We start from the raw sequence: 230,686 nt of genomic DNA, 5'->3' as shown, positions 1-230,686 counted from the left end.
GCCGTGAACAGGTCACCGCCCTCGCGGAGTTCGTCGCCGCGCACCGGGGCGGCACCGAGTTCCCGCCGGTCGTCACCGGTGACTTCAACGCCTGGCCGGACTCCGACGAGATCCGCCTGTTCGGTGGGTACAAGACGTCCCCCGTGGTTCCCGGGCAGGTCTTCCTCGACGCCTGGGAGTACGCCGACCCGACGGCGCCATCGGCCACCTGGGACCCGGCGAACGCCCACGTCGGCCCGCACAGCCCCGCCGCGCGCATCGACTACGTCCACGTGGGGCCGCCGGGCCCCGGCGGCCTCGGGCACGTCCGGTCCGTACGGAGGGCCGGGGACGCCCCGGTCGGCGGAGTGTGGCCCTCGGACCACGCGGCCGTGGTGGCCGACCTGTCCCTGCCTCCGATCAGCCCCGGTCCTCGCCCTTGAGCGCGCGAAGGAGGGCGCCGAAGGCGGCGGGGGTGGTCGAGAGTATGGAGTGGGCGGGGTCGGCGCTCTCGGTCAGGTGGACCGTTTCTGCGGCACCGGACGCGGCAACATGTACGCAGGCTTCGCCCTGTGCGCAGTAGGACGACTTCTGCCAGGTCGTGGTGGGCATTTCGGGTCCTCTCACAGGTGCTGGGCGATGTGGTGGACGAGGTCCTGTGAGTCCTCGCGGCCGAGCGACACGGACTCCATGCGGTCGATGAGAAGGCGGTACTGGTCCAGCTGGGCCTCGGAGTCGACGAATACCGGTCCGTGGGCCTGGTCCAGCTGGGCTGTGTCGAGTGCCGGCACGGGGCCGCACATGAAGTAGACCGACTGTCCCGAGCCGGGGTAGGAGCCTGCGTCGAACGGGATGACCCGGATCGACACGTGATCGAGGTCGCTCACCTTGAGCAGGTGCTCGAGCTGGGCACGCGCCACGCTCCGGCCGCCGAATTTCATGCGCAGGGCCGCTTCGTGGATCACCGCCCGGTAGGGGGCCGGGTGGTCACCGTAGAGCGCGGCCTGCCGCTTCAGCCGGAATGACGTCCGGTGCTCGATCTCCGGAGGGGTCATGTCGGGGACGGCCTGCCGGTAGATCTCGCGTGCGTGGTCGACGGTCTGGAGCAGGCCGGGGATGTGCATGCTGTGCGCGGCGTGGAGTCTTGTGCCGTGGTGTTCGATCTCGGCGAGGTCGAGCAGCTTGGACGGCAGGATGTCGCGGTACTCCTCCCACCAGCCGCGCGTCTTGTCCGTCGCCATCTCGACCAGGGCTTCGACGAAAGCCTGATCGGGGCACGAGTACAAGCGGGCCAGGGATCTGATGCGGTCGGGACTCACGCCGAACCGTGCCACTTCGACGTTGGAGAGCTGCCCTTGGCTCGTTCCGAGGGCGCGTGCGGCCTCGGTTGACGTCATGCCCGCGCGCTCGCGCATCTTGCGCAGCTCTGTGGCCAGCCGAATTCGTCGTGCTGTCGGGGCAGGCCGTGCGGTCATGCGAACTCCTCAGGCGCGCAAGTCCAGTTGAGTTGTCACTCACACGAGGGAAGTCGGGCGGGATCATCTCGAACTCGCGCAAATTAAATTTGCGGGGCCCTATCTTGGTCATCAGGCGCCCCCGCCCAGAAGAACCCCGCTCGACGGAGCGGCCAGGTCACTGGGCACCGGAGACGAAGAGCCAACCTCCTCTCGTGATCGGAGACTTCCGATGGCCACCGTATCGCCGCCGTGGGCCTACACCCTCCAACTCCCGCACGATCCCCGCGCCCCCGGTATCGCCCGGGCCACCCTCCGTACCGTCCTCGCCGCCCACGACCTCACCGAACTCGCGCCCACCGCCGAGCTCCTGGCCTCCGAACTGCTCACCAACGCCCATCTGCACACCCGGGGCCCGTACGCCCTTCGGGTCCTCTCGGCGGAGCCGGACCGGCTGATGGTCGCCGTCTGGGACACCGACCCGAGCGTCCCGCCCGGCTACGGGCAACCACACGCCTCCGAGCCCCCGGCGGACGCAGAACACGGGCGTGGCCTGCACCTCGTACGCGCCTGCGCCGACGCCTGGGGCGTGTCCGTGCTGCGCGAGATGGGCGCGTCGAGAGGCGGAAAGCTGCTGTGGGCGGAGTGCCGGAGCGAAGCGGCCGCCCGGTGACCGCGCCGGTCCGCCTACGACCCCAGGAAGATCGGGTTCGTGAACGCCGCCAGTGCGCCGGGCACCGGTCCCGCCGCCGTCTCGTGGCGCAGCTCCGCTCGGACGTACGCCGCGTAGGCGGCCGTCGTGTGCCATTCCACCGTGCCGGAGCCCGCGACCGGCAGGGGGTCGCTGGTGAACAGCAGGCCCTCGTCGGTGATGAGGCGGACCGTGCAGCGCGGGGCGCCCGTGGCCTCCAGACGGATCGTCACCGGGGTGTCCGGGGCGACCCGCAACCGCTCCCCGATGCCCGCGTGTTCGCCCTTGGCGCCGGACGCCGAGAAGGACACGGAGACCAGCTTGGACTCGGCGACGTAGGAGCGGCCCGCGCGGATGCCGTCCTGGATCGCCTCGCGGGTCAGGTCGTCGGCCAGGACGACCGTCTGCGGGGAGCCGACCTGGTCGGGATCGCGGTGCGCGTCGCTGTTGCCCATCGCCGGGATCCAGCCGCGGCCCTCGCGCACGGAGGCGACCAGCAGGTTGTCCCAGTCGGCGAGGGTCACCTCGTCGTCGGGGGTGTACGGGCCGTTCCACACCTCGACCGCGTCCGCCTCGCCGAAGCCGAACTTCCAGCCGCAGCCGACACAGGTGGCGTGCGGGTGCGCGGGCACCACCAGTCCGCCGGCCCCGCGGATGCGGCGCGCGAACCGGCCGAACCGGTTGTCGCGGGCCCGGTAGCGCCAGTCCACGAACGTGCCGGGCTCCGTGCCGAGCGCCAGCACGTGCCCGTTGCGCGTGGTGACCTCCTCGCCCAGCATGATCAGCAGATCGTCGCCCGCCTGGTCCGCCCAGTGCGGATGCGAGGCGTGCGTGTTGTGGTCCGAGGAGTTGATGAAGTCCAGGCCCGCGGCCCGCGCCAGCGTCGCGATCTCCGCGGGGGTGCGGCGGCCGTCGGAGTACCAGGAGTGCAGATGGCAGTCGCCGCGGTACCAGGCACGGCCGCGGCCCTTGGCGCGCGAGGGCGGGTACACCGGTTCCGGTGCAGGCGCCGGCTTCCCGTACGTCAGAGTGATCGTGACCTCGTACGCCAGTCCCTGCGGCGCCACCGTGTACGGGCCGAGCGCGATGTGCCAGGTGCCGGGGCGGACCGGTCCGGGGATGTAGCCGGGGGTCGCGTCGTCCGAGCGGATGAAGAACTCCGTGCGCGCGCCGCCCGACCAGCCCCTGAAGCCCCGGCCGCCCAGCTCCGTGCCGTGCTCGTCGAAGACGCCGATGTCCAGGGCGTTGCCCGCCGTGCCGGCCGGTACCGACGGCCGCTCGTAGGTGTAGGAGACCCGGATCTCCGCGACCCCGGCCGGTACGTCGACCGGGAGGTACACGAAGTCGGGTGAGCCGGTGGGCAGCGTGCCGCGCACCGTCCTGGTCTCCTGGTCGTCCGCCGCTTCCGCGTGCGCGCCGCCGCCAAAGGTCACGCCTCCCAACGTAAGGGCGGCGGCCGCTCCCGTCACGAACAGCGCGCGTCTGCCGATGCCGTGGTCGTCCTCGCACATACTGCTGCTCCCCTGGGGTCGGGCGTGACAGTGACATGGGTGACGTGAAGTGCCACGGACCACTGTGGGAGCGGGCTGTGAACGCGAGCGCACGGCAGGGGAATCGAGGGCTTTCGGGGAGACCGACAGATGCCGTGCGGCCGGACGGGCCCGCGGCCCGGGACGGGCCCCGCTTCCCGGCGGCGGGCCTCATGTGCGGCCCGCGGCGCGGGAAGGGCCTCGCGTCCCGCCGTGCCCGGCGACCTCGACCGTATGCTCGAAGGATGACGACCTCCGCTACGGGCGCGACTCCCGGATCCGGGCCGACGGCGAACTCCATGCGGCGAGCGCTGCGGCGCGCGCGGGACGGCGTGGCGCTCGACCCGACCGAGGCGGCGGTGCTGCTCCAGGCCCGCGGCACGGACCTGGACGACCTGGCCGCCTCCGCCGCGCGGGTGCGGGACGCGGGCCTGGAGGCGGCCGGCCGCCCCGGCGTCATCACGTACTCCAAGAGCGTCTTCGTGCCGCTGACCCGGCTGTGCCGGGACAAGTGCCACTACTGCACCTTCGTCACCGTCCCCGGCAAGCTGCGCCGGGCCGGCCACGGGATGTTCATGTCCCCGGACGAGGTCCTCGACATCGCCCGCAAGGGCGCCGAACTCGGCTGCAAGGAAGCCCTGATCACCCTCGGCGACAAGCCGGAGGACCGCTGGCCCGAGGCCCGCGAATGGCTGGACGCGCACGGCTACGACGACACGATCGCCTACGTACGGGCCATCTCCATCCGCATCCTGGAGGAGACGGGCCTGCTGCCGCACCTCAACCCGGGTGTGATGTCGTGGACCGACTTCCAGCGGCTCAAGCCCGTCGCCCCGTCCATGGGCATGATGCTGGAGACCACCGCGACCCGCCTGTGGTCCGAGCCCGGCGGCCCCCACTTCGGCTCCCCGGACAAGGAACCCGCCGTCCGGCTGCGGGTCCTGGAGGACGCCGGCCGCTCCTCCGTGCCCTTCACCAGCGGGCTGCTCATCGGCATCGGCGAGACCTACGAGGAGCGCGCCGACTCGCTGTTCGCGCTGCGCCGGATCTCCCGCGCCCACCACGGCGTCCAGGAACTGATCATCCAGAACTTCCGCGCCAAGCCGGACACCGCGATGCGCGGGATGCCGGACGCGGAGCTGGACGAGCTGATCGCCACCGTCGCCGTCGCCCGGCACCTCATGGGCCCGGCCGCCTGCCTCCAGGCGCCGCCGAACCTGGTCGCGGGCGAGTACGGACGGCTCATCGGCGCCGGGATCGACGACTGGGGCGGGGTCTCCCCGCTGACCATCGACCACGTCAACCCCGAACGCCCCTGGCCGCAGATCGAGCTGCTGCGCGAACGGTCGGCCGAGGCGGGCTTCGAGCTGCGTGAACGCCTCTGTGTCTACCCGGAGTTCGTGCGGCGCGGCGAGCCCTGGCTCGACCCGCGGCTGCTGCCGCACGTACGGGCGCTCGCGGACCCGGAGACCGGTCTCGCGCTGCCGGACGCGGTGGTCGAGGGCCGGCCGTGGCAGGAGCCCGAGGAGGCGTTCGCGTCCTCGGGGCGCACCGACCTGCACCGCACCGTCGACACCGAGGGCCGCACCGGCGACCGCCGCGAGGACTTCGACACCGTGTACGGCGACTGGGCGGAGCTGAAGGAGGCCGCGGCCCCGGGGATGGTGCCGTCCAGGATCGACACGGACGTACGGGCGGCGCTGGCGACCGCGGCGAACGACCCGACGAGACTGACCGACGACGAGGCCCTCGCGCTGCTGCACGCCGACGGCCCGGCGCTCGACGCCCTGTGCGGGATCGCCGACGACGTGCGCAGGGCGGCCGTCGGCGACGACGTCACGTACATCGTCACCCGCAACATCAACTTCACCAACGTCTGCTACACCGGCTGCCGTTTCTGCGCCTTCGCCCAGCGCCGCACGGACGCCGACGCCTACACGCTGTCCCTGGAGCAGGTCGCCGACCGGGCCGCCCAGGCCTGGGACGTCGGCGCGGTCGAGGTGTGCATGCAGGGCGGCATCCACCCGGACCTGCCCGGCACGGCCTACTTCGACATCGCGAGGGCGGTCAAGGAACGGGTCCCCGGCATGCACGTCCACGCCTTCTCCCCGATGGAGGTGGTGAACGGCGCGACCCGCACCGGCCTGTCGATCCGCGAGTGGCTGACCGCCGCCAAGGAGGCGGGACTCGACACCATCCCCGGCACGGCCGCCGAGATCCTCGACGACGAGGTGCGCTGGGTCCTGACGAAGGGCAAGCTGCCCGCGGCGACCTGGATCGAGGTCGTCACCACGGCCCACGAACTGGGCATCCGCTCCTCCTCCACGATGATGTACGGCCATGTCGACCAGCCCCGGCACTGGCTCGGCCACTTCCGCACGCTCTCCCGCATCCAGCAGCAGACCGGCGGCTTCACGGAGTTCGTGACCCTCCCCTTCATCCACACCAACGCCCCCGTCTACCTGGCCGGCATCGCCCGCCCCGGCCCGACCACCCGGGACAACCGCGCGGTGATGGCGATGGCCCGCCTGCTGCTCCACCCGCACATCCCCAACATCCAGACCAGCTGGGTCAAACTGGGCGCCGAGGGTGCCGCCGAGATGCTCCGCTCGGGCGCCAACGACCTGGGCGGCACGCTCATGGAGGAGACCATCTCCCGCATGGCGGGCTCCCGTTACGGCTCGTACATGTCGGTCAAGGACCTGATCGCCGTGGCCGAGTCGGCGGGCCGCCCGGCCCGCCCCCGCACCACCCTCTACGGCGAGGTCCCCCAGGAACGGCAACGCACGGCAGCCGCCTCGGACGGCCACCTCCCGGAACTGCTGCCGGTGCTCGACTGAGGGGACCGGCGGTTCCTGTTCGACTATTGTGCCGACCTGTCGGACGTACGTACGGACAGTGCCGCGGGAGGTCTCGGTGGGTGCGACAGCCGGTGCCGTCTGGGGGCGTGGGGAGCAGCAGGACTTCCGCAGCCGGGTCCGCGGGACGCTTCTGGGCGCGGCCGTCGGCGACGCGCTGGGAGCGCCGGTCGACGGGCTCTCCCTTGAGTCGATCCGGGAGGCGTACGGCGCCGAGGGCCTCGCGGGACTCGCCCCGGCGTACGGGCGGCGCGGTGCCCTCACCCACCTGACCCAGCTCTCCCTGTTCGGCGTCGACGGGCTCATCCGCGCCCAGGTGCGCCGTGATACGGGCGCCTGGCATCCGCCGTCCGACGTGCACCGCGCCTACCGCCGCTGGTCGGCCACCCAGAGCGACTGGGGTCCCGACGAGCGGCGCAAGGACGACGGCTGGCTGGCCCGCGAGGAGTGGCTCTACGCCCGCCGCGACCCGTCCAAGGCCTGTCTGCTCGGCCTCGCCGACGAGATCATGGGAACCCTGGACGCGCCCAAGAACCCCGGTGAGCCGGGGGCCGAGGCCGCCGCCCGCTCCGCGCCCTTCGGGCTGCTCGTCGGCTGGGAGCCGCAGCTCGTGATGCAGCTCGCGGTGGAGTGCGCCGCGCAGACGCACGGTCACCCCTCGGCGTACCTGACGGCGGGCGCGTACGCCGTGATCGTGCACGCGCTCGCCCGCGGCGAGAACCCCGACGCGGCGGTGCAGCGGGCTCTCGCGCTGCTGGCCGCCCGTCCCGGGCACCAGCCGGTGGCCGCCGCGCTCCAGCGCGCGCTGGGCGCCGTGCGTCAGGGCATGCCCTCGCCCGAGCGGGTCCAGGAGCTCGCCGTGAGCGGCATCGCCGAGGGGCCGCTCGCCGCCGCGGTCTACTGCGTGCTGGTCGGCGAGGACGTCCGGCACGGCCTGTGCCTCTCGGTGAACCACGGTGGGCCCTCCGCCGTCACCGGCGCCCTCACGGGCGGCCTGCTCGGCGCCCTGCACGGCGAGACGGCCCTCCCGCCGGCCTGGCTGGCCGAGCTGGAGGGCCGTCCCACGGTGCTGGTCCTCGCGGACGACTTCGCGATGGAGATGACCCAGGGGCCCGCGCTGCACGGACCCGCCGGATCGTCCCCGGGCTGGCTCGCCCGCTACCCCCGCGCCTGAGGGCCCGGAACTAGTCCTTCACCGGTGTGCCCAGCGCCCCGTCCGCCGCCTCCGCCGGTGCCTGGGCCGGGATCGCCGCGGCGGCCGAGCCGTCGTCGTCCGTGTTGATCAATTCGATGATCGCGTCCCGCTCGGGGGTGTCCTCGGGCCGCAGGAAGCCGATGAGGACGTACAGGACGAGGGAGATGACCATGGGGACGGAGACCTGGTACTCCAGCTTCACGTCCGTGCGCTGCGAGAAGTCCAGGTGGTAGTTGACGAGGAAGAAGGCCAGCAGCCCGCAGGCCCAGCTGGTCAGCGCCGCCGTCGGCCCTGACCTGCGGAACGGCCGCAGCAGGCCCAGGATGAACGGGATCGCGATCGGTCCCATGAGGCCCGCCACCCACTTGATGACGACGGTGATGATGTCCTTGAACGTGGGGGAGTTGACCTGGGTCGCCACCGCCATGGAGAAGCCGAGGAAGGCGACCGTGGTGACGCGGCCCGCGATGAGCCCCGCCCGGGTGTCCCAGGCGCGCGCGGCCCGGGAGAGCACCGGCATCACGTCACGGGTGAACACCGCCGAGATGGCGTTCGCGTCCGAGGAGCACATGGCCATCGTGTGCGAGAAGAAGCCGACGACGACCAGGCCCAACAGCCCGTGCGGCAGCAGCTGTTCGGTCATCAGGCCGTACGCGTCCGAGCCGTCCGGCTTCTGTGCCGTGACGAGGAGCGGCGAGAGCCACATCGGGATGAACAGGACGACCGGCCACACGAACCACAGCCCGGCGGACAGCAGCGCCGACCGTGTGGCCTCCTTCGCGCTTCCGGTGGCCATGTAGCGCTGCGCCTGGTTCCACATGCCGCCGTTGTACTCGAACAGCTTGATGAACAGGTACGCGATGAAGAACACCGTCAGGTACGGGCCCGCGAACCCGTCCGCGTGACCGTGCAGCTTCGGCGAGTCCAGCGCCTTGGACAGACCGCCCTGGTCGGAGATCTTGTTCAGCACGATGACCAGCATCGACACGCCGGCCAGCAACTGGATGACGAACTGGCCGAGTTCGGTGAGCGCGTCGGCCCACAGGCCGCCGATCGTGCAGTACACGGCCGTGATGCCGCCGGTGATGAGGATGCCCTGGGTGAGCGTGACGCCGGTGAAGACGCTGAGCAGGGTCGCGATGGCGGCCCACTTGGCGCCGACGTCCACGATCTTCAGCAGGATGCCGGACCACGCCAGCGCCTGCTGGGTCGGCACGTTGTAGCGGTCCTTGAGGTATTCCAGCGGTGAGGCGACGTGCAGCCGGGAGCGCAGCCGGTTGAGCCGGGGCGCGAAGGCCTTGGCGCCGATGGCGACGCCGATGGCGATGGGCAGGGCCCAGGTGACGTACGAGGTGATGCCGTAGGTGTACGCGATGCCGGCGTAGCCGGTGAACATCACCGCGCTGTAGCCGGACATGTGGTGCGAGATGCCGGACAGCCACCACGGCATCTTGCCGCCCGCGGTGAAGAAGTCGCCGACATCGTCCACACGCTTGTGGGACCAGACGCCGATCGCGGTCATCACGCCGAAGTACGCGACCAGGACGGCCCAGTCGAGACCGTTCATGTGCCCCCTCCAGGGGTCCGCCTTGTGAACCTGCTGATACCGGACGGCACTTCGCCAGTAGGCAGTCGGGCGGCCCCGTGCGGGAGCGGGGACTTGGGGATTGAACCGCCGGTCCGACCGGCCGGTCAAGACCTTGCGCGGTCACGGATATGAACACAGATCAGAAAGCAGAACGATTTTGCTTCTACTTTACCCATCGGCCGGTTGTCGTGCTCGTGACGCGGGCCACACCATGAGCGGGCACTTCGCCAGACCGCAGCAGTGAAGGGAATTCGACAGCCGTACGGGATGCGGGTCCCGTGCGCCTGGGAGAGGGGTCGCCGGCCGTACTGCCTACCGCATGATCTCGCCCGCGTTCACGAGCAGCGACTGCCCCGTGATCGCCCGCGCCCGGTCGGACGCCAGGAACGCGGCGGCGTCCGCGACGTCCCCGTCCGTGGCCAGTTCGGGCAGCGCCATCCGCTCGGTGAGCCGCTTCAGGACGTCCGCCTCGGGCACCTGCTCCGTGTACGCCGTGAACTGCACGTACGCCTCGACGGGCGGGCCCCACATCCAGCCGGGCAGCACGGTGTTGACCCGGATCCGGTGCGGGCCCAGCTCGCGGGCCAGGGAGTACATCGCGCTCGTCAGCGCGCCCTTGGAGGCCGCGTACGCCGCCTGGCGCACCTGGCTCGGCGCGGCGACCGACGACTGGGTGCCGATGACGACGACCGAACCGCCGCGCTCCTTCAGCGCGGGCAGGCAGGCGCGGGTCATCCGCAGCGTGCCGAGCAGGTTCACGTCGATGACCGACTGCCAGGTCGCGAAGTCGGCGTCCTCCAGACCGCCGAAGTAGCTGTCCCAGGCGGCGACATGGACCACCGCGTCGATCCGCCCGAAACGTTCGGCGGCGAGGGCCGCGAGTGCCTCGCACTGCCCCTCGTCGGTGATGTCCGTCGCCCGGAACGCGGTGCGCGCGCCGTCCGGGTCCAGTTCGGCCGCCGACTTGGCGAGGTTCGCCTCCGTGCGCGCCCCGAGCACCGCGTTGCCGCCGTCGCGCACCACGGCCGCCGCGACCTGATGGCCGAGCCCGGCCCCGACACCCGACACCACGACGGTCTTGCCGGTGAGCAGTGACATCCGGGGCCTCCCCAGCTCTGGCGCATTGCCTGACGGGGCGTCAGAGTATGGGCGTCCGGCGGAGGAAGGAAGTCCCGCGCGCGTCCCACCGAGGAAGGGGTTCGTCATGACGGAGGAGACCCGCAGCGAGACCTACGCGGAACTGGCAGCCCTCGGCCCGTACGGCGTCCACCCGGGCCACGCCCTGATCACCCTGGTCGAACCGCACCCGGGCCACGAGTACGCCTACAACCGCTGGTACGAGGACGACCACTACTACGCCGGCGCGATGGCCATGCCCTGGATGTACGCGGGGCGCCGCTGGGTGGCCACCCGTGACCTCCAGCTGCTGCGCTACCCCGAGAAGTCGGCCGTCGCCCAGCCGGTCACCGCGGGCTGCTACATCTCGACCTACTGGGTCACCGACGGCCGCTACGACGACCACATGAAGTGGACCGTCGGCATCAACAGGCGGCTGAACCGCGACGGCCGCGTCTACCAGGACCGTACGCACGTCTTCACGGCCTTCCAGGACCACGAGGCCACGGTCTACCGCGACGGCGCCGCCGGCCCCCGTGACTTCCACGCCCTCGACCACCCCTACGCGGGCCTCGTGGTCGAGGTCGTCGACGCCGAATCGGCCGAGCGGCGGGCGGAGTTGCTGGAGTGGCTGCGCTCCCGCCATCTGCCGGGGCGGCTGAAGGGCTCACCCGCGGCCCTCGTCACCGTCTTCCGGCCGACTCCGCTCCCCGGCGACCGGATGACCTATGTGAAGCAGGTGGAGGGCGTGGACACCCGGCTGACCCTCCTGTGGTTCCTCCAGGAGGACCCGCGCGACTGCTGGGAGGCGCATTTCACGGGCCTGGACGAGGCCGTGGCCGAATCGGGCCTGGGAAGGGTGGAGTTGGTCGCACCGTTCATCCCCACGATCCCGGGAACGGACACCTACGTGGACCGCCTGCGCTGAGGAGGGGAAGAGCGGTGCCCTCTCGGCCAGGACGGCGGGCCGGACGAGAGGGCTCTCGGTGGAGCGTGTGAGGTTGTTCCGGCCATACGGGTCAGACGAGGCGGGACGCTTCCCGGCTCACGTCGGAGACGAAGGCGTTCCAGGCGTCCGCGGGAAAGGCCAGGGTCGGGCCGGCGGGGACCTTGGAGTCCCGGACGGCCATCGCCGAGAGGACCGGGGACTTGACCTCGACGCAGGCGCCGTTGCCGGTGGAGTAGGAAGACTTCGTCCAGGTGTCGGTGGCGCCCTGCTGAATTGCCATGATCGCTCCAGAAAGCTGTCGTTCGTCGATGAGTTGCCGCCACGAAGCAGCCGGCGCGCTGTCACCGGACCGCGGATCCGTCAGGAGACCCGCAGTCCGGATTGCGCCAACGTCGTTGCTCGATGGCGTGATCGACGCTACTCGCCAACATCGGCTGACGAAGCGACTATTCACTCGACTGGATGGCATATTCCATGGGGGTCTTCCCCGTTGGGGCGGCGACAGTGTAGGGTCCGCCACTCATCGGCCGGGGGCGTCCCCGTGAGGCCGCCCCCGCGCCCGTCAGCGCGCGTAGTCCTTCGCGATGTCCGCGATGAACTGCCGTGACTGCTCCACGTTCAGGGCCTGGGCCCGCAGGTGCTCGTACATCACGCTGTACTTCTGGACGTCGTTCGCCTTCTCCAGATACAGGTCGCTGGTCACGCCCTCGATGTAGACCACGCTGGAGTCGGCCGCGTCGGGGAACTCCAGGATCGCGTACTGGCCGTTGAGGCCCGGGTGGGCGCCCATGTCGAAGGGGATCACCTGCACGGTGACGTGCGGCAGTTGGGACTGCTCGACGAGGTGCTCCAGCTGCTCGCGCATCAGCGAGCGGTTGCCGACCGCGCGGCGCAGGGCGGACTCGTCGAGGACGGTCCACAGACGCAGCGGGTTGTCGGGGGCGGAGATTCGTTCCTGCCGCTTCATCCGCACCTGGACGCGCTTGTCGATGTCGGCCGGCGCGGTCTCCGGCAGCGCGCCCGCGATCAGCGCCTCGGCGTACTGCCGGGTCTGGAGCAGGCCGGGGACGACCTGGGGGTCGTACACCCGCAGGCTCGCGGCATCCGTCTCCAGGCCGATGTAGACGCTGTACGGGATGTCGCCGAAGGAGTGCCACCAGCCCTGCTGGCGCGAGTCCTTGGCCATCTGCATCAGCGAGTCGACGATGCGGTGGTCCTCGACCTCGTAGACCCCGCACAGATCGCGGACGTCGCGCTGGCTGATACTGCGCCTGCCGTTCTCCAGCCGGCTGATCTTCGACTGCGAGACGAGAAGGCGCTCGGCGACCTCTTCGGCCGTCATGCCCTTGAGTTCGCGGAGCCGCCGAAGCTCCTGGCCCAGCCGGCGCCGCCGGACGGTGGGATTGACACTTGACGCCACGGGACGTGCACCTCCGGCTAAGGGCCTGTACTTTGCGTATCTGCTGTTGAGCAGATTGCCACCAAGGTGCTTTCTACCGCTGGGAAACGGCGTATATGCGCCGGGTGGGCGCAAGTTCGCGGAATCGGCGTGTATACGCGGTCATGGGACACCGTTCCCGGCCTCGCGAACTCCCGTGAAGGACCCGGGAGATCACCGCATGGGCCCAGGTGGGGCGCGGACGGGGACGATCTCCCCTCGGGGCCCGGCCGGCCCGCGGACGCGTGCCCCGCCTCGGATGCGGTCGCGCGGGGCGCCGGGACCGTGTCGTCGTCCGGACGTACGGTCCCAGCCACCCCGCGCGAACCTGCGGCTCCCGAACCGGATCATGGGGACTGCGGTGCGGCGCTGGTTTCTCATGGCGGTGCTGGTGTCTCACGGCGGTGCTGGTGGTGCGTGTCCGGCGGCGCGGGCGGTGCGCATGCCCTCCGCCGCGGATGCCGCCGGTGGTGCCTGACGCGGGCCGTCACGGGCCCGCGGCTCAGTGCGCCACGGCGCGCGCCATCGAACCATGGCGCGGTTGCGCCGGAACACCGCGAGCGGGCTCCGGTGCGGACCTGACTCCGGCGGTGGCCGGACGGCCCACCGGTGCAGGGTTGCGGCGCGGCTGTGCGGCCACACCGCTCTGGACGTCCATCACGGCGTGCGCCACGAGGCCGCCCATGGGGTCGTGCCTGATCAGGTCCCGCAGCCGGGAGCGGGACGATCGTCCCTCGTTCCCCGGATACAGGTGCTTGCCGAGACCGACCGCATGGGCCAGCGCGGCGAGCGCCGCGGTCCGCGGGTCCGGCGGTACGCCGGTGCGGATCGCGTTGTCCAGCCGGGTTCGGATCTCCCGGCTGATATCCGTGTCCGTCGCCTGGTAGCGAGTCGTCGGAAGCACCCCGCACATCTGGCCGGCCACGGCATGGACCATGCCGCACCTCTCCAGATGCGAGAGGTAGGTCTGACGGAGCCCCAGGCGGGGTCCGCCGATCCAGTTGACCGCGCGTACAGGTGCTCCGCGGCGGCGAAGGAGTTCCAACGCACAGTCCAGTGTTGGATCTCCGGTCGGCCGTGGCACCACCACGGCGATACGATCCCCGTCTGGGGCTATCCGTCCGGCCAGCGCCAGCTCCACTAGCTGCGCTCCGGCCAGACCGAGGTCGAGCGACTGCGGCTGCGCGGTGGTACCCGTGGCCGGGTCCAACGCCAGCAGCAGAAGCTCCTCCGGAATTGTTCTGCGGCTCTTGCCCATCCATGCCTCCCCGCGTGGATGAATGACAGGGTGACCCCTCTCACATTGGTCTGTCGAGAGCGCGTGACCGGAATATGAGGGAACCGGCAGGTATGTCGTTCTCGTCTACCGCATCGGTCGAGCCCTCGCACAGGACACTGGTACATGGTTCGGGCAGCGGTGTCCGGGCGGCGGTTCAAGGGTTTGACGGTTCGTTTTCGGCGCGCGGAGGGCGTGCGCCGCATGGAGGAGGCATCGGTGGCGGGCGAGTCCCCCGACAGGTCGAAGCAGCACGAGTCGTCGGCGTCGTCGGCAGAAGCGACGCCGGAGGCCCCGGCGTCGGTTCCCGGTCCGGCGCGGTCGGGCGCGCCGGCGTCGACGTCGACCCGGAGCTCGGCTCCGGCCGATCCCCGGATGGCGATGGCCCGTGAGCGGGCCGCCACGGTACGGGTGGATCAGGCGACGGCGGTGTTCTCGACGAAGGCGCTGAAGGGCGAGGCGGCCCGTACGGCGGACGCCCCCCTCGCGGCGGAGCCGGAGCGTGCCTCCGAGCCCGCCGAGGGCGACGGCGCGTCCGGGGGCAAGAACGCCGAGGGCGACACCCGGCTGCGCGCGGCCGTGGCGGCCTGGGTCGCCGGAACGGACGAACCCGCTCCGTCGGATTCGGATTCGGATTCGGATTCGGGCTCGGGCTCGGCCTCGGGCGAGAGCGAGACCGACGGTGACGCCGAAGGCGAGGCCGGCTCCGACACGGGGTCCGGCTCCGACGCGGGCTCCGAGGCCGGCGACGGCGCCGCCGACGAGACCGAGACCGACGCCGGTGACGGTGACGGTGACGGTGGCGGTGACGGTGACGCGGACCGGTCCGACGCCGTCACGGACGGTGCGGAGCCCGACGACGCCGTCACCGAGCCCGCCGACGCGACAGGCGCCTCCGGGGCCTCCGCGACGGCCGAGGACGCCCCTGAGGCGTCCGACACGGCCCGCGTGGCGTCCGGCACGGACGGGACGGCCGCCGAATCCGCCGCCGGTCCCGGCTCCGACCGCGACATCGATATCGACACCGACGCGACCGCCGGCACCGACGAGGACGACGAGAACCCCGAAGAGGACTCCGAAGGCGACTCCGAGCCGGGCCGGAAGCCGGAAGCCGCCTCCGCCGCGACACCCGCGGACGACGAGGAGGACGAGGAGGACCGGCCCGCGTCCGCGTCCACGTCAGCGTCCGGTGACGAGCCGGAGGACGCCGCACCCGAGGACAGGCCCGAAGCCGCCCCCAAGGGCCGGACGGAGGGCACAGGGGACTCTTCCGCGGACTCCGCCGACGAGCCCTCGGACACCCCGGCGGACGAGCCCTCGGACGCGAAGCCCGCGGAGCCCTCCGACGCGGTGACCGACGAGACCCTGGACACGGACGCCGACGAGACCCCGGACACGGACGCCGACGAGACCCCGGACACGGAGGCCGACGAGGACTCCGCCCCCGGGCGTCCCGTCGACCAGCCCACCGCCGTCTTCAAGACCCCGCGGCGCCCGGCCGTTGACCAGCCCACCACCATGCTCAAGCTGGGCGGCGCCACCCGGAAGCCGGCCGACGCGAAGCCCGCGACCGGCCCGACGGACGCGCCCGCGGACAAGGCCACCGACAAGTCGGCCGCCGACTCCTCCGGCGATGGCAAGGGCACGGAGGAGCCCGGCGCCAAGCCGGCCGGCACCCCCGTGCGCACCAGCAAGTTCGTCCCCCTCAACCGCCTCGACGACTTCCCCCCGGCGCGCTCGAAGCCCACGACCGAGCCCGCCGCGAAGCCCGAGCCCGCCCCCGCCGAGCCGAAGGGCACCGCGGCCGCGGCGCCCGAGCGCACCGCGGCCCCCAAGCCCGCCCCCAAGCCCGTCGACAGGCCCGCGGCGGCCACCGCGGCCTTCCCGCGGGTCGGCCCGGAGCGCACCACCCAGCTGCCGCTTCCGCCGAAGCCCCCGCTGGACCTGCTCGCCGAGCTGACGAACACTCCGCCGCCGCCGCAGACCCCGGTCCGCACCCTGGTGCGCCGGGTCAAGATCTGGACGCCGCTGCTCCTGCTGCTCGTGGTGATCTTTGCAGTCGCGCAGGCCTTCCGCCCGCTGCCGGCCCCGGCTCTCGCGCTGAGCGCCGACAGCACGTACACCTTCGGCGGCGGCACCCTCGACCTGCCCTGGCCCGGTCAGGGCCAGTCCGCCATAGAGGTGGACGGGGTGGGCAGCCTCGGGACCGACGGCAAGCAGACCCCTTCTCCCACGGCGAGCGTCGCCAAGATCATGACGGCGTACGTGATCCTTCAGGAGCACCCGCTCAAGGGGAACGAGGACGGCGAGAAGATCACCGTCGACCAGCAGGCCGAGGACGAGTCCAAGCTGCCGGACGAGTCGACGGCGGCGATGTCGAAGGGCCAGCAGTTCACCGAGCGCCAGATGCTCCAGATGCTGATGATCCCCTCGGGCAACAACGTGGCGCGGCTGCTGGCCCGCTGGGACTCCGACAGCAAGACGTTCGTCACCAAGATGAACGCCGCGGCCAAGGACCTCGGCATGACGAACACCACGTACACCGACCCGAGCGGTCTCCAGAAGACGACGGTCAGCACGGCCACGGACCAGATCAAGCTGGCCAAGGAGGTCATGAAGAACGACGTCTTCCGCAGCATCGTCGGGATGGCCAGCGCGAAGATCCCCGGTCTGGCCAACCCGATCTACAACAACAACGACCTGCTGGTCCAGCAGGTCGGTGTGATCGGTCTGAAGACCGGTTCGTCGACGCCCGCGGGCGGCAACCTGGTGTGGGCCGCGACCAAGGTCGTGGACGGCAAGACGCAGACGATCTACGGCGCGGTGATGAACCAGAACGCCGGTACCGGCAAGGTCTGGGACAGCCTCCACCTGGCCCTGGTCAACAGCCAGAAGCTGATCGACAAGGTGCAGAAGAGCCTGGTCACCGCCACGGTCGTGAAGAAGGGCCAGGTCGTCGGCTATGTGGACGACCAGCTCGGCGGCCGGACCCCGGTCGTCGCCACCAAGAACATGACGGCGATCGGCTGGCCGGGCCTGAAGACCCGGCTGAGCATCGGCGAGGGCAAGTCGGCCGTGCCGCACACCGGCAAGGCGGGGACGGTCGTCGGCGAGCTGCGGGTCGGCGACGGGTCCAGCGAGGCCGTGCGGATCCCCGTCGCGCTCCGGTCGGACCTCGCCGAGCCCGGCTTCGGCGCGAAGCTGACCCGCGTCGGCTAGGCCGCCCCGCGCACCGGTGACGTAGGCGCGCACGCACCGCCGACGTACGTCCGGCGGAGTCACCCGCACCACACTCCGCCGGACGGCGCCCCACACGGGGGCCGTCCGGCGGAGTGCGTGCTAGCGTCGCGACAATCGGGGCTGCTCGCGAGCCGCGGGTCCCGGCCCAGAACGGACCAACGGGACAGCGGGAGAACCTTGCAGTGGCGACAGCGGAGCCGACACACGCCGACGACGCGGATGCGGGCCAGGGAACGGGCCCGCGAATACCGCTGCACGCGGGCACCCGTGAGGCGGTCCGTGACCTAGGAACGGACGGCGACCCCGCCGGACAGCGCGCCGCGACCGGGCCCGCCGGGCAGCGGGGCGTCACCGGGCCGGACGAGCCCACCGGGCAGACCCTGTCGGACCAGCCGACCGCGCCGGCCGAACCCACCGGGCCGACCTCCTCGGCCGAACCCACCGAGCCGACCTCCTCGGCCGAGCCGGACGAACCGGCCGGGCCGACCTCCTCGGACGGACCGGCCCGTTCGGCCGGCTCCAGGCCCTTCGACCTCTTCCGCCGGTACCCCGTCCTCGCCTTCACCGCCTTCGCCGGTGTGCTCCACATCGTGTGGTTCTTCACGTTCGCGAACAGCGGGGGCGACCTGGCGGCGCAGGACGCCTGGGCGGAGTTCGTCGGCCGGCACCCGGACTCGGCGTACAACCTCGCCTGGTACGGCGGTATGCACCCGGTCTCCTACAGCGTGGTGTCGCCGTATCTGATGTCGGTGCTGGGCGTCCGGACGACCATGATGATCGCCGGGACGATCTCGGCCGGTCTGCTGACGCTCATCCTCGTCCGCAGCCGAGCCGTCAGGAACCCGGTCGCCACCTCGCTCGCGGGTGTCTTCGCGCTGCTCTGCAACGCCATCTCGGGCCGGGTGACGTACGGACTCGGCACGGCGTTCGCGCTCGGCGCGGTCGCCGTGGTCTTCTGCTGGCCCCACCGCTGGCGCTACAAACGCTGGGCGAAGGCCCTGTGCGCGGCGCCGCTGGCCGCGCTCGCGACGGCCGCCTCACCGGTCGCCGGACTGTTCGTGGGTCTGCTGGCCGCGGCCATGTTCCTCCAGAAGCGCCGCCCGGGTGCCTACGCCCTCGGCATCGCCCCCACGGTCGTGGTCGCGCTCTCGGCCCTGCTGTTCCCCTTCTCGGGCACCCAGCCGATGACGTTCTTCTCGGTCCTCCTGCCCTTCGGGTCCGCCGCCGCGGTGTACTTCCTGGTCCCCAAGGAGTGGACGACCGTCAGGATCACGGCGGCGGTGTACGGCCTCTCCGTGCTCCTCGTCTGGCTGATCAGCTCCCAGATCGGCTCGAACATCACCCGCCTGGCGATGCTGTTCGCGGGCGTCGCCCTGATCGCCGCGCTGCCCTTCGCCGTGCCGAAGTCGCGCAAGTGGTACGGCATCGTCCTGTCCTTCGCCGTGTTCACCGGATGGATCGGCGTCAAGACGGTCGACGACATCGTGCACACGACCCCGGCGGCCTCCTGGGCGCGCGAACTCGCCCCGCTCGTCCACCAGCTCCAGCTGGCGGACGCCGAGAAGGGCCGCGTCGAGGTGGTCCCCGCCCGCTCGCACCGCGAGGCGTCCGCCCTAGCCCCCTACGTGAACCTCGCCCGGGGCTGGAACCGCCAGGCCGACATGGAGCGCAACCCGCTCTTCTACGACGACACGCTCAACTCCGCCAACTACCACGAGTGGCTCCAGCGCTGGGCCATCCGCTATGTCGTACTGCCCAAGGGCGAGCCGGACGGCGACGGCGGCCAGCGCGAACGCGAGCTCGTCCAGCGGGGCATGCCCTATCTCCGGCAGATCTGGGGCGACGCGAACTGGCAGCTGTTCACCGTCACCGACCCCACTCCGCTCGCCGAGCCGCACGCCGTCGTCGACCTGGCCGAGCAGGGCGAGATGACGATCGAGGTGAAGGAGGCGGGCCGCATCCTCATCCGCATCCCGTACTCGCCGTGGCTGAGCGTCGTCGACGAGAAGGGCAAGAGCCTCAAGGCGCCCCAGGAGACGAAGGCGTCCAAGCGGCGCGCGGACGGCTCCCCGAAGACGTACGACAACCTCAACGGCTGTCTGATGCCCACGGAGGAGACCGCGGCGGGCGACACCTGGACGGAGCTGCTCGCCCCGAAGCCGGGCACCTACCGGCTCGCGGCCCCCTACCAGCTCCCCCGGGGAACCCCCTGCCCGGAGGAGCTCCGCTGAGCACCCGGTCCCCGGCGTCCTAGAACCGCTCGAACGGCGTGCAGTACGGCAGGCCGGAGTCCTCCGGCCTGCCGTCGCGGAAGAAGCGGACCAGCAGATCGCAGAAGTCCCGGGGCCGCTGGAGATGCGCCAGATGGCCGCACTCCGCGATCGTGGTGAACCAGGCGCCCGGCAGGTCCGCCGCCACCGAGCGGACCATGTCGGGCGTGGTGAGCGTGTCGTGCTCGCCGGTGAACGCGAGGTACGGGACGGCGGGAACGGGCGCCCGCCGGTACCACTCGTGGGCCAGCAGCCGCCGGTTCCGCTCGATGGTCACCATGACGTCGTGCGGGGTCTGGGCCGCGAACTGCTGGTACATCAGCCGGGTCAGGGCCGCGTGCTTGCGTACGGTGCGGTCGCCGGGCGGCGGCACGAAGCACCGTACGAACTCCTCGGCGGTCTCCCGCACGCGTCCCTGCTCCAGGAGCCCGATCCATCCCACGAGCGCCTCGGAGAACCAGCGCGGGATGTGGTCCGACATGCCCTGGACGGCGATCCTGCGCAGCAGGTGCGGATACCGCTGGGCGAGCCGGAGCCCGACCGCGCCGCCGTAGCACCCCGCGTACAGGTTCACCGGGCCGAGCCCCAGCTCGCGCAGCAGGTGGCCCGCGCACTCGGCCAGGAAGCCGATCCCGTGCTCGGCGGGCAGGAAGTCCGCGTCCCCGAACCCGGGCAGGTCCACCGTGACGATCGTCCCGAGTTCACCGAGCCACCGCTCGTGCCGCGTCCAGGAGTACCGCGTCTGGTCGGACCCGCCGAGCACCAGCAGCGGCTCCGTGACGGGGGAGCCGTACCGGGCGACCCGGGCGGTGTACCCGTAGCCCTCCCACGAGAGCCGGTACTCCGCCACTTCCGTGGATGCCCCGCCTCCCGTCACGGGGGCGAGAGCATGGACCGAGGAAGCGACAGAAGGCACAGCGAACTCCCGAGAGGGACGAGACCACCGAAACTCCCAACTCGTACACGGCTCCCGGGTGCGGTGCCCGCAATGTCACACGAAGGTGGGCGCTGCACCACACGAAGGTGGGCGCGGCGCGGCAGCCGGGCCACGCCACGCCCTCGCCTCACGCCACCGGGGCCACGCCACGCCCCCCGCCTCGTCCCACCCGGCACATGGCGCAGGGCGGCCGGGGCGCGCCCGTCACCTCACCGGGAACGCCACGTCGCACACCGGGTCCCCGGGGCCCGCCGCGTCCCAGTCGGCGAAGTAGATCTCCCGGCAGGGCCCGTCGACGGACAGCCCCCGCTCGCCGGCCCAGGCCTCGACCGCCTCGAACGCGGCGAGGATCTGCGGGTGGGCGACCTGCGCCTTGGTGATGCGGACGAACGCGATGCTCCGGGCCGGCTCGACGCGCACCGCGGCTCCGGTGGCCCGGCCCTGCCGCTCCGCCCAGGCCCGTGCAGCGGCCTCGTCGGCCACCGGCACGCACGACTCCGCCGGGCCGTCGCTCTCCGTGCTGACCTCGGCGTGGTACACGACGAACGGCGGCCCGGTGACGCCCCCGGCCTCGCCCGCGCCCTGCTCCAGCCGTCCCAGTGAGCCGGGGATCCACACCGGCAGCTCGGGTGCCAGGACGTGGCGCTTCTCGGTCAGCACGACCTGCTCGGGCACCTCGGCCCTCTCGACGACGAACTTCTCGTACATCTCGGAACTCCTCCCGGAAAGACGTCCACGGAGGTAACCGGCGAGTGCCCGCTGCGAGGCGAACCTGGCCTCGGCACCGTCCCAGTACGCGGCGAGCAGCGAGGCCGCTCGCGGACCGGGCGCCTCCACCACGTCCGCGATCCGCGCCAGCGGCATGTCCAGCTGGCGCAGCAGCGCGACGAGCCGGGCCCGTTCGGTCTGCTCGGCGCGGTAGTAGCGGTAGCCGCTGACCTCGTCGACGTGCGCCGGGGTCAGCAGACCCAGCCGGTCGTAGAGCCGCAGCGCCTTCGCCGAGAGCCGCGCCCGCGAGGCGAACGCGCCGATGGTGAGCAGGTCCTTGTCCACCCTGTCATCCTCCGTCACCGGGCGCCTTCCGCCCGGTGACAGGGACGCTCCCCCTTGTCCCTGGGGCAAGGTCAACGCCAGGAGGCGAGGTGTCAGCCGATGGCCTTCTCGACCGCGGAGACGAGCTCCGCCGCCTCGGGCTCGGTCTGCGGCGAGAAGCGGCCGACGACCGTGCCGTCGCGCCCGATCAGGAACTTCTCGAAGTTCCAGCGGATGTCGCCGGAGTGGCCCTCGGCGTCGGCGGTGCCCGTCAGACGCTCGTACAGGCCGTGCCGCGCCTCACCGTTCACCTCGACCTTCTCGGTCATCGGGAAGGTCACGCCGTAGGTCGCGGAGCAGAACTCGGCGATCTCCTCGGAGCTGCCGGGCTCCTGGCCGAGGAACTGGTTGCAGGGCACGCCGAGGACGGTGAAGCCCTGGTCGGCGTACCGCGCGTGCAGTCGCTCCAGACCCGCGTACTGCGGGGTCAGCCCGCACTTGGAGGCCACGTTCACGATGAGGACGGCCTGGCCCGCGTACTGGGACAGGTCGGCGGACCCCCCCTGGAGGGCGCCGATCTCGATGTCGAGGACAGAGGAACCGGTGTTGTCAGTAGTCATAAACGGATGCTAACTCCGGTAGGTGGCGCCCCCGCCGGTGCCGTGGGTCCGCCGGTCGCGCTGCGCTGTGACAAGCACCTCACCCGCGGCCGTCCGCGCGTACAGCACCGAGCGTCCGGCCCGCCGCCGCTCCACGAGCCGCGCGTCGAGCAGCACCCGCAGATGGCGGCCGACCGATCCGAGACCCTGCCCGGTCACGGCGACCAGCTGGCTGGTGGACAGGGGCGAGTCGAGGCGGACCAGGACGCCGGCGCGGGCCGTCCCGAGCAGCGCCCCGAGACTCTCCGGCACGACCGCGCCCCCCGCGTCGGCCAGCGCCCCGGAGCACGGGTAGACCACCGCGTACCGGCTGGGCTCCTCCCAGGACACCCATCCGGCCTGCGGCGTGACGGGCACGAAGACGAGCTGGGCGCCGGAGATCTCGCGGGGCGGGTACTCGTGCAGGTTGACCTGGAGCCGGTTGCCGCCGAGCCAGCGCGTCCCGGGCCGCAGCCCCTCCAGCGCCGCCGCCCAGCCGCCCTGGCCCAGCCGCGCGGTCCTGGCCGTCACGTCGGCCTCCAGGATCCGCCGCCGGCGTTCCCAGTCGGGCCGTACGGACTCCTCCCAGACGGCCGTGAACAGCGCGGCGGCGCGCTCGGGCAGATCGTCGCGGTCCGCGAGCGCGGCGGGCAGCGGGCCGCCGACCGCGCGCACGAGATGGCCGCGGGCCTCCCCGGGCGGGACCCGCCGCACCCGGGCGACCTCGGTCTCGAAGGTCCCGTCGCCGTGCGGGGCCGGGGTGAGGAAGTCGGCGATCCACTCGCGTCCGAGTCCGCAGCGCACGAGCAGCGCGGTGACCGGGTCGGCGGCGAGCCGTGCGCGGTACGCCGGGAGGCGGGCGTCCAGCCAGGCGCGTTCACCGGGGTGTGCGGGGGTGCCGACGTGCAGCAGCCTCAGCGCGGCGAACGTCTCGGCGAGCGGTGACAGGACGAAACGGCTTCCGGCCAGGGTGTCGGCGTTCACCTGCCACCAGCCCATGCCCGCCCCCTGACTCTGTCCTGCGCCGGGTTCGCCGTCCCCGGCTCCCGCCCTTGGTTCCCTGCCCCCGGGCTGCCGCTTCCGGCCCGTTCTCCCCGGACGTTTCGCCTCTGTGCGAAACACTATCGGCAGCTACGACCCCACAGACTCCGCGGATGCGCAGCTACTCGGAGCTCTTCCGCACGCGGGAGTTCACCCCGCTCTTCCTGTCGTCCTGCTTCCGGACCACCGCCTCGACGGTGAGCGGTCTGGCCCTCGGCACCCTCGTGTACCGGGCGACCGGATCGCCCCTGCTCACCGCGCTGAGCATGTTCGGCCCCTCGCTCGTCCAGGTGATCGGCGCGGCCACCCTGCTCTCCGCCGCCGACCGGCTGCCCCCGCGCGCCACGGTGGCGGGCATCGCGTTCCTCTTCGGGCTCGGTACGGCGGCCATGGCGATCCCCGGGCTCCCGGTCGCGGCGGTCTTCGCGCTTCTCCTGCTCCTCGGGCTCGTCCAGTCCTTCGGCGGCGGGGTCCTGTGGGGCCTGCTGACCGAGATCCTGGCCAAGGAGGGCTATCTGCTGGGGCGTTCGGTGTTCAACATGATGAGCGGGATCGCCCAGATCGCCGGGTACGCGACCGGGGGCGTCCTCGTGGCCCTGCTGTCCCCGCGCGCCACCCTCCTGCTGGCGGCCGGGCTGTATCTGGCGGCCGCCCTGACCGCCGGGCTCGGCCTCACCCCCCGTGCGCCCCGGGCCGTGGGCCGCCCGTCCGTGGCCCGGACCTGGCGAGCCAACGCCCGCCTCTTCTCCTCGCCGGAGCGCCGCACGCTCTATCTCCTGCTCTGGGTGCCGAACGGGCTGGTCGTGGGCTGCGAATCGCTGTACGTGGCGTACGCGCCGAGCCGGGCCGGCGTCCTGTTCGCCTTCGCGGCCCTCGGCATGTTCGCCGGGGACGTGACGACCGGACGCCTGCTGCCGCCCCGGATCCGTGCCCGCCTGGGCATCCCGTTCCTGCTGCTGCTCGCCACGCCGTACCTCTTCTTCTTCCTGCGCCCGGGCGTGGCCGTGGCGGCCGCCCTCGCCGCGCTCGCCTCGGCCGGCTTCGGGGCGAGCCTGATCCAGCAGGAGCGTCTGGTGGCCCTGATCCCCGACGAACTCAGCGGCCACGCGCTCGGACTCCACACGGCGGGCATGGTCACCATGCAGGGGGTGAGCGCGGCGCTGGCGGGCGGGATCGCCCAACTCGTGGCGCCCGCGACGGCGATGACGGTGATGGCCGCCGCCTCGATCGCCGTGACGCTGGCCCTGGCCCCCGCCCTGTTCCGCCGGCGCGCCGCGTCCCCGGTCGGCCAACGCACGGAGCCGTCCGCACCACGGGGGCGGCAATCCGAGGTGAACTCTCCCTGAACCGGCGAAAGTTGTACGACAGGGGTCACAACTCCCCGTCCTCCGAGGGGGTCGAACGGGATGACCGGGCGCACCAGCCCGGCGCGCACGTCCGACCCGTACGTCCGGCGCGCACGGTTCGGGAACGGCGGAAACGCCGGACCCGCCGGGGCCGCCGAGCCGCACGAACCCACCGAGGGGGAACCATGTCCAGTCGTCGAACCACCGCCCTTCCCAGAGTGCTGGCGCTCGTCGCCGCCACGGCCGCCGTGTCCGCGGCGGTCGTGGCCCCGACGGCGGCCGCCGCGACCGCGGGCAGCGCCACCGCGCACTCCACGGGCCAGAAGCTCTACTACACGGCCGCCGCGGGCCAGACGAACCACCTGAAGATCTCCTGGGCCCTGGGCGCGACCGACCCCGACTCCCAACTCGCCGACTACATCTACACGTTCGACGACACGGTGCGGATCTCCCTCGGCGCGGGCTGTGTCCGCCCCGCCTCGGGCGACACCACGCAGGCGGTCTGCACGGTCACCGAGCCGAACACCTCCGCCTCCGACCTCGACACCCTCATCGTCAACCTCGGCGACGGCAACGACACCGCGACGGTCGACCCCGACAACGCCGGCTACTCCCGCATCTACGGCGGGAGGGGCAACGACACCCTCACCGGCCACGGCCGTGACGTCCTCTACGGCCAGGACGGCAACGACCACCTGTCCGGCGGCGGAGGCGTCTACGGCGAGGGCGCGTTCGGCGGCGCCGGCGACGACACCCTCACCTCCTGCGGCTACACCTGCCACGGCGGTTCCGGCAACGACGTCCTGAGCGGCGGCGTGAGCGAGGCCGACGGCAGCTATGTCGACCAGGACAACAGCCTCTACGGCGACGACGGGAACGACACGATCCACGGCAACGCGGGCGCCGACCTGATCCAGGGCGGCCGGGGTGACGACCGCCTCTACGGCGACGCGGGCAACGACAGGATCTACGGCAACAGCGGCAACGACCTCCTCCACGGAGGCTCCGGTTCCGACACCCTCTCGGGCGGCCCGGGAACGGACCGCGTGTACCAGTCCTGAGCGCGCCCCGCACCCGGTCGCGGGGCCCCGCGGGGCCCCCTTCCGGGACCGCGCGCGCCGGCAGAGCGTACGGGGCCTGTCGCGGGCGCCGGTGTGCCTCCGCACGCTCTGTCCGGTGCGGCCCGGCCGGTGGAACGATCCCGATGCCCGGTACCGGCGGGGGCACGCCTTCGGCCGCCGTGGAGATGTGAGCGGCGGCGCGGGCGTGTCTGCTGGTGCGGGAGCGGCGTCACCACTACGAGCAACAGGGAGCCGGACATGGCAATCGTGATGTCGATGCACTGGGCGGAAGCAACGCCGGAGCAGTACGACACGGTGCGGGACGCGGTCCAGTGGGAGGAGATCCCGGCGGCCGGCGGACAGATGCACGTGGCCTGGTTCGACGCGCAGGGCCTGCACGTCACCGACGTCTGGGAGTCCCAGCAGGCGTTCGAGGCCTTCTTCGGCGAGCGCCTCGCCCCCGCGATCCAGAAGGCCGGCCTCCCCGGCGAACCGGACGTGTCCTTCAACCCGCTCCACCGCCGCTACGTCGCCCCGGACGTCAGCGGCGCCGCCTAGGTCGTGTCTGCGCGGTCCCGGCCGCCCGGCGACGCGCGAACACGGTGACGCCGGGCGGGCATCTGGTTCACCATGGGGTGTGCGATTCGATTCTGTTCCCATGCCGGCCGCCGTCGAGGTCAGACCCCGTGACGGTCGCGGGTATCCCGTGCCCGCCATCACCCCGTGGGAGGGCGACGACCCCCAGTTCGCGCTCACGGACTACGGGCGCAGCGCCGAGTGCGCGCGACGGCGGCTGTGCTCGGTGTGCAACACCCTGATGCCCAGGGGTCCGGTGTGGCGGGTGGTCGGCGCCGCGGAGAGCGCGGCGATCGGTGACGCGCTCGCCGCCGGGCGGCCGTACCGCAACATGGCGGCGACCCTGGAGGCCCCGGGGCACCGCGCGTGCATGCTCTACGCCTCGATGGTCTGCCCGTACCTGGCGCGGCCCAACGCGCGCAGGGGGCTGACGGCGGAGACCCCGGACGACATGACCGCGCATGTCGTCCGGGGTGCCGTCCGTGGGGAGATGGGTGCCGTGGTCGGCTACGGCGACTACGAGTTCGCGGTCACCAAGACGCAGGTCCTGTTCCGCTTCCTCGACGTGGTCGAGTACCTGCCGCACGACACGGCCGACCAGCACCTGCCGGAGCTCAGGGCCGAACTGGCCCGCTCCGGCGGCGGACCGGCCGGCGGTCAGCCGCGGTAGGCGGGCAGACCCGTGTGCGAGGAGGCCTTGACGGGTGCTCCGAAACCGTGGGCGGTCTTCGTGATGGTGTAGACGCCGTTCGGGGCGCGGAAGGCGATCGTCCTGCCGTTCGGCGACCAGGCGGGCTCGGTGTAGTCGGTGGTGGCGTGGGGGGTGACGTCCTTGACGACCGGGGCGGCGCCGCCGAAGTCCTCGACGAAGAGGTGGTCGTGCCCGTGCACGGAGCGGACGAAGACGACTTCCTCGTCGTCGGCGGAGAGCGCGGGCTCGGACCCCTTGGCCAGTGCGTGGCCCTGCTGCCGCAGGTAGTCGTCGCGGATGTAGACCTCGCCGTCGTGGGTGTTCGCGTAGACGGCGGTGCCGTAGCCGCCGGCGTTCGGCCAGGTGTTGTCCGACTGGGGGAGGCCGCTCTCGCCCGGCTCGTTGTTGAGGCTGATCCTGGCCGGCCTTCCGTGGTTGCTGGTGGCCTTGACGCTCTCCAGCACGGTCCTGCCGTTGATCTTCGCCGAGAAGATGAGGTTGTTCTTCGCGGGGATCTGGTTCTGGTGGTCGGCGGCGCTCACCTGCCAGGTCGGGTGGGACCAGGTCTGGCCGCCCGCGTTGGCGGCGACGGTGACGCGGTGGCTGCCGTCGGGGTCGGAGACGACGAGGTTGCCGTGCCCGTCGACGAACGCGGCCTTGCTGCCGGCCGGGTTCCAGGCCAGGTCACGGACGACGGTGCCGAAGTCGATCGACCTGCCGTTCACCACGACGTGGCGCGTGCCGTCGCTGATGGTCAGTCCCCTGGGCACGGTGAGGGTGTGGGTGGACGCGGCCGCGGCGACCATCGCGGCACCGGCCTTGGCACCGCCCCCGGAGGACGGAGCGGCCATCGCGTTGGCGGCGGCGCCGCAGAGGGCGAGCAGCGCGGCGGCTCCCGCGGTGACGGCGGCTGCGGTGCTCCGACGGTTACGAGCGGACATCGAGGTTCCCCCAGAGATGTGTACGGCGCTGCGGAGAGAGTCACGCGGGAACCGTCCGCCGGGACCGGAGCCGGTCCGCTCGGCATGCCGCTCCTCGCGATGGGGAAAGTCTTCCCGCGAAGAGCGACGGATCGGTGCGTTCGCCGTCACAGCTGCGTAATAGCGGGCCGGACGACGCTCCCGGCCCGCCGTTCCCACCCCTGGCCCGCTGCCCGGGGACGGCACCGGGGTCCTTTGCCCGGGATGGCACCGGGCCCTTTGCTTGGGGACGGCACAGGGGCCCGTCGTCCCACGGACGGCCCGGGGTTCCGTGGGACGACGTCGTACACGTACACGCCGCGGGGTCTCAGCCCTTGACGCTCTCGCTCTCCAGCGCCTCGCTCGCGTCCCGCTGGCTCGGGATCGCCGCGAGCACCGGCGCCGTGGCCGCCCGGCGTTCGTCGGCCACCGCGCACAGGGCGCGGGAGGCGTCGTTGAAGCGGACGACGGACGGCGGGTCGGAGGGACCCAGCAGATGCAGCTTGAGCTCGGCGCGGGCGGCGGCGTACGGGTCCTTCTCGGGCTGCCGCACGGCCTCCAGCAGAGCGGGCACTCCGGAGGCGTCCGGCGTCAGGACGGCGCCCGCCCGGACGGTGGGGAAGGTGTCGCGGAACTCCTGCTCGGGAAGGCCGCTGGTGTTCGCGACGGCGTACGGCTTCTCGCTCGCCAGGTAGTCGGAGATGACGCTGGAGACATCGCTGACCAGCACGTCGGCGGCGTTGAAGCAGGCGTAGACGGTCGGCCGCGCGCCGATGACGATCTGGTGCTCCCACGCGGGGAACGAGGCCCAGTGCGCGGTCTGCCAGGCGGCCGTCGCGGCGGCCACGGCCGCGGCCCGGCCGGGTTCCGGCACGGTCTGGAGCAGCATCCGCTCCGCGTCGTCCGCGCCCGCCCGGAACGAGGACGTGGTCAGCCGCTCCAGTTCGGCGGTACGGGCGGCCAGGTCCGCGGCGGCGGAGGGCGCAGGACGCTCGCCGGAGTGCTCCGTGGACCGCAGGACGTTCGCGGCGCGGATCATCTCCTGGATGCGGACGTTGGCCGCTCCCGCCTCGGGAATGACCGAGCCGGTCAGCGGGTGCGGCTTGTACAGGAGCCGGACCTTCGGGTCGGCCAGGAGGGCGCGGACGATGTTCTCGCCGGCCTCGATGATCGAGGTGTTGCCCGGGTTGCCGTCCCAGCCTTCCCAGGTGGGGGCGTAGAGGACCGTGGTGTACGGGCCGGCGGGCGCGCCGGTGTGCGGCTCGATCGCGTCGAGCTGCGGGCGGCCGATCTCCACGACGTCCTTGTCGTCGATGCCCACGTTCGCCAGGGCGTACCGCTCGCGCGCGGCGGGACCCGCGACCCACACCTCGTCGTACGCCTTCGCGTACGGGTTGCAGCTGGACAGCTTGTCGCTCTCGCCGTGGTTGACGAAGGCGTGCTTGATGGTGGGGATGCGCAGCACCTGCGAGGTCTTGCCCGAGTTCGACGGGTGGATCAGCATCTTGAGCGTGGACTGCTCGAGCCGCATCAGGTCGGCGACCTTGGGCAGGCACACGATCGGTATGTCGGTGGACGCGATCTGCTTCACCATGAAGCGCTCGCGCAGCACGATCAGCGGACGGCCCTCGAGGCGGGAGAGCGGCTCGAGCCACATGTTCGCCTGGTACGCCGAGCTCGTGCCGCCGGAGAAGTACATGCCCACCGTCGGCCCGTACTCCGCGAGCCATGCCTCGATCCACTCCAGCGCCTGCTCGCCCGTCGCGGGCCTGCGGCTCGGCAGCAGCCGCAGCAGCAGGATGACGACGGCCGCCGACGCGAGGGCGGCGGACACGGCGATGCCCCCGGCGGCCCACCAGGCCGAGTCGCCCGCGACGGTGATCAGCAGACCGGCCATCGAGGGCAGGGAGAACATGAGGAGCCGCTGTCCGGAGCGCTGCATCAGCAGGGCCGGGGGAGCGGAGCTCAGACCCAGCGCCGAGGCGTCGATGTTGCGGGTCACCACGGGCAGGGTGCGGGTGCGGCGTACGAGGATCGCGAGCGCCTGGCACGAGAAGTGCAGGGTGTAGAAGAGCAGCAGACCGCCGACGAGGGCCAGGTACTTCGTCTCGTAGTCCTGGTCCTCGATGCGGATGAGGCCGGTCACCAGCAGCAGGTCACGGATGACCTGGCGCACGAACACGGTCGCGTGCAGCCTGCCGAGGGCGGCGGCCGTACTGCGCTGCCACCGGTGCATGGCGAAGTCCGCGGCCAGTCCCACGGCGGTCGAGGCCACGAGCAGGGGAATGCCGGGGAGAAGGGCTCCTACCGCCTGCCCGGCGAACGACACGGCGAGCACCGTGGGCAGGAGGAGGCGGGCCGCTGCGACGCGCAGCCGAGCGGACACAGATGTTGCTGACACTTCGCGGGCTCCAGGCGACTCAACATCCTTGGGCGTGGACCTGCCGGGAGCGGGATCGGATGACCACGGGCCGGAAGCCGAACGGTAAGGGATGTTCTTACTTCGAGAAGGTGGTCGGACTTTACCTGCTGGATGGCCCGGATTCACCTGTGAGCCTGGCTGTTTTCACCTGAGCCCGCACCGCCGCCGACGATGTACGGATTGGGTGCGAAAAGGTCGCCCGGATCGCGAATGCGGGGGTTGGGTGAGCTTTGCGGATGTCGTGGCGTCCTTCCTCTACCGGCTGGGCCAGGCGGCCTTCCGGAGGCGCCGCTGGGTCCTGCTGCTGTGGTGGCACTCGTGGCCGTCGTCGGCTTCAAGGGCGTCACCGGCGCGGGGCTGCCGGAACAGCTCAGCTCGCTCACCGCCCGCGAACGGGAGGTGATGGTCATGGCCGCCCACGGCATGTCCAACACGGAGATCGCCGACGAGCTCCACCTCAGCCCCCTGACCGTCCGCACCCACATCCAACGCGCCATGACCAAGCTCCTGGCCCGCGACCGGGCCCAACTCGTCGTCGCCGCCTACCAGTCGGGGCTCGTCCAGTCCGGCCCGCCCGCCGCCCCCTGACCCCGGCGCCGTCACAGCGTCGCCCGTCCGTACAACCGTCCGGTGCCATGGGATGTCTGACGCAACGCACCGGCTGTTCCACCGACGTGAACAGCCAGGGGAGGCGCTGTCACGCATTCCCCAACAGAAGGTGAATTTTTTACAAGGATCGGGTGTGCAACTCTTACCCGCCTTTCCGAGTCGAACTGGCATACAGGTCGCCCATCGGGGCGAACGTCTCGGATGAGGAAGTACCGCCCATGGTGATCCGTCGGTTGTGTGGAGTCCTGCGCGTGAGCGGGGTGATCGACCTGCTCCTCGTGCTCCTGCTCGCTGCCGGCTTCGTCGCGCTGCCCGTCGTCGCCCTGCTGCCGTCCCTGTGGGGCTTCGTGGCGGCGTCGGCCGTGACGTACGCGGTGGACGAGGTACTGCACACGCGCGCCCCGAGCTTCGTCCGCCGGCTGGCGGCGCTGCACCTCGACCGGACCATGCGGTTCGCGGTCCGCACGGTCATGCTGCTCGCGCTGGCCAGCCGGATGGAGGCGCCGGGCGGGTGGCTGGTCACCGCTCTCGCGGTCGTCAGCGCCCACTTCGCGATGATGATGCTGTACACGGCGGTGCACCACGCCATCCGCCGGCGCCGGGTACTGCCGCTGATGGTGCGCAACCTCGACCTGAGCGCGCTGCCGATACCCCGGCAGCCCCCCGCCGTCCTGTTCAGACGCCACCTGCGCAAACTCCTGCACCTTGACCTGCCCGCCCACGCCGGGCTCCTCGCCGCGCTCGCCACCGGCACCTGGGAGCCGGCCTGCGCGGGCTTCGCGCTCACCGCCGGTGTGACCGCGGCGGCCGTCCTCGCGCTGCTGGGCCAGTACCGCAGGGCGCGCCGGATGCCCGTACGGGACGAGGTGTTCGCCGAGGTCAACCGTCAACTGGCCGCGTACCGGCCGCAGGTGGCCCTCTACTTCAGCTTCGCGGCCGTCTCCCGTGACTTCATGTACCAGGTCAACATGTGGATCGAGACGCTGGAACAGCTCGACCTGCGTCCGGTGATCATCCTTCGGGAGACCGCCTCGTTCCGCCATCTGAGCCGCACCTGGATCCCGGTCGTCTGCGTACCGAAGGCCGACGACCTGGCCGAGCTCGAACTGTCCGGCGTCCGGGTCGTGCTCTACCCCGGCAACGCGGGCAAGAACGTCCACATGCTCCGCGTCGCCGAGGCCAAGCACGTGTTCATCGGCCACGGCGACAGCGACAAGCTCGCCAGCAGCAACCGCGTCAGCAAGGTGTACGACGAGATCTGGGTGGCCGGCCGCGCGGGCCGCGACCGCTACCAGCGCGTCCGCCACGCGATCAGCGACAGCGCGATCGTCGAGGTGGGACGCCCGCAGCTGTCCCCGATCCGGCTGCACACCGACCACGTCCCCGGTCCCCTGCCCGTCGTCCTGTACGCGCCCACCTGGGAAGGCTGGAGCGACGACGACTGCCACACCTCGCTGATCCCGATGGGCGTGCCCCTGATCGAGCGGCTCCTGACGGAGAACGTACGGATCATCTACAAGCCGCACCCGCTCACCGGCAAGCGCTCGGCCCAGGCGGCGGAGGCCGACCGGACGATCCGCGAGCTGCTGCGCGCCGACAACGAGCGGCGCGACCCCGCGCGGGCCGAGGCCGCGGCCCTCGCCGTACGGCCCCGGCTCCAGGAGATCCGGGCCCGCCTCGACGAACTGGCCGGCCGTCTCCGCGGTGACGCCGCCGAGCAGATGCGGCAGGCCCGGGTCCCCGACCGGGCCGGAGCGGCCGAGTGGCAGAACCTGCGCGCCGAGTGGCACCGGGTCTTCTGGGAGAGCCGGGGCGCCGACCGCCACAACGTGATCCTCGGTCAACTGCCGAACCTCTACGAGTGCTTCAACCAGGCCGACATCCTCATCAGCGACGTCTCCTCGGTGGTCGCCGACTTCGTGGCCGGCCTCAAGCCGTACGTCCTCACCAACGCCCGCGACCTGCCCGACGAGGAGTTCCGGGCCGCGTACACCACCGCGGGCGGCGCCTACCTCCTCGACCGCGACTGCACCCGGCTCCCGGAGATCCTCGACTCGGTGCGCGCTCCGCACACCGACCCGATGGTCCTCGAACGCCGGGTCCTCAAGGAGTACGTCCTGGGCGCCGACCGTCCCAGCTCCATGGAGCGCTTCAACTCCGCCGTCAACGCCCTGGCCGCGAAGGGGGAGGCGGAACAGTCCGAAGCCGCGACGACGGCCGACCGGGACATCCCCGCGACGGCCCCGTAGCGAACCGGCCCCGCCGGCCGACGGGTGTGCTCCGCCGGCCGGCGGGTGTGCTCCCTCGGCCGGTGGCCCCGGTCGGCCTTCCGGCACCTGCGCCGGAGCCGTACCTCCAGGTCGCGGCGAAAGGGGACCGCTGCCGTGGCTTCTCACACGATCATCTAGTCTTCGCTCGCTCACCCGCCATGCCCTGCACACGGTTCGCACACGCCGGACGCACGGGCGGCACCCACTCTCACCCACCTTCATTCCGGGGGTTTCGACACCGTGCGTCTGCGCACTCTTCCGGCCGCCGCCGCTCTCGCGGCCCTGTTCGGCTCCGTGGTACTCGCCGGCCCGGCGTCCGCCGACTCCAGCCGGTCCCTCGCGCTCTTCGACGCGAACGACACCGTGGTCGACGGCGCGCACCAGCATGTCTTCATCAGCGACGCCTACAACAACCAGATCGTCGTCACCGACCTCACCGGCAAGGTCGTCACCACGCTCACCGGTCTCTCCCAGGTCCGCGACCTGGAACTGAGCCCGGACTCCGGCACGTTGTACGCCGCCGTCTACGGCGCCGACAAGATCGTCGCCATCGACACCGGGTTGCTCGCGCAGACCGCCGAGTACCCGACGGGCGACGGGACGACGCCTTCCCGGCTCGCCTACGCCGACGGCAAGCTGTGGTTCGGCTACGGCGACCAGTGGGAGTCCGGGCTCGGCGAGATCGACCTGGGTGCCGAGACGCCCACGGTGACCCTCGACCTGGCCGCCGGCCACGACTTCGCGAGCCCGCCGGTGCTCCACGCCGACCCCGACAACCCGGGCACGCTGCTCGCCCTCGACGCGGGGATCAGCTCCGGACCGATCATCGTCTACGACATCTCCTCGGGTACTCCGACGATCCGCGTCTCCGCGGAGAAGGGCGGCTTCTACAACGACGCGGCCCTCACCCCCGACGGCCAGAACGTCGTCGTCGCCGGCCCCGGAACCCGGGCGCTCACCGAGTACCGCCTCTCCGACCTCTCCGAGGTGCGCACCTTCCCGACCGTCTCGGAACCGGAGACCGTCAGCATCGCCCCGGACGGCACGGTCGCGGCCACCGTCCTCGACACCGACAACGTGGGCGACACCCTCGTCTTCAGCACCGACCCCGCCCGGCCGGCGAGCGTCCGCAACCTGTCGCGCGACTGGATGCCCTGGGGCGGGCACTCCACCACCTGGTCGGCCGACGGCTCGAAGCTGTACGTGCTGACCGGGAACAGCGGCTCCATGCAGTTCCAGACCGTCGACGCACCCCGCCTGTACGCCTCCACCCTGACGGTCGACGCCCCGACGAAGGCCACGCGCGCCGCTTCCCTGACCGTCAAGGGCAAGCTGACCGCGAACCTGGCGCTGCCCGCGGGCACCCCGATCCAGGTCACCCGCACCGACCTGGACTCGCCGAACGGCAAGTCCCTGGGAACCAAGTCCCTGGGCGCGGGCGGCACTTACTCCTTCACGGACACCCCGCCGGCCGGCGGCAAGGTGAAGTACACGGTGACGTACGCCGGTGACAGCACGCACACCGCGGCGACCGCCACGGACACCGTCGACGTCTCGCGCGCGACGCCCACCCTGACGCTGAACAACAACGGCAAGGCGTACGACTACGCGCAGTCCGTCACGTTCACGGCGCACCTCGGCACCACGTACAAGAACCGCACGGTCGAGATCTGGGCCAACCCGTACGGCGCCGACAAGCCCGACAAGCTGGTGAAGACCGGCACGGTCAACTCCAGCGGCAACGTCTCCGTCACGCTCAGCCTGACGCGCAAGACCGCGCTCACGGCGAAGTTCGCGGGCGACGCGCGCTACGCGCCGAAGACGACGGCCAGCACGGTCGGCGCCAGGGTGAAGGTGTCGACGGCGCTCGGCGGCTCCTACAAGACCCACTTCACGTGGAGCCACACGTATTACTACTTCCACCAGTCCAAGGACCCGGTCGTCACGACCACGATGACGGCCTACCCGAACCGCAAGCAGCTGCTCCAGATCCAGGGCTACGCCGGCGGCGTCTGGCAGACGACGGGCAAGCAGTACTTCAAGCTCGACTCCGCGGGCAGGTCCGTCGTCACGCTCACGGGCACCCCGCCCACCGGCGTCCGCTTCCGCGTCCGCGACTCGTACGTCAGCGGCTCGGGCGACAGCGTGAACACGACGACCTACGGCGCCTGGAAGTACTTCACGTTCACGCGCTGAGAAGAGGCACGGCCGTGACGCGGCGGACGAATCCGCCGTGAGAACGACAAAGGGCCGGCCCGGGAGAAAACCCCTCCCGAGCCGGCCCTTCTGTCTGTGCCCCCGGCGGGCTTCGAACCTGCGACACCCGCTCCAGGGATTCGCCCGGCCCGACCGGTCCACGCTCGCGAGATGTCCCCGACCGATCCGCCGGTGGTCCGGGCCGCCTTCTCTGCGCACGGGCCTGCTGTACTGGCGTCATGTTCTCGCCGCAGCGGTTCCGAGATGCCCAGCACACGAAGTACGACTTCATTGATCATGTGCTCGTGAGCTGTCCGAAGTGCGCTGGGATTGCGCACGTTGCCCCGACGGTACCGGCGGCCGAAGGTGAAGTTCCTTCCGTATTCGCGCGCCGCCGCCTCGTCTGTAGGGCGTGCGGTCTGTCGCGAGATGCTGCTGGGGGAGCCTTCCGCCTCTTCCGGGGGCGAGGCGAAGCCACGGATCCCTACTTCGGTCTGCCGTTGTGGTTGCAGACAGAGACGCGACACGGCCGGCTGTGGGCCTACAACCCGGAACACCTGGAGCTGATCCGGAAGTTCGTACAGGCGCCGTTGCGTGAGCGAGCACCGTGGGACGCGCAGGTGAAAAGGATGACCCTCGTCGCGCGGCTACCAACCTGGACCAAGAGCGCGAAGAACAGAGATGAGGTTCTGCGCGCCATCGACCGGATCCGGTCGTCCCTCGCCTGACGGGCTCGGAGCTGCCGCGGGTCATGGTCGGTTGCTGTCGTTGCGGTACTTCACCGCGGTACCGCGGATCGACTTCCGCTGCTACGAGTTCCCCTTGCAGTCGGCTTTGATGGTGAGTTCGTGAAGCACCTTGCCATCGGTACCCAGGAGAGGTGCGTTCGTGCGTGTGACGAAAACCGCCCAGGTGCCGCGGGCGAGCAGACTCTCGTCCGTACCCCCGGAGTGAATCTGCTTCCAGCCGTCTGCCCGAAGGGCCGCTGTCACATCCTCTCGGGAGTGCGCCGCATTCTTCGCCGGTACGAAGCCGTCGAGAAAGATCGAGCAGTAATCACCGGACGGCTCTTCTTTGCCGTCTCCTCTGAACCCACCGGGCACGTCCACCCGCGCCGCCGCTTGAAGCAGCTCCCCACGGACGTTCTCGAATTCCTTGCGGTGCTGTGCCGCTGAAGGGTCGACGCTCACCTTCGCTCGGCTCGGGGAGGGCTGGGGGGTCTGGGCGCCTCCGCACCCTGCGATCAAACCGATCAATGGCAGGAGACGGGCGAGACGGGGGAGGGCATGGCGCATTCCGAGATCGTAAACCGCTGGTCAACGGGCTGAGATCGTCAAGTACGAGACAAGCGTCACGGAACATTCCGTCCAGCCGCTGCGGATCACCCGGGGACACCACGTGAGGTCGGCGGACGGCTTTGGGGCCGGAGCCGCCATGGACCGAGTGATCACGGCCCCGTAGGCTCCCGGCGAGTCTGGGCTGGTCTTTCGAGGGGATGACGTGATCAAGCGGGTGCACAAGGTTGCCGGGATGGTCTTGACGGCAGCCGTCGCCATATGCGGATGCGGCGGTACAAAGTCCGAGGAAGCGAAGCCCCCTTCGAGACCTACGTCGACGGCGACGGCAAGCCCTGACAGCCTGGCCGGCACGCCCGGCACCCAGGCCGCCAACGATGAAGCCGATCCGCCGCTCACCGGCAATTGGGTCTATCTCAGTGCCGGGAGCTTCGCCAGACTCCTCGTCGATGGCCAGCATGTAGAACTGCTCGGCAAACACCACTGTCGAGGCAGAGCCTCCAAAGAAGACGGGCTGTACGTCATCAGGCTCAAGTGCGATGACGGCAACACCGACCGGACTGTAGGGCGGGTGTACGGGCTGTCACGGGATTCCATGACCGTTGATTGGCAAAGGTTCGGAGCAGAAATCTTCCGGCAGACCCAGCCCGCTTCCGGCAAGAGCGGCACGGGCGAGTAGAGCCGTCGTCGCCGAGTCCGCTGGCCTTCGCGTGATCCGGCTGCATGACGCGCGGCACGGCACGGCCACTCTTCTCACGGCGGCCGGAGTCGCGCCCCGCGTCGTGAGGGAGATCCTGGGGCACGCGCAGATCAGCACAACTACGGGCGTGTCCAACGACGTTCCCCTCTGTCCAAGACGCGGAGCCCCAGGACGTGACAGTCCTGGGGCTCCGCGGTCCTCAGAGAGCGGACTCGGGTCCGCCGCTTTCGATGAGCGCGCGGGCGGCGACCACGACTTCTTCCTTGAGCTGCTCCAGCGGAGTGCTCCAATCGGTGTTCCAGTCGTCCAGCTCACTGGCACAGTGGACGATCGGTTGCAGGCGATCGGGATAGCCGAGTTCTGACGCCGCTTCGACCCATATGAGGTTGGCACCGGTCGCCGGGTCCAGGGAGCCGTCGACGATCTGAGCGGCCAGCCAATGGGCCAAGGCCCACCTTGCGGCGACCGGGTCCGCCGGCACCTCGAATCCCAGCCCCAGCTCGTCCACGACGTGATCGAACAGCTCCCGTGCCTCGTGCTCCTCACGACGGCCCAGGCCGGCGAGAAGGGCAAGCGACGGGGCATCGACGTCGGCAAGAAGAGCGTCGAGGCCGGCCTGGATGAGGCGGTCCGAGCCGACGTGGTGTCCGAATGCCCGAGCTCGCACCAGTTGCCTCAACCGGTCGAGGGCCTCATCTCTTGTCACGCCGGATGCGCTCCGTCCCGTCCCCGTTGATGTCGGAACCAGTTGGCAAAGGCCCCGGACCATGATCGGTCCGGGGCCTTTGCCCTGGTGCCCCCGGCAGGATTCGAACCTGCGACACCCGCTTTAGGAGAGCGGTGCTCTATCCCCTGAGCTACGAAGGCGTGGATCGTGTGCGATCCGGTAGCTAGCCTAGCGGATCCCGGGTGGGGGCTGGGAAGGTTCCCGTTTGGGCAGGTGGGGCGCGGGGGCGTCAGCCGGCGGGGAGGTTCGAGAGGGACGGGCGGGTCAGGTGGAGCATGCGGGTCAGCCACAGGTCGCCGGACTGCTGGGGGGAGGGCCGGCGGGGGGTTGCCGGGGTGGTGCGGGGCAGGGCGGTCGTGCCCGTGATCATCGACAGCATCAGCGCGGCCGCCGTGCCGACATCGACACCGGGGAGCAGCGAGCCGTCGTCGCGGGCCCGGGCCAGGATCGCGTTCAGGGCGCCGAGCCAGTTGCGGTGGCAGTGGAGTGACGGATCGTCCGGGGTCCTGATCTCCTGGGCCAGACGCGCCCCCGCGCGGACGGTCGTGTCGGTCTCCAGAAGACTGACGAGCGTGTGGGCCATGGCGGTGGCTATCTCGAAGGCCGGAGCCTCCAGCCGCGTCAGCTTCACGAGCGCGTCGCCCGACACGGCGCAGGCCTCCGCCTGGACGGCGCGGGCGAGGTCGGACTTGGCCGCGAAGTGGAAGAACAGGGCCCCCTTGGTGACCTGGGCGCGTGCGCTGATCGCGGACAGGGTGGCCCGTTCGTAGCCGGACCGGTCGAACACCGCCGAGGCGGCCCGGATCAGGTTGCGCCTGGTTCGCTCGGACCTCTCCTGCCTCACCACGACGAGACCACCCGGACGCTCCTTGTCGTTCGGCTGCCGTTTGTCCTGCCGCAAGCGACGCTAGGAACCTGGTTTTGGATCTGTCAACGGGGCCCCGGTCGCGCAGATCATCTTCACGCCACTGTGGTAACTCCCCTGATTTCATTGTCTGTTGAAGAGTCTCGGGCGCCGGATCAGGTCGGCCGTACCCGGAGGAAGCGGCCTGCGGTCCGCAGATCCGCCTCGATACGGGCCGCCGTCGCGCGGAGTTCGGGCAGGACGTCGTCGACGCAGGCCTCCGCCGTGCGGCGGCTGTTGTGCATGGCGACGTTCACCGCGGCCACGGTCCGTCCGTCCCGGTCGCGCAGGGGGACCGCGATGGACCGCAGCCCCTGTTCCAACTCTCCCTCGACCAGCGCGTATCCGGTCTCCCGCACCCGGTCCAGTTCGGCCCTGAACCGCTCCGGGGTCATGGCGGCCGCCCGGGAATCCGTGTCCGCGGCGCCACCCGTCAGCGCCTCCAGTGCGCGGGCCTCCGGAAGATCGGCCAGGATCGCCCGGCCCAGCGAAGTGGCGTACGCGGGCACCCGGGTGCCGACGGTGACGTGGACGCTCAGGACGCCGCGGGTCGAGACGTGCCCGGTGTACTGGATCGCGTCGCCCACCGGCACGGCGAGCGACACCGAGTCGTGCAGCCGCTGCGAGAGCTCGGCCAGATACGGGGCCGCGATCTCGGGGAGCGAGACCCGCGAGAGTGGCGGGAAGCCGAGCCCCAGGACACGGGGGGTGAGGCGGAAGACCTCGTCGTGCGTGGTGACGTATCCGAGGTGTTCCAGGGTGGTCAGGGCGCGGTGAGCGGTCGCGCGGTCGAGTCCGGTCGCCCGGGCGACGGCCGTGAGGCTCAGTTCACCGCGGCCCTCGCCGAAGGCCGTGATCACGGTCAGGCCCCGCGCCAGCGACTCGACGAACTCCCGCCCCAGCTCCTGCTCGGAGGCGCCGGACCAGTCGGCGAGCCCGGAGGGGGTGGTCGCGGTCCTCACGGACCCCGGGTTCGCCGGGATTCCCGACCGCCCGGACGCCACCCCCAGACCCCGCGCGTCCGGTGCGTCCAGCGCGACCGCTCCGTCCGGGGCACCCCGCGCCTCCAGCGCGTCCCTCTCCAGTGCCCGTTCCATCTCCGCCACCGCCGCCCGCAGGCGCGGCAGCAGTACGTTCCGCAGTCCGGCCGCGTCGTGCCGGCTCGTATGGCTGACCACGTTCACCACACAGGCGATCCGCCCCGCCTCCCGTACGGGCATCGAGACGGCGACGAGGCCCGGTTCGATCAGCTGGTCGTCCAACGCCCAGCCCGCACGGCCCGCTTCGGCCGCGCGCTGCTCGAAGTCGTTGCCGACGGTGGGGCGTTGGGCGGCCGGGAAGGCCGAGTCGTCGGACCTCGCCCCGTACGGCCGGCTCCGTGCCGGTACGGCCGGGAAGCCGCGGTCCTCCGGATCGGCCGCGCGCCGCTCGCGCCAGCGCGTCCACTCCTCCTCCGTCCACTCGGACGCGAACAGGGCTCCTGGCGCGGTGCGTTCGGCGGGAAGCAGGTCGCCGATGCGGAAGCTCAGGGACATGGCGCGGCGCCGGGTCGCCTGATGGATGAAGCGGATGCCGTCCCGGTCGCGGACGGCGAGGGACACCGACTCGTCGAGTTCGTCGGCGAGGGCGTCGGCGTGCGGGTCCAGGACGCGGGGGAGCCGGAGTGCGGCGAGGTAGGCGTTGCCGAGCTCCATCAGACGCGGGGCCAGGACGGCGTCCCGGCCGTCGAGGCGTACGTATCCCATGCGCGCCAGGGTCGCGGTGATCCGGTCGACGGCGGACCGCGTCAGCCCGGTGGCCCGTTCGAGTCCGCTGAGGCCGGCCGCCCCGTCCGCCTCGGTCAGCCTCCGCAGCACCGCGATCCCGCGGATCAGCGGTGTGACCGCCTCGTCGGGCACCTCGGACCCGGCGGTGGCGGAATGAGCCGCGGCGGACCGTGCCGCGCCGGACCCGGCAGCCGTGGGCCGGACGGCCGTGGGGCCCGTGCCGGTGCCGGACACCCCGGACAGCGCGGGGCCCGACGGCCTGGGGCTCGACGGCCCGGAACTCGATGGCAGGGGGCTGGAAGACATGGGCTCTCCGATGGGGCTCTCGGAAGAGCCACGGTAGTGCCGGCCGCCCTCCCGAGCAGGTCGGGCGCCTTTGGGCATCGGTCCGGCCCGGCACGCTCCTCCGCGGCTCGCCCTGTGGTCAGCGGCGGGTCACGTACACCCGGTAGTTCCCGGCGGAGTCCGCCGACGCGACCTGGACGGTGATGCCCGCCCTGCCGGCCTTGAAGGTCTCACCGGGCGAGAAGGGGGCGTCGGAGAGTTCCGCCTGGACGTTGGGCGACCGGGTGCATCCGCCGCTGTCGGGGTGGGAGTCGTACACCGTGATGGGCCCGTTCCCGGTGTCCACGTCCGCGTCGACCTTGTAGACCAGGATGCCGGGACGGCAGACGGCGGAGTCGTTGCCCGCGCGGGTACGGAGTTCGAGCACGTACCCGCTGCGGGGGCCGACGGGTATGACGACCAGCTTGGCGCCGCCCCGCCGGGCCATCGGCGTCAGGGTGTACTCGCCGGTGCCGCGCGCCGTCGCGCAGCCGACCTGGGAGGCGTCGAGCCAGCCGAGCTTCCACTTGTGCCAGCCGAGCAGGTCGTTGTCGGCGCCCCAGTCCTCGCTCATGATGTCCCAGTGCCCGACCGCGCCGCCGCCGTCCTGGGTGTAGAGGTCGGGCAGGCCGAAGGTGTGACCGTTCTCGTGGGGCAGGACGCGGTAGCCGGTGTCGGCGTAGGAGCCCGAGCCGTCGTCCTGGCGGCTGTAGACGAAGGACGCGTTGGCGACGGGGACGCCGTCGGCCACCGGCGCCTCGGTGTTGCCGGCGAAGGTCACGGACAGCACGGTGTCCAGCGCGGAGGGCCCGGCGTTCGGTGTGACCAGCACGTTCAGGATGTCGTACGACCGGAAGTCGACCTCGGGATCGGCGGTGGCCACGATGTCCTGGACGAGTTCCCGGTACCCGGGGTCGAAGGGCGCGCCGCGCTCTATCCCGTACGCCTTGAAGGGCTTGGGCATCCGCAGCCAGTGCCGGACGGGGGCCTCGGGGCGGTAGTCGAGACGGCCGTAGGACGCGGTGCGGAACCAGTTCTGTGTCTTGGGGAAGAACTCGTCGTAGCGGTCGAGGGCGCTGCCCTTGCCGGGCGCGTCGGAGAAGTCGACCATCAGCGTCAGGGCCCGGAGCGTGCCGGTGGAGCGGGCGTATCCGGGGGCGGTCGGGATCCCCTCGCCCATCTGGACGCCCGACGGGCCGCTGATCATGCAGGGGCCGAGCCCCGTGGAGCGGGCCAGCGCCGTGGAGCCCGCCGTGGCGGAGCCGGCCGTCAGATGTCCGGTGCCGGCGGAGGTGCTGACCGCCAGCGTCAGAACGGTCACCGTGGCCAGCGCGGCCACACGGCGCGGGCGTATGCGGCGGCTGGACGGCTGCATGCAGGGGCCCTTCGCTCCACGGCAGCCACCGGTGTCCGACTGCACCCTTTCGATCACCCTGTGTCGCCGACGCGCCGGGCGCGCGCTGGATGAGCCCGATCGGGTTCATCCCCCGGAGGGGGCGCGGAAGGAGGGGAGGAGCGGCGAGCAAGGGGGGAGGGAGGGGGGGCAGGCGAGGGGATGTGAGAACGGTGAAAGGCGAGGCGGAAGGGGCAGGGGAGACGGGCGGCTGAAGCGGAAGAAATGCGTGTGACGCAGGTCACACTCATTAGTTCCGGATCAGGGAAATAACCGGGGATCGTTTCCCCGTTTAGCCATACGTCCGAGCGAAACGGGGACCGAATCCCCGGATCGCACCAAGGCTTCGAGACACTACGAGGAGTACGCCGTGGAGACCGCCACCCCCGTGCAGCGCCGAGTGGCCCGGCCGCGCGCCGACGCCCTGCGCAACAGGGAGCGGATCGTCGCCGCCGCCCGCGAGATGTTCGTCGAGTTCGGCGCCGACGTGCCGTTCGACGAGATCGCCCGCCGGGCCGGTGTCGGCAACGCCACGGTGTACCGCAACTTCCCCGACCGTGACGCCCTCGCCCGTGAGGTCGTGTGCTCGGTCATGGACCGCACCTCGGAGTGGGTCGAGGAGGCGCTCGCCGTGGACGGCGACGCGTTCGAGGCGCTGAGCGGCTTCGTGCACTTCGCCGCCGACGAGCGGATCGGCGCCCTGTGCCCGATGCTCTCCGAGAACTTCGACCAGAACCACCCCGACCTGGTCGCCGCGCGCGACCGGATCACCGTACTGATACAGCAGTTGATGGCCCGCGCCCGCGAGGCCGGACAGCTGCGCCCCGATGTCGAGCTGGGCGACCTCATGATCGCCGTCAGTCAGCTCACCAGGCCGCTGCCGGGCACCGCGTGCCAGGGCATCGACCGTTTCGTCCACCGTCATCTCCAGCTGTTCCTGGACGGCATGCGGGCCCCGGCCCGATCCGAACTGCCGGGAGTGGCAGCCGACTTGGAGGCACTGCGACGAGTGTGACCGCCGTACAGCTCACCTAGCCCGCACAGCCGTCACGACTCGAACCCATCGCGTGTGAGGCGCGCCCGTCATCAGGGACGGGGCCTGCCGAGCCGCTCCCCGGCCGTCACCGTCGACGAGCCGTCCCCTTTCCTTTCAATTTTTCGCCACGAAGTCCCGGAGTGGGTATCCCCATGTCTGAAACAGGCACGTCCACAGCAGTTCAGGACCCGGTGTCCGACGCGCACAGCAACCGCTGGAAGGCGCTCGCCTTCATCGCGCTGGCCCAGCTGATGGTGGTGCTCGACGCCACCATCGTGAACATCGCGCTGCCCTCCGCCCAGCACGACCTCGGCATCTCGGACGGCAACCGGCAGTGGGTCGTCACGGCCTACGCCCTCGCCTTCGGCGGCCTGCTCCTGTTCGGCGGCCGTATCGCCGACCTCTGGGGTCGCAAGCGCGCCTTCGTCGTGGGCCTCGTCGGCTTCGCGCTGGCCTCCGCCCTCGGTGGAGCGGCGCAGAGCGGCGCGATGATGTTCGGCGCCCGTGCCCTTCAGGGTGTGTTCGGCGCGCTGCTGGCGCCCGCCGCGCTCTCGCTGCTCGCGGTGATGTTCACCGACGCCAAGGAGCGCGCCAAGGCCTTCGGCATCTACGGCGCGATCGCCGGTGGCGGCGGCGCGATCGGCTTCATCCTCGGCGGTGTCCTCACCGAGTACCTGAACTGGCGCTGGACCTTCTTCGTCAACATCCCGTTCGCGATCATCGCCGCCGCGGGCGCGTACTTCGTCATCCGTGAGCCCGAGGGCGGCCGTAACCGTTCGCCGCTCGACATCCCGGGCGTGGTCCTGTCCACCCTCGGTCTGGTCTCCCTCGTCTACGGCTTCACCCACGCCGCGACCAACGGCTGGAGCGACTCCCTGACGGTCGGCCTGTTCGTCGCGTCGGCGGTGCTGCTGGCCGCGTTCGTCCTCACCGAGTCCAAGGTCAAGGCCCCGCTGCTGCCCCTGCGCGTCGTCACGGAACGCAACCGTGGTGGCGTCTACCTCTCCCTCGGTCTCGCGATCATCGCGATGTTCGGCACGTTCCTCTTCCTCACGTACTACCTCCAGATCGTGAAGGGCTACTCGCCGATCTCGACCGGCTTCGCCTTCCTGCCGATGGTCGCGGGCATGATCACAGGTTCCACGCAGATCGGTGCCCGGCTGATGACCCGGGTCGCGCCGCGGCTGCTGATGGGACCCGGCTTCCTGGTCGCCGCGGTCGGCATGCTGCTTCTGGCGCAGCTGGAGATCGGCTCGTCGTACGCCACCCTGGTGCTGCCGGCGATGGTGCTGCTCGGTCTCGGCATGGGTACGGCGTTCATGCCCGCCATGTCGCTGGCCACGTACGGCATCGAGCCGCGTGACGCCGGTGTCGCCTCGGCGATGGTCAACACCTCGCAGCAGGTCGGTGGTGCGATCGGTACGGCGCTGCTGAACACGATCGCGGCCTCCGCGACCACCGCGTACATCAAGGACCACATCGCGGGCGCCGGTACCAAGGCGCAGCAGCAGCTGGTCCAGGCGGAGGGCATGGTGCACGGCTACAGCAACGCGATCTGGTTCGCGGTCGGCATGCTCGTGGCCGCCGCGGCAATCGCCTTCACCCTCATCAACGCCGGCCGTCCGGACACCTCCGCGGTCGTCGGTTCGGACGCGGGCGCGGAGGACGAGCTGAAGGTGCCGGTCGTCGCCCACTGACGAACCCGGCGCGGACCCCTTCGGGTACTCCACGTACGGACGCGGGATGGGGACGCCTCGTCCGTACGACTCCGGGGGACTGCCCCGGCTCCCACCACAGGGAGCCGGGGCAGTCCCGCGTCCACCGCCCGCCACGGACGACCGTCCTGGCGGAGCCAGGGCATCCGCCCGATCCGGACGAGAGCCTCGAACGCGGCCAGTGCCTCCGCCCGATGCGGACGAGAGCCTCGAACGCGGCCAGGGCCCCCGCCCGATGCGGACGAGAGCCCCGAACGCGGCCAGTGCCTCCGCCCGATGCGGACGAGAGCCCCGAACGCGGCCAGGGCCTCCGCCCGATGCGGACGACCGCAGGGCCCTCCCCGATGCGGACGACCGTCCTAGCGGAGCCAGGGCAGATCCGCCCCCGCGTCCTTCGGCTGGAGCCCCTCGGCGATGATCCGCATGGCCTCGCCGAAGGCCTTCCGCTGGTCGGGGCCGAGCCGGTCGAACAGGGCCTGGCGTACGGCGGCGACATGGCCCGGCGCGGTGCGCCGCAGCACTTCGAAGCCCTCGTCGGTCAGCACCGCGAACTGGCCCCGCTTGTCGGAGGGGCAGTCCTCCCGGCGTACCCAGCCGTTCTTCTCCAGTCGCGCGACGGCGTGCGAGAGCCGCGAGCGGGTGATCTTCGCGTTCATGGCCAGCTCCGTCATCCGCAGCCGGCGGCCCGGCGCCTCTCCGAGCTGGACGAGCAGGCCGTAGTAGATGTGCGGCATGCCCGCGTCCCGCTGGAGCTGACGGTCGAGGTGGTCTTCCAGGAGAGTCGTGGCGTGCATGTACGCGCGCCAGATGCGCTGTTCCTCGGCGGTGAGCCAGCGCGGCTCTTCAGCGGGAGCGGGTGCCTTGTTCATGTACTCCACTGTACGAGCCCCTTCTTGAAACTTAAACAAACCCGCCGTAGTCTCGTTCTGAGAACTTGAGACTTTAAGCAACTGCTTCAAAGATCAAGCACTGCCGCCGTACGATGGAACTCTCTGGAGGGAGCAGCCATGACCGCCGCCACCGAGGAGCGCCCCGCGCCGGAGCGCATGCCCGCCCTCTATCTCAGCCACGGTGCCCCGCCGCTCGCCGACGACCCGGTCTGGCCCGGTCAGCTCGCCGCCTGGTCCGCCGACCTGCCCCGCCCCAAGGCGATCCTCATGGTCTCCGCGCACTGGGAGGAGGCCCCCCTCGCCCTCGGCGCGATCGAGACGGTCCCCCTCGTCTACGACTTCTGGGGCTTCCCCGAGCACTACTACCAAGTGACGTACGCGGCCCCCGGCGCCCCCGAACTCGCCGCGTCCGTACGCAAGCTGCTGCGCGCGCCCGGTACGCCGGTGCAGGACATCCCGGACCGCGGACTCGACCACGGCGCGTACGTCCCCCTCAAGGAGATGTTCCCCGAGGCCGACATCCCGGTGCTCCAGATCTCCATGCCGACGCTCGACCCGGTCCGGCTGTTCGAGATCGGGCGGAAGCTGGCGCCGCTGCGCGACGAGGGCGTGCTGATCGTCGGCTCCGGCTTCTTCACCCACAACCTCGCGGCCCTGCGCCACACCGGCGGGGGAGTCCCCGCCTGGTCGAGCGAGTTCGACGACTGGGGACACCGTGCGCTGGAGGCCGGTGACGTGGACGCGCTGCTCGGCTTCGAGCGCAAGTCCCCGGCGGGCCGCCTCGCCCACCCGCGGACCGAGCACTTCGCCCCGCTCTTCGTGACCATGGGCGCGGCGGACGCCGTCGGAGGGCTCGACGGCCAGCGGTCCGTGATCGACGGATTCTGGCTGGGGATGGCGAAGCGGTCGGTGCAGTTCGGCTGAGTGGCCTGCGTCCGGCGGGCGGCGGGCGGCGGTCCTGGTTCGGGACCGCGGATGAAGGGAACCCGGAGAGCCCGAGGCGGGATTGCCTCTGCCCCGGGCTGTCGCATGTGCGGAGGCCGTGCGCGTGTGCCTTCGGGGAGAAAGTGCTGGATGCGGCGTACCTCGGAATCGCCTGTGAATCCGTGTCCGTGGCAACCATCGGGCGGCGCGGTCCGTCTTCAAGGGTGGGAAAGCAGCCGCGGACGACGGAGTTCCGGCGTGAAGACGACGGTGTCTCATGTGATGGGCGTCTCACGTGCGCAGGAGTCGTACGCGTCGGTGAGCGCGCCGGGTGCGGTTGCCGCTCCCGGCCTGACCTGCACATCTGTACGTTCTGACCGCTTTGGCCCTGCCGTGTGGTGCGACAGGGTACTGCATGATCAGAAAAATCCAGTGGCCGGTTGGGAATTCTGTCCTGATTCCAGTCGTTGTTTCCATCAGATGCCGGGCACCCGGGAGGGTGAGACCGGATGTCCAGGACCACCCGCAAGCCCACCACGCAAGGGAGCACGCATGGCAACCCGTGCCGTCGCCCGTCGTCAGTCCGCCACCGGCGGGACCGCCGACGCGGCACGCAGTGTTCGCGCCGGAGGCGGCGAAATCGCCGATCGCGACCTGGTCGGCATGTACCTCGACGAGATCGCGCGAACACCGTTGCTCGACGCCGCCAAGGAAGTCGAGTTGTCCCAGGTCATCGAGGCGGGTGTGTTCGCGCGGCAGATCCTCGACGGCGAGGCGGAGGCCGAGGCGGACGCGTCCCGCGAGGAACTGGAGGCGCTGGTCGCCGACAGCGAGCGCGCCAAGGACGTCTTCATACGGTCCAACCTGCGTCTGGTCGTGGCCGTGGCGCGCAGGTACCCGCGCAGCGGGCTCCCCCTGCTCGACCTGATCCAGGAGGGCAACGCCGGCCTGGTGCGCGCGGTCGAGAAGTTCGACTACCGCAAGGGCTTCAAGTTCTCGACGTACGCCACCTGGTGGATCCGTCAGGCCATCACCCGTTCCATCGCCGACCAGTCGCGCACGATCCGCCTCCCCGTCCATCTGGTCGAGGAACTGGGCCGGATCCGCCGTGTGCAGCGGGAGTTCAACCGTGAGAACGGGCGCGAGCCCGAGCACGCGGAGATAGCCGCCGAGCTCGGCACGACCCCCGAGCGGGTGGGCGACGTACTGGACTGGGCGCGTGACCCGGTCTCGCTGAACATGGCCGTGGACGACGAGGGCGAGACCCAGTTCGGCGACCTGCTGGAGGACACCTCGGCGGTCTCGCCCGAGCAGTCGGTTCTCACGCTGCTGCGCAGCGAGGAACTGGACGACCTGATCGGCCACCTCGACCAGCGCACCGCGTCCATCATCAAGATGCGGTACGGCATCGAGGACGGCCGGGAGCGGACGCTGACCGAGGTCGGCAAGGAGCACGGGCTCACACGTGAGCGCATCCGTCAGATCGAGAAGCACGCGCTGCTCGAACTGAAGAAGCTGGCGCGCGACACCGGATTCGACGCGGCGGCGTAGCGGGGACGGGGGCTTGGACCGGGGGCACCGGATCGCCCCCGGAGCGGCCGATCGGGCGGGGTGACTGGGCCGTACGGGTTCATTCACCGCACGGGCACGGAACCCGCCCGGCCCTGTCCGCACACGGGAACCCGTGGCACGTTGGCCACAAGTCGACCAGACATGGCCATGTAAGGCCGCTTCAACCTGCCGACCCCTGGGAACAAGACTTCAGGGTCCGCGCTTCGGGCCCTGTCCGAGCGGCGGAAGCGAACAGACGTACCGAGCGGAAGCACCGGTCGACGAACCCGACGGAAGCACACCGCTCCCCAGAACCGAGTCCCGACGCACACCCCCCCCCCGCGCCGGGACTCTCCCAGAGTCGAGCTTCGGCGCCTCCCCCCCCCGGCGCCGGAGCTCGGCTCCATTTTCGTTCCGGGGCACCGCGCGCGGGGCGCGGCAGCGTCGCCGGAACGCACGAGAACGGGCCACCCCGAACCTGAACCCCGGGGTGACCCGGGGGCAGATTCTGCCACAGCGACATAACCTGCCGTCGCCGACGGTCCACCGGGTGTCACCACCCCTGAGGTGCTCAGGGGGGTACCGCCGGCCGTCAAGCGCCGTCAGTCTGCGGCACTTCCCCCGCCCGGCTCAGCCTCGCGCCCAACACCTTTACGTAATCCACAAGTTCTCGTGGCTCCCGCACCGTGAAGTCGCAGCCGACCATCGCGATCCGCACCGCCAGCCAGTCCACGGAGTCGCTGGAGGTGGCCCGAAGCCGGCAGCTGTGCTCGTCGATCGCCTCGGGCGCGCCGACCCAGGCGGGCACACGGGCCGCGACGAACTCGGCCGGGGCGGCGAAGACGACGTCGAAGGCGTAGGTCTCCTGGCGCCCGTACATCGACCGCCGCAGGAACTCGGCGGCGTCCCCGTCCGGCAGTTCGCGCGGCACGAACCGGGCGCCGGTCGCGAAGGGCTCGGTCACCCGGTCGACGCGGAACGTCCGCCAGTCGCCGCGGTCCAGGTCGTAGGCGACCAGATACCAGCGGCGTCCGGTGGAGACCAGCCGGTACGGCTCGGTCAGCCGCCGCGACCCGGTCCCGTCCCCGGAGCGGTAGGCGAACCGCAGCCGCTCGGGCCCCGCGACGGCCGAGGCGATCACCGTCAGCGTCTCGGGCGCGATGCTCGCCCCGTCTCCGCTGGTCAGCGGGGTGGTCGCGGCCTGGAGCACGGACACGCGGCGGCGCAGCCGGGACGGCAGCACCTGCTCCAGCTTGGCGAGCGCCCGTACGGAGGCCTCGTCCACCCCCGCGACCGCGTGCCCGGCGCCGGCCCGCAGGCCCACCGCGATGGCCACGGCCTCCTCGTCGTCGAGGACGAGCGGGGGCATCGCCGTGCCCGCCACCAGCCGGTAGCCGCCGTCCGCGCCCTTGGACGCCTGCACCGGATAGCCCAGCTCGCGCAGCCGGTCGATGTCACGGCGGACCGTGCGGCGCGACACCCCGAGACGCTCGGACAGCTCGCCGCCCGGCCACTCGCGGGGTGTCTGGAGGAGGGAGAGGAGCTGGAGGAGCCTCGCCGGCGTATCCGTCGTCATGTCTCCCAGGGTGCCGGAGAACTAGGACATGATCTGACCTAATCGGACTCTAGGTTGGTCCCATGACCTCCACCGACCTCCCCGACACAGCTCTCGGCAGCCCGGCACCGGGCGCCGCGGCCGACCGACGGCGCTGGTTCGCCCTCGCCATCGTGATGACCGCGGCCTTCATGGACCTCGTCGACGTCACGATCGTCAACATCGCCATCCCGTCGATCCAGCGCGACGCGGGCGCCACCTTCAGCCAGATCCAGTGGATCACCGCGGGCTACGCGCTGGCCTTCGCCGCGGGCCTGGTCACCGGCGGCCGACTGGGCGACATCCACGGCCGCAAGCGGCTCTTCCTCCTCGGCGTGGCCGGCTTCACCGTCGCGTCGGCGCTGTGCGGTTTCGCGGTGAACCCGGAGATGCTCGTCGCCTCGCGCATCCTCCAGGGCGCCATGGCCGCGATGATGGTGCCGCAGGTCCTGTCGATCGTGCACGCCACCTTCCCCGCGCACGAGCGCGGCAAGGTCTTCGGCCTCTTCGGCGCGATCGTCGGACTCGGCGCGGTCTCGGGCCCGCTCCTCGGCGCGCTGCTCACCGAGTGGAACCTCTTCGGCCTGGAATGGCGGCCGATCTTCCTCATCAACCTGCCGGTCGGTGTGGTCGCGCTGATCCTGGGCCGCCGCTTCATCAGCGAGTCCAAGGCCCCGAGGGCGCTCAAGCTCGACCTCGTCGGCGTCGCCCTCGTCACGCTCGGCCTGCTGATGCTGCTCTACCCGCTGACCCGCGGCCGTGAACTGGGCTGGCCGCTGTGGGGATACGTGTCGATGGCCGGTTCCCTCGTGGTCTTCGCGGCGCTGGTGGCGTACGAGCGGCGCAAGACGGCGCGGGACGGTTCCCCGCTGGTCGAGCTGTCGCTGTTCAAGGTGAAGAGCTTCGCGGCGGGCATCGCCGTGCAGACCGTCTTCGGTGTCGCGCTCGGCATCTTCTTCCTGGTCTGGACGCTGTACATGCAGATCGGACTGGGCTGGCGTCCGCTGCGGGCGGGCCTGACCGGAGTGCCGTTCTCGATCGCGGTCTCGGCGGCGGCGGGCATGTCCGTGCAGCTCCTCGTGCCGCGCTTCGGGCGCAAGGTGCTCCAGGCGGGCGCGCTGATCATGGCGCTCGGCGTGCTGCTCTACATCTGGGAGTCCGACCGCTACGGCATGGGCATCGCCTCCTGGCAGATGGCCCTCCCGCTGGTGGTCATGGGTGCCGGCATGGGCTTCATCGTGGCGCCGCTGACGGACGCCGTGCTCTCGGACGTCCCGCGCGAGCACTCGGGTTCGGCCTCGGGCCTGATCAACACCGTGCAGCAGATGGGCAACGCGCTCGGCCTCGGCCTGGTCTCGGTCCTCTTCTTCGGCGAGATCGGCGACCGGCTGACCGCCGCCCAGGTGGGCCCGGCCTTCGTGAACGCCTTCCAGCACGCGCTGGGCTGGGTCGCCGCCGTACTGGCCGTCATCTTCCTGCTGATGTTCGCCCTGCCGAAGCGGCCGGCCCAGCACGTGGAGGGCGCGCAGGACGCGACGGGTCCCGAGGACGAGACGGACCGTCAGGACGAGACCGGCCCCCGGGGCCACGATCTGGACAAGGGCGGGGAAGCCGGCGAGGTCCGGGACCGGAAGCCGGAGTTCGTGAGCGGGGGCTGATCCCCGTGGGCCGGGGCTGATCCCGGTGGGCCGGGGCTGACACCCGCCCCGGTACGCCGTCACCCGTGTGACGCGGAGGTCCGAACGGGAGGGGCCCGGCACCTCAGGTGCCGGGCCCCTCCCGTCTCAGCCCAGACGCGCCGCCCGGCGCTCCATGGCGTCCCGGGCCGCGTCCTCGGACGCGTACACCTCGCACATGTGCCGCCGGTCCGGTGTCGCCGTGTGCTCGACCTCCCACAGGGAGATCTCCTGCCCGTCGCGCAGCAGGAACGCGTGCTCGTAGAGCGAGAAGCACAGGCCCGCCTGCCCCGCGCGGCAAGGACGCCCGAAGGCCTGGGTGATCTGGTGCGCGAACGCCTCCCGAAGCAGCAGAGACGTGAGATCGGTGTCCGGCCGGTCCGGATTCTCCGCGCGCCGCAGAAGCCGGCGCGCGTGATCGGCGGAGTCGTCGGGCACATAGGTGTGACGCGGCTCGGGGATCGACGACAGCTGCACGAAGACGGGCAGTTCGAAGTCCGGCGCGTCCGGCGGCAGCGGGAGCCGGGCCGTGGCGGTACGCAGCTCGTCCTCGTCCACATAGACCTCGTGCTGGGCGTCGCGACCGGTCGCCGTGTTGTGCACCAGCTCCCACAGCGTGACGGTGGAACCGTCGGCGAGCAGCCAGGTGTGCCGGTACGTCTCCCGGTGCAGCCCCGCGCTGTGGTGCGCGGAGTGCAGCGAACTGTCGTGCGCCAGCGCGCAGTCGAGCCGCCGTATCGCCTCGTCGGGCAGCTCGAACGAGTTCAGGGCGCGGCCCAGAAGTCGTGCGAGATGCTCCTCCGGAGACTCGGGCGACTCGGGTGGTTCGTACGCTGCTGTCTCGTACGGAACGCTCAAGGTTTCTCCCGGCGTTGCTGCATGTCACCTTGTGGGTGCATACCGTAGCCCCTCGGTCGGACATCATGTCCGCGAACCGAGAAAACGTACGGACGGAAAACGGGCGGGCCGCGCGACGAGTTCCCCCGCGGCTCGGGCGAACGTCAAAAGCCCCTCGTCACACGGCACTTCCGGCGGTCCGCGCGTCCCGCGAAAGGTTCCGGCCGTCGCTTCCATTGTCCGGCAAGGCGCCCTTGCCGCACCAGTTCCCTGCCGCTACGACCCGCCCGCTACGACCTCCCCGCTCCCGCCTCCCCGTACAGCTCCTCGTACGACGGCCACGCCCCGCCCGCCCCCTCCACCGGCTCCGCCGCGCGTACCGCGCGCACGATCGCCCGGGTCACCAGGTCCGCGCCCGCCGCGAGGATCTCGTTGAGCGCGAGCGGGTTGCCGGCGGCGAGCGGCCGGTCACCCGTGGCCAGCGCGAACACCGTGTCCCCGTCGTTGAGCAGATGCACCGGCCGCACGGCCCGCGCGATCCCGTCGTGCGCCGTGCCCGCGAGCTTCTGCGCCTGCGCACGCGTCAGGGCGGCGTCGGTGGCGACGACGGCGAGCGTGGTGTTCAACGGCGGCGGCGCGTTCCTCGCGGCGGCCTCCGAGAGCCGCAGCCGGGCGGCCTCGCGCACCGCGGCCGACGGAATCGCCGTACGGCCTCGCGTCAACTCCCCGTACAGCGCCCCCGTTTCCGGCTCCATCACCGAGCCCACCGCGTTGGCCACCACCAGCGCGCCCACCGTCACCCCTGACTCCAGCACGGCACTGGCCGTCCCGATCCCGCCCTTGAGCTGCCCGACCACCGCCCCCGTGCCCGCGCCGACGGAGCCCTGGAGCACCGGCGCCCGCAACCCGCTCGCGTCGGCAGCCCGGACCGCGTCGGCCCCGGTGGAAGCATTCGGCCGCGCCCGGAAGTCGCCGCCGCGCCCGAGATCGAAGACGCAGGCGGCGGGCACGACGGGTACGACATGGGTCGGGTCCGGGCCCACCCGCACCCCGCGCCCGCGCTCCTCCAGCCACGTCATCACGCCCGACGCCGAGTCCAGACCGTAGGCACTGCCTCCCGTCAGCACCACCGCCTCGATCTTCTGCACGAGGTTGCGCGGATCGAGCGCGTCCGTCTCCTTGGTGCCGGGCCCGCCTCCGCGCACGTCCACGGCGGCGATCACCCCGCCCTCGGGAGCGAGCACCACCGTCGTCCCCGTGAGCCAACCGTTCCCGCTGCGCGTGGCGTGCCCGACCCGCAGACCCGCGACATCCGTCAGAGCGTCAACTGTCATGCGCCCAGTCTTCCCCCGCCGAGCTCTCGCTCTCCCCTCTCTCTACGCGCCTCCCGCCGCTCCGGTCACCGCCTCCCCTGCCGCCGTCCGCGCCGTCATCAGCACCCCGGCCGCCACCGACAGCGCGGAGACGATGCCCGCGGTCAGGACCGCCCAGTCGCCCAGGAAGGTGCACAGGATGACGAGCAGCGCGGTGGCCGGCAGGACGACCTGCTGGGCGATGCCGACCTTGAAATGGCGGGAGTGCAGGACCCAGACGGCGAGGAAGAACAGGGCGGTCGGCAGGGTCACGGCGGCGGACGCCGAGAGCGCCGAGATGTGCGCGGTGCCGACCGTCTGCTCCACCGCGACTTCGAGTCCCGCCCCGATCGCGGCGGCCGACGAGAAGATCAGATAGTGGCCGTATCCCCACAGGAAGGCCTGTCCGCTGGAGCGCAGATGGCCGTGGATCGGCACCACGAAGTAGATCCACCATGCGGAGAACACGATCAGCAGGCCGCCCGCGGCGATGGGCAGCAGCTCGCCCAGGGCGTCGTGCTCGTCCACGGCCGACTTCACCGCGACGGTGGCCGCGGCGATCGTCTCGCCCAGCACGATGATCGTGAACAGTCCGTACCGCTCGGCGATGTGGTGCGGATGCCAGGACGTGGTGAAGTCCTTCTCCGCGTACAGCGGGACGCACAGCTCGGCCAGGGCCACCACCAGGAAGACCCACGGGCGGCCCGCCCCGGGCGCGATCAGCAGGCCGAGCCAGCCGATCTGGCACAGCAGGACGCCACCCGCGTACCGCAGTGCCGCCGTTCTCTCGGTCCCCTCCGTGGACCGGGCCACCCGCAGCCACTGCGCGATCATCGCGAGCCGCATGATGACGTAGCCGAGCCAGACGACCAGGAAGTCGTGGTTCTCGAACGCCTTGGACACCCCGGCCGCGAGGACCAGGACGCCGGCGATCTGCACCAGCGTGACCACGCGGTAGAGCACGTCGTCGTTGTCGTAGGCCGAGGCGAACCAGCTGAAGTTCATCCACGCCCACCAGATGGCGAAGAAGATCATCGCGTAGTCGAGGATGCCCTGGCCCGCGTGCCCCTCCGCCACGGCGTGCACCAGCTCGGCGCCCGCCTGGGCGATGGCCACCACGAAACACAGGTCGAACAGGAGCTCCAGCGGCGACGCGACCCGGTGCTCCTCGTCACGGCCGCGGGCGGTCATGCGGCGCAGCGGCCAGTGGCCCGCGGAGCGTGGTGACGCGGCGGATTCCGGAGCAGAACGCGAGGTCATGGGGCCAAGCACAGCAGAAAAGTCCCGGAAAATCTTGTGCCCGGCCCGGCTCGGGTGGGCCGCTGCCCCCGCGGCGTACCCTTGGGGCATGAGTCCCGCCCCCGCCCCCGAACCGCGCGATCCGAAGCCGGCCCTGGTCTTCGACGATCCGCTGAACCAGCAGTCCTCGGACGACACGGACCGCGGGTGGGGCGAGCGGGCCGACGGCACCGGTGACAGCGCCGCCGACCTCAAGCGCTTCCTCGACGAGAAGCCGCCCCACCACATCTGAGCCCGGCCCGGGGTGTTCCCGCCCCCGGGATCCCGGCCTCCGGCCCCGGCGCGACGGCGCCCACCGTGCTGGCGGGCCCGCGCACCCGGCTCCGCCGTCAGTACGGGCGGTGTCCCTGACCGCGCTGGGCGACCAGTTCGTTGCGGATCTCCTTCAGCACCTCCAGCTCGGTCACCTCGATGACCTCCCGCGTGCCGTCCTTCGCCTTCTGGCGCTCCGCCTGCCGGGCCAGGAACTTGGACATCGGGAGCACCATCAGGAAGTACACGACGGTGGCGGTGACCAGGAACTGGAGCGAGGCGCCCAGCACGGAGCCCCACATGATGCGGATGCCCTTGGCGTCCGCCCCGGTGCCCGTGCAGGGGCTCTCCAGGCAGGAGTAGTAGCTGTCGAGGTTCTTCGTGCCGACAGCGCCGATGAGCGGGTTGATGATCCCCTTCACCACGGAGTTGACGATGTTGGTGAAGGCCGCGCCGATGACCACGGCGACAGCGAGGTCGATGACGTTGCCCCGCATGATGAAGGCCTTGAAGCCCTCCCAGACACCGGGCTGATGATTGTCGCTCACTAGGAGGCCCCTCCGCGCAGGTTGTGGAACAAACAGCTCCGCAACCTACGGCAGGTCCTCCCCGGACCGGTGAACTGGGTGGCTCGTGCGAGGGACTTGAGACGGTTTCGTCGTTCATCGCAAGGTCACCGCCAGCCGTGACGTCGTGCCCGCGCCCGCCAGCCGCACGGCCGTCGCGCGGGGAACGGAGAGGACGACCAGGGCTCCGGTGCCGGTGGCGCCGACGTCCGGGACCCCGGTGACGCGCGCCCCGGCCGCGACCACCCGCACCTCGCCGCCGGCGTCCGCCGCCACCACGTCGACCCGGTCGCCGGGACGCAGCAGGCTCACCGTGGCGCCGTCGGCGATCCGGACCGGCGCCCGCACCGTCTCGACCGCGCCCGGACCACGTACGCGTGAGGAAGCGGTGGTTGGGGCGGACCGGGAGGCCGACGGCGGCGTGGACACGGGATGCCCGCGCCCCCGCCCGTCGTCCCCCGGGCCGGCCGCCACGAGCGCGGCGGCCGTCATGGCCAGACAGGCGGCGGCCGTCCGCCTCCGGTGCCGGGTCAGGAGCCGCAGCCGATGGAGCCCGCCCCGGACCCGGACGGGCGCGAACTGCGGCACCTCGCACGTCGGAGGAGTGTCCGCGCCCGGCGGGCGGATGTACTGGGAGAGCTGTGCCATGGTGACCACCACCTGCGACGAGGGACCGGCTTGCGATCCCACGATGCGCTCTCGCGGCGCGGCCCGCGGGCGCCGGTGGACGACCCGCGTTCTGTGGACAACTCCCTCACCCGAACGGGGAGTTCCGCCCACGCCCGCCCACGCGCACGCCCGCCCACGCCCACGCGCACGGCCGCCCACGCCCGCCCGCATCAGCTCGCGTCGACCGGTGCCCGCCCGTGCCCGCCCGTGCCCGCCCGTGCCCGCTCATGGGCAGCCGGTGCCCTCTTGCCCGAGCCCGGGTCAGGGCAGCGTGAAGCCCGGATCCATCCCGCCCAGCGCCTTCGTGCACAGGCAGTCCCGCGATCCGTTCGCGGGCAGCGCCGCGACCGCGTCGAAGAGCACGCCCCGCAGCCGGTCCACGTTCGCGGCGAACACCTTCAGCACCTCGTCGTGCGAGACGCCCTCACCGGTCTCGGCGCCCGCGTCGAGGTCGGTGACCAGTGTCAACGACGTGTAGCAGAGCTCCAGTTCGCGGGCGAGCGCGGCCTCGGGGTGTCCGGTCATGCCGACCACCGACCAGCCCTGCGCCTGGTGCCAGAGCGATTCGGCCCGGGTGGAGAACCGCGGACCCTCTATGACCACGAGCGTGCCGCCGTCCACCGGCTCCCAGCCGCGTCCCCGCGCGGCCTCCAGGGCGACCTTGCGGCCCACGGGGCAGTACGGGTCGGCCAGCGACACGTGCACCACGTTCGGCACCGTGCCGTCGGGCAGCGGCAGCCCGTCGAAGTAGGACTGCGAGCGGGCCTTCGTACGGTCCACGAACTGGTCGGGAACGAGCAGGGTCCCGGGCCCGTACTCGGGGCGCAGTCCGCCCACGGCGCAGGGGCCGAGGATCTGGCGGGCGCCGACGGAGCGCAGCGCCCACAGGTTGGCCCGGTAGTTGATCCGGTGCGGCGGCAGATGGTGGCCGCGGCCGTGGCGCGGCAGGAAGGCGACCCGCCGGCCGGCGATCTCGCCGAGGAAGAGGGAGTCGCTGGGCGGGCCGTAAGGGGTGTCCACCCGCAGCTCGGTCACGTCGTCGAGGAAGGAGTAGAAGCCCGAGCCGCCGATGACGCCGATCTCGGCCGAGGCAGCCGGCTGCTCGCCGGCGGCCGGGGTCTGTGGGTTCTCCGTGTTCGCCATGAACGGCACCCTACGGGCTGCCCCGATCGGGGGAGGCCCGAGGCGGCCGCGCCCGGTGGGCCCGAGGCAGCCGCGCCCAGGGGGCCCGAGGCAGCCGCGCCCGGTGGGCCCGAAGCCGCCGTGACCGGAGTCGATGGGCGAAGGGACGGTGACCGACCCGGCCGAGGCCCCCGTGACGGACGGACGCCGAAGACCCCGTCGTCGCGTACGACGGCGGGGTCCCGTGGAACGAGCCCTGTGAGGCGTTGCCGCCGTATGGCGAGGCCTTACAGCGAAGCCCTGCGGCGAGGCCTGGTGGCCACGGCGGGCCGGGGACCCCGGCGGACCGGGGAGTCCTTACGCGGCGGAGCTGCCGGCGGAGCCGGTGCCCGACGACTTCGCGCCCGAGGACGACGAGCCGGACGTCGACGACGAGGACTTGGTGTCCGAGGTCGAGGACGCGGACGTGGATGTCGACGGCTTCGACGCCGGCGAGCTGCTCGACGAGGAGCCGCGGCTGTCGTTGCGGTAGAAGCCGGAGCCCTTGAAGACAATGCCGACGGCCGAGAACACCTTCTTCAGGCGGCCGTTGCAATTCGGGCATTCCGTCAGGGCGTCATCGGTGAACTTCTGCACCGCCTCGAGGCCCTCGCCGCACTCGGTGCACTGGTACTGGTAGGTCGGCACTTGTCTTCCTCCTGGCACTCTCACTCAGTGAGTGCTAACGACGGTCCATACTGACGTATTCCGCGAGATCAGTCCACTGTCACCGGCACGCGGTGACCGACGCCACGCGCGACGGCACGGCTCGGGGCCCCTGGGGCGAGACGCGACCGCAGGGTCACGAGGGTCGCCAGAGCCAGTGCGGTACCGGCCATCGGGACCAGGAAGCCCGCGCCGCCCCACAGCCTGTCCTCCAGCTGTCCCGCCACCGTGACGGCCGCCGCCTGGCCGAGCGCGACGGCGCCGGTGAGCCAGGTGAAGGCCTCGGTGCGGGCGCCCCGCGGAACGAGGCTCTCGACCAGTGTGTAGCCGGTGATCAGGCTCGGAGCGATGCACATGCCGACCACCAGACCGAGGCCGGCGAGCACGACCACCGAGTTCGCGGCCCACAGCCCGGAGGCGGCCACCGCGAGGGCGGCGTACCCGAGGACCAGGCGTCGCTGCGGGGCCACCTTCCAGGCGACGGCGCCGCAGACGATGCCCGAGAGCATGTTGCCCGCCGCGAAGACGCCGTACAGGACACCGTTCAGGCCGGGCTCGCCGATCGACTGGCTGTACGCGGCCAGCGAGACCTGCATGCCGCCGAAGACGGAGCCGATGCCCAGGAAGGTCATGATCAGAACGCGTACCCCGGGGATCCGCAGAGCGGAACCGTGCTCCACGCGCGCGTGCCCGGCGGCGGCGACCGCGGGCTGCGTGCTCTTCTGCGCGGCGAACAGCAGACCGCCGACCAGGGTCAGCGACGCCTCGGTCAGCAGGCCCGCGGCGGGGGCGACGGCCGTGCACAGCGCCGTGGCGAGCAGGGGGCCGAAGACGAACGTCAGCTCGTCCGTGACCGACTCGAACGCGGCCGCGGTCGGCATCAGGGGCGAGTCCTGGAGCTTGACGCCCCAGCGTGCCCGCACCATGGGGCTGATCTGCGGCACGGAGGCGCCCGTCGGCACGGCGGCGACGAAGAGCACCCACAAGGGGGCACCCGCCAGCGCGAGCGCCGTCAGGGAGAAGCCGGCCGCGGCGTGCACGAGGACACCGGGCAGCAGGACGGCGCGCTGTCCGTGCCGGTCGGCCAGACGCCCGGTGAAGGGCGCGAACAGCGCCATGGAGACACCGGTGACGGCCGCGACCGCGCCGGCGGCACCGTAGGAGCCGGTGGTGTGCTGCACGAGCAGCACGATGGAGATCGTCAGCATGGCGAACGGCTGACGGGCGGCGAAGCCGGGGAGCAGGAACGTCCAGGCGCCGCGGGTGCGCAGCAGCTGTCCGTATCCCGGGCGGGAGGTGACCGTGGATGCCACGGCCCGTGCCTTTCTGCCGCCTGGTAGCGCGCCCGTGCGGGGGCGCCGAGAGCTGTCCTCTTGCGCGGATCTGCGGTAGATACCGGCGCCCCTGCGGAAGGACGTCACGGCCGCCATACGGTCGCGCCAGCTCTGCGTCAGGCAGAGTTGGTTCGATCAAGGTGTGCGTTCATCGTACAGCGGGTGGGCCCGGAGCCGGGCCTGTGAAAAAGAGCACGCCGCGGTCGCACGCCTGTGAATGCGCCCCATTCTCCCGCGTTCGTGTTCGAAGTCGTGTAAGAACGTCCCGGCCCGGTCACAGCCCTGTTCGGTGCTGTGTCCGGTGTTCCGCCCCGCCGTCACCGACGCCCAGCCAGTCGGCGAGCTTGCCGCCCTGGCCCACCGCGCGAAGCCGCCGCTCGGTCGCGTCGCGGACCGGGTCCGTCGCCACGACCAGCAGTTCGTCGCCGAGCCGCAGCACCGTCGTCGGCGCGGGCACGAAGGACTTCGCCTCGCGGACGACGAGCGTGACGGCCGCGCCCGGAGGCAGCCGCAGCTCGCCCACCTCGACGCCGTGCATCCGGGACCCCTTGGGGATCGCGACGGACAGCAGATGGCCGCGCAGCCGCTCCAGGGGCGCCGACTCGATGCCGAGGTCGGCGGCGCCGGTGGACTCCCCGAGACGGAGCTTGCGGGCCAGCCACGGCAGGGTCGGCCCCTGGATGAGGGTGTAGACGACGACCAGGACGAAGACGATGTTGAAGATCCGCCTGCTCTCCTCGATGCCGCTCACCATCGGGATCGTCGCCAGGATGATGGGCACGGCGCCGCGCAGCCCCGCCCAGGACAGCAGCACCTGCTCCTGCCACGGGATGCGGAACGGCAGCAGGCTCGCGACCACGCTCAGCGGCCGCGCCACCATCGTCAGCACCAGGCCGATGAGCAGGGCCGGGACGATGTCGTCGCCCATCTCGTGCGGGGTGACCAGCAGGCCGAGCAGCACGAACATGCCGATCTGGGCGATCCAGCCGAGCCCCTCGGCGAAGCCGCGGGTGGCGGGCCAGTGGGGCAGCTTCGCGTTTCCGAGCACCATGGAGGCGAGGTAGACGGCGAGGAAGCCGCTGCCGTGGGCGAGCGCGCCGGCGGCGTAGGCCGAGACGGCGATCGCCATGACGGCGATGGGGTACAGGCCGGAGGCGGGCAGTGCCACGTGCCGCAGTCCGTACGCGCCCAGCCAGCCGACCGCGAGACCTATGGCGGCGCCGATGGTCAGCTCCAGCGCTATCTCGCCGATCAGCGTGTACCAGTGCTCCACCGGGCCGGCCGTGGAGAACGCGACGACCAGGATGACCACCGGGGCGTCGTTGAAGCCCGACTCGGCCTCCAGGATGCCCGTCACGCGCGAGGGCAGGGGGATCTTGCGCAGCACCGAGAAGACCGCCGCCGCGTCCGTCGACGAGACGACCGCCCCGACGATGAGCGCCTGGCGCCATTCGAGACCGATCAGGAGGTGCGCGGCCGCGGCCGTGACACCCACGCTCACCGCCACACCCACCGTCGCCAGCGCGGAGGCCGCCGGCAGGGCGGGTCTGATCTCCCTCCACTTCGTGCCGAGGCCGCCCTCGGCCAGGATCACGACCAGGGCCGCGTACCCGATGACCTGGGTGAGCTCGGCATTGCTGAAGTGGACGTCGCCGATCCCGTCCTGGCCGATCGCGACGCCGATGCCCAGGTAGACGAGCAGCGTGGGAAGCCCGCTGCGCGAGGAGATCCGGACCGCCGCGACCGCGAAGAGCAGGACGAGCGAGCACACGAGCAGGAGCTGGTTGAGGTGGTGGACAGTCAGGGGCTGTTCCTTTCTCGCCGATCCGGTCCGCCGGGGGCGGCGTACGGATCCCAGCACCGGAAGCCGGCCACTTCAGTGCAAGTACTTCGTTACCTTACCTAACTCTTGACGCTTTCTTGACGTTCCCGGGGGCAAGATCGAACGGCCGTGCTTCCCGGTTTCCCACTCCGCGTCAAGGCGCGGTTGGCCCTGCGCCTATGGTTGCCCCAGCACTCCGTGACCGCCTGCCGCTCGCGTTAGGACAGCAAGGACAGCGATGCCCCCCAACACCACCGCCTCTTCCGGCCAGCAGCCCGGCAAGTCCGGCAGGAAGAAGGGGCGCAAAGCCCGACTGTTCTTGATTGTCCTGGTTCTCGCCATCATCGGAGGCATCGCCTTCGGCGCGTACTGGAGCGTCAGCACGGTGCGCGCCTCCTTCCCGCAGACGAAGGGCTCCATCCGGCTCGACGGCCTGTCGGGGCCCGTGACCGTGCAGCGCGACGGCAACGGGATCCCCCAGATCTACGCCTCGTCCGACGCGGACCTGTTCATGGCCCAGGGCTTCGTCCAGGCGCAGGACCGGTTCTACGAGATGGACGTGCGCCGTCACATGACCTCGGGCCGGCTGTCCGAGATGTTCGGCTCGGGCCAGGTCAAGAACGACGAGTTCCTGCGCACGCTGGCCTGGGGCCGGATCGCGAAGAAGGAGTACGACACCAAGCTGTCGGCCTCCACGAAGAAGTACCTCCAGGCCTACTCCGAGGGTGTCAACGCCTACCTCAAGGGCAAGAGCGGCAAGGACGTCTCCCTGGAGTACGCCGCGCTCGGCTTCACCAACGACTACAAGCCGACCCAGTGGACCCCGGTCGACTCGGTGTCGTGGCTCAAGGCGATGGCCTGGGACCTGCGCGGCAACATGCAGGAGGAGATCGACCGCTCCCTGATGACGAGCCGGCTCGGCCCGAAGCAGATCGCGGACCTGTACCCGGAGTACCCGTACAGCCGGAACAAGACGATCGTCCGCGAGGGCGCGTACGACAGCGTCACCGGGACCTACTCCTCGACCGGCTCCGCCTCGACGACCACGGCCGGCACCGGGCTCGCGGGCAACACCGCGGCGCCCACCGGGTTCCAGAGCCAGCTCTCGGGGCTCTACAAGGTCCTCGACGGCCTGCCCACCGCCGTCGGCGTGAACGGCAACGGCATCGGCTCCAACTCCTGGGTCGTCGCCGGAAGCCACACCATCACCGGCAAGCCGCTGCTGGCCAACGACCCGCACCTGTCGGCGTCGCTTCCCTCCGTCTGGTACCAGATGGGCCTGCACTGCACCGCGATCTCCGCCAAGTGCCAGTACGACGTCACCGGATACACCTTCGCGGGCATGCCCGGCGTGGTCATCGGCCACAACGCCGACATGGCCTGGGGCATGACCAACTCCGGGGTCGACGTCACCGACCTCTACCTGGAGAAGATCACCGGCGAGGGCTACGAGTACGACGGCAAGGTGCTGCCCTTCACCACCCGTAAGGAGACGATCAAGGTCGCGGGCGGGTCCGCCAAGACGATCGTCGTCCGGCAGACCCAGGACGGAATGCCGCTGCTCTCCGACCGCGACGACGAGCTCGTCCAGGTCGGCAAGAAGGCCACGGTCGACGCCGGGGCGCCCGACCGCGGTGACGGCTACGCGATAGCCCTGCGCTGGACCGCGCTGGACCCGGGCAACACCATGGACGCCGTCTTCGCGATGGACAAGGCGTCGAACTGGTCCGAGTTCCGCAAGGCCGCCGCCTCCTTCCAGGTGCCCTCCCAGAACCTGATCTACGCCGACGGCGCCGGCGCGAGCGGCAACATCGGCTACACGCTGCCCGGCAGGATCCCCACCCGCGCGAAGGGCGACGACGGCTCGCTGCCCTCGCCCGGCTGGGACTCCAAGTACCGCTGGACCGGCTACATCAAGCAGTCCGCGCTGCCGTACGAGTACAACCCCAAGCGCGGCTACATCGTGACCGCGAACCAGGCGGTGGTCGACCCCGGCAAGTACCCGTACACGCTCACGACGGACTGGGGCTACGGCACCCGCAGCCAGCGCATCACCGATCTGATCGAGGCGAAGACCAAGGGCGGCGCCAAGATCTCGACCGACGACATGCGCCAGATGCAGCTGGACAACAGCAGTGAGATCGCCAAGCTGCTCGTGCCCAGGCTGCTCAAGATCGACGTGGCCGACAAGGACGTCCGCGACGCGCAGAAGCTCCTGGAGGGCTGGGACTACACCCAGGACGCCGACTCCGCGGCCGCCGCCTACTTCAACGCCACCTGGCGCAACATCCTCAAGCTCGCCTTCGGCAACAAGCTGCCCAAGGAGCTGCGGGTCAAGGGCCAGTGCCTGTGGGTCGAGCGCGTCGACACCACCGGTCCCGCGGACGAGGGCCAGACGGTGCGCGAGTGCGGCGAGCGCGAGCCCGACCAGGCGCAGCCGGACGGCGGCGACCGCTGGTTCGAGGTGATCCGCCAGATCATCGACGACGAGCACAACGACTGGTGGAAGCTGCCCAGGACGCGCACCGAGGACGCGTCCACCAGCCGGGACAAGCTGTTCGCCCGGGCCATGACGGACGCGCGCTGGGAGCTGACCGCCAAGCTCGGCAAGGACATCGACACCTGGAACTGGGGCCGGCTGCACCGCCTGTTCCTGAAGAACCAGACGCTCGGCACCGAGGGCCCCGGCTTCCTCCAGTACATGCTCAACCGCGGCCCCTGGAACCTCAGCGGCGGCGAGGCGACGGTCAACGCGACCGGCTGGAACGCGGCGGGCGGCTACGGGGTGGTCTGGGTCCCCTCGATGCGGATGGTCGTCAACCTCGGGGACCTCGACAAGTCCAAGTGGATCAACCTCTCGGGCGCCTCGGGGCACGCCTACAGCGCGCACTACACGGACCAGACGGAGCTGTGGGCCAAGGGGGAGCTCCTGCCCTGGGCCTTCAGCAAGAAGGCCGTCGACAAGAAGACGAGCGACACTCTGGTCCTGAAGCCCTGAAGCCCCGGCGGTCGCGCCGGAACAGGTGTCTGACGCAAGAAGTGGCCCTCCACGCACGCGTGGAGGGCCACGTCGCGTCCGTGGGGAGCGCCACCTCGCGTCCGCCGCGCGTCAGCGGAAGCGGCGCACTCCGGAGGGGGTCACCGCCGCGTGGACGGGCCGGTCGTGGGCCTCGGCCGGGACCCGGTCCACCACCTCGCTGCCGTACAGGAGCACCACGAGCGCCGGATCGGCGCCCGAGCGCTCCAGACGGGCCAGTACGCGGTCGTACGAGCCGCCTCCGCGCCCGAGCCGCATCCCGCGGGCGTCGACGGCCAGGCCGGGCAGCAGAACGGCGTCGGCCTCCTGGACGGCCTCCGGCCCCAGCCGCTCGCCCGCGGGCTCCAGGAGGGCCATTCTTCCGCCGTGCCGGACCTCCACGAGGGAGTCGGGACCGGTGTACGCGCCCCAGTCCAGGTCGTTGTCGGGAAGCAGGACCGGAAGCAGGACGCGTACCCCGCGCGCGTGGAGCGCGTCGAGGAGCGCGAGCGTTCCCGGTTCGCTCCCCACGGACACGTACGCCGCCACCGTGCGGGCCCGCGCCAGTTCGGGCAGCTCCAGGGCGCGGGCGGCCAGCGCGGCGGCGGTCTCCCGCACGTCACCGGCCGTCAACCCGTTTCTCACCGACAGGAATCCCCGTCGCAACATTCGCTTGTCAGGCTCCGGTTCAGGTCCGGTGTTCGGCACAGGTGGCTCCTGTAGTTCTCTTAATCCGCTCATATGACTGTGAATTGTCCGGAGCCACAGATTCTGCACATAGCCACCGGTTATGGTTGCGGACATGACTGAGTCGCACCCCAGGATCACCAAGGCTGTCATTCCCGCGGCAGGCCTCGGCACCCGGTTCCTGCCGGCCACCAAGGCCACTCCCAAGGAGATGCTGCCGGTCGTCGACAAGCCGGCGATCCAGTACGTGGTCGAAGAGGCCGTGTCAGCGGGTCTCGACGACGTCCTGATGATCACAGGCCGCAACAAGCGCCCCCTCGAAGACCACTTCGACCGCAACTACGAGCTCGAGTCCGCCCTCCAGAAGAAGGGCGACGCGAGCCGGCTCGCCAAGGTCCAGGAGTCCAGCGACCTCGCCACCATGCACTACGTCCGCCAGGGCGACCCCAAGGGCCTCGGTCACGCCGTCCTGTGCGCTGCCCCGCACGTCGGCCGCGAACCCTTCGCGGTCCTGCTCGGCGACGACCTGATCGACCCCCGCGACCCCCTGCTGGCCCGCATGGTCGAGGTCCAGGAGCAGCACGGCGGCAGCGTCATCGCGCTCATGGAGGTCGCGCCCGAGCAGATCCACCTCTACGGATGCGCCGCCGTCGAACCCACCGGCGAGGGCGACCTGGTCAAGGTGACCGGTCTGGTCGAGAAGCCGGACACGGCGGACGCGCCGAGCAGTTACGCCGTCATCGGGCGTTACGTCCTCGACCCGCACATCTTCGACATACTGCGCAAGACCGAGCCGGGCCGCGGAGGAGAGATCCAGCTCACCGACGCACTCCAGCAGCTCGCCACGGACGAGAAGGTCGGCGGCCCCGTGCACGGCGTCGTCTTCAAGGGCCGCCGCTATGACACCGGCGACCGCGGCGACTACCTGCGTGCCATTGTCAGACTCGCATGCGAACGTGAAGACCTGGGCCCGGACTTCCGGACCTGGCTTCGCAGTTACGTAGCCGAGGAGATGTAGGGACTTTGAGCAGCGCCGCGACCCGCACCACCGGCCAGGATCACCTCTGGTCGGTGGACGACCACCTGGAGGACATCCTCACCACCGTCCGCCCCCTCGAACCCATCGAGCTCCAACTCCTCGACGCCCAGGGCTGCGTCCTGCTCGAGGACGTCACGGTGCCGGTCTCCCTGCCGCCGTTCGACAACAGCTCGATGGACGGGTACGCGGTCCGGGTCGCGGATGTGGCGGGCGCGAGCGAGGAGTTCCCGGCGGTCCTGACCGTCGTCGGCGACGTCGCGGCCGGCCAGGCCGAACAGCCCTACGTGGGGCCCGGCCAGGCCGCCCGCATCATGACCGGTGCCCCGCTGCCGCCCGGCGCCGAGGCCGTCGTCCCCGTCGAGTGGACGGACGGAGGACTCGGCGAGGGCCCGGTCTCCGGGATGCGCGCGCACAGCGCGTCGCCCGAGGGCTCCTACGGACAGGTCCACGTGCACCGCTCCGCCGAGGCACGCGCGCACGTACGCGCCAGGGGCAGCGACGTGAAGGCGGGCGACCGCGCCCTCGAAGCCGGGACCGTCCTCGGCCCGCCGCAGATCGGCCTGCTCGCCGCGATCGGCCGGGGCACCGTGCGGGTGCGCCCGCGCCCGCGCGTGGTCGTCCTGTCCACCGGCAGCGAACTCGTCCAGCCCGACGAGGAGTTGGGCACCGGCCAGATCTACGACTCCAACAGCTTCGCCCTGTGCGCGGCCGCCCGGGACGCGGGAGCCATCGCCTACCGCGTCGGCGCCGTCGCCGACGACGCCGAGACCCTCCGCTCGACCATCGAGGACCAGCTCGTCCGCGCGGACCTCGTGGTGACGACCGGCGGTGTGAGCGTCGGCGCCTACGACGTCGTCAAGGAAGCACTGTCGTCGGTCGCCGACGAGGACGAGGAGGGCGGCGGCATCGACTTCCGCACCCTCGCCATGCAGCCCGGCAAGCCCCAGGGCTTCGGCTCCATCGGCCCCGACCACACACCGCTGCTCGCGCTCCCCGGCAACCCCGTCTCCTCGTACGTCTCCTTCGAGCTCTTCGTGCGCCCCGCCATCCGCACCCTGATGGGACTGACGGACGTCCACCGGCCCACCGTCAGGGCGAAGCTCTCCGCCGACAAGGCGCTGACCTCGCCCAAGGGCCGACGCCAGTTCCTGCGCGGGACGTACGCGGACGGCGCCGTGAGGCCCGTCGGCGGCGCCGGATCCCACCTGGTCGCCGCCCTCGCGCACGCCGACGCGCTGATCGTCGTCCCCGAGCAGGACACCTCGGTCGAGCCCGGCGCCGAGGTCGAGGTGGTGCTCCTCGGCTGAGCGGGCGGGCCGGCCCGGCGCCCGCCGCGGGGCGTCCAGGTCACGCCGGGAGCGCACAGCCCCTGAGGGCGGCGTAGTGGCGGACGGGCGGGCGGTAACGTGTCGCGCACACCAGGCCCACGCGCCGCACCGCGACGGGCCCTGACCGGGAGCGCCCACGCACATGACTGTTCCGCCCCGGGGGGAGACCTCCGGACCGCCCGTGCAGAACCGGCTGACGCACATCGACGAGGCCGGCGCCGCCCGCATGGTCGACGTGTCGGGCAAGGACGTGACCGCCCGCACCGCGCGCGCGAGCGGCCGGGTCCTGGTCTCGCCGCGTGTCGTGGAGCTGCTGCGCGGCGAAGGGGTCCCCAAGGGCGACGCCCTCGCCACCGCCCGCATCGCCGGGATCATGGGGGCCAAGCGCACCCCGGACCTGATCCCGCTGTGCCACCCGTTGTCGGTGTCCGGTGTCAGGATTGACCTGTCGGTCGCGGACGACGCCGTCGAGATCCTCGCCACCGTGAAGACGACCGACCGCACGGGCGTCGAGATGGAAGCCCTCACCGCGGTCAGCGTGGCGGCCCTCACCGTGATCGACATGGTCAAGGCCGTCGACAAGGGAGCGGTCATCACGGACGTACGGGTGGAAGAGAAGACGGGCGGGAAATCGGGCGACTGGAGCCGGACATGAGCGGCGGCACCGACCTCGGCGCGGCTCTCCCGGCGGACTACAGCGCGCTCGTCGTCACGGCCTCGAACCGGGCGGCCTCCGGTGTCTACGAGGACAGGGGCGGCCCTCTGGTCGCCGCGGGCCTCGCGGAATCCGGCTTCGCGGTCGACGGACCGTGGGTCGTGCCGGACGGGGACCCCGTGGAGGAGGCACTGCGCGCCGGGATCGAGGCGGGCTACGACCTCATCGTCACCACCGGCGGCACGGGGATCTCACCCACCGACCGCACCCCCGAGGCGACCCTGCGCGTGCTCGACCGCGAGATCCCCGGAATCCCCGAGGCCATCAGGGCGTTCGGCAGGGACAAGGTCCCCACCGCGGCGCTCTCGCGAGGACTCGCCGGAGTCGCCGCGGGGACGCTGATCGTCAACCTGCCGGGTTCCACCGGCGGGGTCAGGGACGGCCTCGCCGTTCTCGAACCCCTCCTGACCCACGCCGTCGACCAGATCCGCGGCGGCGACCACCAGAGACCCGACGGCACCGGGGGTGCGAGCTGAACAGCCCGTCCTGGCCGGTCGAGCTGGTGGACGGCGATGTCGTCCTCCGGCCGATAAGGCTGCGCGACCAGCGGGCCTGGCGCGAGGTGAACCGGCGCAACCGTGACTGGCTGCGGCCCTGGGAGGCGACCATCCCGCCCCCCACGCCCAGCGGTCCGATCGCGCACCGGCCGACGTACCGGCAGATGGTCCGCCATCTGCGGGCCGAGGCCAACGCGGGCAGGATGCTGCCCTTCGTGATCGAGTACCAGGGCCGGCTCGTCGGTCAGCTCACCGTGGCCGGGATCACCTGGGGTTCGATGTGCTCCGGGCACATCGGCTACTGGGTGGACCAGTCGGTGGCGGGCCGCGGCGTGATGCCGACGGCCGTGGCGCTCGTGAGCGACCACTGCTTCCGCACGGTCGGACTGCACCGCATCGAAGTCTGTATTCGCCCCGAGAACGGGCCGAGCCGCAGGGTCGTGGAGAAACTCGGATTCCGGGAAGAGGGCCTGCGCCCGCGCTATCTCCACATCGACGGTGCCTGGCGGGACCATCTCGTGTTCGCGCTCACCGCGGAGGAAGTCCCCGAGGGGCTGCTCGCGCGCTGGCAGCGCAGGCGCTCGGCGCAGGGCCGCCCGGATCAGGCGGGATCGGATCAGGTGGGTCCCGAAGGGGCCGGCCGGCAGAACCGGGGCAAGCCCGGTAGCGCCGGAAAATGAAATAGGTGTTCGAAAATGATCGGCGGGCGATCGCGTCACGGCATTAAATTCGCGCTCGCGGTGGCCTGCTGATCGCATCGGTCACAAAAAAAGGTCGAAATATCAGCCGGATCGTGCGACACACCGGCTCAATTGGCAGATGGCCTCACACAAACCCCTCTACCGTGTGAGGCGTGAGCAGCAGCGGCCTCATCTACGCAGTCATTGTCGGGGCCTGGGCCGCCTACTTGGTGCCGATGTGGCTCCGTAGGCAGGACGAGCTGAACGAAGCCCGTCCGACGGAACGCTTCAGCACCGCCATCCGGCTGCTGTCCGGACGGGCGGGCATGGAGCGTCGATACGCCAAGGACCTGCGCGCACGCTCCGCCGAGGAGGAGGAGCCCAGCGCCGACCCGGACGGCGTCACCGATTCGGTGGACGTCCGGGCCTTCGCCGTATCCCCGAACCGGCCCCAGGCGACGGACCGGCACCGTTCCCACGCACAGGAACGGGTGCAGGTGCCGGAACCGGCCCAGGGGGAACCGGAGCCGGGCGCACGCCCGGCCGGCAAGGAGAGCGGCGGGTACGAGACCTCGGGCGGCGCCCGGTCCTCCGTACCGCACCAGGCGGGCACTTCCGCCCCGAGACCTCCGGCCAAGTCCGCGCCCCAGCAGGCCGCGCCGTCCACGCCCGGCGCGCGCCGGGCGGTTTCGGCGGAGGCCGCGGCGCGGGCCCGGCGCACCAAGGTCCTCGCGCGCCGTCGGCGCACCACGGTCCTGCTGTTCCTCGCCTTCACCCTCGGCGCGATCGTGGCGGCGGTGGGCGGGCTCACGCTCCTGTGGGCGCCCGCGGTGCCGGCCTTGATGCTGAGCTCGTACATCGTGCATCTGCGGGTCCAGGAGCGGCGGCGCTTCACCTACACCATGGACCGCCGCCGGGCCGAGGCCGCCGCGCAGCGGCTCCGGGAGCGCCAGCCCCGCCGACGGCCGTCCGTCGACCCCGTCGCGGACGAACCGGAGGAGGGCGCGGTCCCCGACACCGACCCCGGCCTGCTCGCGCTGGCCGCCGACCGGCGCGCCCTCGTCGAGCAGACCGACCACGCCGAGTGGGTCGACCAGCAGCGCGAGCGCCAGTGCGGGCCCGCGCAGGGGGACAGCTGGGACCCGGTGCCGGTTCCCCTGCCGACCTATGTGACCGCGCCGGTCGCGCCCCGGGCGACGTCCAGCGTGGATCTGGGCGCCCCGGACGCGTGGAGCTCCGCGCGTTCCAGCGCGGCCGAGCCGAGCGCGCACGAGGCGGAGCCGGCCGGCCAGGACCTCGCCGAGGACCCCGACGGCGCCGGGGCTGCGGACGATCCGCGCAGCGACGCCAGGCGCGCGGCCTCGGCACGGCGAGCCCGCGAGCGGGGCCGGACGCCGCTGTTCGACCAGTACGAGGACGGCGAACGGCCGCGCGCGGCCAACGAGTGACGGGTGGGGCGTCAGGGGTTCGGGGCTGTCCGGCTGACCAGGCAGGAAGGGATTACCGAGCACCTCGATCGGGATGCTAGAGTTTCACTCGTTGCAAGGGCCTGTGGCGCAGTCTGGTAGCGCACCTCGTTCGCATCGAGGGGGTCTGGGGTTCAAATCCCCACAGGTCCACCGCAGCAAAGAGGCCCGTTCCCATCAGTGGGAGCGGGCCTCTTGCCATGTCCGGGGGCCGGAAGCGGCAACTCCCGCCGGTGGCCCCGGGACTGGCGGTCCCTCGGTCAGCGCGCGACGGCGATGGACCAGCGGACGCCGGACGTGGCCGTCACGGTCACCGTCGCGTGGGCGTGGGCGGCGCCGTGCGGCCGGTCCAGGGTGTTGAGGACGCCGGTGACCTTTCCGGCGGTGCAGGTGACCGGGAAGCTCATGGCGGGCTGGTCCAAGGAGACCTTCAGCGTTCCCCGGCCCACGCAGTTCACGGCGATCGACAGTGATCCGGGCCCGACTCCCCCCGGTACGTCCAGCTCCTCGCCGCCGTGGACGTTCACGGCCCGCGCGACGACCTTGTGGCCGGGCAGGTCCGGAGCCCTGGTGACCGAGTCGCCGGGCAGGGTCCGGGTGCGGTCGGAGGCGGGCGACTCCTTCGCGGGGGGCGCCGCGGCCGACGGCGATCTGTGGACCGACGGCGCGGACGCGGTGGCCGGCGCGGAGCCGCTTGCGCCGGCCGTGCAGCCGGTCAGGGCCAGCGCGGCGGCGGCCAGCCCGGCCACCGCCGTCGTTCCGGTCCATGCGGAGGAAAGGGTTCGGGTCGTGGACATCGGTTCGGCCTCCGGGTGCTCGGTCTGCCGGGGCCGTGCCGGATGGACACCGCCCCGGTGACTAGAGGGCCTTGGCGTAGCAGAGGCTCAGTTCGTGGAAGCGGTAGTAGCCGAATTTCGGGCACGGTTCGTAGCCGCTGGACGCGTAGAGGGCCACCGCCTCGGGCTGCTTGGAGCCCGTCTCCAGGACCATGCGGGTACGGCCGGCCGCGCGGGCGTCGTCCTCCAGCGCGGCCAGCATGCGCCGCGCGAGGCCGAGACCGCGGGCCTCGGGGACCACGTACATGCGCTTGAGCTCGGCGTCTCCGTCCGAGTAGCCCTCGTCGTTCTCTTCCTGCGTGCGCCAACCACCCGTGGCCACCGGGCGGTCCCGCTCGTCGTACGCGATCAGATAGAGACCGAGCGGCGGCGCGAACATCCGCGCGTCCAGGTGCGTGGCGTCGCCGCCGTCGCCGTAACGCTCGGCGTATTCGGCCTGAACCTGATCATTGAGTTTCACGGCGTCGGGATGGTCGAAGGCGACCGGGCGGAAATTCATGCGTAATACCGTACATCTATGCGACAGCGGAATGGGCGGGCGGACGAGGTCCGCGGCCGGCCGCGCCGATGGAGATCGACTTCTGGACGGCCGGACGGATTAAGTATCGTGCCCGGGTGCTGACTGTGACCTCTGTGAATGTGAACGGGCTCCGCGCCGCCGCGAAGAAGGGTTTCGTGGAGTGGCTCGCGGAGACCTCCGCGGACGTCCTGTGCCTCCAGGAGGTGCGGGCGGAGCCCGGGCAGCTCCCGGAGGAGGTGCGAGCACCCGAGGGGTGGCACGTCGTGCACGCCCCCGCCGCCGCCAAGGGCCGCGCGGGTGTGTCCCTTTACACACGCCGGGAGCCCGACAGCGTCCGGATCGGCTTCGGGTCCGAGGAGTTCGACTCCTCCGGGCGGTACGTCGAGGCGGACCTGCCCGGTGTCACCGTCGCGAGCCTGTACCTGCCCTCGGGCGAGGTCGGCACGGAGCGGCAGGACGAGAAGGTCCGGTTCATGGACGAGTTCCTCACCCATCTCAAGGGGCTGAGGGAGCGGGCCGCCGCCGACGGACGCGAGGTCGTCGTCTGCGGCGACTGGAACATCGCCCACCAGGAGGCCGACCTCAAGAACTGGCGCGCCAACCGGAAGAACTCCGGCTTCCTGCCCGAGGAACGGGACTGGCTCGGCCGCGTCCTCGACACCGGGGACGGCGGCTACGTCGACGTCGTACGAGCCCTGCACCCGGACACGGAGGGCCCGTACACGTGGTGGTCGTACCGGGGGCGGGCCTTCGACAACGATTCAGGTTGGAGAATCGACCTTCAGGTCGGCACGCCCGGACTCGCCGGCAAGGCGGTGAAGGGCTTCGTCGAGCGCGCGGCGACCCATGAGGAGCGCTGGTCCGACCACGCGCCGGTCACGGTGGTCTACGAGCTCTGAGCGGCCTCGTCGCGTCCCTCGGGCCGGATGTCCCGGCCCCCGCGCGGGTCGCGGTGCTTGCGCAGGCGGCGGTCCATCGCCATCGACAGTTCCGCTTCGACCACGCTCTTCGCCAGGGGGCGCAGACGTTGGAGGTCGTCGGGGGTGCGGTCCTCGGTGAGGACCAGGGTGGTGAAGAGTTCGGCCAGGGCCTCGGTGTGCTCGCGTACGCGGCGGGCCGCCGTCAGGACGTCGGCCAGGGGGATGCCCTCGCGGACCAGGGCGGCCGAGACGTCGAGCAGACGGCGGCTGACGTGCACGATCTCGCCGCCGTCCGTGCCGAGATAGCCGAGGTCGAGCGCGGCCGCGAGGTTCTCGCCGGTCGCCTGGCCCGCGAAGACGTCGGCCAGTTCCTCGGGGGAGAGGCGGACCGGGGTCTCCTCGGTGGGCTCGCCGAGGCCGAGCAGTTCGCCGACGTCGCGGCCGTGGTCGAAGGCCTCGGCGAGTTCCGCGATGCCGTTCAGGGTGTGGCCGCGCTCCAGCAGCGCCGAGATGGTGCGCAGCCGGGCCAGATGGGTGTCGTCGTACCAGGCGATACGGCCCTCGCGCCGGGGCGGGGGTATGAGTTTGCGTTCCCGGTAGAAGCGCAGGGTGCGCACGGTGATCCCGGCCTCCTCGGCCAGTTCCTCCATGCGGTACTCGCGACGGCCGCCGGAGTTCGACGTCTCCGCGTTCCCTTCGCGCGTCTCCGCGCCGCGCTTTCCTGATCCCTCGGCCACGTCCGCACCCTACGTCGTACCCCCGGTAACTTTCCCGGTCGCGACCCCTACCCATGAGTACGAAGCTGCTCTACCCTCCCGATTGTGCCAGTGTTCACTGGCAGGGTCGTGCGGATCAGGGAGGCGTCGGGATGACCGAGCACGAGCATGTACGGGTGGCGGTGATCGGATCCGGTTTCGGCGGGCTGGGCGCAGCCGTGCGGCTGCGACGCGAGGGGATCACCGACTTCGTGGTCCTGGAACGGGCCGGCGGCGTCGGCGGCACCTGGCGCGACAACAGCTATCCCGGGTGCGCCTGCGACGTCCCCTCGCACCTGTACTCGTTCTCCTTCGCGCCCAACCCCGAATGGCCGCGCACCTTCTCCGGGCAGGAGCACATCCGCGCCTACTTGGAGCACGTGGCCGACGTCTTCCGGCTGCGCCCCCATCTGCGGTTCGACTCCGAGGTCAAGATGATGACCTGGGACACGGACAAGCTGCACTGGCGGATCGAGACGAGCGCCGGGTTCCTGACCGCGGACGTCGTGGTGTCCGCGACCGGGCCGCTCTCCGACCCCAAGATCCCGTCGGTCCCGGGCATCGAGACCTTCACCGGCGAGGTGTTCCACTCGGCCCGCTGGGACCACGACTACGACCTGCGCGGCAAGCGCGTGGCCATGATCGGCACCGGGGCCTCCGCCATCCAGATCGTGCCCGCCATCCAGCCGGACGTCTCCCGGCTGACCCTGTTCCAGCGCACCCCGCCGTGGGTGATGCCCCGGGTCGACCGGGCCATCAGCGGCGCCGAGCGGTGGCTGCACCGGCAGTTGCCCTTCACCGCGCAGGCCAGGCGCGGACTGCTCTGGGGCATCCGGGAGCTCCAGGTGCAGGCGTTCACCAAGCGGCCCGACGAACTCGGCCTGGTCGAACGGCTGGCCAAGCGGAACATCGCGCGGGCCGTCAAGGACCCGGAGCTGCGCGCGAAGCTGACCCCCGACTACCGGATCGGCTGCAAGCGCATCCTGCTCTCGAACACCTACTACCCGGCGCTGACCCGGCCGAATGTGGACGTGGTGGCCTCCGGACTAGCCGAGATCGACGGCTCCACGCTGATCGCCGCGGACGGCACCCGGGCCGAGGCCGACGCGATCGTCTTCGGGACCGGCTTCCACGTCACCGACATGCCGATCGCCGAGCGGGTCGTCGGCGCGGACGGCAGGACGCTCGCCCAGGCGTGGGAGACCGGCATGAAGTCGCTGCGCGGCGCCACCGCGGCCGGTTTCCCCAACTGGATGACGATCATCGGTCCGAACACCGGGCTCGGGAACTCCTCGATGATCCTGATGATCGAGTCCCAGCTGAACTACATGGCGGACTTCGTACGGCAGCTGGACGTCCTCGGCGGCCGGGTGGCCCTCGACGCCCGCCCCGCGGCCGTCGACGCCTGGAACCACCGGGTCCAGGAACGCATGAAGCGCACGGTGTGGAACACCGGCGGCTGCTCCAGCTGGTATCTGGACGCCAACGGCGTCAACACGACCGTGTGGCCCGGCACGACGACCGAGTTCCGGGGCGCGACGCGACGCGTCGACCTGGGGGAGTACGACGTGCTGCGCGCGGCGCGACCCGCATCCGGGGAGACGCCGGAGGACGCGCCCGAGCCGCGCACGAAGAGCACCCGCACCAGGAAGGTGGAGGCAGAAGCGTGAGCCGACCGACGTACGAGGCGCACGAGGCGTACGCGCATCCCGTGCCCGCCCGGGAACTGATCGCGCACTCCGCCGACGGCGCCCGGCTGCATGTCGAGGTGCACGGCCCCGAGGACGCGCCCCCCGTCGTGCTCGCGCACGGCTGGACCTGTTCGACCGCCTTCTGGGCGGCCCAGATCCGGGACCTCGCCGCCGACCACCGGGTCATCGCCTACGACCAGCGCGGGCACGGACGCAGTCCCGCGAGTGACGCGTGCAGCACCGAGGCGCTCGCCGACGACCTGGAGGCGGTGCTCGCGGCGACCCTCGCACCGGGCGAGAAGGCCGTGTTCGCGGGCCACTCCATGGGCGGGATGACGCTGATGGCGGCCTCGGCGCGACCGCGGTTCCGCGAACACGCGGCGGCGGCGCTGCTGTGCAGCACGGGGAGCACACGGCTGGTCGAGGAGTCGCGGGTGCTGCCCTGGCGCGCCGGACGGCTGCGGACGCGGCTGACCGGCGCCGTGCTCGGCTCGCGCGCGCCGCTCGGGCCCGTCACGCCCGTCGCCCGGTGGATCCTCAAGTACGCGACCATGGGCCCCGGTTCGTCCCCCGCCATGGTGGCGGCGTGCGCGCGGATCGTGCACGCCTGTCCGCGGGGTGTGCGCCACGCCTGGTCGGCCGTGCTCTCCACCCTCGATCTCGACGCGGGAGTACGGGAGTTGAGGGTGCCGACCGCGGTGATCGCGGGCAGTGTGGACCGCATGACGCCGGTCGTGCACGCGCGCGCCCTCGTGGCGGCGCTGCCGAACTGTGTCGGCAGCACCGAGCTGCCGGGCCTCGGGCACATGACCCCGGTGGAGGCGCCGGAACTGGTGACCGCCCGGATCAGGGAACTCGTCGCCACGTACGCCGTGAAGACCGCGGAAGCCGAGCGGATCGCAGAGATCAAGGAGGGCGCATGAGCAAGGTCAGCCTGGAGGGGCAGGTCGCCGTCGTCACGGGGGCCGCACGGGGTGTCGGTGAGCTCCTCGCGCGCAAGCTCTCCGCGCGGGGGGCGAAGGTCGCGCTGGTCGGACTGGAGGCCGAGGAGCTGAAGCGGGTCTCGGAGCGGCTGCGCGGCGAGAGCGACCACTGGTACGCCGACGTCACCGACCACGAGGCGATGGCGCGGGTCGCGCAGGAGGTCGAGCGGCGCTTCGGGAAGGTGGACATCGTCGTCGCGAACGCCGGTGTCGCGAGCGGCGGGCCCTTCGTGGACTCCGACCCGGTCGCCTGGCGGCGGGTGATCGAGGTGAACCTGATCGGATCGGCCGTCACCGCACGGGCGTTCCTGCCGGCGCTGACGGCGAGCCGGGGCTATCTGCTCCAGATCGCGTCGCTCGCCGCCATCACTCCCGCCCCCATGATGTCGGCCTACTGCGCCTCCAAGTCCGGTGTGGAGGCGTTCGCGCACTGTCTGCGCGCCGAGGTCGGTCACAAGGGGGTGCGCGTCGGCGTCGGGTATCTGTCCTGGACCGACACGGACATGGTCCGGGGGGCCGATCAGGACGACGTGATGCGGGAGTTGAGGCAGCGGCTGCCGTGGCCGTCCAACAAGACGTATCCGCTGGGACCGGCCGTCGACCGGATCGTGGCCGGGATCGAGCGCCGCTCCGTTCACGTGTACGCGCAGGGGTGGCTGCGCGGGATGCAGGGGATCCGGGGGTATCTGCCGGGGATCATCGGGTCGGTCGGGCAGCGCGAGATGCGGCGGTTCGAACCGCGCCTCGGCGGTGTGGGCACCGGGCTGGTCGGGGCGGGCGGGGCGGCCGACGAGCAGGAGCGGAAGTCGCCGGCTCCGTGAGGAAGCCGGGGGCCGACCGGGGGTGACGGGGGTGCCGTGGGGGGTGTTCCGGGGAGGTTCCCGGTGCCTCCCACCGGCGTGTCTCACGGTGAGTGACTGACCGAAATGCGTGCTGTGTCCGTGCGTGTCAATCTGGTCGAGGCCCGCACAACCGCCCTTGTACGCAAGGGAGGTCGAGGGCCGAACCTCTCACCCGCAACAGGAGTGAACATGAGCATGCAGGACCAGTTCAAGGACAAGGCCGAGCGGATGAAGCAGCAGCCCGGCAAGAAGAAGACGCGTCCGGAAGGCCGCCAGGACGAGGCGAACCGACGCGCCCCGGCCGGCCGTGACCACGCGATGCCGGAGGCCGAGCGCGCTCAGCACGAGGCCCAGGACCGCTTCGACCAGGACTACGACGCCTGACCGACGCACCTGCTCGGCCTGAACGGGGCGCCCTCTTCACGGAGGGCGCCCCGTCCTCGTGCCCGCGGGCCGCTCGTCCCGTTCCTCGCACAAGCGGGCCCTTCGCCCCCCCGCCGGGCGCCCGGCCGAACCGCCCGCCCGCCGGGCCTGAGCCGCCCGCCCGCCGAGCCCGAACCGCCCGCCCGCCGGGCTCAGTTCGCTCTCGGGGGCAGCTTCGGTCTTCTCCTGTCGGGCACGTCCGAGTGGTCCGGCGGGGAGGCCGCGGGGTGGGTGCGGAGCAGGTCGAGGGAGAGCTGGATGGCGTCGTCCAGCTGGGCGTGGCGGCCCTCCGCCCAGTCGAGCGGGGTGCGCAGGATCTCCAGGTCCGGTGTGACGCCGTGGTTCTCGACGGACCAGCCGTACGCGTCGAACCAGGCGGCGTTCATGGGCACCGTGATGACCGTGCCGTCGCCGAGCCGGTGCCGGCCGGTCATGCCGACGACACCGCCCCATGTGCGCTGCCCCACGACCGGCCCGAGCTCCAGCAGTTTGAAGGCGGCGGTGATCATGTCGCCGTCGGAGGAGGTGGCCTCGTCGGCCAGGGCCACCACAGGACCGCGCGGGGCGTTCGAGGCGTACGACACCGGCTGGGCGTCGCGTGTGAGGTCCCAGCCGAGGATCGTGCGGGTCAGCTTCTCGACGACCAGTTCGCTGATGTGGCCGCCCGCGTTGCCCCGTACGTCGACGATGAGGGCCGGGCGCGAGACCTCCATCCGCAGGTCGCGGTTGAACTGGGCCCAGCCCGAGCCGCCCATGTCCGGGATGTGCAGATAGCCGCAGTGCCCACCGCTCAACTCCCGCACCACCTGGCGGCGTTTGGCCACCCAGTCCTGGTAGCGCAGAGGGCGTTCGTCGATCAGCGGGACCACGGCCACCCGGCGGGAGCGGCCCTCGCCCTCCGCCGGGGTGAAGGTCAGCTCGACCGTCGTACCGCCCGCGCCCGCGAGCAGCGGATACGGTCCGGTGACGGGGTCCACCGGCCGTCCGTCGACGTGGGTGAGGACCGCGCCCTCGCGGATGCCGGTGCCGGCCAGCGGCGAACGCGCCTTGGAGTCGGACGAGTCACCGGGCAGGATCCGCTTCAGCATCCAACTGCCGTCACGACAGACGAAGTTGGCACCGAGCAGGCCCTGCCAGCGCTGATAGTGGGACGGCCCCTCGTTGCGGCGCGCCGGGCTCACGTACGCGTGCGAGGTGCCCAGTTCGCCGAGCACCTCGCGCAGCAGGTCCGCGAACTCGTCCGGGGAGGAGACCCGTTCGACCAGGGGGCGGTACTGCGCCAGGATCGCGTCCCAGTCGATGCCGCACATGTTCGGGTCCCAGTAGTAGGCGCGGATGATGCGGCCGGCCTCCGCGTAGGCCTGGCGCCACTCGGCGCACGGGTCCACCTCGTGCAGGATGCGGCGCAGATCGATCCAGACGGTGGAGTCGCTGTCGCCGGACTCGGTGGACGGCACGGCGCGCAGGTCGCCCTCGTCGACGACGACCAGCCGGGACCCGTCGCCGCTCACCGCGAACCAGTCGAGGTGGTCGACGAGTTCGGACTTCTTACCCTTGGTGATGTTGAAGAACTCCAGGGTCGGACGGCCTGTCGTGTCGTCCGGGTTGGCGAACGTCTCGCCCAGGGCGCCGGAGATCGGCCAGCGCAGCCAGACCAGACCGCCGCCCGAGACCGGGTGCAGCGCCGAGTACTTGGAGGCCGTGACCGGGAAGGGGGTCACCCGGCTCTCCAGGCCCTCGAGTTCGACGGTCGTCGCGCTGCCGTCGCCTGCCCCGTCCTCGACCGGGTCGAGGCCTCCCGCGGCGGGCCGCCCGTCGGGGTTCAGCGCGAACGGGGACGGGGTGGCGGAGGACAGGGGCACGAGGTAGGGGCGGCAGCCCAGCGGGAAGGACAGGTCCCCGGTGTGCACGTCGTACACGGGGTCGAAGCCGCGCCAGGACAGGAACGCGAGATAGCGGCCGTCCCGGGTGAACACCGGGTTCTCGTCCTCGAAGCGGCCGTTGGTGACGTCGACGATCAGCCGGTCCTTTATGCGCGCCATCTTGATCTGGCGCAGGGAGCGGCCGATCCCGGGATGCGACCAGGTCAGCCAGGCCCCGTCCGGGGAGAAGGCGAGGTCCGTCACGGGTCCGTTGATGGACTGGATGAGCTCGACGACCTCCCCCGCACCCGACGTCGCGCCATCCCCGGCCGGGCCCCGGCCGTCCTCGTCCCCGCCGTCCTCTCCCTCCCCGGACGCGGACCCGGCCCGCGAGGCACCACCGGACGCCCCGAGGTCACCGGATTCCCCGGCCTCACCCTCCCCGGAATCCCCGGCCTCCCCCGTCTCCTCCGCCTCGTCCATCTCCCCTTCCTCGTCGAGCACGCCGAGCCCCTCCGCCTCACCGGGCTCCTCCGTGGCGTCGAGCAGCAGCAGCCGCCCGTCGTTCGAGGCGATGGCGAGGCGTTCGCCCTGGGGGTCCGACACCAGTTCCTGTACGCGGCCGAGGCGGCCGGAGGCGAGGCGGCGCGGCTCACGGGCGCCGCTCGCGCGCGGCAGGTAGGCGATCTCGACGGCGTCCTCGCCGTCCGCATCGGTGACATAGGCGACCTGGCCGCCCGAGCCGAGCATCTCGGGGAGCCGGACCCGTACGCCCGGGGTGTCCGAGATGGTGCGCGCCGGGCCGTCGCGGTGGGTGAGCCAGTACAGGCTGCCGCGTACGACGACGGCGCCGGCCCGGCCCGTCTCGTCCACGGAGATGCTGTCCACGTGCTGGGCGGCCGGCACCGGGTAGGAGCGCCGCCCCGCGCGCGGACCGCCCAGGACGACGTCGATCCGGCGCGGGACCGACTCGGGGGACAGGTTGTCGACGATCCACAGGTCGCCCGCGCACTGGTAGACGACCCGGGTGCCGTCCGAGGACGCGTGCCGGGCGTAGAAGGCGTCGTGGTCGGTGTGACGGCGCAGGTCGGCGCCGTCGTACGAGCACGAGTAGAGGTTTCCGACGCCCTCGTGGTCGGAGAGGAACGCGATGCGCCCGCCGACGAACATCGGGCAGGCGAGATGGCCGCCGAGCTCCGCGACCAGTTGCCGGCCGTGCAGCCAGATGCGGCCCATGGCCCCGCCCCGGTAGCGCTTCCAGGCGGCCGGTTCGTGCGGCGGGGTGCCGGTGAGCAGCAGGGTCCTGCGCTCGCCGTCGATGTCGGCGACACCGATGTCCGAGACCGGGCCCCAGGGCTGCTTGCGGCCGGGGTCGCCGTCGGTGGGGACGGAGTAGGCCCAGGTGAAGTACGAGAAGGGCTGGCCGTGCGAGGCGACGGCGAGGATGTCGCCCTCGGGGGACCAGCCGCACACCTGGGTGTCGGCGCTGCCCCAGTAGGTGAGCCTGCGGCCGGGTCCGCCGTCCACCGGCGCCAGGTGGATCTCCGGGACGAGGCTGCGCCAGCTCGTGTACGCGATCCGCCGGCCGTCGGGGGAGAAGCGGGGGTGGCCGACCTTGGTGCGGTCGACGGTGAGCCGCCAGGCGCGTCCGCGGTCGCCGAGCGGGGCCAGCCACAGGTCGTCCTCGGTGACGAAGCACAGCCGGTCGCCGCTCAGATGCGGGAAGCGCAGATAGCCGGGGGAGTTCTCGTCCGTCGTCGCGTTCTCGTACTCGTGGCTCACCTCCCCATGCTTTTCCGCTGGAGTGACCCCGGCAACTCGTGGCACGGGGGGCGCGTTGTGGGACGTGGGAGCGGACGAGGATACGGATGGTGCGCACGGGGCGCCCCCGGAAACGTACGCGCCCCCTATGCGACCCCACACGCGACCGGCACGGTGACCCCATGCGCGACCCGGCACGGTGACCCCGCGCGTGACCCGGCACGTGCCATGACCCGGCACGTGACCCAGCACACGTACGAAACGGTTTCGTTTCGCTGGCCCCCGGGGGTATCTTCAGGGCATACGAATCCGTGTCGTTCGAAGCGGGAGAGGTGAGTGCGATGGCTGAAGCCGCAACGGCGCGACGCAGTCGGATCACGCCCGAGCGTGAGGCCGAGCTCTACACGGCCGTGCTCGACCTGCTTCGGGAGGTCGGCTACGACGCCCTCACGATGGACGCCGTCGCGGCCCGTACCCGTTCCAGCAAGGCCACCCTCTACCGCCAGTGGGGCGGCAAGGCCGAGCTCGTCGTGAAAGCGCTGCGGCACCAGAAGCCGCTGAAGTTCTCCGACATGGACACCGGGAGCCTGCGGGGCGACTTCCACGCCCTGGCCCTGCGCCAGGACGACTGCCAGATGGAACAGGACTCCGCGCTGATGCGGGGCCTGGCCATGGCGGCACACGGGAACCCGGATCTGCTGAAGGCGTTCCGGGAATGGCTGATCGAGCCGGAGTTGGAAGAGCTGCGCCGGGTGCTCCAGCGCGGTGTCGACCGAGGTGAGATCCGTGCGGACAACCCGGCGATGGAGTACGTGATGCACATGCTCATCGGCGCCTTCGCCGCCCGCACCATGATCGACGAACTCCCGCCGACGCAGGCCTTCCTGCATTCGTATGTCGACGCCGTGGTCCTCCCCGCTCTCGGCGCCTGACGCCCCACCCCCGACCTGCCCCACCCGGCCGGATCCCTGTCGTCGCACCCGGCGAGCAGACCTCCGCCCTCGCACCTGACGCGCCGCTCACGTCGTCGGGCTGATCCCCCCTGCCCCCACTCGGGTGATCACACCAGCCCCTGCCCTTCCACGACCTGACCGGGAGTACGCCCTCGTGGCCACGTTCCTCTACAAACTCGGCCGACTCGCCTTCCGGCGTCGGCATTTCGCCGCCCTGATATGGGTGGCGCTGCTGACCCTCGCGGGTGTCGGCGCAGCCTCCGCGCCCGTCGCGGGATCGTCCTCCTTCTCGATCCCCGGCACCGAGGCGCAGAAGGCCTTCGACCTGCTGGAGAGCCGCTTCCCCGGAATGAGCGCCGACGGGGCGACCGCACGCGTCGTCTTCAAGGCGCCCGCCGGCGAGAAGATGGCGGACAAGGACAACAAGGCGGCGGTCGAGCAGGCCGTCAAGGTGCTCGGCACCGGTTCCGAGGTCACCTCCGTCACCGACCCGTTCAAGATCCACGCCGTGAGCAAGGACGGCTCGATCGCCTACGCCTCGGTGAGGTACCAGGTCTCCGGCATGGAGCTGAAGGACGCCTCGAAGGACGCCCTGAAGGCGGCCGCCGAGGACGCCCGGCACTCGGGCCTGACCGTCGAGGTCGGCGGTGACGCGCTCCAGGCGACGCCCGAGACCGGTTCCAGCGAGGTCATCGGCATCGCGATCGCCGCGGTCGTCCTCGTCATCACCTTCGGCTCCCTGATCGCGGCCGGACTGCCGCTGCTGACCGCGCTGATCGGCGTCGGCATCGGCGTCTCGACGATCACCGCGCTCGCCAGCGCGCTCGACCTCGGCTCCACCACGTCCACCCTCGCGATGATGATCGGCCTCGCGGTCGGCATCGACTACGCCCTGTTCATCGTCTCCCGCTACCGGGCCGAACTGGCCGAGGGCCGCGAACGCGAGGACGCGGCCGGACGGGCCGTCGGCACCGCGGGCTCGGCCGTGGTCTTCGCGGGCCTGACCGTCGTGATCGCGCTGGTCGGACTGTCGGTCGTCAACATCCCGATGCTCACCAAGATGGGCGTGGCCGCGGCGGGCACGGTCGCCGTCGCCGTCCTCATCGCCCTGACGATGATCCCCGCGCTGCTCGGCTACGCGGGCCGCAGGGTCCAGCCGGCCGGGCAGAAGAGCAGGCTGCTCGGCGGCGGCCGTGCCGCCAAGAAGCAGGGCAGGCCCAACATGGGCACGCGCTGGGCGAGCTTCGTCGTCCGCCGTCCGCTCGCGGTGCTGCTGCTCGGCGTGGTCGGCCTCGGCGCGGCCGCGGTCCCGGCCGCCTCGCTCCAGCTCGGCCTGCCCGACGACGGCTCGCAGCCGGTGTCCACCACCCAGCGCCGCGCCTACGACCTGCTCTCGGAAGGCTTCGGGCCAGGCTTCAACGGCCCGCTGATGGTCGTCGTCGACGCCAAGGCGAGCGACGCGCCCAAGACGGCGTTCAGCACGGTCCACGACGAGATCAAGGACATGAAGGGTGTCGTGAGCGTGAGTCCGGCGGCCCCCAACAAGGCCGGCGACACCGCGATGATCACGGTGATCCCCGACTCGAAGCCGTCCTCCGTCACGACCGAGGACCTCGTCCACACGATCCGCGGCGCGGGTTCCGGCATCAAGGCCGAGACGGACGCGACGGTGCTCGTCACCGGCTCCACGGCCATGAACATCGACTTCTCGCAGAAGCTCAACGACGCGCTGATCCCGTATCTCGCGCTCGTGGTCGGTCTCGCGTTCCTGCTGCTGATCGTGGTGTTCCGCTCGATCCTCGTTCCGCTGAAGGCGGCCCTCGGCTTCCTGCTCAGCGTGACGGCGGCCCTCGGCGCGGTCGTCGCGGTCTTCCAGTGGGGCTGGCTGTCCGGGCTGATGGGGGTCGAGGAGACCGGCCCGATCATGTCGATGATGCCGATCTTCATGGTGGGCGTGGTCTTCGGTCTGGCCATGGACTACGAGGTGTTCCTCGTGACCCGTATGCGGGAGGCCTTCGTCCACGGCGAGAAGCCCGCCCAGGCGATCGTGACCGGCTTCAAGCACGGCGCCCGGGTCGTCACCGCCGCCGCGGTCATCATGATCGCCGTGTTCTCCGGATTCATCGGCTCCAGCGAGTCGATGATCAAGATGATCGGCTTCGGACTCGCGATCGCCGTCTTCTTCGACGCGTTCGTCGTACGGATGGCGCTGGTCCCGGCGGTGCTCGCACTGCTCGGCCGACGGGCCTGGTGGCTGCCGAAGTGGCTGGACCGGGTGCTGCCGAACGTCGACGTCGAGGGTGAGGGACTGCGCGCGCTCGACGAGAAGCCGCGCGACGACGACCGCGACCGGAAGCTGGTCGGCGTCTGATCCGCGACCGGAAGCCGGTCCGCGTCTGATCCGCGACCGGCTCTCCGGACCGATCCGGGTTCAGTGAGCCACCGGGGTGGCGGCCGTGTACGTACGGCGGAGGAAACGCATGAGCGCCTTCGTGTCGAGCTGCACGACCGCCACCCCTTGCGCGGAGTGGAACTCCAGGACGGCCTGGACGCGGCCGCACGGCCAGATGCGTATGTCGCCGCTGTCGACGGGCACCCGCAGGCCCCGTTCCAGCAGCTCGCGCTCGAAGATCCATTCATGCGGGCCCGGCAGCGTGATGCGGACCTGCCGCGGGTCCGTCTCCGGGTCGTACCGGAGGGCCACCGGGACGGCCCGGTGTTCGTCGTCGGCGGAGTCGGCCGTGTCCGTGACGATATGAGCGCGTGCGTACTGTTCGACGGCGTGCATGAACCGACTCCTTACGCTGCGTCACCTATGTGGAGGCTGTGAATCCCGTCACCATTCAAATGTCGCACATCTCGCGGAAACCGCTCTCCGGCCGTCCGTGACCCTCCCTCAGAGGACGCCTGCCCGATCGGGCGCCCGCCATGTGTGCGGCGGCGGGCACATCCGCCGCGGCCGTTCGCCGGTCCCGCCTCCCCGCGCCCGTGAAGTGCCCCCGTACGCCTGCGCTTCGCAAGCTGTTCGTCTGATCCTGCTCTTGCAAGTCGTTCGCAACAAGGCACTATCATCGGACGGTGCACGTTCCTGACGGATTCATCAATGCCCCGGTCTCCGCGGCCGCCGGCGTCGTCGCGGCCGGCGCCCTCGCCGTGAGCCTGCGAGGCGCCCGCCGCGAACTCGACGAGCGGACCGCGCCGCTGGCCGGCCTGGTCGCCGCCTTCATCTTCGCCGTGCAGATGCTGAACTTCCCGGTCGCCGCCGGGACCAGCGGACATCTGCTCGGCGGCGCACTGGCCGCGATCCTCGTCGGCCCCTTCACCGGCGTCCTGTGCGTCTCGGTCGTCCTGCTCATGCAGGGCATCCTCTTCGCGGACGGCGGTCTGACCGCGCTCGGCGTCAACATCACCGACATGGCCATCACCACCACGGTCGTCTCGTACCTGGTCTTCCGCGGCCTGGTGAAGGTGCTGCCCCGCAAGCGGCGCTCGATCACCGTCGCGTCCTTCGTCGCCGCCCTGCTCTCCGTGCCCGCCGCCGCCGTCGTCTTCACCCTCGTCTACGCGGTCGGCGGCACCACCGACGTCGCGCTCTCCAAGGTCGCCACGGCCATGGTCGGCGTCCACGTCCTCATCGGCATCGGCGAAGCGGTGATCACCGCGCTCACCGTCGGCGCCGTCGTCGCCGTACGGCCCGATCTCGTGTACGGCGCCCGCGGCCTCCAGCAGCGGCTCAAGCTGCGGGTGAACGGGGAACTCGTCGACACCCCCGCGGCCGTCGCCCCCGCCCCGGCCCGCTCCTCGCACCGCAAGGTGTGGATCACCGGTCTGGTCACCTCCCTCGTCCTCGCCGGGTTCGTCAGCTTCTACGCCTCCGCGAGCCCCGACGGCCTGGAGAAGGTCGCCAAGGACAAGGGCATCGACACCAGGACGAAGCCGCACGCCTCCGAGGACTCGCCGCTCGCCGGATACGGCGTCAAGGACGTCTCCGACGCCCGCCTGTCCGGCGGTCTCGCCGGGGTCATCGGCGTGGGCGCCACCGTCGCCGCGGGCAGCGGCGTCTTCTGGGTGGTCCGCAGGCGGCGCCCGGCCGACACCTCGCCCGCCTCCGTGCCGGACGGCGTCTGACGTGGGAGCGGGCCACGCGCACAAGCTGTACCGGCACGCGGACTCGCCCGTGCACGCCCTGCCGCCGCACACCAAGCTCGCCGCGGCCCTGGCCTTCGTGGTCGTGGTCGTCTCCACCCCGCGCGAGGCGATGTGGGCGTTCGCGCTGTACGCCGTGCTGCTCGCGGTGGTCGCCCACCGGGCCCGCGTACCGGCGGGCGTCCTGCTGCGGCGGCTGCTGATCGAGATCCCGTTCGTCGCGTTCGCGGTGCTCATGCCGTTCGTGGCGGAGGGCGAACGGGTGGACGTGCTGGGGCTGTCGTTGAGCGTGAACGGGCTGTGGGGCGCCTGGAACGTCCTCGCCAAGGGCACCCTCGGCGTCGCCGCCTCCGTCCTGCTGGCCTCCACGACCGGACTGCGCGAACTGCTCCTCGGCCTCCAGCGGCTGAAGCTCCCGCCGCTCCTCGTGCAGATCGCCTCCTTCATGATCCGCTACGGCGACGTCATCACCGACGAGATGCGGCGCATGCGGATCGCACGGGAGTCGCGCGGCTTCGAGGCCCGTGGGGTACGGCACTGGGGGGTGCTCGCGAAATCGGCGGGCGCCCTGTTCATCCGCTCCTACGAACGCGGGGAACGCGTGCACCTGGCCATGGTGAGCCGGGGGTACGCCGGTTCCATGCCCGTCATCGACGAGGTGACCGCGTCCCGGGCGCAGTGGTCGTACGCCCTCGCCCTGCCCTTCGCCGCCCTCGCCGTATGTCTGTTGGGATGGACCCTGTGACGTCTGCCGCACCTTCTCTGGAGGTCTCCGGCCTCGCCTTCGCCTACCCGGACGGGCACCAGGCCCTGTTCGGCGTCGACTTCCGGATCGGCCGCGGCGAGCGCGTCGCCCTGCTCGGCCCGAACGGCGCGGGCAAGACCACCCTCGTCCTGCACCTCAACGGCATCCTGACCGGCGGCGCCGGAACGGTGACGGTCGCCGGACTCCCGGTCGGCAAGCGGCACATGGCGGAGATCCGGCGCAGGGTCGGCATCGTCTTCCAGGATCCGGACGACCAGCTGTTCATGCCGACCGTGCGCGAGGACGTGGCCTTCGGGCCGGCCGCGGCGGGCATGAAGGGCGACGAGCTGGAGGAGCGGGTCCGCACCGCGCTGGAGCGGGTCGGCATGGAAGCCTTCGCCGACCGTCCGCCGCACCACCTGTCCTTCGGGCAGCGGCGCCGGGTCGCCGTCGCGACGGTGCTGGCGATGGAGCCGGAGATCCTCGTCCTCGACGAGCCCTCCTCCAACCTCGACCCCGCCTCACGGCGCGAACTCGCCGACATCCTGCGCTCGTTGGACGTCACCGTCCTCATGGTCACCCACGACCTGCCGTACGCCCTCGAACTGTGCCCCCGTTCCCTGATCCTCAGCGACGGCGTGATCGTCGCCGACGGCGCCACAGGCGGCCTCCTCTCGGACGACGAGCTGATGCGCTCCCACCGTCTGGAGCTGCCCTTCGGGTTCGACCCGCGCTCCGTGACAATGGGGGCGTGACCAAACAAGAGGACGTCGCGCCGCCTGCCGGGTCGCTGCTGCTCGACGACCAGCTGTGCTTCGCGCTGTACGCCGCCCAGCGGGCCGTGACCGCCGCGTACCGCCCGCTGCTGGAGGAGCTCGGCCTCACCTACCCGCAGTACCTCGTCCTGCTGGTCCTGTGGGAGCGTGGCGAGACCACGGTCAAGGACCTGGGTGCCGCCCTGCACCTCGACTACGGCACGATGTCGCCGCTGCTCAAGCGGCTGGAGTCGGCCGGGCTCGTACGCCGTGAACGCTCGGCCGATGACGAGCGCTCGGTCCGTGTCGCCCTCACGGGGCGCGGCGAACTGCTCAGGGAGCGCGCCGAGGACGTGCCGCAGGCGCTGCTGGCGGCGACCGGTCTGAGCGAGGCCGAGGTCACGCGGCTGCGCGAGGAGCTGTGGCGGCTGACGGAGCGCGCGCAGGCGGCGGCGCGCGGGCGCTGACGCGGCGGCGCGCGGGCGGGGACGCGGCGGCGCGCGGGCGTCGGCAGCTCGTTGCCACCCGAGGCTTCCCGGGGTCCATACCGGCCGGTACCTTGTGCACGATGCATTTGTGCGCGATGCGCCGGTGCGCGCTTCTGTTGCCCGCCTTGGGGGAGGTCCTGCCGTGATCGACGGCGCCGTAGTCGACACCCGTCCGACGAAGATCATGTATGTCGCCGAGGCGACCGCCCACGGCGGCCGCGACGGCTTCGTGACCAGTCAGGACGGGCAGCTCGAACTGAAGGTGGCGATGCCCCCGGCGCTGGGCGGCGACGGCAACGGCACCAACCCGGAGCAGCTGTTCGCGGCCGGGTTCAGCGCCTGCTTCCACAACGCGCTGGTGCTGGTCGGCCGCCGCGCCGGCCTCGACCTCTCCGGCTCCACGGTCGCGGCCAAGGTCGGGATCGGCCCCAACAAGCGGCACGGCTACGGACTCGCGGTCGCCCTGAGCGTCTCGCTCCCCGTCCTCGACGAGGAGGTGGCGGCAGGACTCGTGGACGCCGCCCACGAGGTCTGCCCGTACTCGAACGCCACCCGCGGCAACATCGAGGTCACGATCCTGCTGGGCTAGCCGCCCTAGGAATCCAAGGCCGCGGACGCGTGTTCCACTCACCATCGGCAGTTTCGGCGGTGGTGAGGCGACAGGGAGCGCGGGCGTGGACGTGAACGGCACAGTGGCGGAGGGTTTCGAACCGGTCAGGGAGGCGTTCGCGGCCAACTTCGCGGCACCCGGGGACCGGGGCGCCGCCGTCACCGTGTACCGCGACGGGCACAGGGTCGTCGACCTGTGGGGCGGTACCCGTGACGTCGACGGCACCGAGCCCTGGCAGCCCGGCACCGCGCAGATCGTCCGCTCCGCGACGAAGGGGGTCGCGGCCGCCGTCCTCCTGCTGCTCGCCCAGCGGGGGCAGCTCGACCTCGACGCGCCGGTCGGCGCCCACTGGCCCGAGTACAAGGCACGCGGCAAGGAGCACACGCGCGTACGGCATCTGCTCGCGCACCGCGCCGGGGTCCCCGTCCTCGACCGCCCGCTCACCCCCGCCGAGGCAGCCGACCCCGACCGCGCGGCCGCCGCGGTGGCCGCCCAGACGCCCGTGTGGGAGCCCGGCACCGAGCACGGGTACCACGCGCAGACCTACAGCTGGCTGACCGGCGAGCTGGTCCGGCGGGTCACCGGGCGCACGATCGGCCGGTGGATCGCGGAGGAGATGGCCGGGCCGCTCGGTCTCGACCTGTGGGTCGGGCTTCCGGAGGCGGAGGCCGGCCGGGTGGGCCGGGTCGCGCAGACCGAGGCGCCGTCCACGCCGGGCGGCCTCAGGACCCGCCCCAAGCGGGCCGTCTCGGACGCGTACGCCGACCCGGACAGTCTCACCCGCCGCGCCTTCGCCGCGATCACCCCGATGCCCGACGAGAACGACCCCGCCTACCGCGCCGCCGTCCTGCCCGCCTCGAACGGCATCGCCACCGCCGACGGCCTCGCCCGCTTCTACGCCGCGCTGATCGGGGAGGTGGACGGCGTCCGGCTGTTCACCCCGGAGACACTGGCGGCCGCGCGCTCGGAGCAGTCCGCGGGACCGGACCGGGTCCTGGTCGTCAACACCCGCTTCGGCCTCGGCTACATGCTCCACGGCGGAGCCTCGCCACTGCTCTCCCCGGGCTCCTTCGGCCACCCCGGCCGCGGCGGCGCCCTCGGCTTCGCCGACCCCGAGTCGGGCATCGCGTTCGGCTACGTCACCAACGGCTTCCGCAAGAGCGTGACGGCGGACGCGCGGGCCCAGGCGCTGATACGGGCGCTGCGCACGTCCGTCGCGGGGTAGCCGCCCGGCCGGGTCGCCGTCCGGGAGGCGGGGTGGGCTGAGGCGCGTCTACCCGGCCCCCGTGTGCAGCATCAGACCTATCCCCGCGACCAGGAGACCCGCCGCCGCGATCCGGGGTGCGCCGAACCGTTCCTTGAAGAAGACGGCCCCGATGGCCGCGCCGACGATGATCGAGGACTCCCGCAGCGCCGCGACCGGTGCCAGTTCGGCGCGGGTCTGGGCCCACAGCACCAGGCCGTAGGCCGCGACGGAGAGGACCGCGCCGAACAGGCCGACGGCGGCGTGCGGCCGGAGCAGCGAGAGCGTCTCGCCGCGCCTGCGGTGGAGCATGTACGCGGGGATGGCCACACCCTGGACCGTCATCAGCCAGGCGATGTACCCGAGGGAGGTGCCGGAGGCGCGGACGCCCAGGCCGTCGACGACGGTGTACCCGGCGATCGCCACACCGGTCGCGAGAGCGGCGCCGATCGCGGCCCAGTTCGGGCGCCGGCCGCGCAGACCCCACAGCGCGACCCCGGTCAGTCCGGCGCAGGACAGCGCGACACCGGAGGCCGCCCAGCGGTCGGGCACCTCGTGGGCGAAGACGGCCGCGAGCACGGTGACGAGCAGCGGGGCGGTGCCGCGCGCGATCGGATACGCCTGCCCGAAGTCGCCGAGCCGGAAGGAGCGCATCAGCAGCAGCATGTAGGTGACGTGGACGCAGGCCGAGGCCAGCAGGTACGGCCAGGCCGCGGCCGCGGGGAGAGCGACGAACGGCGCCATGGCCAGTCCGACGAGCATCCCGCCCCCGGCGATCAGCGTGAAGCCGACGAGTTTGTCCTCGATGCGGTGGGCGAGCGCGTTCCAGCCGGCGTGGGTGACCGCGGCGAGCAGGACGGCCGCGGCGACGAGCGGGGTCACGCCATCGACTCGCGCACGTCCACCAGCGTTCCGTCCGCCTGCGCGACCAGACTCCTCGGGTCCATCGGGAAGACGGTGAACGGCACCCCCGCCGAGGTCCAGACCGTGTCGTGGCCGAGCAGCGAACGGTCCACCAGGACGCGGGTCTTCGTCAGGTGCCCGAAGGGCGGCACGGCGCCCGGCCCGTACCCGGTCGACTCGCGCACGAGGCGGCCCCCGGCCCGGGTGAGTTTCTCGGCGCCCAGCTCCCGGCGTACGCGTTCCATGTCGACGTGCGACGCGCCGTCCAGCAGGACCAGCACAGGAACCCCGTCCGCGGCGAAGAAGAGCGAGGTGCAGATCTGGCTCGGCTCGCAGCCCAGCGCCGCGGCGGCCTCGGCGGTGGTGCGGATCGCCTCGGGGAAGCGCCGGACCCTTCCGATCACCTCGCCGAGCCCTCGTTCCCGCAGGGCCTGCGCGAATCGGGGGTCGGGGTCGCTCACCACGGACGGCCGGCCCTCGCCGGCGTTCTGCTCGCTGACGTTCATGCAGGGCACGCTAGCGGCCGGTGTATCGGCCACGCGACCGGCCCCCGGCGGTCCGCCGCGACGGCGGGTCGTGGTCGGCCCCGGCCGGCCTGGGTCAGCCGCCCGAGCCCGCCTTCAGGAGGGCTGCCACGATCGGGCCCGCCGTGGTGCCGCCGTGGCCGCCCTGCTGGACCACGCCCGCGCCCGCCAGGTCACCCTTCCAGGCCGTGAACCAGCCGTTGGGCTGCTTCTGGTTGTCGACCTCCGCGGAGCCGGTCTTGGCGCCGAAGTCGGGGCCGAGTCCGGCCATGGCCTCGGCGGCGGTGCCGGCGGCGGCCGTGTACTGCATGACCTCGCGCAGCTGGGCCAGGGTGGTCGCCGACATCGTGCGGGACGCCTTGGCGAGCGTGCGGTGGTCGACCGACGCGGCGACCAGGTAGGGCTGGTGGAAGGCGCCGGACTGGACCGTGGAGGCGACGGACGCCATGTTCAGCGGGTTCATGCGGACCCCGCCCTGGCCCATCAGCGAGGCGGCCATCTGCGCGGCGCTCTGCACCGGCACCGAACCGTCCACCGAGGGCACGCCGATGGCCCAGTTGTTCATGCCGAGGCCGAAGACCTGCTGGGCCTGCTTGGTCAGGTCGTCGTCCTTCAGCTTCTTGGCCTGGGTGATGAAGGCCGTGTTGCAGGACCGCGCGAAGCTCGCCTTGAACGTGCCGTTCTTGATCTCGAAGTCGTCGTCGTTGTGGAACTTCCAGCCGCCGTACGTCGCCGTCTTGGGGCAGGGGTGCGGCTTGTCGGGGGAGGCCAGGCCCTTCTCGAAGAGCATGGACGCCGTGATGACCTTCATCGTGGAGCCGGGCGCGAGCGAGCCCTGGAAGGCGGTGTTGAAGCCGTGGTCGGTGTTCGCGACGGCGAGGATCTCGCCCGTCGAGGGGCGCATCAGGACCACCGACGCCTTCGGCTTGGCGGCCACCAGACGCTCGGCCTGCGCCTGGAGGGTCGGGCTGAGCGTCGTCTGCACCTTGCCCGGGGTGCCCGCGCTGAGGGTCAGCAGGGTCTTGTCCGGGGTCTTCTGGGTGCCCTTCGCCGCGGCCTTGCGGACCACGCGCAGCTCGATGCCCGCCTTGCCGCCGGCCGTCTTGCCGAACTTCTCGCGCAGCCCGTCGAGGACGGTGCCGAGGGAGGGGTACTTGGCGGCGGTCAGCTCGCCGCCGTGCCGGTCCAGGGCGGTGATCGGCGGTGTCCCGGCGTCGCCGGTCACCAGCCGGTCGCCGTCGCCGAGGTCCGGGTGGACGACGGACGGCTTCCAGCCGACGATCGCGACCCCGTCCGCGTGCCGCCGGACGACCGTCAGCTTCGAGGCGTACGACAGCGGCTTGGTCAGGCCCTTGTAGGTGACGGTGGCCTTGACGGTGAAGGGGACGTCGGCGCCCGCGTGCTTGCCGCCGGTCACGGTCACGCCGCTGATGCGGGCGTCCTTGGTGAAGCCGGTCAGGGTGGTCGTGGCGGCGGCCGAGTCGTCGGTGGCCGCGGCCGCCCGGGCGACGTCCCCGTTCTCCCAGGCGGTGAGGAAGGCGGTGGAGGCCATGGTGACCTCGGAGGCGGACAGGGGGCCGGTCTTGACGGCCTTGCGGGTGGTGGCCGTGATCCCCTCGCCGGCCGCCGCACCGCTGCCGTAGAGACCGTAGACGCCCAGTGCCCCGCCGACGACGGCCACGGCGATCACCCCGCCGAGTACGGCGGGCTGCTTCGTCTTCCGTCGCTCGGCGACGCGCCTTCTCTTGCCCACAGCCCTGTGTCCTCCGCCGTCCCCTGGTGCCCCGCGATGCCTTGTGATGCCCCCGTGCTCACGTGCCCCTCGTTTCTCACGAGAAGCACCACCCTAGGGTCACCTCCTGTGCGCAGCGACGTCAGCCGCCCGTTCGTAGCACAGCTGCGACGATCGGGCCCGCGGCCTGGCCGCCGTGGCCGCCCTCCTGGGTCATGGCGGCGGCCGCCATGTCGTTGCGGTAGCCGGTGAACCAGCTGTTGGACTTGGCCTGGCCGTCGACCTCGGCGGAGCCGGTCTTGGCCCCGACGCTGCCACCGAGCCCGGCCATGACCTGGGCCGCGGTGCCGCTGACGGCCGTGCGGTTCATCATCGCGCGCAGCTGGGCGACCGTACCGCCGGACAGGCCCTTGGCGGTGGCCAGTTCACGGCCGTCCAGGGAGCGCGGCACGATGACCGGCTGCCGGAAGACGCCCGTCATCGCGGTGGCCGTGACCGACGCCATGTTCAGCGGGCTCATCTGCACCTGGCCCTGGCCGATCATGTTGGCCGCGGTGTCCGGGCCGCCGGAGGCGGGGACCGAACCGTCGAAGGACTCGATGCCGGTCTTCCAGTTGTTCTGGCCGAGTCCGAAGCGCTGCTGGGCCTCATTGGTCAGCGAGTCGACCTTCACATCGTCCGCGTACTTCACGAAGGCGGTGTTGCACGAGCGCGCGAAGCTGTCGGAGAGCGTGGCGTCCAGCTGCGGCTTCATGCCCACGAGGTTGTGGAAGGTCTGGCTCTGCCAGGTCGCGGTGGGCGGACAGGTCGCGGGCCCGTTGGCTGTCGTGATGCCGTTGTCGATGAGGGTCGCCGCGCTGATGATCTTCATCGTGGAGCCGGGCGCGAGCTTGCCGAGGAAGGCGGCGTTGAAGCCGTCCTCGCGGTGGTTGGCGACGGCGAGGACCTCTCCGGTGCTGGGCTTCACCGCCACCACGGAGGACTCGGCGTACTGGGTGACGGCCTTCTCCGCCGCGGCCTGGGCGCTCGCGCTGAGGGTCGTACGGACCTTGCCCGCCCGCCCCTTGGCGAGGGTGAGCAGGGTCGTGTCGCCCGTGTCCTCGCCGCCGTGCCGGATCGACAGCTCGACGCCGGGCGTACCGCCCGCCTTGTCGCCGTACTTCTCGCGCAGCGCGTCCAGGATCGGCCCCAGGGACGGGTACTTCTCCTTCGTCAGGACAACGTTGTTCCGGTCCACGGCCTCGATCGCCGGGCTCGCGGACTCGCCCGTGACCAGGGTGTCCCCGTCCTTCAGCTCCGGGTGGACGACCGAGGGCTTCCAGTCGACCAGCGCCTTGCCCGTGGTCTCGCCGCGCACGACGGTCAGTTCGGAGTCGTACGCGAACGGCTTGCTCTTCCCGTCGTAGGACACCGTCGCCCGGACGGAGAACGGCACCGTGGCCCCGGACGCGGCGCCCGGGGTGATCCGCACGTCGGTCAGATGCGCGTCGGCGCGGTAGCCGGCGAGCAGCCCCTCGGCGTTCGACGCGTAGTTCGTGTACGCGGCCGCCTTGGCCGCGTCGCCCTTCTCCCAGGCCGCGAAGAACGCGCGGCTGGCTTCCTCGACCTCGGCGCCGCTCGGTGGCCCGGTCCGCACCGGGGCGGGCCCGCCGGCTCCCGTGCCGCCGTCCCCGCCGATCGCCGTCACCACGTTGTAGGCGCCGTATCCGGCGCCGCCCACCATCACCGCGAACACACTGCCTATGACGGCAGCCCTGGCCCCCTTGCGCATGGTGCGAATCCCTCCCCGTGAACCCTCCTCCGAACTTCTGAACGCGTTCAGAAAAGCCGGTCCACTCCGCACTGTAGGGGCGGACGGGATGCGTGGTGCAGACCTTCGCCGAATTGTTGCCCAAACCAGAGAACGCACCCATGAACGTCGTTCACGGATGCGCCCCTGGGCTTCTACCAGTCGGTCAGGTCGACGAGCAGATCGCAGTGCGGGTCGTCCGGTGCCTGCCGCCGGTACCGCCCCTCCTCGACGAGGGACGGCAGCGAGGCGATGAGCGCGGTCGCCGGTGTCTCGGTCAGGCGGATGTCCACGCCGGCGATGCCGGGCCGGCCGGCGCGCTGCACGTACAGACGCAACAGCCCGTCGCCGTGCATCAGGAAGCCGATCAGGAAGGGGTTCTCGTCCCCACCGGGGTCCGAGAGGGCACGCACGACGGTGAGCGCCCGGCCCTGTTCGGGCTCGGGGTCCGGAGCGATCCGCTCCGGCCGGAGCCGGATGAGGGTCATCCCCATGGCCTCGCCGACGTCGCCGTTGCCGTGGAGCTGGGGCCCGGACAGGAGGGCACGCAGCAGGCCGGGGACGTAGTACGGGGTCACCGTGTCGTTCGGGATCTCGTAGAGGAAGTCCCGGCCGTCCTCGTCGTCCCCGGCGCGGACGGCGACACGTACGGCGCCGGGCGCGGGCAGGACGCCGCGCAGGCGCCAGCCGTCGGCGAGCGGTGCGTTCAGGAAGTACAGCAGGCGGCGGGTGACATCCGCCTGCTGCTCCCGGTCCTCAGGGTCCGTCACGGACGCGCCCCTGCGCTTCTCTTCGCCGGGTCGGGTCGGCCTAGACCCAGGTGTCCAGCCACATACGTGACCGCCACTGGTCGATCGGGATGGCTGTGCCCGTGTACAACGGCCAGAAATAGATGAAGTTCCACAGGATCAGCAGGACCAGGACGCCCGCTCCCGCCGCGCCGACGACGCGGCGGCGTTCCCCAGCGCCGGGCGGGCCGAGGATCGCCCCGATCATCATGGTGACCCCAAGACACAGGAACGGCACGAAGACGACGGCGTAGAAGAAGAAGATCGTGCGCTTCTGGTACATGAACCAGGGCAGATAGCCGGCCGCGACGCCGCAGGCGATGGCCCCGGCCCGCCAGTCGCGGCGGAAGGCCCAGCGCCACAGCACGTAGACGATCGCGAAGCAGGCGGCCCACCACAGCAGGGGCGTGCCGAGCGCGAGCACCTCACGGGCGCACTTGTCGGCCGCGCCGGCCGGGCAGCCGTCCTTGCCGGGCATCGGGGACTCGTAGAAGTACGAGACCGGGCGGCCGAGGACGAGCCAGCTCCACGGGTTGGACTGGTAGGTGTGCGGCGACACCAGACCGACGTGGAACTTGTAGACCTCGTGCTCGTAGTGCCACAGGCTGCGCAGCCAGTCCGGGAGGAAGGTCCAGTTGCCGCCCCGGCCGTCCGTCACGGCCCAGTTGCGGAAGTAGCCGCCCTTGCCGTTGTCCGGAGACAGGATCCAGCCGGTCCAGGAGACCAGGTACACGGCCACGGCGACCGGGACCGTCGCCAGGAAGGTGATGCCGGTGTCGTGCCGCAGGGCCGCCGCGTAGGGGTGCCGGGCGCCCGCGACCCGGCGCGAGGCCACGTCCCACAGGACCGCCATCACACAGAACGCGGCGAGGATGTACAGCCCGTTCCACTTGGTGCCGATGGCCAGGCCCAGCATCAGGCCCGCCGTCCAGCGCCAGGGCCGCCAGCCCAGACGGGTCGTCTCGGCGACGAGCGCGTCGGGGCGGACGAACCCGTTCTCGTCGGCCGGCAGCGCCGCCGCCAGTCTCGCCCGCGCCTTGTCGCGGTCGACGACCAGACAGCCGAAGGCCGCCAGCACGAAGAACATCAGCACCCCGTCGAGCAGCGAGGTGCGGCTCATCACGAAGTGCAGGCCGTCCACCGCCATCAGCGTGCCCGCGAGGCAGCCGAGGAACGTCGAGCGGAACATCCGCCGCCCGATCCGGCACAGCAGCAGCACCGACAGCGTGCCGAGCAGCGCCGTCATGAAGCGCCAGCCGAACGGGTTGAAGCCGAACATCCACTCGCCGAGCCCGATGACGTACTTGCCGACCGGCGGGTGCACGACGTAGGCGGCGTCGCTCGGGATCCCCACGTGCCCGTTCTTCTGGAGGATCAGATCGTTGGCGTCCTTGGCCCAGTTGACCTCGTAGCCGCGGTGGAACAGCGCCCAGGCGTCCTTCGCGTAGTACGTCTCGTCGAATATCACCGCCTTCGGGCTGCCCAGGTTCCAGAACCGCAGCAACCCGGCGAACAGGGTCACAAGGAGCGGGCCCACCCAGCCCGACCAGCGGTTGAAACGGTCGGCGACCTCCTGACGCAGCCCGAGCGCGGCCCACATGCCGGGGCCTGGCTGGGCGTACGGCGGCACGAGCCGGTCGCGCACATCACTTCGGGGCGGCGCCGTGTAGCCGAATCGGCGCAGCCGCTGCTGCCACGACGGCCGCTGAGCGTCGGCGGCCTGGCCCTGCCCCTGCCGGGTGTCCGTGGAGGACGCGGTACTGGTCACCGCGCCATCGTAGGGAACAGGTCTGTGGGAGTCCCGTGCATGGGCCCTTCCGGCCGGATGAGCTTGCCGGGCCGCGCCCCTGCGAGGATGGACGCGTGACAGGAATCCTTGTGTTGGCGGGCACCCCCATCGGCGACATCTCCGACGCGCCGCCACGGCTCGCGGCGGAACTGACCGGGGCCGATGTCGTCGCCGCCGAGGACACCCGCAGGCTGCGCCGGCTCACCCAGTCCCTCGGGGCCCAGCCGACCGGGCGGATCGTGTCGTACTTCGAGGGCAACGAGGCCGCCAGGACCCCCGAACTCGTCGAGGCGCTCGTCGGCGGGGCGCGGGTCCTGCTCGTGACCGACGCAGGGATGCCGTCCGTGTCGGACCCCGGCTACCGCCTGGTCGCGGCCGCGGTCGAGAAGGACATCAAGGTCACCGCCGTGCCCGGCCCCTCCGCCGTGCTCACCGCGCTCGCGCTGTCCGGCCTGCCCGTCGACCGCTTCTGCTTCGAGGGCTTCCTGCCGAGGAAGGCCGGCGAGCGGCTGTCCCGGCTGCGGGAGGTCGCCGAGGAACGCCGCACGCTCGTCTACTTCGAGGCGCCCCACCGGCTCGACGACACCCTCGCCGCCATGGCCGAGGTCTTCGGCACCGAGCGGCGCGCCGCCGTCTGCCGCGAACTGACCAAGACGTACGAGGAGGTCAAGCGCGGTCCGCTCGGCGAGCTGGCCGCCTGGGCCGCCGAGGGGGTGCGCGGCGAGATCACCGTCGTCGTCGAGGGCGCCCCCGAGAAGGGCGCCGGGGAACTGGACGCCGACGAGCTGGTGCGCAGGGTGCGGGTGCGCGAGGAGGCGGGGGAGCGGCGCAAGGAGGCCATCGCCGCCGTCGCCGCCGAAGCGGGAATTCCCAAGCGGGACGTCTTCGATGCCGTCGTGGCGGCAAAGAACGCCGAACGAAGCGGCCCATAAAAGGGCAAAGGACTATCGTGGAAAGCAAAGATCAGGCCGCGTGACAGGAGCGTTCCGACAAGGAAAGGCCAAAACGACTCCAACACTCGACAGGCCGGATGCGTTCGCGCCGCTAGAAGCGTCCACTGGACGAAGGGACGTACCCGTCCCTCGCCTTCGGTGAATCGGTGGAATTCCGGGGGAATTCCACCGGCGGAGGCGCTTGTCCAGCGGACAAGAGGAGCTGGCATGAGTGAGACCACAGGACGGACCGGCGGTATCGCCGCCGGTCAGGTCACCGAACAGACCAGGCACCGCGGCACGGCGACGGCGGTCGTCCACGAATCGTATTCCTTCGCCTGCATGCGCTGCGGGCACGGCTGGGAACAGTCCTACGAGATCGAGCACCACCGGGACTCCGAAGGTGCCGAGTTCGTGGTGTACGTGGCGAACGGCGAGGTCGTGCCGTCGCCCCTCAGCCGGCCGACCTGCCTGAACTGCGACAGTCACGTGGTGCGCATCATGCGCGCCGGTCAGGTGTCCTCCGTCCGTGAATCCATGCACTCCATGAGCCACCGCGGCCGCCGGCCGGTGCCGCGCCGGCCCGAGGACGTCCAGGAGGGGGAGACGCAGACCGCGTCCCCGGACGTGCCGAAGGAGCCGCACCACTGGCATCTCTCGGACCTGCTGCACCCGTTCCAGCACCGCCGGGCGGGCTGACCCCGGCGGACGGGACCCACAGGACGGCCTGCCGGCTCCCCGCGAGGTGAGGCCGGGCATGCCCCCTTCGTAGGATCGGGGCATGCCTTCCTCCGCCTCCGCCGCCGACAAGAACGCAGCCCCGCCGCTCCCCGAGCCCCTGCGCGTACCCGTGGCCGACTCGCACACCCATCTCGACATGCAGTCCGGCACGGTCGAGGAGGCCCTGGCCAAGGCCGCCTCCGTCGGCGTGACCACGGTCGTCCAGGTCGGCTGCGACGTGAAGGGCTCGCGCTGGGCGGCAGAGACGGCCGCCACGCACGACGCCGTCCACGCCACCGTCGCCCTGCACCCGAACGAGGCGCCCCGTATCGTGCTCGGCGATCCCGACGGCTGGTCCAGGCAGGGCGCGCGGGTCCCGGGCGGCGACGCGGCCCTGGACGACGCGCTCGCGGAGATCGACCGGCTCGCCGCCCTCCCGCACGTCAAGGGCGTCGGCGAGACCGGACTCGACTTCTTCCGCACCGGGCCCGAGGGCAAGGAGGCGCAGGAGCGCTCCTTCCGCGCCCACATCGAGATCGCCAAGCGGCACGGCAAGGCCCTGGTCATCCACGACCGCGACGCCCACGCCGACGTCCTGCGCGTCCTGGCGGAGGAGGGCGCCCCGGAGCGGACCGTCTTCCACTGCTACTCGGGCGACGCCGAGATGGCCGAGGTCTGCGCCCGCGCCGGCTACTTCATGTCCTTCGCCGGCAACACGACCTTCAAGAACGCCCAGCCGCTGCGCGACGCGCTGGCCGGGGCCCCGCTCGAACTGGTCCTCGTCGAGACCGACGCGCCCTTCCTGACCCCCGCGCCGTACCGCGGACGGCCCAACGCGCCGTATCTCATTCCGGTCACGGTGCGCGCCATGGCCGCGGTGCGCGGCATCGACGAGGACACCCTGGCGACCTCGATCTCCGCCAACACCGCGCGGGCGTTCGATTACTGACCCGTAACGGTTCCTGGGGTTCCACCCCGTCGGACCGAGGTCTCCGACGGGGGAGTGTCGCGACACAGCGTAGCCGCGTTGCTTGGGAGAGTGACGGCCGCTCCGCTAGGTTCTGGTCGCCCGATCCGGACCCCTGGAGCGTGTCGTCGTGAGCAGCCCGCGGTACGAGCCGTACGAGCCGTACTGGATGTACGGACCGACCGGTGGCCCCGAGGCCACCACCGTCGTCACCGGCGCCCCCACCCTGGCCGGTGCGCCCGCCCAGGCGGACCCGCTCGGCACGGGAGCCCCGCCGGGAGCGGCCGGGGCGCCCGGGACGGCCGGGGCAGCCTGGGCCGGCCACGGGGCGTACGCGGGGCACGGGGCGTACGCGGGGCACGAGGCGTACGCGGGGCACGAGGCGTACCCGGAGCACGAGGCATACCCGGAGCACGGGGTGCACCAGGGCCACGAGACGGACGGCTTCGGTCACACGGAGTACCGGAACCCCTGGACGTACGGCGTCCACGAGCCCCCCGCCGACACCGGCCACGAGGCCCACGCCGGGCATCAGCCGTATACGGCTCAGCAGGGCTTCTCCGGTCCCTCGGCGTACGGGCCCGGGCCCGGGGGCCGTTCCGGTGATGCCCGGTACCGGACCCACGAGCCGTACGGCGGGGCCGCCCCGGACCCCTGGGGCCCGGTCCAGGAGACGCCGGCCGCCGTGCCGGCCGTGCCGCCGGTTCCTCCGTACGGGGTGCCGGGCGCCCGCCGGACGCGTGCCGTGCCGGTGGCGCCCGACGCGCCGACCGAGCCCCGGCTGCCCCGCCCGCAGCCCGGCACCCCGGCCGACGGCACGGGCACCCGCACCGGGCGGGCCGAGGCGCGTCGCGCGGGCCGGCGCAGGCGGGTGCCCGAGCGTCCCGAGACCCTGCGGCGGCTGCTCCCGCAGGCCCTGGTCGTGGCCTTCCTCGCCGGAGGCACCTCGGCGTTCGTCGCCAACGACAAGGCGATCGAGCTGAGCGTCGACGGCAGACCCCGCACCCTGCACACGTTCGCCGGTGACGTGACGGAACTGCTCGCCGACGAGGGCGTGAAGGTGGGCCCGCACGACATGGTCGCGCCGGCCCCCGGCACGGCCCTGGCCAGCGGGGACGAGGTCGCCGTGCGCTACGGGCGCCCGGTGCACCTCACCATCGACGGGGAGCGGCGCCGGGTGTGGACGACGGCCCACACCGTGGAGGGCGCGCTCAGCCAGCTTGGGGTGCGCGCCGAGGGCGCCCATCTCTCGGCCTCCCGCTCCCGGCGCATCGGGCGCGAGGGGCTGGAGCTCGACGTGCGCACCGAACGCGCGGTCACGGTCATGGCCGACGGCCGGGCGCGGACGATCCGCACGAACGCGGCGAGCGTGGCGGAGGCCGTCCAGGAGGCCGGGATCACCCTGCGCGGACAGGACACGACCTCCGTGCCGGCCGGGAGCTTCCCGCGGGACGGGCAGACGGTCACCGTCCTGCGGGTCACCGGGAGCAGGGAGGTCCGCGAGGAACGGATCCCCTTCGCGGTGCGGCGGGCCGAGGACGCCTCGCTGTTCAAGGGCGTCGAGGTGGTCGAACACCCGGGGCGGTACGGGGCACTGCGTCTGACGTACACCCTGCGCACCGTCAACGGCGTCCGGCAGAGACCGCGGCTCGTCGGCTCCGAGGTGGTGCGGCAGCCGCAGACCCGGATGGTCAGGGTCGGCACGAAGCCGCACCCCCCGTCCCCCGGCGGGGCCGACCACCTGAACTGGGAGGGTCTCGCCGCGTGCGAGTCCGGCGGCAGGCCCGGCGCCGTGGACCCCTCGGGCACCTACGGCGGCCTCTACCAGTTCGACACCCACACCTGGCACAAGCTGGGCGGCACGGGGCGCCCCCAGGACGCCCCGGCCGCGGAACAGACCCGCAGGGCCAAGAAGCTGTACGTACGCCGTGGCACGAGCCCCTGGCCGCACTGCGGGCCGCGCCTGCACGGCTGACCCCGGCACGGGCCCCGCCGGCGCGGGCCGTCCCGGCGCGACCGGGGTCGGCGGGGGCCGCCCCGGCGCGGTCCGCACCGCCAGGGCGGGCCGTGGCTGCACGGCCGGGGTCCGGCCCCCCGTACCCTTGGCTCGTGACCAGCCCCACCTCCGACGCCCTCCTGGGCCCCGCCGAGATCCGCGAACTCGCGGCCGTCCTCGGCGTACGGCCCACCAAGCAGCGCGGCCAGAACTTCGTCATCGACGCGAACACGGTGCGCCGCATCGTGCGGACCGCGGAGGTGCGGCCCGACGACGTGGTCGTGGAGGTGGGCCCCGGCCTCGGCTCCCTGACGCTCGGCCTGCTGGAGACGGCGGACCGGGTCGTCGCCGTCGAGATCGACGACGTCCTCGCGAGCGCGCTCCCCGCGACCGTCGAGGCCCGCATGCCCCGGCGGGCCGACCGGTTCTCGCTGGTGCACTCGGACGCCATGCTGGTCCGGGAACTGCCGGGCCCGCCGCCGACCGCGCTGGTCGCGAACCTCCCGTACAACGTCGCCGTGCCCGTCCTGCTGCACATGCTCGACACCTTCCCGAGCATCGAGCGCACCCTCGTGATGGTCCAGGCCGAGGTCGCCGACCGGCTCGCCGCCCCGCCCGGCTCGAAGGTGTACGGCGTGCCGTCCGTGAAGGCGAACTGGTACGCCGACGTGAAGCGGGCCGGCTCCATCGGCCGCAACGTCTTCTGGCCCGCGCCCAACGTCGACAGCGGTCTCGTGGCGCTCACGCGGCGCGCCGAGCCGATCCGTACGACGGCCACGAAGCGCGAGGTGTTCGCCGCGGTGGACGCCGCCTTCGCGCAGCGCCGCAAGACACTCCGGGCCGCCCTCGCCGGGTGGGCGGGCTCCGCCCCCGCCGCCGAGGCCGCGCTCGTCGCCGCCGGGATCTCGCCGCAGGCCCGCGGTGAGTCGCTGACGGTCGAGGAGTTCGTCCGGATCGCGGAGAACCGCGCGGCGGCGGACGGCGCCGACGCCGGGAACCCCGGCAGCCAGAACGCCACCGAGAACGAGGAGTCGACCCAGCCGTGACGGAGACGGTGACGGTACGCGTCCCTGCCAAGGTCAACGTCCAGCTCGCGGTCGGCGGCGCACGCCCCGACGGCTTCCACGACCTGGCCAACGTGTTCCTCGCGGTCGGCCTGTACGACGAGGTGACGGTCACCCCGGCCGACGAACTGCGCGTCACCTGCGCGGGCCCCGACGCCGCCCAGGTGCCCCTCGACCGCACGAACCTCGCGGCCCGCGCCGCCCTGGAACTCGCCCGCCGGTACGGCATCGACCCCGCCGTCCACCTCCACATCGCCAAGGACATCCCCGTCGCGGGCGGCATGGCCGGGGGCAGCGCGGACGGAGCCGGCGCGCTGCTCGCCTGCGACACCCTGTGGGGCACGAACGCCTCGCGCGAGGAACTCCTGGACATCTGCGCCGGGCTGGGCAGCGACGTGCCGTTCTCCCTGGTGGGCGGGGCGGCGCTCGGCACCGGACGGGGTGAGCGGCTGCGTCCGCTGGAGGTCGGCGGGACCTTCCACTGGGTGTTCGCGATGGCCGAGCGAGGTCTGTCGACCCCGGCGGTCTTCCGCGAGTTCGACCGGATGAACGAGGGCGTGCGCGTCCCGGAGCCGGTCGCCTCGCAGGACCTGCTCGACGCGCTGGCCAAGGGGGACGCGGGAGCTCTCGCGCGGACCGTCACCAACGACCTCCAGCCCGCGGCCCTCTCCCTCTTCCCCGCCCTCGCCGACACCCTCGCCGCGGGCGAGGCGGCCGGCGCGCTCGCCGCGCTCGTCTCCGGATCGGGCCCGACCACGGCCCACCTCGCGCCCGACGCGGAGACCGCGGACGCCATCGGCCGGGTGCTCCTGGACTCCGGCACCTGCCGGGCGGTCCGGGTCACGCGGTCCCCGGCGCCCGGGGCCACCGTGCTCGGCTGAGGGGGGCCGACAGCGCGCGGCGGGGGACGTCCGCCGCGCGGACTACCCTTGAGGGTCGATCGTCCCCCTTGTTCAGGAGAGAAATGGCCGTCAACCTGGTCAATGTCGAGTCCGTCAGCAAGGTGTACGGCACCCGTGCACTGCTCGACGGAGTCTCCCTGGGCGTCAGCGAGGGCGACCGCATCGGCGTCGTCGGCCGCAACGGCGACGGCAAGACCACCCTGATCCGCATGCTCGCCAAGCTGGAGGAGGCGGACACCGGCCGGGTCACCCACTCCGGCGGCCTGCACCTGGGCGTGCTCACCCAGCACGACTCCCTCGACCCCAAGGCCACCGTGCGCCACGAGGTCATCCGCGACATGGCCGACCACGAGTGGGCGGGCAACGCCAAGATCAGGGACGTACTGACGGGCCTGTTCGGCGGTCTCGACCTGCCCGGGTTCCCGCAGGGCCTCGACACCGTGATCGGCCCGCTCTCCGGTGGCGAGCGCCGCCGTATCGCGCTGGCGAAGCTGCTCATCGAGGAGCAGGACCTGATCATCCTCGACGAGCCCACCAACCACCTGGACGTCGAGGGCATCGCCTGGCTCGCCCAGCACCTGCGCGAACGCCGTTCCGCGCTCGTCTGCGTGACGCACGACCGCTGGTTCCTCGACCAGGTCTGCACCCGCATGTGGGACGTCCAGAAGGGCGCGGTCTACGAGTACGAGGGCGGCTACACCGACTACGTGTTCGCCCGGGCCGAGCGGGAGCGCATCGCCGCGACCGAGGAGGTCAAGCGGCAGAACCTGGTCCGCAAGGAGCTGGCCTGGCTGCGCCGCGGCGCGCCCGCCCGCACCTCCAAGCCGCGCTTCCGCGTCGAGGCCGCCAACGAACTGATCGCCGACGTCCCGCCGCCGCGCGACAAGAGCGAGCTGATGCGGTTCGCCAACTCCCGGCTCGGCAAGACCGTCTTCGAGCTGGAGGACGTGACCGTCCAGGCCGGACCCAAGGTCCTGCTCAAGCACCTGACCTGGCAGCTGGGCCCCGGTGACCGCGTCGGCCTGGTGGGCGTGAACGGTGCGGGCAAGACCTCCCTGCTGCGGGCCCTCGCCGAGGCCGCCCGCACCGAGGGCGAGCAGCAGCCCGTCGCCGGCCGGATCGTCACCGGCAAGACCGTCAAGCTCGCCTACCTCTCCCAGGAGGTCGGCGAACTCGACCCGAACTGGCGTGTGCTCCAGGCTGTCCAGGCCGTGCGTGACCGGGTCGACCTCGGCAAGGGCCGCGAGATGACCGCGGGGCAGCTCTGCGAGACGTTCGGCTTCAACAAGGAGAAGCAGTGGACGCCGGTCGGGGACCTCAGCGGCGGTGAGCGGCGCCGGCTCCAGATCCTGCGCCTGCTGATGGACGAGCCCAACGTCCTCTTCCTCGACGAGCCGACGAACGACCTCGACATCGAGACCCTCACCCAGCTGGAGGACCTCCTCGACGGCTGGCCCGGCTCCATGATCGTGATCTCCCACGACCGCTTCTTCATCGAGCGCACCACGGACAACGTGTTCGCGCTCCTGGGCGACGGCGCCCTGCGGATGCTCCCGCGCGGTATCGACGAGTACCTGGAGCGGCGCCGGAAGATCGAGGAGGTGGCCGCGGCCACCGTGCTCGCCGCCGCCCCCGCCCCGGTCAAGGCCGCGTCGGCCGCCGACGCCCGTGCCGCGAAGAAGGAACTCCAGAAGATCGAGCGCCAGCTGGACAAGGTCTCCGAGAAGGAGACCAAGCTGCACGCCCAGATCGCCGACAACGCCACCGACTTCGGGAAGGTCGCCCAACTCGACGCGGAACTGCGGGCGTTGGCGGGGGAGCGCGAGGACCTGGAGATGCGCTGGCTGGAGCTGGCCGAAGACGCGTGACGGACGGGTGACATCGAGGGGTGGCAGCCCCTTCGCCGGACGTGCGGTGCCTCCCGGAAGGGAGGGGCGTCGCACGTCCGGCGCGTTCGTACGGCGTGCGCGACCCGTGCCGTCGGCGCGCAAGTTCCGCCGGGCGCCCCCGAGTTGCCGGAAGCGCCCCGTGCGACGGCCACCGGCGGCGGTGAACTCGCCCCGCGCGCCCGGCGTGAAGGGCCCGTGAAGACGCGTAACGACGGCATCACAGCCCGGTCCTCCCTTGGGAACAGGGCGCGCACCGGCCCCCTGCCCGCGCCCCCCGGAGTGATAGAAAGAGCGGTCTGAGAACAGTCTGAGATCCACCGGGCGAGGCGCGAATCCGGCGCCGACGGTGGGGAGTCACATCAGTGAACAGGGGGACGCGCTGATGAGTCAGCCGCCGAGTCAGCCGCCGCAGGGCGGATTCGGAGCACCGCAGGACCAGCCGCCGACGGGCGGTGCCGACGCCACGCAGGACCCGCGGTCCCAGGGCGGCTTCGGCGCGCCGCAGGCGGTGCCGCAGGGCACACCGCCGGGCACCGGCCCGCAGGGCACGCCCCCTCCTCCCGCGCAGCCGCCCCAGGCGCCCGCGCCGCAGAACACCCCGCCCACGGGCCCCCCGCAGCCCGGCTACGGATACCCGCAACAGCCCGGCCCCTACGCCCAGCCGGGCCCGTACGGACAGCCGCAGCAGCCGGGTCCCTACATACAGCCGCAGCAGCCGGGTCCCTACGGGCAGCCGCAGCAGCCCGGTCCCTACGGTTACCCGCAGCAGCAGCCGGGCTACGGCTATCCGGCCCAGGCGCCCTACCCGGGCGCGCCCGGTGCGCCCGGCGTCCCGCAGCCCGGCGGCCCCGGCGGCGGCTCGAAGAACCCCTTCAAGGGAAAGCCCGCGCTCGTGATCGCCGCGGCGGTGGCCGGCCTGCTCGTCGTCGGCGGAACCGTCTGGGCCGTCACCGGCGCGGGCGGCGACAAGAAGCCCGTCGCGCGGCACAGCCCGAGCGGCGGCCCTTCCGCGTCCGCGCCCGCCTCGCCCGCCCCGGCCAACCCCGGTGACGGCAGCGGCGACGGAGGCCAGGAGAACGACGACCTGAACGCCGGCCGCAAGGCGGGAGAGGCGAAGGTCCTCTGGTACAAGTCCGCGCCGGACGCGCCCGGTTCGGGAGCCGACGCCCCGGGCATGTGGATCACGGGCAAGACGGCCGTGAAGGCCGCGTACAAGCAGCTCTTCGCCTTCAACGTCGGTGACGGCAAGCCGACGTGGCCCGCGCTGACCTTCCCGCAGAAGATCTGTGCGGCGACCCCGCAGAAGACGGCCGACGACAAGATCTTCATCGCCTACATGAGCGGCCCCGACAGCGGCGCCAAGTGCAACCAGCTCCAGCAGGTCGACCTGAACACCGGCGCCAAGGGCTGGAGCGGGAAGGTCGCGGACGGCACCCTGTTCGACAGCACGATCTCGATCGACCTGTCCCTCACCGGCAAGACGCTGACGGTCGGACGCTCGATGTCGGGGACGGGGTACGACGTCGCCTCCGGCAAGAAGCTGTGGGACAAGCGGAAGTACGGCGCCGGCTGCTACCCGGCGGGCTTCGCGGGCGGCGCCAAGCTGCTGGCCGTCTCGTCCTGCGGGGCCGGCAGCTCCACCGAGCACGACGAGGTGCAGGAGCTGGACCCGGCCACCGGCAAGGCCCGGTGGACGACGAAGATCCCCAAGGGCTGGCGGGTCGGCCGCGCCTACTCCGTGGACCCGGTCGTGCTCTACCTGACCAACGACGCGAAGAAGACGGTGAACATCACCGCCCTGAAGGACGACGGCCGTCTGCGCTCGCAGCTCAAGAGCGACGACGGCTTCGCGCCCGAGTGCGGCTTCGCGATCCTCGACCGCGACCTGACGGGCTGCTTCGGCGCCGTCGCCGACGCCGGCACGCTCTATCTGCCGACCGAGGCCAAGACCGGCCCCAACGAGATCGTCGCGTTCGACCTCGCGACCGGCAAGGAGAAGTGGCGCGTCAAGTCTCCGGCGGACGCGACGATGATGCCGATGAAGACGGACGGCACCCACCTCGTCGCGTACGTCGAGGCGTCGTACGACGGCGGTGGCCGCGTCGTGTCGATCCCGACCGGCGGCGGCTCCCACACCCCCGTGAAGCTGCTCCAGAACCCGGCGGGCACCGCGAGCATCGAGTCCGGTTTCTACTCGAAGGCCGTCGACTACGTGGACGGGCGCTTCTACATCTCCACCACCCGCCTGACGGGCAATGACCAGGCGAAGGAGAAGCTGATGCTGGCCTACGGCAAGTGACCGACGCCTCAGCCCCGTTCCGTCGCGCCCCGCACGCGCACAGGCCCGCCGTCCCTTCGTATTCCGAGGTATTCACGTCATGAGTCAGCCGCCCCCGCCGCCGAACGAGCCCCCGAAGGGCTTCGGCGCCCCGCAGGACCCCGCCGCGAACCCCCAGCCGAACCCGGACGGGGAGGCCCCCGCTCCGGACGCCCCGCAGCCCCCGGCTCCGCAGCCCCCGGCTCCGCAGGGATTCGGCGCCCCGCAGCCCCCGGCCCCGCAGGGCTTCGGTGCTCCGCAGGACCCGCCGCCGGCCTTCGGTGCCCCGCCGCAGGACTCGGCCCCGGGCGGGTTCGGTCCGCCGACGCCTCCGCCCGCCGCCGCGGGCCCCGGCTACGGCTATCCGCAGGCGCCGCCGCCCGCGGCAGGACCGGGCTACGGCTACCCCCAGACGGCCCCGCCCGCGGGCCCGCAGCAGCCCTACGGTTATCCGCAGACGCCGCCCCCGGGCCAGCCGGGCTACGGCTACCCGGGCCAGCCGGCCGCGTACGGCTATCCGCAGCCGCCGACCATGCCGATGCAGCCGCAGCCCCCGCAGGGAGGCGGCGGCCGCAAGCTCAACAGCCAGCTGCTCATCATCGTGGCGGCCGTGGTGGCCGTCGCGCTGATCGTCGGCGGCGGTGTCCTGTACGCGCACCGGTCCACGAGCGACACGCCCGCCGCCAAGGGGACCAGCGGCGGCAAGGGCGACGACAAGGGCGGTGAGAAGAAGGGCAGCAACGGCAAGGAGAAGGTGCCGGCGAGCACCGCCTCCTCGCTGCTGTTCCAGATCCCCGCGCCGCCCGTGCCGAAGGGCGTCACGAGCGTGGTCACGGCCGGCTCCTGGCTCACCGACAAGGTGTACGCCAAGACCGGCAACGCCGAGATCAACGGCTACGACCCGGCCACCGGCGCCAAGACCTGGACGATCAAGCTCCCCGGCCCGGTGTGCCAGGCCAGCCGTCACGCCACGGACTCCGACCGCTCGGCGATCATCTACGAGCCGGCCATGCCCACCAAGGCGCAGCCCTCGCACGGATGCACCCAACTCGCCGCCCTCGACCTCGACGCGGGCGTCAAGCTGTGGACCCGGACGGTCAAGTCCGGTGACCAGCAGATCAACCTCGACAACGTGACGATCAGCGGGAACACGGTCGCCGCGGGCAGCACGGGCGGTGGCGGCGCGTTCGACATCTCCACCGGCAAGGCGCTGTGGGCCCCGAAGACGGGCGACAGCTGCTACGACTCCGGCTACGGCGGCGGCGCGAAGCTGGTCGCGGTCCGCAAGTGCGGCGAGTACGGCAGCACGCGCCAGCTGCACATCCAGACCATCGACCCGAAGTCGGGGAAGGTGATCTCCGACTACAAGATGTCGCCCGGCATCGAGTACGCGAGCGTCGTCTCCACCGACCCGCTGGTCGTGGCGGCCGACGTCGGCGACTCCGCCGGTGACGGCAGCGGCATCTCGGACTTCTTCTCCGTCGACAACAAGACCGGCACGCTGCGGTCGAAGATCTCGGCCCCCGGCAAGACGTACGCGGCCCGCTGCGACGGCATCACCAGGATCGAGTACTGCTCGGGGCTTGCCGTCGGCAACGACAGGCTGTACATCCCGACGGAGGAGCACGACGGCAGCGGCGACTACAGCCGCACCAACGAGATCGTCGCCTTCGACCTGGCCACGGGCAAGCAGACGGGCCAGCGCGCGGACGCGGGCGACGGCTACACCATCACCCCGCTGCGCATGGACGGCACCAACGTCCTCGCCTACAAGCGGCCGCCTTACGACAAGGGCGGACAGATCGTCACCATCGACGGAACCTCCTTCAAGGAGACGAAGCTGATGGAGAACCCGGCGACCCAGTCCACCCGGGACGCGGAGTCGAGCATGCTCCCGGACTACGCCGAGATCCTCTACGGCGGCGGCCGGCTGTTCATGTCCCAGGTCTACGCGAACAAGCCGACCTCCGCGACGGACAAGGCGTACCTCGCGATCGCCTTCGGAACGAAGTAGAACGGCACCTTTCGAGTGAAACAGAAATGATCATCTCCGAAAGAACTCGGTGATCGTTTCTCCGGATTGATGTGCCGGGTCCGAAACACCGCGTGCGGCCCCGTCCCTGCTCAGGGACGGGGCCGCACGCGTACCCCGCATCACTTCCTATTGGGTGGGATTTCGATATTCCGGGGCACTTCTCTCCAGTAGGGGAAGCGCAACGTCGAACAAGCGTGTAGCTTCCGGGGGATGGAGAGCCGGGGGGCTCCACATCCACGGGGAACCAGTGGGGATGCTTGGGGGGACTGGGGGGTTGCCTGATGGGAGTCCGGCTCATGGTGGTCGACGACCACCGACTGCTCGCCGAGGCGCTGGCCTCGGCACTGAAGCTGCGCGGGCACCGGGTGCTCGCCGCGGCGGCACCCGCCGCGGGGGCGGCGGAACTGGTGATCACACGGGCACCCGAGGTGTGCCTGATCGGCACGGCGACGCCCGCCGAACCGGGGATGTTCGACCCGGTGGTGCGGATCAAGAGGGAGCGCCCGCAGGTGGCGGTCCTGGTGCTCGGCCCGGTACCGAACCCGCGCGGGATCGCCGCCGCGTTCGCCGCCGGTGCCTCCGGATACGTACGCCATGACGAGCGCATCGAGGGTGTCGAGCGCGCGATCATGAAGGCGAGGGCGGGTGAGGCGGCCGTGGCCCCGCAACTGCTCCAGGGCGCCTTCAGCGAGCTGCTCAACCCCGCCGCCCAGCCCGACGACGAGGGCCAGCGGCTGCTCCAGATGCTCACGCCCCGCGAGGTGGAGGTCCTGGTGCGGGTCGCCGAGGGCGAGGACACCCGGCTCATCGCGGCCGGCATGGGCATCGCCCCGTCCACGGCCCGCACCCATGTCCAGCGCGTCCTGATGAAACTGGGCGTGGGCTCCCGTCTGGAGGCGGCGGCACTCGCGGCCCGCACGGGCCTGCTGGACCGCGCGGGCCTGATCCCGGCACAGGCGCCGCACGGCAGCACGGACGGCGCCCGCTGAGACGGAGGGGCACCGGCCCACGGGCCCGCGGGTCCCTGGGCTGAAGGGCTACGAGGAGGGGGGCTTCCCCTCCTCGAAGCTCGCGAAGTACGCGGCCGCCATGTCCTCGTCCCCGTGGCCGAGGGCGCCCGCGCGGCCGAAGCGTTCGGCGGCGGCCTCGGCGACGTCGAGACGCACGCCGTGCCGCCGCCCCGCCTCCACGATCAGCCGGGCGTCCTTCTCGGCGGTGGTGACGGCGAAGCTCGCCGGGGACAGCCGGTCCTCCAGGACGAGGGCGGCCTTGGCGTGCAGATAGCCCATGTCGAGCGGGCCGCCCTCGATGAGGCCGAAGAAGTCCTTCGGGTCCACGCCGAGGCCCGCGGCCAGGGCGAGCGCCTCCCCGGTCGCGGCGGTGGCGGCGAGGACCCAGCTGTTGGCGACGAGCTTGAGCCCGGTGGCGCTGCCTCCCGCGCCGTCCTCGCCTGTCCACACGGTACGGGCCCCGACGGCGTCGAAGACGGGCGTCACCGTGTCGCGGGACGCGCTCGGGCCCGCGGCGAGCACGGTCAGCTGTCCGGCCTCGGCGGGGGCGCGGGTCCCGAGGACGGGCGCGTCGAAGAAGACGAGCCCGTGCGCTCCGGCGAATGCGGCGAGCTCGCCGAGCGTCTCGGTCCCGGCGGTCGTGGACTGCACCCAGACGGCCCCGGCGCGCAGCCCGGGTGCCGCCCGGCGCATGACGTCGAGGACGGCCGGGCCGTCGTGGAGCATGGTCAGGACGACGTCGGCGCCCCGCACGGCCTCCTCCGGGGTGTCCGCGACGTGCGCGCCGTCGCCGGCCAGCGGCTCGGCCTTGTCACGGGTCCGGTTCCAGGCGCGGACGCGGTGCCCGGCCCGGGCGATGTTGCGGGCCATCGCGGCCCCCATGATCCCGGTGCCGAGGACACTGACGGTGAGTTTGTCGGTCATGGGGTCAGCCTTCCCCGTCGGTGCTGTTCTTTATGTGGTTCAGGAGATGGACAAGGGCACCCGGGGCGGTCGAGAGACGGATTCCCGGGGTGTCGCTCTCGCGGAGGTGAGCGGTGCCGGGGGTGGAGGCGAGTTCCAGGCAGTTGTTGCCGTCGCCGCTTCCCGAGAAGGACGACTTCTGCCAGTTGTCGGGGGTGGTCACGGCGGACCTCACAGTTCCTTCGCCAGCCGGTGGATGAAGTCACGCGAACGGGTGGGTTCGAGCGACACAGCCTCCACCATATGGAAGAGCGTTCGAAAAGTGCCCAGTTGTGCCTCGGAGTCGATGAGCACCACGCCGTGCGGTGCGTCGCGTACCGCTGTGTCGAGCTTGGGCACGGCACCGCCCACGTACATCATCGCGTTCGTGGCTCCGGCGAAGCCGTCGAGCTCGAAGGGGATGACGCGCACGGTGATGTGGTCCGCTTCGGAGAGCTCCAGAATGCCCGCCAGTTGACGGTGAGCAGTTGTCCGGTCGCCGACCCTGATGCGCAGCGCCGCTTCGTGGATCACCGCCGTGTAGGGGACGGGGGCGTGGTCGGCGATGACAGTTTTGCGTTCCATTCGATGGCGGACGCGCAACTCGATCTCGTTGTCGGGCAGTCGGGGAACCCGGTACGCGAAGACGGCCCGCGCGTAGTCCTCCGTCTGGAAGAGGCCGGGGACGTGCAGGAACTCCACGTCGAGCCGGTGCGTGGCGTGGTGCTCCAACTCGGCCAGGTCCAGGAACGGCGTGGGCAGCAGGCCCCGGTACGCCTCCCACCAACCCTGTGTCCGGTCGGTCGCCATCCGCACCAGTGCTTCGATCAACTCCCCGTCCGCGCAGGAGTAGTGAGCCGCGAGACTTCGTACCCGGTCCTCGCTCACCCCCGCGATCCCGGACTCCATCTGGCTCATCTGGGCGGAGTCCGACCCGACGAGCGCGGCAGCCTCGCGTGCCTTGAGTCCTGCGGCCTCGCGCAGTTTCCGCAGCTCGATGCCCAGGCGCTCCTGGCGTGCGGTTGGCTGCCGTCTGCGCGGCATGGCTTCCTCCCTCGCCCCAACTGCCCTGAGGCAGTGACACCTTCGAGGGGAAGATTACGGCAGCGGCTTGCGCGGGCCCAAATTTTACCCATACCGTCGGTGACGCGACGCACACGCTGCGGAACCTCGGGGTACCCGGAAGCGCACCACTGCGTCCTGCCACGGCGGCTGTGACACTGCCACCGCCCGCGCGCCCAGCGAACTCCCGACTCCCCACACCCGAAACGGAGTTCAGTCATGCCCAAGAACGAGCCCTGGACCTACTCCCTGCACATCCCCCACGACACCCGCGCCGTCACCGTCTGCCGTCGCACCGTTCGCCTGGTCCTGACCCTGCACGGACTGATCCGCCTCGCGGACGTCGCCGAGCTGCTGGCGGCGGAGCTGGTCTCCAACGCCGTACGGCATACGAAGGGGCCCGCGGCCCTGCGGCTGGCCTGGCGGGGCGGGGTGCTGCGGATCGGCGCCTGGGACGCGAGCCCGGTGCCACCGCCGTACGACCTGCCGGGCACCTCCGACGCCGAAGCGGGCCGGGGTCTCGTCCTGGTCCGCGCCTGCGCCGACGACTGGGGCTGGCATCCACTGCGGCAGGGTGGCGACACGGGCAAGTACGTGTGGTGCGAGCTGGCCGCCGCCTAGCTCACTGGTAGCCGTCCTGGAGGATCTGCCGGGCCACCTTGGTGCGCGCGGCGGCCAGTTCCCCGGCGATCCGGCGCTCCCGCTCGTCGTCGGTCACGACCGCCGGGGGTACGTCCTCCCCGATCAGCAGGCAGGCATGGCGGAGATGGGTCGGCGGATGGGTCGAGTCGACGCTGTGGCCGCGCAGCGCGCCCACCCGCCGCAGACGCTCCCGCTCCCGCTCCGGAACGGACGCCAGTTCCGCGGCCAGACGCTGCCACAGCTCGTCCGCCCGGCCGGCGGCCTCTCGCCTGTCCCGCCCTCCGCGCGGGCCTTTCAGGGCGGAGAGGTTGGTCTCGCGCTGCAACACCACCGCGGCCGAGTCGGAGATGAGCAGCCGCTCCATGAGTTCCAGCGCGGCCCGGGTGGACCCCACCCGGGCGGCCGTCCGGTCGGCGAGATATTCGGCCCGCTGGGTGGAACGCAGGGTGAGGCCGTCGAGGACGGTCAGCATGCCGCGTACGAGCAGACGGGGTACGACGTAGAGCAGGTTGAGGATCACGGTGAACACGTCGGTGTCGTCGAGCGCGTCGGCGCCGACCGGCGCGAAGTAGTGGTACCAGGTCGCCAGCGAACGCTGGGCGGTCCCGACGACGAAGCCGTGCCGGGTGTCGCCGTTGACGAAGTGGCCCATCTCGTGGCCCAGCAGGGCGATCCGCTGCTGCGGTGTGAGGATTTCCCAGAAGGGCAGCCCCAGGGTGAGGAGCCGCCGCCCGCGCAGACCGTAGCTCTGGACGCTCGCGTTGATCTCGCTGTCGACCACGACGGCGTCGACACCGCGGGTGCCGGCGACGCGGGCGACCTCGTCGACGAGCGCGAAGAGTTCGGGAGCGTCGGCGCGGCGCAGGACGGGGGTGTTCTCCGGCAGCCTGTCGAACCGGGGCCGCAGCGACCACCCCAGGGCGAGGAGGAAGGCGCCCGGCAGCATCCCCCAGCCGCCCCGGCTCCCGACCAGGAACCAGACACCGCCCGCGGTCAGGGCCAGGGTCAGGGCGTGGACGGCGAGCGCGACCGCGAAGGCGAGACGGGCCGAGGAGTCCCCCCGGGCCTTCAGGGTTCCGCCCGCGGCCAGTTCGGCCAGCAGACGCTCACCGTGCCGTCGGGCCTGGGCCCGCCGCGCCTCGGCGAGCCGGCCCCGCTTCTCTTCCGGGCGTTCCGGGTCGACGTTCCAGTCGCAGACGGCGCACCACGAAGGAAAGCGGCTTTCCCCGCGGATCTCGGCCCCGCACTCGGGGCATGGCTGAACCGTCTCCGCCGCGGCGGTGTCCATCGCTGACTCTCCCCTGCCCCACGGCCCCTCCCCAGAGGCCGTCCGTACCTGTCCCGGCGAAGGAGATCACAGAGGTGTGGCGACGTAAAGTGCCAGGTCCAGGAGCTTTTCGTGCACCGGGGCCGGAGTTCTGAGCGAACTCCGGCCCCGGGTAAGGGAGTCAGGCCGTCGGGGGAGTCTGCTCCTCGGCCGGGGTCTCCGGTGTCGTCGGGGGCAGCGGCCGCAGCCACAGCCAGGCCAGGAAGAACAGGCCGAGGGCGAGCATGCCGAGGCCGGTCCAGAGGTTGATGTTGATGCCGCCGGCCTTGGTGAGGTCGGCGTCGGAGGCGGTGATGCCGGCGATGGTCACGATGACGCCGTAGACCACGAACAGGCCGCCGATGATGCGGCGGATGTCGAACAGACGGGCGGCGGTCGCGGACTTCTTCTCTAGGTCCGCGACCTGGCGCTGCGCGTCACTTTCCGAATAGTCGGACATGGTTTCTTGATGCTCCCTCGTCGGAGTGGGTCAGGACTCGTCGGAACGAGGTCAGAACGAGAACGGGATGTAGCAGGCGGCCGCCAGGATCATCGCGCCCCAGCCCAGCAGGGCGGGCTTGCGGTACCAGGCGTCGTCACCGGCGGCGGGAGGCTCGGCCATGCCGGGCGACACCGTGCCGTAGACCAGGCCTTCCAACTCCCGCGCGGGCTTGGGGGCGGTGAAGAGCGAGACCCCGACCATCACGACGCCGCCGGCCACGAAGGCGACGATCGCGGAGACGAAGTTGGCGCCCTGGTCGGAGGGGAAGCCGATGACGCCCTGCTTGTAGAGGACGAAGTAGTTCACCATCGCGGCCGTCGTCCCGGCCAGCAGGCCCCAGAAGCCGGACTTCACCGACGCCCGCTTCCAGAACATGCCGATGATGAAGACCGCGAACATCGGGACGTTGAAGAAGGAGAAGAGCGTCTGGAGGTAGCTCATGATGTTGGAGAAGGACGAGGCCAGGAAGGCCGTGCCGATCGACGCCAGGACGCCGATCACCGTGATGAGCCGGCCGAAGCGGACGTAGTAGCCGTCCTCCCGGTCCGTGACCACGTACTTCGCCCAGATGTCGGTCGTGAACACCGTGTTGAAGGACGAGACGTTCGCCGCCATGCCCGCCATGAACGCGGCCAGCAGGCCGGTCACCGCGATGCCGAGGACCCCGTTCGGCAGCAGCTCCTGCATCAGGTACGGGATCGCGTCGTTGTACTGGAGACCCGAGGCGCTCGTACCGATCTTCGGGACCAGGACGGCCGCCACCAGGCCCGGGATCATCACCAGGAAGACGATGAAGATCTTCGGGTAGGCCGCGATGAGCGGGGTGCGCTGGGCGGCGGAGAGGTTCTTGGCCGACAGCGCGCGCTGGACCTCGGCGAAGTTCGTCGTCCAGTAGCCGAAGGAGAGCACGAAGCCGAGGCCGAGCACGATGGTCAGCCAGTTGGCGCCGAGCGGGTTGTCGCTGCCGATGCCCGTACCGCCCCAGGCCGTCGTGAAGTCGGTGCCGTGGGTCTTGTCCAGGGAGGTGGTCAGGCCGTTCCAGCCGCCGACGCGGTGCAGGCCGAGCACGGCGATCGGGATGAGCGCCGCCAGGATCACGAAGAACTGGAGGACCTCGTTGTAGATCGCGGAGGAGAGTCCGCCGAGGGTGATGTAGGCGAGGACGAAGAACCCGGCGACCACGATCGCGACCCACTGCGGCCAGCCGAGCAGCGCCTCGACCACGATCGCGAGCGAGTAGAGGTTGACGCCCGCGATGAGGACGGCGGCGAAGGCGAACAGCACGGAACTGAGCAGGTGCGCCCATTTGTCGAAGCGCAGGAGCAGGAACTCGGGAACGGAGCGGACCTTGGAGCCGTAGTAGAACGGCATCATCACCAGGCCGAGGAAGACCATCGCGGGGATGGCGCCGATCCAGTACCAGTGCACGGTGTAGACGCCGTACTGGGCGCTGTTGGCGGCCATGCCGAGGATCTCGGTGGCGCCCAGGTTGGCGGAGATGAAGGCCAGGCCGGTGATCCAGGCGGGCAGGGAGCGCCCGGACAGGAAGAAGTCGAGGCTCGTCCGCACCGAGCGCCGGGCCGCGAAGCCGATGCCCAGGACGACCACGAAGTAGATGCCGAGGATTGTGTAGTCGAGTGCGTTCGTGGGGAGTCGCAGCTCGACGGCGAGCAGGGTGCCCGGTTGGGGCGGATGTGTGGGGGACTGCATCAGAACTCGCTTCGTCGCATGAACCTATCGGACCGGAATCTATGCCTCCGCATTCGCTGAACACACCCTTCCGGTGGTGACCTTTGTTTGATTGTGACGTTGACTGCGGTGGTGGCTTGTGGTTTGTTGTGTTCGGTTATGTTTGAAGGTTTGATCGGGTGCTGATGGGGAGTCCGACTGTGAAGAAGACCTCGACCCGGCTCGCCGACGGTCGTGAGCTCATCTACTACGACGCGGGCGACGACCAGGTGCGCGACGCGGTGGACCGGCGCCCGCTCGACCCGACCGTCACCACCTCCGAGGTGCGCCGCGACCCGCTGCTCGGCGACTCGGTCGCGATCGCCTCGCACCGCCAGGGGCGCATCTACCACCCCCCGGCGGACGAGTGCCCGCTGTGCCCGTCCTCGGGCGGCCGGCTGAGCGAGATCCCCGAATCCTCTTACGACGTCGTGGTGTTCGAGAACCGCTTCCCCTCGCTGGCCGGCGACTCCGGCCGCTGCGAGGTCGTCTGCTTCACCTCCGACCACGACGCCTCCTTCGCGGACCTGACGGAGGCGCAGGCGGCCCTCGTCCTGGAGGCGTGGACGGACCGCACCGCCGAACTCTCCCATCTGCCCTCCGTCCGGCAGGTCTTCTGCTTCGAGAACCGCGGCGCCGAGATCGGCGTGACGCTCGGTCACCCGCACGGGCAGATCTACGGCTACCCCTTCGTCACGCCCCGTACCGCGCTGATGCTGCGCTCGCTCGCCGCCCACAAGGAGGCGACCGGAGGGGAGAATCTGTTCGACGACGTCCTCGCGCGGGAGCTCGCGGACGGTTCACGCGTCGTCCTGGAGAGCGAGCACTGGGCCGCCTTCGTCCCGTACGCCGCCCACTGGCCCTACGAGGTCCACCTCTACCCGCGCCGCCGCGTGCCCGATCTGCTCGGCCTCGACGACGCGGCGCGCACAGAGTTCCCCCAGGTCTATCTGGAACTCTTGAGGCGCTTCGACCGGATCTTCGACGGACAGGGCGGTGGGAAAGACGGGACGGGCGAGCCGCCGACGCCGTACATCGCGGCGTGGCACCAGGCTCCCTTCGGCCCGCTGGAGGGGTTCGAAGGCGTCAACCGGGACGACTTCGCGCTCCACCTCGAGCTTTTCACCATTCGCCGCACTTCCGGCAAGCTGAAGTTCCTCGCGGGTTCCGAGTCCGGCATGAACGTGTTCATCAACGACGTGCCGCCGGAGACCGCGGCTCAGCGACTGCGAGAGGTAGCGAGTACATGAGTGGGAAGTACCTGGTCACGGGTGGAGCCGGCTATGTGGGCAGCGTGGTCGCGCGCCACCTGATCGAGGCCGGCCACGAGGTGACCGTCCTCGACAACCTCTCGACGGGCTTCCGCGAGGGCGTGCCCGCCGGTGCCGCGTTCATCGAGGGCGACATCCGCGACGCCGCCAAGTGGCTGGACCCCTCGTACGACGCCGTCCTGCACTTCGCCGCGTTCTCGCAGGTCGGCGAGTCCGTGGTGAAGCCCGAGAAGTACTGGGACAACAACGTCGGCGGCACCATGGCGCTGCTGGCGGCCATGCGCGAGGCGGGCGTGCGCAAGCTCGTCTTCTCCTCCACCGCCGCGACCTACGGCGAGCCCGAGACCACCCCGATCGTGGAGTCGGCGCCGACCCGGCCGACCAATCCCTACGGCGCCTCCAAGCTCGCCGTCGACCACATGATCACCGGCGAGGCCGCGGCGCACGGCCTCGGCGCCGTCTCGCTGCGCTACTTCAACGTGGCCGGCGCCTACGGCGAGAGCGGTGAGCGGCACGACCCCGAGTCGCACCTCATCCCGCTGGTCCTCCAGGTCGCGCAGGGCCGCCGCGACGCCATCTCCGTCTACGGCGACGACTACCCGACGCCGGACGGCACCTGCATCCGCGACTACATCCATGTCGCGGACCTCGCCGAGGCGCACCTGCTGGCGGTCGAGGCCGCCTCCCCGGGCGAGCACCTGATCTGCAACCTCGGCAACGGCAACGGCTTCTCCGTCCGCGAGGTCATCGAGACGGTGCGCCGGGTGACCGGACACCCGATCCCCGAGGTCGCCGCGCCGCGCCGCGCCGGGGACCCGGCGATCCTGGTCGCCTCGGCCGCGACCGCCCGTGAGCGACTCGGCTGGAACCCGTCCCGCGCGGATCTCGCGGGCATCGTCGCGGACGCGTGGGAGTTCGCACAGAAGAGCACGGCGAAGGGGTAACAGGTGGAGCAGGTGGGGGTACGTGAGGGCTTCGAGGAGCTGTACGGCGCCGCGCCCGAGGGCGTCTGGGCGGCGCCCGGCAGGGTCAACCTGATCGGCGAGTACACGGACTTCAACGAGGGGTTCGTGATGCCGCTCGCGCTGCCGCACACGGCGGTCGCCGCGGTGTCCCGCCGGTCCGACGGCGTACTGCGGCTGCACTCGGCGGACATCGAGGGACCCGTCGTCGAACTGCGCGTCGACGAGCTGACGCCCCGGTCGGACACCGGCTGGGCCGCCTATCCCGCGGGTGTGGTGTGGGCGCTGCGCGAGGCGGGCCACGCCGTCGGCGGCGCGGACATCCATCTGGCCTCCACGGTCCCCACCGGCGCCGGGCTGTCCTCCTCGGCGGCCCTGGAGGTCGTCACCGCCCTCGCCCTCGACGAGCTGTACGGGCTCGGGCTCACCCGGCCCGAACTGGCACGGCTCGCCCAGCGCGCCGAGAACGACTTCGTCGGTGTGCCCTGCGGGGTCATGGACCAGACGGCGTCCGCGTGCTGCACGGAGGGGCACGCCCTGCACCTGGACTGCCGTGACCTGTCCATCCGCCAGGTGCCCTTCGACCTCGCCTCCCAGGGGCTCGAACTCCTCGTCGTCGACACCCGGGTGAAGCACGCGCTCGGCGACGGGGCGTACGCCGAGCGGCGTGCGGGGTGCGAGGAGGGGGCGCGGCAGCTGGGCGTGTCCCATCTGCGGGACGTCGCCTACGAGGAGCTCGACGCGGCCCTCGGCCGGCTCTCCGACGAACGCGTCCGCCGCTACGTCCGTCACGTGGTCTCCGACGACCACCGGGTGGACCGGGTCATCTCCCTGCTGGACGCGGGGGACGTCCGGGCGATCGGGCCCGTCCTGACGGACGGTCACGCCTCGCTGCGGGACGATCTGCGGATCTCCTGCGCCGAGTTGGATCTCGCGGTCTCCGCGGCCAACGGTGCGGGTGCGCTGGGGGCCCGGATGACGGGCGGCGGTTTCGGCGGTTCCGCCGTCGTGCTGGTGGAGTCCGCCGATGTGGACGGCGTCACCAAGGCGGTCCTGGAGGCCTTCGCCGAGGCGGGGTTCACGGCTCCGCGGGTGTTTCCCGCCGTTCCTTCGGCCGGGGCCCGGCGGGTGGGCTGACCTCGGGGTTCTTCGCCCCCTCCGCCCCTACCCGTCCCGTACCCGGGGCTCCGCCCCGGACCCCGCTCCTCAAACGCCGGAGGGGCTGAAATTTCCCCGGCCGGGGCTGGAACTCCAGCGTTTTGTCAGGGTGTACTCCGTGATTCCCGGGGGGTAGTCGGGGATCACGGAGACCACCTCGTAGCCCTGTTTGCGGTAGAAGTCGGGGGCCTGGAAGTCCCAGGTCTCCACGCGGGCGGCGGCGCAGCCGCGTCCCGCGGCGGTCCGCTCCGCCTCGGTGAGCAGGCGGCTGCCCAGGCCCGCGCCCCGGTGGCGGTCGTCGACCCACAGGTAGGTGACGTGCAGCCAGGTCGTCCAGGTGTGCCCCGCCAGTCCGCCGGCCAGCCCGCCGTCCTCGTCCAACGCCCATACGTGGAGCGGGATTTCACGCTCACCTGGGGTTCCGCGCAGTGCGCGCAGCACCGGGGACGCCGCCGTGTTCGTGTCCAGGAGCCGCCTGCGGAGCAGATCCCGACGCTCCTTGTCGTCTTCTGTCTCGATACGAAACATACGACTCACCATAAACGCGCTGGCCAACCAGTTCTGCAAATTGCCTTCCGCTCCCCGTCCCCGGCCGTACTCTGATGAACAGTGCCGGTGGGGGCCGGTGCTGATCAGGGGGCGAGACAGTCGGGTACGACGCCCGAAGTGGGGGTAGCACTTCCAGCACGGCGGCGGCCGTGCGGTGGAGGCACCCCGTTTTCCGGGTCGCAAGCGGGCCCGGGATCACCTCGGGCGCCGTACCCGTACGGATCGTCCCCCGACAGTGGGGGTTTCTGTGGTTCGCATCCGAGTACTGGTCGTCGACGACCATCGCATCTTCGCCGAATCGCTCGCCGCCGCGCTCGCGGCCGAGCCCGACGTCGACGTGTCCGCCGCCGGCAGCGGTCCGGCCGCGCTGCGCTGCCTCGAACGCGCGGCGGCCGAGGGCCGCCGCTTCGACGTGCTGCTCGTCGACGCCGACCTGGGCGGCAATCTGCCCGGCATGCGTCCGGCGGTGCCCGTCCAGGAGAGCAACGAGGACGGTCTGGTCGACGGCATCTCGCTCGTCGCCGGGGTGCGCTCGGGGCAGCCGGGCGTACGGACCGTCGTGCTGGCCGAGAAGGACGACCCGCGCCGGGCCGGGCTCGCCCTCCAGGCGGGAGCCTCGGGATGGGTGGCCAAGGACTGCTCGCTCTCGCGCCTGCTCACGGTCATACGGGGTGTCCTGCGCGACGAGACGCATCTGCCGCCCGCCCTGCTCACCGGGGTGCTCCGTGAGCTCACCGCCGCGCGCAAGCACCGCACCGAGAGCGAGCGGCTGGTCGAGTCGCTGACGCCCCGTGAGCGCGAGGTGCTGCGGTGCATGGTGGCCGGGCTCGGGCGCAAGGCGGTGGCGGAGCGGCTGTTCCTGTCGCCGCACACCGTCCGCACCCATATGCAGAACGTCCTCGGGAAGCTCGGTGTGCACTCCACCCTCGCCGCCGTGGCCCTGGCCAGGCGTGCCGGGGTCGGACCCGTCGACCTAGCCGGGGATGTTGTCGAACGGGGCGGTCAACTGGCGTAGCAGTCCGGCCAGTTCACCGCGCTGTGCCCGGCTCAGCTCGGCGAGGATCGCCCGTTCCTGGTCGAGCAGACCGGCCAGCGCCTGGTCGGCGCGGTCGCATCCCTCGTCCGTGAGGCGGACGAGCACGCCCCTGCGGTCGCTCGGGTCGGGGAGGCGCTCCACCAGACCCTTCTTGGTCAGCCGGTCGATGCGGTTCGTCATCGTGCCCGAGGTGACGAGTGTCTGGGTCAGCAGTTGTCCGGGCGAGAGCTGATACGGGGATCCGGCGCGCCGCAGCGCGGTCAGGACGTCGAACTCCCAGGGCTCCAGGCTGTGCTCCGCGAAAGCGAGCCGGCGCGCACGGTCCAGGTGCCGGGCCAGCCTGCTCACCCGGCTGAGCACCTCGAGCGGTTCCACGTCGAGGTCCGGGCGCTCCCGGCGCCACGCAGCGACCAGCCGATCGACCTCGTCCTCCATGACGATCAGTGTAGTGGTTGTGTCGACATGAAGTCTCTTGAAGTGGAGTTTCTTGAGGACGAGTCTCTTGACGTCGAGATAGTTTTGCTGTGAGGCTTGGACAACGAACGGTCCGGTCGGCACCGCCCTTCGCACGGACCGCGACCCCGCTGCGACTTTCGAGGAGGCCCTCCATGGCTGCCGCCCCCACCTGGGACCCCGGCCAGTACCTGCGTCACTCCCGGCACCGGGCCCGCCCGTTCGCCGACCTCCTGGCCCAGGTCGGCGGACTTCCGGGCGACCCGGCCCGTATCGCCGACCTCGGCTGCGGCCCCGGCAACGTCACCGTCCAGCTCGCCGTCCGCTGGCCCACCGCGCACATCACCGGCTACGACAACTCCGCCGACATGCTGGCCCGCACCGAGGAGCACGCCGGTCCCACGGCCGGCGGGGGACGCCTCGACTTCGCCCACGCCGACCTCACCGACTGGGCACCCGCCGAGACGTACGACCTGATCACCTCGAACGCCGCCCTCCAGTGGGTGCCGGGACACCTGGAGTCCCTGCCCGGCTGGCTCGACGCCCTCGCGCCCGGCGGCACCCTCGCCTTCCAGATGCCGCACAACACCGACGCCCCGCTGCATGTCATCCTCCGGGAACTCGCCACCTCCCCGCGCTGGAAGGGCCTCCTCGGCGGCACCCTCCGCCCCGCCGACTCGGTCCACGACCCGCTCGTCTACCTGGACCGGCTGGAGGACGCCGGCTGCCGCACGGACGTCTGGGAGACCACGTACATGCAGCTGCTGACCGGTCCCGACCCCGTGCTCGACTGGGCGAAGGGGACCGCGCTGCGGCCCGTGCTGACCGCACTCGCGGACGACCCCGAGGCTGCCGACGCCTTCATCGGCGCCTACCGGGACCTGCTGCGCGAGGCCTATCCGGCCAGGCCCCACGGCACGGTGCTGCCGTTCCGGAGGCTGTTCGCCGTGGCCCGCAAGGAGGCCTGATGCTCACCGCGCTCGACCACGTCCAGCTCGCCGCCCCGCCGGGCTCCGAGGACCGCCTGCGCGCGTACTACGGAGACGTCCTCGGGATGACCGAGACGCCCAAGCCGCCCGTCCTCGCCGGACGCGGGGGCTGCTGGTTCGAGGCGGGGACCGTCCGGCTGCACCTGGGGATCGAGGCGTCCTTCCGTCCCGCGAGGAAGGCCCACCCCGGGCTGCGCGTCACCGGCATCGACACCCTCGCCGCCCGGATCGCCGCCACCGGCGCCCCCGTGACCTGGGATTCGGACCTGCCCGGCCACCGGCGCTTCTTCTCCGAGGACCCCGTCGGCAACCGCCTCGAATTCCTGGAGCCGCTCCCGGCCCGGAACTGAGCCGGGAGCGCACACGGCCATCAGGCCTTGCGATGCCCTATCAGCCGCGGCTTCGGCTCAAGACCGTCGAGACCGTGCCACGCCAGATTCACCAGGTGCGCGGCCACCTCCGCCTTGCGCGGCTTGCGGACGTCCAGCCACCACTGGCCCGTCAGCGCGACCATGCCCACCAGGGCCTGGGCGTACAGCGGCGCCAGCTTCGAGTCGAAGCCGCGGCTCTTGAACTCGCGGCCCAGGATGTCCTCCACCTGGGTGGCGATGTCCGAGATCAGGGACGCGAACGACCCCGTCGACTGCGGGATGGGGGAGTCGCGGACCAGGATGCGGAAACCGTCCGTGTACTCCTCGATGTAGTCCAGGAGGGCGAACGCCGCCTGCTCGCACAGCTCGCGCGGATGGCCCGCCGTCAGCGAACCGGTCACCATGTCGAGCAGCCGCCGCATCTCGCGGTCCACCACCACCGCGTACAGCCCCTCCTTGCCGCCGAAGTGCTCGTACACCACGGGTTTGGAGACACCGGCCTTCGCGGCGATCTCCTCCACCGACGTGCCCTCGAAGCCCTTGGCGGCGAACAAGGTGCGGCCGATCTCCAGCAGCTGCTGACGGCGCTCGGCGCCGGTCATGCGGGTGCGACGCGCGCGCCGCGGCTTCTCGGTGCTGCTCGGGGTGCTGCTGGAGTCGGTCGCCACGCCGTCAATCATGCCGCTTCAGCGGTTTCCGTCTTGCGTCGGGAGCCGTTCCCGTCGTCGTTGCGGCGCGAATCGATACGCGAGCGTGACGGCCAGCGCACGTCGTACGCCCAGCCGAGCTGCTCGCACCAGCGGATGATCCGCGCCGAGGAGTCGAGCTGGCCGCGGTCCACACCGTGCCGGGCCGACGTCGGGTCGGAGTGGTGCAGGTTGTGCCAGGACTCGCCGCAGGAGAGGACCGCCAGCCACCACACGTTGCCCGAACGGTCACGCGACTTGAAGGGACGCTTGCCGACCGCGTGGCAGATCGAGTTGATCGACCAGGTCACATGGTGCAGCAGAGCCACCCGTACGAGGGACCCCCAGAAGAACCCGGTGAACGCGCCCCACCACGACATCGTCACCAGACCGCCGATCAGCGCCGGCAGCGCAAGCGACAGCAGCGTCCAGAGGATGAACTGACGCGAGATCGCCCGGATCACCGGGTCCCTGACCAGGTCGGGCGCGTACTTCTCCTGCGAGGTCCGCTCCTCGTCGAACATCCATCCGATGTGCGCCCACCACAGGCCCTTCATCAGGGCCGGAACCGTCTCGCCGTACCGCCACGGCGAGTGCGGGTCGCCCTCGGCGTCGGAGAACTTGTGGTGCTTGCGGTGGTCGGCGACCCAGCGCACCAGAGGACCCTCGACCGCCATCGACCCCGCGATCGCGATGGCGATCCGCAGCGGACGCTTCGCCTTGAAGGAGCCGTGCGTGAAATAGCGGTGGTAGCCGATCGTCACGCCGTGACAGCCCAGGTAGTAGAAGAAGACCAGCAGGCCGACGTCCAGCAGGCTCAGCCCCCATCCCCAGGCCAGCGGCACCGCCGCGAGCAGAGCGAGGAACGGAACGGAGATGAAGAGGAGAAGAGTGATCTGTTCGAGTGACCCCTTCCTCTCGCCGCCCAGGGTCGCGGCGGGGAGCGAGGTGTCGTCGCCGGCCGCCCGCGGGGCGTCGTCGATCACATCGGAACTCGTGGTCATGGTGGCGTCCCCTGTGGGGTTCGAGGGTGAGGAACGACGGGGAGGTGTCCGGGTGCGCGACCCAGGGTCCCCCCGTCGTCCGACGGGAATACCTACGGGTCCGTAACCTACGGCGTCGTAAGTATGTCAGCGCGTAGCCCGGCGGCAAGAGCCCGTGAGCCTGCGCGTCCGAGGGGACACCTATCCTTGGAGTCGGTCGGACAGCGCGGTCCGCTCTGATTTCTTCCCGGATGCCACCTCCCTAAGCGGCACCCGCCGCGCGCGGTCGCCACCCGGGTTCCCTCCCAGACGAGCTTCAGACGAGATTCCCCACTCTTCAGACGAGCTTCACCACTGCAAGGAGCCGCACCTGTGAGCAGTGCCGACGACCAGACCACGACGACCAGCAGCGAACTGCGCGCCGACATCCGCCGCCTGGGCGACCTGCTCGGCGAGACCCTCGTACGGCAGGAGGGCACCGAGCTCCTGGAACTGGTCGAGAAGGTCCGCCGCCTGACCCGCGAGGACGGCGAGGCCGCCGCCGAGCTGCTGCGCGGCACCGAGCTGGAGACCGCCGCCAAGCTGGTCCGCGCCTTCTCGACCTACTTCCACCTCGCCAACGTCACCGAGCAGGTGCACCGCGGCCGCGAACTGCGCGCCAAGCGGGCCGCCGAGGGCGGTCTCCTCGCCCGGACGGCCGACCGGCTCAAGGACGCCGACCCCGAGCACCTGCGCCAGACGGTCAAGAACCTCAACGTGCGCCCCGTGTTCACCGCCCACCCCACGGAGGCGGCACGGCGTTCGGTCCTCAACAAGCTGCGGCGCATCGCCGCGCTCCTGGAGACCCCGGTCATCGAGGCCGACCGCCGCCGCCACGACACGCGCCTCGCCGAGAACATCGACCTCGTCTGGCAGACCGACGAACTCCGGGTCGTACGCCCCGAGCCCGCCGACGAGGCCCGCAACGCCATCTACTACCTGGACGAGCTGCACGCCGGCGCCGTCGGCGACGTCCTGGAGGACCTCACCGCCGAGCTCGAACGCGTCGGCGTCGCCCTTCCGGACGACACCCGCCCGCTCACCTTCGGCACCTGGATCGGCGGCGACCGCGACGGCAACCCGAACGTCACCCCCGCCGTCACCTGGGACGTCCTGATCCTCCAGCACGAGCACGGGATCAACGACGCCCTCGAACTCATCGACGAGCTCCGCGGCTTCCTGTCGAACTCCATCCGCTACACCGGCGCGAACGAGGACCTCCTGGAGTCCCTCCAGAGCGACCTGGAGCGCCTGCCGGAGATCAGCCCCCGCTACAAGCGCCTCAACGCCGAGGAGCCCTACCGCCTCAAGGCCACCTGCATCCGGCAGAAGCTGGAGAACACCAAGCTCCGCCTGGCCAAGGGCACGCCCCACGAGGACGGCCGCGACTATCTCGGCACCGCCGAGCTGCTGCGCGACCTCATCCTCATCCAGACCTCCCTGCGCGAGCACCGCGGCGGCCTGATCGCCGACGGCCGGATGAACCGCACCATCCGCACGCTCGCCGCGTTCGGCCTCCAGCTCGCCACCATGGACGTACGCGAGCACGCGGACGCCCACCACCACGCCCTCGGCCAGCTCTTCGACCGGCTCGGCGAGGAGTCCTGGCGTTACGTGGACATGCCGCGCGAGTACCGCGCCAAGCTCCTCGCCAAGGAACTGCGCTCCCGGCGCCCGCTCGCGCCGACCCCCGCGCCGCTCGACGCCGCGGGACAGAAGACCCTCGGCGTCTTCGAGACCGTCAAGCGCGCCCTGAAGATCTTCGGTCCCGAGGTCATCGAGTCCTACATCATCTCGATGTGCCAGGGCGCCGACGACGTCTTCGCCGCCGCCGTCCTCGCCCGCGAGGCCGGACTGCTCGACCTGCACGCCGGCTGGGCCAAGATCGGCATCGTGCCGCTCCTGGAGACCACCGACGAGCTCAAGGCAGCGGACACGATCCTGGAGGACATGCTCTCCGACCCCTCGTACCGCCGTCTGGTGGCGCTGCGCGGGGACGTCCAGGAGGTCATGCTCGGCTACTCCGACTCCTCCAAGTTCGGCGGCATCACCACCTCGCAGTGGGAGATCCACCGCGCCCAGCGCCGGCTGCGCGACGTCGCCCACCGCTACGGCGTACGCCTGCGCCTCTTCCACGGCCGCGGTGGCACCGTCGGCCGCGGCGGCGGCCCCTCGCACGACGCGATCCTCGCCCAGCCCTGGGGCACCCTGGAGGGCGAGATCAAGGTGACCGAGCAGGGCGAGGTCATCTCCGACAAGTACCTGGTCCCCTCGCTCGCCCGCGAGAACCTCGAACTGACCGTCGCCGCCACCCTCCAGGCGTCCGCCCTGCACACCGCGCCCCGCCAGTCCGACGAGGCGCTCGCCCGCTGGGACGCGGCCATGGACGTCGTCTCCGACGCCGCCCATTCCGCCTACCGCAGGCTGGTCGAGGACCCCGACCTGCCGACGTACTTCCTCGCCTCCACGCCGGTCGACCAGCTCGCCGACCTGCACCTGGGCTCGCGGCCCTCCCGCCGTCCCGGCTCGGGCGTCTCGCTCGACGGCCTGCGCGCCATCCCGTGGGTCTTCGGCTGGACCCAGTCCCGGCAGATCGTGCCCGGCTGGTTCGGCGTGGGCTCCGGCCTCAAGGCACTGCGCGAAGCCGGCCTGGACACCGTGCTCGACGAGATGCACGAGCAGTGGCACTTCTTCCGGAACTTCCTCTCGAACGTCGAGATGACCCTCGCGAAGACCGACCTGCGGATCGCCCGCCACTACGTCGACACCCTCGTCCCGGACAACCTCAAGCACGTCTTCGACGTCATCGAGGCCGAGCACGAGCTGACCGTGCGCGAGGTGCTGCGGATCACCGGCGGGGACGAGCTGCTCGACACCAACCCGGTGCTCCAGCAGACCTTCGCCATCCGTGACGCCTACCTGGACCCGATCTCCTACCTCCAGGTCGCCCTCCTCAAGCGCCAGCGCGACGAGGCGGCGGCCGGGCAGACGGCGGACCCGCTGCTCTCGCGGGCCCTGCTCCTGACCGTCAACGGTGTGGCGGCCGGTCTGCGCAACACCGGCTGAGCCGTTGTCCGCCGGCCCGGCCTGCGGACAGCGGAAGGCGCCCTTCGCGCTCGTACGGGTACGAGCGCGAAGGGCGCCTTCGTGTGTCCGGGGGGGGGGGGTCCGTCAGAGGGGGCCCTGGATGACCAGGCCCCGGGGTCGTCGAGGGGCCCTGGATGACCAGGCCCTGGACGAACCGGGTCCTAGATGGCCAGGAAAGTGGCTGTCAGCAGGGCCAGGCCCGCGCCCGCCATCAGCCAGGCGACCCGGGTCAGCCGCAGACCGCCCGCGACCACCACCGAGGCGAGCAGCAGCGCGCCCGCGAGGGGGATCCAGGCGTAGAGCAGTCCCGCGGGGCCGCTGCGGACGACCTCGTCGCTGCCGGGCTTCACCGTGACGGAGTACGTCCGGCCCTTCTCCACCGCCACCGACTGGTCGATGACGACGTGGGAGCGCGCCCGGGAACCGGGCGAGACCGGTGTGTACGGCCCGGTGCAGACGTCACCCGAGCACGACCGCACGGCGATCGTGCCCTGCTCCCTGCCCTTGCTCAGCATCACGTGCTGCGCGGTGCCCCAGGAGGCCCAGACGCCCGCGATCAGGATGAGCCCGGTGACCATGCCCATCGCCGCGAGCTGTCCGAGACGCAGCGCCGTGGTCGCGCTCTGACGAGAGGTGACGGCACGCATGGCGGGGATCATTGGCCATGGCCAAGCGCTCGGTCAACCCCGGCGGGGGACAAGTCGGCAGTTGTACGGGTACTTCGACCGGCCGGTGGCCTCCCGTGGCCCGTCGGGCCGGCCCTCAGGAGTTGTACGTGCTCTGGGCCCGCTCCAGGCCCTCGATCACCAGACACTCCACCGCGTCCGCCGCCCGGTCCACGAAGTAGTCCAGCTCCTTGCGCTCGGCGGACCCGAAGTCCTTCAGCACGAAGTCCGCGACCTGCATACGGCCCGGAGGACGCCCGATGCCGAACCGCACCCGGTGATAGTCCGCGCCCATCGCCTTGGTCATGGACTTGAGCCCGTTGTGGCCGTTGTCGCCGCCGCCCAGCTTGAGGCGCAGCACGCCGTAGTCGATGTCGAGCTCGTCGTGGACCGCCACGATGTTGGCCGTCGGCACCTTGTAGAAGTCCCGCAGCGCCGTCACCGGGCCGCCCGACAGGTTCATGTACGACATCGGCTTGGCCAGGATCACCCGGCGGTTCGCCGGACCTGGCGGCCCGATCCGCCCCTCGATCACCTGGGCCTGCGCCTTGCCCGCACGCTTGAACTTCCCGCCGACCCGCTCCGCCAGCAGATCGGCCACCATGAAGCCCACGTTGTGCCGGTTCATGGCGTACTCGGGGCCCGGGTTGCCGAGGCCCACGATCAGCCAGGGCGCGTTGGCGTCGGTCGTCACGTCCGTGTCTCCCTCGTGTCCGTGATACGCGGCAGCCGCCGCTCCCGGGAAGGAGCGGCGGCTGACACAGCTGAAGATTCCGGGAGGATCAGGCCTCGGCGGCCGCGTCGCCCTCGGCGTCGCCCTCGGCGGCCGGCTCCTCGGCCTGCGCCGACAGGACCTGGATGACGACCGCGTCCTCGTCGATCGCCAGCGTGGTGCCCTTGGGGAGCTTGATGTCCTTGGCGTGGATGGAGGCGCCGGCCTCCAGGCCCTCGATGGAGACGGTGACCGACTCCGGGATGTGGGTGGCCTCGGCCTCGACCGTCAGGGTGTTGAGCACGTTCTCGACGAGGAAGCTGCCCGGGGCCAGCTCGCCCTCGGTCTGCACGAAGACCTCGACGGTGACCTTCTCGCCGCGCTTCACGAGGAGCAGGTCGACGTGCTCGAGGAAGCCCTTGATGGCGTCGCGCTGGACGGCCTTCGGGATCGCGAGCTCGGTCTTGCCGTCCAGGTCCAGGGAGAGCAGGACGTTCGGCGTACGCAGCGCGAGCAGCAGGTCGTGGCCCGGCAGCGTGATGTGGACCGGCTCGGTGCCGTGACCGTAGACGACGCCGGGGACCCTGCCCTCGCGGCGGACGCGGCGGGCGGCACCCTTGCCGAACTCGGTGCGGGACTCGGCGGCGAGCTTGACCTCGGACATGTTCACTCCTCGTAGAACTGGGGAAGAAGGTCACCCGGCCAAACCATCGGCCTGCTACGAAGAGCGCGTCGATAACGGACCGCCGCACACAAAAGTGCGGCCTCCCTCGCCGAGCAACTGTGACAGCTTACGGGGCGGGGAGGCCGTACAAGAAATCGATCTAGGCGACCGGCTGGGCCGTGGCCTACTGCTCCTCGAACAGGCTCGTCACCGAACCGTCCAGGAAGACCTCGCGCACCGCGTCCGCGATGGTCGGCGCGATCGAGAGCACCGTGATCTTGTCGAGCTCCAGCTCGCCGGGCGTCGGCAGGGTGTCCGTGAAGATGAACTCGCTGACCTTGGAGTTCTTCAGACGGTCGGCCGCCGGGCCGGAGAGCACGCCGTGCGTGGCCGTCACGATGACGTCCTCGGCGCCGTGCGCGAACAGCGCGTCGGCGGCGGCGCAGATGGTGCCGCCGGTGTCGATCATGTCGTCGACGAGCACGCAGACGCGGCCCTTCACGTCACCGACCACCTCATGGACGGTGACCTGGTTGGCGACGTCCTTGTCGCGGCGCTTGTGCACGATGGCCAGCGGCGCGTCCAGGCGGTCGCACCAGCGGTCGGCGACCCGCACCCGGCCGGCGTCGGGGGAGACGACGGTGAGCTTGGAACGGTCGACCTTGGCGCCCACGTAGTCGGCGAGGATCGGCAGCGCGAACAGATGGTCCACCGGGCCGTCGAAGAAGCCCTGGATCTGGTCCGTGTGCAGATCGACCGTGAGGATGCGGTCCGCACCGGCCGTCTTCATCAGGTCCGCGACCAGACGCGCCGAGATCGGTTCACGTCCGCGGTGCTTCTTGTCCTGACGGGCGTAACCGTAGAACGGCACGATCACGGTGATGCTCCGGGCGGAGGCCCGCTTCAGAGCGTCGATCATGATCAGCTGTTCCATGATCCACTTGTTGATGGGAGCCGTGTGGCTCTGCATCAGGAAGCAGTCGGCGCCGCGGGCGGACTCCTGGTAGCGAATGTAGATCTCGCCGTTCGCGAAGTCGAAGGCCTTCGTCGGGACGACCCCGACACCCAGCTTGTGGGCGACCTCCTCGGCAAGCTCGGGGTGGGCGCGGCCGGAGAAGAACATCATCTTCTTCTCGCCGGTCGTCGTCTTGGTCCCGGTCACAGCACTGTCTCCTCAGAGGTCATCTCAGTGGGCGTGAGAGGCCTTCTCAGCTGGGTTGCGAGAGGGCTTCTCAGCAGGGGTGCGGGTCTGCACTTATCACGGTACGCCGTCCCGGACGTGCCGTTTTCCGGTCAGCCTTCGCCTTCCGGATCCCGGGAGGCGGTCTCCGCGGCCTTCGCGGCGGCGCTTCCGGGACGCTTGCGGGCCACCCAGCCCTCGATATTCCGCTGCTGACCGCGGGCCACGGCCAGCGAACCGGGCGGTACGTCCTTGGTGATCACGGAGCCCGCCGCGGTGTACGCGCCGTCCCCGACCGTGACAGGAGCCACAAACATGTTGTCCGAACCCGTACGGCAGTGCGAGCCGATCGTCGTGTGGTGCTTGTCCTGCCCGTCGTAGTTCACGAACACACTCGCGGCACCGATGTTCGAGTACTCGCCGATCGTGGCGTCCCCCACGTACGACAGGTGCGGGATCTTCGTCCCCTCGCCGATCGTCGCGTTCTTCGTCTCGACGTACGTGCCGACCTTCGCCTTCGGGCCGATCCGCGTGCCCGGACGCAGATAGGCGAACGGGCCCACCTTCGCCTCGGGGCCCACCTCGGCGGTGTCGGCCACCGTGTTGTCGACGCGGGCGCCGGCACCCACCCGGGTGTCCTTCAGCCGGCAGTTGGGGCCGACCTCGGCGCCCTCGGCGACGTGCGTGGCGCCCTGGAGCTGGGTGCCGGGGAGCACGATCGCGTCCTGCTCGAAGGTGACCGTCACGTCCACCCAGGTCGTCGCGGGGTCGACGACGCTGACGCCGGCCAGCATGGCCCGGGTGAGCAGCCGGTCGTTCAGGATGCGGCGGGCCTCGGCGAGCTGGACGCGGTTGTTGATGCCGGCGATCTCGCGGTGGTCGGCGGTCACGGCCGCGCCCACGCGGTGCCCGGCCTCGCGCAGGATCCCGAGGACGTCCGTCAGGTACTCCTCGCCCTGGCTGTTGTCCGTGCGCACCTTGCCGAGCGCGTCGGCGAGGAGCCGGCCGTCGAAGGCGAAGACGCCCGAGTTGATCTCGCGGATCGCGCGCTGCGAGTCGCTCGCGTCCTTGTGCTCGACGATCGCGGTGACCGCGCCGCTCGCGCCGTCCCGCACGATGCGGCCGTAGCCGGTGGCGTCGGGGACCTCGGCGGTCAGGACGGTGACGGCGTTGCCGTCCGCGCCGTGGGCCGTGGCCAGCGCGAGCAGGGTCGCTCCGCTGAGAAGGGGGGTGTCGCCGCAGACCACGACGACCGTGCCGTCCACATCGCCGCCGAGCTCTTCGAGGGCCATCCGTACCGCGTGCCCGGTGCCGTTCTGCTCGGCCTGCACCGCCGTCCGTACGCCCGGGTCGATCTCCGCGAGATGCCCGACGACCTTCTCGCGGGCGTGGCCCACGACGACGACCAGGTTCTCGGGGTCCAACTCGCGCGCGGCGGCGAGTACATGGCCGACGAGCGAGCGTCCGCAGATGTCGTGCAGAACCTTGGGTGTGGCCGATTTCATACGGGTGCCCTCACCCGCTGCGAGTACGACGACGGCGGCCGGGCGGATGGCGCTCACGGGGTTGCCCTTCGGCTGTGGATGACTGGGGTGTGGACATCCGCAGGATACCGGGGCGAAACAGGAGCGCTGTGGGAGAGGGGCCAGGGGGCGCCGCGGGAGACGGGAACGGTCGGGGCTCCCTCGCGTCGAGGCTCCCCCGCCAGGACTCGAACCCGGACAAATGGCACCAAAAGCCACGGTGCTGCCAATTACACCACGGGGGAATGAACCCGATCGAACCGGATATTCGGTCGGCTCGTCGAGTCGGCACCCAACACTATGCCGTACCGGATGCCCTCCGTGCGACGGTACAACTCGGCGCCTCCCGCGCGGCAGATGACCGCGTGGTCCCGGCGGCCGTCCCGGGGGCCCGCGCAGTTCCCGGGGCCGGTGATGCGCGGCGCGGTGAGGCCGGTGATTCCGGCGGGGCGTGGTGGAGGCCGGTCGGAGAAACTCACCGGAAATGGTCCGGGGCGCAACCGTACGCTGGAGCCATGACCACGACGGGGGAAGAGCACACCGCGGCCGGGACCGGGCCGTGGTGGTGGGTCGGATGGCGTAGCGCGGTGCTGGACGGCGGGCTCGCTCTGGCGTCCGCGTTCGAGTGCGGCAGCGAGGGGGTCCGCTTCGCGCACGACGCGGGACTGCCCGCACCGGTGGGGGTCGCGTTCGGGGGGATCTCCGGGTCCGTACTGCTGGTACGGCGGAAGTGGCCGATCGCGGTCGTCCTGGTGTCCATCGCGATCACGCCCGCCCAGATGGGGTTCCTGATGGGACTCGTCGGCCTCTACACGCTCGCCGCGTCCGAGCTGCCGCGGCGCATCACCGCCGCCCTGGCCGGGATGTCCTTCGCCGGCATGCTGATCGTCACGTTCGTCCGGGCGCACCAGAGCGTGGTGCGCGGGGACGTGCCGATGGGGGACTGGCTGGTCCCGTTCGCCTCCATCACGACGGCGATCGGGATGACCGCGCCGCCCGTGCTGCTCGGGCTGTACATGGGGGCAAGGCGGCGGCTCATGGAGAGCCTGCGGGAGCGGGCGGACTCGCTGGAGCGGGAGCTGATGCTGCTCGCGGAGCGGGCGGAGGAGCGGGCGGAGTGGGCGCGCAACGAGGAGCGCACCCGGATCGCGCGGGAGATGCACGACGTGGTTGCGCACCGGGTCTCCCTGATGGTCGTGCACGCGGCGGCGCTTCAGGCGGTGGCCCGGAAGGATCCCGAGAAGGCCGTGAAGAACGCCGCCCTGGTGGGGGACATGGGGCGGCAGGCGCTCACCGAGCTGCGGGAGATGCTGGGGGTACTGCGGACGGGGGACGGTCTCGACCGGCGGGTGCCCGCGGTGCCGCTGGCGGCGGTGGGGGCCGCGGCGGCGGCCGCGGCCTCGCGGGCTGCGGGCGACTCCGGGGGCGGGGAGGGGCCGAGTCTGGCCGAGATCGACGAGCTGATCGGGCAGTCCGCGGCGGCCGGGATGGTCGTGGCGCTGTCGGTCGAGGGGGACCTGCGCGCGTACGCCCGTGAGATCGAGCAGACCGCGTACCGGGTGGTGCAGGAGGCCCTGACGAACGTGCACAAGCACGCGGCGGGGGCCAAGACGTATGTCCGGCTGGCGCATCGGGTGTCCGAGATCGCGATGCAGGTGGAGAACGAGTGTCCGCCGGAGGCGGGGGCGGGGTCGTCCGTGGGGTTGCCCAGTGGGGGGAACGGGCTGCTGGGGATGAAGGAGCGGGTGGCCGCGCTCGGGGGTGTGTTCGTTTCGGGGCCTACGGATGCGGGTGGGTTTCGGGTGTCGGCGGTGATCCCCGCGTAGCCCTCCGGGGGTCGGCGTCGCGGGTTCGGCTCCGGTTTGGTGGGTGGGTCGGGGCCGTGCCGGTGCATCAGCCCGTCGCCGTTGGGTGAGGTGTGACCGTCGGTGGCGACGGGCATCGATGTACCGGCACGGCCCCTCGCGTCCGATTCCGGGTGCGGGTGCTTCGTAGTGCCCGGTCCACCTCCCAGCCCCGGCCGCGGAAGGGTTCAGCCCCCGGGCCGGCGAATCGTCAGCCCCGGCCGCGGAAGGCTTCAGCCCTCGGCCGCAGAAGGTTTCAGCCCCCGGCCCGCGCATCGTCAGCCCCGGCCGCGGAAAGATTCAGCCCCCGGCCGGCGAAACGTCAGCCCAGGCCGCCGCAACGTCAGCCCAGGCCGCCGCAACGTCGGCCCAGGCCGCAGCCATCCGATTTCAGCCCCGGTCGGCGAAGGTTTCAGCCCCTCCGGCGTTTGAGGAGCGGGGGCTGGGGCGGAGCCCCGGGGGTGGTCTCTCCGCCGGGTCGCCCCTTTGGGTTCCGGGGAGCGTTCAGCCCCTCCGGGGATTGAGGAGTGGGGGGTCCGGGGCGGAGCCCCGGGTTCGGGTTGGGTAGGGGCGGAGGGGGCGAGAGGCGGTTTTCAGGTGGTGGTCAGGCGGGGTGGGGGGGTGCCGGTGAGGAGGGTGGTGAGGGCCGCGTCGATGTGCGGGCCCAGGTACCAGTCGCCGGTGTGGTCGAGGGAGTAGACCCGGCCCTCGGCGTCGACGGCGAGCAGCGCGCGGGAGTCGGGCTCCTCGCCGAGCGGGCAGACCTCGGTGTCGAGCGCGCGCCCCAGATCGCCCAGGGTGCGGGCCATGTGGAGCCCGTGCAGGGGGTCGAGATGGAGCACGGCGGGGGCGAGCTGCCGCCCGGACCCGGCGGAGCCGACACGCAGCCCCCCGAACTCCGCCCACGCCTCGACCGCGGCCGGGAACACCGCGTGCCGGTGCCCGGCCGGTGACTCGTGTCCGCGCAGTTCGTCGGCCCAGTACTCGGCCTGCTTTATGTCCCAGCGTCCCGGCTGCCATCCCGCCGACCGCAGTACGGCGTCCACGGGTTCGGGGAAACGCGAGGCGGGTCCCCCCTGCCCGGGTCTGGAGAAGAGGCTGGAGGAGGAGCGTTCGGAGTGCATCTGCCCTTCGTTCGTCGAGGGATGGGACTCGGCGTCGGGGACGCCGTCATACGTACGGGTACGGGGGAGGGGCGGTTCAGGCGTCGGGTGCCGCCGGGTCGACGATGCGGACGCCGAAGTGGCCGCTGAGGGCCGTGCAGGAGCGGCAGGGGGCGGCGAAGCTGCCGTGCAGCGGGTCGCCGTCCTCGCGGATGCGGCGCGCGGTGAGCTTGGCCCCCTTGAGGGCCTTGCGGGCCTCGCCGTTGGTCATGGGCTTGCGGCCGGCGCGCTTGCTGCGTTCGGCGTCGGCGGCGGCGATCTGCCGGGAGATCAGGATGGCCTCGGCGCAGCGGCCGGTGAAGCGGTCGCGCTGCGCGTTCGTGAGGGTGTCGAGGAAGTCCTGGACCAGCGGGTGAAGAGCGGGTGGCTGGTCGCCGCGCGCGGCCGTGCCGGTCAGGGTGGCGCCGCGGACGGAGAGGGCCGCGGCGACGGTGGGGAGTATGCCGTCGCGGCGGTACAGCAGGGCGGGCGCGTGCAGCGCCTCGGCGCTGCTCCATCCGACCCGGGGATCCCCGGACGTGCTCGTATGCGTCGCGTTCATGATCGTCTTTCCCTCCCGTGCATCCCCCGGTGCGGAGACAGACTGCCAAATGCCGTGGCGGGAGCGGTAGCTGGGGCGCCGCGACACGCCAGGCCTTCGGCATACGGTCACTGCGGGGTGACGGCTGGTCACGGAACCGGAGGCCCGGTGACCGGTGTCGTACAACCGAATAGGCTGTCGACATCCGCGCTCCATCCAGCTCTTGAAGACGCCGTAACAGGGGGCAACCGCCATGACGACAGGTCGGCTCGGGCTGGGGGCACCTCCCAGCTCCCAGGCTGGGGGACAGGCCGCGCCGCCGAACGCGGCCTACGCCGGGCAAGTCGTGCACTTCCCGGATCCGGTCCGGGCAGCGCGCCACCCCAGAGGTGTGCGGATCGACGAGGGCGGTTATCCGGACTTCTCGCTCTACGCGCGTGCCGCGGCGGAGATCGCCGAGCCTCCGGAGGGCTTCGGCGTCGACGAGTTGAGGCTCACGGACTACGTCTCCGCGAACGCCGCTCTCGCCGCGTCCGGGCACGACCTGTGGGACACGATCCCCTCGGTCGCGACTCCGCACGGCTGGACGTGGCACCACGTGGCGGGCACCCGGCGTCTTGAGCTGGTGCCGGTCGAGGTGAAGGCGCTGCTCCGTCACCACGGCGGCGTCGCGACCGCGGCGGTCGACCATTCCAAGCGCGGGACGCGGCCGTTGCAGGAGACACGGCCCGCCCACTTCGGGCTGCCGAAGTCGTCGGTGGCGGTGACCGAGCAGCAGGTGCTGGCGGTCGAGGAGGACCTCGGATACCGGCTGCCCGGCGCCTACCGGTCGTTCCTGAAGGCCGCGGGCGGGTGCGCGCCGGTGGGTGCCGCGCTCGACGCCGAGCTCGGACTCCTGGTGGACCAGCCGCTGTTCACCGTGCGCGACGAGGCCGCAGTCAACGACCTCGTGTACGTCAACAAGTGTCTGCGCGACCATCTGACCAAGGACTACCTGGGCGTCGGGTTCGTGCAGGGCGGCCTGCTGGCGGTGAAGGTGAAGGGCGAGCGGATCGGCTCGGTCTGGTTCTGCGCGTTCGACGACGCCCGTGACCAGGACGCGTGGCCGGCCGCCGAGCGGGTGCAGCGGCTGCTGCTGCCGTGCGGTGACGACTTCGACCAGTTCCTGTCCCGGCTGGCCGGAAATCCGCCGGAGTTGGAGACGGTGGCGAATCTGATGGTGGACGGCGGTTTCGCGCACGCCGTGCCCGTCTCCTCGGTGTCTTCGGTGGGGGAGTGACGTCGCGATGGTGACCTTCGCGCAGGCGCAGGAGCGCGCGGAAGAATGGATCAACGGGGACGTGCCCGCGTACCAGCACCGCGAGGTGCGGGTGCGCGAGTTCGAACTCGGCTTCGTCGTATGGGCGGAGGACCGAGCCGAGGGGCCGCGTTCCGACGGGGGCGGGCAGCGGCTCGTCATCGCGCGGGACAGCGGTGAGGCCACCCTGTGGCCCGAGCTGCCGGTGGGTGAGGTCATCCGCCGGTACGAGGAGGAGTACGGGGTGTCCTCCGGGGCCCCGGAACCGGCACCGGCTCCCGCGGCCCGGGTCGACCTGAACCAGACGTCGTTCCTGCTGAGTCCTCCGGAGTGGTTGCAGGAGGCCGCGGACAAGATGGGGATTCCGGACCGGCGTGCCGGCTCGGGATCGTCCGGCTCCGACGGGGCGGGCTCCCGTCCCGCCGCCGCTTCGGCCGGCGGGTCCGCCAACGGGGCCGCCGGGAGCGGGAGTTCGCTGCCGGGTGCTCCGGGTGCTCCGGGTGCTCCGGGTGCTCCGGGTGGGGCGCCGGTTGCCGGTGGGGCCACCGCGTGGCCCGACGCCGCGACCGACGACGTACCCGTCCCGCGGGACGTTCCCGCCGACGCGACCCCGTGGGCGGGCACGGACACGAACGCCGATCCCGGTGACGACCGTTCCGTACCGCTGCCCGCGACCGTGTTCGCTCCGCCGCTGACGGACGTCGACGACGTGCGCACCCCGCCGCCCGGTGCCGCGTACGACCAGACCGCCATGATGTCCGGCGGCAGCCGGCTTCCGCGTACGACGGTGTCGCCCGTGGCCGGCCCCCCGAACTCCCCCGTGCCGTCCGACTCGCAGGGCCACGGACTGGCGGACACCGCGGCCTACGGCTATCCGCAGGGACCTGGCGCCGGTCAGGGCGCGCCCGGCGCGCCCGTCTCCGGCGGACCGCAGGGGACACCGCCTCCGGGTGCGCCCGGGTACGGCTTCCCCCACGGTCCGGGCTCCGGTCCCGGCACCCCGCCGCCCGGCGCTCCTTCGGCTCCGGGTGCTCCCGGCACCCCGCCGCCCGCCGCGCCGTCGAGGCCGCTGCCCCCGAACGCCGGTGACATCGCCGACGCCGCCACCAGCAAGGCACAGCCGCCCCGCGCGGCGCGCGGTGGCTCGGCCGGTGCCCCGCATCCGCCGAGCGCCCCGGGCGTTCCCGGCGCGCGGCCGGGCGGTCCGCCCGCACCGGGTGCCCCGGGTGCGCCCGCGGGCGGCTATGTGCCGACGCAGCTCGTCTCGCAGCTCGGGCCCGACGGACCCGAGGCGGTGCCCGGCGCGCCCCAGCCGCCCGGCGCCACACCTCCTCCGGGCGGTGTCCACCACGCCGCCACGATGCTGGCGGGCCCCCCGGCGGGCGGCCCCGGCGCTCCGCAGCCCCCGGGTGCCCCCGGGGTGCCCGGCGCCCCCTGGCAGCCGCCCGTTCCCGGTGCGCCCGTTCCGCCGGGCGCCACACCCCCGGGCGGAGCGCACCACGCCGCGACGATGCTGGCGGGTCCCCCGGTGGGCGGCCCCGGTGCTCCGCAGCCGCCGGGTGCGCCCGGCGTCCCCGGGGGCGGGCCCTCCGGTGAGGTGCACCACGCGGCCACGATGTTCGCCCCGCCGGTCGGGGGCCCGGGCACACCGCCGCCTCCGCAGGCTCCTGGTATGCCGCCGGGTGGCCCTCAGCCGCTGCCCGGACAGCCGATGCCCGGGCAGCCCATGCCGGGGCAGCAGCCGGCGTACGGCTATCCGCAGATGGCACAGCCGACCGTCGGGCCCGGCTATCAGGCCGTGCTGCGCTACCGGGCCCAGGACGGCTCCGAGCAGCAGCTGATCCGGCGGTCCGCTCCGGGTACACCGCACCCGGAGTGGCAGATCCTGCACGAGCTGCGGGCGATGAACGTGCCGCCGCAGCAAGTGCTGGAACTGCACACGGAGTTGGAGTCCTGTGAGCTGCCGGGCGCGTACTGCGCGCGGATGATCAGGGAGACCTTCCCGCAGGCGCGGATCACGAGCATCGCCCCGTACGGCACGGACCACGCGAGCCGTCAGCAGGGGATGCACCAACTCCTCGCACACCAGGGTGAGTTGCACCAGGTCGCGGACGGACCGGCGCGTCCGGCGCCGGTGCGGGCGCCGATCCCGCCGGTGCAGCCCTCGCCGCCGATCCCGCCGGAGGCGATCGCGCAGGAGCTGGCTGCGGCGTTCGGGCCGGGCATGTTCCGGTTCGACCAGGCGGCCGTGTCGCGTCAGGGCGTGCCGCCGATCGTCGCGCACGTCCTGGTCGTGGCCGGACTGCCGGTCGACATGGGGCCGTTCTTCTGGGCGCAGGCCCAGCCGGGCCGTCCGGTGCCCACCCTGGCCGAACTCGCGCAGGAGCGTGGGGTGCCGGCTTCCCAGGACGCGGGCTCGTACCTCGTCATGGGCAGCGACTTCGGCAAGGCGATCTGTGTCCAGTACGGCACGGCGAACATCGTCGCCGTACCGGTGGAGGCCGGTCCCGGGGGAGCCCCGGTGCCGCCGCAGTTCGTGAACACCGGGCTGCCCGAGTTCGCGCGCTGTCTGGCCCTGCTCGGCCGGATGTGGCGGCTGCGGTTCGGCCTCAACCAGGAGCAGGCGGGCCGCTGGACCGTCGACTTCCAGGCCCAGCTCGCCTCGCTCGACCCGGCGGCCCTGGCCTCCCCGGAGAGCTGGTGGTCGGTCCTGCTGGAAGAGATGTGGGACGGACTGCTCTGACGGATTGCTCCAGGCCCGGCCGGCTGAAGGACCGGCCGGGCCAGGAGGACGACGGCGGTACGGAGAAGGCGCTCGGCCCGGGTCAGGGGCCGGGCGCCTCTTTCGTGCGTACCGGGGCCGCTGACCTCAAATGTCACGAGCCTGACCCGTCTCGGGCCGAATGGGCGGGCGGAGTGTCGCGTTATGAACACTTCCGCGTGATCCATCAAGATGTGCGCGAAATCGTCTTTTCGTGTGTGTCGGGCGGAGAGGGGTCCAAGGATGAGCAGCACACCGGTGTCGCCGTACGGCTTCGTGGCCGTACGGGGGCGTGGCTACCGTCCCGAACAGGTCGACGGGTACGCCGCCGCGCTCTCCCGGGACCGCGACGTCGCCTGGGAGCGGGCCGCCCGGCTCACCGTGCTGGCCAAGGACATGGAGGCCGAGGCCGAGCGGCTGCGGGAGGCCGTGACGCGGCTCGCCCCGCAGACGTACGAGGAGCTCGGCGAGCGGGCACGGCGGATCTTCGAACTCGGCGAGCAGGAGGCCGCGGCCCTGCTGGAGGAGGCCCGGCGGGAGGTCCGCGCGGAGGCCGAGACGGCCGAGGCGGTGGGGCGGGACGTGCGGGAGGCCGCGCGGGTGTACGCGGGCGAGGTGCGCGACGAGGCGGAGGAGTGGGCCCTGCGGCGGCTGCTCGACGCGCGGGCCGAGGCCGACGAGGTACGGGTCTCCGCGCGGCGCGAGGTGAAGGAGAACCGCGGGGAGGTGCTCACGGTGCTGCGGCAGGTACGGGGGAGGGCGGAGGCCCTGGTCGCCGCTCAGGAGGCGGAACACACCGTCCGGTCGGCGGAGTTCGAGCGGGCCGCCGCCGAGCGTGAGGCCGCGTCCGAGGCGGGCCGGGTCGAACGCGAGGCGCGTGCGCAGGAGTCGCTCGCGCGGGCCGAGCGGGGGCTCGCGGAGGCGAGGGAGTGGGACCGGCACCAGCAGGAGGACGCCGCCGCTCGTGCGGGTGGGCTGGTCGCCGAGGCGCGCGTCTGTGAGGAGCGGATCGCCCGGGAGACCGATCGGGTGCTGCGTGAGCACGGGGAGCGGTGGGATCACGTACGGGCCCATATGGACCACGTACGCAGCAGTCTCACGTCGCTCACCGGGCGGGCCCCGGCGGAGTAGCCCCCACTCCGCCGCTCCCCCACTCCGCGGCCCTGTCCCGCCCGCTCCGCGGTGCCTCCGCGCCGCTCCGCGGCGGGTTTCCCACCCGCCCGCCCGCCCGTCTCGGTCGGCTGCGTCCGCCCCCGTCGTCCCGTCGTCCCGGCCGGGTTCACCGGCCCTTTCGTATCGCTCCCGCCAGGATCCAGCCCTCCACCGCCTCGTACTGCCTGCGCTGTTCCTCCGCCGCGCGGCGGCCCGAGGCCATCGTTCCGAGCCAGCCGTAGGCGAAGCCCAGCGGGATCGAGACGATGCCGGTCGTGGTGAACGGGAACCAGTTGAAGTCGGCGTTCGGGAACGCGGCGATCGGGGAGCCGGAGACGAGGTTGGTGCCGGGCATGAGGACGAGGACGGTGAGGGTGCCGCCGATCAGCGTGGCGAGCAGGCCCGTGCGGGTGTAGCGGCGCCAGAAGAGGCTGTAGACGAGCGCGGGCGCGATCGCGGAGGCGCCGATGCAGAAGGAGAGGGTGACCAGGGGCTGAAGGCTGTGGTGCTGGGCGAGGGTGGAGAGCAGTACGGCGGGCACCCCCACGGCCAGCGCCGAGAGACGGGCGAGGAGCATCTCGCGGCGCGGGGAGAGCGCGTCGCCCCGGCGCCGTCCGCGGAAGAACCGGCTGTGCGCGAACAGGTCGTGGGCCAGGGAGTTGGCGCAGGCCAGGATCATCCCGGCGACGGACGCGAGCAGCGTGAGGAAGATCGCCGTCGTGACCGTGGTGAACAGCAGGGTCTCGGCAGTCGAGACCGAACCGCCGAAGGCCGCCCGGGAGCCCAGCAGATAGGCCGTGTTGCCCTGCGGATCGGCCGCCGCGATCGCGTCGCGGCCGATCATGGCCGTGGCGCCGAAGCCGATGACGCTGACGATCAGGACGAACAGGGCCACGCAGGGGATCGCCCAGGAGAGCGACCTGCGCACCTGGCGGGCGCTGTCCGCGGTGTACATGCGCATGGTGATGTGGGGGAGGCAGGCGCCGCCGAGGACGACCGTCAGCTCCGAGGTGATCATGTCCAGGCGTGGGCTGGCGCCGCCCGCGAACTGGAGGCCGGAGTGCAGGAAGGCCTTGCCCACACCGCTGTTGCCGGCGGCCGCGGTCAGCAGGCTGCCGGGGTTCCAGTCGAAGCGCTGGAGGACGAGCACGGCGACCACGGTGCCCGAGCCGAGCAGCATCACGATCTTGAGGATCTGGATGAGGGCGGTGCCCTTCATGCCGCCGATCGCCGCGTAACTGATCATCAGCGCGCCGAGGCCGATGATGCAGCCGGTCTTGAGGGAGTCGGCGGAGAAGCCGAGGATGAACGCCAGCAGGTCGCCCGCGCCCGCCAGTTGGACGAGCATCAGCGGCAGCAGCGCCACGATGGTCACCGCGCAGGCCGTGTTGCGGACGGCGCGGCCGGGCGTGCGCCGTGCGAGCGCGTCGCCCATGGTGAACCGCCCGGCGTTGCGCAGCGGTTCGGCCAGCAGGAACATCAGCAGCACCAGGGACAGGGCCGTGCTCAGCGCGAGGACCACACCGTCGTAGCCGGCCAGGGCGATCACGCCGCCGGTGCCGAGCACGCTCGCCGCGGAGATGTAGTCCCCGGCGATGGCGAGGCCGTTGCGCATCGGGGAGAGCGATCCGTAGCCGGTGTAGAACTCGTCCAGGTCGTCGCGGTCGGGGCCGGTCATGACGCACAGCAGCAGGGTGACGGTGGCGACGGCCGTGAACGCCACGAGTGACATGGTCTGCGCGGACGTGGTGAAGCCGGTCATCGTCCCGCCCCCCTCTTCGCGTCGAGTTCGCTCTGTCTGCGGATCCGGTCCGCGATCGGGTCGAGGCGCCGGCGCGCGGAGTGCTCGTACAGGGCGATGGCCAGGCAGGTGACGGGGACCTGGAGCAGGCCGAGCAGCAGCCCGGTCGACAGTCCGCCGGACACGGTGCTGGTCATCAGCGACGGGGCGAAGGCCGACAGGATGAGGAAAAGGGTGAAGTAGCCGAGGGCCGTGAGGCTCGCGACGCGGCGCTGGCGGCGGTAGGCGCCGCGCAGGACCCTGATGTCGCTGTGCTGTCCGAGCGGCCGGTGGCGCGGCACCCGCGGTTGCGGGGGCTCGGGCGGCCGCGGCCGGGGCTGCCAGGGGTAGGTCAGCCGGGTGGGGTCGGGGGGCGGCTCGGGCGGCGGATACGCGGAGTGCGACGGGTCGTCCGTGTACGGGTCGTACGGCTGGTACAGGGGTGCTCGTGGGGCCGGGGGCGGCTGGTAGGAGTCCTGGTGCGGTCGGTGCTGATGGGGCCTTGGGTGTTCGGGGGACGCGAACGGGTCGGGCATCCCGGTTCTCCTTGCGTGGCTCGGGTCCGGGGCGGGACCGCAGGGAGCGGGGGGTGAGCAGCGCGCACGCTACTCGTAGGTAGCGGGGCCGCGCGACCGTTTCGCCGAACTGGGCGGTCGGTACGCGCTTACTTCGGTGACCTGGGGTGTTACCCGCGTTTACCTGTGAAGTTCTGCTGGAGTCGCCCTGGAGGATCTCTGGTCCTCACGTGAGGGAAGCGGGTGTGACGTGCGGCGGGCGTGCCGGCCGCTCCGGACGCGGGCCGCGCCGGTCCTTCCGGGCGTCGGCCGCGCCGGTTCGTCCGGGCGTCCGCGGCTCCGGTTCGTCCGGGCGTCCGCGGCCGGGGTCAGTCCGCGGGGTCCTCGATCACGGGGAAGCGGCGCGGCGCGAGGAGCAGCAGGACCAGGAAGGCGAGGGCCGCGGCACCGGCGGCGCCCAGATAGACGGCGTGGACCGCGTCGGCGACCGCGCCTCGCAACTGCCGCGCCGGGGCGCCCGAGTTCAGGGCGCGGGTGACCGCGTCGAGATCACCGGCCCCGCCGAGCCCGGCGGCCAGCACCCCGTTGGCGACGGCGCCGAACAGGGCGGCCCCCAGGGTCTGTCCGGTCTGCCGGCAGAACAGGACGGAGGCGGTGGTCGTCCCGCGTTCGGCCCATCCGACGGTGGACTGGACGCCGATGATCAGGGGGAGCTGGAAGAGTCCGAGCGCGCCCCCGAGCAGCAGCATCAGCAGCGCGGGCTGCCACGGCCGGCCGGGGACGGGCAGGAAGGGGAAGGCGAGCAGGAGCAGGCCCGCGGCGGCGATGCCGAGCATCGCGGTGTTCCGGAAGCCGATACGGCGGTAGACGTGCTGGCTGAGCGCCGCCGACACCGGCCAGCTCAGCGTCCAGACGGAGAGCACGAATCCGGCGGAGACCGGGGCGAGGCCGAGGACCGCCTGCGCGTAGGTGGGAAGGAAGACCGTCGGCGCGACCATCAGCAGTCCCAGTGCGCCGAGCGCGAGGTTGACCGCGGCGATCGTGCGGCGGCGCCACACCCAGCCCGGGATGATCGGTTCCGCGGCCCGGCGCTCCACGGTCACGACGACGGCGAGGAGGCACGCGCCCGTGGCGAACAGGGCGAGCGAGGGGGCGGAGAGCCAGTCCCAGGCGACACCGCCCTGCACCAGCGCGGTCAGCAGGACACCGCCGCAGGCGAACACCGCGAGGGCGCCCGCCCAGTCGATCCGCGGCCGCCGGTCGGGGACGGCCCGCCGGGGCTCGCGCAGATGACGGACGATCAGCCACAGGGCGAGGGCGCCGACCGGCAGGTTGACGAGGAAGATCCAGCGCCAGTCGGCGTACGCCGCGAGGGCTCCGCCCAGGGCGGGACCCGCGATCGCCGAGACCGCCCACACGGTGGACAGCCTGGCCTGGATCTTCGGGCGTTCTCCGAGCGGGTACAGATCGGCGGCCAGGGTCTGCACGGTGCCCTGGAGGGCGCCGCCGCCCAGGCCCTGCACGACGCGGAAGGCGATGAGCGCGGCCATGTTCCAGGCGGTGGCGCACAGCAGCGAGCCGAGCAGGAAGAGCGCGGCGCCCGCCACGAGGACCGGTTTGCGGCCGAAGGTGTCGGAGAGCTTGCCGTAGACGGGGAGGGTGACCGTGACGGCGAGCAGATAGCCCGAGAACAGCCAGGAGAAGACGGAGAATCCGCCGAGGTCGCCGACGATCTGCGGAACGGCGGTGGACACGACGGTGGAGTCGAGGGCGGCGAGCGCCATCGCCAGCATGAGCGCGGCGACGACCGCGCGCCGCCGCCGGGTTTCGGTCCGGTCGGTCGGGACGGTGTGCTCGCGTACGACCGGTGTCCCGGTGTTCCCCTTGCCCACGGGATTCCTTCCCCCTGCACCTGTCGGCCGGGGACAGCTTCCCACTTGGGCCCCACGCGGGGGGAGGGTGGAGGCTCTGCGGGCCCCGGGGTGGAGCCGACCCCGAGGTGGTGTCCGCCGGAGGGTGGAGAACCCCTAGGGGGACCTCCGTACCAGGGCTCGGGGAGGGTTCGTCCCGTCGGAGGAGGAGACCGGCCGAAGCCGTTCTTAACCTGGTCTTACGTCGTCGGGAGCGCGTTCGGGTCGTGAGGACCGCACCCACGGGGGTGGGGTTTTCCCCAGCAGAAGACGGGGTCGTGCACCAGCGCGCACGACCCCTTCCCGGCACCAGACTTGACGATGTGGCCGGCGCACGGCGTCCGAACAGCGTGGACGTCCGCGGCCCGTCGTACCCGCTCGCAGACTTTCGCAGCCCGGCAGGTCCCCCTGTCGGCCGACTTAGGAGACATACCGTGACATCGGCTGTAAGCATTCCCAGGCACGAGGGCACTGGAGGGCGTACGGCCGTCGCCGCGCGGGCGCGACAGGTCGTCAAGGCGTACGGGTCGGGGGAGACCCGTGTGGTCGCCCTCGACCAGGTCGACGTGGACATCGCGCGGGGCCGGTTCACCGCGATCATGGGTCCCTCGGGGTCGGGCAAGTCCACCCTGATGCACTGCCTCGCCGGGCTCGACACCGTCACCTCCGGCCAGATCTTCCTGGACGAGACCGAGATCACCGGGCTCAAGGACAAGAAGCTGACGCAGCTGCGCCGGGACCGGATCGGTTTCATCTTCCAGGCGTTCAACCTGCTGCCCACGCTCAACGCCCTGGAGAACATCACGCTCCCCATGGACATCGCGGGCCGCAAGCCCGACCGGGCCTGGCTGAACCAGGTCGTGGACACGGTCGGGCTCAAGGACCGGCTCAAGCACCGTCCGACCCAGCTCTCCGGCGGCCAGCAGCAGCGCGTCGCGGTGGCGCGGGCGCTGGCGGCCCGCCCCGAGATCATCTTCGGTGACGAGCCGACCGGAAACCTCGACTCCCGGGCCGGCGCCGAGGTGCTGGGCTTCCTGCGGCGCTCGGTGGACGAGCTCGGCCAGACCATCGTGATGGTCACGCACGACCCGGTGGCGGCCTCGTACGCGGACCGGGTGCTGTATCTCGCGGACGGCAGGATCGTCGACGAGATGCACCAGCCGACGGCCGATCAGGTCCTGGACCGCATGAAGGACTTCGACTCCCGCGGGCGGACGTCATGACCGTCCTCAAGACCTCGATGCGCAACTTCTTCGCGCACAAGGGACGCATGGCCCTGTCGGCCGTCGCCGTCCTGCTGTCGGTGGCCTTCGTCTGCGGCACGCTGGTGTTCAGCGACACGATGAACACGACGTTCGACAAGCTCTTCGCGGCCACCTCGTCCGATGTGACGGTGAGCGCCAAGAGCGCCTCGGACACCGGCGAGACGACGTCCGACAACGGCAAGCCGCCGGTCATGCCCGCCTCGGTCCTCGCCAAGGTGCGGTCGGCGCCCGGCGTGAAGTCGGCGGAGGGCACCGTCTTCTCCAGCGCCGTGACCGTCGTCGACGCGGACAAGGACAGCCTGTCGCCCTCCAGCGGCGCGCCCACCATCGTCGGCAGCTGGAACGCCAACGAGGCCCGCACCATGAAGGTGACCTCCGGCGCGGCGCCCAAGGGCTCCGGCCAGGTGATGATCGACGCGGACACCGCCGACAAGCACCACCTGAAGCTCGGCGACGAGATCGGCGTGATCAGCGCGGTCGGCACCCACACCGCGAAGATCTCCGGCATCGCCACCTTCACCGTCACCAACCCCGGCGCGGCGATCTTCTACCTGGACACGCCGACCGCCCAGAAGACGCTCGTCGGACAGAGCGGCGTCTACACGAACGTCAACGTCACCGCGGCCGCCGGCGTCAGCGACGCCCGGCTCAAGCAGGACGTGACGGCCGCGACCGGCGGCCACTACAAGGTGCAGACCGCCAAGGAGACCGCCGACGCCAACCGCAAGGACGTGGGCAGCTTCCTGGACGTCATGAAGTACGCGATGCTCGGCTTCGCCGGGATCGCCTTCCTGGTCGGCATCTTCCTCATCATCAACACCTTCTCGATGCTGGTCGCCCAGCGCACCCGCGAGATCGGTCTGATGCGGGCCATCGGCTCCAGCCGCAAGCAGGTCAACCGCTCGGTCCTGGTCGAGGCGCTGTTCCTCGGCGTGACCGGATCGGCCCTCGGGGTCGGCGCGGGCATCGGCATCGCCGTCGGGCTGATGAAGCTCATGAGCATGACCGGCATGAACCTGTCCACCGACGATCTGACGGTGGCCTGGACGACCCCGGTCATCGGCATGGTGCTGGGCATCGTGGTCACGGTCCTGGCCGCCTACCTGCCCGCCCGCCGCGCCGGCAAGGTCTCCCCGATGGCCGCCCTGCGCGACGCCGGCGCCCCCGCCGACGCGAAGGCCGGTGTCGTACGGGCCGTCCTCGGTCTGCTCCTCACCGGCGCGGGCGGCTACGGCCTCTACCTCGCCGCCGACGCGAGCAAGGCGAGCCAGGGCTCGATGTGGCTCGGACTCGGCGTGGTGCTCAGCCTGCTCGGGTTCGTCGTGATCGGCCCGCTGCTCGCGAGCGGTGTGGTGCGCGTCCTCGGCGCCGTCCTGCTGCGGGCCTTCGGTCCGGTGGGACGGATGGCCGAGCGCAACGCGCTGCGCAACCCGCGCCGCACCGGTGCCACCGGCGCCGCCCTGATGATCGGCCTCGCGCTGGTCGCCTGCCTGTCGGTGGTCGGCTCCTCCATGGTCGCCTCCGCCACCGACCAGCTCGACAAGACCGTCGGCACGGACTTCATCATCCAGAACGACAAGGGGCAGCCGTTCACCCCGCAGGCCGTGCAGGCCGTGAAGAAGACGCCGGGGCTGGCCCGCGTCACCGAGTACAAGGCCACCGAGGGCGACTACACGACCCCCGACGGCAAGACGCTCAAGAACACCGACATCACGGCGGCCGATCCCTCGTACGCCACCGACCTGCGTACCAAGACGGTCGCCGGCAAGCTCCAGGACGCCTACCTGCCCGACTCGATGTCCGTGCACGAGAACTTCGCCAAGGCGCACGGCATCCACCTCGGGTCGAAGATCAAGATCGCCTTCAAGGGCGGCGCCACCGCCGACCTGACGGTCCGGGCCATCACCAGCAGTGACGCCGTCATCGACAAGGGCGCCAAGTACATGTCCATCGCCACGCTCGCCAAGTACGTGCCGGCCGACAAGATGCCGCTGGACGCGATGGTGTTCGCCTCGGCCAAGGACGGGCAGCAGGCCACCGCGTACAAGGCCCTGAAGTCCTCCCTGCACGACTACCCGCAGTACCAGGTGCGCGACCAGACGGACTACAAGCAGGCCCTGAAGGACCAGATCGGCCAGATGCTGAACCTGATCTACGGCCTGCTGGCCCTCGCGATCATCGTCGCGGTCCTCGGCGTGGTGAACACCCTCGCCCTCTCCGTGGTCGAGCGCACCAGGGAGATCGGCCTGATGCGGGCCATCGGCCTCTCGCGCCGCCAGCTGCGCCGCATGATCCGGATGGAGTCGGTGGTCATCGCCCTCTTCGGCGCGCTGCTGGGCCTCGGCCTGGGCATGGGCTGGGGCGCGACCGCCCAGAAGCTCCTCGCCCTGGAGGGACTGAACGTCCTGGAGATCCCCTGGCCGACCATCATCGCGGTCTTCGTCGGCTCGGCCTTCGTGGGCCTGTTCGCCGCCCTGATCCCGGCGTTCCGGGCGGGCCGGATGAACGTACTGAACGCGATCGCCACCGACTAGCGGTCCGTCGGGCGGTCGAAGGGGCCACCGTGGACGGGGGTCGCGGTGGCCCCGCGGGGCCCGGTCCGGGGAGACACACTCTCCCCGGACCGGGCCCCGCGGCGCGTCCGGGGAGCGGTCCGGTCCGGCGGACGCGGCGGGGCCGCGGTGCCCGGTGGTCACCCCGCGGGGCCTGACCCTCGGCCGACGGTCACGCGCGGGCGGGCGCGGAGTCGTAGGCTGGATGCCCCCGGCCCGTCCCACGTGTCGGGCGTCTCGCGTTGCCCACTCCCCGGGATGGAAGCCCTTCATGAGCCTGCACGGTCTGCTCGACGCCGTCGTCAAGGACGCCGCCCTCACGGAGGCGGTGAAGGCCGCCGCCGACGGCAACCGGAGGCATGTCGACCTGGTCGGCCCCCCGGCGGCACGCCCGTTCGCCGTGGCCGCGCTCGCCCGCGAGACCGGCCGTACGGTCCTGGCGGTCACGGCCACCGGCCGCGAGGCCGAGGACCTGGCCGCCGCCCTGCGCTCCCTGCTCCCGCCGGACGGCGTCGCGGAGTACCCCTCGTGGGAGACGCTGCCGCACGAGCGGCTCTCCCCCCGCTCCGACACCGTCGGCCGGCGCCTCGCCGTCCTGCGGCGCCTGGCCCACCCGCGCCCCGACGACCCCGAGACCGGCCCGGTCTCCGTCGTCGTGGCCCCCATCCGTTCCGTCCTCCAGCCGCAGGTCAAGGGGCTCGGAGACCTGGAGCCCGTCATCCTGCGCACCGGGGTGAGCGCCGACCTGGGCGAGACCGTCGAGGCGCTCGCGGCAGCCGCGTACTCCCGAGTCGAACTCGTCGAGAAGCGGGGCGAGTTCGCGGTCCGCGGCGGCATCCTGGACGTCTTCCCGCCCACCGAGGAGCACCCGCTGCGGGTGGAGTTCTGGGGCGACGACGTCGAGGAGATCCGCTACTTCAAGATCGCGGACCAGCGCTCGCTGGAGGTCGCCGAACACGGCCTGTGGGCGCCGCCCTGCCGCGAGCTGCTGCTCACCGAGGACGTACGGGCGCGGGCCGAGGCGCTCGCCGAGGCCCACCCGGAGCTGGGCGAACTCCTCGGCAAGATCGCCGAGGGCATCGCCGTCGAGGGCATGGAGTCGCTCGCCCCCGTCCTCGTCGACGACATGGAGCTGCTCCTCGACGTCCTGCCCGAGGGCTCCATGACGATCGTGTGCGACCCGGAGCGGGTGAGGACCCGGGCCTCCGACCTGGTCGCGACCTCGCAGGAGTTCCTCCAGGCGTCCTGGGCGGCGACGGCCGGGGGCGGCGAGGCACCCATCGACGTCGGCGCGGCCTCCCTGTGGTCCATCGCGGACGTACGGGACCGGGCGCGCGAGCTGGACATGATGTGGTGGTCGGTCTCGCCGTTCGCCGCCGACGGGGAACTCACGGACTCCTTCGCCGGCGGGGTGGGGGACACCCTCAAGCTGGGCATGCACGCCCCCGAGACCTACCGCGGCGACACCGCCCGCGCGCTCGCCGACACCAAGGGCTGGCTGGCCGAGGGCTGGCACACGGTCTACGTCACCGAGGCGCACGGCCCCGCGGCCCGCACCGTCGAGGTGCTCGGCGGCGAGGGCATCGCCGCCCGCCTCGACACCGATCTCGCCGACATCGGCCCCTCCGTCGTCCACGTGGCCTGCGGCTCCATCGACTACGGCTTCGTCGACCCGGCGCTGCGCCTCGCCGTCCTGACGGAGACCGACCTCTCCGGCCAGAAGGCGGCCGGCAAGGACGGCGCCCGGATGCCGGCCCGCCGCCGCAAGACGATCGACCCGCTGACCCTGGAGACCGGCGACTACATCGTGCACGAACAGCACGGTGTGGGCCGCTACATCGAGATGGTGCAGCGCACCGTCCAGTCCGCGACCCGCGAGTACCTGGTCGTCGAGTACGCCCCCGCCAAACGCGGCCAGCCCGGCGACCGCCTCTACATCCCCACCGACCAGCTGGAGCAGATCACCAAGTACGTCGGCGGCGAGGCCCCCACGCTGCACCGACTCGGCGGCGCCGACTGGACCAAGACCAAGGCGCGCGCCAAGAAGGCGGTCAAGGAGATCGCCGCCGACCTGATCAAGCTGTACTCGGCGCGCATGGCCGCCCCCGGCCACGCGTTCGGCGCCGACACGCCCTGGCAGCGCGAGCTGGAGGACGCGTTCCCGTACGCGGAGACCCCCGACCAGCTCACGACGATCGCCGAGGTCAAGGAGGACATGGAGAAGACGGTCCCGATGGACCGTCTGATCTGCGGCGACGTCGGCTACGGCAAGACGGAGATCGCGGTGCGGGCCGCGTTCAAGGCGGTGCAGGACGGCAAGCAGGTCGCGGTCCTGGTGCCCACGACCCTGCTCGTGCAGCAGCACTTCGGCACCTTCTCCGAGCGCTACTCGCAGTTCCCGGTGAACGTCCGCGCCCTGTCCCGCTTCCAGACGGAGACCGAGGCCAAGGCGGTCCTGGAGGGGCTGCGCGAGGGCTCGGTCGACCTCGTCATCGGCACCCACCGCCTGTTCTCCTCGGAGACGAAGTTCAAGGACCTCGGCCTGGTCATCGTCGACGAGGAACAGCGCTTCGGCGTCGAGCACAAGGAGCAGCTGAAGAAGCTCCGCGCCAACGTCGACGTCCTGACGATGTCCGCCACCCCCATCCCCCGTACGCTCGAAATGGCGGTGACGGGCATCCGGGAGATGTCCACGATCACCACCCCGCCGGAGGAGCGGCACCCGGTGCTGACCTTCGTCGGCCCGTACGAGGAGAAGCAGATCGGCGCGGCCATCCGCCGTGAACTGCTGCGCGAGGGCCAGGTCTTCTACATCCACAACCGGGTCGAGTCCATCGATCGGGCGGCCGCCCGCCTCCGCGAGATCGTCCCGGAGGCGCGGATCGCCACGGCCCACGGCCAGATGTCGGAACAGGCGCTGGAGCAGGTGGTCGTCGACTTCTGGGAGAAGAAGTTCGACGTCCTGGTGTCCACGACGATCGTCGAGTCCGGCATCGACATCTCGAACGCCAACACGCTGATCGTGGAGCGCGGCGACAACTTCGGTCTCTCGCAGCTGCACCAGCTGCGCGGCCGGGTCGGACGCGGCCGGGAACGCGGCTACGCCTACTTCCTGTACCCGCCGGAGAAGCCCCTCACGGAGACGGCCCACGAACGCCTCGCCACGATCGCCCAGCACACCGAGATGGGCGCGGGCATGTACGTGGCCATGAAGGACCTGGAGATCCGCGGCGCGGGCAATCTGCTCGGCGGCGAGCAGTCGGGCCACATCGCCGGTGTCGGCTTCGACCTGTACGTGCGCATGGTGGGCGAGGCGGTCGCGGACTACCGCGCCTCGCTGGAGGGCGGTGTGGAGGAGGAACCGCCGCTGGAGGTCAAGATCGAGCTCCCGGTCGACGCGCACGTCCCGCACGAGTACGCGCCGGGCGAGCGGCTGCGCCTCCAGGCGTACCGGTCCATCGCCTCCGCGAACACGGAGGAGGACGTCAGGGCCGTACGCGAGGAACTCGTCGACCGCTACGGCAAGTTGCCGGAGCCGGTGGAGAACCTGCTGCTGGTGGCCGGGCTGCGGATGCTCGCGCGGGCCTGCGGGGTGGGCGAGATCGTCCTCCAGGGCAACAACGTCCGCTTCGCGCCGGTGGAGTTGAGGGAGTCCCAGGAGCTGCGCCTGAAGCGGCTCTACCCGGGGACCGTCATCAAGCCGACGGCCCACCAGATCCTCGTCCCCCGCCCGAAGACCGCGAGGGTCGGCGGAAAGCCGCTGGTGGGACGCGAACTGCTGGGCTGGACGGGGGAGTTCCTGGCCACGGTGCTGGGGTCCTAGGCGGACGGGGCACCGGTGCCGGGTGCGGGTCGGCGCCGGTGCCGGACCGGTCCGGTGTCGGTCCGGTCCGGTGTCGGTCCGGCGCGGTCTGGCGCGGTGCGGTCCGGTGCGGACCGGTCTGGCGCGGTCCGGTGCGGACCGGTCCGGCGCTGCCCGGCGCGGACCGACCCACCCGGACCGACCCACCCGGACCGACCCACCCGGACCGACCCACCCGGACCGACCCACCCGGACCGACCCACCCGGACCGACCCACCCGGACCGACCCACCCGGACCGACCCACCCGGACCGACCCACCCGGACCGACCCACCCGGACCGACCCACCCGGACCGACCCGACCCGGACCGACCCGACCCGGACCGACCCGACCCGGACCGACCCGACCCGGACCGACCCGACCTGGGCCGGGCCGTGCCGGGTGTCGTGGGCGAACCGGGTGCCGGGTGCGGATCGTGCCGGGTGCCGGGTGCCCGGTGCGGACCGTGCCGGGCGTGGTGGGCGGGGCGGGTGTCGGGCCGGGGTGGACCGGGTGCCGGGTGCGGACCATGCCGGGTGCCGGGTGCGGGACGGGGGTTGGATGTGGCCCGGGTGTGGTGGGCGGGGCGGGTGTCGGATGTGTTCCGGTGCTGAACACGGTCCGGCGTGGGACGCGGTCCCGCGCCGGTTCGGGCGGGCGGCAGGGCGTCGGTCGGGGCGGGTCGGTCAGGGCTCCGGAGAGGGGAACAGCAGGCCCGTCAGGGAGTCGAAGACCTCGGCGGGGTCCTCCGCGCCCACCTGGCCGTCCAGCTGGTGGCCGATCAGCAGGGCGGCGAAGCCGTGGGCGAGCGACCAGACCGCGATGCCGGCGAGGTGGCCGTCGGTGCCGCGGCCCTCGGCGGGGAGCGCGGAGACGGCGTCCCGCAGCCGCCGGCCGGCGAGGGCCCGGGCCGTCGTCAGCTCCAGGTCGTCCTCGCGGAGCGGCTCCGGGGAGAACATGACCTGGAAGTGGGCGGGCTGCTCCCGCGCGAAGCGCACATAGCGCCCGCCCGCTTCGCGCGCGTCCCCGGTGTCGTCGAGCGCGGTGGCGAGGAGGCCGAAGCCCTCGGCGGCGATGGCCGTGAGCAGGCCGACGCGGTCCTTGAAGTGGTACGCGGGGGCGGCGTGCGAGACGCCCGCGCGCCGGGCCAGATCGCGCAGGCTCACCGCGGAGGGGCCCTCGGCGGCGATGACGTCGAGGGCGGCACCGAGGATCGCGCGGCGCAGATCCCCGTGGTGGTACGGACGCTCCGGGTCGCCGGGGTGTGCGGGAGCTGGACCCCCAGGGTTGGCGGGCGTCGGGTCGCCGGGGTGTGCGGGAGTCGGGCTCCCGGGGTTGGCGGGCGTCGGGTCGCCGGGGTGCGCGGGAGTCGCGCTCCCGGGGGTGGCCGGGGCCGGGTCGGTGGCGCTCCCGGTATCCATGACAGCAGCGTACGCCGTATCTAGGCAGTGCCAAGTTCTGTGGCGCGGGCCGCCACGGCCGCCACGAGCGCCGCGCGTCGGGAGCCGTGCGTCGGGAGCCGCGACGAAGTCGACCCCACCCGGCGGGGATGCCGTGGTGGGGCCTGGTGGGGATGGTGCTCGAATCCGAATCGCTCCGGCTACGGCTGTGGGGGCCGGTCGCGGTCCATGCCCATCGCGCCTTCCGCCTTCTGCTGCGCGTCGTCGACCTTGTCCGCGTACTTGTCGCCGGTCCGCTTGTTGACCTGCTTCTCGGCGGCATCGGACATGTCCGACGCTTTGTCCTGGGCGGTCCGGTTGTGCTTGAACTTGTCGAAGATGCCCATCCGGAGCTCCTTCCGGGGTGACTCACGACCGACGATACGCCCGGCGTGCGCCACTTGCCCAACGATGCCTGGTATGGCCGGGGAATGCGGGCCACTACCTTGGGCAGACGGGAATCACGCCCGATCGGGGCGGACCGGGGAGGCGAAGGGGAGGGACGCCGTGCTGCGTCTGAGGGGTGGGGCGGTGGCCGCCGCGCTGGTGGTGCTCGTCATGGGTGCCGGAGCCGGCGGATGCAAGAAGGACGCCCTGGGTTCGGCGGGGCCGCAGGAGACCGCGGCCGGCGGTGGCGGCGCTGCGCTCAGCGCGGCGGACTCGCTGACCGTCAAGGGGCGCGCGCCCAAGACCGGGTACACCAGGGAGCGGTTCGGCACGGCCTGGGCCGACACCGACGCGAACCGGTGCGACACCCGCGACGACATCCTCAAGCGTGACCTGGAGGACGTGAAGTTCAGCGACGGCAAGTGCAGGGTCTCCGGCGGGGTCCTGCGGCCCGACCCGTACGGCGGCCAGGACGTCACGTTCGTCCGCGGGCGCAGCCTCGTCGACATCGACCACCTCGTGGCGCTCTCGGACGCCTGGCAGACGGGCGCCAAGTACTGGGACGCGCGCAAGCGGATAGCGCTGGCCAACGACCCAATCAACCTCCGCGCCGTCGGCGCGAGCGCCAACCGCAGCAAGGGCGACGGCGACACCGCGACCTGGCTCCCGCCGAACAAGGCGTACCGCTGCACGTATGTCGCGGCGCAGGTCGCCGTGAAGAAGAAGTACGGGCTGTGGGTCACCGGCGCCGAGAAGGCGGCCATGAAGAAGGTCCTGGCGAGCTGCCCCGGCCAGAAGCTCCCCTCGGGCGGCAACCCGACGGAGGCACCGGCGAGGTTCCACGCGAAGTGACCCTCGCCGGTCGCGGAGCCCGGATGTCAGCCCATCGCGAGCAACACCCTTGACAGTGTGCGGAGTTCGTCGTCCGCGTGATCCTGGCCCGACAGGGGGGTGTCGGTGATCAGGCGTTCCGGGGAGGCGATGTAGGCGTGGAGGGCGGGGTGGAGGTCCTTCGGGGAACGGCCCGTCGCGACCAGGGCCCTGAGGGCGCTGAGGCCGACCGGGGTGGGGCCGGCCACGGCGGCGAGGACCGGGACGGCGCGGTCGGGTGAGCCGGTGATCCAGTGGTGGGCCTCGGCGGCCGCCGTGCGGGTCCAGTCGTGACCGGCTTCCAGCAGGGGCTCGATGAGGGGGAGCAGCGGGGCGGCGGCCGGGCCCATCGGTTCCAGGCCGCTCAGATACCAGTGGGTCTGGCCCTGGGAGGAGAGCAGCGTCTCGTAGGTGCGCAGCGCGGTGTCGGGGTCACCGGTCAGCCGGTGGTGGGCCACGGCCGCCGACGCCCTCAGCGAGGGGTCGCTGCCGCGCGTGGCGTCGAGCAGGAGGTCGGTGATCTCCGGTGTGCGTACGCCGTTGGCGCCGAGCCGGCGGGCGGCGACGATGGCCGCGCGGCGGGTTCCGAGGCAGTCGATCAGCTCGGGCTGGGCCGCCCGGGCCGCGGTGCCGAACGGGGTCAGCGCCTGGACCAGCGCGATGCCGTCGTTGCCGGTGGCGCCCGCGGCCAGCTCGCGCCGGATCACGGGTATCAGCCGTCGGCCGCTTCCGGGAAGTGCCGTGCCGCCGCCGCGAGCAGCCGGGCGCCGGGGCGGTCGAGCACCAGGTCCAGGGCACGCGGGTCGCGGGAGCGCACCAGCGCGAGGAGCGCGGGTTCGGCCGTCTCGCCGTCGGCCCGGGCGCGCTCGTGGAGTGCCTCCCGCAGGGCCGCGTCCGGCTCGGGCAGTCGCTCGACCCAGTAGCCGATCGTACGGAGCAGGGAGGCGGGCCTGCCCTGGTGGGCCAGCGCGGCCAGCAGCAGGTCAAGGACCTCGCGCTCGCGGTCGCGCCAGCGCTCGGCGACGCCTCCGGCCAGCCAGGAACCGCGCGAGCCGGTGTCCCCGGCCGCGATCCAGCGGGCGGCCACGGTGAGGGCGGCGTCCGGCTCCCGGGTGAGCAGGCCGGTGAGCCGCTCCTTCCGTGTGCTGGTGTCCGGCCAGGGGAACTCGTCCTCCCCCGGGTCGGGATCGGCGCCGTCCTCGGCGAAGACCGTCACGAGTTCGGGCGCGTACGGCGGACCGTTCCGTTCGGCGGCCAGCTGGGCGGCGGCGAGCCGCACCTCGGCCAGCGGACTGTCCAGGGGCTCCAGCACCGGGCCGAACAGGTTCAGGACGACCAGCGCGTCCGCCCGTACGGCGGGCACGGGATCGCCGGCGTAGAGTGCCTCGACCCGCCCGACGGCCAGGGCCCGGGTCTCCTCCGGGAGCAGGTCGGCCACGGAGGCGACCGTCCGGAGCGCGGCCCGGCGCACCCCTCGTTCGGGGTCACCGAGGCAGGGGAGCAGTTCCGGGAGCACCGCGCGGAGTTCGGCGCAGATCGCGGCGATGTCGCTGCCGTACCAGCGCGGGGAGCCGACCGCTGCGGTGTCGTGGTCGGCGAGGACGGCCAGCAGCATCAGCAGGTCCTCGCGGTTGCCCGGCGCGTGCAGGGCGGCGTGGGCGAGGAAGGGGACCGCGGGTGCCGAGGCCTCGTAGATCGTGCCCTGGTGGTAGATGTTGCCGTGGAACTCGTGGACGGCCTCGCTCGCGGCCTCCTCGTCGTCGCCGTACAGCGCCCTGATCAGCTCGGGTACGTCGTCGGCGGGGCCGTAGGCGTGGGTCAGCTCGGACCACCGGACGTCGTCCAGCTCGGCCGGAGATCTCATGCGCGCTCCTCGACTGATCGGGTGCGCCGACCCTACCGACCCCGTCCGGCAACGGACGCGGCCCGCAGAGCGGCCATGAGATCGGGGGAAGCAGCGGACCCGGCGGCCTCGCGGCCCGGCGGGTCCTGACGCCGGGTCCGCCCGGTGGATGCGGACGCAGGGTCCGTCCGGCGGGTCCTGACGCAGGGTCCGTCCGCTGGATCCGGGCGCCGGTCGCGTGGCGGGTGCCGGCCTCGCGGCGGGTGCCCGAGGCCGATGCCCGATGTGCCGCCGGGGTCAGCGCAGGTAGGGGTTGCCCGCCTGCTGGGCCGGCCAGGGCGCGGGGCCCGCGCCGACGGCCATGGCGTTGCGCGGGGTGGGCTTGTCGAACAGCGGGAACATCAGCATCCAGATGGCCATGCCGAACGTGATGATGGCGATCAGGCCCAGGGCTCCGTCTCCCCTGTCCGCCGGGACGTTCGCCAGCGACAGCGACCCCACCTCGTACAGCGCGAACGCGAAGAAGGCGCCCCAGTCGGACCCCCGCCCCCGGCGGATCGCCACGTACAGGAACGGCACCCACACCAGCAGGCCGAACGATCCGACCGCCAGAACCGACCACACCAGCCGCTGGAACCAGCCGGCTTCCAAGCGCTTGTCCATCACACCCCCGAAAACCCCACGAACCCCCCGAGAGGATTCCCGGGCCCCCGAGAAACCACTCGGGGGCGCCATGTTCCCATCCTGTGCGTCACGCGTGCGCGTGTTCGCCCTTCAGGGAGGTCACGATCCGGGCGGTCAGCTTCTTCGCCGTGGCCGCGCCGTTGTCGTGTCCGTCGGTGGACATCACCGTGACGACGTCCGTTCCGGACTGTGCGGCGATCAGGGTCGAGCCGTTCTGCCAGGCGCTGTTGGTCAGCGTGATCGTGTACGCGGCGTCGCCGAGACCCGCGGTGTCGGCGCCGGTGACCTTCACCTTGGTGTGCGTGTCCGAGTCGGTGTAGCTCGCGCAGGCGGCGACGGCCTTCTTCAGGTTCGCCATCACCGTCGCCGAGGTCGTGCCGCGGAAGGTGTCGACCTCCTGGGCGATGTCCTCGGACGTGTTCTTGCTGACGTAGTCGTTCTGGGCGAAGGAGACTCCCGCGTCGCCGGTGATCGATATCCAGCTGGTGCCGCCGAGAAGGGTGCAGTCCGGCTTCGCCGCGGGGGCGGAGCTCGGCGCCGTGTACATGGTGCCGGAGTCCCGCTCGCCCTTCGGGTCGACCGCGAAACCGGCGGCGAAGAAGGAGGCGGGCGCCAGCGTCTTCTTGAGCCGCGCGCCGGTGAGCAGACCGGCGTTGGGGTCCTTGGACGGCTTGGCCGCGGTGGCGGAGGAGGACGAGGTGCCGGTCCCGGAGGAGCAGGCCGTCAGGGCGAGCGGGAGGGCGGCGGCGATGAGCACTGCCTTGGCCGCGCGGGAGGGATGACGCATCGGAATCTGTCCTTCGAAGGTGGGGCCGGAACGGGTCGAGTGTCCGTCCGGGCGGGGGAGTTCGGTTGCGGGACTCTGAACGCGCGACGGGCCGGACAGAGTCGAAGCGGTGCGGTGCGGTGCGGTGCCTTGTGGTGCGTGAGGTCTGGGGTGGTGCGAGGTGCGGTGCGTGCGGCGCCCGTGCTGCGGGACGGGCGGGGTGGGTGCGGTGGGCGGTGACGGGTCAGCGGGTCTTCCCGTCCGTACCGGCCGAACCGGTGTGCTGCCCGGCGCGGGGCCCTGGGGACGAGGGCACCGAGCTCTTGTCGGCGCCTCCCGGGTGGCCGAGACCGTGGCCGTGGGTGCCGGCGTTCGCCGAGACGACACCGATGACCACGAGGCCCACCGTGGCACTCAGCGCGGCTCTGCCTTTCATGCCCACGACTGCTCCCTCCCCCCGGCGGACGCCTCCCCGGCAACCGCTCGTTCGCTGGGTCAATGACACCAGAGGCTGTGAATCGAGTCAACACGGTTCACGCAATCTCTTGTGTGCACACTGTGAACGGGTAGATCTTGGCCCCGTCGGTATGCTCGACATCGCACGGGGGACGATTCGCAACGAGGGGAGCGGAACGGGTGCAGGACAACGCGACCGAAGTGACTGCCGCCGGAATCGCGCGACTGGCCGGCGTCGGCCGCGCGGCCGTGAGCAACTGGCGCCGCCGCCACGCCGACTTCCCCAAGCCCGTCGGTGGTACGGAGACCAGCCCGTCGTTCGCGCTCGCCGAGGTCGAGGCCTGGCTGCGCCACCAGGGGAAACTCGCCGAAGTGCCGTTGCGTGAACGCGTGTGGCAGCAACTCGCGGGACACCCCGAGGGCCCGGCCACCGCGCTCACCCATGCCGGCTTCGCGCTGCTGCTCGTCCATGACCGGCCGACGGTCTGGCTGGAGGCGAGCGCCGGTTCCGACGAGCGTCTCGCCGCGCTGCTGCCGGCCGCGCTGGAGCAGGTGGCCGCACCCCGGTTCGCCTGGGCGCAGGGTGAAGACGGTGTTCACGCCGGGGCGGGCACGGAGACGACGCCGACTGTGAACCGACCGGTGACTGTGAACACTCCGGACACCGTTTCAGGAAAATCGGCCGCCCCGCACACCTCAGCTGCCCCGCACACCCCAGCCGCCCCGCACACCTCAGCTGCCCTCAGCGCCACGCCCACAACCACGCCCCTGGTGCCCGTCCCCACAGGTCCCCAGCTGTTCCCCTCCACCCCCCTCCTGCGCGGAGTGGCCGAACTCGCCGCGGAGCTGGGCGCCCGCCAGACCTTCGAGTTCCTGCTCGGCCGGCACCTCGACGCCAACCCGCGCCAGTACACGCCCACCCCCACCGAGCTGGCCCGCCTCATGGCCGACCTCGCCGGTCCCGCCCGGATCGTCCTCGACCCGGCCTGCGGCACCGGCGCCCTGCCGCGCGCCCTCGACATCCGCCCGGGACAGGAGCTGTACGTCCAGGACAGCGCCCCCGAACTCGCCGTGCTCACCGCCCTCAGGCTCGCCCTGCACGGACGGGCCCCCGTGCGCGCGGCCGTCGGCGACAGCCTGCGTGACGACGGCTTCCCGTGGCTGCGCGCCGACACCGTCCTGTGCCACCCCCCGTTCAACGAACGCAACTGGGGTCATGACGAACTGGCCTACGACCCCCGTTGGGAGTACGGCTTCCCGGCCCGCGCCGAGTCCGAGCTGGCCTGGGTGCAGCACGCGCTGGCCCGGCTGCGCGACGGCGGCACCGCCGTCCTGCTCATGCCGCCCGCCACGGCCTCCCGCCGTTCCGGCCGCCGGATCCGCGCCGACCTGCTGCGCCGAGGCGCGCTGCGGGCCGTCGTCGCCCTGCCGGTCGGGGCGGCGGCCCCGTACAACATCCCGCTGCACCTGTGGGTGCTGCGCCGGCCCGAGCAGGCGCCCGGCCGGCCCGAGGTGCTGCTCGCCGACGCCGGGCAGTTCACCGGCGAGGGGCGGGGCGGTCCCGACTGGCAGGCCGTCAGGGACGTCGTGCTCGACGCCTGGCGGGCCCACGACCGGGACGGCACCCTCCAGGAGCGGCCCGGTCTGGCGCGCTCGGTCCCCGTCATCGAACTCCTCGACGACGACGTCGACCTCGCCCCGGCCCGTCATCTCCCGCCCCCGGCGGCGGCCGACGGCGCCGAACAGCTCGCGGCCGTCCGCGACTGCCTCGACGCGACCCTGCGCCTGACCGCGGGCCTCACCCCGCCCCCCGCCGTGACCGCGCCGCCCGCCCGCTGGCCGCTGACCACGGTCGGTGAACTCGCCCGCGGGAGCGCCCTGGTGATGCGTACGGGCGGGTACGGCGGTCACGCGCGGGGGCCCGTCCTCACCGACCACGACGTGCTCGCCGGCACCGGCCCCTCGGGGACGCTGCCCGAGAGCGACGAGGAAGCCGTGCTGACGGAGGCGGGCGACGTGGTCGTGCCGGTGCTCGGCGGCGGCTCGGTGGTCCGGGTGGTCGACCCCGCCACGGCGGGCGCCGTCCTGGGGCGCAACCTCGTGCTCCTGCACCCCGATCCCGCGGCGCTCGACCCGTGGTTCCTCGCCGGGTTCCTGCGGGGCACCGCCAACAACCGCCAGGCCAGCAGCTACGCGTCCACCGCCACCCGGCTCGACGTGCGCCGGCTTCAGCTGCCCCGGCTCCCGCTGGACGAACAGCGGCGCTACGGCGCCCGGTTCCGCGCGCTCGACGAGTTCGAGAGGGCGCTCCGGCACGCGGGCCGACTGGGGGACCAGCTCGTACGGGGCATGTACGACGGGCTGACGGACGGGACGGTGCCCCCGGGCTGAGGCCCCCGCGCGCTCCGCCCGCGCGCCCGGCTGCCGAGGGTCCGTCCCCACACGTCACCTGCGGCGTCGTACGAAGTGATCAGCGCGACAACGGTTCCGTACAACCCGGGACCGGTCCTCCGTGTCGGCCTATACGCTCGAACTCCGACATCGGACCCAGGCCCGGGAGCAGTCATGTACGGCCACGACGGGGCGCCACCCACCCGTAGTGCGGGAACCGTCATCACCCTGCGCGTGCTGTTCGCCGCCGCGGCGATCCTGTCGTGCGGACTGCTCGCCTGCGTCCCGCTGTTCCGGGTCGCGCTCCAGCGCGGACGGTGGTTCGACTGGGCGGCGGCCTGGCTGTCGCTGCCGGTGACCATCGGCGCGCTCATGATCGTCGGCACGGTGCCCGAGAGCGACTCAAGGGGCGATGTCGCGCTGGCCGTGGCCCTGACCGTCGGCGCCGGCAGCGTCGCGTACTACCTGGTCAGCGACATCCGATTCCACGCCGTGGAGCGGCGGTTCACGGGCTACGCCTCGCCCTACGCGCAGACCGTCCGCGAGCCGTACGGCCATCCGCAGCCCGCGCCGCCGTACCAGGACCCGCCCGCACCGCAGCCTCCCGCACCGCAGCCTCCCGTACCGGGGCCGTACGTGCCGGGGCCGTACGTGCCGGGCACACCCGTTCCCCAGCCCCCGCCGCCGCAGCGTCCCGCGCCCGCCCGTATCGACCAGGTGCGTGCCGAGCTCGACGAACTCAGCGACTACCTGCGCAGGCACGGGAGTCAGGGGCACGGCGACCACGAGGGCGGACGGTGAGCGCGGCCGCACGCGTCGTCGCCGGCCGGTACGAACTGGCCACGCTCATCGGGCAGGGAGGCATGGGCCAGGTCTGGACGGCCTACGACCAGCGGCTCGACCGGCGCGTCGCGGTGAAGCTGCTGCGCCCCGACAAGGTCGTGGGCCAGGAGGCCGACGAACTGCGCCGCCGCTTCGCGCGCGAGTGCCGGGTGACCGCCCAGGTCGACCATCCCGGCCTGGTCACCGTGCACGACGCGGGCAGCGAGGGCGAGGAGCTGTTCCTCGTCATGCAGTACGTGGACGGCGCCGACCTCTCCGACCACCTCGCCGAGCACGACCCCTACCCGTGGCGGTGGGCGGTCGCGGTCGCCGCGCAGCTGTGCGCCGTACTGAGCGCCGTGCACGCCGTGCCGATCGTCCACCGTGACCTCAAGCCGCGCAATGTGATGGTGAAGCAGGACGGCACGGTGACCGTCCTCGATCTCGGCGTCGCCTCCGTCATGGACAGCGACACCACCCGCCTCACCCACACCGGCTCCCCCATCGGCTCACCCGCCTACATGGCGCCCGAGCAGGCCATGGGCGGCGCGGTCGGCCCGTACACCGACCTGTACGCGCTCGGTGTGCTGATCCACGAACTCCTCAGCGGCGAGGTGCCGTTCACGGGCTCGACGGCGCTCGGTGTGCTGCACCGCCATCTGTACGAGCCGCCGCTGCCCGTCCGCCGGCTGCGCCCCGAGGTCCCCGAGGCGCTGGAGAGCCTGGTGCTGCGGCTGCTGGCGAAGGACCCGCAGCACCGGCCCGCCTCGGCGCAGGAGGTGTACGAGCAGCTGGCGCCGCTCCTGCCCGCGCGCGGGACCCCCACCGGGGCTCCACTCGACCCAACGCGCCCGTTCCTGCGCCCGCACGCCCCCTGGCCGGACCGTGCGCGCACGCCCGCGCCCCGGCCCGCCCCCGCCGTGCGGGAGGCCGACCGGCCCGATGTCGCCGACGCCGTCGACGAGGTGAAGCGTCTTCTGGGCGAGGGCCGCATCACCCAGGCCGTCGACATCCTCGGCGCGATCCTGCCCACCGCCGCGCGGCAGCACGGCGAGCGCTCCCCGGTGGTACGCACCCTGCGCAGGCAGTACGCGGCCACGCTCATGGACGACGGCCAGTACCGGCGCGCGCTGCCCGAACTGCGCCGCCTCGCCGACGAACGCGCCGCCGAGGCGGGCCTGGCCGATCCCCAGTCCCTGCGTCATCGCTACGAATCCGCCCAGTGCCTGGAGCAGTTGGGCGAACCGGCGGAGGCGCTCGCCGAGTACCGCGCGCTGCTGCCGTACTACGAGAACCGGTACGCGGGCGCCGACCCGGAACTCGCCTTCGACGTCCGCCGCCGTATCGGGCATCTGCTGCTGGCGCTCGGCGACCGCGGCGCGGCCGGCGACACGCTGGCCCGGCTGCTGCACGACGTGGAGCGGCTGCACGGCCCCGGACACCCGCTCGCCTCCGAGATCCGGCGGACATTGCAATGGCTGGGGCAGGTGCGTGGCTAGATTTTGCCGTGCCCTGAAGGGATCTTGTGATTTTCCAGGGGCGTTCGTTTCCGAACGGGCATGCGTGGCCCGTTAAGTTGACCTGTTTCGTGCCGTGCGCGCCTCCTCGCGCGCTGTGTTCGCCGTCATCGCGCGACCGGCCGTACCACCGAACAAGCAGGGGTAGGTTCACTTGTCCGAGCATCGTCAGTCGCGCAAGCGCAGGTACGTCACCTGGGGAGTGGCCGGGGTCGCGGTCGTCGCCGGCGCCGGTGTCGCCGCGCAGACCTCCATGGCGGCCACGACCTGGCCCGCCCAGAAGACCTTCACGGGCCGCGCCTTCGACACCTGCGCCGCGCCCTCGCTCAGCGCGATGACGGCCTGGCACACCGGTTTCTACGGGGCCGCGGCCGTGTACATCGGCGGCAAGAACCGCGGGTGCAACCAGCCCAACCTCACCGCGTCCTGGGTCAAGTCGGTCAGCACCATGGGCTGGAAGCTCGTCCCGCTCTACGTCGGCGCCCAGCCCTCCTGCCAGACAGGGAGCAGCCCCGAGAAGATCACCGCCGCGACCGCCGCCTCGCTCGGCGCGGCCGACGGAGCGGACGCGGTCGCCAAGGCCTCCGCCCTCGGCATGAAGGCCGGCAGCCCGGTCTACCTCGACATGGAGTCGTACGACATCACGAACAAGGCGTGCAACGACGCCGTGCTCACCTATGTGCGCTCCTTCGACAAGGCCCTGCGCGCCAAGACGTACCGCTCCGGGTACTACGGCTTCACCAGCTCCAGCGCCAAGGCGATCGCCACCGCGGCCGACAAGACGGACCTGCCGGGCAACCTCTGGTACGCGCTGTGGGACAAGACCAACACCACCACCAGCGACTGGCCTTGGGGTTCCACCCAGTTCACGGACCACAGCCGTGCCCACCAGTACATGGTCAACAGCAAGGAGACCATCGGCGGGGTCACGATCACCGTGGACCGCGACGCCTGGGACGCGCCGGTCGCCATCACCGGCTGACGCGGGGGACGACCACTCGGGGGACCGCGGCGGCGGGGCGATCGGGCGACCGGTCGGCCCGCCGTCACCCGTACGGGCGGACAACGGCCGTTCCCCGAGGCGGGGAAGTCCCGGCGGTGCCCGAAGTCGTCGTGAATCGTTGGTCGAATGGCTGGCCGAGAGGCGGGCCACTGCCTACCATCGATCACCGCAAGACTTTGTGCACCGTCGCACAATCTCCTCGGGAGGCTTCCTTGCACCGCCGCCGTCGCACCGCGCTCGTCCTCTCCGCCGCGATCGTCGCCGCGGCCCCCTTGCTCACCGGCTGTGGCAGCACCGCCCATCCGGGCGCGGCGGCCGTTGTCGGCGACACCCGGATCACCGTCTCGCAGCTGGAGAGCCGGGTCGGCGAGGTGCGCTCGGCGCAGCGGGCCGCCAGCAAGGACGACGCCCAGTACGCGCAGGTCGTCGCGAGCACCGCGAGCCTGACCCGCGACACCCTGCACGGCATGGTGCTGGACCGGGTCCTCGACCGGGCGGCCAGGAACGCCGGTGTGACCGTCACCCGCAAGGACTCCCAGCAGATGCGCGCGGCCCTGGAACAGCAGGCGGGCGGCTCGAAGGCTTTGGAGACGGCCTGGCTGTCGAACTACGGCGTGGCTCCCAAGCGCCTCGACGACAGCCTCCGTACGGAGATCGAGGCCCGCAAGCTCGCCGCCGCGCTCGGCGTCGACATGAACACCACCGCCGGCAAGGCCGCCTTCTGGAAGGCCATGTCCTCCGCCTCCCAGCAGCTGCGGGTCGACCTGAACCCGCGCTACGGCGCCTGGGACGTCCAGAAGAGCAGCCGGGTCGACGCCAGGACGCCGTGGCTGCGCGAGGTCTCCGCGGCGGCCCCGCAGCAGCCCGCCTAGCCCGCCGGGGGGCGACGGACCGGCGGCGCCCCCCAGCCTGTGGACAACTCCGGGGGTGTCGGCGGCGTGGGTTACGTTCGAGGGGTGAACGCAACCAGTGAACCGACGGGGGCCGCTCAGGGCGGTCAGTGGAGTGCGGCCGGCCCGACCGCGGAGAGCGCGTCCGCGGCCGCCGTGACCGCGGCGGGCGACACCACCGCCGACGCGATCGCCGAGGAGGCGGGCGACGGCGGTCCCGGCCGGATCGTCCTGCTCACCACCAGCCACCGGGTCGCGCCGGGCCTGCTGTCCTGGCAGGCATGGCAGGCGCTGCACGCCGCCGACCGGGTGCTGTGCTCGGACGGCGCGCACCCGCAGGTGCCCTATCTTCGCGAGGCCGGCGTCGGCGTCGACACGGAGTCCCCGACCGCGCGGGAGCTGGTCGACGCGTGCGAAGGCGGGCGCACGGTGGTCGTCGTCGCCACCGGCGAGGGCGATGCCCGGCTCACCGACGGTCTGGCCCGTCTCGCGGGCTCCGGCCGCATACGGATGCCCGACCTGGAACTGCTGCCCGCCTCGTACGACCTGCCGGGTGCCCGGCTGCTCGACCTCGTCCAGGTGATGGACCGCATCCGCGCCGAGTGCCCCTGGTCGTCCCGCCAGACGCACGAGGGCCTGGCGAAGTACGGCCTGGAGGAGGCGTACGAACTCGTCGAGGCCATCGAGGAGGGTGACCGGGACGAACTGCGCGAGGAACTGGGTGACGTGCTGCTCCAGGTCGTCTTCCACTCCCGGATCGCCGAGGACGACCCGGAGGCCCCGTTCTCGATCGACGACGTGGCCGGGGGGATCGTCGCCAAGCTGATCCACCGCCACCCCCATGTCTTCGGGGACGAGACGGCCACCACGCCCGAGGAGGTCAAGGAGCACTGGCTGCGGACCAAGGCCGAGGAGAAGCGGCGCACCTCCGTGACCCAGGGCGTCCCGCTCGGCCAGCCGGGCCTGGCCCTGTCGGCCAAGCTGTCGTCCCGGGCGCGCACGGCGGGACTCGACGTCCCGCTGCCCGCCGGGGAGGGCGTGGGGTACGAACTGCTGGCGATGGCCGTACGGGCCGAGGCCGAGGGCGTCGACCCCGAGGCGGCCCTGCGCGCGGCGGCACGCACGTACCGCGACGCGATCCGCTCGGCGGAGGGCCACACGGAGACCATGGGGGACGAGGGTTTCGCCGAGGACCACGAGGACGACGGCGACGACTAGGACGACCGCGGGCGCGCCGGCCGGGGTGGCGGTGAGCGCGGCGGCCGGCGAGCCCGGCGACCGGGTCTTGGCGGGCACGGCGACATGGGTGCCGAGGGTGTGGCGGTCGTGGTGCGGTGGGCATGGCGACGCGGGTGTCGAGGCACGGCGGCCGTGGTGTGGTGGGCACGGCGCGCGGGGCGACCGCGAGGCCGGTGGCCGGGACGGCGGTGAGCCGGGCAGGCGACCGTCGGGCCGGGGCCGGGGCCGGGGCCGAGGTCGCGATCCGGTGGGTGTGCCCGGGGTGTCCCGGAAGCGGGCGGGCGGGAGGCCGTCGGCCGCTGCGGATACCGTCGGGGAGTGACCGAGCACGAAGCCACCTCCAGCGCCGCCCCCGAACTCTTCACCTGGGAGTTCGCCACCGACCCCTACCCGGCGTACGCCTGGCTCAGGGAGCACGCGCCCGTGCACCGCACCCGGCTGCCCAGTGGCGTGGAGGCATGGCTCGTCACGCGGTACGCCGACGCCAAGCAGACCCTCGCCGACCAGCGGCTGTCCAAGAACCCCGCGCACCACGACGAGCCCGAGCACGCGAAGGGCCGGACCGGGATCCCCGGGGAGCGCAAGGCCGAGCTGATGACGCATCTGCTGAACATCGACCCGCCGGACCACACCCGGCTGCGGCGGCTCGTCAGCAAGGCGTTCACACCCCGGCGCGTGGCCGAGTTCGCCCCGCGGGTGCAGGAGTTGACGGATCAGCTCATCGACGGGTTCGCGGCCCGGGGTTCCGCCGACCTCATCCACGAGTTCGCCTTCCCGCTCCCCATCTACGCCATCTGCGACCTGCTCGGCGTCCCGCGCGAGGACCAGGACGACTTCCGGGACTGGGCGGGCATGATGATCCGGCACGGCGGCGGGCCGCGGGGCGGGGTCGCCCGGTCCGTGAAGAAGATGCGCGGCTATCTCGCCGAGCTCATCCACCGCAAGCGCGAGGCACTGACGGCGGAGCCCGAGCCGGGCGAGGACCTCATCTCCGGGCTCATCCGCGCCTCCGACCACGGTGAGCACCTCACCGAGAACGAGGCCGCCGCGATGGCCTTCATCCTGCTCTTCGCCGGGTTCGAGACGACGGTCAACCTCATCGGGAACGGGATGCACGCCCTGCTGACCCACCCCGGGCAGCGGGAGCGGCTCCAGACCTCCCTCGCGGCCGGGGAGAGCGGGCTGCTGGAGACGGGTGTGGAGGAACTCCTGCGCTACGACGGGCCCGTGGAACTGGCCACCTGGCGGTTCGCGACCGAGGACGTGCGGATCGGCGGACAGGACATCGCGGCCGGCGACCCCGTGCTCGTGGTCCTCGCGGCGGCGGACCGTGACCCCGAACGCTTCGAGGATCCGGACACGCTCGATCTCTCACGACGTGACCTTCAGCACTTGGGCTACGGCCACGGCATCCACTACTGCCTGGGCGCGCCGCTCGCCAGGCTGGAGGGGCAGGCCGCGCTCGGAACGCTCCTCAGCCGGCTTCCCGACATCCAACTCGCCGGAGAATCGGCCGATTTGCGCTGGCGCGGAGGGCTCATTATGCGGGGATTGCGCACGCTTCCGGTGGAGTTCACCCCGGTCAAATAGGCCTTGATCGGCCCATCGCCGACCCTTCGTCACCCCTGCTGAAGTGATCCTTCCGCATACCGGAAAGAGCGCTCCCACGGCTACCGGAACATGACGGTCCATCAAATCTGTGATCTTCGCGTGATCTGTACTGCATCGACTTGTAACCAGCGATCGACTGCGGCTACGTTCACCCATCAACGCGGCACCCATGCTTCCGGATTGACGGGAGCCGCGCTGCTCCCCGCTGTCACGCGAAAGGCTTCCGCATGCTCTCCGGGAACGGCCGTCACCGTCGCCCTCGTCAGGCTCCCGCGCTCATCGTCGCCGCGGGGGTGACCGGATCGGCGATCGCCATCCCGCTGCTCGCCGCGGCGAGCGCGAGCGCCGCCGACGGAACCACCTGGGACCGGGTGGCGCAGTGCGAGAGCGGTGGCGCGTGGAGCGCCAACCAGGGCAACGGCTACTACGGCGGCCTTCAGCTCGACCAGGACAACTGGGAGGCGCACGGCGGCCTCGACTACGCCCCGACCGCCGACCAGGCCAGCCGCTCGCAGCAGATAGCCGTCGCCGAGAAGGTGCTCGCCGACCAGGGTCTCAAGGCGTGGCCGACCTGTGGTCCGCTCTCCGGGCTCAGCAAGGGCTCGGGCGAGATCAGCGTCGACACGGGCGTGGCCGGCGACTCGTCGGGCGGCGACGACTCCAGTTCCTATGTTTCCTCCGGTTTGTCGACTACGCCCAGTTCGTCCGCTTCGAGTGACGCGTCCGGTTCGGGCGGCTCCTCGGCCTCGGCCGACAGCACCCCGGCGCCCAGCGCCTCGCAGACCTCCGGCACCGCGGACGCGACGGCGGACAAGACCGACAAATCGGCTGATTCGTCCAAGTCGGTCCAGAAGAAAGCCTCTTCGAGCGCCTCCGCCACCCCGGGCAGCGGTACCGGACGGCACCGCGGCGAGGCCTCCGAGAACACGGCCGGCGACGCCGCCGACGGCTCCGCCGGACGGCACGCGGCGAGCGCCGGGAGCGACACCGCCGACGCCTCGTACGCCGCACAGGTCTTGGGCAGCATCTGGGACGGTTCCGACGACCTCGGCCTCGGTACCGACTGGGACAAGCTGGCCGCCGCCGACACGTCGGCCGCCGACAGTGGTCCCGGCCTCGTCGTCCCTGGTCGGAGCATTGCCGTCGTCGCCGAAACGGCCCAGCAGTAGCGGGAGTTCGCGTCACGGTTCGCTGCGGAATGTCCCATTTGGTGCAAGTGAGAGATGGGTCTCAGAAGCCCTGATCGTCTTTGAATTTCCGCCGATCGACTGCTTACGGTCGTGACCGCTCGCCACAGCGGGCCCCGACGGTCGCAACGCCGAATCCTGCCAACGGCCGTACGGGAACAGTCGTCGCGTCATGCGCCGTAGGCAGGAGCGGGGGACCCAAGGTAAGTGCCGGGCCCGGGAGTCGAGAGACGTCCGGGATCGGCTTGGGGTGAAGCCGCGTGCCGGATGTCCTGGAGACGGGATCCGAGGCACGTGGCCGGGCAACTCATTCGGCCCGAACCCGACAGCTCACCTCGCAGGCGTCGGTGAGGGGATCTCTCCATGCTGTTCTCCAGCAAGGGCAAGCACCGCCGCCCGAACAAGGCCACCCGCGTCGCCGCTCTCGCCGGTGTCACCGGTGTCGCCATCGCCGCCCCGCTGATGGCGGCCGGCAGCGCCTCCGCCGCCACCGCCTCCGAGTGGGACGCCGTCGCCCAGTGCGAGTCCGGCGGCAACTGGTCGATCAACACCGGCAACGGTTACTACGGCGGCCTTCAGTTCTCCTCCTCCACCTGGGCCGCGTACGGCGGCACCGCCTACGCCTCGAGCGCCGACCAGGCCTCGAAGTCGCAGCAGATCGCCATCGGCGAGAAGGTCCTGGCCGCGCAGGGCAAGGGCGCCTGGCCGACCTGCGGCACCGGTCTGTCGAGCACCCCGTACGGCGGCGGCTCGGCCCCGGCGGCCCCGTCCGCGCCCTCCTCGTCGAGCGCCTCGCAGAGCGCCCCCGCCACCCGTACGACGGAGCAGCCCGCCTCCCGTTCCGCGGAGCGCCCCGCCGCCCAGAAGACCGTCACCACGCCGACCGGCAAGAAGGTCAAGAAGGGTGACGGCGAGTACAAGGTCGTCAAGGGCGACACCCTGAGCTCGATCGCCGAGAAGAAGCACGTCAAGGGCGGCTGGCAGAAGCTGTTCAAGCTGAACAAGGACATCGTCGCCGACGCCGACGTCATCTACCCGGGCCAGCAGCTGCACCTCCACTGAGCAGTGCGGCACGCCGGCCGACCGGCCTCCTTCGGCGGAGGGAGGCCGTGGACCGGCGCCGCACCGCCCGCGCGAGCGAAAGCTCCCTCGTGAGGCCCCCGCACGGAGACCTCCGAGGTTCCCCGTCCCCACGGGCTCCCCGCTCCGGCGCGTGTTCCCCCGCACGCACCGGAGCGGGGTTTTTTATGTCTTTTTTTGTTCCGTTCAGGAACAATATGTACGCTCAGTTCCGCTCAAGGGGTGGTCGATCGCTGGCCGATCCCCGTGAGCCGGTTAGGCTCATCCCGCGGGGCTGCCAAGCTCCGCGTACCCGCGTCACATCCCATAAGGAGATGCTCGTGCCGTCCATCGACGTCGTCGTAGCCCGGGAAATCCTGGACTCCCGAGGCAACCCCACGGTCGAGGTCGAGGTCGGCCTCGACGACGGCAGCACGGGTCGTGCCGCCGTTCCGTCCGGCGCTTCCACCGGAGCGTTCGAGGCCATCGAGCTTCGCGACGGTGACCCCAACCGCTACCAGGGCAAGGGTGTCGAGAAGGCCGTCCTCGCCGTCATCGAGCAGATCGGCCCGGAGCTCGTCGGCTACGACGCCACCGAGCAGCGCCTGATCGACCAGGCGATGTTCGACCTCGACGCCACCGACAACAAGGGCTCGCTCGGCGCCAACGCCATCCTCGGCGTCTCGCTGGCCGTCGCGCACGCCGCCTCCGAGGCGTCCGACCTGCCGCTCTTCCGCTACCTGGGCGGCCCGAACGCGCACCTGCTGCCCGTTCCGATGATGAACATCCTGAACGGCGGCTCGCACGCCGACTCCAACGTGGACATCCAGGAGTTCATGATCGCCCCGATCGGCGCGGAGTCCTTCTCCGAGGCCCTGCGCTGGGGCGCCGAGGTCTACCACACCCTCAAGAAGGTGCTGAAGACCAAGGGCCTGTCCACCGGACTCGGCGACGAGGGCGGCTTCGCCCCGAACCTGGAGTCCAACCGCGCCGCCCTCGACCTCATCGTCGAGGCCATCAAGCAGGCCGGCTACGTCCCCGGCGAGCAGATCGCGCTCGCCCTCGACGTCGCCGCGTCCGAGTTCTACAAGGACGGCAAGTACGAGTTCGAGGGCAAGTCCCGCTCGGCCGCCGAGATGACCGAGTACTACGAGGAGCTCGTCTCCGCGTACCCGCTCGTCTCCATCGAGGACCCGCTGTACGAGGACGACTGGGCCGGCTGGAAGGTCATCACCGACAAGCTGGGCGACAAGGTCCAGATCGTCGGCGACGACCTCTTCGTCACCAACCCGGAGCGTCTGGCCCGCGGCATCGAGGAGGGCTCCGCCAACGCCCTGCTCGTCAAGGTCAACCAGATCGGTTCGCTGACCGAGACCCTGGACGCCGTCGAGCTGGCCCAGCGCAACGGCTTCAAGTGCATGATGTCCCACCGTTCCGGCGAGACCGAGGACGTCACCATCGCCGACCTCGCGGTCGCCGTGAACTGCGGTCAGATCAAGACCGGCGCCCCGGCCCGCTCGGACCGCGTCGCCAAGTACAACCAGCTGCTGCGCATCGAGGAGATCCTCGACGACGCCGCGGTGTACGCGGGCCGCTCGGCGTTCCCCCGCTTCAAGGGCTGAGCGAGCACGGCCTTCTAGGGCTGAGCCGCACGGCTCGTCCCGCGCCCTCCGTACGTCCCCGTACCCGGTCCCGTACCGTGTGCGGGGACGTACGCACGTGACGGGCCCCCACCGCGGGCCGGCAGCGGGGAGGCGGGACTCATGGCCGTGAAGGACCGGGACCGGTTCTCCACCTCGACCAGGCTGAAGCTGCTCGGCGAGCAGACGGCGGCCAGGGTCTACCGCTCCCAGACCAAGCGGCAGGCGCGCCGCTCCCGGCTCACCGGCCGGGCCGCGCTCCTCGCCATGGTCCTGTGCACCCTGATCGTCGCCCTCGCGTACCCGATGCGGCAGTACGTCTCCCAGCGGGCCCAGATCGGCGATCTGGAGCGGCAGCGGGAGCAAGCCAGGCAGCGGGTCGAGCAGCTGCGCGACCTCAAGGCGCGCTGGCAGGACGACGCGTACGCCGAGCAGCAGATCCGGCAGCGGCTGCACTATGTGATGCCGGGCGAGACCGGCTACGTCGTGATCGACCCGGACGCCGCGAAGCAGGCCCGCGCCCAACGGAGCACCGCCGACCGCCCCTGGTACACCAACGTCTGGGACGGCGTGGACAAATCCGACGCCGCAGACCGCTGACGACCATGAACTGACCAGAAAGACACGTGACTCACGGCATGGAAACGCCACCGCCCACCACCCCGCGCACCGAGCCCACCGACGCCGACGTCGAGGCCTTCAAGCAGCAGCTCGGCCGCCCGCCGCGCGGGCTGCGCGCGATCGTGCACCGCTGTCCCTGCGGCCAGCCGGACGTGGTGGAGACGGCGCCCCGCCTCCCCGACGGCACGCCGTTCCCGACCACGTACTACCTGACCTGCCCCCGGGCCGCGTCCGCGATCGGGACGCTGGAGGCCAACGGGGTCATGAAGGAGATGACCGAACGCCTGGCCACCGACCCCGAGCTGGCCGCCGCCTACCGCGCCGCGCACGAGGACTACATCGCGCGCCGTGACGCCATCGAGGTCCTGGAGGGCTTCCCGAGCGCGGGCGGCATGCCCGACCGGGTGAAGTGCCTGCACGTCCTGGTGGCCCACTCGCTGGCCGCAGGACCGGGCGTCAACCCGCTGGGCGACGAGGCCATCGCGATGCTGCCCGAGTGGTGGCGCAAGGGCGCCTGCGTCACCCAGGCCGGCGACACACCGAAGGCGGAGGGCTCCGCGGAGTCCGTGGAGGACGGCCGGTGACCCGGGTCGCCGCCGTCGACTGCGGTACGAACTCCATCCGCCTGCTGGTGGCCGACGTGGACCCGAGCACGGGCGAACTCGCCGACCTGGACCGGCGCATGACGATCGTGCGGCTGGGCCAGGGCGTCGACCGCACCGGGAGGCTCGCCCCCGAGGCGCTGGAGCGCACCTTCGCCGCCTGCCGCGCCTACGCCGACGTCATCAAGGAGCACGGCGCCGAGCGGCTGCGCTTCGTGGCCACCTCCGCCTCCCGGGACGCCGAGAACCGGGACGAGTTCGTGCGGGGCGTCCTCGACATCCTCGGTGTCGAGCCCGAGGTCGTCACCGGCGACCAGGAGGCGGAGTTCTCCTTCACCGGCGCGACCAGGGAGCTGACGGGACGCGACGACCTGGCCCTGCCCTACCTCGTGGTGGACATCGGCGGCGGCTCGACCGAGTTCGTCGTCGGCGACGACCACGTGCGCGCCGCGCGCTCCGTGGACGTCGGCTGCGTACGGATGACCGAACGCCACCTCGTCCACGACGGAGTCGTCAGCGACCCGCCCACCGCGGAGCAGGTCGCGGCCATGCGCGCCGACATCGAGGCCGCCCTCGACCTCGCCGAGGAGACGGTCCCGCTGCGCGAGGCGCGCACCCTGGTGGGGCTGGCCGGCTCCGTCACCACGATCGCGGCGATCGCGCTGGGCCTGGACGCGTACGACTCGGAGCGGATCCACCACTCCCGGGTCTCCCTCGCGCGCGTCCGCGAGATCACGGAGTGGCTGCTGCGCTCCACCCACGCCGAGCGCGCGGCGATCGGTTCGATGCACCCGGGCCGGGTGGACGTGATCGGGGCCGGCGCGCTCGTCCTGCTCTCGATCATGGAGCGGACCGGCGCGGAGGAGGTCGTGGTCAGTGAGCACGACATCCTCGACGGCATCGCGTTCAAGGCGGCCGAGGAGGCCGAGGCGGGCCGGCGGGGCGACTGACCGGCACACGCCGACGAACCCGCAACGGGCGTGCGACGGCCCCGGCTCCCCTTCCCGGGCGGCCGGGGCCGTTCGTGTCCCCGGTGGCCGCACAGAGCCTCTGACGCGCTCGTCCGGCGACGCCGCGCAGGCGTGGCACGGGTCTCCTTTGCTACCGATCAGTAGCCTCGGCTGAGCGGAACGGATAGCGTATGAGCGTGTCCGAGGGGGTCCTGGAACCCCTCCGACGGGGTCCCGCCGAGAAAGTTCGTGAAGTTCTTCACAAGGAAAAAGGCCCTGCTGGGCGACGAAGGGGCCACTTGGACCCTTTCCCGGGGCTCGGGCGGTCCGGCAGCATGATCCGTGAAGCGTTGCGGCCGCGTTTCGGGGCGGTGAAACACAGGTGCGGTCCGCTCGGCCGAACGGGTTGGGCCGCAGCTCACACGGTGTTGACAACGGTACGAACCGTACGGTGGTCCACCCGGGCTGCCATGGCCCCGATCGTGGGGGCCGCGGAGTGTAGCAGAGCCCCTGCCCGAGCTTGTGAAGGGGCGCACGAGCGACCCCCCTGAAGCAGGTGGATACTCGATGGCATGAGCACCACGGAGCGTCCCAGGATCCTCGTAGTAGGCGGTGGGTACGTAGGCCTGTACGCAGCTCGGCGCATCCTCAAGCAGATGCGCTACGGAGAGGCGACCGTCACGGTCGTCGACCCCCGGTCGTACATGACCTACCAGCCCTTCCTCCCCGAAGCCGCCGCCGGCAGCATCTCGCCGCGGCACGTCGTCGTCCCGCTGCGGCGTGTACTTCCCAAGGCGGAGGTCCTCACCGGCCGGGTCACCACCATCGACCAGGACCGCAAGGTCGCCACGGTCGCCCCCCTCGTGGGCGAGGCGTACGAGCTGCCTTTCGACTACCTCGTCATCGCGATGGGCGCGGTCTCCCGCACCTTCCCGATCCCCGGCCTCGCCGAGCAGGGCATCGGCATGAAGGGCATCGAGGAGGCCATCGGCCTGCGCAACCACGTCCTCGAGCAGCTCGACAAGGCCGACTCCACCACGGACGAGGACGTCCGCCGCAAGGCGCTGACCTTCGTCTTCGTGGGTGGCGGCTTCGCCGGCGCCGAGACGATCGGTGAAGTCGAGGACATGGCCCGCGACGCGGCCAAGTACTACAGCAGCGTGTCCCGCGAGGACATGCGCTTCATCCTCGTCGACGCCGCGGACAAGATCCTTCCCGAGGTCGGCCCCAAGCTGGGCCAGTACGGCAAGGAGCACCTGGAGAGCCGCGGTGTGGAGATCTACCTCTCCACCTCGATGGACTCCTGCGTCGACGGCCACGTGGTGCTGAAGAACGGCCTCGAGGTCGACTCCAACACGATCGTCTGGACGGCCGGCGTCAAGCCGAACCCCGTTCTCTCCCGCTTCGGTCTGCCCCTCGGCCCGCGCGGCCACGTGGACACCCAGACCACCCTCCAGGTGCAGGGCACGGACTACATCTGGGCCGCGGGCGACAACGCCCAGGTCCCGGACGTCGCCGCCCGCAAGGCCGGCGTCGAGAACGCCTGGTGCCCGCCGAACGCGCAGCACGCGCTGCGTCAGGCCAAGATCCTCGGCGACAACGTGATCTCCGGCATGCGGGGCTTCCCGCAGAAGGAGTACGCGCACGCCAACAAGGGCGCCGTGGCCGGTCTCGGTCTGCACAAGGGCGTCGCGATGATCGTCATGGGCAAGATGAAGATCAAGCTCAAGGGCCGTCTCGCCTGGTACATGCACCGTGGCTACCACGGTCTGGCCATGCCGACCTGGAACCGCAAGATCCGCGTCTTCGCGGACTGGACGCTCGCGATGTTCCTCAAGCGCGAGGTCGTCTCCCTGGGCGCCATGGAGACTCCGCGCGAGGAGTTCTACGAGGCCGCCAAGCCGGCCCCGGCCGCCCCCGCGGCGGCCGTGAAGACCGAGGAGAAGGCCAAGGCCTCCTGACCCTCCGTCACCGAACGCCCCGAAGGGGCCGCCCGCCATCCGTGGTGCGGGCGGCCCCTTCGGCGTTCCCCGCCCCGCGGCGCCCGGACCCGCGGCCCGCACGGCCCGCCGGCCCCTGCCCCGCCGTTCACCGCGTGGTGCGTACACACATTTTGCGAATCTGTGTCGCGGAAGCGGGACTGCGCGCTGAGCGGGTAGATGTTTACCGGGTGTCGGAGCGTTCGGGAGTGCTGTCTCGGAGGTGTACGCCATGCAGGACGCCGCGCCGCGGCTCAGAAGACTTGTCGAACAATTGCTGGGAGCCCCGCTCCCGTTGCGCGTCCGCGCCTGGGACGGTTCGGAAGCGGGCCCTCCCTCGGCTCCGGCGCTCGTCGTCCGCAACCGGCGCGCCCTGCGCCGGCTCCTGTGGAAACCCGGCGACCTCGGACTCGCCCGCGCCTGGGTGTCCGGCGACCTGACGGTCGAGGGCGACCTGTACACCGCCCTGGCCCTGCTGTCCGGGCTCGTCTGGGAACGCGGACCGGACGCGCGCGGGCTCGGCGCGGCGCTGCGCGACCCCGAGGTGCGCGCGGCGGTGCGCGGGCTGGTGAGGATGGCGGGGCCGCCGCTGCCGCCCGCCCCGCCCGCGGAGGAGGTGCGCCGCCGCCGCCACCTGCACACCAGGCGCACCGACCGACGGGCCATCAGCCACCACTACGACGTCGGCAACGACTTCTACGAGATCGTCCTCGGCCCGTCCATGGTCTACTCGTGCGCCTACTGGGAGGACGGCTCCACCCTGGAGGAGGCCCAGCGCGCCAAGCTCGAACTCGTCTGCCGGAAGCTGGATCTGAAGCCCGGTCAGCGGCTCCTGGACGTCGGCTGCGGCTGGGGCTCGATGGCCGTGCACGCCGCCCGCGACCACGGCGCGAACGTGGTCGGGGTGACGCTGTCGCAGGAACAGGCCGCGTTCGCCCGCAAGCGGGTCGCCGACGAGGGGCTGACGGACCGGGTGGAGATCCGGGTGCAGGACTACCGGGACGTCACCGACGGGCCCTACGACGCGATCTCCTCCATCGGCATGGCCGAACACGTCGGTGCCGAGCGCTACCTGGAGTACGCCGAGGTGCTGGGCAGCCTCCTGGCCCCCGGCGGGCGGCTGCTCAACCACCAGATCGCGCGGCGTCCCGAGCGCGACGAATCCTCGTACTCCGTCAACGAGTTCATCGACGCCTATGTCTTCCCCGACGGTGAACTGGCGCCCGTCGGGACGACCGTGACGCAGCTCGAACGGGCCGGGTTCGAGGTGCGGGACGTCGAGGCCCTGCGGGAGCACTACGGACTCACCCTGCGCCGCTGGGTCGCCAATCTGGAGGCGGGATGGTCGCGCGCCGTCCGGCTCACCGGGGCAGGCCGGGCCCGCGTCTGGCGTCTGTACATGGCGGCCAGCGCGGTCGCCTTCGAGGCCAACGAGATCGGCGTCAACCAGATCCTGGCGGTGAAGACTCCGGGCGCGACCGGCGCGTCCGGGATGCCGCTGCGGGCGAGAACCTGGAACTGAGGCCCGCGAAGCCGCAGGCGGAGGGGGTCCCGCTCCGGACGGAACGGGACCCCCTCGGCCTCCCGGCCGGTCCGCCGCAGCGGCCGGGCCGGACGCGTCCTGTCACTCGGACTTGATCGCCGTCAGCATGTTCAGACGGGCCGCCCGGCGGGCCGGCCAGAGCGCCGCGAGGACACCGACCGTGGCCGCGAGCAGCAGGAAGAGCGCCATCCGCCCCCAGGGCAGGACGAGTTCGTACGTCGGCATCCTGCTGCCCAGCAGCTCACCGGCCGCCCAGCCGAAGAACACGCCGAGACCGATGCCGAGGACGCCGCCGAACAGCGAGATGACCAGGGACTCCAGGCGGACCATCCGCTTGATGCCCTTGCGGTCCAGGCCGATCGCGCGGAGCATCCCGATCTCCTGCGAGCGCTCGAAGACGGACATCGCGAGGGTGTTGACGACCCCGAGGACGGCGACGATCACGGCCATCGCGAGCAGGCCGTAGAGCATGTTCAGCATCAGCGTGAACATCTGCGCGATGTCGTCGGAGATGTCCTGCTTGTCCTGGATCTTGACGGCCGGGTTGTCGCCGAGGGCCTTCGCCAGCCGGTCCTTGGCCGCGTCCGAGGCGCCGCCCGACGTCTTCACCATGACCTGCATGTCGGAGGCGTCCCGCTGGTGCGGGGCGAGCGTCGAGTTGTCGAGCATGATGCCCCGGATCATCTCGTTGGCCTTGTACACCCCGGCGACGGTCAGACTCTGCTTCGCGCCGTCCTCGTAGGAGACCCGGAAGTCCGAACCGGCCTTCCAGCCGTGGGACGTGGCCGTGTCCGAGTCGACCACGACCCGGGTGCCGCCGACCGTGAAGGCGCCTTCGGTGACGTCGAGGTCGGTGAGCTTCCCGATGGCCGAGCCGTTGACCCCGGTCAGGAACTCCGTCTGCCGGTCGATGCGGGAGGGCGCGTTGCGCAGCGGGCTGAGGTCGGTGACCCCGTCGACCGAGGCGAGCTTCTTCTCGACGTCGGGGGAGAGGGAGTTGCCGTTCGCCATCGACACGACGTAGTCCGCCCGGATCGCCGAGCCGGCCATCTTGTCGATCGACCTCTGGAGGCTGCCCGCCATCACCGTCATGCCGGTGATCAGCGTGAGCCCGATCATCAGCGCCGAGGCGGTGGCGGCCGTACGGCGCGGATTGCGCACCGAGTTCTGCCGGGCCAGCTTGCCGGAGATCCCGAAGACCCGCAGCACGGGGGCCGCCGCGGCGATCAGCGGACGCGACAGCAGCGGGGTCAGGACGAAGACGCCGATGATGAGTAGCACCGCGCCGAGACCCATCGGGGCCTGGCCGTCCGAGCCGTTCATGGTCGTGGCGTAGAGGACCACGGCGATGCCTGCGGCGGAGAGCAGCGCGCCGATCGAGTTCCGCAGGACCAGGGACTTCGTCGTCGCCTTCGCGTGGACGCTGCTCATCGCGGCGACCGGCGGGATCTTCGCGGCGCGGCGGCCCGGCAGCCACGCGGCCAGCATCGTGACGAGGACGCCCACGAGCAGGGCCGTGCCGACGGTTCCGGGCGAGACGACCAGCGGGCCGTCCGGCACGGTCGCGCCGAGGGTGCCCATCAGGGAGCGCATCGCGGCACCGATGCCGATGCCCGCGGCGAGTCCGCCGACGGCAGCGACCGCGCCGACCACGAACGCCTCGATCAGCACCGAGCGGGTGACCTGGCGGCGGGAGGCGCCGACGGCGCGCAGCAGGGCCAGCTCCTTGGTGCGCTGGGCGACGAGCATGGTGAAGGTGTTGGCGATGATGAACGTGCCGACGAACAGGGCGATCCCGGCGAAGACCAGCAGGGCCGTCTTCATGCCGCTCATCGCGGTGGAGATCTGCTCGGCCTGGTCGTCGGCGAGCTGCTTGCCGGTGATCGTGGAGGCGGTGCCCTTGGGCACGACGGCGTCGATCGCGGCGCGCAGCGCGTTCTGGCTGGTGCCCGGCGCGGCCTTCACGTCGATCTCGTCGTAGGAGCCGGCCGAGTGGAACAGGCGCTGCGCGGTCGGGGTGTCGAAGAGGGCGAGGCTGCCGCCCGCGGCGACGTTGCCGTCGTCGGTGCTGAAGACGCCGGCCACGACGGGTTCGAGGACGGGACCGTCCACGGACAGGCGCACGGTGTCGCCGACCTCGTACCCGGCCCGCCTCGCGGTCTCGGCGTCGATCGCGATCTCGCCGGCGCCGTGCGGCGCGTGTCCGGCCGTCAGCGGATAGCGGGGGTCCTTGTCGCCCCAGTAGTTGCCGCCCTGCGACTGGAAGCCGCCGCCGATGAGCTTGCCGTCCTTGTCGGCGATGGCGGTGAAGCCGTTGACGACACCGATCGCGGAGGCGGCTCCCGGGACCCCGGCCGCCTTGTCGAGCAGGGGCCGCGTCAGCTTGTGCGTCCGGCCGACGGTGTCGCCCGTGTCGGCCGCGCTCTCGGGGCGGACGGCGACGTCGACCTGGTCGAAGCCCTTGGCGGAGCTCTTCTGGTAGGCGTCCGAGATGGTGTTGGTGAAGACCAGGGTCCCCGAGACGAAGGCGACGCCGAGCAGGACGGCGAGCACGGTCATCAGGAGCCTGGCCTTGTGCGCGAACACGTTGCGCAAGGCGGTACGGAACATGGGTCTTCTCAGTCCAGGTGTACGAGGAGAGGAGTGGGGGAGCGTCGGGAGGGCCCGGCCCGCGTCAGCTCGTGCGGTTCTTGCCGTCGAATTCGGCGGTCCGGGGGTTTCCCCCGGGAAGGTTCCGCATGAGGTCCAGGACGGAGTCGGCGGTGGGCTCGAGGATCTCGTCGACGATCCGCCCGTCGGCGAGGAAGACGACCCGGTCCGCGTAGGCGGCGGCCACGGGGTCGTGCGTGACCATGACCACGGTCTGGCCCAGTTCCCGTACGGAGTTGCGCAGGAAACCGAGGACCTCCGCGCCCGAGCGCGAGTCGAGGTTTCCGGTCGGCTCGTCGCCGAAGATGATGTCGGGGCGGGAGGCGAGGGCGCGGGCGACGGCGACGCGCTGCTGCTGGCCGCCGGAGAGCTGCGAGGGCCGGTGGCCGAGCCGGTCCGCCAGGCCGATCATCTTGATGACGGTGTCCAGCCACTCCTTGTCGGGCCTGCGGCCCGCTATGTCCATCGGGAGGGTGATGTTCTCCAGGGCCGTGAGCGTCGGCAGCAGGTTGAACGCCTGGAAGATGAAGCCGATCTTGTCCCGGCGCAGCTTGGTGAGCTGCTTGTCCTTCAGCGAGCCGAGCTCGGTGTCGCCGATGCGCACCGAGCCCGAGGAGAAGGTGTCCAGCCCTGCCACGCAGTGCATCAGCGTGGACTTGCCCGACCCCGAGGGGCCCATGATCGCGGTGAACTCGGCCTGCCGGAAGTCGACGCTGACCCGGTCGAGCGCGACCACCTGGGTCTCGCCCTGTCCGTAGACCTTGGACAGTTCCGTGGCGCGGGCTGCGACCGCGGTGCTTGTGCCGGCGAGGGGGGTGGTGGTCACGGGAGGGTGCTCCTGTCGGGACGAGGACGGTGCTGGGGACGTGTTCCATCGTCCGTGCCGATCCACGGGATGTAGTCACCCGCTGTTCCGGTTCCGGGGGCAGTCTCGGGTCGGACCGGGAGCGGCGGTGTCATACCTGGGGATGACGGAGTGCCCCGAGAGCCGTCCGGGTCGGGCGCCGGGCGGGTGGAAGCGGAATCCGCCGCGCATCCCGCCGGGGACGGACCGGGCCGGCTGCGGTGGGGGCGTCGGGGCGTCCGGGGGCGGGACGTCGTGGGGGCGGGCGGACGTCTCCGGGGAAGGGCGCCGCCGGGGCACGGAGGGCGCGCGTCCGGACGCCTTGCTCCTGGAAGCACGGCCGGTACCTGGTCCGCGGCTCGTCGCGCTCGCGCTCGGACGGTGAAATTCCGTCAATCCGCGTACGGGGGCCCGGCGCGTCCGGGAGGCTGGTGGCAAGTGCTGACGGCCTGTGCAGCGTGCTGATGCACCCTCAGACGCCAATAAAATAAGACAACATCGGTACGCACGCCCGCTGTTCGGGTGACGCGTCCCGATAGGCTCGGAACCTCGATGCGGAGCCCATGGTCTGCCCGGATGGTGGAATGCAGACACGGCGAGCTTAAACCTCGCTGCCCCTCGCGGGCGTACCGGTTCAAGTCCGGTTCCGGGCACTTCCCGTCCCTGCGACGCAGGACGCGGGCCACAGTCGGAACTCTCCGGGCGTGGCCCGCCGGCTGCATCTCCGGTCGCCCCTCACCCTCTCCGCGCCACCCGTCGGCCCCGGTCCCGGCCGCTCCCGTTCCCTCTCCCCGCCGCCCTCTCGCGCACCCCGGCGTGACGCTGCGTGAACACCGCGCCCGCCCGTCGGCGGTGCCCGTGCGAGCGCGGCCGGGCCGCCGCCGTGAAGAGGGGTGTCACGGCTTCGTACCAGTGCGCGCATAGCAGGGGGCACACGCGTACGGTGGCACAACGAGGGAAAGATCCTCCTCAAGCACTAGGGTCATTCCTTTGCCTACCCATTACCCTTGACGCCAAGGCCACGCACGGTGGCCATGGAGGAGTGAAATGAGGAGCAGTAACCCGGTCTTCTCGCGACGGGGGTTCAGCCGCGACAACGGCTACGCGGGCTTCAACGCGGCGCCGCAGGCCGGGGGACCCGCTGTCGGCACACAGGGGAACCCGTACGCCCAGCAGGGCGGCAACCCCTACGCGCAGAACCCGTACGCACAGCAGGACCTTCAGTACGGCGCTCCGCCGCAGGCCCCGGTCACCACCGGCCGCATGACGATGGACGACGTCGTCGTGCGCTCGGCCATGACGCTCGGCACCGTCGTCGTGGGCGCCGTCCTGGCCTGGGCGCTGCTGCCGGTCTCCGCCACGAGCTACGGCCTGGCCATCGGCTCCGCGCTGGTCGCCTTCGTGCTCGCGATGGTGCAGTCCTTCAAGCGCACCGCCTCGCCCGCGCTGATCATCGGGTACGCCGCCTTCGAAGGCGTCTTCCTCGGTGTCGTCAGCGAGATGTACAACTCGCAGTGGCACGGCGCGCCCTTCCAGGCCGTCCTCGGCACCATGGCGGTCACCGGTGCCACCCTGCTCGTCTACAAGGCGGGCTGGATCCGGGTGACCGCGCGGTACGCGCGCATCGGCATGACCATCGCCATCGCCTTCATCGCCGTCATGGCGGTGAACCTGCTGCTGGTGGTCTTCGGTGTCGCCCCGGACGGCGGACTGCGCAGCAGCGGCCCGCTCGGCGCGATCGTCGGCATCCTGGCCATCCTGATCGGCGCGTTCTTCCTGACCCTCGACTTCAAGCAGATCGAGGACGGCATCGCCTACGGCGCACCGAAGGAAGAGGCGTGGCTGGCCGCGTTCGGCCTGACCGTGACGCTCGTGTGGATCTACCTCGAGATGCTGCGGCTGGTCGCCATCTTCAGCGGCAGGGACTGATCGCCGCCGGCGGCCCGACAGGCCGCCGGGTGAGCTGAGGGAAGGGCCCGCGAACCACCAGTTCGCGGGCCCTTCGTCATGGGTGCCGTCCGTGACGTGCGTGTCGTCGGATGCCTGTCGTCTCGGTGGTGCGCGCTCACAGCAGCTTGCGCGCGGCCCTCCTCAGGTCGTACTCGTGGATGATCGCTTTGGCGTGGCCGTACGCGAGGTCGTGCTCGGCGCGGAGCCAGCTGACCTTCTCCTCGAAGCGGAAGAGCGCGGGGCCTTCGTCGACGGTGCGAAGCCAGTCGGAGATCTCACGACCGGTGCAATGGGGGATGCGGGCGAGCAGGTTGCGATGGGTCTCCTCGGAGAAGACTTGGGACATCGGCGCCTCCGAACGCAAAGGGGATGTAAGCCGGTCCTTCACGCCACCGTGCCTGAGGGTTGGGTTGTTGGCAACAGTCCCGCCGCTGCGCGTAGTCTCGCGGCGTGCTGGATACGACGCCGTTGACCCGAGCCGTGGACCATTTCGCCGACCGGTTGCGGGCCGCACCGCAGAGCCGCCTGCAACGCAGCGCCGCGGCCGAGGCGCTGGGGCTGGCCAGGGAGTTCGCCGTGCGCGCCCAGCGGGTCGAGGACCCGTCGGGGGAGCCCCGGGAGATGCCGGACGCCGGGATGTTCGCCGCCGCCGACCAAATCACGGTCGCCGCGCACGACTTGGCCCTCGTACTGAAGAACGAGGAGGAACTGGCCGAAGCGGTCACGCTCGTGGCCGAGGCACAGAAACGCGCCGGGGTCTGACCTCTCGGTCGACTCCGGCGCGATGGGCCGTGCGGTCCGCCCCGCGGGGCGGACGCTACAGGGACGCTATGACGCGGTCCGCCAGGATGTAGACGTTCTCCTCGCCGAAGGCGAAGGTCAGGGCGTAGGCGCCCGAGACGCCGGAACCGCCGAGCAGGAACGGGGCCTGGCCGGCCGTCAGGGCGGCGGCGAGCCGCTGCGCGGTCTCGCGGTGGCCGGGCGTCATGCACAGCGTCGTGCCGTCGGCGAAGACGTAGACGTCGAGGGTGCCGAGCGGGCCGGGACGGACGTCCGCCAGTTCCGTACGGGACTCGGCGAGCTCCTCCAGGCGGGCCACCGTGCGTTCGTGGTCGTTGACCACGGGTGACTGGACCGGAACGAAGTCCGGATGCGAGGGGTGACGGCGGCGGGCCGCGGCGAGTTCGGGGGAGTCCCCGGCGGTACCGGTCTGGAGGAACTCCTCCAGGTCCGTGCCGGTCTCGGCCACCGGCTCCAGGTGATCGAGGCCCGCGAAGTCGGAGTGGCGCGGCAGGAACAGCTCGCTGTCGGGCAGCCCGAGCAGCGAGGGAGCGTCGGAGGCGTCACGCGCCTCCTGGGCGGCCCAGAAGGCCCGCGCCTCGGCGAGCTCCCGCTCCCGCTCGTCGGCCAGTGCCTCGGCCACGGCTGTACGTATCTCGTCCGCGTCGGCGCTTCCGCGCGCCGCGGGCACGAGAGCCCGCGCCGCCCCGGCACGGGTCGCGACGAGTTCACTGTGCAGGGCTGCGACCTGCCGACGCACACCTCTCAGGGTGCGCAGAACGGCGACGCCCACGGCCGCGCTCGCGGCGGTGGTGAGCAGCAGAGCAATCGGCATGGCGCTCACTGACGTACTCCCGGTTCAAAGTCGGCCCCCGACTTCCTACATCAGCTTGAAGGGCGAACCATCAAACTGTCAGTGCGTAACGTCACGAACAGGACAGGACTTTGTGCCCCAGGTTTAACCCTGCACGCATCTGACCTGCGGAAATACCCTTCCGAGGGGACATAGGTCACATCTTGGAAGGGATTGGATCACAAATCGGCCCAGAGGCCCGATGGTTCCGGGCTTCTGGGCCGATTCGTTCACGCTGGGTTCAAAACCCGTCACGGGAACGGGTCGTCGTGGTCAGCTGAGGCGCTCGATGACCATTGCCATGCCCTGGCCGCCGCCGACGCACATGGTCTCCAGGCCGAACTGCTTGTCGTGGAACTGGAGGCTGTTGATGAGCGTGCCGGTGATGCGGGCGCCGGTCATGCCGAAGGGGTGGCCGATGGCGATGGCGCCGCCGTTCACGTTCAGCTTGTCCAGCGGGATGTTCAGGTCGCGGGCGCTCGGGATCACCTGGGCGGCGAAGGCCTCGTTGATCTCGAACAGGTCGATGTCGTCGACGGTGAGGCCGGCGCGGCTGAGCGCCTGCTTGCTGGCCTCCACCGGGCCGAGGCCCATGATCTCGGGGGAGAGGCCGGTGACGCCGGTCGAGACGATGCGGGCGAGCGGGGTCAGGCCGAGCTCGCGGGCCTTCGTGTCGGACATGATCACGAGGGCGGCGGCGCCGTCGTTGAGCGGGCAGCAGTTGCCCGCGGTGACCAGACCGTCGGGGCGGAAGACCGGCTTGAGGCCCTGGACGGCCTCCAGCGTCACGCCGGCGCGCGGGCCGTCGTCCTTGCTGACGACCGTTCCGTCCGGGGTCGTGATCGGGGTGATCTCGCGCTCCCAGAAGCCGTTCTTGATGGCTTCCTCGGCGAGGTTCTGCGAGCGGACGCCGAACTCGTCCATGTCCTGGCGGGTGACGCCCTTGAGGCGGGCCAGGTTCTCGGCGGTCTGGCCCATCCCGATGTACGCGTCCGGGATCCGGCTGTCCTCGCGCGGGTCGTGCCAGGTCGAGCCCTCCGACTGCGCGACCTCGACCGTGCGGGCCTCGGCGTCGGCGAAGAGGGGGTTGTGGGTGTCCGGCATTCCGTCGGAGGTGCCCTTGACGGACCGCGAGACCATCTCGACGCCCGCCGAGATGAAGACGTCGCCCTCGCCGGCCTTGATGGCGTGCAGGGCCATGCGGGAGGTCTGGAGCGAGGAGGAACAGTAGCGGGTGATGGTGCAGCCCGGGAGGTGGTCCATTCCCATCTGCACGGCCACGATGCGGCCGAGGTTGTGGCCCTGCTCGCCGCCGGGGAGGCCGCAGCCGAGCATCAGGTCGTCGATGAGCTTCGGGTCGAGCTCGGGGACCTTGGCGAGGGCGGCCTGGATGATCGTGGCGGTCAGGTCGTCGGGGCGCACGTCCTTCAGAGAGCCCTTGAAGGCGCGGCCGATCGGGGAGCGGGCGGCTGAGACGATCACGGCTTCGGGCATCACGGCTCCATTGGCGTACGGGAAGTGTGCAGGGCTGCTTGGGAAGTTACCCGTACGTACCGTCGAGGTCACCGGTGCGGGGGTGTGACACCGGACGCACTTTTCTAAGCGCTTGCTTTTTCCTGGCGAGGGCGCCTTTCGCGGAGCGACCCCTCTCGGGGCTCTGCCCCGGACCCCGCTCCTCAATCGCCGGAGGGGCTGAAAATCCGGGCCGCGCTCCTCAGACGCCGGGCAGGGGGAACGGGGTCAGGGGCGCGGGGAACTGCGCGATCAGCCATCGCGTGCCCGCAGGCGGGTACGGCCCACCCGCCCCGGGCAGGCGCCGCGGGTCCGCGGCCGGGGTCAGGGGGACGGGGTCGGGGTCGGGTCGGTTGCCGGGAGGCGTTGGCGGCGGCGGCGTTTGAGGAGGGCCCAGGGTCCGCGGGGACCGGTGGGCATCGCGGCGGCGACCTCGGTGCCGGGCTCGGACGCGGCCTCCGCCGCCGCCCGCGCGACCGGCAGGAACCCCTCGTTGCGCGAGACGTCCGGCCGCTCCTCGTCGGCCGGCCAGAGCCCCAGCGCCGCGCAGACGGTGGGCAGGATCGCCATGGCCGCGGTCGCGTACCCCTCGGCCGAGGGGTGGTAGTGGTCGGGACCGAACAGCTCACGCGGGTTCGCCGCGAACTCGGGCCCCAGCAGGTCGCCGAGCGACACCGTCCGGCCCCCCTGCTCGACCGTCCCGATCGTCTGGGCGGCGGCCAGCTGCCGGGACGCGCGCCGCGCCAGCCAGCGCAGCGGCTGCTGGACCTGCTCGACGGTCCCCAGGTCGGGACACGTGCCGACGACCACCTCCGCACCGGCCGTGCGCAGCCGTCGTACCGCCGCGGACAGATGGCGTACGGAGCGCGTCGGCGGCATCCGGTGCGTCACGTCGTTCGCGCCGATCATGATCACGCAGACGTCGGGCAGCCGTGAGGTGTCCGTGAGGGCGAGCGCGACCTGCCGGTCCAGGTCGTCCGACTGGGCGCCGGGCAGCGCCACGTTGCACAGCTCCACCGGCCGCTCGGCCACCGCCGCGAGCCCGGAGGACAGCAGTGCGCCCGGCGTCTGGCGGGCCCGGCGTACCCCTTGGCCCGCGGCCGTCGAGTCGCCGAGCATCGTCAGCCGCAGCGGGGGTTCCCCGGCCGGGACGCCGGTGTAGTCGTACCCGTACAGGCCGTCCGCGCGCGGAGCGTAGGGAGCGTGTCCGTTGTTCACATGCCGCTTCACGAACTGCACCTCGGCCAGCACCAGACCGACCGCCGCCGCACCCACCAGCCCGACGCCGCCCCCGCCGTACGCCGCGCCCGCGGCGATCCGCCGGGCCACCCTCGCCCTCGACATGCTCGACATTCCTCGCCGCCACCTCCTGTAGCCGTACAACCACTGCTTGCCCCGAAGTGCGGGTGGGCCAATCTCAACCGCGGGTGAACGGCTGCTCAGGGCCGTAGGCTGACAAGACCATTCCTGTTGAAAACGCAGCTCCGGAGACAACGGTGCAATTCCACGACTCGATGATCAGCCTCGTCGGCAACACCCCGCTGTTGAGGCTCAACAACGTGACCGCGGGCATCCAGGCGACCGTCCTGGCGAAGGTCGAATACTTCAACCCCGGCGGATCCGTGAAGGACCGCATCGCCCTGCGCATGATCGAGGCCGCGGAGGAGAGCGGCGCGCTCAAGCCCGGCGGCACGATCGTCGAGCCGACCAGTGGGAACACCGGTGTCGGGCTCGCCATCGTGGCGCAGCAGAAGGGGTACAAGTGCATCTTCGTGTGCCCCGACAAGGTCTCCACCGACAAGATCAACGTCATGCGCGCGTACGGGGCCGAGGTCGTGGTCTGCCCCACCGCGGTCGACCCGGAGCACCCGGACTCGTACTACAACGTCTCCGACCGGCTGGTCCGTGACACCCCGGGGGCCTGGAAGCCCGACCAGTACTCCAACCCGAACAACCCCCTCTCGCACTATCACTCCACCGGCCCCGAGCTGTGGGAGCAGACCGAGGGGAGGATCACGCACTTCGTCGCGGGTGTGGGCACGGGCGGCACGATCTCCGGCACCGGCCGGTACCTGAAGGACGCCAGCGACGGCAGGGTGCAGGTCATCGGCGCCGACCCCGAGGGCTCCGTGTACTCCGGCGGCTCCGGCCGGCCCTACCTCGTCGAGGGCGTCGGTGAGGACTTCTGGCCGACCGCCTACGACCGTACGGTCGCGGACGAGATCGTCGCGGTGTCCGACAAGGACTCCTTCCAGATGACGCGCCGCCTGGCCAAGGAGGAGGGCCTGCTCGTCGGCGGCTCCTGCGGCATGGCCGTCGTCGCCGCCCTGCGCGTCGCCGAGCGCCTCGGCCCCGACGACGTCGTGGTCGTGCTGCTCCCCGACAGCGGCCGCGGCTACCTCAGCAAGATCTTCAACGACGAGTGGATGGCCGACTACGGCTTCCTGGAGGACACGGGCCCGAGCGCCCGTGTCGCCGACGTCCTGAACGACAAGGCGGGCGCCTCGATCCCCTCGCTGGTGCACATGCACCCGGAGGAGACCGTCGGCGAGGCCATCGAGGTGCTGCGCGAGTACGGCGTCTCGCAGATGCCGATCGTCAAGCCGGGCGCCGGTCACCCGGACGTGATGGCCGCAGAGGTCATCGGGTCGGTCGTGGAGCGCGAGCTCCTGGACGCGCTGTTCACCCAGCGGGCCTCCCTGGACGACCCGCTGGAGAAGCACATGTCCGCGCCGCTGCCGCAGGTCGGTTCCGGCGAGCCGGTCGCCGACCTGATGTCCGTGCTCGGCGGGGCCGACGCGGCGATCGTGCTCGTCGAGGGCAAGCCCACCGGGGTCGTCAGCAGGCAGGACCTGCTGTCCTTCCTGGCCAAGGGCGGCATCAGGGCCTGACGCCCGGGTCCGGTGCGCCGGTCCGGAGTCCGGGTCCGGCGCACCCCGCGCAGGATTTCCGTACGAAGTGCCGGATCCGTGTGGATCTTCCGGCTTCGGCCGGGGCGAACTTCGCGGAAGTGGTACGAGCGCGTCACGTCCGCGCAGCACCCGCTTAACACGGGTCCGGCACATTGGTGGGTGTCGGCAGGGCGGGAGCGGCTCCCCGCCCAGGCCGGCGCAGACGGCGCCAAGGACCTCCGGAGCGGCTCCCGGACCTCCATGGACGCCACGGACGCACAGCCCGGTCCTGACCCGGCTCGCGTCCCTCGCGGGGACCGCCGTCGTCCCGCCCCCCTTCACCGGGGGTGCGGCGGTCCCCGCGCATAACGTCGAAGGCCCCGGCGCTCGTCCCGAGCGCCGGGGCCCTTTCGTATGCGGCCCGGGCCCCTACTCCTCCCAGTCCGACTCCTGCCGGGACGCGCGGCGGCCGAAGAAACCGGGGGACAGGCGGGCCGCCTGGACCACGTTCACCCCGACGATGCCGGCCCAGGCCACCAGCAGGCCCGGCAGATGCGCGTTCGCCACCCCGATCGCGGACAGCGGGACCGCGAGGACCAGCGAGACGATCCCGAAGCCGAACCGCTCGCCCCAGGAGTCGGCCGACTGCGGGGAACGCGCGCCGCGCGCCACCACCATCTGCTGTTCGGCGAGCCGGCGCCGCACCCGGCGGTCGACGGCCCCGTCGAGGCGCTGCTCGACCTTCTCGAGGAAGGAGTCGACCAGCGCGGACTCGTACTCCTCGCCGAGTTCCCTGCGCGCGTGCAGGGTGGCGTCGAGTTCCTTCTTCAGCTCCGCGTCGTCATGGCGGGCGTTCATACCGGTCATGCCCATCACGTTAGGCAGCCGGGGCGCGCCTGGCACTGGGGATAGCCCCCCGATCGGGACTGGGCCGAACCCCCGGAAGGCGCCCCTTGCCGGGCCTGCATATCGTCATGCAGAGTTCTCGGTAGCTGAATAGAAGGGTGTACGTCATGTCGTCCGGGATCGTGGACACGCCGAGCGCGGTGACGCCTCCGGTGCCCGTCGCGCTCGTGGTCCTGGACGGCCGGAGCACCGGCGCCGACGACATCGTCCGGCTCGCGGACGGGACCGCGCGGCCCGTACCCGGCACGGACGCGATGAAGCGGGCCGAGGAGTCCTGGTGCGCCGCCCGGCGGATCGCCGCCACCGGGCGCGTCTACGGCCGCTCCACCGGCGTCGGCGCCAACCGGAACGAGGACGTGCCGACCGAGGCCGCGGCCGACCACGGACTGCGCCTGCTGCGCAGCCACGCCGGTGCCATCGGCGCGGAACTGCCCGCCCGGCAGATCCGGGCGATGCTCGCCGTGCGCGCCAACCAGCTCCTCGCGGGCGGCGCGGGGCTGCGGCCCACCGTCGTGACCGCGCTGTGCGCGGCGCTGGAGAGCGGCGCGCACCCGGCCGTCAACGAGTTCGGCTCGGTCGGGACCGGGGACATCGCCGCGCTGGCCCAGCTGGGCCTGGCCCTCGCCGGCGAACACCCGTGGCGGGGCCGGGACGGCTCGCCCACCAGCACCCCCGAGCCGCTCGCGCTCGACAACAACGACGCCCTCGCCCTCATCAGCAGCAACGCGCTCACCCTCGGGCAGTCCGCCCTCGCGCTGCACGAGCTGCGCGGACTGATCGGCGCCACCCAGGTCGTCGCGGCCCTGTCGCTGCTGGCGGTCGACGGGTCCCACGAGGCCTACGCCGCGCCCGTGCACGCCGCCCGCCCGCACCGGGGCTCCGTCGAAGTGGCCCGCCGGATGCGGGAGTTGACCGGCGCCGCCGACCGGCCCACACCACCGCTCGGACGGATCCAGGACCCGTACGGCTTCCGCTGCCTGCCGCAGATCCACGGCCCCGCGCACGACGCGGCCGACGCCCTGGAGGCGGTCCTCGCGGTGGAGATCAACGCCGCCGCGGAGAACCCCCTCATCTGCCCCGAGGACATGGCCGCCTACCACCACGGCGGCTTCTACCAAGCCCAACTCGCCCTGGCCCTCGACCACTTCAGACTCGCCGTCACCCAGGTGGCGCGCCTGTCGACCTCCCGCCTCTCCACCCTCAACGAACCCGCCTACACCCGGCTGCGCCCCTTCCTCGCCGACCACGAACCCGCGGCCTCCGGCGTGATGATCCTGGAGTACGCCGCCGGGGCCGCGCTCGGTGACCTGCGGGCCTTCTCCGCGCCCGCCTCGCTCGGCCACGCTGTACTCTCCCGGGGCGTCGAGGAACAGGCGAGCTTCGCCTCGCTCGCCGCACGCCAGACGCTGCGCGCGTGTGGTGCGTACCGTCTCGTCGTCGGCTGCGAACTGGTCGCCGCGGTGCGGGCGCTGCGCCAGCGCGACCTGCGGCCCGACCAGGGGCTGCCGGCCGCGCGGGCACTGGAACTGGCCGAGGCGGTGCTCGACGCGGAGCAGGCCGACCGGCCGCTCACGGACGATGTGGCGGCGGCCGCCGCGCTGCTCGACCGGTTCACGGACATCTGGAGGGGGACCACGTCATGAGCACGGGCAGTGACAGGGCCGGAGGCGGCGTGAACGGGAACGGCGGGGCGATGACGGTCGGCGGGACGACGGGGGACGGCGGAACGATGCCGGAGGGCAGCGCGATGCGGGACGGCGGAACGATGCCGGACGGCAGCGCGATGCGGGACGGCGGCGCGGAGAGCGACACGGGTGCGGGCGACAGCCCCGCCGGACGGCTCCAGGCCCTCTTCGAAGGACGCAGGCTCACCCCGACCCAGCGGCGCATCGCCCACAGCATGGTGCGCAGCGCCGCCGACGTGCCGTTCCTGTCCAGTGTCGAACTCGCCGAACTCGCCGGAGTCAGCCAGCCCTCCGTCACCCGCTTCGCCGTCGCGCTCGGCTTCGACGGCTACCCGGCGCTGCGCAGGCATCTGCGGGAGGTCGCTCCCAGCGAACCGGCCACCGACACCGCCTCGTACAACGAGTACCAGCAGGCCGTCGAGGCCGAGATCGAGAACCTGCGCCATCTCGCCGCCGTGCTCGCCGATCCGCGCCCGGTCGCGAGGGCGGGGCGTCTGCTCGCGGCCTCGCGCCCGCTGCCCGTCCTCGGACTGCGCGCCGCCGCGTCCCAGGCCTACGGCTTCGCCTACTTCGCCGCCAAGGTGCACCCCGACGTCCGGCTGCTGCACGAGGGCGGCACCATGCTCCAGGACCGCATCGACGCCGCCGTCCGGGCCGGGGCCACGGCCCTGCTGTGCTTCGCCCTGCCCCGGCACCCGCGCGAGGTTCTCGACGCCCTCGGCCACGCGAAGGAGGCCGGACTGACCGTCGTCACGGTCGCGGACTCCGCCTTCGCGCCGGTGGCGAAGGTGTCCGACCTGCTGCTCCCCGCCGCCGTCGGCACCGGCCTCGCCTTCGACACGGCCTGCGCGCCGATGCTGCTGGGCCGCGTTCTGCTGGAGGCCATGTGCGACGACCTGCCGGACGCTCAGGCGCGGCTGGAGCAGTTCGACGCGCGGGCCGCCGTCCGCGGACTCTTCGTGGAGTAGACGGCGTTGTCGCGACCTGGGGCCCGGGCGCCGGTTCGGGTGTTTCTCAGACGCGTCTCACGTTCCGTGGCTAGCCTGCCCGCCCAAGGCATACGGGCGTGACGGCCGTCGTCGGCGCGCCCGTGGACGTGCAGGCGCTGAGTCGGGAGGCGGATCGTGGCGCGCGGAGGACAGGGACTGGCCCGGGTGGCCGTCGTGGTGCGGGCGGGAGCCGCGCCGCTGTGGTGGTGCGGGGTGACGGCCGCCGGGATCGGAGTGGTGCTCCCCGGACTGACCGGACGCAGGATCGGCGTCATGGCGGGGGCCGTGCTGTTTCTCGTCACGGCGGCCGTGGTGGCGTCCTGGCGCCGCAAGCGGTACGACGCCCTGGTCCGCTCCGCCGCCCGCGCGGGCAAGCACGATGTGCTCCAGGACCGTGCCGTGACCGTGCGCAACTGGCGCCGGGGTCACCGCTGGTGGCCGCTGCTCGCCTTCGCCGGCGCGCTGGCCGCCTCGCTCGCCGTGCCCGCGGCGGGCGGCATGCTGCTCGCCGGCGCGGGTGTCGGACTGTGGTTGAAGGCCGGTCGGCTCGGGCGTCTGGAGCGTGCCGAGCAGGCCCTGATCTGGGTGCGCGTCGACTGGCTCGGCCCGCGCGCCGGTGCCCCCGTGGGCAAGCCGGTCCGAGCCGTACGGGCCACCGGGGTGGCCGCGGGTGACGCCGCGCCCGGTGGGGCGCGGCGTCACTGACCCGAACGGGCTTCGCCTGGTGGGTACTAGACCTCGAGATCGTTCTCGATCCGCTTGAGCTGGTGCCTGGCCATCGCCAGGTTGGCCCGCTTCTGGTCGAGGACCAGGTACAGGAACAGACCGTTCCCGCCGCGGCCCTTCATCAGCCGGATCAGGTGGTACTGGTCGGACAGAGTGATCAGGATGTCCTCGATGTCGCCCTTCAGGCCCAGGTGTTCCATCGTGCGCAGTTTGGCGCGGACGACGTCGGTGTTGCCGGCGGCCGCGACCGTGAGGTCGAAGCTCTTGCTGCCACCGATGGTGCCCAGCGCCATGCCGCTGGTGTAGTCGACGAGGGCGGCGCCGGTCGCGCCCTCGATGGACGCCAGGGCCTCTTTGAGGGCGGTCTCGGTGTTCGTCATGATGGGGTGCTCCTTCAGCTCTCTGATGTTCTCGGGTGGTTGGTGGCAGGGGTGGACGTGGTACGCGGCGTGGTGCCGCGTGGGGTGCGCGTGCGCAGCGGGGTCTTCGCGGAGGGCTTGGCGGGTTCGGCGGGGGCCGGCTCGCCCCGGGCCGTGGCGGCGTCGACGAGTTCACCGATCCGGGTGCCGGAGCGCCGCCCCTCCAGGTGCAGCCGGCCGACGTTGACCCGGTCCTGGGCGAGCAGCGTCAGCACGGCGGAGCCGCCCGCCGCGTACGTCGCGACGTAGCCGTGGACTCCGCGCACCAGCAGCTCGCGCAGGTCGCCGTGGCCGGTGGACTCGGCCATGCGGATGGCGACCCCCAGAGCGGCCGCGGTCAGCGCGGCCAGGCCGTCCGGCTCGACGCCGGGTGTGTCGTGGGCGAGGACGAGACCGTCGGCGCTGGCCGCGAGCGCTCCGGTCAGCTGGGGCACCCGGGCCCTCAGCCGATGGAGTTCGTCCAGGACTTCGGCCTCCGCCGCCATCAGCAGTCTCCTCTCGGCACGCTGTCGTAGCGCGCGGATCACAAGGCCTCCCGCGGGGTTGGGACTCACAAGGCCTCCAGCGCGTCTCTGAGGCGTCGCAGCAGCGCGACGTCGGGATCGGTGGAGGTCTGGGTGAGCACGCTGGGCGGGGGAAGCGGCTGCGGTTCGGGCGCGGCCGTCACCAGTCCGGCGGCGGCGAGCCGGCGCAGGTCGACGAGCGTGTGGAAGGCGGGCCGTCCCAGGGCGAGGGACACCTCGGCCGCGGTGCGGACGCCGTCCACCCGGTCGAGGACGGCCTCCTGACGCGCCGGCACGCTCGGCCCCGCGGCGAGCGGGGCGCGCCGCAGCGGCGCGGTGTCGGTCGCCGGGTCGGGCCAGATCCGGTGCAGGAGTTCCCGTCGGCGCACCGTCTCGCGCTCCAGCGCGGCGACCGGGACGGGCCGGAGCGGACCGAACCAGTGCGCGGCCCCGTACCGGAAGCGGCTCGGGGTGCTGCTCGGCCCGAGGACGAAGTAGGCGGCGTCGTACAGGGAGCCGAGGTGGCACAGTTCCAGCGCGCCCTCCGCGATGCGCCCGCTGTCGATCAGGAACCGGCCCACCCGGCGGCGCGCCCCGGCGGTGGCGACCGCCTCCCGCCACACCTCGGGGGCCAGTACGCCGTGGACGGAGAACAGCACGTCGAGCCCGGGTGTGGCGGGGCTCTCGGCGTGCACCACCTCCCCGTCGGCGAGATAGAGGGTGCCGCGCTCGCGGATGAGGACGCCGGTGGCCCGCTCGTCGGCGAGGCGGCTGAGCATCGGTGAGGCGCCGCCGGCGGCGCCCGGTGCCGGGTCCCGTATCGGGAGCCGGGGAGGGGGAGGTGTCCTGACGGTGGTCATACGAGCACCAGCCGTCCGGCCATCTCGCCCAGCCGGATGCGGGCCAGGGCGAGGTTGCCGTCCGAACGGGCCAGCCACAGATGCAGGAAGACGCTGCTGTCGAAGGCGGTCCGCACGAACCGCAGGACGTGGTAGCTGTCGCGGTTGCTGATGATCAGGTCTTCGATCGGGGTCTCCTGGTCGGACCACTCGGACCAGTCGGAGCCGCCCTTGGGGGCGAACGAGCGGTTCTCCGCGGCGAGCCGGGCCAGTTCGGCTGCCTCCGCCGCGGTCGTCTCGTGGTCGTCGCCCGGAGCGTCGCCGACCGTGCCCAGAGCCAGGCCGCTGGTCCAGTCGACCACCGAGGCGCCCCGGGCCCCGGGCAGTGTCATGGCCTCCAGCAGGCACTCGTCGATACCGGGCACCGTGTCTCCCTCCCGCCAAAGGGTTCGGCCGAGTGACGCCGAAGTTACGCACTGTGTGCACGGGAAGGGAGTGATCCGGCATTTTCCTGTGGAAAATGCCCGTGATGACTAAGGTGGGTCGACTGACCACATTCTCCGGCGGGCGCAAACCTGTCGGGGGCGATTTGTGCTGCCCTGGGGCGGGGTGGTGGGGGCGTACGTGAGTGCGGGTGGGCGCACGCGGTTCGTGTGCGCCCTGGAGGGGACCGGTCGGTCCCGGTGCCGCCCCCGTGGATTCGTTCCTCTGTCTCCGGTCGTCCCGTGCGCGGGGCTCCGCCCCGGACCCCGCTCCTCAAACGCCGGAGGGGCTGAGTCTTCCCGTGGCCGTCGGTTGGCCGGAGGGCCTGGATCTTCCTGCGACTCTCGGGCAGCCGGAGGGCTGAGTCTTCCCGCGGGTCTCGGTTGGCGGGTCTCGGGCGGCCGGAGGGCCTGGGTTCGGGCTGGACTCTTGCTACAGCGTGGTGAGGGAGTCGGTGTGGGGGCCGCCTGACTCGGTGACGATCTCGGGCAGGGTCTGGGGCTTTCGCACGACCGCGAAGCGCGTGGTGTCCCCGGCGGGGGCGAAGCCGTAGACGCCGGGGCGGGCAAGGGAGTTGTAGGCGTAGTGGTGGGCGAAGTAGTACGCGCCGGTGTCCAGCGCGGCCACGTGGTCGCCCTGTTCGAGCAGCGGCAGCGAACGGGCCTCGGCGAGCAGGTCGCCCGCGAAGCAGGCCGGGCCCGCGACGTCCTGGACGACGTCCGGCCCCTGCTTGGGCCGGCCCTTGGCGTCGTACGCGGCGATCCGCAGCGGCCACGACCCCGGCGCGTACACCGTGCGGGTCGCCACCTGGACCCCGGCGTGGGTGACCGCGACCGCCCGGCCCCCGGCGGACTTCGTGTACTCGACCCGCGCCAGCACCGTCCCGTGCTTGGCCAGGAGCGACCGCCCGAACTCGGTGACCAGCCCGTACCGCCCGTCGAACAGTCCGGGTGCCGTCTCCGCGAGCAGTCGCGCGTACCGCGCGTACGTCGGTGACGTGGCGTCGGAGCCGAAGTCGACCGGCAGCCCCCCGCCGATGTCGACGGTGTCGACCTGCCGTCGCCCGACGTGCCGGTTGATCTCCTCCGCCAGCGTGTACGTCTCCGCCACGCCCTGTGCCATCAGCGGGAGCGGCATGCCCTGCGAGCCCGAGTGCACATGCAGCCGGGTCAGCCAGGGGCGGTCGGCGTACGCCCGCACGATCCAGGCGCGGGCTCCCTCGTCGCGCAGCGCGACCCCGAACTTGGAGGTGGCCGTCGCCGTCGACAGTGCCCCGATCGAACCCCCGCCGACCTGCGGGTTCACCCGGATTCCGACCGGGGAGGCGGAGGCGGCCGCGCGGACGAGGGCGTCGATGCGGTCCAGCTCCTGCCGGCTGTCCGCGTTGACCGCGACGCCCCGTGCCAGCGCCTCGCGCAGCTCGGCGGGCGTCTTGGCGGGCGAGTCGAGCACGGTCCGCTCCGGCGGGATCCCGGCCGCCGCGGCGAGCGCGAGCTCTCCGGGACTCGCGACCTCCGCGCCGACGCCCTGCTCGCGCAGCAGGCGCAGCACGGGCACCAGGGGTGTCGCCTTCACCGCGAAGGCGTGCAGCACCGGAGTGCCGGGAGCGGTCACGGCGGCGAAGGCGGTGTGCAGCGCGGCGGCCGAGGCCCGGATGCCCGTCACGTCGAGGAGCGCGACGACGGGCTGGTCCGCGGTGAGGAGCCCCTGCTCCACGGCGGCCCGCACGGCGTCGTCGCGCCGTGACGCCCGTGCCGCGTCCGCGTCCTGTGCCGAAGGCATCGCAGCCCCGCCCGCCCTGTGGTCGTCCGTCCGGTCTCCCGCCCTGTCCATGTCTGCGCCCATGCGTCCCAGCCAAACATCCGGCGGGAGCGCGTGCGGTGCCGCGCGCCTATTGACTAGCCTTATTCAAGAAGTCAGGATGTGAATATCTACAGAAACAGTCCGCTAGGAGGCAGACCATGTCAGGACCCCGCCCCGTCCGAGCGCCGCGCGGTACGGAACTGAGCGCCCTGGGATGGCAGCAGGAAGCCGCCCTGCGGATGCTCCAGAACAACCTCGACCCCGAGGTCGCCGAGCACCCCGACAAGCTCGTCGTCTACGGCGGCACCGGCAAGGCCGCCCGCGACTGGCGCTCCTTCGACGCCATGGTCCGTACCCTGCGCACCCTCAAGCAGGACGAGACCATGCTGGTCCAGTCCGGCCGCCCCGTCGGTGTCATGCAGACCCACGAGTGGGCCCCGCGCGTCCTCATCGCCAACTCCAACCTGGTCGGCGACTGGGCCAACTGGGAGGAGTTCCGCCGCCTTGAGCAGCTGGGCCTGACCATGTACGGCCAGATGACGGCCGGTTCCTGGATCTACATCGGCACCCAGGGCATCCTCCAGGGCACCTACGAGACCTTCGCCGCCGTCGCCGCGAAGAAGTTCAACGGCACCCTCGCGGGCACGATCACCCTCACCGCAGGCCTCGGCGGCATGGGCGGCGCCCAGCCGCTGGCCGTGACGATGAACGACGGCGTCGCCATCTGCATCGACGTCGACCCCCGCGCCATCGAGCGCCGGATCGAGCACCGCTACCTGGACGTGCGGGCCGACTCCCTGGAGCACGCGCTCCAGCTCGCCGTCGAGGCCCGCGACCAGCGCAAGCCGCTCTCCATCGGCCTGCTCGGCAACGCGGCGGAACTGCTGCCCCGCATGCTCGCCGAGGGCGCGCCCATCGACATCGTGACCGACCAGACCTCGGCCCACGACCCGCTCGCCTACCTCCCCGTCGGCGTCGACTTCGACGACATGGCCGACGCGGCCGCCAAGGACCCGGCCGGCTTCACCACCCGCGCCCGCGAGTCCATGGCCCGCCACGTCGAGGCGATGGTCGGCTTCATGGACGCCGGCGCCGAGGTCTTCGACTACGGCAACTCCATCCGCGGCGAGGCCCAGCTGGCCGGGTACGACCGCGCCTTCGCCTTCCCCGGATTCGTCCCCGCCTACATCCGCCCGCTCTTCTCCGAGGGCAAGGGCCCCTTCCGCTGGGCGGCCCTGTCCGGCGAGGCCTCCGACATCCACAAGACGGACAAGGCGATCCTCGACCTCTTCCCCGAGAACGAGTCGCTGCACCGCTGGATCAAGCTGGCCGGCGAGCGCGTCCACTTCCAGGGCCTTCCCGCCCGTATCTGCTGGCTCGGCTACGGCGAGCGCGACAAGGCCGGCGAGCGCTTCAACGACATGGTGGCCTCCGGCGAGCTGGCGGCCCCCCTGGCCATCGGCCGCGACCACCTCGACTGCGGCTCCGTCGCCTCCCCGTACCGCGAGACCGAGGCCATGCTCGACGGCTCCGACGCCATCGCCGACTGGCCGCTGCTCAACGCCATGGTGAACGTCGCCTCCGGCGCCTCCTGGGTCTCCATCCACCACGGCGGCGGCGTCGGCATGGGCCGCTCCATCCACGCCGGGCAGGTCTCCGTCGCCGACGGCACCAAGCTCGCCGGCGAGAAGATCCGCCGCGTCCTGACGAACGACCCCGGCATGGGCGTCATCCGTCACGTCGACGCCGGCTACGACATCGCCGAGTCCGTCGCGGACGAGCGTGGCGTGCGCATCCCGATGCGCGAAGGTCACGAGGGCGGCGACGCGTGACGTTCCACAGCATGTGGGCGGAGCTGCTGCCGATCGGCCGCAGCTCCGCCTCGGGCGGCTACCGCCGGTTCGCCTGGACCGGGGCCGACACCGACTGCCGCGCCTGGTTCCGGCAGCAGGCCGAGTCCCGCGGGCTCACCTACGAGCTCGACCGCAACGGCAACCAGTGGGCCTGGCTCGGCGACCCCGCCGCCGGCGACGCCGTGGTCACCGGCTCGCACCTGGACTCCGTGCCCGACGGCGGTGCCTTCGACGGCCCCCTCGGTGTCGTCTCCTCCTTCGCCGCCCTCGACGAACTCCGCGCCAGGGGCGTCCGGTTCGCCAAGCCCCTCGCCATCGTCAACTTCGGCGACGAGGAAGGAGCCCGGTTCGGTCTCGCCTGCGTCGGCTCCCGGCTCGCCGCCGGACAGCTCACCGTCGAGCAGGCGCACCGCCTCACCGACGCCGACGGCATCACCCTGCCGCAGGCCATGGAACGCGCAGGACACGACCCCGCCGCCATCGGCCCCGACCCCGAACGCCTCGGCCGGATCGGCGCGTTCGTCGAACTCCACGTCGAGCAGGGCCGCGCCCTGGACCTCAGCGGCGACCAGGTCGGCATCGCCAGCGCCATCTGGCCGCACGGCCGCTGGCGCTTCGACTTCCGCGGCGAGGCCAACCACGCCGGCACCACCCGGCTCGTGGACCGCCACGATCCGATGCTGCCGTACGCCGAGACCGTCCTCGCGGCCCGCCGCGAGGCCCGGCTCGCCGGCGCCGTCGCCACCTTCGGCAAGATCGCCGTCGAGCCCAACGGCGTCAACGCCATCCCCTCCCTGGTGCGCGGCTGGCTCGACTCCCGTGCCACCGACCAGGCGACCCTCGACACCGTCGTGGGCGGCGTCGAGAAGGCCGCCCGCGAGTACGCCGAGGCACAGGGCGTCCAACTCGACGTCGTCCGCGAGTCGTTCACCCCCGTCGTCGAGTTCGAGCACGCCCTGCGCGACGAACTCGCCCGCATCCTGGGCAAGGAGCGCGACGCCGCCCTGACCGTGCCCGTTCTCGGGACCGGGGCCGGACACGACGCCGGAATCCTCTCCGGCACCGTCCCGACCGCCATGCTGTTCGTACGCAACCCCACCGGTGTCTCGCACTCCCCGGCCGAGTACGCCGCCGAGGACGACTGCGTGGCCGGGGTGACCGCACTCGCCGACGTACTCGAAGGGCTGGCCTGCTGGTGACGCAGACGTACTGGCTGGAACACGCTTGGCTCGACACTCACGTCGAGCCCGGCGTCGCCGTGACCGTGTCGGCCGCGGGATCCGGTGCCGACGGCCGGGTCACCGACGTCCGCACCGGCGTCGACACCCCGCCGCCGGGCGCCGAGATCCTGCGCGGACTCACCCTCCCCGGTCTCGCCAACGCCCACTCCCACGCCTTCCACCGCGCCCTGCGCGGCACCGTCCAGGTCGGCTCCGGCACCTTCTGGACCTGGCGCGAGATCATGTACTCCTTCGCGGACCGGCTGACCCCGGAGACCTACCACGCGCTGGCCCGCGCGGTGTACGCGGAGATGGCGCTCGCCGGAGTCACCGCGGCCGGCGAGTTCCACTACGTGCACCACGCCCACGACGGCACCCCCTACGCCGACCCCAACGCCATGGGCGAGGCCCTCATCGCCGCCGCGGCCGACGCGGGCATCCGCATCACCCTGCTCGACACCGCCTACCTCTCCTCCGGCTTCGGGCAGCCGCCCAACCCGCACCAGCGGCGCTTCTCCGACGGCACCGCGGACGCCTGGGCGGAACGCTCTTCACTTCTCAAGGACCGTGATCACGCACGGATCGGCGCGGCGATCCACTCCGTACGGGCCGTGCCCGCCGGACAGCTCGCCACCGTGGCACGCTGGGCCGAGGAGCGGCGCGCCCCGCTCCACGTCCACCTGTCCGAGCAGACCGCGGAGAACGAGGCCTGCCAGGCCGCCCACGGCCGCACGCCCACCCGGCTGCTCGCCGACCACGGCGTCCTCGGACCGCGCACCACCGGCGTCCACAACACGCACCTCACCGATGAGGACATCGCCCTGCTCGGCGGATCGGGCACCGGCACCTGCATGTGCCCCACCACCGAACGCGACCTCGCCGACGGCATCGGCCCCGCCGTCGCCCTCCAGCGCGCGGGCTCACCCCTCTCGCTCGGCTCCGACAGCCACGCCGTCATCGACCTCCTCGAAGAGGCCCGCGCGATGGAACTGAACGAACGGCTGCGCACCCGCACCCGCGGTCACTGGACGGCCGCCGCCCTGCTGCGCGCCGCCTCCGCGGACGGCCACGCGGCCCTCGGCTGGGACGACGCGGGCACCATCGAGGCGGGCGCCCTCGCCGACTTCACGACGATCGCCCTCGACTCGGTCAGAACCGCGGGACCGGTGCCACGCCTCGGCGCGGAGACAGCCGTATTCGCGGCCACGGCCGCCGATGTCCGGCACACGGTCGTGGCGGGCCGGCACGTCGTGCGCGACGGCGCGCACACGCTCGTCCCCGATGTGCCGACAGCGCTCGCGGACGCCGTCCAGGCACTGCGCTCCTGACTCCCGGGCGGGCGGGAGTCACCGCCCGCCCGACACCCCCCACCAGCAGTCCCGCCACCCCTGAGGACGCCATGAGCAGCACGACCGTCATCACCAACATCGCCAGTCTGGTCACCAACGATCCCTCCCTCGGCGACGGTTCCCCTCTCGGTCTGATCCAGGACGCGGCCGTCGTCATCGACGGCGACCGTGTCGCGTGGACCGGTGAATCAAGCAAAGCACCCGCCACTGACAACCGGGTCGACGCCGGCGGCCGCGCGCTGATCCCGGGCTTCGTCGACTCCCACTCCCACCTGGTCTTCGCGGGCGACCGCACCCAGGAGTTCAACGCCCGCATGTCCGGCCGCGCCTACAGCGCCGGCGGCATCCGCACCACCGTCGCCGCCACCCGCGCCGCCTCCGACGAGGAACTGGAGCGCAACCTCACCCGGTACCTGCGCGAGGCCCTCCGCCAGGGCACCACGACCTTCGAGACCAAGTCGGGCTACGGCCTGACCGTCCGGGACGAGGCCCGAGCGCTGCGCATCGCCGCCTCGCACACCGACGAGGTCACCTACCTCGGCGCGCACATCGTCTCCCCGGACTACGCCGACGACCCGGCCGGCTATGTCGCCCTGGTGACCGGCGAGATGCTCGACGCCTGTGCCCCGTACGCCCGTTGGGTGGACGTCTTCTGCGAGAAGGGCGCCTTCGACGGCGACCAGGCGCGCGCGATCCTCACGGCCGGCAAGGCCAAGGGCCTGCACCCGCGCGTGCACGCCAACCAGCTCTCGTACGGACCCGGTGTCCAGCTCGCCGTCGAACTCGACGCGGCGAGCGCCGACCACTGCACGCATCTGACGGACGCGGACGTCGACGCCCTGGCGAGCGGCGACACCGTGGCGACGCTCCTGCCCGGCGCCGAGTTCTCCACCCGCGCCGAGTGGCCGAACGCCCGCAGGCTGATCGACGCCGGTGTCACGGTGGCCCTGTCCACCGACTGCAACCCCGGTTCGTCCTTCACGTCCTCCGTGCCCTTCTGCATCGCGCTCGCGGTGCGCGACATGCGGATGACCCCCGACGAGGCCGTGTGGTCCGCGACGGCGGGCGGCGCGCGGGCGCTGCGCCGGGACGACGTCGGCCGGATCGCGCCGGGTGCCTACGCGGACCTGACCCTGCTGGACGCGCCCAGTCACGTCCACCTCGCCTACCGCCCGGGCGTCCCGCTGGTCACCGGTGTCTGGCGGCGGGGCGTCCGCGAGATCTGAGCGAACCGCGGAACGACGGGCCCCGTCAGGCGTTGCCCGCGCGCCAGCGCTGGCCCGTGCCGCCGTTCAGCGGGACCAGGGAGAGCCCGTCGTCGCCGTCCGGTGTCATGGCCGTCTCGATGGCCACGGCCGGGCGGATCGAGCCGTCCGGGTCGACGGTGAACCGGAGGTTGTCGCCGTGGCCGCCGTCGAGCGAGGAGCACTCCCAGATGCCCACTCCGTTGTCGACGGAGCCGCGGCTGTCGAGGCAGAAGTCGTCGTCGGCGGCCGACCGGAGGGAACCGCTGTCGACGCGCCAGCGCTGGGTGGCGGAGGACGTGCAGGGCGCCGTGACGACGTCGGTGCCCTTCTCGAAGTCGCCGTCGCGGACGTCCAGGCACAGGCCCGAGGCGACGTTCACCACCTGGGTGGCGGCGCCGCCCGGCGGGCGGAAGACGACGGTGGGGGACGGCTTCGGGCTCGGTGACCTCGGGGGCGCCGAACTGCGGGACGGCGAGGGCGACGCGGAGGTCGCCGAGGGCGACGGCGAGGCGGAGGGCGTGGGAGCCGACGGGGTGACCGGAACCGTCGCCGTGACGGTCACCGGGGGCGGGCCCGATGGCGTGCCCACCGAACCCGCCGCGCCGGTGGACGGCGTCCCGCCCGAGGAGAGCAGCAGGAACAGGACCGGCGCGAGGGCCACGCCGAGCGCCGCCGCCGAGGTCAGCACGACCCGCCGGGACGGCGGCCAGGGCAGCGCCGAGGCCCGCGGTCGTGCGGGAGGCCCGGGCGGGACGGGCGCCGCCCCCGGCACCTCGTCCGTGACGTACGCCGTGCCCGCCCAGGGCAGCAGACCCTCGGCCAGGGCGGTGCGCGGATGGTCGCGCAGGGCGGTCAGTTCCTCGTAGGCGGCCGAACAGTGCGCGCAGTGCGCCATGTGGGTGTTGAGGTCGGTGCTGGTACGGGGGTTGTCGGGCCGCACCGACTCCTCGATCAGCCGGCGGAAGTCCCCGCAGCGCGGATCGTCCGACGCGGCCAGCCGGTACCTCAGACAGGCCTGGCCCAGGGACTGGAGAGCCTGGTCGGTGCCGTACGTGACGTCCTCGGGGGTGAGGCCGAGCAGGACCGCCGTCCGCCGCGCGGGCTCGCGCTCCACGACGGCGTACCAGATGAGGCCCTGGGCGCGGGACGGGAGCGACTGGAAGGCGGGGAGCAGGGAGGGGACGGGGCCCGAGGGGCCCGCCGTGCTCAGGACGAGGAGCAGACCGGGGTCGAGTCCCGCGGCCCGCTGGTCCCGGGCCCAGGAGGCGGCCGTCCGTCCCGCGAGCAGCAGGAGCTGGTGCCGCCAGGGAACGTTCGGGTCGATGCCGCGCGCGGTCTCGCGGGCGGCGAGGGTGAAGGTCTGCGCGGCGAGCTGCCCGGCTCCGGCCTCGCCGGTCGTGCACAGCCGGGCGTAGGCGAGGACGGGGGCGCGGTGGCGGGCGCGGAGTTCCTGGAGAGCGGTGTACGCGGTCGAGGTGCCGGCGCGCAGCAGCTCGGTCAGCCGTGCGTCGGACGCGTCCGCGGCCCGGCCTTCCCCCTCGGCCGCGGTTCCTCCGCCGGCAGGGTCGTCCTGCGCCATGTTCGTCCGCCTCCCCGCCCTTGGTGCGTGCTCGTCCCGTCCTGACGTACCGGCCAGTTTGGGATGCCCATAGTGACGGGATCGGCCTTGTGGGGAAAGAGTTGCCGGACAAAGATTCCGTGGGAGCGCTCTCAACCGCTCTGCGTGCCACTGGAGTTGTCCGTTACGGGCGGAGGCCGTCGGTGGATGGAGGCCGTCGATGGGCGGAGGCCGTCGGTGGGTGGAGGCCGCGCCCGGTGGGGGGTGGGGGGGCCTGGTCCCCGCACCTGGTGCCCGGTCCTCGACAGGCGGCCGGAAAAGACGGAGCGGTCCGGCGCTCTCGGCGCCGGACCGCTCGATTGCGCGGCCTCGTGGGCCGCGAAGTCCTGTCACTCCTCGACGGTCAGGCCCTTCCGGAGTCGCACGAGGGTGCGCGACAGCAGCCGGGAGACATGCATCTGGGAGATGCCGAGTTCGTCGCCGATCTCGGACTGGGTCATGTTCGCCACGAACCGCAGGGAGAGGATCTGCCGGTCGCGCTGCGGGAGTTCCGCGATGAGCGGCTTGAGGGACTCCACGTACTCGATGCCCTCGAGTCCGTTGTCCTCGTAGCCGATGCGGTCCGCGAGCGCGCCCTCGGAATCGTCCTCCTCGGGCTGGGCGTCCAGCGAACTGGCGGTGTAGGCGTTCGACGCGGCCATGCCCTCGACGACCTCGTCGCGGCTGATGCCGAGCCGTTCGGCGAGTTCGTTCACGGTCGGCGCGCGGTCGAGGCGCTGGGCCAGTTCGTCGCCGGCCTTGGCCAGGTCGAGCCGGAGTTCCTGGAGCCTGCGGGGCACCCGCACCGACCAGGACGTGTCACGGAAGAAGCGCTTGATCTCGCCGATGATCGTCGGCATGGCGAAGGTGGGGAACTCCACGCCGCGGCTCAGTTCGAAGCGGTCGATCGCCTTGATCAGGCCGATGGTGCCGACCTGGATGATGTCCTCCATCGGCTCGCTGCGGGAGCGGAAGCGGGAGGCGGCGAACTTCACGAGCGCGAGGTTGAGTTCGACCAGGGTGTTGCGGACGTACGCGTAGTCGTGCGTGCCCTCTTCGAGGGATTCCAGCCGTGCGAAGAGCGTCTTGGACAGAGCCCGCGCGTCCACCGGCCCCACCTCGTCGAACGGGGGGATCTCCGGAAGGCCGGCGAGTCCGGTGAGTGCGTCGGTTCCGTCGGTTCCGGGTCCGTCGACGTGCTCCGCGGATCGCGGAGAAGGTGCCGACGTCGCCGTCAGGGTCTGCGATGCGTCGAGCCGGGGTGACATGTGTCCTCCATCGTTCTCGGCATATGGCCGCCGATGCCGATACGTGCACTGCGGTGTGCGGCGCCTCCAAAGCCGGCCGGGTCGGATAGGTGTCTCTACTAGCCCTACCCGGTTTCCCGAACTCACCGCAAGTGTCATAGCTGGTGAAATGTCCATTTTGGTAGGGTTGTTCGGGTGTCGGGTGCCGTAGAGAAGGCGTAGTGTTCCAGTGCGTACGTCAGTAGTCGCGACACTCGGGAGAGAGACGGCATGGACCGCGGGACGGTCGGCAGCACACAATCTGGCCGGCTTCTTGTCGAGGTGCGGGAAGAGGGCACGAGTGCTGTCGTGACCCCCGCGGGTGAGCTCGATCACCACACGGCCGATCTGTTGCGTGAGCCACTCGAGGGCTGCCTCGAAAAGGGGTATGCGCGACTGGTCATCGACTGCTCCCGGCTGGAGTTCTGTGACTCCACCGGGCTCAATGTGCTGCTCGGTGCCCGGCTGAAGGCCGAGGCCGCGGGTGGCGGGGTGCATCTGGCCGCGATGCAGCCGGTGGTCGCGCGCGTCTTCGAGATCACCGGGGCGGAGGCCGTCTTCACCGTCCACGACACGCTCGAAGCGGCCCTGTCCGGCTGATCCGCGGCCCTTCGGCCATGTCCCGGCTCCCGTCCCGGAACCCCCTGCGTGGCCGGCGCGTTACTCGCGTCACAGGCTCCGAGGCGAATACGTGGGTGTTCGCACGGTTCCGTCGGGCAGGAGACATCCTGGACGGGTCGGTGGTCCAGGGGCCGACGCGGCGGAAGTTGTTGATCCACAAGCGGCGAAAGCCGTTGATCCATCCGTACTGAGTACTGCGTACTGAGTTTTGAATCGTGAACCGGTGAATCGGTGAGGTGAAGCGCTGATGAGCACCACCCGGCCCTGCTCGCCGGGCGACCGCGGCCCGGAGTCGGGCGACGGCGGCGCTTCCGCGGTGTCCGCGCGGAGCGGGGCGCCCGTGGACAGCATGACGCCCGTCGACGACGCGGGCCCGGCCCCCGCGTCCGTCGGCCGACAGGTCCGCACGCTGGGCCTCGTCGGCGAGAGCGGTGTCGTGCCGCTCGCCCGCGACTTCGCCCGGCAGGCGCTGTACGCGTGGGGCTGGCTGCCCGCCGCGAGCGCCGATCGGCGTGCGGCCGCCGAGGACGTCCTGCTGGTCGTCTCCGAGCTGGTCACCAACGCCTGTCTGCACGCCGAGGGTCCGGACGAGCTCCGGATCTCCTGCGACAACAAGGTGCTGCGCATCGAGGTCTCCGACCGGGGGGCCGGCCAGCCCGCCCCGCGCACCCCGCACCGCGCCGGCCGTCCGGGCGGCCACGGCATGTTCATCGTGCAGCGGCTCTGCCTGGACTGGGGGGTCGTACGGATGCCCGGAGTGGCCGGCAAGACGGTCTGGGCGGAACTGGGCGCCCCGGCGTAACCACCGGGCACCGGGCCCGCACCGGCGTGCGGCGGCCCGACCCACCGGCCCGCGTCGGCGTGCAGCGGCCCGACCCACCGGCCCGGCGATGGCCCGTTCGAGGGTGCCGCGGTCCGGCCCGTCGGCCCGCGCCGGTGTGCAGCAGTCCGCCCACCGGCCCACGTCGCCGGTGTGCAGCGGTCCGGCCCGCTGGTGTGCCGCGGCCCAGTCCGTCCACGCTGGTGTGCCCGGCTCCGCCGACCCGGCGCACGCCCTTGACGCCGGCCCCGACTCGTCCGCCCACTCCGGTGTGCCGGCTCCGACGGCCGACCCGGCGTGCCCGACCCCTGCGCCGATCCCGACTCGTCCGCCCGCCCGGTTGGCATGCCCTTGGCCCCCCGGCCTGTCGAGGTCGGGACCGGACCGGAACCCGCAGCGGCCCAACGTCCACGGCCCCCGGCGCCTCGGCCCCCGGCCTACCAGCGCCCGCAGCCGCGACCCTCAGGGCCCGGTCCCCGGCACCCAGCGCCCGAGGCCCCGAAACCCAGGCCCCGGTGCCCGGCACCCAGCGCCCGAGCCCCGCCGCCCGGCGTCCGAGCCCCGAAACCCAGGCCGGTCCCCGGCACCTAGCGCCCGAGGCCCCGAAACCCAGGCCGGTCCCCGGCACCTAGCGCCCGAGGCCCCGAAACCCAGGCCCCGGCCCCCGGCACCCAGCGTCCGAGCCCCGCCGCCCGGCGTCCGGCGTCCGAGCCCCGGTCCCCGGTCCCCGGCCCCCGAGCCCCGAGCCCCGCCGCCCGGCGTCCGCAGCTCCCCACCCCCGGCGCCCCGGCGCCCCCGCTGCCGTGGATCCGGGGTGTGCTTTGTCTTCCCTCTACAAGGCGCCGGGCGTACCTTGACGGCCGATCTGATGTTCCGTCAGGAAAGGGCAGGCCCGTGTCGTACCGGACGTACCAGAAACGAACCGCCGCGCTCGCGTTCGCCGCGGCCCTGGCCGGCTCGGCGGTGCTGACGGCCGCCCCCGCAGCCCAGGCCGACGTGGTGGACGTCAACTACCAGTGCAAGACGCCGATCGGCGACAAGAGCGCCGTCTCGCCCATCGACATCAAGGGCGTCAAGAGCGGCAGCTCCTACAAGCTCACCATGTCCTGGCAGAAGGGCGTCTCCTCCAGCCCGGTCGAGCTCGGCAAGGGCGCGATGACACCGAGCGCCGTCATCAAGGTGGGCGGCGCGGACAGCGGCACGGTGGCGGTCAGCGGTGCGGCGAACGCGGCCGCCATCCCCGCCAACACCCCCATAAAGATCAGCGACTTGAGCGGAACCTACACACCGAGGAAGTCCGGCAAGGTCACCTTCACCGCGGGTGTCCTCACCATCAAGGCCCTCGGCACCACGACCACGTGCACCCCCTCGAACAGCCCGGGCCCCTCCCTGACCCTCGACGTCACGGCCTCCGGCGGTTCGGGATCGTCGGCCTCGGGCTCGTCGACCTCGGGTTCGTCGGCCTCGGGCTCCTCGGGTTCCGGCTCCAGCGGGACCGGCTCCGGCGGCACCCTCCCGCAGACCGGCCCCGAGGACTCCGTGATCGCCCTCGGCACCCTCGGCGGCACGGTGCTCCTCGCCGGGGCGGCGGGCGTGCTGTGGCTGACGCGCAGGCGTCAGGCGGTACGCCGCTGACCGTCCCGCACCACGACCTGGAGCCGCCGCATGCGCTACGCACTCCCCGCTGCCCGCGCGCTGGGCCTGACCCTGGTGCTGCTCGGCGCGGCACCGACGGCCCTGGCCGCCGAGGGCTGGTCCGTCGTGCCGGCCGCGGACGGCGCGGCCGACGGACGGCCCTCCGTCTACGCGGAGGGCGCGCCCGGCACGGTTCTCCAGGACGCGGTGTCCGTGCTCAACCCGGGGGCGCAGCCCCTCACCGTGCGGCTGCGCGGCGCCGACGCGGACGACACCACCGACGGCGCCTCCACCGTGCGGGAACGGGCGCCGGACGCGGGTGCCTGGATCGCCTTCGCCGGACAGGCGCACGGCCGCAGGACCGCGGTGCGGGAACTGTCCGTACGGGTGCCGGCGCACACCCGCGCCGACGTGCCGTTCACCATCGGCGTCCCGGCCGGGGCCGTGCCCGGTGACCATCCCGGCGCGATCGTCGCGAGCGGCGGCGGGCGCACCTCGGCGGTCCCCGTCCGGCTCCGGGTTCCGGGCCCGGCGCTGTCGGCGCTGACCGTCGAGCACGTCGGGGTGGGCGGCGGGCGGATCTCGTACGAACTGGTCAACCGCGGCACCACGGTCCTCGCCCCCTCGCTCGCCGTGCACGCCGACGGGGTCCTCGGCACCCTGCTCGACCGGGGCCCGCGCGCCCTGTCCTTCGAGCTCCCGCCGGGCCGCCGGGTCACGCTCCACGAGCCGTGGTCCGATCCGCCCGCGCTCGACGCGGCCGAGGTGCGGCTGACGGTGACGGCGGCGGGCGGTGTGCGGTCGACGGGAACCGCGTCGGTCCGGTTCGTGCCGTGGGGGACGGTGGCCGGGGTGGGCGGCGCCCTGGCGGCGCTGGGGGCCCTGGGGGCCGTACGACGGCGGAGGCGGGACGGGGCGCGCGGGCCCTGGCGTCGCGGGCGCCGGGCGCGGGACGACGGACCCGGTGAACGTCCGGGCACGGAGGTCGAGTTGACGGGAGCGGTGTCGTGAACGTCCTGAGCGTCCTGGGCGGCAAGATGCGGGCGGTGGCGCTGGGGGCGGCACTGGCGCTGGCCCTGGTCCAGCCGGCGGGAGCGGCCGCGGCGGTCCCGGCGTCCGCCGCCGCGAAGCCGGGCGTCACGCTGTCCAGGTCCGAGGCGGGGACGGGCGGTTCGGTCACCGTGACCGGCAGCGGATGGCGGCCCGGAACCCTGCTGATGATGCTGATCTGCGGGCAGTCCGTGCCCTCGCGCGGGGTGATCGGCGGCACCAACTCCTGCGCCAACTCCGACGGACGGGCCGTCACCACCGACGCGAAGGGCGGCTTCAGCAGGAAGCTGCCGGTGGCCGAGCCGCCCAGGCCCTGTCCCTGCGTGGTGCATGTCGCCACCGTCACCGGCGAGAAGGCCGAGGCCGACGCCGTGTTCATGGTGGCGGGACACGCGGTCGAGCCGCTGCCGAAGCAGGAGGGCGGCGGCCGGATCGCGGTGCTGACCGACACCCGGCTCGACGGATCGAGCGGTCTGCTGACCTGGTTCGGCTCGCCTCCCTCGCGCACCCTCGTGCTCACCGTCGGCAACGTGGGCACCGCCCCGGTCAAGAACCCGGTCTTCCAGGTCGGCACCGCCCACGGGGTGTTCGCCCCGCAGTGGGAGGAGCAGGAGTGGCGCGGCACCATCGCGCCCGGCCGCAAGGCGCAGATCCGGATTCCGGTCGAACTGTCGGCAGGGGCACACGGCGACTACACGATCTCGCTGCGCCACGACGGGAAGGTGATCGCCGAGCAGCCGTGGGGCGTGGGCCGCCCCTGGGGCGTCACCCTCTTCTGGATCCTGCTCTGCGTGGTCGTCCCGGCCGCGCTGTTCCGCGTCGGCATGGCCGTGGTGGACCGGGCGCGTCCCCGCCGGTCGACCGGGCGCCCCGGCCGCCACCGGGGGCTGAGGCCGGCCGAGCTCACCCTGCGCCTGCCCTGGGCGCACCCCGGACCCTGGCCGCCGGAGGACCCCGCGGCCTCCGGGGTTCCGGCCCTGCCTTGGTTCATCCCCGGCAACGATCCGGGGACCGGGGCGAACCGTCAGCTCTCCGCACCGCACGAGAACGGTCCGACGACGCAGACGAGAAAGGGGCACACGTGAGCACGCTACGGAGAGTCGTACCGGCCGGAGGCCGCAGGGCGGGCGCGGCCGGGGTCGCGCTGATGCTCGGCGGTGCGGGCATCCTGCTGGGGGTGGCCGCCGTTCCGGCGCAGGCCGCCGAGGTGTCGTACGGCACGGAGTGCATTCCGCCCGCGATCTCCGGGCTGCCCGCCGTGGAGGGCACCACGAAGGTGGAGATCACCGCGCCCGCCGAGGCGAAGGTGGGCGACGAGGTCACCATCACCTGGAAGTTCGCCCAGGCCGCCTCGAAGAACCCCGACGTCCTCGATCTGGACGCGAACACCGTCAAGCCCACCGGCACGCTGAAGGCGGGCGGGGCGCAGACGGCCGACATCGCGATGGAGGGGCCGCGCACGAACCCCGCGATCCCCAAGAACAGCGACATGAAGCTGTCCGACATGACGGGCAAGCTGAAACTGACGGCGGCGGGGGACGTCACGCTCACCCCGGACGCCTACGACATCAATGTCAGCAAGCCGATCTCCACCGACACCAAGTGCACGCCCAAGGAGACGGTGAGCCCCTCGGCGACCATCAAGGTGACGAGCGGCGGCGGCACGGGCGGCACCCCGACCCCGACCCCCACGCCGACTCCCACACCGACCCCGAGCGGCTCGGTCACCCCGTCACCGAGCGGCAGCGCGACCGGCGGAGGAAGTGACACCGGCGGGTCCGGCGGCGGGCAGACCGATTTCACGGGCAAGGAGGTCGCCGTCCCGTACGCCTGCAAGACGCCCATCGGGGACAAGAACGCCACCTCGCCGGTGCAGATCGACGCCAGGAAGAACGGCGGGAGCTACGACCTCACCGTGCGGTTCAAGGGGTCCGTGATGGACAGCCCGGCCGACATTCCCGCCGACTCGGTCAAGCCGTCGATGCAGGTCGTGCTCGGTGGCGCCGACAAGGGCACCGTGCATGTCGAGGGCCCGGCCAACTCCGCGCCGATCAAGTCGGGCGACCCGATCGAGATCCCCGATCTGACGGGCACCTACAAGCCGGGCGCGACCGGATCGTCGACGCTGTCCCCGGGCGTGCTGACGGTGATGGCCCTGGGCACGACGACGACCTGCACCCCGACCAGGTCGGAGGTCTCGCTGACCCTGGACACCTCGGAGCAGGCGAGCGGCGCCTCGGGCGGCGGGTCCACCTCGTCCGGCTCGGGTTCCGCCGGTGCGTCCTCCAGTGGCGGCCTGGCGGAGACGGGTACCGACAGCCATGGCGCGCTGGAGGCGCTCGCCCTGGTCGCGGGAACGGTCGTCCTGCTGGGCGGCGCGGTCTTCACCTTCATGCCGGGCCGCCGGGGCCGGTGACGGCGGCACCGGGCCGGTGACGGGCACCCGCAGGACCCGGCCGCGGCAACGGCGAAGGGCCGCCGCACCAGACGGTGCGACGGCCCTTCGCCGGATGCCGGAGCGGACGTCAGTGGACGTCGCCCATGAGCGCCTTGACCTTCTTGCGGTACATCCACACCGCGGCACCGGCGATCACGGCGAGCGTGGCCTCCAGAGCGACGATGCCCGTCTTGTTGAGGTCGACGTTGGCGATGGAGAGCAGACCGGTCGTGGCGTCACCGGCGGTGACGGCCAGGAACCAGACACCCATCATCTGGGAGGCGTACTTCGCCGGAGCCATCTTCGTGGTGACGGAGAGGCCGACCGGGGAGAGCGTCAGCTCACCGACGGTCTGTACGAAGTAGATCGCCACCAGCCACATCGCGGCCGCCTTGTGACCGCCCTCGGCGATCGTCAGCGGGGCCAGGAAGAGGAAGAACGAGGCGCCGATCAGGATCAGACCCGAGGCGAACTTCGTCGCCGTGCTCGGCTCCTTGCCGCGCTTGTTCAGCCACAGCCACGCCCAGGCGAAGACCGGGGCCAGCGCCATGATCATGACCGGGTTGACCGACTGGTACCAGGAGACCGGGAACTCCCAGCCGAAGATCGTGTTCTTCGCCGACTCGTCAGCGAAGATCGACATCGTCGAGCCGCCCTGGTCGTAGATCATCCAGAAGACGGCCGCGGCGACGAAGAACCAGATGTACGCGGACATCTTCGACTGGTCGGCACGGTCCAGGGACTTGTCCCGCTTGATGCGCCCGATGACCATGACGGGGATGAGCAGACCGGCGATCGTGATCGGGACCAGCAGCCAGTTCAGCGTGTAGTGGCCGGAGAAGCCGACGATCGCGTAGAAGACGACGGCGACAGCGGCCCACAGCGCGGACTTGCGCAGGGTCGAGGACTTCTCCTCGGCCGTCAGAGGCGTGGGGACCTCGTGCGAGCGGGCGCTGAGGTGACGGCCGCCGAGCAGGTACTGGATGAGACCCAGCGCCATGCCGAGCGCGGCGAGGGCGAAGCCCAGGTGCCAGTTGACGTTCTCGCCGACGGTGCCGATGATCAGCGGCGCGGCGAAGGCGCCGAGGTTGATGCCGACGTAGAACAGCGTGAAGCCACCGTCACGGCGCGCGTCGTCCGGACCGTCGTAGAGGTGGCCCACCATCGTGGAGATGTTGGCCTTCAGCAGACCGGAACCGATCGCCACGAGGCCGAGGCCCGCGTAGAAGGTTCCGGAGGAGGGCAGAGCCAGCGTGAGGTGGCCCAGCATGATGATCACGCCCGCGACGGCGACCGTCTTGCGGGGGCCGAGGACACGGTCGGCGAACCAGCCGCCCGGGAGGGCGAGCAGGTACACCAGGGAGAGGTACACCGAGTAGATCGCGGTCGCGGTGGCCGCGCTGAGGTGCAGACCGCCCGGTGCCACCAGGTACAGCGGGAGCAGTGCCTTCATTCCGTAGTAGGAGAAACGCTCCCACATCTCGGTCATGAAGAGAGTGGCCAGTCCGCGGGGGTGGCCGAAGAAGGTCTTCTCGGAGGAACCGGAGATTCCCGGATTCGCCGAGTCCTTCGTCAGGCTGGACGCCATGGTCGATCCTTGCTGGTCGGGACGCGCTGTTGGGGGGTCCCCGAGCCCAGGTGGAAACCGGGAGCTCGGCGGAATTACGCGCCCATGGGGGGCGGCCGGCACCGGCGGGGTTCGGCGTTCCTCCCCACGCCCACGGGGAATCCGCCCCGGAATGCGGGAGCGGTGAACGGCGACCACCGGGATCCACGCCCGTCACGCTTCAGCGCGTACGGGCCCGGCCACAGGTCATTCCTTCAAGGCTGGCTGACACCAGCCCGCACGCAGAAGAGACCTTCAGCATCAAGTTCCAGCCAAAGGTCCCGAAGCAGTGCATCAGGCGTCCGGTCACCATACGACATCACAATGCCCTATATGGAAGGACTTGAGACATGGATCACAGGCGATCGTGGAACCACGGACGATCATTCGAAGGTGTTCATCAGGATCTCATCCCGAACCCACAGGTAAGAAACACCCGGACGGAGGGTGTGAACCAGGGAGGCGGATCGCTGCCCGGGCGTGCTCCACGGCGGACTACCATCACCCCATGACCCGTGTACTGCTCGCCGAGGACGACGCGTCCATCTCGGAGCCGCTGGCCCGTGCCCTGCGCCGGGAGGGTTACGAGGTCGAAGTCCGCGAGGACGGACCCACCGCGCTCGACGCCGGAATGCAGGGCGGCGTCGACCTGGTCGTCCTGGACCTCGGACTGCCCGGCATGGACGGCCTGGAAGTCGCCCGCAGGCTTCGCGCCGAGGGCCACACCGTGCCCATCCTCATCCTCACCGCGCGCGCCGACGAGGTGGACACCGTCGTCGGCCTCGACGCCGGCGCCGACGACTACGTCACCAAGCCGTTCCGGCTCGCGGAACTCCTCGCCCGCGTACGGGCGCTGCTCCGGCGCGGCGCCGCCGAGCCCCAGCAGCCGCCCGCCACCCACGGCGTACGGATCGACGTCGAGTCGCACCGCGCCTGGATGGGCGACGAGGAACTCCAGCTCACGGCAAAGGAGTTCGACCTCCTGCGGGTCCTGGTCCGGGACGCGGGCCGCGTCGTCACCCGCGACCAGCTCATGCGCGAGGTCTGGGACACCACCTGGTGGTCCTCCACCAAGACCCTCGACATGCACATCTCCTGGCTGCGCAAGAAGCTCGGCGACGACGCGGCGAACCCCCGCTACATCGCGACGGTACGAGGCGTCGGCTTCCGCTTCGAGAAGAGCTGACCCGCCGGCCTCCACCTCGTCGCGCAGCGCGGCGGAGGGACGGGGCCCACGGGAGCACCTGAGGCCCGTCCGGCGGGCGGCGGGGGGAAACCCGCGCCCCCGGACCGGCGCTCCGCTCGGGCCGGAGCGGCGAACGTGCACACTGGTCCCGGTACAGCCATCTGCCCGGAGGGCCCCGTGCGTCGCCGTCTCATCCAGTCCACCCTCGCCGTCGTCCTCGTGGTGATCGCCGTCTTCGGCGTCTCGCTCGTCATCGTCGAGACCCGCACGATCAGCAACAGCGCCCAGGAGCGTGTGGACTCCGAGGCGCTGCGCCTGGCCAGCATCGTGGACAGCCGCATCCTCGGCGACGAGAACATCACCGGCGAGACGTTCAAGAACCAGGTCACCGACCGGCGCTACGCCGTGATCAGGATTCCGGGCCGCGACCCCATCGAGGCCGGCACCCAGCCCACCGGTGACGTCATCCAGTACACCGCCAGGGGCGAGTCGGGCGAGACCGTCACCGTCCAGGAGCCCCGCTCCTCGGTGACCAAGGAAGTCGGCCGCACCCTCCTGGTCATCGGCGCCGTCGCCCTGCTCGCGATCATCGCCGCCGTCCTGCTCGCCGTACGCCAGGCCAACCGCCTCGCCTCCCCGCTCACCGACCTCGCCGAGACGGCGGAACGACTGGGCTCGGGCGACCCCCGGCCGCGCCACAAGCGCTACGGCGTCCCCGAACTCGACCGGGTCGCCGACGTCCTGGACAGCAGCGCCGAGCGCATCGGCCGCATGCTCACCGCCGAGCGCCGCCTCGCCGCCGACGCCTCCCACCAGCTGCGGACACCGCTGACCGCGCTCTCCATGCGCCTGGAGGAGATCACCCTCACCGACGACCCCGACACGGTCAAGGAGGAGGCGACGATCGCGCTGACCCAGGTGGAGCGCCTCACCGACGTGGTCGAGCGCCTGCTCACCAACGCCCGGGACCCGCGCACCGGCTCCGCCGTCTCCTTCGACCTCGACGAGGTCATCAAGCAGCAGCTGGAGGAATGGCGCCCCGCCTACCGCAGCGCGGGCCGCGCGATCGTCAGCTCGGGCAAGCGTCATCTCCAGGCGGTGGGCACCCCGGGCGCGGTCGCCCAGGTCCTGGCGGCACTGATCGAGAACTCCCTCATGCACGGCGGCGGCACCGTCGCGCTGCGCACCCGCGTGATCGGCAACCAGGCCGTCATCGAGGTCACGGACGAGGGCCCCGGCGTCCCCACCGACCTCGGCGCCCGCATCTTCGAGCGCACCATCAGCGGCCGCAACTCCACCGGCATCGGTCTCGCCGTCGCCCGCGACCTCGCGGAGGCCGACGGAGGGCGTCTGGAGATGCTCCAGGCGCAGCCGCCCGTCTTCGGCATGTTCCTGTCCCGCACCCCGCTCAAGCGCCCGCCCCGGCTCCCCGAGGACGACGAGGAGCGCACGGTCAGGTAGCGCCGGGCCCGGCTAGTTCACGCGGGCCCGCGAACGGCGGGTCTCCGGCACGGGCACCTCGTCCAGGAACGATTCGGCGCTGGCCACCGCCTCCCGGGCCGGAAGCGTCTGGAACACCCAGGTGCGGTAGGACCAGAAGCGGAACAGCGTCGCGACGCCGATGCCGACGAACTTGAAGACGTTGCTCTGGAGCGGGCTGTCCCAGCCGAAGCCGTACGTCGCCGCGTACAGGACGCCGTTCTCGATGACCAGGCCCACCACGCTGAACAGCAGGAAGAGCGTCAGCTCCTTGGTGCGCCCGCCCTTGTCGCGGTCCCGGTAGGTGAAGTAGCGGAACCCGATGTAGTTGAAGACGATCGACACGACCGTCGCGACGACGCTGGCCCGCACGACCTGGAGGCCCGTGAGATGGCGTACGAGGTTGAACACGAGCAGGTTGACGAGCAGCCCCGCACCACCCACCGCGCCGAACTTGGCGACCTCACGGACGAGCAGGTCGAAGCGCTGCCGAACCGCGCTGCGGGGCCCCTCTTGAGGCCCCGATGAAGCACTGCCCATGGTGTCGCCTGCCCCCGTCGGTGGGTCTTGTCGTCTGCCGTACCGGTGAACGCACGGTGTCGTGCGCCGATCAGCCCATGCTAACCAGCGGTCCCGCACGGTGCTTGTGCATGTGCTCACAGGTAAGAAAAGAGGCGGTCACCGACAGGGAAAATCGGGGCGTATCACCGCGCAAATCGGCCACCGTGGCGTGGCCGATACTCTTGGAGCGTGACGTTCCCGGTAGTCGGCATGGTCGGCGGTGGCCAGCTCGCTCGTATGACACACGAGGCGGGCATCCCGCTCGGCATCAAGTTCAAGCTCCTCAGTGACACTCCACAGGATTCCGCGGCGCAGGTCGTCGGCGAAGTCGTCATCGGCGACTACCGCGACCTCGACACGCTGCGCGACTTCGCGCGGGGCTGCGACGTGATCACCTTCGATCACGAGCACGTCCCCACCGAGCACCTGCGGGCCCTGGAGGCGGACGGCATCCCCGTCCGGCCCGGCCCCGACGCGCTCGTGCACGCCCAGGACAAGGGCGTCATGCGCGCGAAGCTCGACCAGATCGGTGTGCCGTGCCCCCGGCACCGCATCGTGACCGACGTCGCGGACGTGGCCGCGTTCGCCGCGGAGGGCCTCGCCGACGGAGACGAGGGCGACGGCTTCCCCGTCATCCTCAAGACCGTCCGCGGCGGCTACGACGGCAAGGGCGTCTGGTTCGTCCGCTCCCTGGAGGAGGCCGCCGACCCGTTCCGCGCCGGCGTTCCCGTCCTCGCCGAGGAGAAGGTCGACTTCGCGCGGGAGCTCGCCGCGAACGTCGTCCGCTCCCCGCACGGCCAGGCCGTCGCGTACCCCGTCGTCGAGTCCCAGCAGGTCGGCGGCGTCTGCGACACCGTGATCGCCCCGGCACCCGGCATCGCCGAGGAGCTGGCCCTGGAGGCGCAGGAACTGGCGCTGCGCATCGCCAAGGAACTCGGCGTCGTCGGCCACCTGGCCGTCGAGCTCTTCGAGACCCGCGACGGACGCATCCTCGTCAACGAACTGGCCATGCGCCCGCACAACTCCGGCCACTGGACCCAGGACGGCGCGGTCACCTCCCAGTTCGCCAACCACGTCCGCGCGGTCCTCGACCTCCCGCTCGGAGACCCGCGCCCGCGCGCCCGCTGGACCGTCATGGCGAACGTCCTCGGCGGCGACTTCCCCGACATGTACTCCGCGTACCTGCACTGCATGGCCCGCGACCCGCAGCTGAAGATCCACATGTACGGCAAGGACGTGAAGCCCGGCCGTAAGGTCGGCCATGTCAACACCTACGGCGACGACCTGGACGACGTCCTTGAGCGCGCCCGGCACGCAGCCGGCTACCTGAGAGGCACGATCACCGAATGAGCCCCGTTGTAGGCATCGTCATGGGTTCGGACTCCGACTGGCCGGTCATGGAGGCCGCCGCCCAGGCGCTGGACGAGTTCGAGATCCCCTACGAGGTGGATGTCGTCTCCGCGCACCGCATGCCGCACGAGATGATCGCGTACGGCGAGCAGGCCGCGGAGCGCGGGCTCAAGGCGATCATCGCCGGCGCCGGCGGCGCGGCCCACCTGCCCGGGATGCTCGCCTCGGTCACCCCGCTGCCCGTCATCGGCGTGCCCGTCCCCCTCAAGTACCTCGACGGCATGGACTCGCTGCTCTCCATCGTGCAGATGCCGGCCGGCGTGCCCGTGGCCACCGTCTCCGTCGGCGGCGCCCGCAACGCCGGTCTCCTGGCCGCCCGGATGCTCGCCGCCCACGACGAGGAACTCCTCGGCCGCATGCGGGAGTTCCAGCAGGAACTGAACGACCAGGCCACCGAGAAGGGCAAGCGGCTGCGCGCCAAGGTCGAGGGCGCCACAGGCGGCTTCGGCTTCGGGAAGTGACGCGGATGACCTCGTCCTCCCTGCCCTCGGTCGAGCGCGCCCGCGCCCTGCTCGACGAGTTCCCCGTCGTCGACGGACACAACGACCTCCCGTACGCCCTGCGCGAGCAGGTCCGCTACGACCTCGGCGCCCGCGACATCGCCACCGACCAGAGCGCCCACCTGCACACCGACCTCGCCCGGCTGCGCGCCGGCGGCGTCGGCGCGCAGTACTGGTCCGTGTACGTCCGCTCGGACCTGCCGGGCGCCCTCACCGCGACGCTGGAACAGATCGACTGCGTACGGCAGTTGATCGACCGGTACCCGGCCGACCTGCGGGCCGCGCTGACCGCCGCCGACATGGAGGCGGCCCGCGCCGAGGGCCGTATCGCCTCGCTCATGGGCGCCGAGGGCGGTCACTCGATCGACAACTCCCTCGCCGCCCTGCGCGCGCTGTCCGCGCTCGGCGTCCGGTACATGACCCTCACCCACAACGACAACATCGCCTGGGCGGACTCGGCGACGGACGTCCCCGTGGTGGGCGGCCTGTCCGCCTTCGGCCGCGAGGTCGTACGCGAGATGAACCGCGAGGGCATGCTCGTGGACCTCTCGCACGTGGCCGCGACGACGATGCGCGACGCGCTCGACACCTCCGTCGCGCCGGTGATCTTCTCCCACTCCTCGGCCCGCGCCGTGTGCGACCACCCGCGCAACATCCCCGACGACGTGCTGGAGCGGCTGCCCGCCAACGGGGGAGTGGCGATGGTGACGTTCGTGCCGAAGTTCGTCCTCCAGGCGGCCGTCGAGTGGACCACCGCGGCCGACGAGAACATGCGCGCGAACGGCTTCCACCACCTCGACACCACCGCCGAGGCCATGAAGGTCCACCGGGCCTTCGAGGAGGACAACCCGCGCCCGATCGCCACCGTCTCGACGGTCGCCGACCACCTCGACCACATGCGCGAGGTCGCGGGTGTCGACCACCTCGGCATCGGCGGCGACTACGACGGCACGGCGTTCACCCCGGCCGGTCTCGACGACGTCTCCGGCTATCCGAACCTGATCGCCGAACTCCTGGACCGCGGCTGGTCCGCCACGGACGTGGCCAAGCTGACCTGGCAGAACGCCGTGCGCGTGCTGGGCGCCGCGGAGGACGTCTCCCGCGACCTCCGTGCCCGCCGGGCCCCGTCCAACGCGACCCTGGAGCAGCTGGACGGCTGAGGAGCCGGACGGGACGGCGGGGCACCCGGGGCGCGTTCAGCAGGCGCAGAGGCAGAACGGGTGCCCGGCCGGGTCGGCGTACACCCGGAACGTGCGCGACCGGTCCTCCGTGTCCAGCGGGGTCGCGCCGAGTTCCAGCACGCCCTTCTCCGCCACGTCCAGGTCCTCGACCGTCAGGTCCAGATGCAGCTGCTGCGAGCCGTCGGGCGAGGGCCAGCGCGGCGGTACGTACCCGGGCGCGGCCTGGAACGCCAGCTTGCGGCCGCCGGGCAGGTCCAGGTCGATCCAGTCGGTCTCCTCCGTGATGGTGCCGCCCAGCACCCCCGCGTAGAACTCGGCGAGCGCGCGCGGGTCGGGACAGTCCAGGACGACGACGTCCAGTGTGGCGAGAGCCATGACTTCCTCCGTGGGATCTCCGGCATACCGATGCGTTACCCGTCGTTACCTGTAAACGGTTCTTGCGGGTAACGGTTACTGCATGCTCCCGCATAGGAGGTAACGTCGCAACCATGAATGACCGAGCGCCCGCACCCGGCGGTCTCGCCCTGGTCCAGGCGCTGGTGAACACCCTGGACATCGAGTCGGGCGCCGACTCCCTGGACACGCCCGAGGGCCTGGCCCGTCTCGGCCTGGCGGCGGACGAGGCGGACGGGGCCCGTGAGCTGCGCGAGTCCCTGCGGGCGGTGTGCTTGGCGCACGCGGGTCATCCGGCGCACCGGGACGTGACCCCGCTCGGGGAGCTACTCGCCCGTGCGCCCCTGCGGGTGACGCTGGACGGACCCGGAGGCACCGCCCGCCTGGTCCCGGCCGTCGGACACCCCTCGCCGGCTCCCGCCCCGGCCGCTCCGACACCCCTGGCCGATCCGGCGTGCCCGGCCGATCAGGCTCCTCCGGCCGATCCGGCGTGCCCGGCCGATCAGACTTCCCCGGCCGCTCCGGTGCCGCTGGCCTTCCGTGTCGCCGCCGCGATCGCCGAGTCGCTGGTCGAGGGCACCTGGCCGCGGCTGAAGGCCTGCGAGGCCCCGACCTGCCACTGGGCGTACTTCGACCGCTCACCCGCCGGCCGCGGCCGCTGGTGCTCGATGTCGGTGTGCGGGGCGCGGGCCAAGATGCGCCGCTACCGCGCCAAGTAGCCTCCGCGGCGGAAGATCCTGCGGGCGCCGGCGCCGGCGCCGGCGCCGGCACCGGCACCGGACACCGGACACGGTCCGGCGGTCTCCGGCATCGACACAGCGAAGTGGTGCAGAATGCAACCGGCGCCGCTCCGGCCGACTGAGCCTCGGCCGGAGCGACGTCACCCACGACGACCCGGCCGACGCCTGTCCGGCAAGAGGGCCCAGCGCCCCTCGTCAAGGGGCTCAGCGCCCCTCGGTAAGGGGCTCAGCGCCCGTCGGCGAGAGGGCTCAGGCGGTGGGGCGGCCCATGGCTCGGTAGGTCCAGCCCGCCCGGCGCCACGTCTCCGGGTCCAGGGCGTTGCGCCCGTCAAGCAGCACCCGGGACGTCGCCGCCTCGCCCAGCACCGCCGGGTCCAGCTCGCGGAACTCGCGCCACTCCGTGAGGTGCAGGACGACATCGGCGCCCCGCACGGCCTCCACGGCGGAGTCGGCGTAGCCGAGCGTCGGGAACAGCCGCTTGGCGTTCGCCATGCCCTTCGGGTCGTAGACGGTGACCTGACCGCCCTGGAGGTGGATCTGGCCGGCCACGTTCAGCGCCGGGGAGTCGCGCACGTCGTCCGAGTCCGGCTTGAACGTCGCGCCGAGCACGGCGACCCGCTTGCCGAGGAACGAACCGCCGCCGAGCGCGTCGCGGGCCATCTCCACCATCTGCCCGCGGCGCCGCATGTTGATGGAGTCGATCTCGCGCAGGAAGGTCAGCGCCTGGTCGGCACCCAGCTCACCCGCGCGTGCCATGAAGGCGCGGATGTCCTTGGGCAGGCAGCCGCCGCCGAAGCCGATCCCGGCGCGCAGGAACTTCTTCCCGATCCGCTCGTCGTGTCCTATGGCCTCGGCCAGCATGGCGACATCGCCGCCCGCGGCCTCGCAGACCTCCGCCATCGCGTTGATGAAGGAGATCTTGGTGGCGAGGAAGGAGTTCGCGGACGTCTTCACCAGCTCCGCGGTCGGGAAGTCGGTCACGACGAACGGCGTGCCCTCGGCGACCGGCGTCAGATAGACCTCGCGCAGCAGCTTCTCGGAGCGCTCGCTGCGCACGCCCACCACGATCCGGTCGGGGTGCAGCGTGTCGTTCACGGCGAAGCCCTCGCGCAGGAACTCCGGGTTCCAGGCCAGCTCGGCGTCCTCGCCCGCGGGCGCCAGCTCGGCGAGCCGGGCGGCCAGCCGCTCCGCCGAGCCGACCGGCACGGTGGACTTGCCGACGACCAGGGCGGGGCCGTGCAGATGGGGCGCCAGCGCCTCGAAGGCCGCGTCCACGTACGACATGTCGCAGGCGTACTCGCCGTGCTTCTGCGGTGTGTTCACGCACACGAAGTGGACGTCACCGAAGGCGCCGACCTCGGCCCAGTCCATGGTGAAGCGGAGCCGGCCCGTGGAGCCCTCGATCCCGGCCACGTGCTTGCGCAGCAGCTCCTCGAGACCGGGCTCGAACATCGGGACCTCGCCCCGCTGGAGCATCTCGATCTTCTCCGGCACCACGTCGAGCCCGAGGACCTCGAAGCCGAGCTCGGCCATGGCCGCGGCGTGGGTGGCGCCGAGGTAGCCGGTGCCGATCACGGTGATCTTGAGGGCCATGGATGCTCCTGAGGTGTGCGGCGCGTAGGTGCGCGCCTGAGCATAGTCGGGGCTTCGGGGAGCGCTTTCACGGGCAGTTTTCCCCCTGTCGCCAACCTCACGTATCCGTCCCGCGGGCGGGGGCCTAAAATTTGTGTTACTTAACGGTAGTTAGCGCCGCCAGCACAGCACCTTTTGGAGCGTGAGAGACCTTGGCCGGATCGGCTGATTTCGACCTGTACCGCCCGTCCGAGGAGCACGACATGCTCCGGGACGCGATCCGCTCGCTGGCCGAGGCGAAAATCGCGCCGTACGCGGCCGCGGTGGACGAGGACGCCCGCTTCCCGCAGGAGGCGCTGGACGCCCTGGTCGCCAACGACCTGCACGCCGTGCACGTCCCCGAGGAGTACGGCGGCGCCGGCGCCGACGCCCTCGCGACGGTCATCGTGATCGAGGAGGTGGCCCGCGTCTGCGTGTCCTCCTCGCTGATCCCCGCGGTGAACAAGCTGGGCTCGCTGCCGGTGATCCTCTCCGGCTCCGAGGACCTGAAGAAGAAGTACCTGAGCCCGCTCGCCAAGGGCGACGGCATGTTCTCGTACTGCCTCTCCGAGCCGGACGCCGGTTCGGACGCGGCGGGCATGAAGACGCGGGCCGTCCGCGACGGCGACTTCTGGGTCCTGAACGGCGTGAAGCGCTGGATCACCAACGCCGGCGTCTCGGACTACTACACGGTCATGGCGGTGACCGACCCGACGAAGCGCTCCAAGGGCATCAGTGCGTTCGTCGTCGAGAAGTCCGACGAGGGCGTGTCCTTCGGCGCCCCGGAGAAGAAGCTCGGCATCAAGGGCAGCCCGACCCGCGAGGTCTACCTCGACAACGTCCGCATCCCCGCCGACCGCATGATCGGCGAGGAGGGCACCGGCTTCGCGACCGCCATGAAGACCCTGGACCACACCCGCATCACCATCGCGGCCCAGGCCCTCGGTGTCGCCCAGGGTGCCCTCGACTACGCCAAGGGCTACGTCCAGGAGCGCAAGCAGTTCGGCAAGGCGATCGCGGACTTCCAGGGCATCCAGTTCATGCTCGCCGACATGGCCATGAAGATCGAGGCCGCCCGCCAGCTCACGTACGCGGCCGCCGCCAAGTCGGAGCGCGGCGACAAGGACCTCACGTTCCAGGGCGCCGCAGCCAAGTGCTTCGCCTCGGACGTCGCCATGGAGGTCACCACGGACGCCGTCCAGCTCCTCGGCGGCTACGGCTACACCCGCGACTACCCGGTCGAGCGCATGATGCGCGACGCGAAGATCACGCAGATCTACGAGGGCACGAACCAGGTCCAGCGCATCGTCATGGCGAGGAACCTGCCGTAGTACGCCGTCTGCCGGCAGCGGAGGCGAGAGGCGCCCGGTGCGCCTCTCGCCTCTCGCGTTTCCGGGTCAGTCCTTCCGGGCCCGGACCCAGGTGAGGCCGAAGCCGTAGGCGGTGTCCATCTGTTCCTGGACCGAGTGGCGCGGAGTGCCGGTGAACCAGCGGACCTCGCGGGTGACCGTGAGGCCGCCGTCCCCGGGCACGGCCAGCGCGACGGCGCAGCCCGTCGCTCCCTCGGGGGAGTCGTCCAGGGCGATGCGGAAGCCGCCGGAAGGGGCCGTCACGGTGGCCGTGGCGCCCAGGCTCCGGAAATCCACGGCGCCGCTGTACACGTAGACGTGGAAGAGCAGGAGCCGGAAGAGCTCGCGCCGCTCCAGGTCCACCCGGACCGTCTCCCCGTCGGGGGACGCTCCGGTGCGGTCGTCCTGGTCGAGTCGCATGTACGGCCACTCCGTCAGCGAGCCGAAGGCGTTCCCCAGCGGCTGTACGGCCGCGCGGCCGCCGTCGCGGAACGCGGCCATGCACCCGAGGTCGAGGTCGGCGCCGGTCCCCGGCGGCCGGTTGAGGTTCACCTGGAGGACCCCGCGCCCCGTGACGTGGGCCCGCGGAGCGGACCTGGTCAGCGTCGTCTCGGCGCGCGCGGCGGGAACACGCGGTGCCTCACGGGCCGGCGGGGCCGCGCGCCCGGCGCCGGTCCCGGGCCGGGAGCCGGGCGCGGGCCTCAGGCGGATGGTCGCCCGCGGACGGTCGTCGTTGCTCAACGGTTCCCCCTCGCGCCGCCGTCGGTGGGAAGTGGCGGGTGTCGTGAGTTTATGCGCGGAGCGTGTCCGCTGGAGTACTCTCTGTGCCCTCGGTCGCGCGTCCGGTGCGTGTGAACCGGCGGGGGCAGGGCGGCACATGACACGGGTGGGGATCCAGCGTCGCCCCGACACGCCTCCGCGTCCGTCGTGTTGTGGGGGTGGGCATGCCGTCAGGCGCCCTGATGGACCGTCATGTGATCGCGAAGAGCGTCGAGGAGCTCGCCGAACGTCCGGCGCTCGCGCCCCGGAAGGAAGAGCTGGCCGCGCTCGCGGTGGCGCTGCGGAACCAGGATCCCGCCGGGCTCGACCCGTGGTCCGAGCTCGATCTCCTCGCCGCCTACGCCCGCCCCGAGAGCCTCCGGGCCACCGGCGTCCGGGACGGCGGGCACCCGCTGTGGTCCTACGCCGAGGGGGTGCTCGGCGCGCTGGTCTTCGTGCCGCTGATGCTCACCTGGTACGGGCTGACGCGGGCGTCGAGCGCGTACGGGGCGCTGACGGGCGCGGACCCCGGGGCCGCCTCCCGGCCCTTCCTCCAGCTGTGGCAGTCCGGATTCGAGGGGCACCTGACCGGTGCCTTCACCTTCGGGCATGTGGCGATGAGCGCCACCGTGGCCATCGCGCTGCTCTTCTCGCTGGTGCTGACGCACGGTCTGCGGCGGTCCTCCGTCGCCCGCCGGGAGGAGGCAGCCGACCGCGGCTCCGAGGAGCTGATGGCGGCGCTCGTCCCGGCCCTGACCCGGGCGCAACTCGTGCTGAACGGGCGGCGGTCGAGCTCCCCGCAGCGCTTCGCGGCCGAGCTCACCGAGGCCGCGGGGACGCTCAGGCGGCTGGGCGACAAGGCGGTCCGGGTCCAGAAGGACCTGACGTCGGCGGCCTCGGCCGTCGGTGACGCCGTGCAGGGCGCCGAACGCGCGCTGGCCGGGGTCGACACCTCCGTCAAGCCGCTCGAAGCCGCCGTGGGCCGGGTCGAGGCCGCCGTCAGCGACGGCGGGGACCGGGTGCGCAAGGCGCTCGACGAGGTGCGCGACGCGAGCGGCGAGGTGCGGCTGGCGGTGCGGGGCGCCGGGGACCGCGTCGAGGACTCCGTGACCGTGCTGGCCGCCTCCCAGCGGGCGTACGCCACCGGTATCGAGGTGTCGTCGGACATCTCGGCCCAACTCCTCGGTCGGTTCGGCGAGGTGGCGGAGAACACGGCCCGCGCGGTCGAGGAGTCCCAGCACGCCGTCCGTGAACTGAACCACCAGAGCGGGGCTTTGAGGGCGGTGGCCGAGGAGTTCGCCCGGCTGGTCGCCGAGTTGCGCGCGGACGGGAGGACGGGCGACGGCGGCCCGACCGCGTCGCCGGGTGGGTGGGGCCGGCCGGACCGGGCCGGGTCGCCGGGCGGTCCCGCCCACGGCCACAGCCGATCCGCCGACGCGGGCCACGCCCCCTCGACCGACACGGGCCACGCCCCAACGGACCGCCCCGGCACGCCCGTCGACGGATTCGGTACGGGTGTGGAACAGGCGGAAGGTCCCACCGACCGGTCCGGCGCTCCCGCCGACCGGCCGGGCGTTCCCACCGACCGGTCCGGCGCTCCCACGGACAGGTTCGGCGTTCCCGTGGACCGCACTGGAACTCCCGCCGACCGGCCGGGCGTTCCCGTGGACAGGTTCGGCGTTCCCGCGGACCGCCCCGTCACTCCCGCCGACCACCCCGGCCCCCCGGCGCAAAGGCCCGGCACTCCCGCCGACCACCCCGGCCCCCCGGCGCAAAGGCCCGGCGCTCCCGCCGACCGGGGCGGTGTCCCCGGTGGGCATGCCGGCCCTCCCGTCGACGGCCCGGGACGGGGTGGGTCCCCGCGGCCCGATCCCCGTCGTGAACCCCCGCAGCTGCCTCCGTCGTCCCGGACCGAGGCCCGATGAAGCGCGGCGGGAGGTTCCAGCCGCTGCACATGGCCGGGTGGCTGTTCGCGGACATGCTGCTCGTCCTCGCCCTGGTGGCCATGGGGGACCAGGGCGACCCGCAGGCCGCCGACAAGCGCCCCGCGTCGTCGTCCTCGGCCGCCGGGAGGAAGTCCCGGCACACCGGCCCGCGGGCGGTGGTCCGCACCCCGGTCAAGGTGGCCGTCGACGCGTCCGCGGGCGACGACACGGGCATCGTGCGCGCCCTGCGCACCGCCACCGCGCGCTACCGGGGCCGGCAGGCCGCCTTCGTGCTGAC

195 protein-coding genes, 4 tRNA genes, 2 pseudogenes and 1 riboswitch (2 of these 202 running past the window's edge) are annotated in these 230,686 nt (G+C 71.8%); of the genes and pseudogenes, 111 read left to right on the top strand and 90 right to left on the bottom strand.

All coding sequences use genetic code 11. From position 1 onward, the window contains the following. Positions 1–422: the 3' portion of an endonuclease/exonuclease/phosphatase family protein gene (locus WJM95_RS13745; protein ID WP_339129952.1), read on the top strand. Its footprint begins 418 nt before the window's first position; only the last 422 of its 840 coding nucleotides appear in the window; its start codon lies beyond the left edge, outside the window; its stop codon occupies positions 420–422. On the opposite strand, the gene WJM95_RS13740 is transcribed toward WJM95_RS13745, so the two are convergent. Both WJM95_RS13740 and WJM95_RS13735 read right to left on the bottom strand, forming a co-directional pair. Further along, the gene (locus tag WJM95_RS13740; protein ID WP_339129951.1) at positions 400–591 is read right to left on the bottom strand and encodes a DUF397 domain-containing protein; all 192 of its coding nucleotides are present in this window, start codon (positions 589–591) and stop codon (positions 400–402) included. The genes WJM95_RS13745 and WJM95_RS13740 overlap by 23 nt on opposite strands. Positions 592–602: 11 nt before the next feature. Further along, positions 603–1,454 (bottom strand): helix-turn-helix transcriptional regulator, encoded by an 852-nt coding sequence (locus WJM95_RS13735; protein ID WP_339129950.1) that lies wholly within the window; start codon positions 1,452–1,454, stop codon positions 603–605. Positions 1,455–1,665: 211 nt separating this feature from the next. On the opposite strand from WJM95_RS13735, the gene WJM95_RS13730 reads away from it, so the two are divergent. Continuing rightward, positions 1,666–2,106, top strand: a complete 441-nt coding sequence (locus tag WJM95_RS13730) for an ATP-binding protein (protein WP_339129949.1) — start codon at positions 1,666–1,668, stop codon at positions 2,104–2,106. Positions 2,107–2,120: 14 nt separating this feature from the next. Here WJM95_RS13730 and WJM95_RS13725 read toward each other — a convergent pair whose 3' ends face one another. Then, positions 2,121–3,635, bottom strand: a complete 1,515-nt coding sequence (locus WJM95_RS13725; protein ID WP_339129948.1) for a CehA/McbA family metallohydrolase — start codon at positions 3,633–3,635, stop codon at positions 2,121–2,123. Between the two features lie 263 nt (positions 3,636–3,898). On the opposite strand from WJM95_RS13725, the gene WJM95_RS13720 reads away from it, so the two are divergent. Continuing rightward, positions 3,899–6,493, top strand: coding sequence for a bifunctional FO biosynthesis protein CofGH (locus tag WJM95_RS13720; protein WP_339129947.1), 2,595 nt, complete (start codon positions 3,899–3,901; stop codon positions 6,491–6,493). A gap of 76 nt (positions 6,494–6,569) precedes the next feature. Continuing rightward, a complete protein-coding gene (locus tag WJM95_RS13715) occupies positions 6,570–7,685 on the top strand; it encodes an ADP-ribosylglycohydrolase family protein (RefSeq protein WP_339129945.1) in 1,116 nt (371 codons plus the stop codon). Positions 7,686–7,695: 10 nt separating this feature from the next. Here the strand turns inward: WJM95_RS13715 and WJM95_RS13710 are convergent, their stop codons facing one another. After that, positions 7,696–9,273 carry a sodium:solute symporter family protein gene (locus tag WJM95_RS13710; RefSeq protein ID WP_339129944.1) on the bottom strand — a complete coding sequence of 526 codons (1,578 nt, stop codon included), beginning with the start codon at positions 9,271–9,273 and terminating at the stop codon, positions 7,696–7,698. 333 nt (positions 9,274–9,606) lie between these two features. Next, complete coding sequence (locus WJM95_RS13705; protein WP_339129943.1) at positions 9,607–10,392, bottom strand: SDR family oxidoreductase; 786 nt, start codon at positions 10,390–10,392, stop codon at positions 9,607–9,609. A 106-nt stretch (positions 10,393–10,498) separates the two neighbouring features. Here WJM95_RS13705 and WJM95_RS13700 point away from each other — a divergent pair, with 106 nt between their 5' ends. After that, entirely contained in the window at positions 10,499–11,338 is an 840-nt protein-coding gene (locus WJM95_RS13700; RefSeq protein ID WP_339129941.1) for a hypothetical protein, read from the top strand. Positions 11,339–11,429: 91 nt separating this feature from the next. Here WJM95_RS13700 and WJM95_RS13695 read toward each other — a convergent pair whose 3' ends face one another. The 3 genes from WJM95_RS13695 to WJM95_RS13685 form a co-directional block, all read right to left on the bottom strand. Next, the gene (locus tag WJM95_RS13695; RefSeq protein ID WP_339129939.1) at positions 11,430–11,639 is read right to left on the bottom strand and encodes a DUF397 domain-containing protein; all 210 of its coding nucleotides are present in this window, start codon (positions 11,637–11,639) and stop codon (positions 11,430–11,432) included. 282 nt (positions 11,640–11,921) lie between these two features. Then, positions 11,922–12,779, bottom strand: a complete 858-nt coding sequence (locus WJM95_RS13690) for a helix-turn-helix transcriptional regulator (RefSeq protein WP_339129937.1) — start codon at positions 12,777–12,779, stop codon at positions 11,922–11,924. A 520-nt stretch (positions 12,780–13,299) separates the two neighbouring features. Then, the gene (locus WJM95_RS13685; RefSeq protein WP_339129936.1) at positions 13,300–14,055 is read right to left on the bottom strand and encodes a GPP34 family phosphoprotein; all 756 of its coding nucleotides are present in this window, start codon (positions 14,053–14,055) and stop codon (positions 13,300–13,302) included. A 393-nt stretch (positions 14,056–14,448) separates the two neighbouring features. Between WJM95_RS13685 and WJM95_RS13680 the strand changes: the two genes are divergently transcribed. Further along, positions 14,449–17,292 carry a D-alanyl-D-alanine carboxypeptidase gene (locus tag WJM95_RS13680; RefSeq protein WP_339129935.1) on the top strand — a complete coding sequence of 948 codons (2,844 nt, stop codon included), beginning with the start codon at positions 14,449–14,451 and terminating at the stop codon, positions 17,290–17,292. 203 nt (positions 17,293–17,495) lie between these two features. After that, complete coding sequence (locus tag WJM95_RS13675) at positions 17,496–19,544, top strand: MFS transporter (RefSeq protein ID WP_339129934.1); 2,049 nt, start codon at positions 17,496–17,498, stop codon at positions 19,542–19,544. Between the two features lie 19 nt (positions 19,545–19,563). On the opposite strand, the gene WJM95_RS13670 is transcribed toward WJM95_RS13675, so the two are convergent. The 4 genes from WJM95_RS13670 to WJM95_RS13655 all read right to left on the bottom strand — a co-directional run bounded on the left by WJM95_RS13670 (position 19,564) and on the right by WJM95_RS13655 (position 23,189). Next, positions 19,564–20,499: an alpha/beta fold hydrolase gene (locus WJM95_RS13670; protein WP_339129932.1), complete on the bottom strand. Its 936-nt coding sequence runs from the start codon at positions 20,497–20,499 to the stop codon at positions 19,564–19,566. 225 nt (positions 20,500–20,724) lie between these two features. Then, positions 20,725–21,591, bottom strand: coding sequence for a MerR family transcriptional regulator (locus WJM95_RS13665; RefSeq protein ID WP_339129931.1), 867 nt, complete (start codon positions 21,589–21,591; stop codon positions 20,725–20,727). 74 nt (positions 21,592–21,665) lie between these two features. Beyond that, complete coding sequence (locus WJM95_RS13660; protein ID WP_339129930.1) at positions 21,666–22,172, bottom strand: glutathione peroxidase; 507 nt, start codon at positions 22,170–22,172, stop codon at positions 21,666–21,668. Between the two features lie 9 nt (positions 22,173–22,181). After that, positions 22,182–23,189, bottom strand: coding sequence for a winged helix-turn-helix domain-containing protein (locus WJM95_RS13655; protein ID WP_339129929.1), 1,008 nt, complete (start codon positions 23,187–23,189; stop codon positions 22,182–22,184). Between the two features lie 155 nt (positions 23,190–23,344). Here WJM95_RS13655 and WJM95_RS13650 point away from each other — a divergent pair, with 155 nt between their 5' ends. The 4 genes from WJM95_RS13650 to WJM95_RS13635 all read left to right on the top strand — a co-directional run bounded on the left by WJM95_RS13650 (position 23,345) and on the right by WJM95_RS13635 (position 26,884). Beyond that, a complete protein-coding gene (locus WJM95_RS13650) occupies positions 23,345–24,577 on the top strand; it encodes an MFS transporter (protein WP_339129927.1) in 1,233 nt (410 codons plus the stop codon). Positions 24,578–24,762: 185 nt separating this feature from the next. Beyond that, positions 24,763–25,638, top strand: a complete 876-nt coding sequence (locus tag WJM95_RS13645) for a calcium-binding protein (protein ID WP_339129926.1) — start codon at positions 24,763–24,765, stop codon at positions 25,636–25,638. Between the two features lie 258 nt (positions 25,639–25,896). Further along, on the top strand, positions 25,897–26,196 hold the full coding sequence (locus WJM95_RS13640; RefSeq protein WP_339129925.1) for a hypothetical protein: 300 nt from the start codon (positions 25,897–25,899) through the stop codon (positions 26,194–26,196). 100 nt (positions 26,197–26,296) lie between these two features. Further along, a complete protein-coding gene (locus tag WJM95_RS13635; RefSeq protein WP_339129923.1) occupies positions 26,297–26,884 on the top strand; it encodes a hypothetical protein in 588 nt (195 codons plus the stop codon). On the opposite strand, the gene WJM95_RS13630 is transcribed toward WJM95_RS13635, so the two are convergent. Both WJM95_RS13630 and WJM95_RS13625 read right to left on the bottom strand, forming a co-directional pair. Then, entirely contained in the window at positions 26,872–27,846 is a 975-nt protein-coding gene (locus WJM95_RS13630; RefSeq protein WP_339129922.1) for a hypothetical protein, read from the bottom strand. The genes WJM95_RS13635 and WJM95_RS13630 overlap by 13 nt on opposite strands. 346 nt (positions 27,847–28,192) lie before the next feature. Further along, positions 28,193–30,265 carry a hypothetical protein gene (locus tag WJM95_RS13625; RefSeq protein WP_339129921.1) on the bottom strand — a complete coding sequence of 691 codons (2,073 nt, stop codon included), beginning with the start codon at positions 30,263–30,265 and terminating at the stop codon, positions 28,193–28,195. Positions 30,266–30,646: 381 nt separating this feature from the next. Between WJM95_RS13625 and WJM95_RS13620 the strand changes: the two are divergent. From WJM95_RS13620 to WJM95_RS13605, 4 genes and pseudogenes are all read left to right on the top strand, one after another. Then, a pseudogene (locus tag WJM95_RS13620) lies at positions 30,647–30,874 on the top strand (helix-turn-helix transcriptional regulator); the annotation flags it as partial. A gap of 272 nt (positions 30,875–31,146) precedes the next feature. Beyond that, on the top strand, positions 31,147–33,144 hold the full coding sequence (locus tag WJM95_RS13615) for a hypothetical protein (RefSeq protein WP_339129920.1): 1,998 nt from the start codon (positions 31,147–31,149) through the stop codon (positions 33,142–33,144). A 261-nt stretch (positions 33,145–33,405) separates the two neighbouring features. Beyond that, complete coding sequence (locus WJM95_RS13610) at positions 33,406–35,361, top strand: Ig-like domain repeat protein (protein WP_339129918.1); 1,956 nt, start codon at positions 33,406–33,408, stop codon at positions 35,359–35,361. Between the two features lie 239 nt (positions 35,362–35,600). Beyond that, a complete protein-coding gene (locus WJM95_RS13605; protein WP_339129917.1) occupies positions 35,601–36,089 on the top strand; it encodes a hypothetical protein in 489 nt (162 codons plus the stop codon). An 81-nt stretch (positions 36,090–36,170) separates the two neighbouring features. Here WJM95_RS13605 and WJM95_RS13600 read toward each other — a convergent pair whose 3' ends face one another. Continuing rightward, on the bottom strand, positions 36,171–36,551 hold the full coding sequence (locus WJM95_RS13600) for a hypothetical protein (RefSeq protein WP_339129915.1): 381 nt from the start codon (positions 36,549–36,551) through the stop codon (positions 36,171–36,173). 310 nt (positions 36,552–36,861) lie between these two features. Between WJM95_RS13600 and WJM95_RS13595 the strand changes: the two genes are divergently transcribed. Next, positions 36,862–37,335, top strand: coding sequence for a hypothetical protein (locus WJM95_RS13595; RefSeq protein ID WP_339136050.1), 474 nt, complete (start codon positions 36,862–36,864; stop codon positions 37,333–37,335). Between the two features lie 7 nt (positions 37,336–37,342). Further along, a pseudogene (locus WJM95_RS13590) lies at positions 37,343–37,477 on the top strand (tyrosine-type recombinase/integrase); the annotation flags it as partial. A 78-nt stretch (positions 37,478–37,555) separates the two neighbouring features. Here the strand turns inward: WJM95_RS13590 and WJM95_RS13585 are convergent. From WJM95_RS13585 to WJM95_RS13565, 5 genes are all read right to left on the bottom strand, one after another. After that, entirely contained in the window at positions 37,556–38,062 is a 507-nt protein-coding gene (locus WJM95_RS13585; RefSeq protein ID WP_339129914.1) for a hypothetical protein, read from the bottom strand. A gap of 85 nt (positions 38,063–38,147) precedes the next feature. Continuing rightward, positions 38,148–38,223: transfer RNA gene (locus tag WJM95_RS13580), tRNA-Arg, on the bottom strand. Positions 38,224–38,312: 89 nt separating this feature from the next. Next, positions 38,313–38,984, bottom strand: a complete 672-nt coding sequence (locus tag WJM95_RS13575) for a ScbR family autoregulator-binding transcription factor (RefSeq protein ID WP_339129913.1) — start codon at positions 38,982–38,984, stop codon at positions 38,313–38,315. 119 nt (positions 38,985–39,103) lie between these two features. Then, positions 39,104–40,885 (bottom strand): IclR family transcriptional regulator C-terminal domain-containing protein, encoded by a 1,782-nt coding sequence (locus tag WJM95_RS13570; protein ID WP_339135543.1) that lies wholly within the window; start codon positions 40,883–40,885, stop codon positions 39,104–39,106. 292 nt (positions 40,886–41,177) lie between these two features. Continuing rightward, entirely contained in the window at positions 41,178–42,452 is a 1,275-nt protein-coding gene (locus WJM95_RS13565) for a M6 family metalloprotease domain-containing protein (protein ID WP_339129911.1), read from the bottom strand. 388 nt (positions 42,453–42,840) lie between these two features. On the opposite strand from WJM95_RS13565, the gene WJM95_RS13560 reads away from it, so the two are divergent. After that, entirely contained in the window at positions 42,841–43,485 is a 645-nt protein-coding gene (locus WJM95_RS13560) for a helix-turn-helix domain-containing protein (protein WP_339129910.1), read from the top strand. 173 nt (positions 43,486–43,658) lie between these two features. After that, entirely contained in the window at positions 43,659–45,203 is a 1,545-nt protein-coding gene (locus WJM95_RS13555) for an MFS transporter (RefSeq protein ID WP_339129909.1), read from the top strand. A gap of 377 nt (positions 45,204–45,580) precedes the next feature. On the opposite strand, the gene WJM95_RS13550 is transcribed toward WJM95_RS13555, so the two are convergent. Beyond that, positions 45,581–46,090: a MarR family transcriptional regulator gene (locus WJM95_RS13550; RefSeq protein ID WP_339129907.1), complete on the bottom strand. Its 510-nt coding sequence runs from the start codon at positions 46,088–46,090 to the stop codon at positions 45,581–45,583. Positions 46,091–46,228: 138 nt separating this feature from the next. On the opposite strand from WJM95_RS13550, the gene WJM95_RS13545 reads away from it, so the two are divergent. Together WJM95_RS13545 and WJM95_RS13540 are read left to right on the top strand one after the other, a co-directional pair. Next, positions 46,229–47,035 (top strand): class III extradiol ring-cleavage dioxygenase, encoded by an 807-nt coding sequence (locus WJM95_RS13545; RefSeq protein ID WP_339129905.1) that lies wholly within the window; start codon positions 46,229–46,231, stop codon positions 47,033–47,035. A 552-nt stretch (positions 47,036–47,587) separates the two neighbouring features. Then, positions 47,588–48,586 carry a sigma-70 family RNA polymerase sigma factor gene (locus WJM95_RS13540; RefSeq protein WP_339129904.1) on the top strand — a complete coding sequence of 333 codons (999 nt, stop codon included), beginning with the start codon at positions 47,588–47,590 and terminating at the stop codon, positions 48,584–48,586. 592 nt (positions 48,587–49,178) lie between these two features. Here the strand turns inward: WJM95_RS13540 and WJM95_RS13535 are convergent. Beyond that, a complete protein-coding gene (locus WJM95_RS13535) occupies positions 49,179–50,162 on the bottom strand; it encodes a YafY family protein (RefSeq protein ID WP_339129903.1) in 984 nt (327 codons plus the stop codon). A gap of 62 nt (positions 50,163–50,224) precedes the next feature. Between WJM95_RS13535 and WJM95_RS13530 the strand changes: the two genes are divergently transcribed. Then, complete coding sequence (locus WJM95_RS13530; protein WP_339129902.1) at positions 50,225–51,838, top strand: MFS transporter; 1,614 nt, start codon at positions 50,225–50,227, stop codon at positions 51,836–51,838. A gap of 126 nt (positions 51,839–51,964) precedes the next feature. On the opposite strand, the gene WJM95_RS13525 is transcribed toward WJM95_RS13530, so the two are convergent. From WJM95_RS13525 to WJM95_RS13515, 3 genes are all read right to left on the bottom strand, one after another. Continuing rightward, positions 51,965–52,714 (bottom strand): DUF6227 family protein, encoded by a 750-nt coding sequence (locus WJM95_RS13525; protein ID WP_339129901.1) that lies wholly within the window; start codon positions 52,712–52,714, stop codon positions 51,965–51,967. A 269-nt stretch (positions 52,715–52,983) separates the two neighbouring features. After that, positions 52,984–54,027 carry a P1 family peptidase gene (locus tag WJM95_RS13520; RefSeq protein WP_339129899.1) on the bottom strand — a complete coding sequence of 348 codons (1,044 nt, stop codon included), beginning with the start codon at positions 54,025–54,027 and terminating at the stop codon, positions 52,984–52,986. Positions 54,028–54,069: 42 nt separating this feature from the next. Then, entirely contained in the window at positions 54,070–55,305 is a 1,236-nt protein-coding gene (locus tag WJM95_RS13515) for a low temperature requirement protein A (RefSeq protein WP_339129898.1), read from the bottom strand. Between the two features lie 88 nt (positions 55,306–55,393). On the opposite strand from WJM95_RS13515, the gene WJM95_RS13510 reads away from it, so the two are divergent. Continuing rightward, on the top strand, positions 55,394–55,576 hold the full coding sequence (locus tag WJM95_RS13510) for a hypothetical protein (RefSeq protein WP_339129897.1): 183 nt from the start codon (positions 55,394–55,396) through the stop codon (positions 55,574–55,576). A 97-nt stretch (positions 55,577–55,673) separates the two neighbouring features. Here WJM95_RS13510 and mscL read toward each other — a convergent pair whose 3' ends face one another. From mscL to WJM95_RS13480, 6 genes are all read right to left on the bottom strand, one after another. Next, positions 55,674–56,144 (bottom strand): large conductance mechanosensitive channel protein MscL, encoded by a 471-nt coding sequence (mscL, locus tag WJM95_RS13505; protein WP_339129896.1) that lies wholly within the window; start codon positions 56,142–56,144, stop codon positions 55,674–55,676. Between the two features lie 114 nt (positions 56,145–56,258). Beyond that, on the bottom strand, positions 56,259–56,810 hold the full coding sequence (locus WJM95_RS13500; RefSeq protein ID WP_339135541.1) for a hypothetical protein: 552 nt from the start codon (positions 56,808–56,810) through the stop codon (positions 56,259–56,261). A 282-nt stretch (positions 56,811–57,092) separates the two neighbouring features. Further along, positions 57,093–57,974, bottom strand: coding sequence for an S-methyl-5'-thioadenosine phosphorylase (locus tag WJM95_RS13495; RefSeq protein WP_339129895.1), 882 nt, complete (start codon positions 57,972–57,974; stop codon positions 57,093–57,095). A 336-nt stretch (positions 57,975–58,310) separates the two neighbouring features. Then, positions 58,311–58,640: an FmdB family zinc ribbon protein gene (locus tag WJM95_RS13490; protein ID WP_339129894.1), complete on the bottom strand. Its 330-nt coding sequence runs from the start codon at positions 58,638–58,640 to the stop codon at positions 58,311–58,313. A gap of 68 nt (positions 58,641–58,708) precedes the next feature. Further along, positions 58,709–59,971 (bottom strand): MFS transporter, encoded by a 1,263-nt coding sequence (locus tag WJM95_RS13485; protein ID WP_339129892.1) that lies wholly within the window; start codon positions 59,969–59,971, stop codon positions 58,709–58,711. Positions 59,972–60,266: 295 nt separating this feature from the next. Next, the gene (locus WJM95_RS13480; protein WP_339129891.1) at positions 60,267–61,853 is read right to left on the bottom strand and encodes a potassium/proton antiporter; all 1,587 of its coding nucleotides are present in this window, start codon (positions 61,851–61,853) and stop codon (positions 60,267–60,269) included. A gap of 199 nt (positions 61,854–62,052) precedes the next feature. Between WJM95_RS13480 and WJM95_RS13475 the strand changes: the two genes are divergently transcribed. Next, the gene (locus WJM95_RS13475) at positions 62,053–64,812 is read left to right on the top strand and encodes a penicillin acylase family protein (RefSeq protein ID WP_339129890.1); all 2,760 of its coding nucleotides are present in this window, start codon (positions 62,053–62,055) and stop codon (positions 64,810–64,812) included. 111 nt (positions 64,813–64,923) lie between these two features. On the opposite strand, the gene WJM95_RS13470 is transcribed toward WJM95_RS13475, so the two are convergent. Then, positions 64,924–65,499, bottom strand: coding sequence for a 5-formyltetrahydrofolate cyclo-ligase (locus WJM95_RS13470; protein WP_339129889.1), 576 nt, complete (start codon positions 65,497–65,499; stop codon positions 64,924–64,926). Between the two features lie 133 nt (positions 65,500–65,632). On the opposite strand from WJM95_RS13470, the gene galU reads away from it, so the two are divergent. From galU to WJM95_RS13435, 7 genes are all read left to right on the top strand, one after another. Then, the gene (galU, locus tag WJM95_RS13465; RefSeq protein ID WP_339129888.1) at positions 65,633–66,535 is read left to right on the top strand and encodes a UTP--glucose-1-phosphate uridylyltransferase GalU; all 903 of its coding nucleotides are present in this window, start codon (positions 65,633–65,635) and stop codon (positions 66,533–66,535) included. 5 nt (positions 66,536–66,540) lie between these two features. Beyond that, positions 66,541–67,863 carry a gephyrin-like molybdotransferase Glp gene (gene glp / locus WJM95_RS13460; protein ID WP_339129887.1) on the top strand — a complete coding sequence of 441 codons (1,323 nt, stop codon included), beginning with the start codon at positions 66,541–66,543 and terminating at the stop codon, positions 67,861–67,863. 163 nt (positions 67,864–68,026) lie between these two features. After that, positions 68,027–68,539 (top strand): cyclic pyranopterin monophosphate synthase MoaC, encoded by a 513-nt coding sequence (moaC, locus tag WJM95_RS13455; protein WP_339129886.1) that lies wholly within the window; start codon positions 68,027–68,029, stop codon positions 68,537–68,539. Beyond that, positions 68,536–69,075 (top strand): MogA/MoaB family molybdenum cofactor biosynthesis protein, encoded by a 540-nt coding sequence (locus WJM95_RS13450; RefSeq protein WP_339129885.1) that lies wholly within the window; start codon positions 68,536–68,538, stop codon positions 69,073–69,075. The genes moaC and WJM95_RS13450 overlap by 4 nt, the downstream gene beginning before the upstream one ends. A gap of 26 nt (positions 69,076–69,101) precedes the next feature. Continuing rightward, positions 69,102–69,776, top strand: a complete 675-nt coding sequence (locus tag WJM95_RS13445) for a GNAT family protein (RefSeq protein ID WP_339129884.1) — start codon at positions 69,102–69,104, stop codon at positions 69,774–69,776. Between the two features lie 173 nt (positions 69,777–69,949). After that, positions 69,950–71,224: a gephyrin-like molybdotransferase receptor GlpR gene (gene glpR, locus WJM95_RS13440; RefSeq protein ID WP_339129883.1), complete on the top strand. Its 1,275-nt coding sequence runs from the start codon at positions 69,950–69,952 to the stop codon at positions 71,222–71,224. Positions 71,225–71,321: 97 nt separating this feature from the next. Then, positions 71,322–71,395: transfer RNA gene (locus WJM95_RS13435), tRNA-Ala, on the top strand. Between the two features lie 107 nt (positions 71,396–71,502). On the opposite strand, the gene WJM95_RS13430 is transcribed toward WJM95_RS13435, so the two are convergent. Continuing rightward, the gene (locus WJM95_RS13430; protein WP_339129881.1) at positions 71,503–72,039 is read right to left on the bottom strand and encodes a hypothetical protein; all 537 of its coding nucleotides are present in this window, start codon (positions 72,037–72,039) and stop codon (positions 71,503–71,505) included. A 61-nt stretch (positions 72,040–72,100) separates the two neighbouring features. Continuing rightward, positions 72,101–72,577: a GNAT family N-acetyltransferase gene (locus WJM95_RS13425; protein WP_339129880.1), complete on the bottom strand. Its 477-nt coding sequence runs from the start codon at positions 72,575–72,577 to the stop codon at positions 72,101–72,103. Between the two features lie 116 nt (positions 72,578–72,693). Here WJM95_RS13425 and WJM95_RS13420 point away from each other — a divergent pair, with 116 nt between their 5' ends. Beyond that, on the top strand, positions 72,694–73,497 hold the full coding sequence (locus WJM95_RS13420) for an exodeoxyribonuclease III (protein ID WP_339129879.1): 804 nt from the start codon (positions 72,694–72,696) through the stop codon (positions 73,495–73,497). Here the strand turns inward: WJM95_RS13420 and WJM95_RS13415 are convergent. Further along, the gene (locus tag WJM95_RS13415) at positions 73,485–74,168 is read right to left on the bottom strand and encodes a MerR family transcriptional regulator (RefSeq protein WP_339135539.1); all 684 of its coding nucleotides are present in this window, start codon (positions 74,166–74,168) and stop codon (positions 73,485–73,487) included. The two genes, WJM95_RS13420 and WJM95_RS13415, sit on opposite strands and share 13 nt — an antisense overlap. Positions 74,169–74,386: 218 nt before the next feature. On the opposite strand from WJM95_RS13415, the gene WJM95_RS13410 reads away from it, so the two are divergent. The 4 genes from WJM95_RS13410 (at position 74,387) to WJM95_RS13395 (ending at position 78,173) form a co-directional block, all read left to right on the top strand. Then, complete coding sequence (locus WJM95_RS13410; RefSeq protein WP_339129877.1) at positions 74,387–75,943, top strand: NAD(P)/FAD-dependent oxidoreductase; 1,557 nt, start codon at positions 74,387–74,389, stop codon at positions 75,941–75,943. Next, the gene (locus WJM95_RS13405) at positions 75,940–76,887 is read left to right on the top strand and encodes an alpha/beta hydrolase (RefSeq protein ID WP_339129876.1); all 948 of its coding nucleotides are present in this window, start codon (positions 75,940–75,942) and stop codon (positions 76,885–76,887) included. Before WJM95_RS13410 ends, WJM95_RS13405 begins: the two co-directional genes overlap by 4 nt. After that, positions 76,884–77,768, top strand: coding sequence for an SDR family oxidoreductase (locus WJM95_RS13400; RefSeq protein WP_339129875.1), 885 nt, complete (start codon positions 76,884–76,886; stop codon positions 77,766–77,768). The genes WJM95_RS13405 and WJM95_RS13400 overlap by 4 nt, the downstream gene beginning before the upstream one ends. A 210-nt stretch (positions 77,769–77,978) precedes the next feature. After that, the gene (locus WJM95_RS13395; protein WP_339129874.1) at positions 77,979–78,173 is read left to right on the top strand and encodes a hypothetical protein; all 195 of its coding nucleotides are present in this window, start codon (positions 77,979–77,981) and stop codon (positions 78,171–78,173) included. Between the two features lie 191 nt (positions 78,174–78,364). On the opposite strand, the gene WJM95_RS13390 is transcribed toward WJM95_RS13395, so the two are convergent. Beyond that, positions 78,365–81,856: a S41 family peptidase gene (locus WJM95_RS13390; protein ID WP_339129873.1), complete on the bottom strand. Its 3,492-nt coding sequence runs from the start codon at positions 81,854–81,856 to the stop codon at positions 78,365–78,367. A gap of 320 nt (positions 81,857–82,176) precedes the next feature. On the opposite strand from WJM95_RS13390, the gene WJM95_RS13385 reads away from it, so the two are divergent. Both WJM95_RS13385 and WJM95_RS13380 read left to right on the top strand, forming a co-directional pair. Then, positions 82,177–82,767, top strand: a complete 591-nt coding sequence (locus tag WJM95_RS13385) for a TetR/AcrR family transcriptional regulator (RefSeq protein WP_339129871.1) — start codon at positions 82,177–82,179, stop codon at positions 82,765–82,767. 175 nt (positions 82,768–82,942) lie between these two features. Continuing rightward, a complete protein-coding gene (locus WJM95_RS13380; RefSeq protein ID WP_339129870.1) occupies positions 82,943–85,159 on the top strand; it encodes an MMPL family transporter in 2,217 nt (738 codons plus the stop codon). Positions 85,160–85,219: 60 nt separating this feature from the next. Here WJM95_RS13380 and WJM95_RS13375 read toward each other — a convergent pair whose 3' ends face one another. Next, the gene (locus WJM95_RS13375; RefSeq protein ID WP_339129868.1) at positions 85,220–85,576 is read right to left on the bottom strand and encodes an SsgA family sporulation/cell division regulator; all 357 of its coding nucleotides are present in this window, start codon (positions 85,574–85,576) and stop codon (positions 85,220–85,222) included. Between the two features lie 290 nt (positions 85,577–85,866). On the opposite strand from WJM95_RS13375, the gene WJM95_RS13370 reads away from it, so the two are divergent. The 6 genes from WJM95_RS13370 (at position 85,867) to WJM95_RS13345 (ending at position 90,757) form a co-directional block, all read left to right on the top strand. Beyond that, positions 85,867–86,916: an energy-coupling factor ABC transporter permease gene (locus tag WJM95_RS13370; RefSeq protein WP_339129867.1), complete on the top strand. Its 1,050-nt coding sequence runs from the start codon at positions 85,867–85,869 to the stop codon at positions 86,914–86,916. A 1-nt stretch (position 86,917) separates the two neighbouring features. Next, the gene (gene cbiQ / locus WJM95_RS13365; RefSeq protein WP_339129866.1) at positions 86,918–87,679 is read left to right on the top strand and encodes a cobalt ECF transporter T component CbiQ; all 762 of its coding nucleotides are present in this window, start codon (positions 86,918–86,920) and stop codon (positions 87,677–87,679) included. Continuing rightward, positions 87,667–88,434, top strand: a complete 768-nt coding sequence (locus WJM95_RS13360; RefSeq protein ID WP_339129865.1) for an ABC transporter ATP-binding protein — start codon at positions 87,667–87,669, stop codon at positions 88,432–88,434. The genes cbiQ and WJM95_RS13360 overlap by 13 nt, the downstream gene beginning before the upstream one ends. After that, positions 88,431–88,901 carry a MarR family transcriptional regulator gene (locus WJM95_RS13355; RefSeq protein WP_339129864.1) on the top strand — a complete coding sequence of 157 codons (471 nt, stop codon included), beginning with the start codon at positions 88,431–88,433 and terminating at the stop codon, positions 88,899–88,901. The genes WJM95_RS13360 and WJM95_RS13355 overlap by 4 nt, the downstream gene beginning before the upstream one ends. A gap of 205 nt (positions 88,902–89,106) precedes the next feature. Next, complete coding sequence (locus tag WJM95_RS13350; RefSeq protein ID WP_339135537.1) at positions 89,107–89,511, top strand: organic hydroperoxide resistance protein; 405 nt, start codon at positions 89,107–89,109, stop codon at positions 89,509–89,511. An 85-nt stretch (positions 89,512–89,596) separates the two neighbouring features. Further along, complete coding sequence (locus tag WJM95_RS13345) at positions 89,597–90,757, top strand: serine hydrolase domain-containing protein (RefSeq protein WP_339129863.1); 1,161 nt, start codon at positions 89,597–89,599, stop codon at positions 90,755–90,757. A 48-nt stretch (positions 90,758–90,805) separates the two neighbouring features. Here WJM95_RS13345 and WJM95_RS13340 read toward each other — a convergent pair whose 3' ends face one another. The 6 genes from WJM95_RS13340 to WJM95_RS13315 all read right to left on the bottom strand — a co-directional run bounded on the left by WJM95_RS13340 (position 90,806) and on the right by WJM95_RS13315 (position 98,279). Further along, entirely contained in the window at positions 90,806–91,657 is an 852-nt protein-coding gene (locus WJM95_RS13340) for an EamA family transporter (RefSeq protein WP_339129861.1), read from the bottom strand. Next, positions 91,654–92,184 (bottom strand): YbaK/EbsC family protein, encoded by a 531-nt coding sequence (locus WJM95_RS13335; RefSeq protein ID WP_339129860.1) that lies wholly within the window; start codon positions 92,182–92,184, stop codon positions 91,654–91,656. Before WJM95_RS13335 ends, WJM95_RS13340 begins: the two co-directional genes overlap by 4 nt. 94 nt (positions 92,185–92,278) lie before the next feature. Beyond that, a complete protein-coding gene (locus WJM95_RS13330; protein WP_339129859.1) occupies positions 92,279–93,955 on the bottom strand; it encodes a penicillin-binding transpeptidase domain-containing protein in 1,677 nt (558 codons plus the stop codon). Positions 93,956–94,076: 121 nt separating this feature from the next. After that, positions 94,077–95,705 carry a penicillin-binding transpeptidase domain-containing protein gene (locus tag WJM95_RS13325; RefSeq protein ID WP_339129858.1) on the bottom strand — a complete coding sequence of 543 codons (1,629 nt, stop codon included), beginning with the start codon at positions 95,703–95,705 and terminating at the stop codon, positions 94,077–94,079. A 173-nt stretch (positions 95,706–95,878) separates the two neighbouring features. After that, a complete protein-coding gene (locus tag WJM95_RS13320) occupies positions 95,879–96,493 on the bottom strand; it encodes a hypothetical protein (RefSeq protein WP_339129857.1) in 615 nt (204 codons plus the stop codon). Positions 96,494–96,533: 40 nt separating this feature from the next. Continuing rightward, entirely contained in the window at positions 96,534–98,279 is a 1,746-nt protein-coding gene (locus tag WJM95_RS13315; protein WP_339129856.1) for a phospholipid carrier-dependent glycosyltransferase, read from the bottom strand. Positions 98,280–98,374: 95 nt separating this feature from the next. On the opposite strand from WJM95_RS13315, the gene rsmI reads away from it, so the two are divergent. From rsmI to WJM95_RS13265, 10 genes are all read left to right on the top strand, one after another. Continuing rightward, complete coding sequence (gene rsmI, locus WJM95_RS13310) at positions 98,375–99,232, top strand: 16S rRNA (cytidine(1402)-2'-O)-methyltransferase (RefSeq protein ID WP_339129854.1); 858 nt, start codon at positions 98,375–98,377, stop codon at positions 99,230–99,232. 228 nt (positions 99,233–99,460) lie between these two features. Then, a complete protein-coding gene (locus tag WJM95_RS13305) occupies positions 99,461–99,931 on the top strand; it encodes a hypothetical protein (protein ID WP_339129853.1) in 471 nt (156 codons plus the stop codon). Positions 99,932–100,013: 82 nt separating this feature from the next. Then, positions 100,014–100,901: a TatD family hydrolase gene (locus WJM95_RS13300; protein ID WP_339129852.1), complete on the top strand. Its 888-nt coding sequence runs from the start codon at positions 100,014–100,016 to the stop codon at positions 100,899–100,901. 436 nt (positions 100,902–101,337) lie between these two features. Then, the gene (locus WJM95_RS13295; RefSeq protein ID WP_339135535.1) at positions 101,338–102,894 is read left to right on the top strand and encodes a ubiquitin-like domain-containing protein; all 1,557 of its coding nucleotides are present in this window, start codon (positions 101,338–101,340) and stop codon (positions 102,892–102,894) included. 134 nt (positions 102,895–103,028) lie between these two features. Beyond that, positions 103,029–103,961, top strand: coding sequence for a 16S rRNA (adenine(1518)-N(6)/adenine(1519)-N(6))-dimethyltransferase RsmA (gene rsmA / locus WJM95_RS13290; RefSeq protein ID WP_339129851.1), 933 nt, complete (start codon positions 103,029–103,031; stop codon positions 103,959–103,961). Continuing rightward, positions 103,958–104,860 (top strand): 4-(cytidine 5'-diphospho)-2-C-methyl-D-erythritol kinase, encoded by a 903-nt coding sequence (locus WJM95_RS13285; protein ID WP_339129850.1) that lies wholly within the window; start codon positions 103,958–103,960, stop codon positions 104,858–104,860. The genes rsmA and WJM95_RS13285 overlap by 4 nt, the downstream gene beginning before the upstream one ends. 83 nt (positions 104,861–104,943) lie before the next feature. Further along, positions 104,944–106,749, top strand: a complete 1,806-nt coding sequence (locus WJM95_RS13280) for an ABC-F family ATP-binding cassette domain-containing protein (RefSeq protein ID WP_339129849.1) — start codon at positions 104,944–104,946, stop codon at positions 106,747–106,749. A 403-nt stretch (positions 106,750–107,152) separates the two neighbouring features. Next, the gene (locus WJM95_RS13275) at positions 107,153–109,069 is read left to right on the top strand and encodes a PQQ-binding-like beta-propeller repeat protein (RefSeq protein WP_339129848.1); all 1,917 of its coding nucleotides are present in this window, start codon (positions 107,153–107,155) and stop codon (positions 109,067–109,069) included. Between the two features lie 79 nt (positions 109,070–109,148). After that, a complete protein-coding gene (locus WJM95_RS13270) occupies positions 109,149–111,101 on the top strand; it encodes a PQQ-binding-like beta-propeller repeat protein (RefSeq protein WP_339129847.1) in 1,953 nt (650 codons plus the stop codon). 302 nt (positions 111,102–111,403) lie between these two features. Beyond that, positions 111,404–112,111: a LuxR C-terminal-related transcriptional regulator gene (locus tag WJM95_RS13265; protein WP_339129845.1), complete on the top strand. Its 708-nt coding sequence runs from the start codon at positions 111,404–111,406 to the stop codon at positions 112,109–112,111. Positions 112,112–112,159: 48 nt separating this feature from the next. Here the strand turns inward: WJM95_RS13265 and WJM95_RS13260 are convergent, their stop codons facing one another. Genes WJM95_RS13260 through WJM95_RS13250 form a run of 3 tightly spaced genes read right to left on the bottom strand, consistent with a single transcriptional unit; the run spans position 112,160 to position 114,118 of the window. Beyond that, complete coding sequence (locus WJM95_RS13260; protein ID WP_339129844.1) at positions 112,160–113,056, bottom strand: NAD(P)-dependent oxidoreductase; 897 nt, start codon at positions 113,054–113,056, stop codon at positions 112,160–112,162. A 4-nt stretch (positions 113,057–113,060) separates the two neighbouring features. Further along, entirely contained in the window at positions 113,061–113,258 is a 198-nt protein-coding gene (locus WJM95_RS13255; protein WP_339129843.1) for a DUF397 domain-containing protein, read from the bottom strand. Positions 113,259–113,266: 8 nt separating this feature from the next. Then, positions 113,267–114,118, bottom strand: coding sequence for a helix-turn-helix transcriptional regulator (locus WJM95_RS13250; protein WP_339129842.1), 852 nt, complete (start codon positions 114,116–114,118; stop codon positions 113,267–113,269). 237 nt (positions 114,119–114,355) lie between these two features. Between WJM95_RS13250 and WJM95_RS13245 the strand changes: the two genes are divergently transcribed. Continuing rightward, complete coding sequence (locus WJM95_RS13245) at positions 114,356–114,757, top strand: ATP-binding protein (RefSeq protein WP_339129841.1); 402 nt, start codon at positions 114,356–114,358, stop codon at positions 114,755–114,757. Position 114,758: 1 nt separating this feature from the next. On the opposite strand, the gene WJM95_RS13240 is transcribed toward WJM95_RS13245, so the two are convergent. The 3 genes from WJM95_RS13240 to WJM95_RS13230 form a co-directional block, all read right to left on the bottom strand. Beyond that, positions 114,759–116,066, bottom strand: coding sequence for a M48 family metallopeptidase (locus tag WJM95_RS13240; RefSeq protein WP_339129840.1), 1,308 nt, complete (start codon positions 116,064–116,066; stop codon positions 114,759–114,761). Between the two features lie 160 nt (positions 116,067–116,226). Continuing rightward, on the bottom strand, positions 116,227–116,544 hold the full coding sequence (locus WJM95_RS13235) for a hypothetical protein (protein WP_339129838.1): 318 nt from the start codon (positions 116,542–116,544) through the stop codon (positions 116,227–116,229). A gap of 51 nt (positions 116,545–116,595) precedes the next feature. After that, entirely contained in the window at positions 116,596–118,296 is a 1,701-nt protein-coding gene (locus WJM95_RS13230) for a sodium:solute symporter family protein (protein WP_339129837.1), read from the bottom strand. A 179-nt stretch (positions 118,297–118,475) separates the two neighbouring features. Between WJM95_RS13230 and galT the strand changes: the two genes are divergently transcribed. From galT to galK, 3 genes are read left to right on the top strand one after another with little or no spacing between them, the layout of a single operon-like run. Beyond that, the gene (gene galT, locus WJM95_RS13225; protein ID WP_339129836.1) at positions 118,476–119,564 is read left to right on the top strand and encodes a galactose-1-phosphate uridylyltransferase; all 1,089 of its coding nucleotides are present in this window, start codon (positions 118,476–118,478) and stop codon (positions 119,562–119,564) included. Continuing rightward, positions 119,561–120,529 carry a UDP-glucose 4-epimerase GalE gene (gene galE / locus WJM95_RS13220; protein ID WP_339129835.1) on the top strand — a complete coding sequence of 323 codons (969 nt, stop codon included), beginning with the start codon at positions 119,561–119,563 and terminating at the stop codon, positions 120,527–120,529. The genes galT and galE overlap by 4 nt, the downstream gene beginning before the upstream one ends. A gap of 12 nt (positions 120,530–120,541) precedes the next feature. Next, positions 120,542–121,684, top strand: a complete 1,143-nt coding sequence (galK, locus tag WJM95_RS13215; protein ID WP_339135533.1) for a galactokinase — start codon at positions 120,542–120,544, stop codon at positions 121,682–121,684. 69 nt (positions 121,685–121,753) lie between these two features. Here the strand turns inward: galK and WJM95_RS13210 are convergent, their stop codons facing one another. Next, positions 121,754–122,245, bottom strand: coding sequence for a GNAT family N-acetyltransferase (locus WJM95_RS13210; protein WP_339129834.1), 492 nt, complete (start codon positions 122,243–122,245; stop codon positions 121,754–121,756). Between the two features lie 256 nt (positions 122,246–122,501). Between WJM95_RS13210 and WJM95_RS13205 the strand changes: the two genes are divergently transcribed. Then, positions 122,502–123,269, top strand: coding sequence for a response regulator transcription factor (locus WJM95_RS13205; protein ID WP_339129833.1), 768 nt, complete (start codon positions 122,502–122,504; stop codon positions 123,267–123,269). On the opposite strand, the gene WJM95_RS13200 is transcribed toward WJM95_RS13205, so the two are convergent. Next, the gene (locus tag WJM95_RS13200) at positions 123,228–123,725 is read right to left on the bottom strand and encodes a MarR family transcriptional regulator (RefSeq protein ID WP_261703948.1); all 498 of its coding nucleotides are present in this window, start codon (positions 123,723–123,725) and stop codon (positions 123,228–123,230) included. The genes WJM95_RS13205 and WJM95_RS13200 overlap by 42 nt on opposite strands. A 173-nt stretch (positions 123,726–123,898) precedes the next feature. Here WJM95_RS13200 and WJM95_RS13195 point away from each other — a divergent pair, with 173 nt between their 5' ends. Both WJM95_RS13195 and WJM95_RS13190 read left to right on the top strand, forming a co-directional pair. Beyond that, entirely contained in the window at positions 123,899–124,711 is an 813-nt protein-coding gene (locus WJM95_RS13195) for a trans-aconitate 2-methyltransferase (RefSeq protein WP_339129832.1), read from the top strand. Further along, on the top strand, positions 124,711–125,082 hold the full coding sequence (locus WJM95_RS13190) for a VOC family protein (protein ID WP_339129831.1): 372 nt from the start codon (positions 124,711–124,713) through the stop codon (positions 125,080–125,082). Before WJM95_RS13195 ends, WJM95_RS13190 begins: the two co-directional genes overlap by 1 nt. 20 nt (positions 125,083–125,102) lie before the next feature. Here WJM95_RS13190 and WJM95_RS13185 read toward each other — a convergent pair whose 3' ends face one another. Beyond that, positions 125,103–125,783: a TetR/AcrR family transcriptional regulator gene (locus tag WJM95_RS13185; RefSeq protein WP_339129830.1), complete on the bottom strand. Its 681-nt coding sequence runs from the start codon at positions 125,781–125,783 to the stop codon at positions 125,103–125,105. After that, complete coding sequence (locus WJM95_RS13180; protein WP_339129829.1) at positions 125,780–126,793, bottom strand: fatty acid desaturase; 1,014 nt, start codon at positions 126,791–126,793, stop codon at positions 125,780–125,782. Before WJM95_RS13180 ends, WJM95_RS13185 begins: the two co-directional genes overlap by 4 nt. Positions 126,794–127,144: 351 nt before the next feature. On the opposite strand from WJM95_RS13180, the gene ppc reads away from it, so the two are divergent. Next, the gene (ppc, locus tag WJM95_RS13175; RefSeq protein WP_339129827.1) at positions 127,145–129,877 is read left to right on the top strand and encodes a phosphoenolpyruvate carboxylase; all 2,733 of its coding nucleotides are present in this window, start codon (positions 127,145–127,147) and stop codon (positions 129,875–129,877) included. Positions 129,878–130,059: 182 nt separating this feature from the next. Here ppc and WJM95_RS13170 read toward each other — a convergent pair whose 3' ends face one another. The 6 genes from WJM95_RS13170 to WJM95_RS13145 form a co-directional block, all read right to left on the bottom strand. Beyond that, positions 130,060–130,557, bottom strand: a complete 498-nt coding sequence (locus tag WJM95_RS13170) for a hypothetical protein (RefSeq protein WP_339129826.1) — start codon at positions 130,555–130,557, stop codon at positions 130,060–130,062. A 103-nt stretch (positions 130,558–130,660) separates the two neighbouring features. Beyond that, complete coding sequence (gene pth, locus WJM95_RS13165; RefSeq protein WP_339129825.1) at positions 130,661–131,257, bottom strand: aminoacyl-tRNA hydrolase; 597 nt, start codon at positions 131,255–131,257, stop codon at positions 130,661–130,663. 88 nt (positions 131,258–131,345) lie between these two features. Further along, positions 131,346–131,939, bottom strand: coding sequence for a 50S ribosomal protein L25/general stress protein Ctc (locus tag WJM95_RS13160; protein ID WP_339129824.1), 594 nt, complete (start codon positions 131,937–131,939; stop codon positions 131,346–131,348). Positions 131,940–132,123: 184 nt separating this feature from the next. Further along, positions 132,124–133,101, bottom strand: a complete 978-nt coding sequence (locus WJM95_RS13155) for a ribose-phosphate diphosphokinase (RefSeq protein WP_339129823.1) — start codon at positions 133,099–133,101, stop codon at positions 132,124–132,126. Between the two features lie 131 nt (positions 133,102–133,232). After that, positions 133,233–134,681, bottom strand: coding sequence for a bifunctional UDP-N-acetylglucosamine diphosphorylase/glucosamine-1-phosphate N-acetyltransferase GlmU (glmU, locus tag WJM95_RS13150; protein ID WP_339129822.1), 1,449 nt, complete (start codon positions 134,679–134,681; stop codon positions 133,233–133,235). Positions 134,682–134,815: 134 nt separating this feature from the next. Then, positions 134,816–134,887 (bottom strand) — tRNA-Gln (locus WJM95_RS13145). Positions 134,888–135,157: 270 nt separating this feature from the next. Here WJM95_RS13145 and WJM95_RS13140 point away from each other — a divergent pair. Next, positions 135,158–136,468 (top strand): histidine kinase, encoded by a 1,311-nt coding sequence (locus WJM95_RS13140; protein WP_339129820.1) that lies wholly within the window; start codon positions 135,158–135,160, stop codon positions 136,466–136,468. A gap of 611 nt (positions 136,469–137,079) precedes the next feature. Here the strand turns inward: WJM95_RS13140 and WJM95_RS13135 are convergent. Further along, positions 137,080–137,610 carry an SUKH-3 domain-containing protein gene (locus WJM95_RS13135; RefSeq protein ID WP_339129819.1) on the bottom strand — a complete coding sequence of 177 codons (531 nt, stop codon included), beginning with the start codon at positions 137,608–137,610 and terminating at the stop codon, positions 137,080–137,082. A gap of 76 nt (positions 137,611–137,686) precedes the next feature. Beyond that, positions 137,687–138,190 (bottom strand): YwqJ-related putative deaminase, encoded by a 504-nt coding sequence (locus tag WJM95_RS13130; RefSeq protein ID WP_339129818.1) that lies wholly within the window; start codon positions 138,188–138,190, stop codon positions 137,687–137,689. A 232-nt stretch (positions 138,191–138,422) separates the two neighbouring features. Here WJM95_RS13130 and WJM95_RS13125 point away from each other — a divergent pair, with 232 nt between their 5' ends. From WJM95_RS13125 to WJM95_RS13115, 3 genes are all read left to right on the top strand, one after another. Beyond that, positions 138,423–139,448, top strand: coding sequence for an SMI1/KNR4 family protein (locus tag WJM95_RS13125; protein WP_339129817.1), 1,026 nt, complete (start codon positions 138,423–138,425; stop codon positions 139,446–139,448). A 7-nt stretch (positions 139,449–139,455) separates the two neighbouring features. Further along, positions 139,456–142,209, top strand: coding sequence for an SUKH-4 family immunity protein (locus WJM95_RS13120; RefSeq protein WP_339129816.1), 2,754 nt, complete (start codon positions 139,456–139,458; stop codon positions 142,207–142,209). A 261-nt stretch (positions 142,210–142,470) separates the two neighbouring features. Beyond that, positions 142,471–143,358: a cellulose-binding protein gene (locus WJM95_RS13115; protein ID WP_339129814.1), complete on the top strand. Its 888-nt coding sequence runs from the start codon at positions 142,471–142,473 to the stop codon at positions 143,356–143,358. Positions 143,359–143,506: 148 nt separating this feature from the next. Here WJM95_RS13115 and WJM95_RS13110 read toward each other — a convergent pair whose 3' ends face one another. From WJM95_RS13110 to WJM95_RS13100, 3 genes are all read right to left on the bottom strand, one after another. Further along, the gene (locus WJM95_RS13110; RefSeq protein WP_339129813.1) at positions 143,507–145,141 is read right to left on the bottom strand and encodes a cation acetate symporter; all 1,635 of its coding nucleotides are present in this window, start codon (positions 145,139–145,141) and stop codon (positions 143,507–143,509) included. Further along, the gene (locus WJM95_RS13105) at positions 145,138–145,695 is read right to left on the bottom strand and encodes a DUF485 domain-containing protein (RefSeq protein WP_339129812.1); all 558 of its coding nucleotides are present in this window, start codon (positions 145,693–145,695) and stop codon (positions 145,138–145,140) included. The genes WJM95_RS13110 and WJM95_RS13105 overlap by 4 nt, the downstream gene beginning before the upstream one ends. A gap of 347 nt (positions 145,696–146,042) precedes the next feature. Continuing rightward, a complete protein-coding gene (locus WJM95_RS13100; protein ID WP_339129811.1) occupies positions 146,043–147,566 on the bottom strand; it encodes an MFS transporter in 1,524 nt (507 codons plus the stop codon). A 452-nt stretch (positions 147,567–148,018) separates the two neighbouring features. Here WJM95_RS13100 and WJM95_RS13095 point away from each other — a divergent pair, with 452 nt between their 5' ends. From WJM95_RS13095 to mfd, 3 genes are all read left to right on the top strand, one after another. Further along, complete coding sequence (locus tag WJM95_RS13095; RefSeq protein ID WP_339129809.1) at positions 148,019–148,807, top strand: ABC transporter ATP-binding protein; 789 nt, start codon at positions 148,019–148,021, stop codon at positions 148,805–148,807. Further along, complete coding sequence (locus WJM95_RS13090) at positions 148,804–151,383, top strand: FtsX-like permease family protein (protein ID WP_339129808.1); 2,580 nt, start codon at positions 148,804–148,806, stop codon at positions 151,381–151,383. The genes WJM95_RS13095 and WJM95_RS13090 overlap by 4 nt, the downstream gene beginning before the upstream one ends. Before the next feature lie 289 nt (positions 151,384–151,672). Continuing rightward, complete coding sequence (gene mfd / locus WJM95_RS13085) at positions 151,673–155,224, top strand: transcription-repair coupling factor (RefSeq protein WP_339129807.1); 3,552 nt, start codon at positions 151,673–151,675, stop codon at positions 155,222–155,224. Positions 155,225–155,928: 704 nt separating this feature from the next. On the opposite strand, the gene WJM95_RS13080 is transcribed toward mfd, so the two are convergent. Together WJM95_RS13080 and WJM95_RS13075 are read right to left on the bottom strand one after the other, a co-directional pair. Further along, entirely contained in the window at positions 155,929–156,468 is a 540-nt protein-coding gene (locus WJM95_RS13080; protein ID WP_339135531.1) for a TetR/AcrR family transcriptional regulator, read from the bottom strand. Positions 156,469–156,842: 374 nt separating this feature from the next. Next, a complete protein-coding gene (locus tag WJM95_RS13075; protein ID WP_339129806.1) occupies positions 156,843–157,028 on the bottom strand; it encodes an antitoxin in 186 nt (61 codons plus the stop codon). Between the two features lie 160 nt (positions 157,029–157,188). Here WJM95_RS13075 and WJM95_RS13070 point away from each other — a divergent pair, with 160 nt between their 5' ends. Next, a complete protein-coding gene (locus tag WJM95_RS13070) occupies positions 157,189–157,920 on the top strand; it encodes an HNH endonuclease family protein (RefSeq protein WP_339129805.1) in 732 nt (243 codons plus the stop codon). 26 nt (positions 157,921–157,946) lie between these two features. On the opposite strand, the gene WJM95_RS13065 is transcribed toward WJM95_RS13070, so the two are convergent. The 5 genes from WJM95_RS13065 to WJM95_RS13045 all read right to left on the bottom strand — a co-directional run bounded on the left by WJM95_RS13065 (position 157,947) and on the right by WJM95_RS13045 (position 161,667). After that, complete coding sequence (locus WJM95_RS13065) at positions 157,947–158,645, bottom strand: hypothetical protein (RefSeq protein ID WP_339129803.1); 699 nt, start codon at positions 158,643–158,645, stop codon at positions 157,947–157,949. Between the two features lie 5 nt (positions 158,646–158,650). Further along, entirely contained in the window at positions 158,651–159,802 is a 1,152-nt protein-coding gene (locus WJM95_RS13060) for a hypothetical protein (protein WP_339129801.1), read from the bottom strand. 276 nt (positions 159,803–160,078) lie between these two features. Further along, on the bottom strand, positions 160,079–160,444 hold the full coding sequence (locus WJM95_RS13055; RefSeq protein ID WP_339129799.1) for a hypothetical protein: 366 nt from the start codon (positions 160,442–160,444) through the stop codon (positions 160,079–160,081). Positions 160,445–160,532: 88 nt separating this feature from the next. Then, a complete protein-coding gene (locus tag WJM95_RS13050; RefSeq protein WP_339129798.1) occupies positions 160,533–161,252 on the bottom strand; it encodes a hypothetical protein in 720 nt (239 codons plus the stop codon). Positions 161,253–161,475: 223 nt separating this feature from the next. After that, positions 161,476–161,667, bottom strand: a complete 192-nt coding sequence (locus tag WJM95_RS13045; protein WP_339129796.1) for a hypothetical protein — start codon at positions 161,665–161,667, stop codon at positions 161,476–161,478. Positions 161,668–161,867: 200 nt separating this feature from the next. Here WJM95_RS13045 and WJM95_RS13040 point away from each other — a divergent pair, with 200 nt between their 5' ends. The 15 genes from WJM95_RS13040 to WJM95_RS12970 all read left to right on the top strand — a co-directional run bounded on the left by WJM95_RS13040 (position 161,868) and on the right by WJM95_RS12970 (position 180,720). Further along, entirely contained in the window at positions 161,868–164,078 is a 2,211-nt protein-coding gene (locus tag WJM95_RS13040) for an N-6 DNA methylase (protein WP_339129795.1), read from the top strand. A 174-nt stretch (positions 164,079–164,252) separates the two neighbouring features. Then, positions 164,253–164,879 carry a hypothetical protein gene (locus WJM95_RS13035; RefSeq protein WP_339129794.1) on the top strand — a complete coding sequence of 209 codons (627 nt, stop codon included), beginning with the start codon at positions 164,253–164,255 and terminating at the stop codon, positions 164,877–164,879. A gap of 35 nt (positions 164,880–164,914) precedes the next feature. Further along, positions 164,915–166,399 (top strand): protein kinase, encoded by a 1,485-nt coding sequence (locus tag WJM95_RS13030; RefSeq protein ID WP_339135529.1) that lies wholly within the window; start codon positions 164,915–164,917, stop codon positions 166,397–166,399. 172 nt (positions 166,400–166,571) lie between these two features. Beyond that, a complete protein-coding gene (locus WJM95_RS13025) occupies positions 166,572–167,399 on the top strand; it encodes a glycoside hydrolase domain-containing protein (protein WP_339129792.1) in 828 nt (275 codons plus the stop codon). A 233-nt stretch (positions 167,400–167,632) separates the two neighbouring features. Further along, positions 167,633–168,292: a SurA N-terminal domain-containing protein gene (locus WJM95_RS13020; RefSeq protein WP_339129790.1), complete on the top strand. Its 660-nt coding sequence runs from the start codon at positions 167,633–167,635 to the stop codon at positions 168,290–168,292. A gap of 207 nt (positions 168,293–168,499) precedes the next feature. Further along, entirely contained in the window at positions 168,500–169,528 is a 1,029-nt protein-coding gene (locus WJM95_RS13015) for a nucleoside triphosphate pyrophosphohydrolase (protein ID WP_339135527.1), read from the top strand. Positions 169,529–169,867: 339 nt separating this feature from the next. Continuing rightward, positions 169,868–171,139 (top strand): cytochrome P450, encoded by a 1,272-nt coding sequence (locus WJM95_RS13010; RefSeq protein WP_339129788.1) that lies wholly within the window; start codon positions 169,868–169,870, stop codon positions 171,137–171,139. Between the two features lie 248 nt (positions 171,140–171,387). Further along, positions 171,388–172,329, top strand: a complete 942-nt coding sequence (locus tag WJM95_RS13005; protein WP_339129786.1) for a transglycosylase family protein — start codon at positions 171,388–171,390, stop codon at positions 172,327–172,329. 183 nt (positions 172,330–172,512) lie between these two features. After that, positions 172,513–172,706: riboswitch (cyclic di-AMP (ydaO/yuaA leader) on the top strand. Positions 172,707–172,710: 4 nt separating this feature from the next. Continuing rightward, positions 172,711–173,409, top strand: coding sequence for a transglycosylase family protein (locus WJM95_RS13000; protein WP_339129785.1), 699 nt, complete (start codon positions 172,711–172,713; stop codon positions 173,407–173,409). Positions 173,410–173,741: 332 nt separating this feature from the next. After that, positions 173,742–175,028: a phosphopyruvate hydratase gene (gene eno, locus WJM95_RS12995; protein WP_037628200.1), complete on the top strand. Its 1,287-nt coding sequence runs from the start codon at positions 173,742–173,744 to the stop codon at positions 175,026–175,028. Positions 175,029–175,169: 141 nt separating this feature from the next. Further along, positions 175,170–175,646 (top strand): septum formation initiator family protein, encoded by a 477-nt coding sequence (locus WJM95_RS12990; protein WP_339129784.1) that lies wholly within the window; start codon positions 175,170–175,172, stop codon positions 175,644–175,646. A 38-nt stretch (positions 175,647–175,684) separates the two neighbouring features. After that, positions 175,685–176,251 carry a DUF501 domain-containing protein gene (locus tag WJM95_RS12985; protein WP_339129783.1) on the top strand — a complete coding sequence of 189 codons (567 nt, stop codon included), beginning with the start codon at positions 175,685–175,687 and terminating at the stop codon, positions 176,249–176,251. Next, positions 176,248–177,219, top strand: a complete 972-nt coding sequence (locus WJM95_RS12980; RefSeq protein WP_339129782.1) for a Ppx/GppA phosphatase family protein — start codon at positions 176,248–176,250, stop codon at positions 177,217–177,219. Before WJM95_RS12985 ends, WJM95_RS12980 begins: the two co-directional genes overlap by 4 nt. Before the next feature lie 572 nt (positions 177,220–177,791). After that, entirely contained in the window at positions 177,792–179,180 is a 1,389-nt protein-coding gene (locus WJM95_RS12975) for an NAD(P)/FAD-dependent oxidoreductase (protein WP_339129781.1), read from the top strand. A gap of 250 nt (positions 179,181–179,430) precedes the next feature. Then, a complete protein-coding gene (locus tag WJM95_RS12970) occupies positions 179,431–180,720 on the top strand; it encodes a cyclopropane-fatty-acyl-phospholipid synthase family protein (RefSeq protein WP_339129780.1) in 1,290 nt (429 codons plus the stop codon). Positions 180,721–180,822: 102 nt separating this feature from the next. Here the strand turns inward: WJM95_RS12970 and WJM95_RS12965 are convergent, their stop codons facing one another. Together WJM95_RS12965 and WJM95_RS12960 are read right to left on the bottom strand one after the other, a co-directional pair. Further along, a complete protein-coding gene (locus WJM95_RS12965; protein ID WP_339129779.1) occupies positions 180,823–183,351 on the bottom strand; it encodes an FtsX-like permease family protein in 2,529 nt (842 codons plus the stop codon). Between the two features lie 64 nt (positions 183,352–183,415). After that, complete coding sequence (locus WJM95_RS12960) at positions 183,416–184,216, bottom strand: ABC transporter ATP-binding protein (protein ID WP_339129778.1); 801 nt, start codon at positions 184,214–184,216, stop codon at positions 183,416–183,418. Between the two features lie 588 nt (positions 184,217–184,804). Between WJM95_RS12960 and WJM95_RS12955 the strand changes: the two genes are divergently transcribed. Then, positions 184,805–184,887, top strand: a tRNA-Leu gene (locus WJM95_RS12955). A gap of 394 nt (positions 184,888–185,281) precedes the next feature. Then, positions 185,282–186,163, top strand: coding sequence for a Bax inhibitor-1/YccA family protein (locus WJM95_RS12950; protein ID WP_339129777.1), 882 nt, complete (start codon positions 185,282–185,284; stop codon positions 186,161–186,163). Between the two features lie 136 nt (positions 186,164–186,299). On the opposite strand, the gene WJM95_RS12945 is transcribed toward WJM95_RS12950, so the two are convergent. Continuing rightward, on the bottom strand, positions 186,300–186,530 hold the full coding sequence (locus WJM95_RS12945) for a DUF4287 domain-containing protein (RefSeq protein ID WP_103550712.1): 231 nt from the start codon (positions 186,528–186,530) through the stop codon (positions 186,300–186,302). A 104-nt stretch (positions 186,531–186,634) separates the two neighbouring features. Between WJM95_RS12945 and WJM95_RS12940 the strand changes: the two genes are divergently transcribed. Next, positions 186,635–186,946 (top strand): hypothetical protein, encoded by a 312-nt coding sequence (locus tag WJM95_RS12940; protein ID WP_339129775.1) that lies wholly within the window; start codon positions 186,635–186,637, stop codon positions 186,944–186,946. 55 nt (positions 186,947–187,001) lie between these two features. On the opposite strand, the gene WJM95_RS12935 is transcribed toward WJM95_RS12940, so the two are convergent. The 3 genes from WJM95_RS12935 to WJM95_RS12925 form a co-directional block, all read right to left on the bottom strand. After that, positions 187,002–187,799 (bottom strand): hypothetical protein, encoded by a 798-nt coding sequence (locus WJM95_RS12935; RefSeq protein WP_339129774.1) that lies wholly within the window; start codon positions 187,797–187,799, stop codon positions 187,002–187,004. Between the two features lie 291 nt (positions 187,800–188,090). After that, positions 188,091–189,311, bottom strand: a complete 1,221-nt coding sequence (locus tag WJM95_RS12930) for an acetyl-CoA C-acetyltransferase (RefSeq protein WP_339129773.1) — start codon at positions 189,309–189,311, stop codon at positions 188,091–188,093. A 342-nt stretch (positions 189,312–189,653) separates the two neighbouring features. After that, complete coding sequence (locus WJM95_RS12925; RefSeq protein WP_339129772.1) at positions 189,654–190,682, bottom strand: SGNH/GDSL hydrolase family protein; 1,029 nt, start codon at positions 190,680–190,682, stop codon at positions 189,654–189,656. 143 nt (positions 190,683–190,825) lie between these two features. Between WJM95_RS12925 and WJM95_RS12920 the strand changes: the two genes are divergently transcribed. Further along, the gene (locus WJM95_RS12920; RefSeq protein ID WP_339129771.1) at positions 190,826–192,220 is read left to right on the top strand and encodes a cystathionine beta-synthase; all 1,395 of its coding nucleotides are present in this window, start codon (positions 190,826–190,828) and stop codon (positions 192,218–192,220) included. 429 nt (positions 192,221–192,649) lie between these two features. Here WJM95_RS12920 and WJM95_RS12915 read toward each other — a convergent pair whose 3' ends face one another. Continuing rightward, complete coding sequence (locus WJM95_RS12915) at positions 192,650–193,087, bottom strand: hypothetical protein (RefSeq protein WP_339129770.1); 438 nt, start codon at positions 193,085–193,087, stop codon at positions 192,650–192,652. 146 nt (positions 193,088–193,233) lie between these two features. On the opposite strand from WJM95_RS12915, the gene WJM95_RS12910 reads away from it, so the two are divergent. From WJM95_RS12910 to WJM95_RS12900, 3 genes are all read left to right on the top strand, one after another. Continuing rightward, positions 193,234–194,769, top strand: a complete 1,536-nt coding sequence (locus WJM95_RS12910) for an aromatic amino acid ammonia-lyase (RefSeq protein WP_339129769.1) — start codon at positions 193,234–193,236, stop codon at positions 194,767–194,769. Between the two features lie 140 nt (positions 194,770–194,909). Beyond that, positions 194,910–195,779: a MurR/RpiR family transcriptional regulator gene (locus WJM95_RS12905; RefSeq protein WP_339135525.1), complete on the top strand. Its 870-nt coding sequence runs from the start codon at positions 194,910–194,912 to the stop codon at positions 195,777–195,779. Between the two features lie 156 nt (positions 195,780–195,935). Further along, positions 195,936–196,505 (top strand): hypothetical protein, encoded by a 570-nt coding sequence (locus WJM95_RS12900; protein WP_339129767.1) that lies wholly within the window; start codon positions 195,936–195,938, stop codon positions 196,503–196,505. A gap of 26 nt (positions 196,506–196,531) precedes the next feature. On the opposite strand, the gene WJM95_RS12895 is transcribed toward WJM95_RS12900, so the two are convergent. From WJM95_RS12895 to WJM95_RS12875, 5 genes are all read right to left on the bottom strand, one after another. Next, positions 196,532–196,906, bottom strand: a complete 375-nt coding sequence (locus WJM95_RS12895) for a hypothetical protein (protein ID WP_339129766.1) — start codon at positions 196,904–196,906, stop codon at positions 196,532–196,534. Positions 196,907–196,920: 14 nt separating this feature from the next. Beyond that, on the bottom strand, positions 196,921–197,430 hold the full coding sequence (locus WJM95_RS12890; protein WP_339129764.1) for a roadblock/LC7 domain-containing protein: 510 nt from the start codon (positions 197,428–197,430) through the stop codon (positions 196,921–196,923). 65 nt (positions 197,431–197,495) lie between these two features. Beyond that, positions 197,496–198,308 carry a transcriptional regulator gene (locus WJM95_RS12885; protein ID WP_339129762.1) on the bottom strand — a complete coding sequence of 271 codons (813 nt, stop codon included), beginning with the start codon at positions 198,306–198,308 and terminating at the stop codon, positions 197,496–197,498. Continuing rightward, positions 198,305–198,712, bottom strand: a complete 408-nt coding sequence (locus tag WJM95_RS12880; RefSeq protein ID WP_037628227.1) for a hypothetical protein — start codon at positions 198,710–198,712, stop codon at positions 198,305–198,307. Before WJM95_RS12880 ends, WJM95_RS12885 begins: the two co-directional genes overlap by 4 nt. 490 nt (positions 198,713–199,202) lie before the next feature. Beyond that, complete coding sequence (locus WJM95_RS12875; protein WP_339129760.1) at positions 199,203–200,552, bottom strand: diaminopimelate decarboxylase; 1,350 nt, start codon at positions 200,550–200,552, stop codon at positions 199,203–199,205. A 179-nt stretch (positions 200,553–200,731) separates the two neighbouring features. On the opposite strand from WJM95_RS12875, the gene hutU reads away from it, so the two are divergent. From hutU to hutI, 4 genes are all read left to right on the top strand, one after another. Then, on the top strand, positions 200,732–202,405 hold the full coding sequence (gene hutU / locus WJM95_RS12870; RefSeq protein ID WP_339129758.1) for a urocanate hydratase: 1,674 nt from the start codon (positions 200,732–200,734) through the stop codon (positions 202,403–202,405). Further along, positions 202,402–203,625, top strand: coding sequence for an allantoate amidohydrolase (locus WJM95_RS12865; protein ID WP_339129757.1), 1,224 nt, complete (start codon positions 202,402–202,404; stop codon positions 203,623–203,625). The genes hutU and WJM95_RS12865 overlap by 4 nt, the downstream gene beginning before the upstream one ends. After that, positions 203,619–204,974, top strand: coding sequence for a formimidoylglutamate deiminase (locus WJM95_RS12860; RefSeq protein WP_339135523.1), 1,356 nt, complete (start codon positions 203,619–203,621; stop codon positions 204,972–204,974). Before WJM95_RS12865 ends, WJM95_RS12860 begins: the two co-directional genes overlap by 7 nt. A 71-nt stretch (positions 204,975–205,045) precedes the next feature. Then, positions 205,046–206,221 (top strand): imidazolonepropionase, encoded by a 1,176-nt coding sequence (gene hutI / locus WJM95_RS12855; RefSeq protein ID WP_339129756.1) that lies wholly within the window; start codon positions 205,046–205,048, stop codon positions 206,219–206,221. A gap of 25 nt (positions 206,222–206,246) precedes the next feature. On the opposite strand, the gene WJM95_RS12850 is transcribed toward hutI, so the two are convergent. Together WJM95_RS12850 and WJM95_RS12845 are read right to left on the bottom strand one after the other, a co-directional pair. Further along, positions 206,247–207,821 carry an RICIN domain-containing protein gene (locus tag WJM95_RS12850; protein ID WP_339129755.1) on the bottom strand — a complete coding sequence of 525 codons (1,575 nt, stop codon included), beginning with the start codon at positions 207,819–207,821 and terminating at the stop codon, positions 206,247–206,249. 368 nt (positions 207,822–208,189) lie between these two features. After that, complete coding sequence (locus tag WJM95_RS12845) at positions 208,190–209,107, bottom strand: RNA polymerase sigma factor SigF (protein ID WP_339129754.1); 918 nt, start codon at positions 209,105–209,107, stop codon at positions 208,190–208,192. Positions 209,108–209,356: 249 nt separating this feature from the next. On the opposite strand from WJM95_RS12845, the gene WJM95_RS12840 reads away from it, so the two are divergent. From WJM95_RS12840 to WJM95_RS12815, 6 genes are all read left to right on the top strand, one after another. Continuing rightward, complete coding sequence (locus WJM95_RS12840) at positions 209,357–209,725, top strand: STAS domain-containing protein (protein ID WP_339129753.1); 369 nt, start codon at positions 209,357–209,359, stop codon at positions 209,723–209,725. 268 nt (positions 209,726–209,993) lie between these two features. Next, entirely contained in the window at positions 209,994–210,548 is a 555-nt protein-coding gene (locus tag WJM95_RS12835) for an ATP-binding protein (protein ID WP_339129752.1), read from the top strand. 912 nt (positions 210,549–211,460) lie between these two features. Beyond that, on the top strand, positions 211,461–212,201 hold the full coding sequence (locus WJM95_RS12830; protein ID WP_339129751.1) for an LPXTG cell wall anchor domain-containing protein: 741 nt from the start codon (positions 211,461–211,463) through the stop codon (positions 212,199–212,201). A gap of 30 nt (positions 212,202–212,231) precedes the next feature. Next, positions 212,232–213,212 (top strand): hypothetical protein, encoded by a 981-nt coding sequence (locus WJM95_RS12825; RefSeq protein ID WP_339129749.1) that lies wholly within the window; start codon positions 212,232–212,234, stop codon positions 213,210–213,212. Between the two features lie 26 nt (positions 213,213–213,238). Further along, positions 213,239–214,336: a hypothetical protein gene (locus WJM95_RS12820; protein WP_339135521.1), complete on the top strand. Its 1,098-nt coding sequence runs from the start codon at positions 213,239–213,241 to the stop codon at positions 214,334–214,336. A 62-nt stretch (positions 214,337–214,398) separates the two neighbouring features. Further along, positions 214,399–215,667: a hypothetical protein gene (locus WJM95_RS12815; RefSeq protein WP_339135519.1), complete on the top strand. Its 1,269-nt coding sequence runs from the start codon at positions 214,399–214,401 to the stop codon at positions 215,665–215,667. A gap of 109 nt (positions 215,668–215,776) precedes the next feature. Here the strand turns inward: WJM95_RS12815 and WJM95_RS12810 are convergent, their stop codons facing one another. Further along, positions 215,777–217,276, bottom strand: coding sequence for an oligopeptide:H+ symporter (locus tag WJM95_RS12810; protein WP_339129748.1), 1,500 nt, complete (start codon positions 217,274–217,276; stop codon positions 215,777–215,779). Between the two features lie 526 nt (positions 217,277–217,802). Between WJM95_RS12810 and WJM95_RS12805 the strand changes: the two genes are divergently transcribed. Together WJM95_RS12805 and WJM95_RS12800 are read left to right on the top strand one after the other, a co-directional pair. Beyond that, the gene (locus WJM95_RS12805; protein WP_018566970.1) at positions 217,803–218,480 is read left to right on the top strand and encodes a response regulator transcription factor; all 678 of its coding nucleotides are present in this window, start codon (positions 217,803–217,805) and stop codon (positions 218,478–218,480) included. A 177-nt stretch (positions 218,481–218,657) separates the two neighbouring features. After that, positions 218,658–219,941, top strand: a complete 1,284-nt coding sequence (locus WJM95_RS12800) for an ATP-binding protein (protein WP_339129747.1) — start codon at positions 218,658–218,660, stop codon at positions 219,939–219,941. Positions 219,942–219,953: 12 nt separating this feature from the next. On the opposite strand, the gene WJM95_RS12795 is transcribed toward WJM95_RS12800, so the two are convergent. After that, on the bottom strand, positions 219,954–220,499 hold the full coding sequence (locus WJM95_RS12795; RefSeq protein ID WP_339129745.1) for a GtrA family protein: 546 nt from the start codon (positions 220,497–220,499) through the stop codon (positions 219,954–219,956). 231 nt (positions 220,500–220,730) lie between these two features. Here WJM95_RS12795 and WJM95_RS12790 point away from each other — a divergent pair, with 231 nt between their 5' ends. From WJM95_RS12790 to WJM95_RS12780, 3 genes are read left to right on the top strand one after another with little or no spacing between them, the layout of a single operon-like run. Next, positions 220,731–221,870 carry a 5-(carboxyamino)imidazole ribonucleotide synthase gene (locus WJM95_RS12790; protein WP_339135517.1) on the top strand — a complete coding sequence of 380 codons (1,140 nt, stop codon included), beginning with the start codon at positions 220,731–220,733 and terminating at the stop codon, positions 221,868–221,870. Beyond that, positions 221,867–222,391, top strand: a complete 525-nt coding sequence (gene purE, locus WJM95_RS12785; RefSeq protein WP_339129744.1) for a 5-(carboxyamino)imidazole ribonucleotide mutase — start codon at positions 221,867–221,869, stop codon at positions 222,389–222,391. The genes WJM95_RS12790 and purE overlap by 4 nt, the downstream gene beginning before the upstream one ends. 5 nt (positions 222,392–222,396) lie before the next feature. Beyond that, a complete protein-coding gene (locus tag WJM95_RS12780; RefSeq protein ID WP_339129743.1) occupies positions 222,397–223,590 on the top strand; it encodes a dipeptidase in 1,194 nt (397 codons plus the stop codon). A 36-nt stretch (positions 223,591–223,626) separates the two neighbouring features. Here the strand turns inward: WJM95_RS12780 and WJM95_RS12775 are convergent, their stop codons facing one another. Beyond that, positions 223,627–223,986, bottom strand: coding sequence for a VOC family protein (locus WJM95_RS12775; protein WP_339129742.1), 360 nt, complete (start codon positions 223,984–223,986; stop codon positions 223,627–223,629). 113 nt (positions 223,987–224,099) lie between these two features. Here WJM95_RS12775 and WJM95_RS12770 point away from each other — a divergent pair, with 113 nt between their 5' ends. Then, positions 224,100–224,723 carry a CGNR zinc finger domain-containing protein gene (locus WJM95_RS12770; protein ID WP_339129741.1) on the top strand — a complete coding sequence of 208 codons (624 nt, stop codon included), beginning with the start codon at positions 224,100–224,102 and terminating at the stop codon, positions 224,721–224,723. Between the two features lie 270 nt (positions 224,724–224,993). Here the strand turns inward: WJM95_RS12770 and WJM95_RS12765 are convergent, their stop codons facing one another. After that, on the bottom strand, positions 224,994–226,337 hold the full coding sequence (locus WJM95_RS12765; RefSeq protein WP_339129739.1) for a UDP-glucose/GDP-mannose dehydrogenase family protein: 1,344 nt from the start codon (positions 226,335–226,337) through the stop codon (positions 224,994–224,996). A gap of 191 nt (positions 226,338–226,528) precedes the next feature. Between WJM95_RS12765 and WJM95_RS12760 the strand changes: the two genes are divergently transcribed. Next, positions 226,529–227,686: an acyl-CoA dehydrogenase gene (locus WJM95_RS12760; RefSeq protein ID WP_339129738.1), complete on the top strand. Its 1,158-nt coding sequence runs from the start codon at positions 226,529–226,531 to the stop codon at positions 227,684–227,686. 66 nt (positions 227,687–227,752) lie between these two features. On the opposite strand, the gene WJM95_RS12755 is transcribed toward WJM95_RS12760, so the two are convergent. Continuing rightward, positions 227,753–228,445, bottom strand: coding sequence for a tellurium resistance protein (locus tag WJM95_RS12755; protein ID WP_339129737.1), 693 nt, complete (start codon positions 228,443–228,445; stop codon positions 227,753–227,755). 203 nt (positions 228,446–228,648) lie between these two features. Between WJM95_RS12755 and WJM95_RS12750 the strand changes: the two genes are divergently transcribed. Together WJM95_RS12750 and WJM95_RS12745 are read left to right on the top strand one after the other, a co-directional pair. Continuing rightward, positions 228,649–230,388: a methyl-accepting chemotaxis protein gene (locus tag WJM95_RS12750; protein ID WP_339129736.1), complete on the top strand. Its 1,740-nt coding sequence runs from the start codon at positions 228,649–228,651 to the stop codon at positions 230,386–230,388. Beyond that, positions 230,385–230,686, top strand: partial view of a hypothetical protein gene (locus WJM95_RS12745; protein WP_339129735.1) — the 5' portion only. 172 nt of this gene lie beyond the right edge of the window; the window shows 302 of its 474 coding nt (coding positions 1–302); its start codon is at positions 230,385–230,387; its stop codon lies off the right edge, out of view. The genes WJM95_RS12750 and WJM95_RS12745 overlap by 4 nt, the downstream gene beginning before the upstream one ends.

This window comes from Streptomyces sp. f51 (genome assembly GCF_037940415.1).
Taxonomy (GTDB): domain Bacteria; phylum Actinomycetota; class Actinomycetes; order Streptomycetales; family Streptomycetaceae; genus Streptomyces.
The sequence above is the reverse complement of the archived record's forward strand: the minus strand, read 5'-3'. Positions and strand labels throughout refer to the sequence as shown.

What these genes read in the sequence shown, in the direction of transcription:
- WJM95_RS13740 (WP_339129951.1), bottom strand. Translation starts at nt 591, where the DNA reads ATGCCCACCACGACCTGGCAGAAGTCGTCCTACTGCGCACAGGGCGAA.
- WJM95_RS13735 (WP_339129950.1), bottom strand. Translation starts at nt 1,454, where the DNA reads ATGACCGCACGGCCTGCCCCGACAGCACGACGAATTCGGCTGGCCACA.
- WJM95_RS13730 (WP_339129949.1), top strand. Translation starts at nt 1,666, where the DNA reads ATGGCCACCGTATCGCCGCCGTGGGCCTACACCCTCCAACTCCCGCAC.
- WJM95_RS13725 (WP_339129948.1), bottom strand. Translation starts at nt 3,635, where the DNA reads ATGTGCGAGGACGACCACGGCATCGGCAGACGCGCGCTGTTCGTGACG.
- WJM95_RS13720 (WP_339129947.1), top strand. Translation starts at nt 3,899, where the DNA reads ATGACGACCTCCGCTACGGGCGCGACTCCCGGATCCGGGCCGACGGCG.
- WJM95_RS13710 (WP_339129944.1), bottom strand. Translation starts at nt 9,273, where the DNA reads ATGAACGGTCTCGACTGGGCCGTCCTGGTCGCGTACTTCGGCGTGATG.
- WJM95_RS13705 (WP_339129943.1), bottom strand. Translation starts at nt 10,392, where the DNA reads ATGTCACTGCTCACCGGCAAGACCGTCGTGGTGTCGGGTGTCGGGGCC.
- WJM95_RS13700 (WP_339129941.1), top strand. Translation starts at nt 10,499, where the DNA reads ATGACGGAGGAGACCCGCAGCGAGACCTACGCGGAACTGGCAGCCCTC.
- WJM95_RS13695 (WP_339129939.1), bottom strand. Translation starts at nt 11,639, where the DNA reads ATGGCAATTCAGCAGGGCGCCACCGACACCTGGACGAAGTCTTCCTAC.
- WJM95_RS13685 (WP_339129936.1), bottom strand. Translation starts at nt 14,055, where the DNA reads ATGGGCAAGAGCCGCAGAACAATTCCGGAGGAGCTTCTGCTGCTGGCG.
- WJM95_RS13680 (WP_339129935.1), top strand. Translation starts at nt 14,449, where the DNA reads ATGGCGATGGCCCGTGAGCGGGCCGCCACGGTACGGGTGGATCAGGCG.
- WJM95_RS13660 (WP_339129930.1), bottom strand. Translation starts at nt 22,172, where the DNA reads ATGACTACTGACAACACCGGTTCCTCTGTCCTCGACATCGAGATCGGC.
- WJM95_RS13655 (WP_339129929.1), bottom strand. Translation starts at nt 23,189, where the DNA reads ATGGGCTGGTGGCAGGTGAACGCCGACACCCTGGCCGGAAGCCGTTTC.
- WJM95_RS13650 (WP_339129927.1), top strand. Translation starts at nt 23,345, where the DNA reads ATGCGCAGCTACTCGGAGCTCTTCCGCACGCGGGAGTTCACCCCGCTC.
- WJM95_RS13645 (WP_339129926.1), top strand. Translation starts at nt 24,763, where the DNA reads ATGTCCAGTCGTCGAACCACCGCCCTTCCCAGAGTGCTGGCGCTCGTC.
- WJM95_RS13640 (WP_339129925.1), top strand. Translation starts at nt 25,897, where the DNA reads ATGGCAATCGTGATGTCGATGCACTGGGCGGAAGCAACGCCGGAGCAG.
- WJM95_RS13635 (WP_339129923.1), top strand. Translation starts at nt 26,297, where the DNA reads ATGCCGGCCGCCGTCGAGGTCAGACCCCGTGACGGTCGCGGGTATCCC.
- WJM95_RS13630 (WP_339129922.1), bottom strand. Translation starts at nt 27,846, where the DNA reads ATGTCCGCTCGTAACCGTCGGAGCACCGCAGCCGCCGTCACCGCGGGA.
- WJM95_RS13605 (WP_339129917.1), top strand. Translation starts at nt 35,601, where the DNA reads ATGTTCTCGCCGCAGCGGTTCCGAGATGCCCAGCACACGAAGTACGAC.
- WJM95_RS13565 (WP_339129911.1), bottom strand. Translation starts at nt 42,452, where the DNA reads ATGCAGCCGTCCAGCCGCCGCATACGCCCGCGCCGTGTGGCCGCGCTG.
- WJM95_RS13555 (WP_339129909.1), top strand. Translation starts at nt 43,659, where the DNA reads ATGTCTGAAACAGGCACGTCCACAGCAGTTCAGGACCCGGTGTCCGAC.
- WJM95_RS13550 (WP_339129907.1), bottom strand. Translation starts at nt 46,090, where the DNA reads ATGAACAAGGCACCCGCTCCCGCTGAAGAGCCGCGCTGGCTCACCGCC.
- WJM95_RS13545 (WP_339129905.1), top strand. Translation starts at nt 46,229, where the DNA reads ATGACCGCCGCCACCGAGGAGCGCCCCGCGCCGGAGCGCATGCCCGCC.
- WJM95_RS13540 (WP_339129904.1), top strand. Translation starts at nt 47,588, where the DNA reads ATGGCAACCCGTGCCGTCGCCCGTCGTCAGTCCGCCACCGGCGGGACC.
- WJM95_RS13535 (WP_339129903.1), bottom strand. Translation starts at nt 50,162, where the DNA reads ATGACGACGGATACGCCGGCGAGGCTCCTCCAGCTCCTCTCCCTCCTC.
- WJM95_RS13530 (WP_339129902.1), top strand. Translation starts at nt 50,225, where the DNA reads ATGACCTCCACCGACCTCCCCGACACAGCTCTCGGCAGCCCGGCACCG.
- WJM95_RS13520 (WP_339129899.1), bottom strand. Translation starts at nt 54,027, where the DNA reads ATGACAGTTGACGCTCTGACGGATGTCGCGGGTCTGCGGGTCGGGCAC.
- WJM95_RS13515 (WP_339129898.1), bottom strand. Translation starts at nt 55,305, where the DNA reads ATGACCTCGCGTTCTGCTCCGGAATCCGCCGCGTCACCACGCTCCGCG.
- WJM95_RS13510 (WP_339129897.1), top strand. Translation starts at nt 55,394, where the DNA reads ATGAGTCCCGCCCCCGCCCCCGAACCGCGCGATCCGAAGCCGGCCCTG.
- WJM95_RS13500 (WP_339135541.1), bottom strand. Translation starts at nt 56,810, where the DNA reads ATGGCACAGCTCTCCCAGTACATCCGCCCGCCGGGCGCGGACACTCCT.
- WJM95_RS13495 (WP_339129895.1), bottom strand. Translation starts at nt 57,974, where the DNA reads ATGGCGAACACGGAGAACCCACAGACCCCGGCCGCCGGCGAGCAGCCG.
- WJM95_RS13475 (WP_339129890.1), top strand. Translation starts at nt 62,053, where the DNA reads ATGCCCCCCAACACCACCGCCTCTTCCGGCCAGCAGCCCGGCAAGTCC.
- WJM95_RS13470 (WP_339129889.1), bottom strand. Translation starts at nt 65,499, where the DNA reads ATGTTGCGACGGGGATTCCTGTCGGTGAGAAACGGGTTGACGGCCGGT.
- galU (WP_339129888.1), top strand. Translation starts at nt 65,633, where the DNA reads ATGACTGAGTCGCACCCCAGGATCACCAAGGCTGTCATTCCCGCGGCA.
- moaC (WP_339129886.1), top strand. Translation starts at nt 68,027, where the DNA reads ATGACTGTTCCGCCCCGGGGGGAGACCTCCGGACCGCCCGTGCAGAAC.
- WJM95_RS13450 (WP_339129885.1), top strand. Translation starts at nt 68,536, where the DNA reads ATGAGCGGCGGCACCGACCTCGGCGCGGCTCTCCCGGCGGACTACAGC.
- WJM95_RS13430 (WP_339129881.1), bottom strand. Translation starts at nt 72,039, where the DNA reads ATGTCCACGACCCGAACCCTTTCCTCCGCATGGACCGGAACGACGGCG.
- WJM95_RS13425 (WP_339129880.1), bottom strand. Translation starts at nt 72,577, where the DNA reads ATGAATTTCCGCCCGGTCGCCTTCGACCATCCCGACGCCGTGAAACTC.
- WJM95_RS13415 (WP_339135539.1), bottom strand. Translation starts at nt 74,168, where the DNA reads ATGGAGGAACTGGCCGAGGAGGCCGGGATCACCGTGCGCACCCTGCGC.
- WJM95_RS13410 (WP_339129877.1), top strand. Translation starts at nt 74,387, where the DNA reads ATGACCGAGCACGAGCATGTACGGGTGGCGGTGATCGGATCCGGTTTC.
- WJM95_RS13400 (WP_339129875.1), top strand. Translation starts at nt 76,884, where the DNA reads ATGAGCAAGGTCAGCCTGGAGGGGCAGGTCGCCGTCGTCACGGGGGCC.
- WJM95_RS13395 (WP_339129874.1), top strand. Translation starts at nt 77,979, where the DNA reads ATGAGCATGCAGGACCAGTTCAAGGACAAGGCCGAGCGGATGAAGCAG.
- WJM95_RS13385 (WP_339129871.1), top strand. Translation starts at nt 82,177, where the DNA reads ATGGCTGAAGCCGCAACGGCGCGACGCAGTCGGATCACGCCCGAGCGT.
- WJM95_RS13375 (WP_339129868.1), bottom strand. Translation starts at nt 85,576, where the DNA reads ATGCACGCCGTCGAACAGTACGCACGCGCTCATATCGTCACGGACACG.
- WJM95_RS13360 (WP_339129865.1), top strand. Translation starts at nt 87,667, where the DNA reads ATGGACCCTGTGACGTCTGCCGCACCTTCTCTGGAGGTCTCCGGCCTC.
- WJM95_RS13350 (WP_339135537.1), top strand. Translation starts at nt 89,107, where the DNA reads ATGTATGTCGCCGAGGCGACCGCCCACGGCGGCCGCGACGGCTTCGTG.
- WJM95_RS13335 (WP_339129860.1), bottom strand. Translation starts at nt 92,184, where the DNA reads ATGAACGTCAGCGAGCAGAACGCCGGCGAGGGCCGGCCGTCCGTGGTG.
- WJM95_RS13325 (WP_339129858.1), bottom strand. Translation starts at nt 95,705, where the DNA reads ATGCGCAAGGGGGCCAGGGCTGCCGTCATAGGCAGTGTGTTCGCGGTG.
- WJM95_RS13305 (WP_339129853.1), top strand. Translation starts at nt 99,461, where the DNA reads ATGAGTGAGACCACAGGACGGACCGGCGGTATCGCCGCCGGTCAGGTC.
- WJM95_RS13300 (WP_339129852.1), top strand. Translation starts at nt 100,014, where the DNA reads ATGCCTTCCTCCGCCTCCGCCGCCGACAAGAACGCAGCCCCGCCGCTC.
- WJM95_RS13280 (WP_339129849.1), top strand. Translation starts at nt 104,944, where the DNA reads ATGGCCGTCAACCTGGTCAATGTCGAGTCCGTCAGCAAGGTGTACGGC.
- WJM95_RS13275 (WP_339129848.1), top strand. Translation starts at nt 107,153, where the DNA reads ATGAGTCAGCCGCCGAGTCAGCCGCCGCAGGGCGGATTCGGAGCACCG.
- WJM95_RS13270 (WP_339129847.1), top strand. Translation starts at nt 109,149, where the DNA reads ATGAGTCAGCCGCCCCCGCCGCCGAACGAGCCCCCGAAGGGCTTCGGC.
- WJM95_RS13265 (WP_339129845.1), top strand. Translation starts at nt 111,404, where the DNA reads ATGGGAGTCCGGCTCATGGTGGTCGACGACCACCGACTGCTCGCCGAG.
- WJM95_RS13260 (WP_339129844.1), bottom strand. Translation starts at nt 113,056, where the DNA reads ATGACCGACAAACTCACCGTCAGTGTCCTCGGCACCGGGATCATGGGG.
- WJM95_RS13250 (WP_339129842.1), bottom strand. Translation starts at nt 114,118, where the DNA reads ATGCCGCGCAGACGGCAGCCAACCGCACGCCAGGAGCGCCTGGGCATC.
- WJM95_RS13245 (WP_339129841.1), top strand. Translation starts at nt 114,356, where the DNA reads ATGCCCAAGAACGAGCCCTGGACCTACTCCCTGCACATCCCCCACGAC.
- WJM95_RS13240 (WP_339129840.1), bottom strand. Translation starts at nt 116,066, where the DNA reads ATGGACACCGCCGCGGCGGAGACGGTTCAGCCATGCCCCGAGTGCGGG.
- WJM95_RS13235 (WP_339129838.1), bottom strand. Translation starts at nt 116,544, where the DNA reads ATGTCCGACTATTCGGAAAGTGACGCGCAGCGCCAGGTCGCGGACCTA.
- WJM95_RS13230 (WP_339129837.1), bottom strand. Translation starts at nt 118,296, where the DNA reads ATGCAGTCCCCCACACATCCGCCCCAACCGGGCACCCTGCTCGCCGTC.
- galE (WP_339129835.1), top strand. Translation starts at nt 119,561, where the DNA reads ATGAGTGGGAAGTACCTGGTCACGGGTGGAGCCGGCTATGTGGGCAGC.
- WJM95_RS13210 (WP_339129834.1), bottom strand. Translation starts at nt 122,245, where the DNA reads ATGGTGAGTCGTATGTTTCGTATCGAGACAGAAGACGACAAGGAGCGT.
- WJM95_RS13200 (WP_261703948.1), bottom strand. Translation starts at nt 123,725, where the DNA reads ATGGAGGACGAGGTCGATCGGCTGGTCGCTGCGTGGCGCCGGGAGCGC.
- WJM95_RS13195 (WP_339129832.1), top strand. Translation starts at nt 123,899, where the DNA reads ATGGCTGCCGCCCCCACCTGGGACCCCGGCCAGTACCTGCGTCACTCC.
- WJM95_RS13190 (WP_339129831.1), top strand. Translation starts at nt 124,711, where the DNA reads ATGCTCACCGCGCTCGACCACGTCCAGCTCGCCGCCCCGCCGGGCTCC.
- WJM95_RS13185 (WP_339129830.1), bottom strand. Translation starts at nt 125,783, where the DNA reads ATGATTGACGGCGTGGCGACCGACTCCAGCAGCACCCCGAGCAGCACC.
- WJM95_RS13180 (WP_339129829.1), bottom strand. Translation starts at nt 126,793, where the DNA reads ATGACCACGAGTTCCGATGTGATCGACGACGCCCCGCGGGCGGCCGGC.
- WJM95_RS13170 (WP_339129826.1), bottom strand. Translation starts at nt 130,557, where the DNA reads ATGATCCCCGCCATGCGTGCCGTCACCTCTCGTCAGAGCGCGACCACG.
- WJM95_RS13160 (WP_339129824.1), bottom strand. Translation starts at nt 131,939, where the DNA reads ATGTCCGAGGTCAAGCTCGCCGCCGAGTCCCGCACCGAGTTCGGCAAG.
- WJM95_RS13140 (WP_339129820.1), top strand. Translation starts at nt 135,158, where the DNA reads ATGACCACGACGGGGGAAGAGCACACCGCGGCCGGGACCGGGCCGTGG.
- WJM95_RS13135 (WP_339129819.1), bottom strand. Translation starts at nt 137,610, where the DNA reads ATGCACTCCGAACGCTCCTCCTCCAGCCTCTTCTCCAGACCCGGGCAG.
- WJM95_RS13130 (WP_339129818.1), bottom strand. Translation starts at nt 138,190, where the DNA reads ATGAACGCGACGCATACGAGCACGTCCGGGGATCCCCGGGTCGGATGG.
- WJM95_RS13125 (WP_339129817.1), top strand. Translation starts at nt 138,423, where the DNA reads ATGACGACAGGTCGGCTCGGGCTGGGGGCACCTCCCAGCTCCCAGGCT.
- WJM95_RS13120 (WP_339129816.1), top strand. Translation starts at nt 139,456, where the DNA reads ATGGTGACCTTCGCGCAGGCGCAGGAGCGCGCGGAAGAATGGATCAAC.
- WJM95_RS13115 (WP_339129814.1), top strand. Translation starts at nt 142,471, where the DNA reads ATGAGCAGCACACCGGTGTCGCCGTACGGCTTCGTGGCCGTACGGGGG.
- WJM95_RS13110 (WP_339129813.1), bottom strand. Translation starts at nt 145,141, where the DNA reads ATGACCGGCTTCACCACGTCCGCGCAGACCATGTCACTCGTGGCGTTC.
- WJM95_RS13105 (WP_339129812.1), bottom strand. Translation starts at nt 145,695, where the DNA reads ATGCCCGACCCGTTCGCGTCCCCCGAACACCCAAGGCCCCATCAGCAC.
- WJM95_RS13090 (WP_339129808.1), top strand. Translation starts at nt 148,804, where the DNA reads ATGACCGTCCTCAAGACCTCGATGCGCAACTTCTTCGCGCACAAGGGA.
- mfd (WP_339129807.1), top strand. Translation starts at nt 151,673, where the DNA reads ATGAGCCTGCACGGTCTGCTCGACGCCGTCGTCAAGGACGCCGCCCTC.
- WJM95_RS13075 (WP_339129806.1), bottom strand. Translation starts at nt 157,028, where the DNA reads ATGGGCATCTTCGACAAGTTCAAGCACAACCGGACCGCCCAGGACAAA.
- WJM95_RS13060 (WP_339129801.1), bottom strand. Translation starts at nt 159,802, where the DNA reads ATGAGATCTCCGGCCGAGCTGGACGACGTCCGGTGGTCCGAGCTGACC.
- WJM95_RS13055 (WP_339129799.1), bottom strand. Translation starts at nt 160,444, where the DNA reads ATGGACAAGCGCTTGGAAGCCGGCTGGTTCCAGCGGCTGGTGTGGTCG.
- WJM95_RS13050 (WP_339129798.1), bottom strand. Translation starts at nt 161,252, where the DNA reads ATGCGTCATCCCTCCCGCGCGGCCAAGGCAGTGCTCATCGCCGCCGCC.
- WJM95_RS13045 (WP_339129796.1), bottom strand. Translation starts at nt 161,667, where the DNA reads ATGAAAGGCAGAGCCGCGCTGAGTGCCACGGTGGGCCTCGTGGTCATC.
- WJM95_RS13035 (WP_339129794.1), top strand. Translation starts at nt 164,253, where the DNA reads ATGTACGGCCACGACGGGGCGCCACCCACCCGTAGTGCGGGAACCGTC.
- WJM95_RS13005 (WP_339129786.1), top strand. Translation starts at nt 171,388, where the DNA reads ATGCTCTCCGGGAACGGCCGTCACCGTCGCCCTCGTCAGGCTCCCGCG.
- WJM95_RS13000 (WP_339129785.1), top strand. Translation starts at nt 172,711, where the DNA reads ATGCTGTTCTCCAGCAAGGGCAAGCACCGCCGCCCGAACAAGGCCACC.
- eno (WP_037628200.1), top strand. Translation starts at nt 173,742, where the DNA reads ATGCTCGTGCCGTCCATCGACGTCGTCGTAGCCCGGGAAATCCTGGAC.
- WJM95_RS12990 (WP_339129784.1), top strand. Translation starts at nt 175,170, where the DNA reads ATGGCCGTGAAGGACCGGGACCGGTTCTCCACCTCGACCAGGCTGAAG.
- WJM95_RS12985 (WP_339129783.1), top strand. Translation starts at nt 175,685, where the DNA reads ATGGAAACGCCACCGCCCACCACCCCGCGCACCGAGCCCACCGACGCC.
- WJM95_RS12975 (WP_339129781.1), top strand. Translation starts at nt 177,792, where the DNA reads ATGAGCACCACGGAGCGTCCCAGGATCCTCGTAGTAGGCGGTGGGTAC.
- WJM95_RS12970 (WP_339129780.1), top strand. Translation starts at nt 179,431, where the DNA reads ATGCAGGACGCCGCGCCGCGGCTCAGAAGACTTGTCGAACAATTGCTG.
- WJM95_RS12965 (WP_339129779.1), bottom strand. Translation starts at nt 183,351, where the DNA reads ATGTTCCGTACCGCCTTGCGCAACGTGTTCGCGCACAAGGCCAGGCTC.
- WJM95_RS12950 (WP_339129777.1), top strand. Translation starts at nt 185,282, where the DNA reads ATGAGGAGCAGTAACCCGGTCTTCTCGCGACGGGGGTTCAGCCGCGAC.
- WJM95_RS12945 (WP_103550712.1), bottom strand. Translation starts at nt 186,530, where the DNA reads ATGTCCCAAGTCTTCTCCGAGGAGACCCATCGCAACCTGCTCGCCCGC.
- WJM95_RS12935 (WP_339129774.1), bottom strand. Translation starts at nt 187,799, where the DNA reads ATGCCGATTGCTCTGCTGCTCACCACCGCCGCGAGCGCGGCCGTGGGC.
- WJM95_RS12930 (WP_339129773.1), bottom strand. Translation starts at nt 189,311, where the DNA reads ATGCCCGAAGCCGTGATCGTCTCAGCCGCCCGCTCCCCGATCGGCCGC.
- WJM95_RS12925 (WP_339129772.1), bottom strand. Translation starts at nt 190,682, where the DNA reads ATGTCGAGCATGTCGAGGGCGAGGGTGGCCCGGCGGATCGCCGCGGGC.
- WJM95_RS12915 (WP_339129770.1), bottom strand. Translation starts at nt 193,087, where the DNA reads ATGACCGGTATGAACGCCCGCCATGACGACGCGGAGCTGAAGAAGGAA.
- WJM95_RS12910 (WP_339129769.1), top strand. Translation starts at nt 193,234, where the DNA reads ATGTCGTCCGGGATCGTGGACACGCCGAGCGCGGTGACGCCTCCGGTG.
- WJM95_RS12905 (WP_339135525.1), top strand. Translation starts at nt 194,910, where the DNA reads ATGCGGGACGGCGGCGCGGAGAGCGACACGGGTGCGGGCGACAGCCCC.
- WJM95_RS12895 (WP_339129766.1), bottom strand. Translation starts at nt 196,906, where the DNA reads ATGACGAACACCGAGACCGCCCTCAAAGAGGCCCTGGCGTCCATCGAG.
- WJM95_RS12890 (WP_339129764.1), bottom strand. Translation starts at nt 197,430, where the DNA reads ATGGCGGCGGAGGCCGAAGTCCTGGACGAACTCCATCGGCTGAGGGCC.
- WJM95_RS12885 (WP_339129762.1), bottom strand. Translation starts at nt 198,308, where the DNA reads ATGACCACCGTCAGGACACCTCCCCCTCCCCGGCTCCCGATACGGGAC.
- WJM95_RS12875 (WP_339129760.1), bottom strand. Translation starts at nt 200,552, where the DNA reads ATGCCTTCGGCACAGGACGCGGACGCGGCACGGGCGTCACGGCGCGAC.
- hutU (WP_339129758.1), top strand. Translation starts at nt 200,732, where the DNA reads ATGTCAGGACCCCGCCCCGTCCGAGCGCCGCGCGGTACGGAACTGAGC.
- hutI (WP_339129756.1), top strand. Translation starts at nt 205,046, where the DNA reads ATGAGCAGCACGACCGTCATCACCAACATCGCCAGTCTGGTCACCAAC.
- WJM95_RS12850 (WP_339129755.1), bottom strand. Translation starts at nt 207,821, where the DNA reads ATGGCGCAGGACGACCCTGCCGGCGGAGGAACCGCGGCCGAGGGGGAA.
- WJM95_RS12845 (WP_339129754.1), bottom strand. Translation starts at nt 209,107, where the DNA reads ATGTCACCCCGGCTCGACGCATCGCAGACCCTGACGGCGACGTCGGCA.
- WJM95_RS12840 (WP_339129753.1), top strand. Translation starts at nt 209,357, where the DNA reads ATGGACCGCGGGACGGTCGGCAGCACACAATCTGGCCGGCTTCTTGTC.
- WJM95_RS12835 (WP_339129752.1), top strand. Translation starts at nt 209,994, where the DNA reads ATGAGCACCACCCGGCCCTGCTCGCCGGGCGACCGCGGCCCGGAGTCG.
- WJM95_RS12825 (WP_339129749.1), top strand. Translation starts at nt 212,232, where the DNA reads ATGCGCTACGCACTCCCCGCTGCCCGCGCGCTGGGCCTGACCCTGGTG.
- WJM95_RS12820 (WP_339135521.1), top strand. Translation starts at nt 213,239, where the DNA reads ATGCGGGCGGTGGCGCTGGGGGCGGCACTGGCGCTGGCCCTGGTCCAG.
- WJM95_RS12815 (WP_339135519.1), top strand. Translation starts at nt 214,399, where the DNA reads ATGCTCGGCGGTGCGGGCATCCTGCTGGGGGTGGCCGCCGTTCCGGCG.
- WJM95_RS12810 (WP_339129748.1), bottom strand. Translation starts at nt 217,276, where the DNA reads ATGGCGTCCAGCCTGACGAAGGACTCGGCGAATCCGGGAATCTCCGGT.
- WJM95_RS12805 (WP_018566970.1), top strand. Translation starts at nt 217,803, where the DNA reads ATGACCCGTGTACTGCTCGCCGAGGACGACGCGTCCATCTCGGAGCCG.
- WJM95_RS12795 (WP_339129745.1), bottom strand. Translation starts at nt 220,499, where the DNA reads ATGGGCAGTGCTTCATCGGGGCCTCAAGAGGGGCCCCGCAGCGCGGTT.
- WJM95_RS12790 (WP_339135517.1), top strand. Translation starts at nt 220,731, where the DNA reads ATGGTCGGCGGTGGCCAGCTCGCTCGTATGACACACGAGGCGGGCATC.
- purE (WP_339129744.1), top strand. Translation starts at nt 221,867, where the DNA reads ATGAGCCCCGTTGTAGGCATCGTCATGGGTTCGGACTCCGACTGGCCG.
- WJM95_RS12780 (WP_339129743.1), top strand. Translation starts at nt 222,397, where the DNA reads ATGACCTCGTCCTCCCTGCCCTCGGTCGAGCGCGCCCGCGCCCTGCTC.
- WJM95_RS12775 (WP_339129742.1), bottom strand. Translation starts at nt 223,986, where the DNA reads ATGGCTCTCGCCACACTGGACGTCGTCGTCCTGGACTGTCCCGACCCG.
- WJM95_RS12770 (WP_339129741.1), top strand. Translation starts at nt 224,100, where the DNA reads ATGAATGACCGAGCGCCCGCACCCGGCGGTCTCGCCCTGGTCCAGGCG.
- WJM95_RS12765 (WP_339129739.1), bottom strand. Translation starts at nt 226,337, where the DNA reads ATGGCCCTCAAGATCACCGTGATCGGCACCGGCTACCTCGGCGCCACC.
- WJM95_RS12750 (WP_339129736.1), top strand. Translation starts at nt 228,649, where the DNA reads ATGCCGTCAGGCGCCCTGATGGACCGTCATGTGATCGCGAAGAGCGTC.